Source organism: Roseateles chitinivorans, from assembly GCF_050632145.1.
Lineage (GTDB): Bacteria > Pseudomonadota > Gammaproteobacteria > Burkholderiales > Burkholderiaceae_C > Roseateles > Roseateles chitinivorans_B.
In genome coordinates, this window is sequence record NZ_CP192577.1 from 1,466,465 (window position 1) to 1,688,977 (window position 222,513).

At 68.7% G+C, this 222,513-nt stretch carries 197 protein-coding genes, 6 pseudogenes and 1 riboswitch (1 of these 204 running past the window's edge); of the genes and pseudogenes, 106 read left to right on the forward strand and 97 right to left on the reverse strand.

Going from position 1 to position 222,513, the window contains the following annotated elements:
- Positions 1 to 276: 276 nt before the first annotated feature.
- From ACQ86G_RS06790 to ACQ86G_RS06810, 5 genes are all read right to left on the reverse strand, one after another.
- Positions 277 to 891: a DUF4337 domain-containing protein gene (locus tag ACQ86G_RS06790; protein ID WP_431259878.1), complete on the reverse strand. Its 615-nt coding sequence runs from the start codon at positions 889 to 891 to the stop codon at positions 277 to 279.
- A gap of 152 nt (positions 892 to 1,043) precedes the next feature.
- Positions 1,044 to 2,219 carry an HPP family protein gene (locus tag ACQ86G_RS06795; protein WP_431259879.1) on the reverse strand — a complete coding sequence of 392 codons (1,176 nt, stop codon included), beginning with the start codon at positions 2,217 to 2,219 and terminating at the stop codon, positions 1,044 to 1,046.
- On the reverse strand, positions 2,219 to 2,779 hold the full coding sequence (locus tag ACQ86G_RS06800; protein WP_431259880.1) for a chorismate--pyruvate lyase family protein: 561 nt from the start codon (positions 2,777 to 2,779) through the stop codon (positions 2,219 to 2,221). The genes ACQ86G_RS06795 and ACQ86G_RS06800 overlap by 1 nt, the downstream gene beginning before the upstream one ends.
- Before the next feature lie 62 nt (positions 2,780 to 2,841).
- Positions 2,842 to 3,657 carry a pyrroline-5-carboxylate reductase gene (gene proC / locus ACQ86G_RS06805; RefSeq protein ID WP_431259881.1) on the reverse strand — a complete coding sequence of 272 codons (816 nt, stop codon included), beginning with the start codon at positions 3,655 to 3,657 and terminating at the stop codon, positions 2,842 to 2,844.
- Positions 3,658 to 3,730: 73 nt separating this feature from the next.
- Complete coding sequence (locus ACQ86G_RS06810) at positions 3,731 to 5,170, reverse strand: PLP-dependent aminotransferase family protein (protein ID WP_431259882.1); 1,440 nt, start codon at positions 5,168 to 5,170, stop codon at positions 3,731 to 3,733.
- A gap of 221 nt (positions 5,171 to 5,391) precedes the next feature.
- Between ACQ86G_RS06810 and ACQ86G_RS06815 the strand changes: the two genes are divergently transcribed.
- Positions 5,392 to 5,763: a hypothetical protein gene (locus tag ACQ86G_RS06815; protein ID WP_431259883.1), complete on the forward strand. Its 372-nt coding sequence runs from the start codon at positions 5,392 to 5,394 to the stop codon at positions 5,761 to 5,763.
- On the opposite strand, the gene ACQ86G_RS06820 is transcribed toward ACQ86G_RS06815, so the two are convergent.
- Positions 5,711 to 9,121 carry an L-glutamate gamma-semialdehyde dehydrogenase gene (locus tag ACQ86G_RS06820; protein ID WP_431259884.1) on the reverse strand — a complete coding sequence of 1,137 codons (3,411 nt, stop codon included), beginning with the start codon at positions 9,119 to 9,121 and terminating at the stop codon, positions 5,711 to 5,713. The genes ACQ86G_RS06815 and ACQ86G_RS06820 overlap by 53 nt on opposite strands.
- Positions 9,067 to 9,297 carry a hypothetical protein gene (locus ACQ86G_RS06825; protein WP_431259885.1) on the reverse strand — a complete coding sequence of 77 codons (231 nt, stop codon included), beginning with the start codon at positions 9,295 to 9,297 and terminating at the stop codon, positions 9,067 to 9,069. Before ACQ86G_RS06825 ends, ACQ86G_RS06820 begins: the two co-directional genes overlap by 55 nt.
- Positions 9,298 to 9,410: 113 nt before the next feature.
- Between ACQ86G_RS06825 and ACQ86G_RS06830 the strand changes: the two genes are divergently transcribed.
- Complete coding sequence (locus ACQ86G_RS06830; protein WP_431259886.1) at positions 9,411 to 9,881, forward strand: Lrp/AsnC ligand binding domain-containing protein; 471 nt, start codon at positions 9,411 to 9,413, stop codon at positions 9,879 to 9,881.
- Between the two features lie 160 nt (positions 9,882 to 10,041).
- Positions 10,042 to 10,464, forward strand: a complete 423-nt coding sequence (locus ACQ86G_RS06835) for a hypothetical protein (RefSeq protein WP_431259887.1) — start codon at positions 10,042 to 10,044, stop codon at positions 10,462 to 10,464.
- 42 nt (positions 10,465 to 10,506) lie between these two features.
- Here ACQ86G_RS06835 and ACQ86G_RS06840 read toward each other — a convergent pair whose 3' ends face one another.
- Both ACQ86G_RS06840 and ACQ86G_RS06845 read right to left on the reverse strand, forming a co-directional pair.
- Complete coding sequence (locus ACQ86G_RS06840) at positions 10,507 to 12,810, reverse strand: sensor domain-containing protein (protein WP_431259888.1); 2,304 nt, start codon at positions 12,808 to 12,810, stop codon at positions 10,507 to 10,509.
- Positions 12,811 to 12,982: 172 nt separating this feature from the next.
- Positions 12,983 to 15,043, reverse strand: a complete 2,061-nt coding sequence (locus ACQ86G_RS06845; protein WP_431259889.1) for an FAD-dependent oxidoreductase — start codon at positions 15,041 to 15,043, stop codon at positions 12,983 to 12,985.
- Between the two features lie 208 nt (positions 15,044 to 15,251).
- Here ACQ86G_RS06845 and ACQ86G_RS06850 point away from each other — a divergent pair, with 208 nt between their 5' ends.
- From ACQ86G_RS06850 to ACQ86G_RS06865, 4 genes and pseudogenes are all read left to right on the forward strand, one after another.
- A complete protein-coding gene (locus ACQ86G_RS06850; RefSeq protein WP_431259890.1) occupies positions 15,252 to 16,541 on the forward strand; it encodes a DUF4397 domain-containing protein in 1,290 nt (429 codons plus the stop codon).
- A gap of 136 nt (positions 16,542 to 16,677) precedes the next feature.
- Complete coding sequence (locus ACQ86G_RS06855) at positions 16,678 to 17,403, forward strand: hypothetical protein (protein ID WP_431259891.1); 726 nt, start codon at positions 16,678 to 16,680, stop codon at positions 17,401 to 17,403.
- 93 nt (positions 17,404 to 17,496) lie between these two features.
- Entirely contained in the window at positions 17,497 to 17,985 is a 489-nt protein-coding gene (locus ACQ86G_RS06860) for a GFA family protein (protein ID WP_431259892.1), read from the forward strand.
- 200 nt (positions 17,986 to 18,185) lie between these two features.
- Positions 18,186 to 18,482, forward strand: a pseudogene (locus ACQ86G_RS06865) (thioredoxin family protein); the annotation flags it as partial.
- A gap of 1,303 nt (positions 18,483 to 19,785) precedes the next feature.
- Here the strand turns inward: ACQ86G_RS06865 and gstA are convergent.
- Entirely contained in the window at positions 19,786 to 20,400 is a 615-nt protein-coding gene (gene gstA, locus ACQ86G_RS06870; protein ID WP_431259893.1) for a glutathione transferase GstA, read from the reverse strand.
- Between the two features lie 73 nt (positions 20,401 to 20,473).
- On the opposite strand from gstA, the gene ACQ86G_RS06875 reads away from it, so the two are divergent.
- The 5 genes and pseudogenes from ACQ86G_RS06875 (at position 20,474) to ACQ86G_RS06895 (ending at position 24,567) form a co-directional block, all read left to right on the forward strand.
- Positions 20,474 to 20,953: a MaoC family dehydratase gene (locus tag ACQ86G_RS06875; protein WP_431259894.1), complete on the forward strand. Its 480-nt coding sequence runs from the start codon at positions 20,474 to 20,476 to the stop codon at positions 20,951 to 20,953.
- A 129-nt stretch (positions 20,954 to 21,082) separates the two neighbouring features.
- Positions 21,083 to 22,447, forward strand: a pseudogene (locus tag ACQ86G_RS06880) (alpha/beta hydrolase); the annotation flags it as partial.
- Positions 22,448 to 22,583: 136 nt separating this feature from the next.
- Positions 22,584 to 23,258, forward strand: a complete 675-nt coding sequence (locus ACQ86G_RS06885; RefSeq protein WP_431259895.1) for an ATP-binding cassette domain-containing protein — start codon at positions 22,584 to 22,586, stop codon at positions 23,256 to 23,258.
- Complete coding sequence (locus ACQ86G_RS06890; protein WP_431261557.1) at positions 23,219 to 23,392, forward strand: hypothetical protein; 174 nt, start codon at positions 23,219 to 23,221, stop codon at positions 23,390 to 23,392. Before ACQ86G_RS06885 ends, ACQ86G_RS06890 begins: the two co-directional genes overlap by 40 nt.
- Positions 23,389 to 24,567: an ABC transporter permease gene (locus tag ACQ86G_RS06895; RefSeq protein ID WP_431259896.1), complete on the forward strand. Its 1,179-nt coding sequence runs from the start codon at positions 23,389 to 23,391 to the stop codon at positions 24,565 to 24,567. Before ACQ86G_RS06890 ends, ACQ86G_RS06895 begins: the two co-directional genes overlap by 4 nt.
- Positions 24,568 to 24,601: 34 nt before the next feature.
- Here ACQ86G_RS06895 and ACQ86G_RS06900 read toward each other — a convergent pair whose 3' ends face one another.
- A complete protein-coding gene (locus tag ACQ86G_RS06900; protein ID WP_067280137.1) occupies positions 24,602 to 24,847 on the reverse strand; it encodes a hypothetical protein in 246 nt (81 codons plus the stop codon).
- Between the two features lie 358 nt (positions 24,848 to 25,205).
- Here ACQ86G_RS06900 and ACQ86G_RS06905 point away from each other — a divergent pair, with 358 nt between their 5' ends.
- The 5 genes from ACQ86G_RS06905 (at position 25,206) to ACQ86G_RS06925 (ending at position 29,687) form a co-directional block, all read left to right on the forward strand.
- On the forward strand, positions 25,206 to 25,919 hold the full coding sequence (locus tag ACQ86G_RS06905; RefSeq protein ID WP_431259897.1) for a helix-turn-helix transcriptional regulator: 714 nt from the start codon (positions 25,206 to 25,208) through the stop codon (positions 25,917 to 25,919).
- 125 nt (positions 25,920 to 26,044) lie between these two features.
- Complete coding sequence (locus ACQ86G_RS06910) at positions 26,045 to 26,230, forward strand: hypothetical protein (protein WP_431259898.1); 186 nt, start codon at positions 26,045 to 26,047, stop codon at positions 26,228 to 26,230.
- A 50-nt stretch (positions 26,231 to 26,280) separates the two neighbouring features.
- Entirely contained in the window at positions 26,281 to 27,084 is an 804-nt protein-coding gene (locus tag ACQ86G_RS06915; RefSeq protein WP_431259899.1) for a biotin/lipoyl-binding protein, read from the forward strand.
- Positions 27,081 to 27,527: an HlyD family efflux transporter periplasmic adaptor subunit gene (locus tag ACQ86G_RS06920; protein WP_431259900.1), complete on the forward strand. Its 447-nt coding sequence runs from the start codon at positions 27,081 to 27,083 to the stop codon at positions 27,525 to 27,527. The genes ACQ86G_RS06915 and ACQ86G_RS06920 overlap by 4 nt, the downstream gene beginning before the upstream one ends.
- A 135-nt stretch (positions 27,528 to 27,662) precedes the next feature.
- Complete coding sequence (locus tag ACQ86G_RS06925; RefSeq protein WP_431259901.1) at positions 27,663 to 29,687, forward strand: peptidase domain-containing ABC transporter; 2,025 nt, start codon at positions 27,663 to 27,665, stop codon at positions 29,685 to 29,687.
- Positions 29,688 to 29,717: 30 nt separating this feature from the next.
- Here the strand turns inward: ACQ86G_RS06925 and ACQ86G_RS06930 are convergent, their stop codons facing one another.
- From ACQ86G_RS06930 to ACQ86G_RS06940, 3 genes are all read right to left on the reverse strand, one after another.
- Positions 29,718 to 30,719 carry a Bug family tripartite tricarboxylate transporter substrate binding protein gene (locus ACQ86G_RS06930; protein WP_431259902.1) on the reverse strand — a complete coding sequence of 334 codons (1,002 nt, stop codon included), beginning with the start codon at positions 30,717 to 30,719 and terminating at the stop codon, positions 29,718 to 29,720.
- A gap of 129 nt (positions 30,720 to 30,848) precedes the next feature.
- Positions 30,849 to 31,436, reverse strand: coding sequence for a DUF4124 domain-containing protein (locus tag ACQ86G_RS06935; protein ID WP_431259903.1), 588 nt, complete (start codon positions 31,434 to 31,436; stop codon positions 30,849 to 30,851).
- A gap of 84 nt (positions 31,437 to 31,520) precedes the next feature.
- Complete coding sequence (locus ACQ86G_RS06940) at positions 31,521 to 31,778, reverse strand: YkgJ family cysteine cluster protein (protein WP_431259904.1); 258 nt, start codon at positions 31,776 to 31,778, stop codon at positions 31,521 to 31,523.
- A gap of 210 nt (positions 31,779 to 31,988) precedes the next feature.
- Here ACQ86G_RS06940 and mnmG point away from each other — a divergent pair, with 210 nt between their 5' ends.
- Genes mnmG through ACQ86G_RS06960 form a run of 4 tightly spaced genes read left to right on the forward strand, consistent with a single transcriptional unit; the run spans position 31,989 to position 36,244 of the window.
- Positions 31,989 to 33,953: a tRNA uridine-5-carboxymethylaminomethyl(34) synthesis enzyme MnmG gene (gene mnmG, locus ACQ86G_RS06945; protein WP_431261352.1), complete on the forward strand. Its 1,965-nt coding sequence runs from the start codon at positions 31,989 to 31,991 to the stop codon at positions 33,951 to 33,953.
- A gap of 22 nt (positions 33,954 to 33,975) precedes the next feature.
- Complete coding sequence (rsmG, locus tag ACQ86G_RS06950; RefSeq protein WP_431259905.1) at positions 33,976 to 34,644, forward strand: 16S rRNA (guanine(527)-N(7))-methyltransferase RsmG; 669 nt, start codon at positions 33,976 to 33,978, stop codon at positions 34,642 to 34,644.
- 37 nt (positions 34,645 to 34,681) lie between these two features.
- Positions 34,682 to 35,455 (forward strand): ParA family protein, encoded by a 774-nt coding sequence (locus ACQ86G_RS06955; RefSeq protein ID WP_431259906.1) that lies wholly within the window; start codon positions 34,682 to 34,684, stop codon positions 35,453 to 35,455.
- A 3-nt stretch (positions 35,456 to 35,458) separates the two neighbouring features.
- Positions 35,459 to 36,244 (forward strand): GNAT family N-acetyltransferase, encoded by a 786-nt coding sequence (locus ACQ86G_RS06960; RefSeq protein WP_431259907.1) that lies wholly within the window; start codon positions 35,459 to 35,461, stop codon positions 36,242 to 36,244.
- 2 nt (positions 36,245 to 36,246) lie between these two features.
- Here ACQ86G_RS06960 and ACQ86G_RS06965 read toward each other — a convergent pair whose 3' ends face one another.
- Positions 36,247 to 36,693, reverse strand: coding sequence for a GNAT family N-acetyltransferase (locus ACQ86G_RS06965; RefSeq protein WP_431259908.1), 447 nt, complete (start codon positions 36,691 to 36,693; stop codon positions 36,247 to 36,249).
- Positions 36,693 to 37,658: an N-acetyl-gamma-glutamyl-phosphate reductase gene (gene argC / locus ACQ86G_RS06970; RefSeq protein WP_431259909.1), complete on the reverse strand. Its 966-nt coding sequence runs from the start codon at positions 37,656 to 37,658 to the stop codon at positions 36,693 to 36,695. The genes ACQ86G_RS06965 and argC overlap by 1 nt, the downstream gene beginning before the upstream one ends.
- Positions 37,659 to 37,726: 68 nt before the next feature.
- Here argC and ACQ86G_RS06975 point away from each other — a divergent pair, with 68 nt between their 5' ends.
- From ACQ86G_RS06975 to ACQ86G_RS06995, 5 genes are all read left to right on the forward strand, one after another.
- Positions 37,727 to 38,317, forward strand: a complete 591-nt coding sequence (locus ACQ86G_RS06975) for an RBBP9/YdeN family alpha/beta hydrolase (RefSeq protein ID WP_431259910.1) — start codon at positions 37,727 to 37,729, stop codon at positions 38,315 to 38,317.
- 79 nt (positions 38,318 to 38,396) lie between these two features.
- Positions 38,397 to 39,305: a ParB/RepB/Spo0J family partition protein gene (locus ACQ86G_RS06980; RefSeq protein WP_431259911.1), complete on the forward strand. Its 909-nt coding sequence runs from the start codon at positions 38,397 to 38,399 to the stop codon at positions 39,303 to 39,305.
- Between the two features lie 422 nt (positions 39,306 to 39,727).
- Positions 39,728 to 41,650 (forward strand): PrkA family serine protein kinase, encoded by a 1,923-nt coding sequence (locus tag ACQ86G_RS06985; RefSeq protein ID WP_431259912.1) that lies wholly within the window; start codon positions 39,728 to 39,730, stop codon positions 41,648 to 41,650.
- 30 nt (positions 41,651 to 41,680) lie between these two features.
- Positions 41,681 to 42,970 carry a YeaH/YhbH family protein gene (locus tag ACQ86G_RS06990; RefSeq protein ID WP_431259913.1) on the forward strand — a complete coding sequence of 430 codons (1,290 nt, stop codon included), beginning with the start codon at positions 41,681 to 41,683 and terminating at the stop codon, positions 42,968 to 42,970.
- A gap of 113 nt (positions 42,971 to 43,083) precedes the next feature.
- Positions 43,084 to 44,592 carry a SpoVR family protein gene (locus ACQ86G_RS06995; RefSeq protein ID WP_431261353.1) on the forward strand — a complete coding sequence of 503 codons (1,509 nt, stop codon included), beginning with the start codon at positions 43,084 to 43,086 and terminating at the stop codon, positions 44,590 to 44,592.
- Between the two features lie 12 nt (positions 44,593 to 44,604).
- Here the strand turns inward: ACQ86G_RS06995 and ACQ86G_RS07000 are convergent, their stop codons facing one another.
- Positions 44,605 to 45,972 carry an FAD-binding oxidoreductase gene (locus ACQ86G_RS07000; RefSeq protein ID WP_431261354.1) on the reverse strand — a complete coding sequence of 456 codons (1,368 nt, stop codon included), beginning with the start codon at positions 45,970 to 45,972 and terminating at the stop codon, positions 44,605 to 44,607.
- A gap of 255 nt (positions 45,973 to 46,227) precedes the next feature.
- On the opposite strand from ACQ86G_RS07000, the gene ACQ86G_RS07005 reads away from it, so the two are divergent.
- Together ACQ86G_RS07005 and ACQ86G_RS07010 are read left to right on the forward strand one after the other, a co-directional pair.
- Entirely contained in the window at positions 46,228 to 46,536 is a 309-nt protein-coding gene (locus ACQ86G_RS07005; RefSeq protein ID WP_431259914.1) for a hypothetical protein, read from the forward strand.
- Positions 46,537 to 46,648: 112 nt separating this feature from the next.
- The gene (locus ACQ86G_RS07010) at positions 46,649 to 47,269 is read left to right on the forward strand and encodes a cob(I)yrinic acid a,c-diamide adenosyltransferase (protein WP_431259915.1); all 621 of its coding nucleotides are present in this window, start codon (positions 46,649 to 46,651) and stop codon (positions 47,267 to 47,269) included.
- An 18-nt stretch (positions 47,270 to 47,287) separates the two neighbouring features.
- Here ACQ86G_RS07010 and ACQ86G_RS07015 read toward each other — a convergent pair whose 3' ends face one another.
- Complete coding sequence (locus ACQ86G_RS07015; RefSeq protein ID WP_431259916.1) at positions 47,288 to 48,268, reverse strand: helix-turn-helix transcriptional regulator; 981 nt, start codon at positions 48,266 to 48,268, stop codon at positions 47,288 to 47,290.
- 160 nt (positions 48,269 to 48,428) lie between these two features.
- On the opposite strand from ACQ86G_RS07015, the gene ACQ86G_RS07020 reads away from it, so the two are divergent.
- Complete coding sequence (locus ACQ86G_RS07020) at positions 48,429 to 49,517, forward strand: hypothetical protein (protein WP_431259917.1); 1,089 nt, start codon at positions 48,429 to 48,431, stop codon at positions 49,515 to 49,517.
- Between the two features lie 33 nt (positions 49,518 to 49,550).
- Here the strand turns inward: ACQ86G_RS07020 and ACQ86G_RS07025 are convergent, their stop codons facing one another.
- The 9 genes from ACQ86G_RS07025 to ACQ86G_RS07065 all read right to left on the reverse strand — a co-directional run bounded on the left by ACQ86G_RS07025 (position 49,551) and on the right by ACQ86G_RS07065 (position 55,772).
- Positions 49,551 to 49,769, reverse strand: coding sequence for a hypothetical protein (locus tag ACQ86G_RS07025; protein ID WP_067280209.1), 219 nt, complete (start codon positions 49,767 to 49,769; stop codon positions 49,551 to 49,553).
- A 151-nt stretch (positions 49,770 to 49,920) separates the two neighbouring features.
- Positions 49,921 to 50,268, reverse strand: a complete 348-nt coding sequence (locus ACQ86G_RS07030; RefSeq protein ID WP_431259918.1) for a PIN domain-containing protein — start codon at positions 50,266 to 50,268, stop codon at positions 49,921 to 49,923.
- Positions 50,265 to 50,594, reverse strand: a complete 330-nt coding sequence (locus tag ACQ86G_RS07035) for an AbrB/MazE/SpoVT family DNA-binding domain-containing protein (protein WP_431259919.1) — start codon at positions 50,592 to 50,594, stop codon at positions 50,265 to 50,267. Before ACQ86G_RS07035 ends, ACQ86G_RS07030 begins: the two co-directional genes overlap by 4 nt.
- Positions 50,595 to 50,598: 4 nt before the next feature.
- Positions 50,599 to 51,117: a GNAT family N-acetyltransferase gene (locus ACQ86G_RS07040; protein ID WP_431259920.1), complete on the reverse strand. Its 519-nt coding sequence runs from the start codon at positions 51,115 to 51,117 to the stop codon at positions 50,599 to 50,601.
- A 151-nt stretch (positions 51,118 to 51,268) separates the two neighbouring features.
- Complete coding sequence (locus ACQ86G_RS07045) at positions 51,269 to 51,931, reverse strand: 3'-5' exonuclease (protein WP_431259921.1); 663 nt, start codon at positions 51,929 to 51,931, stop codon at positions 51,269 to 51,271.
- Positions 51,928 to 52,242, reverse strand: a complete 315-nt coding sequence (locus ACQ86G_RS07050; protein ID WP_431259922.1) for a nucleotide pyrophosphohydrolase — start codon at positions 52,240 to 52,242, stop codon at positions 51,928 to 51,930. Before ACQ86G_RS07050 ends, ACQ86G_RS07045 begins: the two co-directional genes overlap by 4 nt.
- Before the next feature lie 384 nt (positions 52,243 to 52,626).
- On the reverse strand, positions 52,627 to 53,274 hold the full coding sequence (queE, locus tag ACQ86G_RS07055; protein WP_431259923.1) for a 7-carboxy-7-deazaguanine synthase: 648 nt from the start codon (positions 53,272 to 53,274) through the stop codon (positions 52,627 to 52,629).
- The gene (locus tag ACQ86G_RS07060) at positions 53,271 to 54,392 is read right to left on the reverse strand and encodes a 6-pyruvoyl trahydropterin synthase family protein (RefSeq protein WP_431259924.1); all 1,122 of its coding nucleotides are present in this window, start codon (positions 54,390 to 54,392) and stop codon (positions 53,271 to 53,273) included. Before ACQ86G_RS07060 ends, queE begins: the two co-directional genes overlap by 4 nt.
- A 330-nt stretch (positions 54,393 to 54,722) precedes the next feature.
- The gene (locus ACQ86G_RS07065) at positions 54,723 to 55,772 is read right to left on the reverse strand and encodes a S1/P1 nuclease (protein ID WP_431259925.1); all 1,050 of its coding nucleotides are present in this window, start codon (positions 55,770 to 55,772) and stop codon (positions 54,723 to 54,725) included.
- A gap of 293 nt (positions 55,773 to 56,065) precedes the next feature.
- Here ACQ86G_RS07065 and ACQ86G_RS07070 point away from each other — a divergent pair, with 293 nt between their 5' ends.
- The 5 genes from ACQ86G_RS07070 to ACQ86G_RS07090 all read left to right on the forward strand — a co-directional run bounded on the left by ACQ86G_RS07070 (position 56,066) and on the right by ACQ86G_RS07090 (position 60,790).
- Positions 56,066 to 56,284 (forward strand): TOBE domain-containing protein, encoded by a 219-nt coding sequence (locus tag ACQ86G_RS07070; RefSeq protein ID WP_067280234.1) that lies wholly within the window; start codon positions 56,066 to 56,068, stop codon positions 56,282 to 56,284.
- Between the two features lie 31 nt (positions 56,285 to 56,315).
- Entirely contained in the window at positions 56,316 to 56,936 is a 621-nt protein-coding gene (locus ACQ86G_RS07075; protein ID WP_431259926.1) for an RBBP9/YdeN family alpha/beta hydrolase, read from the forward strand.
- A gap of 158 nt (positions 56,937 to 57,094) precedes the next feature.
- Entirely contained in the window at positions 57,095 to 57,541 is a 447-nt protein-coding gene (locus ACQ86G_RS07080; RefSeq protein WP_431259927.1) for an SRPBCC family protein, read from the forward strand.
- 406 nt (positions 57,542 to 57,947) lie between these two features.
- The gene (locus tag ACQ86G_RS07085) at positions 57,948 to 60,056 is read left to right on the forward strand and encodes a protein-disulfide reductase DsbD family protein (RefSeq protein WP_431259928.1); all 2,109 of its coding nucleotides are present in this window, start codon (positions 57,948 to 57,950) and stop codon (positions 60,054 to 60,056) included.
- 71 nt (positions 60,057 to 60,127) lie between these two features.
- Positions 60,128 to 60,790: a redoxin domain-containing protein gene (locus tag ACQ86G_RS07090; protein WP_431259929.1), complete on the forward strand. Its 663-nt coding sequence runs from the start codon at positions 60,128 to 60,130 to the stop codon at positions 60,788 to 60,790.
- Between the two features lie 90 nt (positions 60,791 to 60,880).
- On the opposite strand, the gene ACQ86G_RS07095 is transcribed toward ACQ86G_RS07090, so the two are convergent.
- Entirely contained in the window at positions 60,881 to 61,240 is a 360-nt protein-coding gene (locus ACQ86G_RS07095; RefSeq protein WP_431259930.1) for a hypothetical protein, read from the reverse strand.
- Between the two features lie 191 nt (positions 61,241 to 61,431).
- On the opposite strand from ACQ86G_RS07095, the gene ACQ86G_RS07100 reads away from it, so the two are divergent.
- Entirely contained in the window at positions 61,432 to 64,200 is a 2,769-nt protein-coding gene (locus ACQ86G_RS07100; RefSeq protein WP_431259931.1) for an ATP-binding protein, read from the forward strand.
- The gene (locus ACQ86G_RS07105) at positions 64,089 to 66,863 is read left to right on the forward strand and encodes a diguanylate cyclase (protein WP_431259932.1); all 2,775 of its coding nucleotides are present in this window, start codon (positions 64,089 to 64,091) and stop codon (positions 66,861 to 66,863) included. The genes ACQ86G_RS07100 and ACQ86G_RS07105 overlap by 112 nt, the downstream gene beginning before the upstream one ends.
- 60 nt (positions 66,864 to 66,923) lie before the next feature.
- Here the strand turns inward: ACQ86G_RS07105 and ACQ86G_RS07110 are convergent, their stop codons facing one another.
- From ACQ86G_RS07110 to ACQ86G_RS07130, 5 genes are all read right to left on the reverse strand, one after another.
- Positions 66,924 to 67,799: a TIGR02285 family protein gene (locus tag ACQ86G_RS07110; protein ID WP_431259933.1), complete on the reverse strand. Its 876-nt coding sequence runs from the start codon at positions 67,797 to 67,799 to the stop codon at positions 66,924 to 66,926.
- Positions 67,800 to 67,986: 187 nt separating this feature from the next.
- Complete coding sequence (locus tag ACQ86G_RS07115) at positions 67,987 to 68,436, reverse strand: hypothetical protein (RefSeq protein WP_431259934.1); 450 nt, start codon at positions 68,434 to 68,436, stop codon at positions 67,987 to 67,989.
- Between the two features lie 345 nt (positions 68,437 to 68,781).
- The gene (locus ACQ86G_RS07120) at positions 68,782 to 69,741 is read right to left on the reverse strand and encodes a sulfate ABC transporter substrate-binding protein (RefSeq protein ID WP_431261355.1); all 960 of its coding nucleotides are present in this window, start codon (positions 69,739 to 69,741) and stop codon (positions 68,782 to 68,784) included.
- Positions 69,742 to 70,025: 284 nt separating this feature from the next.
- Positions 70,026 to 72,794, reverse strand: coding sequence for a TonB-dependent receptor plug domain-containing protein (locus ACQ86G_RS07125; protein WP_431259935.1), 2,769 nt, complete (start codon positions 72,792 to 72,794; stop codon positions 70,026 to 70,028).
- A gap of 164 nt (positions 72,795 to 72,958) precedes the next feature.
- Positions 72,959 to 73,906 carry a CysB family HTH-type transcriptional regulator gene (locus ACQ86G_RS07130; protein ID WP_431259936.1) on the reverse strand — a complete coding sequence of 316 codons (948 nt, stop codon included), beginning with the start codon at positions 73,904 to 73,906 and terminating at the stop codon, positions 72,959 to 72,961.
- 219 nt (positions 73,907 to 74,125) lie between these two features.
- Between ACQ86G_RS07130 and ACQ86G_RS07135 the strand changes: the two genes are divergently transcribed.
- Positions 74,126 to 75,073, forward strand: coding sequence for a hypothetical protein (locus ACQ86G_RS07135; RefSeq protein WP_431259937.1), 948 nt, complete (start codon positions 74,126 to 74,128; stop codon positions 75,071 to 75,073).
- Positions 75,074 to 75,088: 15 nt separating this feature from the next.
- Here ACQ86G_RS07135 and ACQ86G_RS07140 read toward each other — a convergent pair whose 3' ends face one another.
- Genes ACQ86G_RS07140 through ACQ86G_RS07160 form a run of 5 tightly spaced genes read right to left on the reverse strand, consistent with a single transcriptional unit; the run spans position 75,089 to position 79,934 of the window.
- Positions 75,089 to 76,012 (reverse strand): CysB family HTH-type transcriptional regulator, encoded by a 924-nt coding sequence (locus tag ACQ86G_RS07140; protein WP_431259938.1) that lies wholly within the window; start codon positions 76,010 to 76,012, stop codon positions 75,089 to 75,091.
- Between the two features lie 43 nt (positions 76,013 to 76,055).
- Positions 76,056 to 77,129 carry a sulfate/molybdate ABC transporter ATP-binding protein gene (locus ACQ86G_RS07145; protein ID WP_088408064.1) on the reverse strand — a complete coding sequence of 358 codons (1,074 nt, stop codon included), beginning with the start codon at positions 77,127 to 77,129 and terminating at the stop codon, positions 76,056 to 76,058.
- A complete protein-coding gene (cysW, locus tag ACQ86G_RS07150) occupies positions 77,126 to 78,016 on the reverse strand; it encodes a sulfate ABC transporter permease subunit CysW (protein WP_431259939.1) in 891 nt (296 codons plus the stop codon). Before cysW ends, ACQ86G_RS07145 begins: the two co-directional genes overlap by 4 nt.
- 1 nt (position 78,017) lies before the next feature.
- Positions 78,018 to 78,899, reverse strand: a complete 882-nt coding sequence (gene cysT / locus ACQ86G_RS07155; RefSeq protein ID WP_431259940.1) for a sulfate ABC transporter permease subunit CysT — start codon at positions 78,897 to 78,899, stop codon at positions 78,018 to 78,020.
- Positions 78,900 to 78,941: 42 nt separating this feature from the next.
- Positions 78,942 to 79,934, reverse strand: a complete 993-nt coding sequence (locus tag ACQ86G_RS07160) for a sulfate ABC transporter substrate-binding protein (RefSeq protein ID WP_431261356.1) — start codon at positions 79,932 to 79,934, stop codon at positions 78,942 to 78,944.
- Positions 79,935 to 80,584: 650 nt separating this feature from the next.
- On the opposite strand from ACQ86G_RS07160, the pseudogene ACQ86G_RS07165 reads away from it, so the two are divergent.
- Together ACQ86G_RS07165 and ACQ86G_RS07170 are read left to right on the forward strand one after the other, a co-directional pair.
- A pseudogene (locus tag ACQ86G_RS07165) lies at positions 80,585 to 81,087 on the forward strand (GAF domain-containing protein).
- Positions 81,087 to 81,494, forward strand: a complete 408-nt coding sequence (locus tag ACQ86G_RS07170) for a response regulator (RefSeq protein ID WP_431259941.1) — start codon at positions 81,087 to 81,089, stop codon at positions 81,492 to 81,494. The pseudogene ACQ86G_RS07165 and the gene ACQ86G_RS07170 overlap by 1 nt, the downstream one beginning before the upstream one ends.
- 71 nt (positions 81,495 to 81,565) lie before the next feature.
- Here the strand turns inward: ACQ86G_RS07170 and ACQ86G_RS07175 are convergent, their stop codons facing one another.
- A complete protein-coding gene (locus ACQ86G_RS07175) occupies positions 81,566 to 82,378 on the reverse strand; it encodes a glycosyl transferase (protein ID WP_431259942.1) in 813 nt (270 codons plus the stop codon).
- A gap of 255 nt (positions 82,379 to 82,633) precedes the next feature.
- On the opposite strand from ACQ86G_RS07175, the gene ACQ86G_RS07180 reads away from it, so the two are divergent.
- The 4 genes and pseudogenes from ACQ86G_RS07180 to ACQ86G_RS07195 all read left to right on the forward strand — a co-directional run bounded on the left by ACQ86G_RS07180 (position 82,634) and on the right by ACQ86G_RS07195 (position 86,402).
- Complete coding sequence (locus ACQ86G_RS07180) at positions 82,634 to 83,587, forward strand: TauD/TfdA dioxygenase family protein (protein WP_431259943.1); 954 nt, start codon at positions 82,634 to 82,636, stop codon at positions 83,585 to 83,587.
- Positions 83,584 to 84,606, forward strand: coding sequence for an ABC transporter substrate-binding protein (locus ACQ86G_RS07185; protein WP_431259944.1), 1,023 nt, complete (start codon positions 83,584 to 83,586; stop codon positions 84,604 to 84,606). Before ACQ86G_RS07180 ends, ACQ86G_RS07185 begins: the two co-directional genes overlap by 4 nt.
- 2 nt (positions 84,607 to 84,608) lie before the next feature.
- Positions 84,609 to 85,501: pseudogene (locus ACQ86G_RS07190) on the forward strand (ABC transporter ATP-binding protein).
- A 10-nt stretch (positions 85,502 to 85,511) separates the two neighbouring features.
- The gene (locus ACQ86G_RS07195; protein ID WP_431259945.1) at positions 85,512 to 86,402 is read left to right on the forward strand and encodes an ABC transporter permease; all 891 of its coding nucleotides are present in this window, start codon (positions 85,512 to 85,514) and stop codon (positions 86,400 to 86,402) included.
- A gap of 606 nt (positions 86,403 to 87,008) precedes the next feature.
- On the opposite strand, the gene ACQ86G_RS07200 is transcribed toward ACQ86G_RS07195, so the two are convergent.
- From ACQ86G_RS07200 to ACQ86G_RS07215, 4 genes are all read right to left on the reverse strand, one after another.
- Positions 87,009 to 87,212 carry a type II toxin-antitoxin system VapB family antitoxin gene (locus tag ACQ86G_RS07200; RefSeq protein ID WP_431259946.1) on the reverse strand — a complete coding sequence of 68 codons (204 nt, stop codon included), beginning with the start codon at positions 87,210 to 87,212 and terminating at the stop codon, positions 87,009 to 87,011.
- Positions 87,213 to 87,272: 60 nt separating this feature from the next.
- Positions 87,273 to 88,067, reverse strand: a complete 795-nt coding sequence (locus ACQ86G_RS07205) for an amino acid ABC transporter permease (protein WP_431259947.1) — start codon at positions 88,065 to 88,067, stop codon at positions 87,273 to 87,275.
- A gap of 39 nt (positions 88,068 to 88,106) precedes the next feature.
- Entirely contained in the window at positions 88,107 to 88,808 is a 702-nt protein-coding gene (locus ACQ86G_RS07210; RefSeq protein WP_431259948.1) for an amino acid ABC transporter permease, read from the reverse strand.
- A gap of 94 nt (positions 88,809 to 88,902) precedes the next feature.
- Positions 88,903 to 89,739, reverse strand: coding sequence for an ABC transporter substrate-binding protein (locus ACQ86G_RS07215; RefSeq protein WP_431261357.1), 837 nt, complete (start codon positions 89,737 to 89,739; stop codon positions 88,903 to 88,905).
- Positions 89,740 to 89,903: 164 nt separating this feature from the next.
- Between ACQ86G_RS07215 and ACQ86G_RS07220 the strand changes: the two genes are divergently transcribed.
- The 6 genes from ACQ86G_RS07220 (at position 89,904) to ACQ86G_RS07245 (ending at position 96,184) form a co-directional block, all read left to right on the forward strand.
- Positions 89,904 to 90,926, forward strand: a complete 1,023-nt coding sequence (locus ACQ86G_RS07220) for an isopenicillin N synthase family dioxygenase (protein WP_431259949.1) — start codon at positions 89,904 to 89,906, stop codon at positions 90,924 to 90,926.
- Between the two features lie 188 nt (positions 90,927 to 91,114).
- Positions 91,115 to 92,491 (forward strand): pyridoxal-phosphate dependent enzyme, encoded by a 1,377-nt coding sequence (locus ACQ86G_RS07225; RefSeq protein ID WP_431259950.1) that lies wholly within the window; start codon positions 91,115 to 91,117, stop codon positions 92,489 to 92,491.
- Positions 92,488 to 93,693 (forward strand): trans-sulfuration enzyme family protein, encoded by a 1,206-nt coding sequence (locus ACQ86G_RS07230; protein ID WP_431259951.1) that lies wholly within the window; start codon positions 92,488 to 92,490, stop codon positions 93,691 to 93,693. The genes ACQ86G_RS07225 and ACQ86G_RS07230 overlap by 4 nt, the downstream gene beginning before the upstream one ends.
- Before the next feature lie 287 nt (positions 93,694 to 93,980).
- A complete protein-coding gene (locus ACQ86G_RS07235; RefSeq protein ID WP_431259952.1) occupies positions 93,981 to 94,919 on the forward strand; it encodes a LysR family transcriptional regulator in 939 nt (312 codons plus the stop codon).
- A 107-nt stretch (positions 94,920 to 95,026) separates the two neighbouring features.
- Positions 95,027 to 95,740 carry a Bax inhibitor-1/YccA family protein gene (locus tag ACQ86G_RS07240; protein ID WP_431259953.1) on the forward strand — a complete coding sequence of 238 codons (714 nt, stop codon included), beginning with the start codon at positions 95,027 to 95,029 and terminating at the stop codon, positions 95,738 to 95,740.
- 36 nt (positions 95,741 to 95,776) lie between these two features.
- Complete coding sequence (locus ACQ86G_RS07245) at positions 95,777 to 96,184, forward strand: hypothetical protein (protein ID WP_431259954.1); 408 nt, start codon at positions 95,777 to 95,779, stop codon at positions 96,182 to 96,184.
- Between the two features lie 68 nt (positions 96,185 to 96,252).
- On the opposite strand, the gene ACQ86G_RS07250 is transcribed toward ACQ86G_RS07245, so the two are convergent.
- Positions 96,253 to 96,813: a GNAT family N-acetyltransferase gene (locus ACQ86G_RS07250; protein ID WP_431259955.1), complete on the reverse strand. Its 561-nt coding sequence runs from the start codon at positions 96,811 to 96,813 to the stop codon at positions 96,253 to 96,255.
- A gap of 35 nt (positions 96,814 to 96,848) precedes the next feature.
- On the reverse strand, positions 96,849 to 97,892 hold the full coding sequence (locus tag ACQ86G_RS07255) for a Gfo/Idh/MocA family protein (protein ID WP_431259956.1): 1,044 nt from the start codon (positions 97,890 to 97,892) through the stop codon (positions 96,849 to 96,851).
- A gap of 193 nt (positions 97,893 to 98,085) precedes the next feature.
- On the opposite strand from ACQ86G_RS07255, the gene ACQ86G_RS07260 reads away from it, so the two are divergent.
- Entirely contained in the window at positions 98,086 to 100,308 is a 2,223-nt protein-coding gene (locus ACQ86G_RS07260; protein ID WP_431259957.1) for a M3 family metallopeptidase, read from the forward strand.
- Between the two features lie 91 nt (positions 100,309 to 100,399).
- On the opposite strand, the gene ACQ86G_RS07265 is transcribed toward ACQ86G_RS07260, so the two are convergent.
- On the reverse strand, positions 100,400 to 100,969 hold the full coding sequence (locus tag ACQ86G_RS07265) for a DUF2242 domain-containing protein (protein WP_431259958.1): 570 nt from the start codon (positions 100,967 to 100,969) through the stop codon (positions 100,400 to 100,402).
- A gap of 167 nt (positions 100,970 to 101,136) precedes the next feature.
- Complete coding sequence (locus ACQ86G_RS07270; protein ID WP_067280325.1) at positions 101,137 to 101,484, reverse strand: hypothetical protein; 348 nt, start codon at positions 101,482 to 101,484, stop codon at positions 101,137 to 101,139.
- A 230-nt stretch (positions 101,485 to 101,714) separates the two neighbouring features.
- On the opposite strand from ACQ86G_RS07270, the gene ACQ86G_RS07275 reads away from it, so the two are divergent.
- The 3 genes from ACQ86G_RS07275 (at position 101,715) to ACQ86G_RS07285 (ending at position 102,848) form a co-directional block, all read left to right on the forward strand.
- Positions 101,715 to 101,909 (forward strand): hypothetical protein, encoded by a 195-nt coding sequence (locus ACQ86G_RS07275; protein WP_431259959.1) that lies wholly within the window; start codon positions 101,715 to 101,717, stop codon positions 101,907 to 101,909.
- A gap of 37 nt (positions 101,910 to 101,946) precedes the next feature.
- Entirely contained in the window at positions 101,947 to 102,261 is a 315-nt protein-coding gene (locus ACQ86G_RS07280; protein WP_231993337.1) for a BON domain-containing protein, read from the forward strand.
- Positions 102,262 to 102,407: 146 nt separating this feature from the next.
- Positions 102,408 to 102,848 (forward strand): response regulator transcription factor, encoded by a 441-nt coding sequence (locus ACQ86G_RS07285; RefSeq protein ID WP_431259960.1) that lies wholly within the window; start codon positions 102,408 to 102,410, stop codon positions 102,846 to 102,848.
- Here the strand turns inward: ACQ86G_RS07285 and ACQ86G_RS07290 are convergent.
- Complete coding sequence (locus ACQ86G_RS07290) at positions 102,826 to 103,458, reverse strand: response regulator (RefSeq protein WP_067283393.1); 633 nt, start codon at positions 103,456 to 103,458, stop codon at positions 102,826 to 102,828. The two genes, ACQ86G_RS07285 and ACQ86G_RS07290, sit on opposite strands and share 23 nt — an antisense overlap.
- Before the next feature lie 45 nt (positions 103,459 to 103,503).
- Between ACQ86G_RS07290 and ACQ86G_RS07295 the strand changes: the two genes are divergently transcribed.
- The 5 genes from ACQ86G_RS07295 (at position 103,504) to ACQ86G_RS07315 (ending at position 110,850) form a co-directional block, all read left to right on the forward strand.
- Complete coding sequence (locus tag ACQ86G_RS07295; protein ID WP_431259961.1) at positions 103,504 to 104,994, forward strand: CHASE3 domain-containing protein; 1,491 nt, start codon at positions 103,504 to 103,506, stop codon at positions 104,992 to 104,994.
- 198 nt (positions 104,995 to 105,192) lie between these two features.
- Complete coding sequence (locus tag ACQ86G_RS07300; RefSeq protein ID WP_431259962.1) at positions 105,193 to 105,639, forward strand: BON domain-containing protein; 447 nt, start codon at positions 105,193 to 105,195, stop codon at positions 105,637 to 105,639.
- Between the two features lie 297 nt (positions 105,640 to 105,936).
- Complete coding sequence (locus ACQ86G_RS07305) at positions 105,937 to 108,063, forward strand: esterase-like activity of phytase family protein (protein ID WP_431259963.1); 2,127 nt, start codon at positions 105,937 to 105,939, stop codon at positions 108,061 to 108,063.
- A gap of 89 nt (positions 108,064 to 108,152) precedes the next feature.
- Positions 108,153 to 108,608 (forward strand): universal stress protein, encoded by a 456-nt coding sequence (locus tag ACQ86G_RS07310; protein ID WP_431259964.1) that lies wholly within the window; start codon positions 108,153 to 108,155, stop codon positions 108,606 to 108,608.
- 301 nt (positions 108,609 to 108,909) lie between these two features.
- Positions 108,910 to 110,850, forward strand: coding sequence for a M13 family metallopeptidase (locus ACQ86G_RS07315; RefSeq protein ID WP_431259965.1), 1,941 nt, complete (start codon positions 108,910 to 108,912; stop codon positions 110,848 to 110,850).
- Between the two features lie 62 nt (positions 110,851 to 110,912).
- Here ACQ86G_RS07315 and ACQ86G_RS07320 read toward each other — a convergent pair whose 3' ends face one another.
- The gene (locus ACQ86G_RS07320) at positions 110,913 to 111,275 is read right to left on the reverse strand and encodes an H-NS family nucleoid-associated regulatory protein (protein WP_431259966.1); all 363 of its coding nucleotides are present in this window, start codon (positions 111,273 to 111,275) and stop codon (positions 110,913 to 110,915) included.
- A 318-nt stretch (positions 111,276 to 111,593) separates the two neighbouring features.
- Between ACQ86G_RS07320 and ACQ86G_RS07325 the strand changes: the two genes are divergently transcribed.
- Positions 111,594 to 112,310, forward strand: a complete 717-nt coding sequence (locus tag ACQ86G_RS07325; protein ID WP_431259967.1) for a GntR family transcriptional regulator — start codon at positions 111,594 to 111,596, stop codon at positions 112,308 to 112,310.
- 9 nt (positions 112,311 to 112,319) lie between these two features.
- Here the strand turns inward: ACQ86G_RS07325 and ACQ86G_RS07330 are convergent, their stop codons facing one another.
- The gene (locus ACQ86G_RS07330) at positions 112,320 to 112,787 is read right to left on the reverse strand and encodes an Lrp/AsnC family transcriptional regulator (RefSeq protein ID WP_431259968.1); all 468 of its coding nucleotides are present in this window, start codon (positions 112,785 to 112,787) and stop codon (positions 112,320 to 112,322) included.
- 90 nt (positions 112,788 to 112,877) lie between these two features.
- Here ACQ86G_RS07330 and ilvB point away from each other — a divergent pair, with 90 nt between their 5' ends.
- Complete coding sequence (gene ilvB, locus ACQ86G_RS07335; RefSeq protein WP_431259969.1) at positions 112,878 to 114,614, forward strand: biosynthetic-type acetolactate synthase large subunit; 1,737 nt, start codon at positions 112,878 to 112,880, stop codon at positions 114,612 to 114,614.
- 14 nt (positions 114,615 to 114,628) lie between these two features.
- Here ilvB and ACQ86G_RS07340 read toward each other — a convergent pair whose 3' ends face one another.
- Positions 114,629 to 115,792, reverse strand: coding sequence for a mandelate racemase/muconate lactonizing enzyme family protein (locus ACQ86G_RS07340; RefSeq protein ID WP_431259970.1), 1,164 nt, complete (start codon positions 115,790 to 115,792; stop codon positions 114,629 to 114,631).
- 147 nt (positions 115,793 to 115,939) lie between these two features.
- On the opposite strand from ACQ86G_RS07340, the gene ACQ86G_RS07345 reads away from it, so the two are divergent.
- Together ACQ86G_RS07345 and ACQ86G_RS07350 are read left to right on the forward strand one after the other, a co-directional pair.
- Entirely contained in the window at positions 115,940 to 116,869 is a 930-nt protein-coding gene (locus ACQ86G_RS07345; protein ID WP_431259971.1) for a LysR substrate-binding domain-containing protein, read from the forward strand.
- A 182-nt stretch (positions 116,870 to 117,051) separates the two neighbouring features.
- The gene (locus ACQ86G_RS07350; RefSeq protein ID WP_431259972.1) at positions 117,052 to 118,041 is read left to right on the forward strand and encodes a tripartite tricarboxylate transporter substrate-binding protein; all 990 of its coding nucleotides are present in this window, start codon (positions 117,052 to 117,054) and stop codon (positions 118,039 to 118,041) included.
- 39 nt (positions 118,042 to 118,080) lie between these two features.
- On the opposite strand, the gene ACQ86G_RS07355 is transcribed toward ACQ86G_RS07350, so the two are convergent.
- Positions 118,081 to 118,740, reverse strand: coding sequence for a GntR family transcriptional regulator (locus ACQ86G_RS07355; protein WP_431259973.1), 660 nt, complete (start codon positions 118,738 to 118,740; stop codon positions 118,081 to 118,083).
- Positions 118,741 to 118,964: 224 nt separating this feature from the next.
- On the opposite strand from ACQ86G_RS07355, the gene pcaC reads away from it, so the two are divergent.
- The 5 genes from pcaC (at position 118,965) to ACQ86G_RS07380 (ending at position 123,623) form a co-directional block, all read left to right on the forward strand.
- Positions 118,965 to 119,363 carry a 4-carboxymuconolactone decarboxylase gene (gene pcaC, locus ACQ86G_RS07360; RefSeq protein WP_067280375.1) on the forward strand — a complete coding sequence of 133 codons (399 nt, stop codon included), beginning with the start codon at positions 118,965 to 118,967 and terminating at the stop codon, positions 119,361 to 119,363.
- Between the two features lie 12 nt (positions 119,364 to 119,375).
- Positions 119,376 to 120,248, forward strand: a complete 873-nt coding sequence (locus ACQ86G_RS07365) for an NAD(P)-dependent oxidoreductase (protein WP_431259974.1) — start codon at positions 119,376 to 119,378, stop codon at positions 120,246 to 120,248.
- Between the two features lie 4 nt (positions 120,249 to 120,252).
- On the forward strand, positions 120,253 to 121,644 hold the full coding sequence (locus ACQ86G_RS07370) for an NAD-dependent succinate-semialdehyde dehydrogenase (protein WP_431259975.1): 1,392 nt from the start codon (positions 120,253 to 120,255) through the stop codon (positions 121,642 to 121,644).
- A 97-nt stretch (positions 121,645 to 121,741) separates the two neighbouring features.
- A complete protein-coding gene (locus tag ACQ86G_RS07375; RefSeq protein WP_431259976.1) occupies positions 121,742 to 122,725 on the forward strand; it encodes a tripartite tricarboxylate transporter substrate-binding protein in 984 nt (327 codons plus the stop codon).
- A gap of 100 nt (positions 122,726 to 122,825) precedes the next feature.
- A complete protein-coding gene (locus ACQ86G_RS07380) occupies positions 122,826 to 123,623 on the forward strand; it encodes a GNAT family N-acetyltransferase (RefSeq protein WP_431259977.1) in 798 nt (265 codons plus the stop codon).
- On the opposite strand, the gene ACQ86G_RS07385 is transcribed toward ACQ86G_RS07380, so the two are convergent.
- From ACQ86G_RS07385 to ACQ86G_RS07395, 3 genes are all read right to left on the reverse strand, one after another.
- Positions 123,571 to 124,275, reverse strand: a complete 705-nt coding sequence (locus ACQ86G_RS07385; protein WP_431259978.1) for an SDR family oxidoreductase — start codon at positions 124,273 to 124,275, stop codon at positions 123,571 to 123,573. The genes ACQ86G_RS07380 and ACQ86G_RS07385 overlap by 53 nt on opposite strands.
- 98 nt (positions 124,276 to 124,373) lie before the next feature.
- A complete protein-coding gene (locus tag ACQ86G_RS07390) occupies positions 124,374 to 124,994 on the reverse strand; it encodes a TetR/AcrR family transcriptional regulator (protein ID WP_431259979.1) in 621 nt (206 codons plus the stop codon).
- 109 nt (positions 124,995 to 125,103) lie between these two features.
- Positions 125,104 to 125,970, reverse strand: coding sequence for an NAD(P)H-binding protein (locus tag ACQ86G_RS07395; protein WP_431259980.1), 867 nt, complete (start codon positions 125,968 to 125,970; stop codon positions 125,104 to 125,106).
- A gap of 111 nt (positions 125,971 to 126,081) precedes the next feature.
- Between ACQ86G_RS07395 and ACQ86G_RS07400 the strand changes: the two genes are divergently transcribed.
- Positions 126,082 to 126,825 (forward strand): TetR/AcrR family transcriptional regulator, encoded by a 744-nt coding sequence (locus ACQ86G_RS07400; RefSeq protein WP_431259981.1) that lies wholly within the window; start codon positions 126,082 to 126,084, stop codon positions 126,823 to 126,825.
- A gap of 9 nt (positions 126,826 to 126,834) precedes the next feature.
- Here ACQ86G_RS07400 and ACQ86G_RS07405 read toward each other — a convergent pair whose 3' ends face one another.
- The 6 genes from ACQ86G_RS07405 to ACQ86G_RS07430 all read right to left on the reverse strand — a co-directional run bounded on the left by ACQ86G_RS07405 (position 126,835) and on the right by ACQ86G_RS07430 (position 134,026).
- A complete protein-coding gene (locus ACQ86G_RS07405; RefSeq protein WP_431259982.1) occupies positions 126,835 to 127,413 on the reverse strand; it encodes a DUF3617 domain-containing protein in 579 nt (192 codons plus the stop codon).
- A 273-nt stretch (positions 127,414 to 127,686) separates the two neighbouring features.
- Entirely contained in the window at positions 127,687 to 128,592 is a 906-nt protein-coding gene (locus ACQ86G_RS07410) for a DUF3800 domain-containing protein (RefSeq protein WP_431259983.1), read from the reverse strand.
- A 62-nt stretch (positions 128,593 to 128,654) separates the two neighbouring features.
- The gene (gene gyrB / locus ACQ86G_RS07415) at positions 128,655 to 131,183 is read right to left on the reverse strand and encodes a DNA topoisomerase (ATP-hydrolyzing) subunit B (protein ID WP_088408117.1); all 2,529 of its coding nucleotides are present in this window, start codon (positions 131,181 to 131,183) and stop codon (positions 128,655 to 128,657) included.
- A gap of 116 nt (positions 131,184 to 131,299) precedes the next feature.
- Positions 131,300 to 132,424 (reverse strand): DNA polymerase III subunit beta, encoded by a 1,125-nt coding sequence (gene dnaN, locus ACQ86G_RS07420; protein ID WP_331612699.1) that lies wholly within the window; start codon positions 132,422 to 132,424, stop codon positions 131,300 to 131,302.
- 70 nt (positions 132,425 to 132,494) lie between these two features.
- Positions 132,495 to 133,874 carry a chromosomal replication initiator protein DnaA gene (gene dnaA, locus ACQ86G_RS07425; RefSeq protein ID WP_431259984.1) on the reverse strand — a complete coding sequence of 460 codons (1,380 nt, stop codon included), beginning with the start codon at positions 133,872 to 133,874 and terminating at the stop codon, positions 132,495 to 132,497.
- Positions 133,796 to 134,026, reverse strand: a complete 231-nt coding sequence (locus tag ACQ86G_RS07430; RefSeq protein WP_431259985.1) for a DnaA N-terminal domain-containing protein — start codon at positions 134,024 to 134,026, stop codon at positions 133,796 to 133,798. The genes dnaA and ACQ86G_RS07430 overlap by 79 nt, the downstream gene beginning before the upstream one ends.
- Before the next feature lie 338 nt (positions 134,027 to 134,364).
- On the opposite strand from ACQ86G_RS07430, the gene rpmH reads away from it, so the two are divergent.
- The 5 genes from rpmH to mnmE all read left to right on the forward strand — a co-directional run bounded on the left by rpmH (position 134,365) and on the right by mnmE (position 138,739).
- Positions 134,365 to 134,499: a 50S ribosomal protein L34 gene (rpmH, locus tag ACQ86G_RS07435; protein WP_067065970.1), complete on the forward strand. Its 135-nt coding sequence runs from the start codon at positions 134,365 to 134,367 to the stop codon at positions 134,497 to 134,499.
- 29 nt (positions 134,500 to 134,528) lie between these two features.
- Positions 134,529 to 135,062, forward strand: coding sequence for a ribonuclease P protein component (locus ACQ86G_RS07440; protein WP_431259986.1), 534 nt, complete (start codon positions 134,529 to 134,531; stop codon positions 135,060 to 135,062).
- Positions 135,063 to 135,088: 26 nt separating this feature from the next.
- On the forward strand, positions 135,089 to 135,415 hold the full coding sequence (gene yidD / locus ACQ86G_RS07445) for a membrane protein insertion efficiency factor YidD (RefSeq protein WP_431259987.1): 327 nt from the start codon (positions 135,089 to 135,091) through the stop codon (positions 135,413 to 135,415).
- The gene (gene yidC / locus ACQ86G_RS07450) at positions 135,408 to 137,090 is read left to right on the forward strand and encodes a membrane protein insertase YidC (RefSeq protein ID WP_431259988.1); all 1,683 of its coding nucleotides are present in this window, start codon (positions 135,408 to 135,410) and stop codon (positions 137,088 to 137,090) included. The genes yidD and yidC overlap by 8 nt, the downstream gene beginning before the upstream one ends.
- 272 nt (positions 137,091 to 137,362) lie before the next feature.
- Complete coding sequence (mnmE, locus tag ACQ86G_RS07455; RefSeq protein WP_431259989.1) at positions 137,363 to 138,739, forward strand: tRNA uridine-5-carboxymethylaminomethyl(34) synthesis GTPase MnmE; 1,377 nt, start codon at positions 137,363 to 137,365, stop codon at positions 138,737 to 138,739.
- 7 nt (positions 138,740 to 138,746) lie between these two features.
- Here the strand turns inward: mnmE and ACQ86G_RS07460 are convergent, their stop codons facing one another.
- The 4 genes from ACQ86G_RS07460 to ACQ86G_RS07475 form a co-directional block, all read right to left on the reverse strand.
- The gene (locus ACQ86G_RS07460) at positions 138,747 to 139,307 is read right to left on the reverse strand and encodes an adenine phosphoribosyltransferase (RefSeq protein ID WP_431049251.1); all 561 of its coding nucleotides are present in this window, start codon (positions 139,305 to 139,307) and stop codon (positions 138,747 to 138,749) included.
- 49 nt (positions 139,308 to 139,356) lie between these two features.
- Positions 139,357 to 140,883 carry a sensor domain-containing diguanylate cyclase gene (locus ACQ86G_RS07465; RefSeq protein WP_431259990.1) on the reverse strand — a complete coding sequence of 509 codons (1,527 nt, stop codon included), beginning with the start codon at positions 140,881 to 140,883 and terminating at the stop codon, positions 139,357 to 139,359.
- Positions 140,884 to 141,042: 159 nt separating this feature from the next.
- Positions 141,043 to 142,302 (reverse strand): acyl-CoA dehydrogenase family protein, encoded by a 1,260-nt coding sequence (locus ACQ86G_RS07470; protein WP_431259991.1) that lies wholly within the window; start codon positions 142,300 to 142,302, stop codon positions 141,043 to 141,045.
- A gap of 11 nt (positions 142,303 to 142,313) precedes the next feature.
- Positions 142,314 to 143,060, reverse strand: a complete 747-nt coding sequence (locus ACQ86G_RS07475; RefSeq protein ID WP_431259992.1) for a histidine phosphatase family protein — start codon at positions 143,058 to 143,060, stop codon at positions 142,314 to 142,316.
- 131 nt (positions 143,061 to 143,191) lie between these two features.
- Between ACQ86G_RS07475 and ACQ86G_RS07480 the strand changes: the two genes are divergently transcribed.
- Positions 143,192 to 145,234, forward strand: coding sequence for an acyltransferase family protein (locus ACQ86G_RS07480; RefSeq protein ID WP_431259993.1), 2,043 nt, complete (start codon positions 143,192 to 143,194; stop codon positions 145,232 to 145,234).
- Between the two features lie 118 nt (positions 145,235 to 145,352).
- On the opposite strand, the gene ACQ86G_RS07485 is transcribed toward ACQ86G_RS07480, so the two are convergent.
- Positions 145,353 to 147,350, reverse strand: a complete 1,998-nt coding sequence (locus ACQ86G_RS07485; protein ID WP_431259994.1) for a cation:proton antiporter — start codon at positions 147,348 to 147,350, stop codon at positions 145,353 to 145,355.
- A gap of 267 nt (positions 147,351 to 147,617) precedes the next feature.
- On the opposite strand from ACQ86G_RS07485, the gene ACQ86G_RS07490 reads away from it, so the two are divergent.
- Positions 147,618 to 148,889: a Glu/Leu/Phe/Val family dehydrogenase gene (locus ACQ86G_RS07490; RefSeq protein WP_088408129.1), complete on the forward strand. Its 1,272-nt coding sequence runs from the start codon at positions 147,618 to 147,620 to the stop codon at positions 148,887 to 148,889.
- Between the two features lie 210 nt (positions 148,890 to 149,099).
- On the opposite strand, the gene ACQ86G_RS07495 is transcribed toward ACQ86G_RS07490, so the two are convergent.
- The gene (locus tag ACQ86G_RS07495; protein ID WP_431259995.1) at positions 149,100 to 149,678 is read right to left on the reverse strand and encodes a DJ-1/PfpI family protein; all 579 of its coding nucleotides are present in this window, start codon (positions 149,676 to 149,678) and stop codon (positions 149,100 to 149,102) included.
- 69 nt (positions 149,679 to 149,747) lie between these two features.
- Positions 149,748 to 150,497, reverse strand: coding sequence for a phosphatase PAP2 family protein (locus ACQ86G_RS07500; RefSeq protein WP_431259996.1), 750 nt, complete (start codon positions 150,495 to 150,497; stop codon positions 149,748 to 149,750).
- 162 nt (positions 150,498 to 150,659) lie between these two features.
- Between ACQ86G_RS07500 and ACQ86G_RS07505 the strand changes: the two genes are divergently transcribed.
- The 6 genes from ACQ86G_RS07505 (at position 150,660) to ACQ86G_RS07530 (ending at position 155,885) form a co-directional block, all read left to right on the forward strand.
- The gene (locus ACQ86G_RS07505) at positions 150,660 to 151,322 is read left to right on the forward strand and encodes a response regulator transcription factor (protein WP_431259997.1); all 663 of its coding nucleotides are present in this window, start codon (positions 150,660 to 150,662) and stop codon (positions 151,320 to 151,322) included.
- Positions 151,323 to 151,393: 71 nt separating this feature from the next.
- Entirely contained in the window at positions 151,394 to 152,677 is a 1,284-nt protein-coding gene (locus ACQ86G_RS07510) for an ATP-binding protein (RefSeq protein ID WP_431259998.1), read from the forward strand.
- Positions 152,674 to 153,663 carry a KpsF/GutQ family sugar-phosphate isomerase gene (locus ACQ86G_RS07515; protein ID WP_431259999.1) on the forward strand — a complete coding sequence of 330 codons (990 nt, stop codon included), beginning with the start codon at positions 152,674 to 152,676 and terminating at the stop codon, positions 153,661 to 153,663. The genes ACQ86G_RS07510 and ACQ86G_RS07515 overlap by 4 nt, the downstream gene beginning before the upstream one ends.
- A 112-nt stretch (positions 153,664 to 153,775) precedes the next feature.
- Positions 153,776 to 154,270 (forward strand): KdsC family phosphatase, encoded by a 495-nt coding sequence (locus ACQ86G_RS07520; protein WP_431260000.1) that lies wholly within the window; start codon positions 153,776 to 153,778, stop codon positions 154,268 to 154,270.
- Positions 154,270 to 155,112, forward strand: coding sequence for an LPS export ABC transporter periplasmic protein LptC (gene lptC, locus ACQ86G_RS07525; RefSeq protein WP_431260001.1), 843 nt, complete (start codon positions 154,270 to 154,272; stop codon positions 155,110 to 155,112). The genes ACQ86G_RS07520 and lptC overlap by 1 nt, the downstream gene beginning before the upstream one ends.
- On the forward strand, positions 155,109 to 155,885 hold the full coding sequence (locus ACQ86G_RS07530; protein ID WP_431260002.1) for an SDR family oxidoreductase: 777 nt from the start codon (positions 155,109 to 155,111) through the stop codon (positions 155,883 to 155,885). The genes lptC and ACQ86G_RS07530 overlap by 4 nt, the downstream gene beginning before the upstream one ends.
- Positions 155,886 to 155,971: 86 nt before the next feature.
- On the opposite strand, the gene ACQ86G_RS07535 is transcribed toward ACQ86G_RS07530, so the two are convergent.
- Entirely contained in the window at positions 155,972 to 156,487 is a 516-nt protein-coding gene (locus tag ACQ86G_RS07535) for an RNA recognition motif domain-containing protein (protein ID WP_431260003.1), read from the reverse strand.
- A gap of 296 nt (positions 156,488 to 156,783) precedes the next feature.
- On the opposite strand from ACQ86G_RS07535, the gene ACQ86G_RS07540 reads away from it, so the two are divergent.
- The 5 genes and pseudogenes from ACQ86G_RS07540 (at position 156,784) to ACQ86G_RS07560 (ending at position 163,265) form a co-directional block, all read left to right on the forward strand.
- Positions 156,784 to 157,734, forward strand: coding sequence for a helical backbone metal receptor (locus tag ACQ86G_RS07540; protein WP_431260004.1), 951 nt, complete (start codon positions 156,784 to 156,786; stop codon positions 157,732 to 157,734).
- An 8-nt stretch (positions 157,735 to 157,742) separates the two neighbouring features.
- Positions 157,743 to 158,472, forward strand: a pseudogene (gene creB, locus ACQ86G_RS07545) (two-component system response regulator CreB).
- Between the two features lie 6 nt (positions 158,473 to 158,478).
- Positions 158,479 to 160,005, forward strand: a complete 1,527-nt coding sequence (gene creC / locus ACQ86G_RS07550) for a two-component system sensor histidine kinase CreC (protein WP_431260005.1) — start codon at positions 158,479 to 158,481, stop codon at positions 160,003 to 160,005.
- Between the two features lie 62 nt (positions 160,006 to 160,067).
- A complete protein-coding gene (gene creD / locus ACQ86G_RS07555; protein ID WP_431260006.1) occupies positions 160,068 to 161,492 on the forward strand; it encodes a cell envelope integrity protein CreD in 1,425 nt (474 codons plus the stop codon).
- 70 nt (positions 161,493 to 161,562) lie between these two features.
- Positions 161,563 to 163,265, forward strand: a pseudogene (locus tag ACQ86G_RS07560) (GMC family oxidoreductase).
- A gap of 33 nt (positions 163,266 to 163,298) precedes the next feature.
- On the opposite strand, the gene ACQ86G_RS07565 reads toward ACQ86G_RS07560, so the two are convergent.
- Positions 163,299 to 164,675, reverse strand: a complete 1,377-nt coding sequence (locus tag ACQ86G_RS07565; RefSeq protein ID WP_431260007.1) for a leucyl aminopeptidase family protein — start codon at positions 164,673 to 164,675, stop codon at positions 163,299 to 163,301.
- Between the two features lie 134 nt (positions 164,676 to 164,809).
- Positions 164,810 to 165,220, reverse strand: coding sequence for a thioredoxin family protein (locus ACQ86G_RS07570; protein WP_431260008.1), 411 nt, complete (start codon positions 165,218 to 165,220; stop codon positions 164,810 to 164,812).
- Between the two features lie 221 nt (positions 165,221 to 165,441).
- On the opposite strand from ACQ86G_RS07570, the gene ACQ86G_RS07575 reads away from it, so the two are divergent.
- Positions 165,442 to 165,606 (forward strand): hypothetical protein, encoded by a 165-nt coding sequence (locus tag ACQ86G_RS07575; RefSeq protein ID WP_431260009.1) that lies wholly within the window; start codon positions 165,442 to 165,444, stop codon positions 165,604 to 165,606.
- Between the two features lie 54 nt (positions 165,607 to 165,660).
- On the opposite strand, the gene ACQ86G_RS07580 is transcribed toward ACQ86G_RS07575, so the two are convergent.
- From ACQ86G_RS07580 to ACQ86G_RS07600, 5 genes are all read right to left on the reverse strand, one after another.
- Complete coding sequence (locus ACQ86G_RS07580; RefSeq protein WP_431260010.1) at positions 165,661 to 167,991, reverse strand: DEAD/DEAH box helicase; 2,331 nt, start codon at positions 167,989 to 167,991, stop codon at positions 165,661 to 165,663.
- Between the two features lie 60 nt (positions 167,992 to 168,051).
- The gene (locus ACQ86G_RS07585) at positions 168,052 to 168,261 is read right to left on the reverse strand and encodes a hypothetical protein (protein WP_431260011.1); all 210 of its coding nucleotides are present in this window, start codon (positions 168,259 to 168,261) and stop codon (positions 168,052 to 168,054) included.
- An 82-nt stretch (positions 168,262 to 168,343) separates the two neighbouring features.
- Positions 168,344 to 169,222, reverse strand: a complete 879-nt coding sequence (locus ACQ86G_RS07590) for a hypothetical protein (protein WP_431260012.1) — start codon at positions 169,220 to 169,222, stop codon at positions 168,344 to 168,346.
- Between the two features lie 68 nt (positions 169,223 to 169,290).
- Entirely contained in the window at positions 169,291 to 169,794 is a 504-nt protein-coding gene (locus ACQ86G_RS07595; protein ID WP_431260013.1) for a hypothetical protein, read from the reverse strand.
- Positions 169,791 to 170,474 carry an RNA polymerase sigma factor gene (locus tag ACQ86G_RS07600; protein WP_431260014.1) on the reverse strand — a complete coding sequence of 228 codons (684 nt, stop codon included), beginning with the start codon at positions 170,472 to 170,474 and terminating at the stop codon, positions 169,791 to 169,793. The genes ACQ86G_RS07595 and ACQ86G_RS07600 overlap by 4 nt, the downstream gene beginning before the upstream one ends.
- Positions 170,475 to 171,098: 624 nt before the next feature.
- Between ACQ86G_RS07600 and ACQ86G_RS07605 the strand changes: the two genes are divergently transcribed.
- On the forward strand, positions 171,099 to 171,860 hold the full coding sequence (locus tag ACQ86G_RS07605; RefSeq protein WP_431260015.1) for a TSUP family transporter: 762 nt from the start codon (positions 171,099 to 171,101) through the stop codon (positions 171,858 to 171,860).
- 135 nt (positions 171,861 to 171,995) lie between these two features.
- Positions 171,996 to 172,814, forward strand: coding sequence for an HDOD domain-containing protein (locus ACQ86G_RS07610; protein WP_431260016.1), 819 nt, complete (start codon positions 171,996 to 171,998; stop codon positions 172,812 to 172,814).
- Between the two features lie 51 nt (positions 172,815 to 172,865).
- Here the strand turns inward: ACQ86G_RS07610 and ACQ86G_RS07615 are convergent, their stop codons facing one another.
- Positions 172,866 to 174,164, reverse strand: coding sequence for a diguanylate cyclase domain-containing protein (locus ACQ86G_RS07615; protein WP_431260017.1), 1,299 nt, complete (start codon positions 174,162 to 174,164; stop codon positions 172,866 to 172,868).
- Between the two features lie 149 nt (positions 174,165 to 174,313).
- Here ACQ86G_RS07615 and ACQ86G_RS07620 point away from each other — a divergent pair, with 149 nt between their 5' ends.
- Together ACQ86G_RS07620 and ACQ86G_RS07625 are read left to right on the forward strand one after the other, a co-directional pair.
- On the forward strand, positions 174,314 to 174,982 hold the full coding sequence (locus ACQ86G_RS07620) for a hypothetical protein (RefSeq protein WP_431260018.1): 669 nt from the start codon (positions 174,314 to 174,316) through the stop codon (positions 174,980 to 174,982).
- Positions 174,983 to 175,032: 50 nt separating this feature from the next.
- A riboswitch (FMN riboswitch) is annotated at positions 175,033 to 175,205 on the forward strand.
- A 104-nt stretch (positions 175,206 to 175,309) separates the two neighbouring features.
- On the forward strand, positions 175,310 to 175,792 hold the full coding sequence (locus tag ACQ86G_RS07625) for a 6,7-dimethyl-8-ribityllumazine synthase (protein ID WP_431260019.1): 483 nt from the start codon (positions 175,310 to 175,312) through the stop codon (positions 175,790 to 175,792).
- Positions 175,793 to 175,925: 133 nt separating this feature from the next.
- Here the strand turns inward: ACQ86G_RS07625 and ACQ86G_RS07630 are convergent, their stop codons facing one another.
- The 3 genes from ACQ86G_RS07630 to ACQ86G_RS07640 are packed head-to-tail and all read right to left on the reverse strand — an operon-like array spanning position 175,926 to position 179,223.
- Positions 175,926 to 176,867, reverse strand: coding sequence for a pseudouridine synthase (locus ACQ86G_RS07630; RefSeq protein ID WP_431260020.1), 942 nt, complete (start codon positions 176,865 to 176,867; stop codon positions 175,926 to 175,928).
- Between the two features lie 32 nt (positions 176,868 to 176,899).
- The gene (locus tag ACQ86G_RS07635) at positions 176,900 to 177,940 is read right to left on the reverse strand and encodes a TIGR02285 family protein (RefSeq protein ID WP_431260021.1); all 1,041 of its coding nucleotides are present in this window, start codon (positions 177,938 to 177,940) and stop codon (positions 176,900 to 176,902) included.
- The gene (locus tag ACQ86G_RS07640; protein ID WP_431260022.1) at positions 177,922 to 179,223 is read right to left on the reverse strand and encodes a UDP-N-acetylglucosamine 1-carboxyvinyltransferase; all 1,302 of its coding nucleotides are present in this window, start codon (positions 179,221 to 179,223) and stop codon (positions 177,922 to 177,924) included. Before ACQ86G_RS07640 ends, ACQ86G_RS07635 begins: the two co-directional genes overlap by 19 nt.
- Positions 179,224 to 179,475: 252 nt before the next feature.
- On the opposite strand from ACQ86G_RS07640, the gene ACQ86G_RS07645 reads away from it, so the two are divergent.
- Positions 179,476 to 180,564 carry an RDD family protein gene (locus ACQ86G_RS07645; protein ID WP_431260023.1) on the forward strand — a complete coding sequence of 363 codons (1,089 nt, stop codon included), beginning with the start codon at positions 179,476 to 179,478 and terminating at the stop codon, positions 180,562 to 180,564.
- Positions 180,565 to 180,587: 23 nt separating this feature from the next.
- Here the strand turns inward: ACQ86G_RS07645 and ACQ86G_RS07650 are convergent, their stop codons facing one another.
- A complete protein-coding gene (locus ACQ86G_RS07650; protein WP_431260024.1) occupies positions 180,588 to 181,463 on the reverse strand; it encodes a rhodanese-related sulfurtransferase in 876 nt (291 codons plus the stop codon).
- 197 nt (positions 181,464 to 181,660) lie between these two features.
- Here ACQ86G_RS07650 and asd point away from each other — a divergent pair, with 197 nt between their 5' ends.
- From asd to ACQ86G_RS07670, 4 genes are all read left to right on the forward strand, one after another.
- The gene (asd, locus tag ACQ86G_RS07655; protein ID WP_431260025.1) at positions 181,661 to 182,509 is read left to right on the forward strand and encodes an archaetidylserine decarboxylase; all 849 of its coding nucleotides are present in this window, start codon (positions 181,661 to 181,663) and stop codon (positions 182,507 to 182,509) included.
- 91 nt (positions 182,510 to 182,600) lie between these two features.
- Positions 182,601 to 183,914, forward strand: coding sequence for a tryptophan--tRNA ligase (locus ACQ86G_RS07660; protein ID WP_431260026.1), 1,314 nt, complete (start codon positions 182,601 to 182,603; stop codon positions 183,912 to 183,914).
- 268 nt (positions 183,915 to 184,182) lie between these two features.
- The gene (locus ACQ86G_RS07665; protein ID WP_431260027.1) at positions 184,183 to 185,889 is read left to right on the forward strand and encodes an AMP-binding protein; all 1,707 of its coding nucleotides are present in this window, start codon (positions 184,183 to 184,185) and stop codon (positions 185,887 to 185,889) included.
- 34 nt (positions 185,890 to 185,923) lie between these two features.
- Positions 185,924 to 186,325, forward strand: coding sequence for a YkvA family protein (locus ACQ86G_RS07670; RefSeq protein WP_431260028.1), 402 nt, complete (start codon positions 185,924 to 185,926; stop codon positions 186,323 to 186,325).
- A 45-nt stretch (positions 186,326 to 186,370) separates the two neighbouring features.
- Here the strand turns inward: ACQ86G_RS07670 and ACQ86G_RS07675 are convergent, their stop codons facing one another.
- Positions 186,371 to 187,267 (reverse strand): LysR family transcriptional regulator, encoded by an 897-nt coding sequence (locus tag ACQ86G_RS07675; RefSeq protein ID WP_431260029.1) that lies wholly within the window; start codon positions 187,265 to 187,267, stop codon positions 186,371 to 186,373.
- A 443-nt stretch (positions 187,268 to 187,710) separates the two neighbouring features.
- A complete protein-coding gene (locus ACQ86G_RS07680) occupies positions 187,711 to 188,034 on the reverse strand; it encodes a DUF4148 domain-containing protein (RefSeq protein WP_431260030.1) in 324 nt (107 codons plus the stop codon).
- A 322-nt stretch (positions 188,035 to 188,356) separates the two neighbouring features.
- On the opposite strand from ACQ86G_RS07680, the gene ACQ86G_RS07685 reads away from it, so the two are divergent.
- Together ACQ86G_RS07685 and ACQ86G_RS07690 are read left to right on the forward strand one after the other, a co-directional pair.
- Positions 188,357 to 189,034, forward strand: a complete 678-nt coding sequence (locus tag ACQ86G_RS07685) for a LysE family translocator (RefSeq protein ID WP_431260031.1) — start codon at positions 188,357 to 188,359, stop codon at positions 189,032 to 189,034.
- A gap of 79 nt (positions 189,035 to 189,113) precedes the next feature.
- Positions 189,114 to 190,457, forward strand: coding sequence for an MFS family transporter (locus tag ACQ86G_RS07690; protein ID WP_431260032.1), 1,344 nt, complete (start codon positions 189,114 to 189,116; stop codon positions 190,455 to 190,457).
- A gap of 3 nt (positions 190,458 to 190,460) precedes the next feature.
- Here the strand turns inward: ACQ86G_RS07690 and ACQ86G_RS07695 are convergent, their stop codons facing one another.
- From ACQ86G_RS07695 to ACQ86G_RS07710, 4 genes are all read right to left on the reverse strand, one after another.
- Positions 190,461 to 192,104, reverse strand: coding sequence for a SulP family inorganic anion transporter (locus tag ACQ86G_RS07695; protein WP_431260033.1), 1,644 nt, complete (start codon positions 192,102 to 192,104; stop codon positions 190,461 to 190,463).
- A 145-nt stretch (positions 192,105 to 192,249) separates the two neighbouring features.
- Positions 192,250 to 193,050, reverse strand: coding sequence for a hypothetical protein (locus tag ACQ86G_RS07700; RefSeq protein WP_431260034.1), 801 nt, complete (start codon positions 193,048 to 193,050; stop codon positions 192,250 to 192,252).
- Positions 193,051 to 193,178: 128 nt separating this feature from the next.
- Positions 193,179 to 194,321 (reverse strand): HD-GYP domain-containing protein, encoded by a 1,143-nt coding sequence (locus ACQ86G_RS07705; RefSeq protein ID WP_431260035.1) that lies wholly within the window; start codon positions 194,319 to 194,321, stop codon positions 193,179 to 193,181.
- A gap of 225 nt (positions 194,322 to 194,546) precedes the next feature.
- Positions 194,547 to 195,284: an SDR family oxidoreductase gene (locus ACQ86G_RS07710; RefSeq protein WP_431260036.1), complete on the reverse strand. Its 738-nt coding sequence runs from the start codon at positions 195,282 to 195,284 to the stop codon at positions 194,547 to 194,549.
- 97 nt (positions 195,285 to 195,381) lie between these two features.
- Here ACQ86G_RS07710 and ACQ86G_RS07715 point away from each other — a divergent pair, with 97 nt between their 5' ends.
- Positions 195,382 to 196,293 carry a LysR family transcriptional regulator gene (locus ACQ86G_RS07715; RefSeq protein ID WP_431260037.1) on the forward strand — a complete coding sequence of 304 codons (912 nt, stop codon included), beginning with the start codon at positions 195,382 to 195,384 and terminating at the stop codon, positions 196,291 to 196,293.
- A gap of 39 nt (positions 196,294 to 196,332) precedes the next feature.
- Here the strand turns inward: ACQ86G_RS07715 and ACQ86G_RS07720 are convergent, their stop codons facing one another.
- Positions 196,333 to 196,794 carry a Cd(II)/Pb(II)-responsive transcriptional regulator gene (locus ACQ86G_RS07720; protein ID WP_431260038.1) on the reverse strand — a complete coding sequence of 154 codons (462 nt, stop codon included), beginning with the start codon at positions 196,792 to 196,794 and terminating at the stop codon, positions 196,333 to 196,335.
- Between the two features lie 5 nt (positions 196,795 to 196,799).
- Entirely contained in the window at positions 196,800 to 197,078 is a 279-nt protein-coding gene (locus ACQ86G_RS07725; protein WP_431260039.1) for a hypothetical protein, read from the reverse strand.
- A gap of 93 nt (positions 197,079 to 197,171) precedes the next feature.
- Between ACQ86G_RS07725 and ACQ86G_RS07730 the strand changes: the two genes are divergently transcribed.
- The 6 genes from ACQ86G_RS07730 (at position 197,172) to ACQ86G_RS07755 (ending at position 208,165) form a co-directional block, all read left to right on the forward strand.
- Positions 197,172 to 199,268, forward strand: a complete 2,097-nt coding sequence (locus tag ACQ86G_RS07730) for a heavy metal translocating P-type ATPase (protein WP_431260040.1) — start codon at positions 197,172 to 197,174, stop codon at positions 199,266 to 199,268.
- 304 nt (positions 199,269 to 199,572) lie between these two features.
- Positions 199,573 to 201,114: a peptide MFS transporter gene (locus ACQ86G_RS07735; protein ID WP_431260041.1), complete on the forward strand. Its 1,542-nt coding sequence runs from the start codon at positions 199,573 to 199,575 to the stop codon at positions 201,112 to 201,114.
- 160 nt (positions 201,115 to 201,274) lie between these two features.
- Entirely contained in the window at positions 201,275 to 201,922 is a 648-nt protein-coding gene (locus ACQ86G_RS07740) for a hypothetical protein (RefSeq protein ID WP_431260042.1), read from the forward strand.
- Between the two features lie 292 nt (positions 201,923 to 202,214).
- Positions 202,215 to 203,408, forward strand: a complete 1,194-nt coding sequence (locus ACQ86G_RS07745; protein ID WP_431260043.1) for an efflux RND transporter periplasmic adaptor subunit — start codon at positions 202,215 to 202,217, stop codon at positions 203,406 to 203,408.
- 18 nt (positions 203,409 to 203,426) lie between these two features.
- Complete coding sequence (locus tag ACQ86G_RS07750; protein WP_431260044.1) at positions 203,427 to 206,729, forward strand: efflux RND transporter permease subunit; 3,303 nt, start codon at positions 203,427 to 203,429, stop codon at positions 206,727 to 206,729.
- Positions 206,726 to 208,165: an efflux transporter outer membrane subunit gene (locus tag ACQ86G_RS07755; protein WP_431260045.1), complete on the forward strand. Its 1,440-nt coding sequence runs from the start codon at positions 206,726 to 206,728 to the stop codon at positions 208,163 to 208,165. The genes ACQ86G_RS07750 and ACQ86G_RS07755 overlap by 4 nt, the downstream gene beginning before the upstream one ends.
- A 67-nt stretch (positions 208,166 to 208,232) precedes the next feature.
- Here ACQ86G_RS07755 and ACQ86G_RS07760 read toward each other — a convergent pair whose 3' ends face one another.
- The 3 genes from ACQ86G_RS07760 to ACQ86G_RS07770 form a co-directional block, all read right to left on the reverse strand.
- A complete protein-coding gene (locus tag ACQ86G_RS07760) occupies positions 208,233 to 210,386 on the reverse strand; it encodes an alpha/beta hydrolase domain-containing protein (RefSeq protein WP_431260046.1) in 2,154 nt (717 codons plus the stop codon).
- A gap of 39 nt (positions 210,387 to 210,425) precedes the next feature.
- The gene (locus tag ACQ86G_RS07765; RefSeq protein WP_431260047.1) at positions 210,426 to 211,247 is read right to left on the reverse strand and encodes a LytR/AlgR family response regulator transcription factor; all 822 of its coding nucleotides are present in this window, start codon (positions 211,245 to 211,247) and stop codon (positions 210,426 to 210,428) included.
- 107 nt (positions 211,248 to 211,354) lie between these two features.
- Positions 211,355 to 212,305 carry a sensor histidine kinase gene (locus ACQ86G_RS07770; protein ID WP_431260048.1) on the reverse strand — a complete coding sequence of 317 codons (951 nt, stop codon included), beginning with the start codon at positions 212,303 to 212,305 and terminating at the stop codon, positions 211,355 to 211,357.
- 110 nt (positions 212,306 to 212,415) lie between these two features.
- On the opposite strand from ACQ86G_RS07770, the gene ACQ86G_RS07775 reads away from it, so the two are divergent.
- Positions 212,416 to 212,595, forward strand: coding sequence for a hypothetical protein (locus ACQ86G_RS07775; protein WP_431260049.1), 180 nt, complete (start codon positions 212,416 to 212,418; stop codon positions 212,593 to 212,595).
- A gap of 73 nt (positions 212,596 to 212,668) precedes the next feature.
- Here the strand turns inward: ACQ86G_RS07775 and ACQ86G_RS07780 are convergent, their stop codons facing one another.
- The 5 genes from ACQ86G_RS07780 to ACQ86G_RS07800 all read right to left on the reverse strand — a co-directional run.
- Positions 212,669 to 213,424: a class II glutamine amidotransferase gene (locus tag ACQ86G_RS07780; RefSeq protein ID WP_431260050.1), complete on the reverse strand. Its 756-nt coding sequence runs from the start codon at positions 213,422 to 213,424 to the stop codon at positions 212,669 to 212,671.
- A gap of 55 nt (positions 213,425 to 213,479) precedes the next feature.
- Positions 213,480 to 214,742 carry a geranylgeranyl reductase family protein gene (locus tag ACQ86G_RS07785; protein ID WP_431260051.1) on the reverse strand — a complete coding sequence of 421 codons (1,263 nt, stop codon included), beginning with the start codon at positions 214,740 to 214,742 and terminating at the stop codon, positions 213,480 to 213,482.
- Positions 214,743 to 214,867: 125 nt separating this feature from the next.
- Positions 214,868 to 217,495 carry a TonB-dependent receptor gene (locus ACQ86G_RS07790; RefSeq protein ID WP_431260052.1) on the reverse strand — a complete coding sequence of 876 codons (2,628 nt, stop codon included), beginning with the start codon at positions 217,493 to 217,495 and terminating at the stop codon, positions 214,868 to 214,870.
- A gap of 592 nt (positions 217,496 to 218,087) precedes the next feature.
- Positions 218,088 to 220,865 (reverse strand): TonB-dependent receptor, encoded by a 2,778-nt coding sequence (locus ACQ86G_RS07795; protein WP_431260053.1) that lies wholly within the window; start codon positions 220,863 to 220,865, stop codon positions 218,088 to 218,090.
- Between the two features lie 421 nt (positions 220,866 to 221,286).
- Positions 221,287 to 222,513 carry the end of a TonB-dependent receptor gene (locus ACQ86G_RS07800; protein WP_431260054.1) on the reverse strand. Its footprint extends 1,578 nt past the window's final position, so 1,227 of the gene's 2,805 nt are visible here — the last part of the coding sequence; its start codon lies off the right edge, out of view; its stop codon occupies positions 221,287 to 221,289.

Below are 222,513 nucleotides of genomic sequence, written 5' to 3' on the forward strand. Positions count from 1 at the left end.
TCCCATCGGCACGCCAGTCAGCTGCGAACGTAAGGTTCAGCGCCACTTGCGCGGTCACGGAGAAGGGAGGCACGGACGAGCATCCGTTGCTGTTCAGGATGGGATGAATTAACCGTTCGATCGAGGCATCGAACATAGCCGGCGACGGCTTGCTTGGCGCGCCGCGTCCGTCCTAGTCTTCCTTAGACAGGTACGCCCGACTGGTCCGAAACTACTTGCGGCGCAAGTGCGGAATCACATGGCGAGGGAAGCGGCCATTGCGCTGAGCGGCCCGCCTCAGGAAAGCCACTGCACGATCACGTCCGGATGCAGCGGCCAGCCGCCCAGGCCCGCGAACCCCATCAGCACGCCGAAGACCGTCGGCACCATCGCCGCCGCGTACAGCCACCACAGCTGCGTCAGCGCGGTCACCGCCAGCATCGCGATCGCGATGGCCAGCAAGGCGTCCGACAGGTCGAACTGGTCGTCCCGGTAGTTGAGCGCGTCGTAGCGCTGCTGATCGGCTTCGGCCTGCTTGCGGAGCTCATCCTTCTTGGCGGTCTGGTCCGCGGCGAGCGTCTCGTAATGCGCGATCGCCTCCCGGTAGCCGTCGGCGGCCAACGCCGACGCGCCGATCGCCTGCAGCTTCAATTGCGTCAGCGCGGCCTTGGCGACCTCCTCCCGCGCATTGCGCGCCTGGTAGAAGGACCAGTGGTCGATCTTGTCGGCCTGCGCCTGCTGCATGCCCTGGCCGATGTTGTCGTCCTTGATCTTGCAGATGCCCATGAAGGTCGCCAGCAGCGCGACGGTGAGCGCGACCGCCACGTTCAGCCGCGACTGCGGCGGCGCGACTTCCGACCGCTCATTGGCCTGGCGGGCGGTTTCGATCAGTTCGTCGGGGTCGATGTCCATCGGCGGCGCGGTGTTCAGGCAAGGGCCGCGGCAGCATAACGAGCGAAGCTGAGCGGGACCTGTACGCCCGCTTAGCCGCGGCTTAGGTGCGGCTCAGGCACGGCTCACGCACCGCCTGGGCGCCGTTGACCGCGCAACCGCGGCGCGGTCGCTCAGAGCCGGTCCACGCGCGCCAGGGCCGCCACCAGATCCGACTGCGTCAGGATGCCGACCAGCCGCGCCTCGTCGCCGACGATGGGAATGTGGTGGTGGCCGGTCGCCGCGAACAGCGGCACCAGCTCCGCCAGCGGCCGATCCGCGCTGGCGACACGCACCTGCCGGCTCATGATCTGCCCGACCACCTCCGGCTTGTCGCTGTGCGTGGTCGGCGTCGGTCGGATCAGGTGGCGCAGCCGCGTCGCCCAGTCGTCGTGCACGTCCAGCGAGGCGCCGCGCATGAAGTCCGCCAGTGTCACGATGCCGACGACGCGCCGCGCCCGGTCCACCACCGGCAGCGCCTTGATGTGATGCGTGCGCATCAGCGACCAGGCTTCCTGCAGCGGCGTGCCCCACGCCACCGACTTCACATCGCGCGACATCACGTCGGCGCAACGCAGCGTCGACATCCGGCGCCGTGCGGCCAGCAGGGCGGCCTCGTCGACGATGGCCTGCAGGTCGTCCCGCGGGATGTCCAGCACCTGGTTGTAGTGCGCCAGCACCGTGTCCAGATCGACACCGGTGAACGGCGGTGCGTCTCCCATCGCCCCGATCGCTCCGCCAGCCCCCTGAGTGGCGCCGCCCTGCGGCGGCGCGGCGGAGAGCGCCGTCTGCGGGTGCGGGTACTTGCGTCCGGTGACGCCGTTGTAGGCCATGCCCGCCAGGACCATCAGCACCGAGTTCAGCAGCACGGGATCGAGCGCGAAGTGCCAGTCGTGGACGCCGCTGAGCACCATCAGCAAGGCCGCGGCGCCGCCCGGCGGGTGCAGGCAGCGCAGCAGGAACATCAGGCCGATCGCGCCGCCGACGGCGATCGCCGCGGCCAGTTCCGGCGCGCCGCCGAACAGGTGCACGCACGCGATCCCGACCAGCGCCGAGGCCGTGTTGCCCATGATCACCGCCCAGGGCTGGGCCAGCGGACTCGCCGGCACGCCGAACACGAGGACCGCGCTCGCGCCCAGCGGCGCGATCAGCCACGGCACGCCCGGCATGTGGCGGGACAGCAGTTCCGTGAGCACGCCCGTCAGCAGCAGGCCAGCAATGACGCCAGCCACGACGCGCAAACGCTCGCGCGCGTCGACGCGCATCGGCGCCGGACGGAACGCCTGCAGCCAATGGCGGAACCGACTCATCACCGGCGTGGCCTCGACTTGCGTCTCAGCGGTCCGGGATCACGCAGTGCAACGTCGGGGACGAACATCTCCATCACCCGCAGCTGCTGGCCGTGCCGGGTGAAAACCGAGTTGCGCGACCACTGCATCTGGGCGGGCGCCTCGGTCCCGGTGGCCGCCAGCCATTGGCGCTGCATCTGGCGGTGCGTCGCTCCGTGCCGTGTCACGCGACGCGGCTGCAGCTCGCTGCGATGGATGCGAGGGTCGTCGTAGAGCAGATGGCCGAGCGGCCGGCTGCCCAGCCCTTTCAGCGCCTTCCACGGCCCCGCCACCGCGTGACCATGCACCGCGGACCGCGCCCACACCAGCGGTCGGCCGTCGACGCGCAGGATCACCTCACGCACCAGCGTCAGGCCGCGACGGGGCAGCCCCAGCGCGGCGCGCTCCTGTGGCCGCAGCGGCGCCGTCGTCTGGCGCAGCACCTGCACCTCGAAACGAAGGCCGGTCGCGGCCAGGCGCTTGCTCAGCGAGCCCGGCGCGCGCAGCCACGCGCGCAGGCCCCAGCGATCAGCGATCCCCATGGATGGAAGCGGTTCTCAGATATCGGTCAGTGGGCGGCCGGCGGCCTCGGGCGCGGTCACGCTCAGGCGCGGCCGAATTCGTCGCCCAGCTCGCCGGCGCGCCGATGCGCGGCCTTCACGGCGCGCTCGACCGCCTCGCCGACGCCGTCGGCCTGCAGGCTGGTGATCGCGGCATGCGTGGTGCCGCCCTTGGATGTCACCTTCTCGCGCAGCACGGTCGGCGAATCGCCCGATTGCAGCGCCAGCGCCGCAGCACCGCCACAGGTGGCCAGTGCGAGTTCGCGCGCCTTGGCCTCGTCCAGGCCCAGCGCGCGCGCGGCGGCGACCATGTGCTCGACGAGGAAGAAGAAGTAGGCCGGCCCCGAGCCCGAGAGCGCGGTGACCGTGTCGAGGTCGCCCTCGTCGTCGACCCACACCGTGCGGCCGGTCGGCTGCAGCAGCTGCTCGACCAGCACGCGATCGTCGGCCGTGACGGCGGCGCTGGCGCACAGGCCGGTGATGCCCTGCCCGATCAGCGCCGGCGTGTTGGGCATGCCGCGCACGACGCGCGATGCGCCGGCAGCGCGCGCGATCGCGTCGCTGCGCAGACCCGCCATCACCGACAGTTGCAGCGCGCCGCCGACATGCGACGCCACCGGTCCGGCGGCCTCCTGGAACAGCTGCGGCTTCACCGCCCAGACCACGGCGCGGGCGCGCGCCAACGAGGCGTCCGCCGCCGCGAGCGGGCGGATGCCGAAGTCGGCGGCGAGGCGCTCGCGCTGCGCCTCGAAGGGCTCGACCACCAGCAGGTCCTCGGCGGGGAAACCGGCCCGGCGCAGGCCGCCGACGATGGCGCTGGCCATGTTGCCTCCGCCGATGAATGCGATGCAGGAATTCATGCGCGGCAGTTTAGTCCCGCCCCGTGGGCGGGACGGACCCCGCGTGGGCGTTCAGCGCGCCATCGACGCCAGCTCAGCGCGCCCTCAACATCGATGCGCAGAGCTCACCCAGCGTCCCGATCGCACGGCGTTGGGCCTCATCCATCGGATTGCCGGCGTTGATGCGGATGAAGTTGTCGAAGCGCTCCGAGTTCGAGTACATCAGCCCCGGCCCCAGCCGGATGCCCTTCTCCAGCGCGGCGTCGAACAGCGTGAGCGAGGACAGCCCCTCGGGCAGCTCGACCCACAGGCTCGGCCCGCCGGGCGGCAGGCTGAGCCGCGTGCCCGCCGGCAGTTCGTCGGCGAGCGCCGCCACCATCTGCTCGCGCTGCGTCGCGAGCCTGGCCCGCAACGCGCGCAGGTGGCGCTCGATCTGGCCTCCGGCCAGGAACTCCGCCAGGATGGCCTGGCCGAGCATCTCGTTGGGCCGGCTCTGCGCGTACTTGAGGATCTCCACGCGCGGCTGCCAGCGGCCCGCCGCGATCCAGCCCACGCGCATGCCGGGCGCCAGCGTCTTGTGCAGCGACGAGCAGAAGATCACCCGCCCCGTCGTGTCCCAGGACTTGATCGCACGTTGCGGCGTCTCGCACAGCAGCGCATAGGTGTCGTCTTCCAGGAGGGCCAGGTCGCGCGCCTCGCAGACCGCCAGCAGCGCCTGCTTCGCGTCGTCCGGCATCACCGCGCCGAGCGGGTTCTGCAGGTTGGGCACGACGACCACCGCCTTGAGGCGCGGCTCGCGCGCCGCCGCCGCCTCGAAGGCCTCGACGGACAGCCCCGTGTGCGGACTCGTCGGGATCTCCAGCGCGCGCAGGCCCAGGCTCTCCAGCAGCTGGAGCAGGCCGTAGTAGGTCGGCGACTCGACGGCCACCGCATCGCCGGGCGTCGTCACGGCCCGCAGCGCGACGCCGAGCGCCTCGGTGCATCCGTGGGTGATGACGAGTTGCGATGGGTCGAGCTGGATCTGCGCATTCAGCGCCAGGCGCGACAGGCCCTGACGCAGCGCGAGCAGCCCTTGCGGATCGGGCTGGGTGCCGAGGATCTCCGGCCGACGGCGCAACAGCCGCTGGCCGTGCAGGGCCAAGGCGCGCGTCGGATACAGCGAGGCATGGGCGCAGGCGCCGGAGAGGTTGACCTCCGGCCTTGCATTGATGCCGCGGGTGAGGATCTCGGAGATGCGCTCGTGCACGCCGACGAAACGCGCCGGATCGGCCTGCGTCTGGCGGGGCTCGGCCGCACGCGCGAGCCGGTTCGGGCGCGGCGGCCGCACGAAGTAGCCGGCGCGTTGACGCGCCTGGAGCAGCCCCTGGCTTTCGAGCAGCCGGCAGGCCTGCAGCGCGGTGCTCAGGCTCACGCGATGCAGCCCCATCAGCGTGCGGACCGACGGCATCCGGCTTCCCGGCGGCATCGTGCCGGCCGCGATGGCCTGGCGGTAGTGCGCAGCGACCTGCGCGTACAGAGGGTCCGAAGCGTCCATGCCGGCGATTCTGCGCTCGCGCCCGCGCGGGGCACCGGAACAGCCGGCGCGCAGTCGATACGGAACAGACGCGCCGCAGTCGCTGTTCCGCAGAACAAATGGCGCCGCTGTGCCTGTCAGGTCGCGTCGCCGATGGGAACACTGGACGTCCATTCCAACGAGGCGCCCCCGGGCGAAGCCGTCATGTTCCTCGCCGCCGTCCTGAGATCCCTGCCCCTGCCGTGGCCGGCCCCACCCGCGCAGGGGGTCGCGTCACGGCAGGCGGCGCCCGCGCCGGCCACGCCCCCCGCGTGCCGCGGCCTTCGACAGCGCCGCAGGCGCTTGGGCTGGTCGCGGGTCAGACCCTGATGCTGAAGCTCGCACGAGGCACCGTGATGCACGTGGAGGCCGGCGTCGTCGTTGTCGAGGATGCGCCCGCGCTGTGGGCGGACCAGTGCTGGCCGCAGCCGCGGCGCTTCAGCAGCGGCGCGGTCTGGGTCGTCCCGCGCACCGGCTGGTGGCGGCTGGAGGGCCGGGTCTCGCGCGACCCGGCCTGCCGGATCAGTGCACGCCCGCCAGCAGCGCGGCGTTCCCGCCTGCCGCCGCCGTATTGATCGTCAGCGTCTGCTCCGCGACCAGGCGGTAGAGCTGGCGCACGTCCGCCAGCTCGACCATCGGCACGACCGGCAGGATCGCGCCATCGCGGCCCGCCAGTTCGCGCTGCACCGGCACCTGCAGCGTGGCCGAGGCGATCACGCCCGCCAGTCGCGTCGCGCGCAGCACCGCGCCGAGCTGGTCCGCCGGCAGCAGCTGCATCGCCGCTGCCGCCACGCCGCCGCGCATCAGCGCCGTGCGCAGTTCCACCGCCACGTCGCCGCCGCCGACGATCGCGACCGCGTTGCCCGCCACCAGCGCCGCGCCCAGCGCACGAGCCAGTTCCTCCGGCGAAGCGCCCTGCGCCAGCACCGCGATCACGCCGCGGCCGTGCAGGCGCAGCTCGTTGCTCTCGCCGGTCGGGCCGGGCAGCTTCACGTCGACCAGCGTGCGGCGCGCGCCGGCGGCCAGCGTGCGCCAGGCGCCGGCGACCACCGGCCCCTGGCCGGCGGCGGAACGCTCCAGCGCCGTCGCGCGCTCGTCGACCGGGCGCTCTGCCCAGCCTTCATGCGCGGTGAACAGCGGCGACAGATCGGTGCCCGCGCCGGTCGTCGACAGCGCCGGCGCGTCGGCGGCAGCCTCCACCTTCGGCTGCGCGACGAAGCGCAGCAGGTAGTGCGGGCCGCCCGCCTTCGGGCCGGTGCCGGACATGCCTTCGCCGCCGAAGGGCTGCACGCCGACCACCGCGCCGATGATGTTGCGGTTCACGTAGACGTTGCCGATGCGGGCCTCCGACGCCAAGCGCAGCGCGCGGCTGTCGATGCGGGTCTGGATGCCCAGCGTCAGGCCGTAGCCCAGCGCGTTGATCTCGCGCACGACGCCGTCGACGTCGCCGCTCCAGCGCACCACGTGCAGCACCGGGCCGAAGATCTCCTTCTTCAGCGAGGCGATCGTCGGCAGCTCGACCGCCACCGGCGCCAGCAGGCGCGGGCAGCCGTCGGCCGGCACGGCCTCGGCGATCAGCGTCGCCTCGCGCTTGAGGCGCTGAACGTCCTTGGACACGCCTTCGAATGCCTCGTCGTCGATCAGCGGGCCCACGTCGGTCGCGAGGTCCGCCGTGTCGCCGACGCGCAGCTCCTTCACCGCGCCGCGCAGCATCTCGATGACGCCGTCGGCGACCGCCTCGTGCACTGCCAGCAGCCGCAGCGCCGAGCAGCGCTGGCCCGCGCTGCGGAAGGCCGATTGCACGACGGCGTCGATGACCTGCTCCGGCAGCGCCGTCGAGTCCACGATCATCGCGTTCAGTCCGCCGGTCTCGGCGATCAGCGGCAGCGCCGCGGCGCCGGGCTTGGCCGCCAGCTGGCGGTTGATGATCTGGGCCACCTGCGTCGAGCCGGTGAAGCACACGCCCGCCGTCTGCGGCGCGGCCACCAGGCCCGCGCCGACGGTCTCGCCGCGGCCATGCACCAGTTGCACCGCGTCGACGGGAACACCCGCCGCATGCAGCAGTGCGACGCACTCGCGGGCGACGGCCGGGGTCTGCTCCGCGGGCTTCGCGGCCACCGCGTTGCCGGCGGCCAGCGCCGCGACCACCTGGCCGGCGAAGATCGCCAGCGGGAAGTTCCACGGCGAGATGCAGACGAACACGCCGCGCCCGTTCAGCGCGACGCCGTCGGCGGCCAGACGCTCGGCCTCATCGGCGTAGTAGCGCAGGAAGTCGATGGCCTCGCGCACCTCGCTGATCGCGTCGCCCAGGCTCTTGTAGGCCTCCTTCACCAGCAGCGCGCAGTACTGCGGCAGCTGCGCCTGCAGCGCGTCGGCGGCGCGGCGCAGCACGGCGGCGCGCTCGGCGACCGGCGTCGCGTTCCAGCCGGTGAAGCCGCCTTGCAGGCGCGCCATCACGGCATCGACCTCTTCCGGCGTCGCCTCGACCATCGCCGGCACCGTGCATTGCGCCAGCGCGTCCAGCAAGACCTGGCGCTGCTCCGGCACGGCGAGGTCCAGGCCCGACGAGTTGTCGCGGCCGCGGCCCGCCGTGTCGCGGTACAGGTCGACCGGCAGGGGCAGCGAGGCCTCCTGACGGATCTCGGTCATCGGCGAGGACAGCAGCTCTTCCGGCGCGACGGTCGGATCGGCCAGCTGGTGCACGAACGACGAGTTGGCGCCGTTCTCCAGCAGGCGCCGCACGAGGTAGGCGAGCAGGTCGCGGTGCTCGCCGACCGGCGCGTAGACGCGGCAGGGGATGGTCCCGTCCTTCAGCACCTCGCGATAGACGCCCTCGCCCATGCCGTGCAGGCGTTGCATCTCGAACTTGGCGCCCAGCGACCGCGCCATCTGCAGGATGGCGGCGACCGTGCCGGCGTTGTGGGTCGCGAACTGCGGGTAGATGACGTCGTGGTGCCGCAGCAGCGCCTGCGCGCAGGCCAGGTAGGAGACGTCCGTGTGCGGCTTGTGCGTGTAGACCGGGTAGAACGGCAGGCCCTGCTCCTGGGCGCGCTTGATCTCGCCGTCCCAATAGGCGCCCTTCACGAGGCGCACCATGAACTTAAGCCCGTGCTTGCGGGCGATCGCGGCGACCGCCTCCACGACGTCGCGGGCGCGCGTCTGGTAGGCCTGCACCGCGAGGCCGAAACCGCGCCACTGCGGGAAGTGCGTCGCGATGCGCGCCGCGAGCGTGTCCAGCAGCTCCAGCGAGAGTTCGAGCCGGTCGACCTCCTCGGCGTCGATCGTCAGGTTGATGTTGGCCTGCGCGGCCTTCTCGACGAGCTGCCACACGCGCGGCAGCAGCTCGGCATGGACGCGCTCGCGCTGCAGGACCTCGTAGCGGGAGAACAGCGCCGACAGCTTGATCGAGATGCCGTCGCTGCCTTCCGGCGACTCGGCCTTGCGGCCGGCGGCGATCGCGGCGATCGCGTTCAGGTAGGACGCCTGGTAGCGCTCGGCATCGCGCTCGGTGCGGGCGCCCTCGCCCAGCATGTCGTAGGAGAAGCGCAGTTGCGCCTGCACCTTGCGCGCGGCGTCGGCTTCCTTCATCGCCTCCTGGATGTTGCGGCCCAGCACGAACTGGCGGCCCAGCAGCTGGATCGCGCGCACCGTGGCGGCGACCACGGTCTGCGCGCCCAGACGCGTCATCAGGCCCGAGTCGGCCTCGGCGTCGGGCAGGAACTTCTTCGACAGCGAGATCGCGCTCGCCGCCAGGCCGGCCAGCATCTTGTGCGGGCCGTCCGAGGCGCCATCGAAGTCGGCGCGGCCGAGCTGGTCGGCCGTCAGCGCAATGGCGGTCTCGGCGTCGGGCACGCGCAGCAGCGCCTCCGCCAGGCGCATCAGCGCCAGGCCTTCGGCACTGGTGATCGGGTATTCGCGCAGCAGCGATTCCATCGCCCAGAACGGCGCCGGATTCCCCGCACCTGCTGCACCCAGGGGCGCGCCTGGTCCACCACCGCCCGCCAGTTCAGCGCCTGCATCTCGGCGGCCAGCGCCTGCACCAGCGGCAGCTCTTCGCGGTACGGGTCGGGCAGGCGGGAGGTCTCCGGCGGGAGGGGGAAGGCGGTCATAGAATCCTCGGATGTTCGTGCGAGGGGCGCTCCCTAGCGAATAGCGAGAGTTTAGAAAGTAACGCTCCGAATTACTCACCAATGTTTCTGACCTCGACCGGATGGAATCCAGCATGAGCAGCGTTGATGACCTGGACAAGATCGACCGGCGCATCCTGGGGCTGCTGCAGCAGGACGGCCGCATCAGCAACCTCAAGCTCGCCGAGGAGGTGCAGATGTCCGCCACGGCCGTGCTGGAGCGCGTGCGCCGCCTCACCCGCGACGGGTTCATCCTCGGCTACGAGGCCCGGCTCAACCCGGCCAAGCTGGGCGCGCAGATGCTGGTGTTCATCGAGATCCTGCTCGACCGCACGGTGCACGATGTCATGGACAACTTCCGCGCCGCGGTGCAGGCCCGGCCGGAGATCCTGGAATGCCACCTGGTGGCGGGCGGCTTCGACTACCTGCTCAAGACCCGGGTGTCCGACATGGCCGCCTACCGCGAGTTCATCGGCGCGGTGATCTGGACCCTGCCCGGCGTCCGCGAGACGCGGACCTATGCGGTCATGGAAGAGGTGAAGAACACGACCGCGCTGCCGCTGTGAACGGGATCGCGCTGTCCCGACGCCGTCCCGGCCACCCCGTCGGGGTCCGGCGGTGATTTCCACACACCGCCGCCGGTGGCAAGCGAATTCAAGGGGGAGATGTCCTCCCCCGCCAGCCCCTCCATCTGCGGGCTGACGTACGGGCTGCGACAGGATCACCATGGAGTGCCTCTCCCGTGATCCCGAGGTTTCCGAGATGAAGTACCGGTCCCCTCAGACCCCGTCCCAGCTCCCGCGTGCCTCGTCCAGGCCGTACGCGGGCAGCGCCGGCGCCGACAGCGAGTTGCCCAGCCATTACGGCGAGAGCCGTTTCAGCCATGGCCTCAGTCGCTATTCCGACAGCGGCAGCAGCTTTGGCGATTCCGACTTCGGTGCCGAGCCGCCGCCGCGGCGGTCCCTCCCGGGACCGGTGGAAAGCTGGCACGACTCGAGCTTCATCCTGCGGCGAGGGCTCGAAGTGCGCGAGGTCAGTGCCAAGGAATGGCGCGTGTGGGCGGAGGCTCCCTCCGCGTGGTCCAGCGTTTCCACGCCCTCCGATCCCATGACACCGCGTCGACGGATGAACGGCGATGGCACTGCGTAGTCGGGGTTCCGATCGGACGCCGGGCCGTCGCCCGCGGCGCGCTCAGGCCAGTTGCAGACGCTTGGGCGCGCGGCGCAGCGGTTCCGGCGGCGGCGTGACGACGAAGTCCTCCGGCGGCATCGGTCGTCCGTAGTACCAGCCCTGCGCCCAGTCGCAGCCCTCGCGGCGCAACCACTCGGCCTGCTCGATCGTCTCGACGCCCTCGGCCAGCACGTCGAGGTTGAGGCTGCGCGCCAGCACGATGACCGTGCGGGCGATCGCGGCGACGTTGGCGTCGCTGCTGAGTTCGTTGACGAAGCTGCGGTCGATCTTCAGCGTGCTGACCGGCATCCGCTTCAGGTAGGCCAGCGACGAGTAGCCGGTCCCGAAGTCGTCGATCGCGATGCGCACGCCGCGGTTGGAGATCCGCGTCAGCAGGCTGATGGCCTGTTCGGCGTCCTCGAGCAGCAGGCTTTCGGTGACTTCCAGCTCCAGCGCGCTCGGCGGGCAGCCGGTCTCGCCGAGGACGAAATCGAGCGTCTCGATGAAGTCGGGCTGGCGCAGCTGCCGTGCCGAGACATTGACCGCGACCTGTTGCGGCTTGCCGTCCTGGCCCTGCCAGCGTGCCACCTGCGCGCAGGCCTGCTCCAGCACCCAGCGGCCGATCGGGATGATCAGGCCGGTCTCCTCGGCCAGCGGGATGAAGTCCGCCGGCGAGATCGGCCCGCGCGTCGGGTGACGCCAGCGCAGCAACGCCTCCGCCCCGATCAGCGCGCCGTCGCTCAGACGCACCTGGGGCTGGTACTCGAGGCGGAACTGCGCGGCCTCGTTGGCCTGCCGCAGTGCGTGCGTCAACTCGAAGCGCTGCTGCACCGCCTGCGTCAGTTCCGGCCGGTAGGCCTGGACCGAGCCGCGCGCGTGCAGCTTGGCCCGCACCATGGCGACCTCGGCGTTGCGCAGCAGTTCGTCGACATGCGTCCCGTCGGCCGGGAACAGCGCCAGGCCGATGCTGGCGCCGACATTGAAGCGGTGGTGGTCGATGAGGACCGGCTCTTCCATCGCCTGGATCAGCCGGTCGCCGAGCCGCATGGCGGTCTCCTCGTCGACCAGGCCCGACAGCACGACGACGAATTCATCGGCGCCCACCCGTGCGACCGAGTCGCTCAGCCGCGTCACGTTGGCAAAACGCGCCGCCGCCGTCAGCAGCACCTGATCGCCCGCGGCATGGCCGGCGATGTCGTTGACGTCGCGGAAGCCGTCCAGGTCGATGTAGAGCACGGCCACGCAGGTGTGCTCGCGCTGCGCGTTGCCGACCTGGCGCGCGATGCGGTCCCGCAGCAGCGCCGCGTTGGGCAGTCCGGTCAGACTGTCGTGCAACGACTGGTGCAACAGCTCGGCCTCGGTCTGCTTGATGCGCGAGATGTCGGTCAGGACGCTGAGGTATTGCACCTGCTCGGGGTCGCCCGACGGTGCCGGCACCTTCACGAAGGTCGCCCACATCGGGATCGAATCGCCGTTCTTGTGGCGCTCGGTGACCTCGCCGCTCCATTTGCCGCGGGTCTCGATGTCGGTCCACAGGGCGCGCAGCTTCTCGGGGTCCTGCTCGGCATCGCGCAGCAGCAGCGGGCGCTTGCCCAGCAGCGTCTGCCGGTCGTGCCCGACCATCGCCACCAGCGCCGGATTCACGTCGACGATGCGCAGTCCGTGATCGATGACCATGATGCCCTCGCCGCAATGCTCGTACACGGTGGCGGCGCGGCGGGCGGCGTCGGTGGCCAGTTGCAGCTGCGTCACGTCGCGTGCGATGGCGACCTGGCCCAGGTACTGGTCGTCGTCGAACACGCGGGCGCTGGAGACATCCAGGCAACGCGCCCCGCTGCCGGCGTCGCTGGAGTCGTCGCGCCAGGTCAGCAGGCGGCCGTCGGACTGCGTGTCGACCCAGCCCGGGGGATTCGGCAGGTCGGCGTCGCGGCGGCCGATCAGTTCCTGCTCGGTGAGGCCGACGGCACGCTCGAAGGCGGGATTGCAGCCTTCATAGGCGCCGTTGGCGTCCTTGAAATACATCGGGTCGGGGATCGCGTTCAGCAGCGCGCTGAGGCGGGCGCGTTCGTGGCGCACGCGCCGGAGTTCCTCGCGGCGGCGGTGCAGGCGTCCGCGCTGCTGCAGGAACAGGCTGACCATCACGCCCAGCGTCAGGCCGCCGATCACGCAGCCCGCGCCCAGCCAGAACACGGTGGAGCCGGAATCGATCCATGCCGGCAGTTGCGCCACCATCGCCCGCGCCGCGGACGGCACCGCCGCGGGGACGGACGCGGACGCGCCCGCCCAGGCCGACGTGCTCAGGCACGACGGCAGCAGCGCGGACACGGCAAAGCACCCCCAACGACGGTTCAGGCGAAGACGCATGGCTCACCCAAGGATCTTTTTATGAATGGAGGGGCAACAGCTGGCCCCATGTCGGCGCCGTCCGCGGGTGGCGGAGGTTCCCTCATGCACGACCGCCGGAGTATCGACGCCGGTCGGAAAATGTTGCTAGGGGTTACAGCGAGGCCGCCACTCTCGTTCCCTGCAGGATTGCACGCTTTGCATCCAATTCTTTGGCCTCTGCCGAACCGCCGATCAACTGCACCGAACGACCCGCCGCACGCAACGGCGCCTCGAGTTCGCGCAGCGGTTCCTGACCCGCGCACAGCACGATGGTGTCGCAGTCGATGCGCTCGGGATCGGTGCGATCTTCGCCCTGACTGATCCACAGGCCGTGCTCGTCGATGCGCTCGTACTGGACGCCGCCGACCATCCGTACACCGTGCGTCTTCAGTGCGGCGCGATGGATCCATCCGGTGGTCTTGCCCAGGCCCGCGCCGAGCTTGCCGGCACGCCGCTGCAGCAGCGTGACGTCGCGCTCGGCGGGCTCCGGTTGCGGACGCGCAAGACCGCCACGCGTCTGCTCGGGATCGCCGACGCCCCAGTGCCTGCGCCATGCCGGCGCATCGAGCGCCAGCGAGTGGCCCTGCTCCAGCAGGAACTCCGCCACGTCGAAGCCGATGCCGCCCGCGCCCACGACCGCGACACGACGTCCGACCGGCTTTTCGCCGCGCAGGACTTCGAGGTAGGTCAAGACCTGACCCCGTGCGACGCCCTCGTCCTGTCCGGGGATGCGCGGATCGCGCGGCGTGACGCCGGTGGCGAGCAGCACCTCGTCGTAGTCCATCAGATCCGCGGCCGCCACGCGACGTCCCAGTTGCGGCGTCACGCCGAGCAGTTCCAGCCGCCGCTTGAAGTAGCGCAGCGTCTCGTGGAACTCCTCCTTGCCCGGGATCCGCTTGGCGAGGTTGAACTGGCCGCCGATCTCCTGGGCGGCGTCGATGAGCGTGACGTGGTGGCCGCGCTCGGCGAGCGTCGTCGCGGCGGCCAGACCGGCCGGGCCCGCGCCGACGACGGCAACGCGCTTGCGCGGCTGGCCGGCGGCGACCGGAACGATGCGCAGCAGCGTTTCATGACCCGCGCGCGGGTTGACGAGGCAGGACGCGACCTCCTGCTTGAAGACGTGATCCAGGCAGGCCTGGTTGCAGGCGATGCAGGTGTTGATCTCGTCGGCGCGCCCTTGCGCGGCCTTGCGCACGAAAGCGGGATCCGCCAGCAGCGGACGCGCCATCGACACCATGTCCGCGGAGCCGTCGGCCAGCACCGACTCGGCGACCTCCGGCGTGTTGATGCGGTTGCTGGTGATCAGCGGCGTGCGGATGCCCTCGGCATGAAGCTGGTCGCGCAGCTTCTTCGTGACCCAGGCGAAGCCCGCGCGCGGCACGCTGGTGGCGATCGTCGGGATGCGCGCCTCGTGCCAGCCGATGCCGGTGTTGATGATGGTGGCGCCGGCCTTCGCGACGGCGCGCGCGAGCTGCAGCACCTCGTCCCAGCTGCCGCCGTCCGGCACCAGGTCCAGCATCGACAGGCGGTAGATGATGATGAAGTCGGGGCCGACGGCCTCGCGCATGCGGGTGAGGATCTCGACCGGCAGGCGCATCCGGCGTTCGAAGTCGCCGCCCCAGGCATCGGTGCGCTGGTTCGTCGCCTTGATCAGGAACTGGTTGATGAAGTAGCCCTCGGAGCCCATCACCTCGACGCCGTCGTAGCCGGCCTCGCGCGCCAGCACGGCGCAGCGGACGAAGGCGCGGATCTGGCGCTCGATGCCGCGCTCGCTCAACGCATGCGGCGTGAACGGCGAGATCGGGGACTTCAGCGCCGACGGCGCCACGTTGAACGGGTGGTAGCCGTAGCGGCCGGTGTGCAGGATCTGCAGCGCGATCTTGCCGCCCTCGCCATGGACGGCGCGCGTGATGGCCTGGTGCCGGCGCGCGGCGCCGCCGGTCATCAGCGTGCCGGCGAAGGGCTTGGTCCAGCCGGCGATGTTGGGCGCGTAGCCGCCGGTGACGATCAGCCCGACCTGGCCGCGGGCGCGCTCGGCGAAGTACTCGGCCAGCCGGTCGATGTGCTTGCGCGAGTCCTCGAGCCCCGTGTGCATGCTGCCCATGAGCACGCGGTTCTTGAGGGTCGTGAAGCCCAGGTCCAGGGGCGACAGCAGCTGCGGGTAGGCGTTCATCGCGCGGATGCTAGCGCCGGACCTCGCGCGCGTTTAGAGAGGTGGCACCAAGCGGGATGACCCTGAGCGCCGGCACACGCCGGATGCCCGGGCCGCCGCCACTCTGTGTCGGCGTTGATATGGAAGTTCACAAAGCCGGCAAGCGGCCACAAGCCCCAGCAACACGACCCGCGTTCAATCGCCGCATTCTCAATCGGAGTGTCGGACGATGCGATTCAAGACCTGGGCCTGGGGCCTGAGCGTGGCCACCGCCGCCCTGCTGGCCGCCTGCGGCGGCGGCGGCAGCAGCAGTTCGGCGCAGATGCGCCTCCTCAACGCCAGCATCGGCTATGCCGCGCTGGACATGGCCGTGGACAGCACGGCGGTCAACACCGGCGTCGCCTATGCCGGCGTGGGCAGCTATGCCGACGTGAAGACGGACGCCACCGGCACCGAGGTGCAGAGCAACAATGTCGGCAGCACGCTGGCGTCGTCGACGCCGACGCTGGCCTCCGGCAGCCACTACACGATGATCGCGTACGGCTCGGCGGGCTCGGTGCGCACGACGCTCCTGCAGGAAGACCAGGATGTGCCGGCCACCGGCAAGTCCAAGCTGCTGGTGCTGAACCTGGCGCCGGACGCCGGCGCGATGGACGTGTACGTCACCGGCGCCGACGAGTCGCTGGACACCGCGTCGACCGTGGCCAGCGGCATCGCCACCGGCTCCGGCAGCGGCTACATCACGCTCAACAGCGGCACCTTCCGGGTGCGCCTGACCGCCGCCAGCTCCAAGACCGATCTGCGGCTGGACATCCCCAGCCTCTCGTTGCCGTCGGCCGGCGTCTCGACGCTGATCCTGACGGGCAGCACCGGCGGCGTGCTCGTCAACGGCATCCAGCTGCTGCAGCAGGGCACGACGTCCAACTTCCCCAACACGACGGTCCGGGCCCGCCTGGTGGCCGCGGTCGGCGGCAGCGCGCTGGTCTCCGGCTCGATCGGCCAGACCCCGCTGATGCCGACCTCGGTCGCCCCCACGATCGGCGACTACACGACGGTCACGGCCGGCACGGCGGACCTGTCGGTCTACGTCAACGGCGCGCTGATGTCGTTCGCCAAGCCGCCGCTCACGGCCGGCAGCGACTACACGCTGATGGTCTGGGGCCCGGCCGCCGATCCGAAGCTGGCCGTCCTGACCGATGACAACCGGCTGCCCACCAGCCCGACGACGACGGCCAAGATCCGCCTGGTCAACGGCGTGGCGAGCGCCACCACCGGATTGACGCTGAACGTCGACTACAGCGCGCTGGCATCGAACGTGGTGGCCGGCACCTCGTCCTCGCCCCAGACGACGGCGGCCTCGACCGCCGCGCTGCTGACGGTGACCTCGCCGTCCTCGACGACGCCGGTCTACAGCCTGAGCGACCTCGGCATCCAGGCGGGCTACGTCTACACCGTGTTCGTGATGGGCGACAGCAACGCGATGGTCGGCTCGCTGCGCCGCGAACGCTCTTCCAACTGACCGCCCGACGCACCTCCTCCCTGTTGGCCACGTCCTCTCACGAGGCGTGGCCTTTTTCCGCTCGTCGCTGCTGACGCCCCTGGTCCGGCGCCTGCGGCAACATCGCGGGATGCCCGAGACACCGCCCCGCCCGACCGTGATCCAGGTCCGCCGCCTGCGCCAGCTCTGGCGTTCGGCCGGCTGGCCGTGCCAGGACATGCTGGAGGTGGAACTGCTGGCACTGGGCTGGCTCGAGCGCCGCATCGACCCGCAGGGCCGCGAGACCTTGCGGCTGACCGCGCCCGGCATCGAGGTCCTGCACCTCGGACTCCAGAAGAACCGCAGCGCCCGCGATCGCCACGAGGACCTGGTCGCCCGCATGGCGGTCGAACTGCAACGCGCGGGACGCGTCGTCTGGCGCGGCCTGTCGTTGCGCGCCGGCCTGCCGCGCGAGGAAGAACCCGGGCGCATGCGATGGGTGAATGCGATGCCGGACGTCTATTCGGTGCGCAACACCACCGTCGAGGACTACCTCGAGCCCGCCGTGCACGAGATCAAGGTCAGCCGCGCCGACCTGCTGTCGGAGCTTCGCCAGCCCGCCAAGTCGCAGGCCTACCTCGCGCTGAGCGGCCAATGCTGGTACGTGCTGCGCGCCGGCATCGCCGAGGTCGAGGAGATTCCGCCGGCCTTCGGGGTGCTGCTCGCCCATGAATCGAACGGCGGCGAGGGCTTCCGGTTCGAACTCGGCAGACCCGCGCCTCGCCGGCCCATGAAGCCGGACTTCGGCACGTGGATGGCCCTCGCCAAGGCCACGGCGGAGCCCGCACCGCTCGACGAGGGCCAGGACCTGCTGGGCGAGGTCGACCCGCCCGGCGACAGGTGACCTCCGTCGTCCCAGGTTCCTGCGGCGCGGGTCCGGGGCGGTGGCCGTTTTCGGACCGCTATCCTGCGCGCTCGCATCACGAGGGAGATCACCATGACCGACACGCAGGACAGGTTTGAAGGCGGCTGCGACTGCCGCCAGATCCGCTATCGCATGACCAGCCGACCGATGGTCGTCCACTGCTGCCATTGCCGATGGTGTCAGCGCGCCAGCGGCGCGGCCTTCGCGCTCAACGCGATGATCGAAGCCGACCGCGTCGAACTGCTGGCCGGCGAGCCGGTGCCGTTCATGAACCCGAGCGCCAGCGGCAAGGGCCAGAAGATCTGGCGCTGCCCCAGCTGCGCGATCGCCGTCTGGAGCAACTATGCGGGCGGCGGTGACGCGGTGCGCTTCGTGCGTGTCGGCACGCTCGACGAGCCCGATCGCCTGCCGCCGGACATCCATATCTTCACCGCCTCCAAGCAGCCGTGGGTCCAGCTGCCGGCCGATGCGGTCGTGATGCCCGAGTACTACGACGTGCGCCAGCACTGGTCGCCGGAGAGCCTGGCGCGCGGCGCCCTCCTGCGCGCCAAGAAAGGTTAGAAGCGTCCCGCATATCGGGGCCGGCGGCGCGGCGCCACAATGCCGGCTTGTCCCGACATCGACCGGCTCACGAGGCCGCGCTCACCGCCATGACTTTCCACACCTCGATGGCCCGTCGCCTCCGCTCGGCCGCCCGCCTGACCGCCCTCGCCGCGGCGCTGTCCACGATCGGCGCGCTGCCGGCGCTGACGCCCGCCGCCATGGCCGCCAGCGCCGCGGCCTCGGTGTCGTGGCAGGAAGCCTCCGGCGATGCCGACATCGAGCGCGCCTTCACCCAGGCCCGCGGCGAGAAGAAGCCGGTGCTGCTGTACTGGGGTGCCAAGTGGTGCCCGCCCTGCAACCAGCTCAAGGCGACGCTGTTCAACCGCGCCGACTTCATCGAGCAGTCGCGCGCCTTCGTGGCGGTCCACATCGACGGCGACAACCCGGGCGCCCAGCGCCTGGGCGCGCGCTTCAAGGTGCGCGGCTACCCGACCATGATCCTGTTCAGCAACGACGGCCAGGAACTCACCCGGCTGCCTGGCGAGGTCGACGCGCCGCAGGTACTGCGCGTGCTGCAGCTGGGTCTCGCCGGCGGACGTCCGGTGAAGACCGTGCTCGCGGATGCGCAAGCCGGCAAGAAGATCTCCGCCAACGAATGGAAGCTGCTGGGCTTCTATTCCTGGGAGACGGACGAACAGCAACTGGTGCCCGCCGCGCAGCGTCCGGCACTGCTCGCCAAGCTCGCCGCCGCGAGCCAGGGTGTCGACGACGAGACCACGACCCGCCTGTGGCTGAAGGCGCTGGCCGCCACCGAGGGCGGCGGCGCGCTGAAGGCGGACGCCGCGCTGCGCGCCCGCGTGGATCAGGTGCTGGCCGACGCGGCCACCGCCCGCGCGCAGATGGACGTGCTGAGCAACAACGGTGATGACATCGTGCGCGCGCTCGCCCCTGCGGCCGGCGCGGATCGCCAGGCGCTGATCGCGAAGTTCGACGTGGCGCTGAAGCGCTTCGAGGCCGATGCCACGTTGTCGCGCGCCGACCGCCTGCAGTCGCTGCTGGCGCGCGTCGAACTGGCGCGCCTGGACCAGAAGAAGGACGAACTGGCACCGAAGCTGCCCGCGCCGCTGCTGGCCGAGGTCAAGGCGCACGCCGCCAAGGTCGACAAGGAGGTCACCGACGGCTACGAGCGCCAGGCGGTGATCACGTCGGCCGCCTACCTGCTCGGACGCGCCGGCCTGTGGAGCGACAGTGACGCGCTGCTGAAGGCCAGCATCGCCAAGAGCCACAGCCCGTATTACCTGATGAGCTCGCTGGGCAGCAACGCCCGCAAGCAGGGCAAGAAGGACGAGGCGCTGCGCTGGTACGAAGAGGCCTTCAACAAGAGCGAAGGGCCCGCCACGCGCCTGCAATGGGGCTCGAACTACCTGAGCGCGCTGGTCGAACTGGCGCCGCAGGATTCGGCCCGCATCGAGAAGGCCGCGGCGCAGCTGCTGGCGGAAGCGGAGAAGGACAAGGGCGCCTTCTACGAACGCAGCGCGCGTTCGCTGCAGAAGGTCGGCAGCCAGCTGGTCGCGTGGAACGCAGGGGGCAGCATGAGGCCGCCCTCGGTCGTCTGCGGACCCAGCTGGACGGCGTCTGCGCCAAGCAGGAAAGCGGCGACAAGGGCGCCTGCGAAGCGCTGCTCAAGAAGAAGGGCTGAGGTCGGGAGACCTCGCACGAAAGCCTCGGGACTGCAACGGCCGCTGGCCCTTTCCCCGCCCTTTCCCCGCCTTCTCCCGCAATCGGGAGAGGGCGCAGGACAGGGCCGGCGCTACGTCGTCAGGCCTGCTTCAGCAGGCCTTCGGCCTTCATCGCTTCCTGGACCGCCGGACGTGCCGCGATGCGGCCTCGGTAGGCGACCAGATCCGGGTAGCCGGACAGATCGACACCGACGTGCTGGCCCCAGTTCGACACGGTGAACAGGTAGGCGTCGGCGACCGAGAACTGGTCGCCCATCAGGAACTGCTTGCCGGCCAGCTGCGCGTCGACCCACTTGAAGCGTTCGTGCAGCTTGGTGCGGAAGACACCCTTGGCGTCGTCGGAGATCGCCGGGTTGAACAGCGGGCTGAAGGTCTTGTGCAGCTCCGTGGTGATGAAGTTCAGCCACTCCTGCAGGCGGTAGCGTTCCATCGTGCCGTTGGCCGGCGCGAGCTGCTTGCCAGGCGCCTGGTCGGCGATGTACTGGATGATCGCCGGGCCTTCGCTCAGGCGCTGGCCGTCGTCGAGTTCCAGCAGCGGCACATAACCCTTCGGATTGATGCCGTAGTAGTCGGTACCATCCTGCAGCTTGTGGGTCTTGGTGCTGGCCAGCACCGGCTCGAAGGTTAGGCCGGCCTCGCGCAGCACGATGTGGGGCGACAGCGAGCAGGCGCCGGGGCTGTAGTAGAGCTTCATGGGGGTCTCCTTCAGGGGCATCGATCGTACTCGTACAGTCGGCCGGTCGACATCCCCTCCAAGGGCCCTCTCCATGAGCACTGCATCCCCTGCCAAGACCTATGCGTTCGAGGACTTCACCGTCGGCCAGGTGCGCGAGTTCGGCTCGCGCCGGGTCGACCGCGAGGAAGGCCTCGCCTTCGCGGCCGCCTACGACCCGCAGCCGCTGCACCTCGACGAGGCCGCCGCCGATGCCTCGGTGCTGGGCGGCTTGTCGATCAGCGGCTGGCAGACCTGCGCGCTGGTCATGCGCATGATGTGCGACGCCTACCTGCTGGACTCCACCAGCCAGGGATCGCCCGGCATCGACAACCTGCGCTGGCTCAAGCCGGTGCGTCCCGGTGACACGCTGCGCGTGCGCATGACCGTGCAGGAGACCAAGGCCAGCCGCAGCCGCCCGACGATCGGCCTGGTGCGGTCGAGCTGGGAAGTCTTCAACCAGAAGGACGAGCAGGTCATGAGCATGGAGGGATGGGGGATGTTCGGACGCAGGGAAAGCAGATCGGAAAGCTGACCGAAGGCACCCTGCCGCGCGCCTCCCGCTCGCCATAATCGCCGGGCACCAAGGAGGAGCGAGTTGATGACGATGCGTCCCGGGGCAAGCCCTGTCCCCCGAGCCCGGCCGTTCCGCGTCCGCGCGCTGATGGCATTGGCCGTCGTGCCGGCGCTTGCGGCCGCGGCGGCGACCTTGACGGCCGGCGATGCGCGGGCCGAAGCCGCTGTCCCGGCACTGAAACCCTGTCGCGTCGAAGGCGTGCCCACCGAGGTGCTGTGCGGCAGCCTCCAGCGACCGCTCGATCCGGCCAGGCCCGAGGGGGTCCGCATCGATGTGCATTACGTCGTCGTGCCTGCGCTGGCGCGCAACAAGCTGCCGGATCCGGTGCTGCTGCTCGCCGGCGGTCCTGGTCAGAGCGCCATCGCGCTGACGGCCACCGTGATGCCGCGACTGTCCCGGCTGAACTACCGCCGCGACCTCGTGTTCATCGACCAGCGCGGCACGGGGCGCTCGGCACCGCTCGCCTGCCCGGACAACAGCACCCGCAGCCTGGATGAGCTGTTGAAGCCCGGCGCCAGGGTCCGCCTGCTGGAACAGTGCCGCGACGCGCTCAAGCAGCTGCCCCATGGCGACCTGCGTTTCTTCACGACGACGATCGCGATGCAGGACATGGATGCGGTGCGCGTCGCGCTGGGGGCGGAGCGCTGGAATCTGGTCGGCGCGTCCTACGGCACGCGTGCGGCGCTGGAGTACCAGCGCCAATTCCCCGATCGCGTGCGCCGCACCGTCATCGACGGCGTCGCGCCGCCGGACATGGTGCTGCCGGTGACGTTTTCGCAGGACTCGCAGCGCGCACTGGACGCCGTGTTCGTCGCCTGTGCGGCCGATCCGGCCTGCGCCGCGCGGTTCCCCGGCCTCCAGTCCGAGTGGCAGGCGCTGCTCAAGAGCCTGCCCCGGAAGGTCTCCTTCACGCAGCCGCTGACCGGCCGGCCGGAGGAGGCCACGCTGACGCGCGAGGGCCTGCTCGGCCTGGTCCGGCCGCCGCTGTATGCACCCAGCGTTGCCGCCGCGCTGCCGGCGGCGCTGCACGAGGCGTCCCTGGGACGTTTCGATGCTCTCGCCGGGCTGGCCGGACAGCTGGGAGGCGGATCCCGTTCGATGCGGATCTTCGAAGGCATGCATTTCTCCGTCATCTGCGCCGAGGACGCGCCGCGCATCGCGGCATCGACCGAGACGCCGGGATCCGACTTCGGCACGCTCGACCGTGACCTCTACGCCCGCGTCTGCGGCGCCTGGCCGCGCGGCGAGGTGCCGCCGGCCTTCTACACGATCCCGCCCGCGACATCGCCCGTGCTGCTCACCAGCGGCGGCAGCGATCCCGCCACGCCGGAGCGCCATGGGCAACGCGTCAAGGTGGCACTGGGGGATCAGGCCCGCCACGTCGTGGTCGCCGCCGCCGGCCACGGCGTCGCGCTGACGCTGCCCTGCATGCGCGACGTGCTGTTCCGCTTCATCGACGCACCGCGCGACGCCGACGCCCTTCAGGTGGATGCGAGCTGCGCCAAGGGCGTGCCGCGTCCGCCCGCGTTCCTGCCCCCTCGCCGGCCGCCATCGCAGCCGCCGCCTCCGCCGCCCGGGAGTCCGATCGATGATCCGCCTGCATGCGCTCCACAAGACCTTCCAGACGCGCGGCGGCAGCTCGCTGGGCTCGCTGTTCGGCAAGAAGGGCCAGGCCCGCACGGTCGTCGCGGTCCAGCATCTGAACCTCGACGCGCCCAACGGCCGCATCACCGGACTGCTCGGCCCCAACGGCGCGGGGAAGACCACCTCGCTGCGGATGCTCGCGGGACTCTTCCCGCCCGACCAGGGCAGCATCGAAGTCGACGGCCTCGACGTCCTGAAGCAGCCGCGCGCGGCGTTGGCCCGGATGGGCATCCTCGGCGACGCGCACGGGCTGTACCCGCGGCTCACGGCGCGCGAGAACATCGTCTACTTCGCGCGTCTTCAGGACATGCCGATGGATCAGGCCCAGGCGCGCGCCGAGGCGCTGGCGGAACTGCTGGACCTGCGCGCGATCCTCGACCGCCGCGCCGAAGGCTTCAGCCAGGGCGAGCGGATGAAGACCGCGCTGGCCCGCGCGCTGGTCCACGATCCGGCCAACATCGTGCTGGACGAGCCCACGAACGGGCTGGACGTCGTCGCCACGCGCGCGCTGCGCGAGGTGCTCCGTCACCTGCGGTCCCCCGAGGGGGCGGCAAGTGCATCGTCTTCTCGAGCCACATCATGCAGGAGGTGGAACAGCTCTGCGACCAGGTCGTCGTGATGTCCCATGGCCGATCGGTCGCCACCGGCACCGTCGACGGCCTGCTCGCGCAGACCGGTCGCCAGCGTTTCGAGGACGCCTTCGTCGACCTCGCCTTCCCTGAAGCCGCGCCCACGCGCCTGGAGTCCGCATGAACGGCCCCTTCTTCAAAGCCTTCCGGACGGTGTTCGCCAAGGAGGTCCTGGATGCCCTCCGGGATCGCCGCACGCTGCTGCGCCTGCTGATCCCGTCGGTGCTGATGGGCCCGCTGATGCTGACGCTGATGTCGGGCCTGGCGGCTTCGCTGCAGGAGCGCGCGGAGCAGCGTGAAGTGCTCGTCGCGGGCATCGAGCACGCGCCGACGCTGCGCAACTACATCGAACGCCAGACCTACACGATCAAGCTCGCACCCGTCGACTACGAGGCCAAGCTGCGTGACGCCAAGCTCAGCGATCCGGTGCTCGTGGTTCCTGCGGATTTCGAGACGCTGCTGGCCGGCGGCGAGCCGGCGACGGTGGAGATCGTCAGCGACAGCGCCAACCAGCGCGCCGAGGCCGGCGTCGGCGCGCTCGGCCGGCTGCTGCAGGGTTTCGGCAGCGAACGTGCCACGCTGACCCTGGCCATGCGGGGCATCGGCGCGCAGCAGCTGCGCCCGATCGACGTCCAGGAACGCGACCTTGCCAGCATGCAGGCACGCTCCACGCGGCTCACGCAGATGCTGCCCATGTTCATCATGATGGCGGTGCTCTATGGCGCGTTGACCGCGGCGCTCGACAGCACCGCGGGCGAGCGCGAACGCGGTTCGCTCGAGCCGCTGCTCGTCAACCCCGCGCCGCATGCCGCCATCGTCGCGGGCAAGTGGGCAGCCGTGCTGATGGCGGGGCTGCTGGTGGCGGTGCTTTCCAACCTCAGCTTCCTGCCCGGCCAATGGTTGATGCGCAGCGACGCGCTCGCGGCGATGTTCCAGTTCGGCTGGGGCGAGGCCTTGCGTTTCCTGCTGCTTCAGATCCCGCTCGGCGCGGGGCTGTCGGCGGTGCTGATGGCGCTGGCGATCCGCACCAAGACCTTCAAGGAGGCCCAGGCCAGCACGACGCTCGTGATCACGGCCATCGCGCTGACGCCGATGGTGGCGATCGTCAATCCGGGAGGGGAAGCGTCCTGGCACCTGTGGGTGCCCGGGCTCGGTCAGAACCAGCTCATGATGCAGGTGCTCAAGGGCGAGCCGCTGACCTTCGCGAAGGTGATGCCGACGGTGATCGTGGGGGCCTTGCTCACGATCGGCGGACTGGCCCTGGTGGCCCGCTCGATGCGCGCGGCGGTGGCGCGATGAGCGGGCGATGATGCGCGGACGATACCGGGCGCGCTCAATGGCGCGTCGCGAGCGCCAGCTGGACCTGCTCCTGCCACGGCAGCATGTGCACGATGCCGTTGAGCTGGATCGCCGATTCGATCGGCGCGAGGACTTCGCCCTCGCCGTTCAGGAACTGCATGTTGGTCACGAGGGCCATCGGATCGACCATCGAGACCACCCCGTAAGGCATGCGCACCCAGTCCCACGCCACGCCGGCGGCACCGAACTCGGATTCGCCGCTCCACAGGGTTTGCCCCATGGCCGGGTGATCCTCGTCTCCCGTCACCAACACGCGCGTGCTCAAATGCGCGAACTGTAAGCGGGGCAAACGCTGGACATCACACAATATTCGTGGCCACGCGTACACAATCCAAGCTGGTGTCATTGTCAGAATTGTTTGGTTTGGCTATTGCGGATCGGCGGTTGCTGCTTCTCCCCTTGACCAGAAGTGTGGTCACGAAGCGGTCGACTCGCCAGCTGTAAACCCTGTCAGGGGCGTGAATGCGTCACGTGACCTATGCGGCCCATGCGGGCGCGTGGCGGATCACAGACAGGCGATCAGGTCCGCCATGGCGACCGAAGAGGCCCACTAGGCCGGCCACGGGCCGGAGCGATCAATGCTGCAAGGCGGTTATCAATCAGTCCTGGAAGCGCGCTCACGCGAAGAGTTCCGCAGTGAGGTGATTCGCTTCGCGCATAAGCTGGACTTCCAGACGGTCTCGGCCATCACGGTCGTCGACCACACGCTGGCCGAGACCGAGTTCATCACCATCGACAACTGCCCCGATGGCTACGCCGAGGTGATGCATGCGCCGGAGTTCGGGCGCCGCGATCCGGTCATGCAGCACTGCAAGCGCAACAGCATGCCGATCGTCTGGGATCGTCAGACCTACGCACGTCACGGCGCCAGCGACATCTGGGAATCGCAGGCGCAATTCGGCTACAGCACCGGCATCTGCCTGGCGCTGCACCTGCCCGAGGGACGGCATTTCGTGCTCGGCGTCGACCGCGACCAGCCGCTGCCGAGCGACTCAGGCCAGTTGACGCGCATGGTCGCGGATCTGCAGCTCTTCGCCGTGCACGCGGTGGACACGGCGCTGCGTGTCCTGCTGCCCGAAGAGAAGGTCACCGAATCGCCGCGTCTGACGCCGCGGGAGCTCGAGTGCCTGCACTGGACGATGGAAGGCAAGACCGCCTGGGAAGTCGGCGCGATCCTCAGCATCACCGAACGTACGGCGGTGCTGCACATCAACAACGCGATGCACAAGCTGGCCTGTTCCAACAAGCACCAGGCCGTGCTCAAGGCCCTGCGGCTCGGCCTGATTCGCTGATGCTGCCTTCGGCGCCAGCTTGTAAACACTGTAAGAGCTGACAGTTATGCGGGCGTCCGCGCGCTGCTTCAATCCGTTCCGTGCTCAACACATTCCTGGGCACGTCACCGAATCTGGAGCCTCTCATGCAAGCCCAACTGCAAAACGTCGCCGTCAACACGCAAGTCGAAGAAGGTCTGGTCGAGTTGGACCTGCAGTCCTTGGTGCACGTCGGCGGCGGCGCCCCGAAGGGCACCTGGCTGGTCGGTCAGACGGTTGCCGCCGGCGAGACCGCCGCAGAAGTCGAACCCGCGCCGAAGGGCACTTGGTAAGCACTTCTCGCTCCGCGAACCGTCAGGTTCGCAACAAGGCGTAGCAAATCGTGGTGGCGCTGTTCCGCGCCGAGGCCCAGGCCTCGCAGCAGCAGGCCTGGCTGGGTTCGGTGCAATTGCATCGACCGACCACGTTGAAATGGCTGAGCATCCTGGCACTGGGCGGCGTGATCGCCGTCGGCGCCTTCCTGTTCAGTACCGAATACACCCGCAAGGCCCGCGTCAACGGCCTGCTGGTGCCGGAGCGCGGCGTGATGCGGCTGAGCGTGCCGCAAAGCGCCACGGTCATGGCGCGACCCGTCCAGGACGGGCAGCAGGTGCGCGAGGGAGACGTGCTGTTCGTGTTGTCGCTCGACAGCGGCAACCCGACCGGCGACGGTCTGTCGAGGACCTTGAAGGATCGCGAGCAATCGCTGGGCGCGGCTCAGGCGCAGCAGCGGGAACTCGCGCAGAGCCAGGCGACGTCGCTGAAAGCACGCGTCGCCACGCTCGAATCCACGCTGCGACAGGCTGACGCCGAGTTGCAGCTGCATGCCCAGCGCGAGGCGCTGGCGCTGCAGAGTCTGGGACGTCTCGAGTCGCTGGCGAAAGACCAGTTCGTCTCGAGCGCCCAGGTCCAGACCAAGCGGGAGGAGTTGCTTGGCTTGCAGGCCCAACGGCAGGCACTGGCGCGAGAGCGCGAGAACCTGCAGCGGGAGGCGTTGGGCTTGCAAGCTGAGCTTCAGGCGATCCCCTTGAAGTCCCAGGTCCAGCAGGGGAACTCGCGCGCGACATCGCCGCGCTTCAGGCGCAAGGCGTCGAGAACGAAGCGCGCCGGCGGCTCGTCCTGCGCGCGCCCAGCGACGGCCAGATGAGCACCGTGCTGGCAGAGCCCGGCCAGGTCGTCCAGGCCGGAACGCAACTCGCCGCCCTGCTCCCCGCGCGCACGCCGCTGCAGGCCCACCTGTATGCGCCCTCGAGCGCCGTCGGCTTCCTGCGGCCGCATCAGGCGGTCCTGCTGCGCTACCAGGCTTTTCCATATCAGAAGTTCGGCCAGCAGCAAGGCGAGGTCCTGCAAGTCTCGCGCACGCCACTGCAGGCCGCGGAGCTCGCGCAACTCGGCCTGCCCGCGGCGATGGCGCAAGGCGAGCCGATGTACCGCATCACCGTGCAGTTGCAACGCCAGTCGGTCCAGGCGTACGGGCAGGACCAGACGCTCAGCCCCGGTATGCTGCTCGAAGCCGACGTGCTGCTGGAGCGGCGCCGCCTCATCGAATGGATCTTCGAACCGCTGCTGAGCCTCGCCCGCCGTGTCTGATGCCCCTCTTCCGGCGCCACCGTCGCGCGCGCCACGCCCGACGGCATCCTGTCGCGACTGAACCTCGGCTGGCGACGTCGCCGCCCCGTCATCCTGCAGACCGAGGCCGCGGAGTGCGGCCTGGCGTGCCTCGCGATGGTCGCCGGCGCGCATGGCCAACGCTGGACGCTCGGCGAGTTGCGCGACCGTTTCGCGGTCTCCCTCAAGGGCCTGACGATGGCGGACCTGGTGCGCATGGGCGCCCAGCTCGGTCTCACCGCCCGCGCGCTGCGCGCCGAGCCCCACACGCTGCACAAGCTTCAGACGCCCTGCATCCTGCATTGGGACTTCAACCACTTCGTCGTGCTGGAACGCGTCGACGGCGACCGCGCCGTGGTGCTCGATCCCGCGCATGGCGAGCGCCGGTTGAACCTGGCCGAGGTCTCCAAGCATTTCACCGGGGTGGCGCTCGAGTTGCGTCCGGGCATGGACTTTGCGCGCAAGGCGCCGGCTCCCTCGCCGAAGTGGCGCCAGCTGCTCGGCCGCGTGACGGGGCTGAAGCGCTCGATCGCGCAAGTCCTGGCCCTCGCACTGGGCCTGGAGCTGCTCGGGCTGCTGGCCCCCTTCCTGCTGCAATGGACCGTCGACGGCGTCATCGTCAGCGCCGATCGCGATCTGCTCGTGACCTTGGGCATCGGCTTCGCCCTGCTGGTACTGCTGCAGGTGGGCGTCGGACTGCTCCGCTCCTGGGCGGTGATGATCCTGTCGGCATCGCTGAACCTCCAGTGGCTGTCCAACGTGTTCTCGCACCTGTTGCGACTGCCGCTCGCCTGGTTCGAGAAACGCCATCTCGGCGACATCTGGTCGCGCTTCTCCAGCGTGCAGGAGATCCAGAAGACGCTCACGGGCAGCTTCATCGAGGCCATCCTCGACGGTCTGATGGTGCTCCTGACGCTGGCGATGATGGTGCTTTACAGCGGTCGGCTGACGGCGGTCGCGCTGGCCGCGGTGGCCGGCTATGCGCTGCTGCGCTGGGCCTGCTTCCGCCCGCTGCGCGATGCGCAGGAAGAAGCGCTGACCCATGAGGCGCGCCAGAACACCCACTTCCTCGAATCACTGCGCGGCGCGCAGGCGATCAAGCTCTTCAACGCGCAGGCGGATCGTGGCGCGCGCTTCGCCAACCTCGTCGTCGAGCAGATGAACGCGTCGTTGACCGGCCGCAAGCTCGAGCTCGGCATGACACAGGGCAACAAGCTGCTGTTCGGCCTGGAACGCGTGGTCATCGTCGCGATGGGCGCGATGCTGGTGCTGGACAACGCGCTGTCGGTGGGGATGCTGTTCGCCTTCCTCGCTTACAAGGACCAGTTCAGCCAGCGCGTCGCCGGGCTGATCGACAAGGTGGTCGCGCTGAAGATGCTGCGGCTCCAGGGCGAGCGGCTGGCCGACATCGTGCTGACCGCGCCCGAGGCGGAGTTCGAGGCGCCGGGCCGCGCGGTCCCGCATGACGCGGCGCTGGAGCTCGACGGACTGCGCTTCCGATACGCCGATGGCGAACCGGAGGTCATCGCCGGCTGCTCGCTGCGCATCGAGCCGGGCGAGTCCGTGGCGATCGTCGGACCTTCGGGCTGCGGCAAGACCACGTTGATGAAGCTGATGCTGGGCATCCATGCGCCGCAGCATGGCGAGATCCGCATCGGCGGCGTCGCGCTGGCGCAGCTGGGCGCGAACGCCTGGCGCGATCGCATCGGCACGGTGATGCAGGACGATCAACTCTTCGCCGGCAGCATCGCCGACAACATCAGCTTCTTCGACCTCGATGTCGACCCCGACTGGGTGCGTGAATGCGCGCGGCTCGCCTGCGTGCTGGAAGACATCGAGGCCATGCCGATGCGCCTGCAGACGCTGATCGGCGACATGGGATCGAGCCTGTCCGGTGGTCAGCGCCAGCGCATCCTGCTGGCGCGCGCGCTGTACAAGCGGCCGCAGTTCCTGTTCCTGGACGAGGCCACCAGCGCGCTCGACGTGGAGCGCGAGCGGCTGGTCAACGCCAGCCTGCGCCAGCTGTCGCTGACACGCATCGTCATCGCGCACCGTCCCGAGACGATCGCGGCGGCGCAACGCGTCGTCAGCCTCCAGGGCGGGCGCGTGGTGCAGGACCTGCGGTCCGTCCAGCAGCGCTGAGGAGGCCCTCCCGGGCCCCCGCCGGGCCCATCAATCGGGCTTGATCTTCGCGCGGGTCACGACCTGCTTCCAGCGCTGCTGCTCCTGCGCGATGAACGCGGTGAACTGCGCGGGTGTGTTGCCGATGGCCTCGGCCGCGTCGTGGCTCAGACGCTCCCGGGCCGACGCCGAACGGATCGCCTTCACCGATTCGACCGCCAGCTTGTCGACGTTGGCCTGTGCCAGGTTGGCCGGCGCACAGAGGCCGTACCACTGCGTCATCTCGAAGCCGGGGTAGCCCTGCTCCGCGACCGTCGGCACGTCGGGCAGCTGCGGCAGCCGCTCCTTGGAACCCGTCGCGATGCAACGCAGCTTGCCCGCCTTGATGAACTGCATGATGGCCGGCGCCCCCACCGACGCCGCCTCGAGACGCCCCGCGAGCAGATCCGTCAGCTGGGGACCGGTGCCGCGATAAGGCACGTGCAGGATGAAGAGGTCCGCGACCATCTTCAGGTACTCCATCGCCAGGTGTCCGGCACTGCCGTTGCCCGCCGAGCCATAGCTGAACTTGCCCGGGTTCTTGCGCACGAGGGCGACCCACTCCTTCAGGTTGCGCGCCGGCACGTCAGGGTGGACGACGTAGAGGCTGGGCACCTTCGCCAGCAGCGTGATGGGCTTGAAATCGCGGTTGGGATCGTAGGGCAGCTTGTCGTAGATGTACGGGTTCACCGCGAGCGTGCCGATGTGGCCGAGGATCAGCGTGTGCTGGTCCTCCGCGCGGGCGACCTCGCCCATCGCGATGTTGCCGCCGCCACCGGGCTTGTTGTCGACGTACACGGACTGCCCCAGCGTCTTGCTGAGCTCGGCAGCCGTGGCGCGCGCGACGATCTCGCTGCTGCCGCCCGGTGCGAAGGGCACGACGAAGCGCACGTTGCGCGAGGGCCAGGTCGATTGCGCGATGGCGGGGAGCGACGTGCCGAAGGCGGCCCCCGCGGCGCCGAGCGCGGCGGACTGCAGGAGGAAGCGGCGGCGGTCCTCGTCGGTGGGGATCATGCGGAGTCTCCGATGTGGTCTTCTGGAAACTCCGACTCTACGGCGGGTGCGCTGTCAGCGCCCTTTCAGACGGCCAGGGCGGCTCGATCACCGCACCGGTCGCGCCCATGCCGTGCCGGCCTGAATGACTCAGCTGCGGATGTCCTTGGGGGTCGCGCCGGTGCCTGACCTGCCTCGGGCCTTGGCTCGATCCACCATCTCCATGATCGCGAGTGCATCCCGATCCATCGCCTGGGCCGCATTGAAGCCGCGATCAAAGTAGAGCCGATGCCGTTGACGGAAGTCGGCATCGTTGCTGAGCTCGCGCAACGTCGCCAGGGCCGGCTTGATCTGGTCCTGGGCCTGTCTGGCCCAGCTCTGGCAGGTCTCGACGACGTCATTGCCGCCGAAGGCCAATTGATTGCGGCAGTCCCGGGCCTTGAACGCGAGCGCTTCCAGGTCTCCTGCGGCCCTGGCGGCCTGGACGGCGCGCGGGTCGCCCCTGTCCGGCGTCGGCAACGGCGACGCCGAGTTCGGCCCACTGTCCCCCGCTCGCCCTGACGGACCACGAGAAGCGGGCGGAGCCACCTTGATCTCAAGCGCCTTGGATTCCGCCTCCCGAGGACACGGCGCGTCCTGGAACGAGACGGTGCCATCCTTGTTCGTGCATTTGTTGATTGCCCACGCCCCGTCGATCGGCGCCACGAGCAACGGCAGCCACAGTGCCCACTGCTTCATTCGGAACTCCCTCCCTGTTTGGGGCGAGAGGATACGGCACGGTCAGGGTGGAACGCCTCCCCGTAGAGAGGGATCGACGGCGGATCAAAGGGGGCGCGTCTCTTCTTCCATCCACCCGAGCCAGCGCATCGCCTGCTCGCGCGAATCGCCGCACATGTCCTCGGACGGCGGCAGCGAGCCGCACACGGCGGGCCGCTCCGGTCTGCCGAAGATCTTGCAACGCAGAGCCTCGTCAAGCTGGATGCAACGCACCCCGGCCGGCTTGCCGTCGGGCATGCCGGGGATCGGGCTGCTGATCGACGGGGCGATGCAGCAGGCGGCGCAGGAGGGGCGGCAATCCATGGGACGCGGATTGTCGCCGCTCGTCGGCCGGGGACGCGAACAAGGTCCGGTGGGCATGGCCCTGAGGCAGTGACTTATCCACAGCCCCGCGTAAAATCATGGCCTCCCTCATCTGAATGCCAGCCGGCGCTCCATCGCCAGATTCCGCGCCCTGCGCGCATCGCGATGGCCGCGATCCACCCGATCGCCGAAGCCGCCGGACGCCTTGCCATGCTTTATCCCAAAGAGTTCGACGTGATCGTGGTCGGTGGCGGCCATGCCGGTACCGAGGCCGCGCTGGCCGCCGCCCGCATGGGCGTCAGCACGCTGCTGCTGACCCACAACATCGAGACGCTCGGTCAGATGAGCTGCAATCCGTCCATCGGCGGAATCGGCAAGGGTCATCTGGTCAAGGAGGTCGATGCGCTCGGCGGTGCCATGGCTGCAGCGACCGATGAGGGCGGCATCCAGTTCCGCATCCTCAACGGCTCCAAGGGACCCGCCGTCCGTGCCACCCGTGCACAGGCCGATCGCATCCTCTACAAGGCCGCCATCCGCCAGCGGCTGGAGAACCAGCCCAACCTGATGCTGTTCCAGCAGGCCGTGGACGACCTGATGGTCGAAGGTGACCGCGTCGTCGGCGCCGTCACGCAATCGGGTCTGCGCTTCCGCGCCCGTGCGGTGGTGCTGACCGCGGGGACCTTCCTCGACGGGAAGATCCACATCGGTCTGGAGAACTACGCCGCGGGCCGCGCCGGCGATCCGCCGGCAGTCTCGCTGTCGGGACGACTCAAGGAACTCAAGCTGCCGCAAGGCCGCCTGAAGACCGGCACGCCGCCGAGGCTGGACGGTCGCACCATCGACTTCTCCAAGTGCGCGGAACAACCGGGCGACCTGGATCCGGTGCCTGTGTTCAGTTTCATGGGGAACGCCGCGCAACATCCGCGGCAGCTCCCCTGCTGGATCACCCACACGAACGAGCGCACCCACGAGATCATCCGCTCCGGATTCGACCGCAGCCCGATGTTCACCGGGGTCATCGAGGGCGTCGGCCCGCGCTACTGCCCGTCCATCGAGGACAAGGTCAACCGCTTCGCCGACAAGAACTCGCACCAGATCTTCCTGGAGCCCGAAGGACTGACCACGCACGAGTTCTATCCGAACGGTATCTCCACCTCCCTGCCCTTCGACGTCCAGTTGGCCGCCGTCCAATCGATTCCAGGCTTGGAGAACGCACACATCCTGCGCCCCGGCTACGCGATCGAATACGACTACTTCGATCCGCGTGAGCTGAAGTCCAGCTTCGAGACACGCGCCATCGGCGGCCTGTTCTTCGCGGGCCAGATCAACGGCACGACCGGCTACGAAGAGGCGGCCGCCCAAGGGCTGTTCGCGGGTCTGAATGCCGCCCTCCAGGTGCAGGGCAAGGACGCGTGGCTGCCGAGCCGCGATCAGGCCTACCTGGGCGTGTTGGTCGACGACCTGATCACCAAGGGTGTCACCGAGCCGTATCGCATGTTCACGAGCCGCGCCGAATTCCGCCTGCAGCTCCGTGAAGACAACGCCGACATGCGTCTGACCGAGGCGGGCCGCCAACTGGGGCTGGTCGACGACGCCCGCTGGGAGTCTTTCAACCGCAAACGCGATGCTGTTTCACGTGAAACAGAGAAGCTGAAGTCGACGTGGGTCAACCCGAACATCCTGCCGGCCGCCGATGCGGAACGGCTGGTCGGCAAGGCGCTCGAGCGCGAATACAACCTGATCGACCTCTTGCGTCGCCCCGGCGTCACCTTCGACACCATCTCCGAAGTGGCGTCCATCGCCCGCCCGACGGCTGGCGTGACACGCGCTGCCCTCACGGAGTCGCTGGGCAGCGACCTCGCGGCCGCTGTCATCGAGCAACTGGAAGTCGGCGTCAAATACGCGGGCTACATCAGCAAGCAGCAGGAGGACGTGGCCCGCGCGTCGAACTTCGAGCATCTGAAGCTCCCGGAGGAACTCGACTACGGCCTGGTCACCGCCCTCTCCTTCGAGGCCCGCCAGAAACTCGGCAAACATCGTCCGGAAACGCTGGGGCAGGCATCGCGGATTTCCGGCATCACGCCGGCAACGATCTCCCTGCTACTGATCCACCTGCGCAAGGGTCGCTTCAAGGGCTTCACCGATCACGCCGCCGTCGACTCGACCGCCGCCTGACTTCATCCCATTCCGTTCATCGATGACCGATCCCGACCTCCGCTCCCGTCTTGCCACCGCCGCCGAAACGCTCGGACTCGGCCTCACCGATGAGCAGCTCGACCGGCTGATCGCCTACCTCGGCCTGCTATCGAAGTGGAACAAGGTCTACAACCTGACGGCTGTCCGTGATCCCGAGGCCATGCTGACCCAGCATCTGGTGGACAGCCTGAGCCTGATCCCGCCGCTGCGTCGTCATGCCGCCGGCCAGCCATTGCGACTGATGGATGTCGGCAGTGGCGGCGGCCTGCCCGGTGTGGTCATCGCCATCTGCGATCCGACGACCGACGTCACCTGTGTCGACACCGTCGGCAAGAAGGCGTTCTTCATCGCTCAGGTCGCTGCCGAGATCGGCCTTCCCAACCTGCACGCGGAACACTCACGGGTCGAACAGTTGAAGACGGCGCCCTTCGATGTCATCACATCGCGCGCCTTCGCTTCGCTGGCGGACTTCACCGAATGGACCCGGATGCACTTGAAACCCGATGCCGTGTGGGCGGCGATGAAGGGCCAGCATCCGACCGACGAGATTGCCGAGCTGGCCGAACGCACACCGGATCTGTCCGTGTTCCACGTGGAACAGCTTGAAGTTCCTGGACTCGACGCCCAGCGCTGTCTGCTGTGGATCCGTCCGACCACCGCCATCGGTTAAGCTCCGCCCCTCTCCAGAGCCTGTCCCCCGACCATTCATGGCCAAGATCTTTTGCGTTGCGAACCAAAAAGGTGGCGTCGGCAAGACGACCACCACCGTGAATCTGGCCGCCGGTCTGGCCAAGGTCGGACAACGCGTGCTGGTGGTCGACCTCGACCCTCAAGGCAATGCCACGATGGGCTCCGGCATCGACAAGCGCGCCTTGTCGCTGACCGTCTATGACGTGCTGCTGGAATCGGCCACCATCGCCGAAGCGCGTCAGCGCAGCGAAAAGGCCGGCTACGACGTGCTGGGCGCCAACCGGGAACTGGCCGGCGCCGAAGTGGAGTTGGTCGAACTGGACCGCCGCGAGCAACGCCTGAAGACGGCATTGGCTGCCTCGGCACAGGATTACGACTTCATCCTGATCGACTGCCCGCCCTCGCTGTCCATGCTGACGCTGAACGGCCTGTGCTCCGCGCATGGCGTGGTCGTCCCGATGCAGTGCGAATACTTCGCGCTGGAAGGCCTGACCGACCTGGTCAACACGATCAAGCAGATCCACGCCAACCTGAATCCGGACCTGCAGATCATCGGCCTGCTGCGCGTCATGTTTGATCCGCGCATCACGCTGCAGCAGCAGGTCAGCGAGCAGCTGAAGGCGCACTTCGGCGAGAAGGTCTTCAACACCGTCATCCCCCGCAACGTCCGCTTGGCTGAAGCCCCCAGCTACGGCCTGCCGGGTGTCGTCTTCGACGGCGGATCCAAGGGTGCGCACGCCTTCATCGATTTCGCCAAGGAAATGGTGGCGCGCGTCGGCGCGATGCGCTGAACGATGGCTCCCGAGCTGGACGCCCTCGCCCGCCGCGCGGAACTTGCCGGCCTCAACGCGGCGTCCGCGCCACGTGAAGCGCAGGTCGAGGGGTGGCTGCTCCGCTTGTCGCCAGGCAAGGCCAAGCGCTCACGATGCGTCAATGCGCTGGCGGGAGGTACGCTGCCCCTCGATGATCTCCTCCATCGCTGCCGCCCCAGCTTCGAACAGGCGGGCCTGCCGCTGATTCTCCGGCTCACCCCCTTCAGCCAACCGGCCGATCTCGACGATCAATTGGCCGCCAAAGGCTGGACCCGTTTCGATCCCGCCGACGTGATGGTGCTGCCAACGCTGGATCCCTTCGACGACGCGGGCGGACTGGTGCCACTGACGCCAGCCGCCTACGCCGGACTGATCGGTGCCCTGCGCGGCTCCAGCAGGGAAGAGATCGACGGCCACGCGCGGCGTCTCGAACAGGCCAGCGTCCCGCATCAGGCTTTCAAGATGACGCAGGGCGACGTGCTGCTCGCCTGTGGCCAGATCGCCATCGATGCGGGGCCGGGAGGAACACCCGCCGGCGGCATCGCGGGGCTGTTCGACATCTTCACGCCGGAAGCGCAGCGCGGTCGTGGGCATGGCTTCCGGCTCTGCGCGGCCTTGCTGGCCGAAGCGCGCCGCCAGGGCGCCGTCAGTGCATATCTGCAGGTCGGCGCCGACAACACGGCTGCGCAGCGGCTGTACGCCCGTCTGGGGTTCCTGCAGGCCTATCGCTACCACTACCGCAGCGACGACCCTCGCGCCTGGGCCTGAGCCTAGTCCCGCGCCTGCCAGACCTTCAGCAGCGTATGGCGGGTAAAGCCCGGCACGAAGTCGTGCACATGGCTGATGCAGGCGTAACCCAGATGCTCGTACATCGCCGCGGTCTCGTCCAGCAGCGTCTCGATCAGCGCATCGACGCAACCCCGCTTCAACGCCATTGCTTCAAGCTGACGCAGGCAGTCGCCTCCGAAGCCCTCACCACGATGGTCGGCATCGACCCACAGGTAGCTGACATAGAGGCGTTGGAACTCAGTCCGTCCGGAGGCGCCGGCAATCAGCTCATCGCCGTCGTACAACGCCACGGCGATGTCCTCGGCATCGCTGCCTTGCGCCTGCTGGCGACCGTAGGCGATGACGCCATCTCGGATGGCGTCGAGGTCGTCCTGCGCAACGGCGCCATCCCGGCGCCATTCACGGCTTGCGACCTTTGTCGATGCCATCAGATGTCGTTGACGTCCGGGCCGGTCAGGCCCAGCGACTCGTCCACGCCCAGATGCACGTTCATGCTCTGCACGGCCGCACCGCTGGCGCCCTTGCCCAGGTTGTCCAGGCGGGCCATAACAAGGATCTGCTGTTCGCTGCCGAACACGAACAGGTCGACATTGTTCGTGTCGTTGCAGGCCTGCACGTCGAAGAAACCGACCGCCAGCGTGTCCGCGTCGCGCAACGGTTTCACGTGGATGAATCGCTCGCCTTCGTAGTGCGCGGCCAGCGCGTCGCGAACCTGCTGCGGCGTGGTGCCGGCGCGCAGCTGGCTCAGATGCAGGGGCACGGTGACGGCCAGGCCCTTGTAGAAGTTGGAGACGATGGGCATGAACACCGGCGCGGTCTTCAGTCCCGTGTGAGCCATCATTTCCGGCAGATGCTTGTGGACCAGGCCCAGCGCGTACGGTCGCGGCGCGATCAGCTTCGGATTTCCGCCCGCCTCGTACTCCGCGATCATCGACTTGCCACCACCCGAATAGCCGGTGATCGACGTCGCCGTGACCAGCGCGTCGGCCGGCAGCAGGCCGGCGTCAACCAGCGGGCGCACCGCCAGGATGAAGGCACTGGCGTGGCAGCCGGGGTTGGCGATGCGCTTCGAGTCACGGATCGCGGCGCGCTGGCCCTTGGCCAGTTCCGGCAGGCCGAAGGCCCAGCCCGGCGCCGTGCGATGCGCGGTGCTCGCGTCGATCAGGCAGGTCTTGGGATTGGTGATCATCGCCGCGGCCTCGCGCGAGGCGGCGTCGGGCAGGCACAGGAAGGCGACATCGGCGGCGTTCAGCAAGCGGGCGCGCTCGGCGGCATCCTTGCGCTTGTCGGCGTCGATGCGCAGCACCTCGATGTCGGCGCGCTGCGCCAGATATTCATTGATGCGCAGGCCGGTCGTGCCTTCCTGCCCGTCGACATACACCGCGTACTTCATCGCCGCTCCTGCAAAATCCGCTGCCTCCGGGACCCTCCCGAAGAAAGCGCGAAGCATAAGGCCAACCGATGTCAACACACGCCATTCCGCCGAATGACCTGGACCTCTCCCCGATCACACGGCCCGTCTACCTGCTGCCGGGCTGGCTGGATTCGGACCCCGACCACTGGCAGAGCGAATGGCAGCGCGTCCACGGCGACAGCCGGATCGAACAGAACGACTGGGAGTGGCCGCGACGCGGCGACTGGATGGCCCGTCTCGACGAAGTGCTGCAGCAGGACGGGCGCCTGCACGATCGACCGGCGCTGCTGGTCGCGCACAGCCTCGGCTGCCAGCTCGTGGCGGCGTGGGCAGAGCACTCGACCCACACGCGCCTGGTGGCCGGCGCGCTATTGGTCGCGCCGCCCGACACCGAGCGCGAGGAGATGCCGCCGCAGCTGCACAACTGGCGTCCGATCCGGCGCCCGCGACTGCCCTTCCCCGCCATCGTCGTCGCATCGAACGACGACCCGTTCTGCTCGCTCGATCGCGCCGCCGGCATGGCGGCGGACTGGGGTGCCGAGTTCGTGATGGCTGGCCCCCTGGGTCACCTCAACACCGCGTCCGGTCTCGGCGCCTGGCCCGAGGGTCGCGCCCTGCTGAAACGTCTCGGCGGCTGAACCGGACAAAAGCACCCCGCGGACGGCACGCGACATCGGGCCGACGACCCTCCCCCGGAATCACGGAGAATCGCGCCCCATGGCGACAAAGAAACCCAAGGGCCTGGGCATGGGCCTCGAGGCCCTGCTCGGACCCAAAGTGAGCGACGCACCGGCGGTGCGCGAAGGCGAACCCGGCGTGCTGCCGCTGGCGCAGATGCAGGCCGGCAAGTACCAGCCGCGCACCCGCATGGATGAGGGCTCGCTCTACGAGCTGGCCGAGAGCATCAAGGCGCAGGGGATCATGCAACCGATCCTCGTGCGGCCGATCGCGCCCGACGGCGCGGTCCGCTACGAGATCATCGCGGGCGAACGTCGCTTCCGCGCCGCGAAGCTGGCCGGACTGGCCGAGGTGCCGGTGCTGGTCAAGCCCGTACCCGACGAGGCCGCCGCCGCGATGGCGCTGATCGAGAACATCCAGCGCGAGGACCTCAACGCGCTGGAAGAGGCCCAGGGCCTGAAGCGCCTGGTCGACGAGTTCGGCCTGACGCACGACCAGGCGGCGCAGGCCGTGGGTCGTTCGCGCAGCGCTGCGTCCAACCTGCTGCGCCTGCTGAATCTGGCCGAGCCGGTCCAGAACATGCTCATGGCCGGCGACATCGACATGGGCCATGCGCGCGCGCTGCTGGCGCTGGACGGCGCCCACCAGATCACCAGCGCGACCGAGATCGCCGCGAAGAAGCTCAGCGTGCGCGAGGCCGAGAAGCTGGTCCAACGCCAGCAGGGTGGCGGCCGCCAGGCCCCGTTGCTGCGCGTGAAGGCGAACAAGAGCCGCGACGTGCTCAGACTCGAGGAAGCGCTGTCGGACCTGCTGACGGCGCAGGTCGAGATCCGCGTCAAGAAGAAGACCAAACGCGGCGAGCAGGGCGAGGTGGCGATCAGCTTCGGCTCGCTCGACGAGCTGAACGGCTTGCTGCAAAAACTTCGACCGCCCGGCGCGGAAGAGTGATCCCCGCGGGTCCCCCGCTCAGGGGGCTCGCCGACCAGCCAATCCACAAGAATGGCACGCGGGATGCGTGCTGTCTTCTTCGTACTTCCCACAGGTGCCCCACGTCGGGGGATCGTCAACTTTCGCGCTTCACAGGCGTTGAACATGGGAGTACAACGGGGTCATGTCTTGCTATCGCGCATCGTTGCCGATGGGGGTAGCATGACCCAAAAAGCCGCACCGTCCTTGAGGTTGCCGATCGGCGCACCCCCACGGTGGCGGACTTTGGACCAGCATGGGCTGGCCGTTTGCTGATTGCTTGCTGAGCTCGGAAAGCTCTGATGACGCCTTGAGTCATGGACGTCGCCAGAACTTCCTGGACGATGCGAGGTCCGTTGTCGCACGGACGCGCGTCGCCTCCCAATGAACCACTGGAGGTCAGCATGGATGTGATCAGCCATTTCGCGGCTCGCTACGAACGCAGCAAGGTCGAGGAACTCACCCTGGAGGAGTACCTCGACGAATGCAAGCGCAATCCCCTCGCCTACGCCACCGCCGCCGAGCGCATGCTCAAAGCGATCGGCGAGCCGCAGATGCTGGACACGCGCAACGACTCGCGCCTGTCGCGGATCTTCCAGAACAAGGTCATCAAGATCTATCCCGCCTTCGCCGAGTTCTACGGCATGGAGGATGCGATCGAGCAGGTCGTGTCCTACTTCCGGCACGCGGCGCAGGGACTGGAAGAGAAGAAGCAGATCCTGTATCTGCTGGGCCCGGTCGGCGGCGGCAAGAGCTCGATCGCCGAGCGCCTCAAGCAGCTGATGGAGCACGTGCCCTTCTACGCGCTGAAGGACAGTCCGGTGAATGAAAGCCCGCTCGGGCTGTTCGACGTCGTCGAGGACGGCCCGTTGCTGGAACGCGAGTACGGCATCCCGCGCCGCTACCTCAACCGCATCCTGAGCCCGTGGGCGGTGAAGCGGCTTGACGAGTTCGGCGGCGACATCCGCAAGTTCAAGGTCGTCAAGCGCCTGCCGAGCGTGCTCAAGCAGATCGGCGTGGCCAAGACCGAGCCGGGCGACGAGAACAACCAGGACATCAGCTCGCTGGTCGGCAAGGTCGACATCCGCAAGCTCGAGACCTATGCGCAGGACGATCCCGACGCCTACAGCTACTCCGGCGGCCTGTGCCTGGCCAACCAGGGGCTGCTGGAATTCGTCGAGATGTTCAAGGCGCCGATCAAGGTGCTGCACCCGTTGCTGACGGCGACCCAGGAAGGCAACTTCAAGGGCACCGAGGGCTTCGGCGCGATCCCCTTCGACGGCATCGTGCTGGCACACAGCAACGAGAGCGAGTGGAAGACCTTCCGCAACAACAAGAACAACGAGGCCTTCCTCGACCGCATCTACATCGTCAAGGTGCCCTACTGCCTGCGCGTCAGCGAGGAAGTGAAGATCTACGAGAAGCTGATCCGCGGCTCTTCCTTGGCCGAGGCCAAGTGCGCCCCCGGCACGCTGAAGATGATGGCGCAGTTCGCCGTGCTGACCCGGCTGAAGGATCCGGAGAACTCCAGCGCCTTCAGCAAGATGCAGATCTATGACGGCGACAACCTGAAGGACACCGACCCCAAGGCCAAGTCGCTCCAGGAGTACCGCGACTACGCCGGCGTCGACGAAGGCATGGCCGGCATCTCGACGCGCTTCGCCTACAAGATCCTGTCGAAGGTCTTCAATTTCGATTCGACCGAGGTCGCCGCCAACCCGGTCCACCTGATGTACGTGCTCGAGCAGCAGATCGAGCGCGAGCAGTTCCCGCAGGAGGCCGAGCAGAAGTTCGTCGGCTTCATCAAGGAGGTGCTGGCACCGCGCTACGCCGAGTTCATCGGCAAGGAGATCCAGACCGCCTACCTGGAAAGCTACAGCGAGTACGGCCAGAACATCTTCGACCGCTACGTGACCTACGCGGACTACTGGATCCAGGACCAGGAGTACCGCGACACCGATACCGGCGAGGTCTTCGACCGCTCGTCGCTGAACGCGGAACTCGAGAAGATCGAGAAGCCCGCGGGCATCAGCAATCCGAAGGATTTCCGCAACGAGATCGTCAACTTCGTGCTGCGCGCGCGTGCCAACAACGCGGGCAAGAACCCGCTGTGGACCAGCTACGAGAAGCTGCGCACGGTGATCGAGAAGAAGATGTTCTCCAACACCGAGGAACTGCTGCCGGTCATCAGCTTCAACGCCAAGGCCAGCGCCGACGAGGCGAAGAAGCATGAGAACTTCGTCCAGCGGATGGTCGACAAGGGCTACACGCCGAAGCAGGTCCGGCTGCTCTGCGAGTGGTATCTGCGCGTGAGGAAGTCGAGCTGAACCGAACGAATGCCACCGGAAAGGTTCCTCATGACAGGCCTCCAACAAATCATCGATAGACGGCTGTCGGGCAAGAACAAGTCGATCGGGAATCGCGAGCGTTTCCTCCGTCGCTACAAGGACCAGATCCGCGACGCGGTGCGGCGCGCGGTGGACAAGCGCGGCATCCGGGACATGGAGCGCGGCGAGGACGTGCAGATTCCCAAGCGCGACTTGAGCGAGCCCGTCTTCAGCCACGGCGAAGGCGGCACCCGCGAAGTCGTGCGGCCCGGCAACACGGAGCACATCAAGGGCGACCGCGTCGGCAAGCCCCAGGGCGGCCAGGGCGGCGGCGGCGGTTCGCAGGCGAGCGACTCCGGCGAAGGGGAGGACGACTTCGTCTTCCATCTCAGCAAGGAGGAGTTCATGCAGGTCTTCTTCGAAGATCTGGCGCTGCCCAACCTTGCCCGCACGACGCTGGCCGAGACGCCCGAGTACAAGACGGTGCGTGCCGGTTACGTGACCGACGGCACGCCGACCAACCTGCATGTCGTGCGCTCGATGCGCGGCGCGCTGGGCCGCCGCATCGCGCTGGGCATGGACAAGCGCCGAGAGCTCCATGAACTCGAGACACGTCTGCTGACCCTCCAGCAGGAGGAGGACAAGCGCCGCCCGGAGATCCAGGCGTTGATCGCCGAGACCGAGGCGCGCATCGTGCTGCTGCGCCAGCGCCTGTCCAACATCCCCTTCCTGGACCCGATCGACCTGCGGTTCCGCAACCGCATCAAGGTGCCGCAGCCGACGACGCGGGCAGTGATGTTCTGCCTGATGGACGTGTCGGGATCGATGGACGAGAGCCGCAAGGATCTGGCCAAGCGCTTCTTCATCCTGCTCTACCTGTTCCTGACGCGGCACTACGAGAAGATCGACGTCGTCTTCATCCGCCATCACACCCAGGCGCAGGAAGTGGATGAACAGAACTTCTTCCACGCCACGGAGACGGGCGGCACGGTGGTGTCGTCGGCGCTGGTGATGATGGAAGAGATCATCCGCGCGCGTTATCCGGCCGGCGACTGGAACATCTACGGCGCGCAGGCCAGCGACGGCGACAACTGGCACCACGACAGCGGTCGCTGCCGCGAACTGCTGGCCGACAAGATCCTCCCGCTGTGCCGCTACTACGCCTACGTGCAGGTGGCCGAGGCCGAGCAGAACCTCTGGGAGGAATACGCGAAGCTGGAGGACGAGGTGCACCACTTCGCGATGCGCAAGGCCGTCGAGGTGGCGCAGATCTATCCGGTCTTCCGCGACTTGTTCAAGAAGGAAGGGGCGACCGCGTGACCGCGGTGCCGGAGGACATCACCATGAGCAGTCTGGAAAATCGCCGCAATGTCGGCATGGGCGTCGGTGAGAACGAGTACGGCGGCCGCCGGGTCCGGGCACCCTTGACCCAGATGCGGCCACTGGAGAAGCGGCCCGAGCATCCGCTGCCGTCGCCCAGCGACTGGACCTTCGAACTGGTCGAGCAGTACCACGAGGTCATCCGCCAGACCGCGGAGCGCTACGGGCTCGACACCTATCCGAACCAGCTCGAGGTCATCACCGCCGAGCAGATGATGGATGCGTACGCGTCCGTCGGCATGCCGGTGAACTACCGCCACTGGAGCTACGGCAAGGAGTTCATCGCCACCGAGCGCAACTACAAGCGCGGCCAGATGGGCCTGGCCTACGAGATCGTCATCAACTCCGACCCGTGCATCGCCTACCTGATGGAGGAGAACACGATGGCGATGCAGGCGCTGGTGATCGCGCACGCCTGCTACGGCCACAACAGCTTCTTCAAGAACAACTACCTGTTCCGGATGTGGACCGACGCGTCGTCCATCATCGACTACCTGGTCTACGCGAAGAACTACGTCGCGGACTGCGAGCAGCGTTACGGCCTGGACGCGGTCGAGGCGACGCTGGACTCCTGCCATGCGCTGATGAACCACGGCGTCGACCGGTACCGCCGCCCGGCGAAGCTCTCGCTGGCGCAGGAACAGGCGATGCGCAAGGACCGCGAGTCCTATGCGCAGCTGCAGGTCAACGACATGTGGCGCACGCTGCCGCGGCGCCTGGAGGACGAGGCCAAGGAGGAAGAGAAGCGCCGCTTCCCCAGCGAGCCGCAGGAGAACCTGCTGTACTTCATCGAGAAGAACGCGCCGCTGCTCGAGCCCTGGCAGCGGGAGATCGTCCGCATCGTCCGCAAGGTCGCGCAGTACTTCTATCCACAGCGCCAGACGCAGGTCATGAACGAGGGCTGGGCGACCTTCTGGCATCACAAGCTGCTCAACACCATGTACGACGACGGCTACCTGTCGGACGGCATGATGATCGAGTGGCTGAAGTCGCACACCAACGTGGTGGCGCAGCCGGCGATGACGCAGCTCAATCCGTATGCGCTGGGCTTTGCGATGTACACGGACATCAAGCGCATCTGCGAAAAGCCGACCGACGAGGACCGCGAGTGGTTCCCCGCGATCGCCGGCAGCGACTGGCTGCCGACGCTGGACCATGCGATGCGCAACTTCAAGGACGAGAGCTTCATCGCGCAGTACCTGAGCCCGAAGATCATGCGCGACTTCCGGCTGTTCTCGATCCTGGACGACGAGCACCAGGCGGAGTACGAGATCTCCGCGATCCACGACGAGCAGGGCTACCAGTATGTGAGGCAGGCCTTGTCGCGGCAGTACGACCTGTCCACGCGCGAGCCCAACATCCAGGTCTGGAACGTCAACCTGCGCGGCGACCGTTCATTGACGCTGCGGCACCAGCAGCACCAGGACCGTCCGCTGCACGACGGCGCCCAGGAAGTGCTGAAGCATGTCGCCCGGCTGTGGGGATTCGGCGTCCAACTGGAAAGCGTGAACGCACGTGGCGACGTATCCCGTCGTTGGAGCGTGCCGGCGCCGCAGCACTGAGCCCGGGTTTCTTCAGACGAAGATCTTGCCGGGATTCATGATGTCGTTCGGATCAAGCGCGCGCTTGAGCGCTCGCATCTGATCGACGGCGCCCTCCCCCGCTTCCTGCAGCAGGAAGCCCTGCTTGTGCAGCCCGATGCCGTGCTCGCCGGTGCAGGTGCCTTCGAGCGCGATCGCCCGCGCGACCATCTGCGCGCTCAGACGTTCGGCCGCTTCTCGCTCCGCCGGAAGGGCGGGATCGATCAGATACCCCATGTGGAAGTTGCCGTCGCCCACGTGGCCGACGATGAAGTAGGACAGACCGCTGGCCTCCACCTCCTCGACCGACGCGTTGATCGACTCCGCCAGTCGCGAGATCGGCACGCAGGTGTCCGTCGTCACCGCGCGGCAACCCGGCTTCATCTGCAACGCCGACAGGTAGGCGTGATGCCGCGCGGTCCAGAGCCGCGTGCGCTCTTCCGGCGTCGTCGCCCATTCGAAACCGGTCCCGCCATGATCGGCGGCGATCTCCTGCACGGTCGCGGCCTGCTCCGCGACACCGGCGTCGGAGCCGTGGAACTCCATCAACAGCATCGGCGCCTCGCGCAGGGTCAGCTTGTCATGGCGGTTGACGGCGCGCACGGCATGCGCATCCAGCAATTCGCAGCGCGCGATCGGCACGCCCATCTGGATGATCGCGATCGTCGTCCGGACCGCCGCGGCTATCGATTCGAAGGAGCACACGGCCGCCGACACCGCTTCCGGCAGCGGATACAGCCGCAGCGTGATCTCGCAGATCGCGCCCAGCGTGCCTTCGCTGCCGACGTACAGCCGCGTGAGGTCATAGCCGGCGCTGCTCTTGCGCGCGCGGGAACCGGTGCGGACCAGTTGCCCCTCCGGCGTCGCGACGGTCAGCCCGAGCACGTTCTCCTTCATCGTCCCGTAGCGCACGGCATTCGTGCCGCTCGCTCGCGTCGCCGCCATCCCGCCGATCGACGCGTCCGCGCCCGGGTCGATCGGGAAGAACAGGCCTTGATGGCGGATCTCGGCATTCAGCTGACTGCGCGTCACGCCGGCCTGGACGGTGACTGTCAGGTCCTCGGCATGAATGCTCAGGATCCGCTTCATTCGGGACAGATCCAGACTGACGCCGCCCTGGACTGCCAGCAGATGCCCCTCCAGCGAAGTGCCGGCGCCATAGGGGATCACCGGCACGCGATGCAGGTTGGCCAGCGCGAGCACCGCCGCGACGTCCTCGTTGCTCTCGGCGAAGACGACAGCGTCCGGCGGCGGCACATCGAAGGGCGATTCATCGCGGCCATGCTGCTCGCGCAGGGCCATCGCGGTGCTGCAACGCTCACCGAACCGCGTTTTCAACGCGTCCAGCATCGCCGCCGGCATCGGGCGCGGCGCAAGCACCGGCTGATGCGCTGGCGGCAATGCCGTCGGTGGGTCACCAAGTGTTCGAGGCGCAGTCATCGCTGTCTCCTGGTTCCACGCGGTCCGAGGAAGAGGCGCTTCCCGGCCGGTGCTGTCCGGTCGATTCTAGGAAGTGCCGTCGCCGCATCCGCCGGCATCGTCGCGCTTGCGCCGCGACCCGCACAGTGACAGCATGGACGCACCGCGCGCTGGCTCGCGCGACATGAGGAGTCCGCCATGTCCCATCTGTGGTTGTGGACGATCTGGGCCCTGCTGCTGGCACTGCTGGTGGTCGCGACCCTGCGCATGGATTGGCTGAAGGTCTGGTGGATGGATCAGCTCCGTCACCTGCCCAACGACGTCGCGGCCCGCGACATCGATCCCGGCGTTCCCGCCGACACGCCCGAACCGGGCACGCGCCCGCAGGCGCATCACGTCCCGAGGCCGGTCGGCATTCCCCGCCACACGGTCCACGACATCCACGGCCACACGACCGGGATGAGTCAACACCGTCCGGTGTTCCACCGCAGCGGCAGCCGGAACTGACGAACGGGACCGGCCGGTCGGGCGCACGACGCCCGGGGATCACGACCCAGGGTCTGGACGAGTTGCGGCAAGATGCCGGGTTTGCACTTCCGCAGCCCGCGCGGCACCCGTCATGGCCAATCGACTTTCCCAGATCGCGACCCGCACCGGCGACGACGGCACCACCGGCCTCGGCGACGGCACCCGCGTCCCCAAGGACCATCTGCGCGTGCAGGCGATGGGGGATGTGGACGAACTGAATTCGCAGATCGGCGTGCTGCTGGCCGAGCCGCTGCCCGACGACGTCCGCGACCTGCTCGTCACGATCCAGCATGAGCTGTTCAACCTCGGCGGCGAGCTCTGCATGCCCGGCTACAGCCTGCTGAAGGATGCCGCGGTGCTGTACCTCGACCAGGCGCTGGCCGACCACAACGCCGCCCTGCCCCGCCTGGCGGAATTCATCCTTCCGGCCGGCACCCGCAGCGCCGCGATCGCCCACGTCTGCCGCACGATCGCGCGTCGTGCCGAACGCGCCGTCGTCACCCTGGCGGCACACGAGACGATCAACACCGCACCGCGCCACTACCTGAACCGGCTGTCGGACCTGTTGTTCGTGCTGGCGCGCGTGCTCAACCGGGCCAACCTGGACGGCAAGGGCGGCGATGACGTCTACTGGAAAAGCGAGCGCATGGCCCGGTATGCCGCCGAGGAAGCCTCGGGACAGCCCCAGGAAGGCCCCGGGAAGGGCTCCTGAGCGCCTGGACAGCCTGTCTCAGGCCACGGCGGCCGCCGCGGTCCTGAGGCGCTTGACGTAGGCCTCGCGCAACGCGGACGGCGCCACGACCTCGACCTGGCCGGCGTGCCGCAGCAGATCCATCAGCAGCTCGGTCGCGTCGACGAACGGCAACTCCAGCTGCCAGCGGCCGTCCGGCAGCCACTCGCTGCGCTGGGCCGGGTGCCACTCCTCGCTGGAGACCCAGGCAGCGATCTGCGCGCTGAAGATCACCGTCGCCCACTGCGGGTCGCCGCCGGCGAAGATCCCGTACCCCTGGTCCAGTTCCCCTTCGAGCTCCTTCAACGGCAGACTGCGCGCGACCTGATCCTCCAGCACCGACGCATCCTCCATCGCATCGAGCGCGAAGCGTCTCAACCCGTCGCTGACGTGGCACCACGCGTCCAGGTACCAGGTGTTCCGGTAGTGCACCAGGCGCTGCGGAGACACCTCGCGATCGCTGACCGATCCGCCGCCGGGTCCCCGCTTGCGGTAACGCAGCTTCAATCGCCGACGCTTCACGACGGCGCTCCCGACGGTCTCGAAATGCTCCGACGGCACCCGGCGCCGTGCTGTCGAGATCAGCTTGATGCGGCGTGTCATCTCCTGTGCCTCGACTTCGTCGCCGCCGAGCATGCCGGTGAGCTTGTCCAGCATCGGCTGCAGATGACGGCTGAGGAGGCCGTTCTCGTCGAGCCCGGCCATCATCTGATGCATGGTCAGGAGCGCATGCAGCTCCTTCTCGCTGAACCAGACGCCGGGCAGCTCATGCCGCTGGCCGCGCCAGTGCTGGCCGAAGCGGTAGCCGTTCTCGGCGGCGTCGTACTCGATCGGGGCATCCATGCGCTCACGCAGGTACTGCAGATCGCGCTTGAGCGTCGCCGGCGACACCTCCAGCAACTCCCGCATGTCCGCGAAGCTCACGCAGCCACGGCTGCGGATCAGCATCTCGATCTTGTAGAAGCGTTCGGTGCGGTCCATGACGGGTCCTCTGCTGACAGATCCGGGTAGCCGACCATCAACTTTCTGTCGATGACCGTCGAGTGGCTCATTCTATGAGCCACCCACCTTGAATACTTGATCCCAAGCCTGAAGCAGTCCTGCGCAAGGCCCCGGTTTCCAAGCCTTCAAGGAGCACCCCATGGTCGCCACGATCCGCCGCAACGCCAACGACATCGCCATCCAGCAATTGCCCCTGCCGATGACCGCGGTCGAGGCCGTGCTCGAGCCCAGGGACGACACGGGGGCCTCGAGCCATGAACGCGTGGGGTTCGAACTGGGTTGGGACTACGCCCATCACGGACTGACGCCACCGGTCGACCAGCTGTTCCGCCAATCGCCGCTGCAGCAGGGCTGGCAGCTGGGTCGATCGACCTTCGGTGCGCGGACGCTGAAGTCGCATCGCCATACGCAGCTGTGGCTCTCGCTGCGCCTGCATGCGTGGCAGCGCGGTCGCAGTTTCGAAACGCTGCTGGTCACGCCCAACTACCTGCAGCAGCTCGACACGACGCACTGCCCGGTCAGCCGCCTGGCGTTCAACGACGAACAGGATCATCCGCAACGTCGCTCGATCGATCGGGTGCGCGACGACGCGGGCTATGCGGCCGGCAACCTGGCCTTGATGAGCCACGCCGCCAACATCGCGAAGCTGGATCGCGGATGGCAGCAGTGCTGGGCCATGGCCCAAAGCCTGCGTCAGGGGCCGATGACGATGGCCGGCGGCCTGAACGCCGACGCCTGGGAACGCATGGCGATCCTGGCAAGCTTCGTGACACCGATGTCGCACGAACTGGCCGCCCAGCTCCCGATGCTGGTGCTCCCGCCGAACCGGCTGCGGATGTTCAACCCGGTGCAGGCCTTGCAGGCCCTGGTCACACGCCAACTGGCGACACCGGGATGGAGCCAGCGTCTCACGCGTCTCGAAGCGCTGATGGCTTCGCAGCAACGCGCCGATTTCTCGAAGTTCGTCCTGGCGCTGGTCCCGCGCGTGCTGCGCTGCCAGTCGCTCAGCGACCCGATGGAAATCCGTTGGGCGCTGGAAGATGCCTGGCGCGATCCGCTGTTGCAGAAGCGTTGGACGCACTTCGCGCAACAACTGACCCCCGAGCAGGCGGAACAGCTGGTGCAACGTGCCGCCAGCAAGCGGTTGAGCACCGTGCGCGTCCAGAGTCATGTCGCGCCCACCGACGGCTGGGCGCTCGACCGTCAGGGCTTCCGCTCGGCCGCCTGAACGCCGACGCCGACGCCGACGCCGACGCCGGCCTCAGCCTGGAATGCCCACGTGCAGCTTTTCAAGGCCACCGTTCTGGTCCTGGAGCGCGACGTGATAGCCCTGCTCCTTGAACCAGTCCGCCCATTGCCGGGCGTGCGACTTCTCCGGGAGCCAGGGCCCGGTGCGATCCATGTGGACGCGATTGCCGCGGCGTTCGTAGAACACCACGCGCCACATGTTGGAGGGGATGCGGTCGTGAAAGCTGGACATGAGCGACCGCGGAATCTAGCAAAGCAACAGGTCCCGCTGGGAGGGGGCAACACCTGGAACCATGCCGACATCGCACACACCGTGCAGAGTTGCCGTGCGGCCTGGCTACGACTGTTCGCAGACCATGCCGACAGCACCAGGTCGTCGCACATCAGCAATGAAGCCCCCCTTGCAGCGCGAGTTCGACAAGCGCTTGCAGCGGTTCTGGAATCCCGCTGATCCGCGGTGCGCGCGTCGGCTTCACGACCTCCGCGTACGGCAGGAAGTCAGCGAGCAGTTCCTGCTGCTGCACGTCGGACAACGCGAGCTTCGGATAAGCCAGCGCGCGCATCAGCGTCGCCGCCAGCTCGGGACTGACCAGCGGACGCAGCACGCCTTGCTGCCATGCACGACGCAGGCCGAGCGCCTCGCCGCCAGACATCAGCAACGCGCGCAGGATCAATGCCGGATCGATGACGGCGAGCGCCGGCGGCGCCGTCTTCTTCGATCGACGTGTCATGCGGTCTTGCGCGTGGTCTTGCGAGCTGCGGTCTTGGCCGTCGCGACGGGTTTCTTCACGGCCTTCTCGACCGTCGCGCGCGCCACGCGCTTGGCGGCAGGTTTCGCCGCCTTTGACGAGAACGCCATCGCCTTGGCGATGACGCCGTCATCGAGTTCGAGTTCCGCCAGCTTGGCCCGGACCGCATCGCCGCGCTGGATGCGCACCGGCGTCAGCACGACCTGCCCCGCCTGCAGCAGCACTTCGAAGTACTGCACAGGACCGAGCTTGTCGGTGACGCTTTTCGGCAGGGTCAGCTGGTTCTTGGACGTCAGCTTCGCCAGCACGCGATCAGACCAGCGAGCGCTGCAGGCGGAGCTGTTCCAGCGCGCGGCCTTCGACGTCGACCGCCTTGACGCTGTCGTTCTCGGCCTTGAAGCCGGCGATCTCGAAGAAACGCATCGCGCGCTCGTTGTTCCTGTAGGTCCACAGGGTGACGCGGGTGCAGCCTTCTTCCTGAAGACCTTCCTGGGCTGCTTCGACCAGTGCCTGGCCGACGCCCTTGTCCCAGTGGGCGGGCATGGCGTACATGGCCCAGATCTCACCGGTGGTGGAGGGCGTGCCCTTGTCGCGGGAGCGATCGAAGCCGACGAAGCCCATCACCTCGTTGTCCAGGTGCGCAACCAGCACCTGCGGCTCGCACATGTTGATCGCTTCACGCCAGTAAGCCTGACGCTGGGCGACGGAAAGTCCGTTGAGGGCGCTATCGGGCCAGAACTCCTTGTACGCGTCCTGAGCGGAACTCACCTGGATCTGGGCGATGGCCTTGGCATCACGCAGTGTGGCCGGGCGAATCTGAATACTCGACATACTTGGAGAACAAACGCATTTCGGGGAAAGGGCGGGATTGTCCCAGTCAATGCGACCAAACGGGCACCTTGACAGCAAATGTTTTACTGATCTTGATCGTCGCGAGCGAATCCGTGCGGCCGCGCGCCTCGAAACAGACGACCAGCGAACTTCAGACCAGCGAGACCTGCAGGTGCCGGCGGAAGTCACGCGCAAAACCGGTGGCGGCCTTGTGCCAGTGAGGGCGCGCCACGGCCTGCAATCGCAGCAGCAGCTCGTGTTCGACGCTCAGTTCCCCGAGAAATTCAGCGAGTTCGACGCCGATGTCGCGCTGCATCCGCTGCACCAGCTGCGCCGTGGTCAGCGCATCCGCGAGCGCCCGGTGCGCCCGTCCGTTGTCAGGGAGTCGATGAAAGCGGGCCAACGTCCCGAGCTTGCAGTTCGGCGATTCCGGGTAGAGGCGGCGAGCCAGTTTCACGGTACAGGCGAACTCGGGCGCGATGCGCGGCGCCGCCTCGGCACGATCGAGCTCATGCAGCCAGAAGCCACGATCGAAGCTCGAGTTGTGCGCGACAAAGCCGCACCCTTCGGTGAACGCGGCGACCTCGCGCATGACCTTGGCCGCCTCAGGCGCGTCCTCGACCATCTCGTTGCTGATGCCGGTCAGGCGCTCGATCATCGGCGGGATCCAGGCGCCCGTGTTCATGAGGCTCTGGTACTGGCCGACGATCTCGCCGTCGCGCAGCAGCACGGCGGCGATCTCGGTGGCGCGGCCCCCACCTTGCGGCGAGTTGCCGGTGGTCTCGAAGTCGATGACGGCGATGGTGCGCTTCATGCGGTCGGGGCGGGGTACTTCCGGGCGTTCATGGCGATCTTGCGCTCGACGGCCATCGGCACGTCGACACCCGCCCGGTCGGCGATCTGCAGCAGGTACATCAACACGTCGGCGATCTCCTCGCCCAGGTGCTGATGGTCCTCGGGCGACAGCTGCTGCGATTCCTCGGCGGTCTTCCACTGGAAGATCTCGACAAGCTCGGCCGACTCCACGACCAGCGCCATCGCCAGGTTCTTCGGCGTGAGGTACGGGTCCCAGTCGCGGGCTGCGGCGAAGTCGCGCAGCCGGTTTTGCAGGTCGGTGATGTCCATGGCTTCGCAGTGTGCAAGTCCGGCGCGGGCTGCTCAAGCGCCGTGTGCGCTGCAGGCACACGACAGCAACGTCGCAAAGAAATTTCCTGCCTCTGTTTTCAACATCAAGGTTTTATATATCTCCTTAGTCGTCTTAGTAGAGGGACCGACTTTTTGTGGACAAGTCGAAAATTCCCTTCAAAACCAATGACTTGGGATCATCAAAACCTTGTGCGTGGAAGGCCTCGTTAGGCCTGCATGGATCACCAACAACCTGGACCGACCGGGGTCGGCCTGTGGAGAACCGGCCAGTTGCCAGAAAGTTGTCCACAGCGTTGTTGGCTATGCAGCGGAGCCCGTCTCGTGCAAGCACCGGCGGGAACGGGGATAACTTCCCCGTCCGCCTCAATCGATCCCGACCACCTTGTGCATCTGGATCGACAGCTTCCATTGCGGATGGTCCATGCAATACGCGATGGCGGCCCGGGTGTTCTGCTTCTGCAGGACGGAGTCCATGGGCTGGAGGAAGAAGTGGTCGAAGGCCAGATCCGCGAAGCGTTCCGGCAAGGCCAGAGGCTGTGGATAAACCAGCTTCAACTCGTTGCCCTTCGTCAGGACGACTTCCGCGTCGGCCTTGGGACTCACGCAGATCCAGTCCAGGCCTTCAGGCGCCGGCTGGGTGCCGTTGGTCTCGACGGCGATCTCGAAACCGTGGGCTTTCAGCGCGGTGATCAGCGGCCCGTCGAGCTGCAGCAGCGGTTCGCCGCCGGTACAGACGACGTAGGGCGTGCCGGTCTTGCGGCCCTGCTCGTCCTTGGGCCACTTCGAATCGATGGCTTCGGCCAAGGCATCCGCCGAGGCGAACTTGCCCCCGCCCTGCCCGTCCGTGCCGACGAAGTCGGTGTCGCAGAAGGTGCAGACCGCCTTCTCGCGGTCCTGCTCGCGACCGGTCCACAGGTTGCAGCCGGCGAAGCGGCAGAACACGGCCGCGCGGCCGGCCTGCGCGCCCTCGCCCTGCAGCGTGTAGAACATTTCCTTGACGGCGTAGGTCATACGGGGATCAGCTCCTCGAACGGACCGTGGCTGACGATGACGCCACTGCCGCGGGTTTCGTACAGGTCGACGCGCTCCAGCGGCGGCAACTGCGCCTTGGCCTGCTGAAGCACCCAGGCTGCCACGCTGGCGGTGTCCGAATCCGGCAGACCGGCGAGTTCATGCAGCGGATGGTGGTCCATGGATTTGAAGATCGGATCGAACAGCAGCTTCACGTCGCTGAAGTCCATGGCCCAGCCGAAGACCTGGTCCAGCGGTGCGCTCAGGTGCAGACGCAGCGTGAACGTGTGGCCGTGGATGCCCGCCAGCGGATGTTCCGATGGCGCGCGATTGAGCTTCACCGCGCTGTCGAGGGTGAACTCCTTCCAGATCCGGTAGCGCTCGCCGTCGAAGTTGGCACCGCTGGAGCCGGTCTCGTAGACGGTGACCCAGCTCAGCTCGGGCAGCTGCGGCTTCAGGCGCGCCCACAGCCAGGACGAGATCAGCTCGCTGGTCGGATTGGACAGGCCGTCGATCTCGTTCAGGCACTGGTAGTTCAGCTGCGCATGGAACGGTGCCCAGAGCTCGTCGAGGTGGTCGTAGTCAATGCTCAGGTCGCGCTCGCCGAGGTCCTGGTTGGCGTGCAGGATCAGCTCGAAGCCATGACCGTGCATGCGGCCGCACTTGTGGCCCATCGGGACGTTGGGCAACTGGTGGGCGGCCTGGAAGCGGTATCGGCGCCAGACATGCGCGTGGCCGTTGGCGTCCAGGTCGACGCCGGAGTTCGACGTGCTCTGGATGCCGACTTGCGTGATGCCGGGGACCTGGAACTCGCTCTCGAGGCGGTGACGGATCCAGCGGGCGATGTTCTCGTCGGTGGGCTGGGTGATGTGCTGGTTCAGCAGCGCATGGTCCAGCGGGGCGATGCAGCGCTCGAGGCAATCGCGCAGCGCGTTGACTTCGCCGCCGGGGAACGGTGCCCAGCCGGACGGCAGTTCAGCTCGGACAGTGGCCAGGTAGCTGTGGCCGTGCAGACCGCGGGAGCGGTGTCCCGGGGGAAGCGCATCGATCTGACAAGCCGACTCGAACCCCGCGGAAGCGGTGAAAAGTGAAGCTGGAGAAGCAGGTAAAGCAGACATTCCGAGAGTGTGACACGCCCGCTTTTCTTATCTTCTTGTATTGAATATCTCCTTGGTCGTATTAGTAGGTGTTCAGGGGTTCATGTGGACAACGCCCGAATTGCCCGACAGAACAAGGACTTGCGAGCAGAGCAACAGTGTGGGCCGAACCCGGGGGAACTGCGGGACGGAAAGACAACAAGTCCTGGAGACGCGGCGCTGCTGTGGACAACCTGCCAGTTGTTCATCGCTCATCCCCAGGGTTGTGCACAGGCCCGCCCATCAAGACAAATCGTCCGAGAGGACGAAAAAAGCCCCGCGATGGCGGGGCTTCGTGGGGCGTTGGAAAGACTACTTCTTGTCCGCCTTGTCCGGCCAGATGCTCTCCAGCATCTGCGCCAGGCGTGCCCCGCCCTTGATGACGTTGAGGCGCGTCTGCTCGAGGCTGCGCGCGTCATAGCCCGCCGGCGGCGTGGCCATCCAGCGCGGGCCGCGCAGGCTCTGCTGGCGGGCGCCGAAGCTCATGCCGTCGAATGCGTCGCGCGCACCCAGCAGCGATTCGCTCGCCCACAGCACCGGCCAGCCGTCCGGGTTGCCGGTCGCGGGCGGCACGTCCTTGGCCAGCGCGGGCATCGCTGCGAGCTGCTCGGCGCTCAGCCGTCCCGGCATCCCGTCCCAGTAGCTGTGCAGGTTGCCGCCGGGCGTGCCGTCCGGCTTCGGCAGCGTGATGGCATTCGCGCCGACCGTGTGCGTCTGGGCGTCGGCGCCCTGCGTGTCCGGGTCATACGGCTTGCCGTCCGCATCCAGGTACAGCGAGCCCATGTGCAGCGGCTGGTGCATGTCGCCGATCGCGTGCACGACCAGCGCCAGGGCGTCGCGCTCGTTGAAATCCATCGGCGGCGTCTGCTTGCCGGTCTTCAGCACGAGGATCGCCGCCTTCAACGCAGGCACGATGTCGTGGTCGCTGGTGCCGATCGATCCCGGGACATAGCGGCCACGCTGGATCGCGACATTGGCGTAGTGGTACTGCTTGTTGCAGGACTCCTCGCCCGGCTTGGGCTCGCACTGCTCGAAGTTGCGCTTCACGTAATCGCGCATCCGGGCTTCTTCCTCGGCGTTGTTCTCGAACACCGCGCACTCGGCGAAGCGTCCGGTCACGGCGTACTTGAAGTCGTTGCCGGTGTCGATGCCCTTCACGCAGTCGTCCCACACGGCGATGTCGCGCAGCGAGACCGGACCGAGGATCCGCTTCACTTCGGCTTCGGCACGATGGCCCTTGATCAGCTGGGCGGCGATCTCGCCGACCGTGTTGTGGCCGACGGCGCCGAATCCGAAGGCCTGACCGCAGCAGGCGGCGACCAGCGAGAACGCGACCAGGCCGCGCGCAAACGATTTAGTCATGACAGGGAATCCATGTCGAACGATGCGCCGGCGGAGCCGGCAGGAGATGCGCGATTGTGCATGGGGCCCCATGACAGCCATCAACGGAGATTCCCGTGTGATGGCGTCCGATGGGCGCATCTCGCCGCGGCATCGCCCGGCTTTACCTGCGCTTTACCGCAGCCGGTCCTGCCTGCCCTCGTCTGCCGTGCCCGATCCTTATTCGGTCCCCGCATGTTGATCCATCAAGCGCTTCGTTCGGCAAATGAGCCGGGCTGCCTAAGCTGGTCCCCATCTTCTTTGGAGCCCCTCACATGACCATCACCGCCATCAACGTCCGCAACCAGTTCCGCGGCACCATCAAGGAAATCGTCGAGGGACCGGTCGTCTCGGAAGTCGACGTGCAGACGGCGGCCGGCCTGATCGTCACCTCGGTGATCACGACGCGCTCGGTGAAGGAGCTCAACCTGACCGTCGGCAAGGAAGTCGTCGCCCTGGTGAAGTCCACCGAAGTGTCGATCGCCACCTTGTGAGCTTCCGGCCCGAGACCAGCAGGAGATCGCCATGGCGCTCTACCCTTTCCGTGCGACGCAGCACAACGGCAGCGCGGAACCGCGTCTGCTGATCATCCCCGGCCTGCACGACAGCGGGCCGGCGCATTGGCAGAGCTGGCTCGAGCAGCAGTACCGCGACGCCCACCGGGTGAAGCAGCGCGACTTCAGCCATCCGGACCTGGAGCGATGGTCGGAGCGCATCCATGCGCGGATCGACAACGCCGGTCCGGGCGAGTGGATCGTCGTGGCGCACAGCTTCGGCTGCCTGGCGCTGGCGCATCACCTGCAGCGTCATCCGGACTCGCCGGTGCGGGAGGCCTTGCTGGTGGCGCCGGCCGAGCCGGACAAGTTCGGTCTCGCGGAGAGCCTGCCGCATCAACGCCTCGGTCGTCCGACGGCGTTGATCGCCAGCCAGAACGACCCGTGGATGAGCGCGTCGAGCGCGTTGCGCTGGGCCACGCGCTGGGGCAGCAGCTACAGCAACATCGGCCTGGTCGGTCACATCAACACCGAATCCGGCTTCGGACCCTTCCCCTTGGCCAAGCGGTGGGTGGAAGCCGCACGGGCCCGCGCCGCACGTGAGCGCCGACCCGAACGCGCCGGCATCCTGGAGTGGTCGTTCTCGGTCTGAGCCGGTCCGATCCGATCACGAACGCGTCGTGATCCGCAGGCCCGCCGTGCCCGCAGAAGCGAGTCCGGGGAATCCCTGTCAGGGGCACGGAGTCTCGCGCCGGTCACGTTCCGGGGCTATGGTGAATCTCCATTCGAGAACGAATCCAGGAGACTCCGATGCCCTTCACCATCCGTCTGCACCGCGTCCTGAAAGCCCCACCGGAACGCGTCTATCGCGCGTTCACCGACCCGGCCGCGATGTGCAAATGGCTGCCGCCGCACGGCTTCACCGGCACCATGCACCACATGGATCCGAAAGTCGGTGGCACTTGGCGCATGTCGTTCACCAACCTCTCGGCCGGTGGATCGCACACCTTCGGCGGGGAATACCTCGAGCTCGAGCCCGGAAAGAAGCTCCGCTACACCAGCCGCTTCGACGACCCCAACCTGCCCGGCGAGATGACCACGACCGTCGAGCTGACCCCGGTTTTCTGCGGGACGGAAATGCAGGTCACGCAGGACGGCATTCCCGATGTCATCCCTTCCCAAGCCTGCTATCTCGGGTGGCAGGAGTCCCTGACCCTGCTCGTTCAACTCGTTGAGCCCGATATTCCGAACGGCTGATTTCCATGTGGATTCCTGGCAGGAGTTGTCAGGCTCTCAGCGGTTTTGAATGACTGTTTTTGCGTTTTTGGGGTTGCTTTACCCCGTGTTGCCAGTCGCGGGCTCTCCACGGGGCATGGGGCGCCCCTCCAGGGACCCCAAGCCCCATTCCGGCCCCACCCACGCTCGCTGACGCCGCGTTTCTGGCGAGGGTCACGGATGGTGGCATTCGCAGATATCGGCTTTTCCGGTTTCTCCGAATCGTGGAAGTAAGGAAACAAGGAAGGGCGACGCCTTGTGAGGGTCAAGCCCATTGCCTAGCATCGCGCCCATGCGCTTTCTTCCCGTGAACCTGCTGCGATCGGCAACGGCGTCGACCCTTGCCGCGCTGTCGACAGTCGTCGCACTGACGAGCCTTGCATCCTTGATGCCAACGGCGAACGCCGCACCACCCGCAGATCGCTCCGCCACGGACGAAGTCCAGGTCCGACTGATCAGCGCTTCCTCACAGGTGGCGCCGGGACAGACGGTGCTGCTCGCGCTCGAACAGCGCATCGCGCCGCATTGGCACACCTACTGGAAGAACCCCGGCGACTCGGGCCAGCCCACGAGCATCGATTGGAAACTGCCCGCCGGTGCGGCCGCCGGCGACATCCTGTGGCCTGCGCCGAAGCGCTTCGATGTCGGCCCCATCACCAACTACGGCTACGAGGACCAGGTCCTGCTGCTGACCGAGGTCCGCCTGCCGCAAGACCTGGCCCCCGGTTCCACGGCCACCGTGAGTGCCGAAGCGACCTGGCTGGTCTGCCGGGAAGAATGCATCCCGCAGCAGGCGACGCTGTCGTTGTCGATCCCCGTCGCCGCCGCTGCCAAGGACTCGAGCGACGCGTCGAGCCTGTCCGCGGCGCGTGCCGCGCTGCCAGGCAAGGCGCCGTTCGCCGCCGCCGCGCGGATCGAAGGCAGGGATCTCCTGGTCACCTGGCCCGTCTCCGCCGTGTCCGGCGTCAAGCAGGCCCTCTTCATGCCGCAGGACTGGGGCCGCATCCAGCACGCGGCGAAGCCACAGCTCGATCGCGCCGGCGACGACTGGCGTCTGCGTGTGCCCGTCGGCGAGGAACCCGCCACCGCCGGCAAGCCGATGAACGGACTGCTGCTGGTCGACGGCAAGGCATGGGAAGTCAGTCTTCCGGTGACCGGCGTTGCAACGGCGCCGGTGCCGACAACCTCGCCGACGACGACGGTCGCAGCACCGGGATCACCGGCGAATGCGTCCTCTGGCAGCGGGGACGCCGACATCAGCCTCTGGACCGCGATGGGCCTCGCGCTGGTGGGAGGCCTGATCCTGAACCTCATGCCCTGCGTGTTCCCGGTGCTGGCGATCAAGGCCCTCGGGTTCCTGCGCGGCAACGCGGGCGAGCACCGCCAGCAAGGCCTCGCCTACACCGCCGGGGTGCTGGTCGCGTTCGCCGCACTCGGCGGCGCGCTGCTCGCCTTGCGCGGCGCGGGAGGCAACGTGGGTTGGGGCTTCCAGTTCCACTCGCCGCTGTTCGTGCTGCTGCTGGCCTGGCTGATGTTCGTGCTGGGCCTGTCGCTCGCGGGCCAGTTGCAGATCGGCGCAGGCTTGGCAGGCATGGGGCAAGGCCTCGCGAGCAAGCCCGGTCTCGCCGGCAGCTTCTTCACCGGCGTGCTCGCGACGGTGGTCGCGACGCCGTGCACCGCGCCGTTCATGGGCGCGGCGATGGCGTATGCGCTGGCGCAACCCGCAGTCGAGCTGATGGCCGTCTTCCTGTCGCTGGGCCTGGGCCTGGCGCTGCCTTATCTGGCGCTGGCCCGGTGGCCCGCGTTGCAGCGGCGCATGCCACGACCTGGCGTCTGGATGGACGTGCTCAAGCAGGCACTCGCGTTCCCGATGTTCGCGGCCGCGATCTGGCTGGTCTGGGTGATCGCGCAGCAGGCCGGGCCGATGGGCGTGCTGGTGGCACTCGCGGGCATGGGCCTGTTGGCGCTCGCCGCCTGGATCCGCTCGGTGAGCCGGAACGCGTCGTCGCGCTGGCAATGGACCGGTGGCGGCGCCGCGATCGCGTCGCTGGTCGCAGCGGCGGCTTTGTTGCCGACGCTGTCGGCGACCACCGGTTCGGAGGCACCGGACGCCGTGACGTCGAGTGGTGTCTCACGGACCGCGGCGGTCGACCATGAGCCTTACTCGCCCGAACGCCTGGCGCAGCTGCGCGCACAGGGCAAGCCGGTGTTCGTGAACCTGACCGCGTCGTGGTGCATCACCTGTCTCGTGAACGAGCGGGTCGCGTTGTCCACCGACGAAGTGCGAACGGCTTTCGAAAAGCAGGGCGTGACCTACCTGAAAGGCGACTGGACCCGCCAGGACCCGCGAATCACCGAACTGCTGAAGCAGCACGACCGCAGCGGCGTGCCGCTGTACCTGTTCTATCCCGCCGGGTCGGGCAGCGGCGCGCAGGTGCTGCCGCAACTGCTGACGCCCGGCATCGTCACCACGGCCTTGCGGGGCGGCGCTACCTGAGTGCCTTCGCCCACCGTCGCTTCACGCCGGCCTTTCATTTCCGCAGACGTTTTCATCCTGGAGACCCCGTCATGAACATCCCGATGACTTCCACGACCGCTTCATCCCGTGGCGCGTTCTCGCGTCGTGCCGTGTTGGTCGTTGCCGCGTTCGCGGCGACGATGGCCATGACCGGCATGGCGCAGGCGCAAGCGCAGATCGACCAGCCGGCCCCCGCCTTCAGCGCGACGACGGCCGATGGCAGGACGGTCACGCTGGACAGCTACAAGGGCAAGACCGTCGTGCTCGAATGGACCAACCACGACTGCCCCTTCGTGAAGAAGCATTACGGCAGCGGGAACATCCCGGCGCTGCAGAAGGAGGCGACTGCGCAGGGCGTCGTGTGGCTGCAGGTGATCTCGTCGGCGCCGGGCCAGCAGGGCCATGTCGACGGCGCGACGGCGACGAAGCTGAACAAGGACCGCGGCGCGGCGCCGACGCAGGTGCTGCTCGATCCGAGCGGTCAACTGGGCAAGGCCTATGGCGCGCAGACCTCGCCGCACCTGTTCATCGTCAATCCGCAAGGCGTGCTGGTCTACAAGGGTGGCATCGACAGCATCGCCACCGCCAAGGCCGACGACATCGCCAAGGCCGATCCGTACGTGAAGACGGCGCTGGGCGAACTGGCCGCCGGCAGGAAGATCACGCACGCGAGCACCAAGCCCTACGGCTGCTCGATCAAGTACGGCAGTTGAGGCCGGGTAGACCGGACAGACCGGGCGCCGTGCCGGTGCCGACGAACGAGGGGCCGCGTGATGCGGCCCCTCGTTCGTCACGCGTCGTGATCAGCGATTCTCCCGCCAGTGGTAGCCCTTGCCGCGCATGCACGAGTCCTGCGCCTGGGATCGACGCCCCTCATTGGCATCGATCAGGCGTGTGTAGGCAGGCGTCGTCGTCGTGTTGCACTCCGTGGTGTCGCCCTTCTTCGTGCACTTCTTGTTCTCCGAGGACGACCCGCCGAACTGCGAGTCCTTCGTGATCGAGGGCGGATACATGCGCGCGGCCTCCCGCTCGCAATCGAACGAGTCGTGATCGATGTCGACAGGGGAGGCGCCTTCGCGCAGCCATTGACCGGAAGAGCAGCCGGTCAGCAGCAATGCGACGCAGAGCACGGCGGGCCGCAGGGCGGGAAGACGGAGGGACAAGGGTCGTGTCATCGGCAGGGTCCAGTTGACGAGCAAAAGGCGCCCACTCTTTTCGGAACCGCGCCAAGAGGCAATGACTGAAAGAAGCCAATTCAATGAATAAATCAGTATCGGAAGGACGCTGATGAGCGAGGGAGGCCGACCGGCTGCGGCCAACCGTTACAGTTCGTGAACAACAGAGAGCGGATGGGATGACGGACAGACGAGCGTGGGAGGCGACCGACCCAAGGGCCTGGCTGGCGGAGCGGACGCTCCACCAGGGCCGCCGGAGCGAGGTCGTCCGGTTCGGTGATGGCCAGGGCGGCACGGCGCTGCTCAAGCGCTTGCGTGATCCGCGCGCCGATCCCGCCGCCGTGGCCCGGCTGCGCCGTGAATTCGAACTGGCGCAGCGTCTCGATCCCGCCTTCGTGCTGCGCCCGAACGCGCTGGTCGAGCACGAGCGCCGGCCGGCCCTGCTGCTCCCCGATCTCGGCGCGCAGACCCTGCGAGAACGCCTGCGACGCGGCACGCTGGACAACGAGGCGGTGATCCGCATCGCGCTCGACCTGGTCGGCGCGCTCCAGCACCTGCACGGCCAGGGGCTCATCCACCGCAATCTCGGTCCGGGTCAGGTCATGCTGCTGCCCGGCGCGGGACGCGAGGCCCGCAAGGCGCTGATCGCGGACCTCGGGCTCGCCGCCGAGATCGAACGCGAGCGGCCGCTGGTCCAGCGGGCCGAACTGATCGAGGCGTCGCTGGCGACGCTCGCGCCCGAGCTGACCGGCCGCATGAGTCGCGACGTCGACTACCGGGCCGATTTCTACAGCCTCGGTGCCACGCTGCTGGAAGCACTGACCGGCGCGCCGCCGTTCAACATCGACGACCCCGCGCGTGCCGTGCATGCGCATCTGGCGCTGGCGGCGCCGATGGCGACGACACGCAATCACCAGGTCTTCGCGCCGCTGGCGCAGGTGGTGGCGCACTGCCTGCACAAGGAGCCCGAAGGCCGGTACCAGAGCCACCAGGCGCTGCGGCACGACCTGCAGCTCTGCGAGGCAGCGCTGGAACAGGGCCGCGGACTGCCGGGCTTCGAACCCGGACAGGGCGACGCCGCCGTGCGCTTCCAGCCCAGCGGGCGGCTCTACGGTCGCGAGTCGGCGCAGGCGCAACTCGGGCAGGCCTTCGAGGACGCCGCGCATGGACAGGCCGCCGGCGCCGGACTGGTGGCGGTGGCGGGCTTTTCCGGCATCGGCAAGACCGCACTGGTGCTGGCCGCTCAACGCAGCCTGCTGGCGCAGCGCGGGCACTTCGCCGCCGCCAAGTTCAACCAGTACGGCCAGGACCGCCCGTACGGCCCGTTGCTGCAGCTGCTGCTCCAGCGCGCCGCGCAGGTCCTGGCCCTGACCGGGCCGCAGCAGGCGATCTGGCGCGAGCGCTTGCGCGAGCGCCTCGGCGCGAATGCCGCGCTGCTCGCGCAGGCGTTGCCGGAGATGACGCCGCTGCTGGCCCTGGATGCGCCGCTGATGCCGGTCGGGCCTGCCGAGGCGGAGAACCGCTTCCTGCGCGCCGTCAGCCAGGGCTTCGCCGCGCTGGCGCGCGAGGGCGAACCGCAGACCCTGTTCCTCGATGACTGGCAGTGGGCGGACCGCGCCTCGCGCCGCCTGCTGCGCGAATGCCTGCACGACGCGACGCTGCGCCACACGCTGTTCGTCATCGCCTATCGCGACAACGAGATCCCGCCCGGTCATCCGATCGCCCAGGAGCTTGCGGAGCTTCGCCAGCAACTCGGCGAGCGCTTCATGCCGCTGCGCGTCGGCCCGCTCGGACTCGACGACACCCGGCAGTTGCTGGCCGACAGTCTGCATCGGGACCCGGCCGAGGAGGACGCGGGACTCGACGAGCTCGCCCGCCTCTGCCAGACGCGCACGGCCGGCAATCCGTTCTTCCTGCGCCGACTTCTGGAAGACCTCGTCCGTCGCGGTCTGATCCACTACGACACCGCCGCGCAGCGCTGGGACCATGCCCTGGAGCGCATCGCGGCGACGCGCACCGCCGACAACGTCGTCGCGCTGATGCTGCAGCAGCTCGAACGCCTGCCCGACACGACGCGACAGGCGCTGAGCGTGGCGGCGTTGCTGGGCGCGGGCTTCAACCTCGACAGCCTGGCCATCGCGCTGGACTCTCCGGCGGATCTGCTCGCGACCGACCTGCTGCCGGCGTTGCAGGCGCAACTGCTGGTGCCGGCCAGCGCGCTGTACCGCTACGCGCCACAACTGCAGGGCCAGGCCAGCGAGTCGGTCCGTTACGCCTTCGCGCACGACCGTGTGCAGGAGGCCGCGCTGCAGCGCATCGCGGCGGACCAGCGCCCCGCGCTGCAGCTGCGCATCGGCCGACTGCTGCGCGACGGCCATCGCGCGGCGCATCCCGACCTGCCGCTGCCCTACACGGTGCTGCATCACCTGAACGCCTCGCGCCTGCTGCTGCGCGAATCGCACCAGGAGGCCGAGCGTCAGGCGCTGGCCGGATTCAACGCCCAGGCCTCGCGTCAGGCGATGGACGCCGCGGCGTTCGAGCCCGCGGCGGACTACGCGGAACTCGCGCTCGAACTGGCACCCTGTTCGCCGCACCGTGCGGCCTGGTTGCACCACGCGGCGCGGATGGCCTATCTGGCCGGCCGGCCATCGCGCATGGATGCGCTGCTCGAATCGGCGATCGCCGATGCCGAGGACAACGCGCAACGGGCGCGGCTGCTGGAGGTCCGCATGGAGGCCTTCTATGCGCAGGGCCGGCTCGCGGACACCGTCGATCTGGGGCTGGAGCTGTTCCTGCTGCTCGGCGCGGAGCTGCCGCGCGCCGGGGGGCCGACGCGATGGCGCAGGTCATGCAGCTGCTGGCCGACCTGCAGCAGGAGATCGCCGGGATCGGCCTGGACACGCTGGCGGCGCGCGCGCCGATGCGCGACGAACAGCGGCTGCTGCTGATCTCGATCGCCGCCAAGATGACCGCCGCGGCCTACATCGTCAGGCCGGCGCTGCTGCCGCTGCTGACGCTGTTCCAGGTGAGGCTGATGGTGGACCACGGCCATGTGCCGCAGGCGCTGTCGGCGTACTCGGTGCTGGGGCTGATGTGCGCGGAGTTCCTCGGCGACTACCGCTTCGCCCACGACCTGGGGCGCATGTCGACGGAACTGGTCGAGCGGCACGGCTGGATGCAGGTCTTCGCGCATGCGGGCTTCTCGTTCCACGCGTTCCTCAGCCATTGGGTGCAGGGGCTGCGCGTGAGCATGGACGGCCTGATGCAGACGCATCGCAACGGGCTCGAGTTCGGCAACCTGCGGCACGCGGGCCTCGGCCTGTACGTGCACGACGTGCACGCGCTGTTGTCCGGCATGCCGCTGCCGGCGCTGGAAGATCAGCTGGTCACGCACGGCCAGCGCCTGCGCGCGATGCGCCAGCCGGTCGCGGCGGACTATGAGGACGCGCTGCTCGGCCTGGTGCGGGCCTTGCGGCAGCCCCGGCTGCCGGAGGACGGCTTCGCGGGGCTGGAGGCGCTCGCGCGGACCTATGGCGAGCGGCAGGACCAGACCGGCCTGATGTTCCTGCACGGCTGGCAGGCGGTGCTGCATTTCATCGCCGACCGACCGGAACCCGCGCTGCGTCTCGCGCTGGAAGCGCGCTCGCTGTTCGCCGCCGGGCGCGGCATGCACGCGCAATCGCTGCTGCTGTTCATCGCGGCCTGGGCGGCGCAGCGCGTCGCGTTGGCCGGCGGCGCGCGCGATCAGGCGCTGGAGGACGATGCGCTGCGTCGCCTGCAGCGTTGGCGGGACGCCGGCCCTGGACATCTGAACGATCGCGTGGCGTTGCTGCAGGCGCAGCAGGCGATGCTGTCGGGCGCACCGGACGAAGAGATCGACCGGCTGCTCGGACAGGCGCTGGAAGCCGCGACCGGGCCGCAAGGAACGCCGCTGGACGTGGCAGCGGTGCTGCGGGCGCAGGTCGACAGCTGGCGGGATCGCGCGCCGGGGCTCGCCGCGCAGGCACGCTCACGGCTGCAGCAGACCTGGAAGACATGGGGCGTCACGGCGCTGGCGGGCGAGGCGATGTCGCAGCCGCTCGACGGTCACCTGCCCTCGCACGACGTGGCGGTCCCCGAGGTCGACGGGCTCCGCGCCGATGCGGCCGACCTCAGTTCGCTGACGAAGGCGGTGCAGGCGATCAGCAGCCAGCCGGACCTGCCGCGTCTGCTGCGTCGATTGCTGGAAGTCGTCGCCGAGAACGCCGGCGCGCAGCGCGCGGCGATCGTGCTGGCGAGCGGCACGGCCGGCACCTCGGCCGCTGTGCGCTGGGTGCTGCAGGCGGAAGCGACGCTCGGCGAGTCGCCGAGGCTGCACCTGCTCGAGCAGCTCCCGCTGGAGCGCGCGGGCCAGCAACTGCCGCTGGGGCTGATGCATCGCGTGTTGCGCGACGGCCGTCGCGAACTGATCGTCGACGCCCGCGGCCTGGCCACGATGGAGGATTACTTCCAGCGTCATGCCGCGCCGCCGCGCTCGGTGCTGGCGCTGCCGCTGCTCAAGCAGGGGCAGACGGTGGGGGCGCTGTACCTGGAGAACGCCGCTGCGGCCGGCGTCTTCACCGAAGCGCGCGTGAGCTTCCTCGAGCTGCTCTGCGCCAACGTCGTCAATGCGGTGGACAACGCACGGCTGGTGGCCGAGCTGCAGGAGCTCAATGCCCACCTGGAACGCCGGGTGGCGCAACGCACGCGCGAGCTTGCCGACAGCGAGGAGCGCCTGCGCGCGGTGCTCGATCACGCGCCGATCCCGATGGTCGTGACGCGCGATCACGACGCGCTGATCGTGTATGCCAACGGCCCCTCCGCGGCGATCGTCGGGCGTCCGCTGGACGACCTGGTCGGCAAGCCGGCGATCAGCTTCTACCGCGAGCCCGGCGAGCGGGACCGCATGCAGCTGAAGTTCAAGGAGGACGGCCGGCTGCAGGGCGAGGAGATCTGCCTGCTCGCGGCCGACGGCAGCGAGCTGTGGATGTTGCTGTCGATGGTGCCGGTGGTGTACGACGGCGCGGCCTCGGTACTGAGCACGCTGGTGGATTTCACCGACCGCAAGCGGCTGGAGATCGAGCTGCAGCGCCTGGCGACGACCGACGCGCTGACCGGTGCGGCCAACCGGCGCTGCTTCCTGGAGCACGCCGACGCGGAGCTGGCGCGCAGCCGACGCTACGGGCTGGAGATGTCGCTGGTGATGATGGACGTCGACCACTTCAAGCGCATCAACGACACGCTGGGCCATGCACGCGGCGATGCGGCGCTGTGCCACCTGGTGCAGCTGTGCGCGCAGATCGTGCGCAAGCAGGACCTGCTGGGCCGGCTCGGCGGCGAGGAATTCGGGCTGCTGCTGCCGCAGACCTCGCTGGAGGACGCGACCCACCTGGTGGAGCGGCTGCGACACCACATCGAGACCAGCGGACTGGCCCTGCAGCAGGGCTCGGCGCCGACCTCGCTGACGGCGAGCTTCGGGGTGACGGCGCTGCGGCCGGAGGACCTGCGGGTCGAGGAACTGCTGGGTCGTGCCGACCAGGCGCTGTATCGCGCCAAGGACGGCGGACGCAACCGCGTCGAGCGGCAGTCCTGACGAGTCCGCCGCCGGTGGTCGATGCCGCTTGTCGATGCCGCCCGGCGCCGGCGGTGTCGATCAGGGATCGATGCGGGACGGCCTGGCGCGTTCGCGATAGAACGCGTCGAAGCGGGCCGCGTAGTGCGACTTCGTTTCCGGCGTGAGCCAGCGCATCAGCCCCTGCCGCAGGTTGGCGGCGCCCTCGGGCCGGCCGTAGGCCTTGTCGATGCCGCGGATCGCGGCGAGTCCCCATGGGGTGCGCGGGCAGGCGATGCCGGCCATCACCAGCTCGCTGGCGCCCTGGATGGGCACGCTGACGAGGTCCTCCGGATTCCCGGCCATGACCAGCGCCATGTCCATCTCCACCGAATAGTCGGCCCGCCCGAGGCTGAGCATCTGCAGCACGCGCGCGCCGAAGTCCTTCGGCGAATACAGCGTGACGGCGCTGTCGACCGATCGCGCGGCGAGCATCTCGTCGAGCGCCGGACCGTAGCTGCGGCCGTCGATCAATGCGCCGCGCAGCGTCGGATCGGCCAGCAGCCGGGGCAGCTGCACTTCGCCGGCGGCGTTGCGCGGCAACCGCTTGAGCTTGTCGCGGCGGACGATCAGGCCCGGCGGCGGCGTGAGCTGGGTGTTGATGAAGTAGGCCACCTTCTCGCGGTCGGGTGTGCGGACCATGTTGGCGCGGCACACCTCGTCGCCGTTCTCGATCATCTGCCAGCTGCGCTTGGCGTTGGCGAAGACGATCTCATGCCGCACGCCCGGCCATTGCTTCTCGAGGTAGGCCGTCACGCGCGCGGTCACCCCGCTGGCGTCGGCGCCCTTCATCTGGGGCGCATGGTCGGACGCGAGCCAGGTGATCTTCGTGACGGCGGGCTCGGCCGGGGTGGGGACAGGTGTTGCGCCGGGACCCTGCGCGCGGGCCTGCGGTGCTGCCAGCAGCAGGGCGGCCAAGGCGGACAGAACGACGGGGATCGCGCGGAGGGGGCGGAAGACATGGTGTCGTGCAGCATACGGGGATGTGCACAACTCACGGAAGGGGCCGTCCTCTCCAATCGGTCATCGGCGGTAGTTGATCACCAAGAGGCGACGGCGCCCGGCCAGGACGACCGACCGGCGGCCTCCGGGTCGGGGGCGGCGATCACTCCTTCGGCGGCACGGCGAAGGGATCGGGCGCCGGCGCCACCTCTGCCTCGGTCTCCCTCAGGACGATGTCATCGGTCCGGCCGGCGTCGATGTCGGCCCAGTGCGAGGCGCACCACTCCGCGACAAGCGCCCGTCGACCCTTGCCCCAGGCCTGCCTGCGGACCTTCGCATCGGACCAGATGTAGCCGCGGATCGATGGCTCGCGCGCCTGCCAGGTCAGGCCGTGGGGCGTGACGCGGATGTCCGCCGTGCCGCGACCGACGTCTTCAAGATAGAAGTTGCTGGTGTACGCGACCACCGCCACGCCCTGCTCGACGCGGCCGACGAACCAGGTGAAATCGATCTTCTCGGTGCTTGTCGCGTCCGCGCGACCGCAAATCGATGCGCCACGCTGGAGGATCTCGATCGAGAAGACCGAGGTCCACCCGGTCTGCCGACTCTTCATGCCACGCGCCTCGAAGGCGCCGTTGAAGAGAAGGGTTCTCGCGGGGACGATGTCCCCGCATGGGCGCTCACCAAGGTGGCGACGAGTGCGACGAACGAGCCCAGCTTGAGCGATGTCTTGTGCATCCGCACAGGATAGTGGACGGGCCGGGAGATCGCCGCTTCGACGGGAGGCGGGTGATTGCCGGGCTGATGCCCGGACGCGAAAAAAGCCCCGCCGACTTGTGGCCGGCGGGGCTGCTCGCACGGAGCGAACGGTCTGGTTGCCTTGGACGCCGTTGAGACAGCGCCCGAGACCGACCGAGGAGACAAACGTTGAAGGCGTGAAGCGCGGGTCCGTCGGGACTCAGCGCACCGCGCTGATCTGGTCGAAGACGCCGCCGTCGTCGAAGTGGGTCTTCTGGGCATTGCGCCAGCCGCCGAAGACTTCGTCGATGGTCACCAGCTTCACCGGCGCGAAGGTCTTGGCGTACTTCGCGGCGATCTTGGGATCGCGCGGACGGTAGTAGTTCTTGGCCGCGATCTCCTGGCCTTCCGGCGAGTACAGGTATTCCAGGTAGGCCTGCGCCACCTTGCGCGTGCCCTTCTTGTCGACGGTCTTGTCGACGACGGACACCGGCGGCTCGGCCAGGATCGACAGGCTCGGCGTGACGATCTCGAACTTGTCCGGACCGAGTTCCTTCACCGCCAGGTAGGCCTCGTTCTCCCAGGCGATCAGCACGTCGCCGATGCCGCGTTCGACGAAGGTCGTCGTCGACCCGCGGGCGCCGGAATCCAGCACCTTGGTGTTGGCGTAGATGCGCTTGACGAAGGCCTTGGCCGACTCGGCGTTGCCACCCGGCTGCTTGAGCGAATACGCCCAGGCCGCGAGGTAGTTCCAGCGCGCGCCGCCCGAGGTCTTCGGGTTCGGCGTGATGACGTCGATGCCGCTGCGGGCCAGGTCCGGCCAGTCGTTGATGTGCTTCGGGTTGCCCTTGCGCACCAGGAACACGATGGTCGAGGTGTAGGGCGAGGCGTTGCTCGGCAGGCGCTTCTGCCAGTCGGCCGGCAGCAGCTTGCCGTGGTCGTGCAGCGCGTCGATGTCGTAGGCCAGCGCCAGCGTGACGACGTCGGCGTCCAGGCCGTCGATCACCGAGCGGGCCTGCTTGCCCGAGCCGCCGTGCGAGTTCTTCACCGTGACCGTCTCGCCGGTCTTGGCCTTCCAGTACTTCGCGAAGGCGGCGTTGTAGTCCTGGTAGAGCTCGCGCGTCGGGTCGTAGGACACGTTGAGCAGCGTGACCGAGCCCTGGGCGTGGGCCACGGGCATCAGCGCGGCACCGCTCAGCAGGGCGGCGGTGGCGAGCAGCGAGACAGTGCGACGAAGTGAGTTCACGGGATTCTTCTCATCACGGGGGGTGGAGGGGAGCGCTCAATGTAGGCAAGCGAACAGTCGAAGGGAACGAAGAAGATCTGCTTTGCTTTGCATCGTTCCCGGAAAAAGGGCCGCTCCCTCGTGAGGAGCGGCCCGCAAGCCGGGGCGGGGTCGCCGCGGCAGTCGGAACCGGTGGAACGACGCGGTCGCTCGCGTCGGGCCGGGGCTTCGGGCCGGGCTCAGGTGCCGAAGCGGTGCTCCAGCTCGATCCAGCCTTGACGCCCGTGCGGCGAGTAGTAACCGACCGGGTAGTACGGCCAGGTGGCGCTCGGATCGCGGCGGATCTTGTCGAACAGGTTGTTGACGATCAGGCTCACGCTGGTCCGCTTGCCGATCTGCCAGGCGGTGCTGGCGTTGAAGTTCCAGTACGGGCCCAGCGTGCCTTCCTGGTCCTCGCGCGTGATGCGGCCGTTGCGCTGCGCGGAGAGCGCATGGGTCCAGTCGCCGACCTGCCAGACCACGCTGGCATTGAGCCGGCTCGACCAGTCGGTGAAGTCCGAGGTGCCCACGACGTTGCGGTTCTCATCGCCGGGGAACTGCTGGTACTTGAAGCTCTTGACCCGCGTGTACTTCGCATCGACCGTCCATTTGCCCCAGGAGGTCGTTCTCCACGAATAGCGCGTGCCGACGTCGACGCCCCAGGTCGACTCGTTCGCCGCGTTGATCGGGTTGACGCGGACCTCCGCGACCTCGCCCGGGCGCACCAGCGCGTCGGCGGGGTTTCGGCGCACGCGCGCGATCGCGTCCACGCAGGTGGGCGACTGGATGTCCTTGATGCCGGTCCGGCAGTCCGATTCGTCGCGCAGCACGCCGTCGGCGCTGAGGTCGGTGACCAGGTCGCGGATGGCGATCTTCCACAGGTCCAGCGACACGTCGAAGGACGAGGCCGGCTGCCACACCGCGCCGACGCCCCAGGAGCGGCCGCGTTCCGACTTCAGGTCCGACGAGCCGGTCCGCACGAAGTTGAAGCCCGGCGAGACGTCGGCGAAGTCGCAGGTCGACAGCGGCTGGCCGGTCTGCTTGCAGCGGTAGTAGTCCGTGGACGACGAGTAATAGCCCTTCGTCTGCTGCGCGAAGATGTAATTCATGTCCGGCGCGCGGAAGCTGGTCGCGTGCTGCGCGCGCAGCAGCAGGGAGGACAGCGGCCGGAACTCCAGACCCGCGTTGTAGGTCGTGCTGCCGTCGCTGCGGCCGGCGAATTCGTAGCGGTCGTGGCGCGCGGCCAGCGTCGCGGTGAGCTGCTTCGTGATCGGCGCATTGAGCTCGCCGCCGAGCGCCAGCCGCTCACGCGTGCCGCGAACGGTCGCCGAGGCGCTCGTGTTGTAGAACACGCCCTGCCCCAGGCGCGGATCCGCCTCGTTGCGGAAGCCCTGCGTGCCGGCCTCGGCCACGACGGCCGCGCGCACCGGTCCGCCGGGCAGCTGGAACCACTCGCCGCTGGCGGAAGCGCTCAACTGCTGGTTCCAGCTGGCGTTGCGCGTCCAGCTGCGGTCGGTGACGCTGTCGATCTCCTGCGGCGTCAGCGGGCGGAAGAGCCGAGCCGGATCGGCCGAGTAGATCGGCGTGCCGTCCGCCTCGGTGCCGAGCTTCTGTCCGAGCAGCAGCGGCTCGATGCCCGCGGTCAGCCGCGGCGTCGTCGTGCGGTTCAGGTAGTAGGAGCTGTTGGCCGCGACCTCGAAGCTCCAGGTGCCGGTGAGCTCGCCGCGCGCGCCGACGGCCACGTTGTGCGTCGAGTCCTGCCACTTGCGGTTGAAGTTGTCCACGCCGCCGAGCTCCTCGGGCGCGAAGCGCCGCGTCCAGATTTCGAGCTGGCCGGTGGCGGCGTTGCGGAAGTAGCCTTTGTTGGCGATGTCCGAGGTCCAGGTCGGACCGCGGGTGTTGTTCTCGGTCCTTGCCCAGCCGAACTGGCCCTCGGCGAAGAGCTCGAGACCGTGATCGAGCGCGAGCGTCAGCGAGCCTGCAGCCTGTGCGCTGCGATTGCCGGTCTGGGTCGTCCAGTATGTGGTCGAGGCGCGGCCGCTGCCGCAGTAGCTGCCGTTCTTCGCCGTGTAGGCCGAGACCGAGCCCTCGAACAGCGAGCCTGCGCCCGCGCAGCCGTCGGTCGGCGTGAGGTAGGCGCCGCCGTTGGCGTTGCGCCGGCCGATGACGACCGACGGCGCGGCGCCTTTCAAGGTCGTGTCGGCCATGAAGTCGCGCTGGCGGCTCCAGATCGGCTGGCGCCCGCTGAGCTCGACGCCCCACACGCCCTGCAGCCGCCCCGCATCGAGGCCGCCGGTGATCTGCGCGCGGGCGTTCTCGCCGCCGCCGCGTTCGGTGCCGCCGGCGCGCAGGTTCACGGTGACGCCGTCGACATGCTTCTTCAGCACGATGTTGATGACGCCCGCGATCGCGTCGGAGCCATACACCGACGACGCGCCGCCGCTGAGCACCTCGATGCGGTCGATCAGCGCGGACGGGATGTTGGCGATGTTGACGAAGTTGACCGAGCCTTCGTAGGCGGTCGGGTAGTCGGCGACGCGCCGGCCGTTGACCAGCACCAGCGTGTGGTTGGGGCCGAGGCCGCGGAGGCTGATCGCGTTGGCCGCCGGCGTGAAGGTGTTGCCGAAGTCCTCGCCCTGCGTGAAGCCGGTGTTCTCGGTCAGGCTGCTCAGCGCGTCGGAGACGTTCTTGTAGCCGAGCCGGTCAAGGTCTTCCGACTTGATCACGGTGATCGGGCTCGGCCCTTCGCTGTTGACGCGGGAGATGCGCGAGCCGGTGACGACCACCGACGGCAGCGGCGCGTCCTTGGCCGGGGTCGTGTCCTGAGTGGATGCAGCCGCTGCTGCGGGCGAGGTGGGCGACTGCGTCTGCGCGAAGGCGCCGGTGACGGGGTAGGCGGTCGCTAGGGCCGCGGCCAACGTGGCGGCCGGTCCGGTAAGGCGGGCCACGTGTTCGACGAACTGTTTCAAGAGACTTCCTTGTGGGAGTGAACAGGTGAGTCCGTCACTCTAGGAAGCGCCTGCTCCGCGATGAACCAATGCTTTCTGCGTTGCTTAGCTGTGCACCTGGCGGATGCACATGCGGAATTTCTTTCGGCACCCCTCGAAAGGACTGCATCCGCTCGATCGGCTCGTCAATCCGAGCCGTTGGGCGAGACACGCGCCTGCTCCACCAGCTCGCGCGACAGCGGCGGCGCGAAGGTCTCGATGAAGGCGTAGACATAGTCGCGCAGGTAGGCGTCACGCCGCACCGCGAGCCGCGTCAGGTTGTCCGCGAACAGGTGACGCGCGTCGATCGCGCGCAGGTGGCGGTCGCGCTCCTCGTCGTAGGCGATCGCGGCGACGATGCCCACGCCCAGGCCCAGCTCGACGTAGGTCTTGATCACGTCCGCATCCATCGCGACCAGCACGACGTTGAGGTCCAGTCCCGCCGTCGCGAACGCCTCGTCGATGTGCGAGCGTCCGGTGTAGCCGGTCTCGTAAGTGATGACCGGGAACTCGGCGATGCGCTCCAGCGTCAGCACGGTGCCGGCGGCGGCTTCGGCCTCCAGCGGATGGCCGGGCGGCACCAGCACCGTGTGGGTCCAGCGGTAGCAGGGCAGCGTCAGCAGCTGCGGATGCAGCGCGAGCGCCTCGGTGGCGATGCCGATGTCGGCCTCGCCGTCGATCAGCAGGCGCGCGACCTGTTGCGGCGAGCCCTGCGTGAACTGCAGGCTGACCTCCGGATGCGATTCGCGGAAGTCGCGCACCGCCGGCGGCAGCGCATAACGCGCCTGGCTGTGCGTCGCCGCGATGCGCAGATGGCCGCTGTCGGCGCGGGCGAAGTCCTCGCCGGCGCGGCGCAGGTTCTCGGCCTCGCGCAGCAGCCGCTCCACGATGGGCATCACGTTGCGGCCCGGCTCGGTGAGCCCGGTGAGCCGCTTGCCGGCACGGATGAAGATGTCGATGCCGAGCTCGTCCTCGAGCTCCCGGATCTGACGGCTCACGCCGGGCTGCGAGGTGTGCAGCGCCTGCGCGACCTCGGTCAGGTTGAAGTTGCGGCGCTGGGCCTCGCGGACGGATCGGAGTTGTTGGAAGTTCATCGTCGGCCACACATCGGGGGAACGTCAGCCGATGCGGGCAGACATCGGAAAGCGTCGGGGGGATCGGAGGACGTCGCGGGACGTCGGGAGACGTCGCTGACATCGGAAAATCTCGGGAAAGCGGATTGCTTATGCGGATTGATTATTCGAATCCGCGCGTCCCGTGTCCTCCAACAAAAATCGATAAGCTTTCCTGCGCTCGACGCATGTGCATAGAAGATGAATCGCCGTTCCCTGCTTCCTTCCTCGAGCGTCGCGCTCTCGATCACCTGCGCCCTGTGCGCTCCCGCCACGACCTGGGCGGTCGACAGGATCACCTGGCTGATGCCCGAGCTCGACACGGTGGCGCCACCGTCGCCCGGTGCGGCCTCGGTGCCGGTGCGGCGTGGTCTGGCGCAGCCGTTGTCGGACTATCTGACTGCAAATTGGGGGACGCCGGCCAGGCATGAGGTGCTGATCGCCAACGTCAAGCGCAGCTGGCGCATGGTCGAGGACGGCGAGCCCGCCTGCCACCTCGGCGTGCTGAGGACGCCGGAACGCGAAGCCGTCGCGTACTTCTTCGATACCCACTTGATTCCACCGCACCAGTTGATGGTGCGGCGCAGCGCGCTGCCGAAGCTGCCGCGTTTCACGGACGGCGATGCGGACCTCGAGAAGATCTGGGCCGAGAAGCAGCTGCGTGGCGCGATCGTCGCCGGACGCAGCTACGGACGTGCGCTCGATGCGCTGCTGGCCAGGCGACCTGCCGGGGTGATCGACGAGTACACGACCTCGGACTTCGGCGGCAACATGCTGTCGATGATCGCGATCGGTCGCGCGGACTACACGATCGAATTCGACTTCGTGCTCGCCAACCAGCAGGAGCTCCGCGCGGCCGCAGCCGCCGGCAATGCGAGCGGCAAAGGCAAGGTGTCGACCGCCGATCTCGTCAGCGTCCCCATCGAGGGCTTCAGCAGTCCGGTGATCTCCGGCATCGCCTGTCCCCGCAACGCCTGGGGCAAGCGCACCATCGAGCAGGTGGAGCGCGTGCTCTCCACGCCGCAGGCGCGGCAGTTCATGCGCGACGAGTTCATCTCCCACCTCAGTCCGGAGGCCCAGGCCCGCTACGGTCCGCGGATCGACGCGTTCTACTTCTACGCCAAGCCGGCGGTCAGCGCGCCGCGCTGAGACCGGCGCGCCTGTTCAGGCGTCCGGATCCATCGCTTCGCGCACGGCCTCTTCCGTCAGCTCGGCCACGCATTCCTGCAGGAATCGGTAGGCGAAACCGCGCAGGTAATGGCCACGCTTGAGCGCGATGCGCGTCGTGTTGGGCGGGAACAGGTGGCTGGCCTCGATCAGCTGCAGGCCGGCGTCCCGTGCGGGCTCGAAGGCCATCGCCGCGATCACGCCGACGCCCAGCCCGATCTGCACGTAGGTCTTGATCACGTCCGCATCCAGCGCCGACATCACCAGGTCCGGCGCCAGACCCGCCGCGGCGAAGGCCGCGTCGATGCGCGCGCGACCGGTGTAGCCCTCGTGGTACGTGATCAGCGGCTGCTCGGCGAGGCCTTCCAGCGTCAGCGGCTGGCGCGTCAGCGCATGCCCTTCCGGCACGACCACCGCGTGGCGCCACTCGTAGAACGGGAAGGTGACGAAGGCGTCATCCTTGCCGAGCGCCTCGGTGGCGATGCCGATGTCGGCCTCGCCCGATTGCAGCAGCGAGACGATCTCCGACGGACTCCCCTGGTGCAGCACCAGGTGCACGCGCGGGTACGCGGCCTTGAAGCGCGCCACGACCTGCGGCAGCGCATAACGCGCCTGCGTGTGCGTCGTCGCGATCGTCAGCTGGCCCTGGTCGGCGCTGCTGAACTGCTGCGCCAGGCGCTTGATGTTGCGCACGTCCTGCAGCATGCGGTCGACGACGACCGCCAGCTCCTTGCCCGGCTCGGTCAGCCCGAGCAGGCGCTTGCCGCGACGCTGGAAGAGCTCGACGCCGAGCTCGTCCTCCAGGTCCTTGATGTGCTTGCTCACCCCGGACTGCGAAGTGAACAGCGCGGCCGCCACCTCGGTCAGGTTGAAGTTCTGCTGCACCGCCTCGCGGACGATGCGCAACTGTTGAAGGTTCATGGGCGCGGGACCGCTCGCTCTTCGGCTCGTCGATCGATGTCGATCAGGCGGCCTGGTCGATGCCGAACAGGCTCAGGCGCGAGGCCTGCAGGCGCACGTGCTGGCCGGCGGACAGCTGCAGCGCCTCGGCCTGCTCGCGGCTGAGTTCCGCTTCCAGATGCTCGCCCTGGGCGCCGCGCAGCTCGACACGCGCGGCGGCGCCGAAGGCGAGGACGCGTTCGACGGTGGCGGGCAGCCCCGGCGCGTCCTGCGACGGGATGATCACCAGCTCGTGCGGACGCGCATAGGCCTGCACCAGTCCTTGCTGGGCGCCTTCGATCGAGGCGGCGGCACCCTGCGCCAGCGTCTGGTCGCCGACGCGCACGATGCCGCTGTCCACGCGGCCTTCGAAGCGGTTGACCGCGCCGAGGAAGCCGTAGACGAAGGGCGTTGCGGGACGCTGGTAGACCTCGATCGGCGAGCCGACCTGCTCCACGCGGCCGTGGTCCATCAGCACGACACGGTCGGCGACTTCCAGCGCTTCTTCCTGGTCATGCGTGACGAAGATGCTGGTGATGTGCAGCTCGTCGTGCAGACGGCGCAGCCAGCGGCGCAGTTCCTTGCGGACCTTCGCGTCCAGCGCGCCGAAGGGCTCGTCCAGCAGCAGCACGCGCGGCTCGACGGCCAGCGCGCGGGCCAGCGCGATCCGTTGGCGCTGACCGCCGGACAGCTGCGGCGGATAACGATCGGCCAGCCAGTCCAGCTGCACCAGCTGCAGCAGCTCATGCACCTTGCGCTTGATCTCCGCTTCCGGCGGACGCTGCTTGCGCGGCTTCACCCGCAGCCCGAAGGCCACGTTGTCGAACACCGTCATGTGGCGGAACAGCGCGTAATGCTGGAACACGAAGCCGACTTCGCGCTCGCGCACGTGCGTGTCCGACGCGTCGGCGCCGTCCAGCAGCACCTGGCCGCGGTCGGCCGTCTCCAGCCCCGCGATGATGCGCAGCAGCGTGGTCTTGCCGCAGCCCGACGGGCCCAGCAGCGCGGTCAGTTCGCCGGTGGGGAAGTCCAGGCTGACGTCGCCCAGCGCGGTGAAGCTGCCGAAGGACTTGTGGATGTTGCGGACCTGGATGCTCATGCTTCTTCCTTCACGACGCTGCGCGTCGCCTGCCATTCCACGAGCTGCTTGAGCCCGAGCGTCACCAGCGCCAGCAGGGCCAGCAGCGATGCGACCGCGAAGGCCGCGGCGAACTGATATTCGTTGTAGAGGATCTCGACCTGCAGCGGCAGCGTGTTGGTCTGGCCGCGGATGTGGCCCGACACCACCGACACCGCGCCGAACTCGCCGAAGGCGCGCGCGTTGCACAGGATCACGCCGTAGAGCAGGCCCCACTTGATGTTGGGCAGCGTCACATGCCAGAAGGTGCGGAAGCCGCTGGCGCCGAGCACCGTGGCCGCCTCTTCCTCGTCACGACCCTGCGCCTGCATCAGCGGGATCAGCTCCCGCGCGACGAAGGGGAAGGTCACGAACACGGTGGCCAGCACGATGCCGGGCACGGCGAAGATCACCTTGATGTCATGCGCCTGCAGCCACGGCCCGAACCAGCCCTGCGCGCCGAAGATCAGCACGTAGATCAGGCCCGCGACCACCGGCGACACCGAGAACGGCAGGTCGATCAGCGTGATCAGCAGCTGCTTGCCGCGGAAGTCGTGCTTGGTGATGGCCCAGGCGGCACTGACGCCGAAGACGATGTTCAGCGGCACCGAGATCACCGCCGCCAGCAGCGTCAGCTTGATCGCGGAGACCGCGTCCGGCTCGATCAGCGAGGCGAGGTAGGTGTCCCAGCCCTTGCGCAGCGCCTCGGTGAAGACGGCCGCCAGCGGCAGCAGCAGGAACAGGGCGAAGAAGGCCAGGCCCAGCGTCAGCAGCGTGTAGCGCACCCAGCGCTTCTCTGCCGTGGCGGGGTTGCCCTGGTAGTGGCCGGCCGAGCGGGCCCGGCCGAGCGATGCAGCGGATCCAGCCATGTCAGCGCTTCCCGTCCAGACCGTTGCGACGCAGGCTCCAGGCCTGCAGTCCGTTGATGCCCAGCAGCAGCAGGAACGAGAACACCAGCATCACGACCGCGATCGCGGTGGCGCCGACGTAGTCGTACTGCTCGAGCTTCGTGATGATCATCAGCGGGGTGATCTCGCTGACCATCGGCATGTTGCCGGCGATGAAGATGACCGAGCCGTACTCGCCGACCGCGCGCGCGAAGGCCAGGGCGAAGCCCGTCAGCAGTGCCGGCGTGAGCATCGGCAGCACCACCAGGCGGAAGGCCTGCCAGCGGTGCGCGCCCAGCGAGGCGGCGGCCTCCTCGAGCTCCGTGTCCAGGTCCTCGAGCACCGGCTGCACCGTCCGCACCACGAAGGGCAGGCCGATGAAGATCAGCGCGATCAGCACGCCCAGCGGCGTGAAGGCGACCTTGATGCCCAGCGGCTCCAGCCACTTGCCCATCCAGCCGTTGGGCGCGTAGAGGGCGGTCAGCGCGATGCCGGCGACGGCGGTCGGCAGCGCGAAGGGCAGGTCGATCAGCGCGTCCACCAGCTTCTTGCCCCAGAAGTCGTAGCGCACCAGCGACCAGGCCAGGATGAAGCCGAAGATCACGTTGATGAACGCGCCCAGCAGCGCCGCGCCGAAGCTCAGCCGGTACGAGGCCAGCACGCGCGGCGAGGTCGCCGCAGCCCAGAAGGCCTCGGCGCCGTGGCCGGCGGACTTCAGGAAGACCGCGCACAGTGGGATCAGCACCAGCAGCGAGAGGTAGAAGAGCGTGAAGCCCAGCGTCGGTGCGAAGCCGGGCAGCACGCGGCGTCGCTTGCGGGCGGGCGCGGGGGCGGCCTGCGTCGCGGGGAGCACGGCGGTGTTCATCGTCGGGTCGGGAGCTCGGGGATCAGGAACGGGAACGGACGATCAACGGCGCGCGGCCATGATCTGGTCGTAGGTGCCGCCGTCGGCGAAGTGCGTCTTGCCGACCTTGGCCCAGCCGCCCAGCGTCTGGTCGACGGTGAACAGCTTGATCGGCGCATAGCGCTTCTCATGCTTCTTGAAGATGGCGGCGTCACGCGGACGGAAGTTGTTCTGCGCGATGATTTCCTGGCCTTCCGGCGTCCACAGGAAGTCCAGATAGGCCTTGGCCAGCGCGGCGGAACCGCGCTTGGCGGCGACCTTGTCGACCACCGCGACCGGTGCGTCGGCTTCGATCGAGATGCTGGGCGCGACGACCTCGAAGTTGCCCTTGCCGAATTCGTTCTCGATGAGCTCGGCTTCCGACTCGAAGGTCAGCAGCACGTCGCCGATGCCGCGTTGCGTGAAGGTGGTCGTCGCGCCGCGGCCGCCGCCGTCCAGCACCGGCACGTTGGCCAGCACCTTGGCGACGAAGTCCTTGGCCTGCGCGTCCGTGCCGCCCTTGGCGATCACGCTGCCCCACGCGGCCAGGTAGCCGTAGCGGCCGTTGCCGGTCACCTTGGGGTTGGGGATGATCACCGAGATGCCGGGACGCGCCAGGTCGGCCCAGTCCTTGATGCCTTTCGGGTTGCCCTTGCGGACCAGGAACAGCATCGTCGAGCTGTAGGGTGCGGCGGCGTTCGGGAACTTGCTGCGCCAGTCGGCTCCGGTCAGGCCCTTCTCGGCCAGCGTGTCGACGTCGGTGGCCTGGTTCATCGTGACCACGTCGGCTTCGAGGCCGCCGATCACCGAACCGATCTGCTTGGACGAGCCGCCGTGCGACTGGTTCACCGTGATGGTCTGGCCGGTCTTGGCCTTGTACGACGCGACGAACGCCGGATTGATCTGCTTGTAGAGCTCGCGCGCCACGTCATAGGAGACGTTCAGCAGCGTCGTCGGCTGGTCGGCCGCGGTCGCCAGCATCGACGTGCCCAGCAGCGGCACCGCCGCGGCCAGCATCAGCGCCTGGCGGCGCGAAGCGGAGAACAGGGAGCGGGTGTTCTGGTGGGCGTTGTTCTGGGTCATGGCGGACAGGGCAAGCAGGCGTGGGCCGGCGACGTTGAAGGTCGGGCTGCGAAGCTTGCCAAACAGTCCTTATTCCAGGAACGATTGTTTGGGCATTTGCTTATTTCGCATAACGCATATGCGAACAAGGCAGAAGGCGCAGACGGCGCCAATACGGCAGAAGCAGAAGACAGCTGAAAAGCGCCAGGACCGCGATCGGACACCGCCGGAAGCGCCTCCCCCAAGACCCCGAGGGCGGCCCCCGGTCGCGACCTGGGCTCTCACCATGCCTTCCCGGCGGCCATACTGCCGCCGCCGGCGGGGGCGACATGGGCGCGCCCCGTGGAACGGAGTCTGGGCCGCGAAGCCTCGCATCGCCAATGCGCAATGGTCGCAAGCTGCTGCGGGACCGTCATATGCCGGGACAGGCAAGGCCTGACGCCTCCGACATCCGCGATGGCCCTTGACGGTCCGCGGTCGTTCCCCTCAAGGGCGACCCGGGTGGCGTCCTGTGGACAACTCGGATAGTCTGGTACCTCGACGGCGCGGCGGCTGTGCGGCCGCGCAGGGAGAGAACAACATCGGAAGAGCGAGGAACCGCCTCCATGATGAATGCCCCGATTCCCGACAATGAAGCCGACCGGCTCCAGGCGCTGCGCGAACTGCTGATCCTGGACACGCCGCCCGAGGAACGCTTCGATCGCATCGTCGAGTTCGCCGCCGAGGAATTCGGCGTGCCGATCGCGTTGATCAGCCTGGTCGACGACAACCGCCAGTGGTTCAAGGCGCGGTTCGGCCTGGCGGTCTGCGAGACCGACCGCAAGAGCAGCTTCTGCGGACATGCGATCCACGTCTCCGAAGTGATGGTCGTGGAGGACGCGACGCTGGATCCGCGCTTCTCGGACAACCCGATGGTGCTGGGCGATCCCAAGATCCGCTTCTATGCGGGCGCACCGCTGGAGATCCGCCCGGGGTGCGCATCGGCACCTTGTGCCTGATCGACCGGCGACGACGCACGCTGGACCCGACCGACCTGGCCATCCTGATGAGCCTGCGGGACCTGGCGGTCTCGGAGCTTCAGGGACAGACCGTCGAGGAGGGCCAGTGATGCCGGGCACACAACGACACCTGCTGCTGGTCGATCCGCATTCGCTGTTCCGCCGCACCGTCGCGATGGTGGCGCGTCAGCTGAACATCGCGGAAGTCCATGAAGCGAGCAGCCTGGAGGCTGCCCACAAGCTGCTCGAAAGCCAGCCGATGGACGGCCTGCTGCTGGACATCGGGCAGGGGCTGGATGCGCTGGCGCTGCTGCAGAGCGTGCGCGCCGGCGCGCTGCGGTGCCCGGCGGGTACGCCGGTGGCGCTGACGGCCGAAGCCTGCGACCTGTCGACGGCGCAGCTCTACAAGGAGCTGGACGTGCGGCGGATCATGCTCAAGCCGTTCAAGGTGAAGACGGCGCTGGAGGTGATCCAGGACCTGGCGAAGCCGGCGGCGGGTCCGGGCACGCCGCATTAGCCGTCCTTCCACCGCCGCTGGCCCTCACCCCTGCCCTGTCCCGCAAGCGGGAGAGGCAGAGGCAGAGGGAGTTACTCGACCCAGTGCTGCGCCACCCACGGCGGCGGCAGCACGAAGCTGCGCAGGTGGCGCCAGCGATGCTTCACGCCGCCGGCGAATGCGGCGCGGAAGTGGTCCCACGGCTTCTCGTGCGGCGGATCCTGCGTGTTCCAGCGCCCGAGCATCACGTCCGCCGGATTCGGGCCACCGGGGAAGGTCACGATGCGCGCGCCCGAGGGCAGGCGCGCCGGCTTGAAGTAGCGCAGCGGGAACGCCGGCAGGCAGTGCAGGCGGAAGTGCCGCGTCCACAGGTGCGGCCAGAACTTGATGCCGCCCGGCACCGAGGCGGTCACCCAGTGCTGCTCGAAGCCGTGCTTGTCCGCGACACCCTGCGGGTTGGCGCGGAAGTTCTCGATGATGTGCGGGTACTTGCCGATCGGGAAGCGGAACACCGAGGTCTGGCCCAGGCGTTGCATCGGCTTGGCCCAGTTGCGGGCCAGGATCACGTCGTCCGGGTTGCCGTGCGAGAAGTAGCCGTCGATGTTGTCGACGACCACCGAGTCCAGGTCGACGAACAGCACCGGGCCCGACAGGCCGGTCTTCTCGCCCATGTCGGCGCTCCACATCACCAGCTTGCGCCACTTGCCCATCGACTTCTTGGGCCACTCGCAGCCGAGTTCCGGCAGATCGTAGGCGTCGACCTCGGGGCGCAGGCCTTCCGCGTTGTCGGTCAGGCAGACCAGGCGGAACTCGCCGGTGATGTGCCGACGCAGCATGCCGTACAGGCGGTTGACGTATTCAGGGCCGTACGCGGTTCCCCACTTGACGCAGATGACTTGTTTCACGGGGCTACTGCTCCTCTGGTTGTTATCCCTACTTCCTTCAGGGAAGCACATCACTATACGCATGCACTTGTAAACAGATTGCAAACGGGATATTCCGCCCGATGACGCATGGCACCTAGGGATTGCGTGGTGTTCGCCCATTCGGGCGATCCATGGATCGGGGCCGGTTCGACGGGTCCGTTATTCGGTTTCCGCGCTTGGACATGCCGTCCGCTTCGTTCCGGCGAGGAAGGTCGGTGCCTAGAGTCGGCGACCATGACAGCCCTCGCCCCGCCCCTTTCCACCGCGGTTCCCGCCCCGGCATCCCGCCTGGCCGGGGCCGCTGCGACCGGCGCGTACGCCGACGCGCCGTCCCAGCAGTTCGAGATCAACGCCTTCGATGAGCCGCTCGGCGCCGAGGTCGTGGGGCTGGACCTGACGCGTCCGCTGAATGACGCCGACTTCGCGCGTCTGCACCGCGCGCATCTGGATCACCACGTGCTGGTGTTCCGCGATCAGCGCATCACGCCGGCCGAGCACATCGCGTTCAGCCGCCGCTGGGGGCCGTTGCAGATCCACGTGCTGCGCAACTTCCAGCTGGCGGGCCATCCGGAGATCCTGCAGGTGTCCAACGTGCGCGACGCGCAGGGACAGCCGGTCGGACTGGGCGACGCGGGCCAGTACTGGCACTCGGACCTCTCGTACAAGGAACGTCCGAGCCTGGGCTCGCTGCTGCATGCGCAGGAGCTGCCGTCGGAAGGTGGCGACACGCTTTTCGCCAATCAGCATCACGCCTACGACGGCCTGCCGCTGGCACTGAAGACGGCGATCGCCGGCAAGCGTGCCGAGCACAGCTACCTCGCGAAGTACGAGGAACTGCGCGCGCGCAACCCGTGGCGCCCGAAGCTCACGCCTGAACAGATCGCCGAAGTGAAGCCCGCGTCGCAGCCGATCGTGCGCACGCATCCGGAGACGGGCCGCCGCGCGCTCTTCGTCAGCGAGCACTTCACGACGCGTGTCCTCGATGTGCCCGAGGACGAGAGCCGCGACCTGCTCGCCCAGCTCTTCGAGCACAGCAGCCGCAAGAGCATCGTGTACCGCCACCAGTGGCTGCCGCACGACCTCGTGTTCTGGGACAACCGCTCGCTGCTGCATCTCGCCACCGGCTGCCCCGATCACCTGCGCCGACACCTCTATCGCACCACCATCGAAGGCGACATCCCCGCATGAAACCCCACTGCCCCGCTCTCCTGAAATCCCTGCTCACGGGCGCGCTGGCGGCCGGGCTGTCGCTGTCGACGCTCTCCGCGCACGCGGAAGGCAAGATCCGCATCGCCGAGCAGTTCGGCATCGTCTACCTGCTGCTCAACGTCGCGCAGGACCAGCAGCTGATCGAGAAACACGGCAAGGCCGCGGGCGTCGACATCCAGGTCGAGCGCGTGCAGCTCTCCGGCGGCCCGGCGATCAACGAGGCGCTGCTGTCCGGCAGCATCGACATCGCCGGAGCGGGCGTCGGTCCGCTGCTGACGCTGTGGGACAAGACGCAGGGCAAGCAGAACGTGCGCGGCATCGCGTCGCTGGGCAACTTCCCGTACTACCTGACCAGCAGCAATCCCGCCGTCAAGAGCATCGACGACTTCGGCGACAAGGACCGCATCGCGTTGCCGGCGGTGGGCGTGTCGGTGCAGTCGCGCATCCTGCAGCTGGCCTCGGCCAAGCGCTGGGGCGACGCGCAGTTCAACAAGCTGGACCGTTTGCAGGTCGCGTTGCCGCATCCGGAAGCGACGGCGGCGTTGATCAAGGGCGGCACCGAGATCAATGCGCACTTCGGCAATCCGCCGTTCCAGGAGCAGGGCCTGGCGGGCAACCCGAACGTCCACATCGTGCTGAACAGCTACGAGGTGCTGGGCGGTCCGGCGTCGGCGACGGTGCTGTACACGACGGAGAAGTTCCGGCGCGACAACCCGAAGACCTACAAGGCCTTCATCGGCGCGCTGGCCGAGGCGGCGGACTTCATCTCGAAGAACCCGGAGCGCTCGGCGGACATCTACATCAAGAACGAGAACTCGAAGGTGCCCAAGGAGCTGCTGCTCAAGGTGATCAAGAACCCGGAAGTGCAGTTCAAGATCACGCCGCAGAACACCTTCGCGCTGGCGACATTCATGCATCGCATCGGCGCGATCAAGAACAAGCCGGCGTCGGCGAAGGATTACTTCTTCGACGACCCGCACAACGCGGCCGGCAGTTGAGCATGAGCGCGGTGCTGGAGCAGCTCGACTCGGTGCCCGCCTGCGAGGCGTGCGACGGCGCGGCAGGTTCGCTCCCGCAGGAGCGCCAGGCGCGCTTGCGGGTCGACGGCGTCAGCCTCGACTACAAGAGCGATCGCGGCGTGGTCCGTGCGACGCATCGCGTCGGATTCGACGTGCTGCCGTCGGAACGTTTCGTGTTGCTCGGCGCATCGGGCTGCGGGAAGTCCTCGCTGCTGAAGGCGGTCGGCGGCTTCGTCACGCCGGCGGAGGGACGCATCCTGGTCGACGGCAAGCCGGTCAGCGGACCGGGGCCGGACCGCATCGCGGTGTTCCAGGAATTCGATCAGTTGCCGCCTTGGAAGACGGTGCTGGAGAACGTCGCGTTCCCGCTGATCGCGTCGGGCTCGGCGTCGCGCAAGCAGGCGCTGGAACGTGCGCGGGACTGGTTGTCCCGCGTGGGGCTGAGCGACTTCGCGTCGGCGTATCCGCACCAGCTGTCCGGGGGATGAAGCAGCGCGTCGCGATCGCGCGTGCGTTGGCGATGAAGCCGCGCGTGCTGCTGATGGACGAGCCGTTCGCGGCGCTCGATGCGCTGACGCGCCGGCGGATGCAGGACGAGCTGCTCGCGCTGTGGGAACAGGAGCGCTTCACGCTGCTCTTCGTGACGCACTCGATCGAGGAAGCGCTGATCGTGGGGCATCGCGTGCTGGTGCTGTCGCCGCATCCGGGACGGGTGCGCGCCGAGCTGAACGCGCAAGGCCTGACACCGGCGCAGCGTGCCGCGCAGGCGCAACGCATCGAGCATCTGCTCTTCGGCGATGAGCCGATCGCGGAGTCGACGGCTGCGGCCGAAGCCACCGCGGCGGCAGCCTCCGCCGCAGTGGCCCTGAACTGAGGATTCATCGATGACCGTCACCGTGCTGCCGACGCAGCGGCCGCTCGATCCGCCCCTGCGCGCGGAGCGTGAGGAAGCGCTCGCCGATTACGTGCCCGTTCAGGTGGCGTCGACGCCGCTGTGGCGTCGCGCGCTGGACTCGAGCGCCTGGCGCCAGGCTGCGCTGCTGGCGCTGCTGGCCACGCTCTGGGAAGTCGCTGCGCGCGCGGCGGACAACGATCTGTTGTTCCCCTCGTTCGTCTCCGCGGCGCGGGCGCTCTGGGAAGGTTTGTACGGCGGCGAACTGCTGGTGCGCGCGGGGATTTCTCTGAAGCTGCTGCTGCAGGGTTATGCGCTGGGGGTGGTGCTCGCGCTCGGACTGACCGCGCTGGCGACCTCGTCGCGCTGGGGTCGGGACTTGCTGTCGAGCCTGACGGCGATGTTCAACCCGCTGCCGGCGATCGCCTTGCTGCCGCTGGCGCTGCTGTGGTTCGGGCTGGGATCGGGGAGCCTGATCTTCGTGCTCGTGCACGCGGTGCTCTGGCCGCTGGCCTTGGCGGCATCGGCAGGTTTCTCGTCCGTGCCGGAGACCCTGCGCATGGCGGGTCGCAACTACGGACTCACGGGACCGCGCTACGTCGCGCAGATCCTGCTGCCGGCGGCGCTGCCGTCGATCTTGTCAGGCCTGCGCGTCGGCTGGGCCTTCGCGTGGCGGACCCTGATCGCCGCCGAACTGTTCTTCGGCGCGTCCTCCGGCCAGGGCGGCCTGGGCTGGTACATCTTCCAGAACCGCAACGAACTGCAGACCGATCGCGTCTTCGCAGGCCTGGCTTTGGTCATCCTGATCGGCTGGCTCGTCGAGCGCCTGGTCTTCAGCACCATCGAGAAGGCGACGGTCACGCGGTGGGGCATGCAGCGGTGAGCAAGCAACGGTGATCGCCGGCCAGTTCTCGGTGGCGCGTCTTCGTAGGCAACACCGAGTTGCCGTGCCAGTGCCGCTAGGCGCCGGTCGGCAGCCCATAGAAGCGCCCCTGGCGTCTTGAGTGTTGAGGCAAGCAGTCCGATGTCCACCAGGCCGCAGCCCTTTCCGTAAATCCTTTCCTTCTCGATCAAATCAATCACCTCCTGAATGTCCACAGGCGCGCTGTGATTCAGGTGCTCGACCCTGGCCAAGGATTTGGAGCGAGGTTCCGGCAGGCTTCCGCATCGTAGTTCCCCGAGGATCAGGGGATGAGAAAGCGCAGCTCCCTTGGTTAGCAGGTGCAGAAGCGATGCATCGCTTTGGCGGAAATGGTCGATCCAGACGGAGGTATCGATGAGCACTTTCATGGCTACAGATCTGAAGGATCTTCGGGGTCCTGCCGCCGACGGGGAATGTGAGGCAGATTGGGCGCGATTCCGCCCATCTCGCAGAGGGCTGCCTGTGCTTGATAGGCAATGAAAGTGCGCAGGACGACGTTGATGAAATTTTGCCTGTCTACAGGCTGATCCGCGACGGCCAATGCGCGTCGGTAGAGGACTCGATCGATCATGCCGGCGCCCCCGCAAGTTCGGCAAACGCGCAACGGCACTTAATGTCCTGCAGGTCGGGTGCGCGGCCGCCGAGATCGGCCAATCGGTGCGCCGCCTGTATGGCGATGTAGGTCTTCATCGCGAGCGTCACCATCTCCTCGGGACTCATTGGCGAGTCGGAGAGTTGGAGCGCTCGATGGTAGAGGGTGAGGTCAAGCATGATCGTCCGTTCACGCATTCGATTTCGGAGCCGCTAGCTTGATCCCATCACCCGCTCCCGTCACTGACTGGTTCTTGTGCTCCTTGCCAGCGCGCTCACTGGATTCCGTAGTCCCCCTCGCATGAATGCGTGGAACCGATCGATCGCCGAGGGCGCGGTGACAGGTGTTGCGCGCTGTCGGCTGCTTCTCCGCTCGACCGCGTGCGCGAGTCGCGACAGCCCGAAGCACATCACGAAGTAGCACCCGGCCAGCATCCCGTACACCGCCACCGGCTGCACCAGCACCTGCGCGTTGACCTGGCCGGCGATGAAGGAGAGCTCGGACAGCCCGATGATCGTGCCCAGCGACGTCTCCTTGATCGTCGAGGCGAACTGGTTGACCAGCGAGGGCAGCATGTGGCGCAGCGCCTGCGGCAGCAGCACCAGCCGCAAGGACTGGCCCCGCGACATGCCCAGCGCCTCCGCGGCCAGGCGCTGTCCCGATGGCAGCGACTGCAGGCCGGCGCGCACGATCTCCGCCAGGTAGGCGGCGTCGAAGATCACCAGCGCCGCCAGCATCGTGTTGAACTGGTCCGTCTTGTGACCGGTCACCGCCGGCAGGAAGAAGTAGGCCCAGAACACCACCATCAGCAGCGGCGTGCCGCGCACGACGTAGACCAGCGCGGTCACCGGCCAGCGCAGCCAGACGCGGCGGCTCACGCGCGCGACGCCGAGCAGCACGCCCAGCGGCAGGGCCAGCAGCAGCCCCAGCGCCGCCAACACCACCGTCAGCGCCAGTCCGCCGAGCGGTCCGTTCGGGTACTGCCCCACCAGCACGTAGAGCCAGTAGGTGTCGATCATCTCGGCGATGCTCATCGCGATGCGCTCCTCGTGCTCCAGGTCATCACGATCGCCTCAATGGCCGGCCGGCCGCACTGGATACCGCCGCTGGTACAGCACGCCCGCGCCGGTGATCAGCATCGAGACGCCCAGGTAGGTCGCCGTCGCCATCGCGAAGGTCTCGAAGCCGCGGAAGGTCGCGGACTCCACGCGCTGCGCCTGGTACATGAGTTCAGCCGCGCCGACTACCGTCGCGATGCTGGTGTTCTTCCAGAGGTTCAGCGTCTGAGAGATCAACGGCGGGACCGTCGCGCGCAGCGCCTGTGGGAGCACGACCCATCGCACCGATCCGGCGAAGCGCAGGCCCATCGACTTCGCGGCTTCCCATTGCCCCGGCGGCACCGACCGCAGCCCGGAGCGCACGTCCTCGGCCATGAAGGCCGCCGTGTAGACCACCAGCGCGGCGAGCGCCGCCGCGGCCTCGACGTTGCCGGCGTAGAGCCACGCCTTCACGCCGTCGGGCAGCAGCTCCGGCACTGCGAAATACCAGAACAGCATGTGCGCCAGCAGCGGCACGTTGCGCACGGCTTCGACGTAGGTCCAGGCCAGCGCGCGCAGCGGCGGGAACGGCGCCAGGCGGGCGAGCGCGATCAGCGTGCCGAGCGGCAGCGCGATCACCAGCGCGAGCACCGTCAGCGTCAGCGACAGCCGCACGCCGGCCAGCAGCCAGTCGAGGAACTGCCCTTGCAGCAGCACCGAAAAATCGAGATGAGGCATGGAATCAACGCGTCCCAGAATAAACAACGCCCCGGCCGAAGCCGGGGCGTGCTCGCATCGGATGACAAGGTAGATCAGTTCATCTGGGTCGTGCTCAGCCCTCCACTTGGTCGCTATCGATCTTGAAGCTGCGCGTCTGGAACTTCAGACGCGTAGCCGGTCCGTACCACTTGTTGAACAGCTGCTCGGCGGTGCCGTTGGCCTCGAGCTCGCGCAGCGCGCCGTCCACCTGCGCCTTCAACTTGGTTTCGCCCTTGCGCAGGCCCAGCGCCAGCGGTTCGACGCTGAGGTTGGCCGACAGGATCTCGTACTGCGACGCCGCCGGGCCGAGCTTGGCGTACTGGTCCAGCAGCGACACCTCGTCGTTGACGAACGCCACGCCCTTGCCCTGCTGCAGCGCCTGGAAGGCCTGCGGTCCGGTGTCGAAGGTGACGACGTCGACCGACGGGACGGCCTTGCGGACGTTGGGCTCCTGCGTGCCGCCCTTGATGGTCACGACCTTCTTGCCGGCCAGCTGGTTCAGCGCCTTGATGCCGCTGTCCTTCTTGACCAGCACCTTCTGGCCGGTGACGAAGGTGGTCAGCGAGAAGTCGATCACCGCCTCGCGTTCCTTGTTGTGCGTGAGGCTCGCGGCCAGCACATCCACGTGGCCCTGCTGCAGCTCGGGGATGCGCGCCGCGACCGCCAGCTGCTTCAGGCGCAGCTTCACGCCGAGCTTCTGCGCGACCGCCTTCGCCAGGTCGACCTCGTAGCCGACGATCTCGCGCGTCTTCGGATCGATGAAGCTGTTGGGCTCGTCGGTGCCGAGCACGCCCACCACGAGCTCGCCCTTCTTCTTGATGTCGTCCAGCTGGTCCGCATGGGCGATGCCCAGCATGGCGGCCGAGGTGGCGATCACGAGCAGGGCGCGGCGGGTCACGGTCAGGGTCATGGCGTCGGTGTCCTTGTGGGAGCGGTGGTTCACGATGGACATCAGCTTAGGAACGCCGGGCTTCACGCGGAACGAACGGATGGGCATATGCATGCGCGGCTTTCGCACGTCCCCTCACCGTCCCCTTCATCGACTCGGATTCGCGCTTGCGGCATGCTCAAGGCATGAGCCTCCTCCACGACCGCGTGCCCGTCATCGACATCTCCGGCCTGCACGACCCGGCGACCGGCGATCCGGCCTCGCCTGGCGGCCGTCTTGCGGCCGTGCAGATCGGCGAGGCCTGTCGCGCGCATGGCTTCTTCTACGTGAGCCATCACGGGGTCGATCCCGCGTTGATCGAGCGGCTCGACCGGTTGGCACGTGTGTTCTTCGCGCTGCCCGAGGAGCAGAAGCAACGCTGGCCGATGACCGACGGCGGTCGCGCCTGGCGCGGCTACTTCAGCGCCGGCGGCGAGTTGACCTCGGGACGTCCGGACTGGAAGGAAGGGCTGTACCTCGGTGCTGAGTTGCCGCCGGAAGATCCGCGCGTGCTCGCCGGCACGCCGCTGCACGGCGCCAACCTCTGGCCCGACGTGCCGGGATTGAGGGACACGGTGCTCGAGTACCTTGCCGCGGTGACCGCGGTGGGCCAGCGCGTGCTGGGCGGCATCGCGCTCAGCCTCGATCTGCCGCCGGCCTACTTCCTGACGCACGCCACCGCGGACCCGCTGGTGCTGCTGCGGCTCTTCAACTATCCCGTCGTGCCGGAAGCGGCCGAGGTCGATGCCCCGTGGGGCGTCGGCGAGCACACCGACTACGGCCTGCTCACGCTGCTCTACCAGGACGACAGCGGCGGGCTGGAAGTCCACGGCCGCCGCGGCTGGATCGAGGCGCCGCCGATGCCCGGCACCTTCGTCTGCAACATCGGCGACATGCTGGACCGCATGACCGCCGGGCTCTACCGCAGCACGCCGCATCGCGTGAAGCTCAATCGCGGCCTGCACGACCGGCTGTCCGTACCGCTGTTCCTCGATCCGTCCTTCACCAGTCGCGTCCAGCCGATCCCCGGCCTGCCGCCGGCCGAGGACGACAGCGCGTCGCGCTGGGATGCCAGCAACCTCCACGTCTTCGCCGGCACCTACGGCGAGTACCTGATGGGCAAGGTCGGCAAGGTGTTCCCGGAACTCGGCGCGTCGGTGCTGCCGTGAGGATGGTGGTCGCTCATGCCATCCGCGGATAAGCTGCTGCGACAACCGCGCTTGGAAGCCATCGCTTCCAGCGGATAACCTACGCGGTTTGCCCGCGCCCGGCACCACCCCCGCCGGACGCGTCGCCCGACCATCCCACCAGGATCACAAGGAGCGCCCATGAGTGCCAAGGAGACCTCTTCCACCCCGTGCAGCTGCCGCCCGAGCGCCCTGCCGTGCTGGACCTGATCGGCAACACGCCGCTGGTCCCCGTGCACCGGCTCGACACCGGCCCCTGCCAGCTGTTCCTGAAGCTCGAATCGCAGAACCCCGGCGGCTCGATCAAGGACCGCATCGGCCTGTCGATGATCGAGGCCGCCGAGCGCGACGGCCTGCTGCCGCCCGGCGGCACCGTCGTCGAGGCGACCGCCGGCAACACCGGCCTCGGGCTCGCGCTGGTCGCGCGGGCGAAGGGCTACCGCGTCGTGCTGGTCGTGCCGGACAAGATGTCCGCCGAGAAGGTGCTGCAGCTCAAGGCGCTGGGCGCCGAGGTCCACATCACGCGCTCCGACGTGGGCAAGGGCCATCCCGACTACTACCAGGACCGCGCCGCGCGCCTGGTCCAGGACATCCCCGGCGCCTGGTACGCCGACCAGTTCAACAACCCCAACAACCCGCTGGCCCACGAGACCACGACCGGTCCCGAGATCTGGCAGCAGGTCGGCCACCGCATCGACGCGCTGGTCTGTGGCGTCGGCTCCGGCGGCACGATCACCGGCCTGTCGCGCTTCTTCGCCAAGGTGCGCCCGGGGCTGGATGTGGTGCTGGCCGATCCGGCGGGATCGATCCTCAAGGACTTCATCGAGACCGGCAGCTTCGGCGAGGCCGGCTCCTGGGCCGTCGAAGGTATCGGCGAGGACTTCATCCCGCCGATCGCCGACCTGAGCGGCGTGCGCCACGCCTACTCGATCACCGACCAGGAAAGCTTCGCCACCGCGCGCGACCTGTACCGCGCCGAAGGCATCCTGGCCGGCTCCTCGACCGGCACGCTGCTGGCCGCGGCGCTGAAGTACTGCCGCGCGCAGACCACGCCCAAGCGCGTCGTCACGCTGGTCTGCGACACCGGCACCCGTTACCTGTCCAAGGTCTACAACGACCCGTGGATGTTCGACCAGGGCCTGCTCAAGCGCGCCACCAAGGGCGACCTGCGCGACCTGATCGCGCGCCTGCCCGAGGACGGCGCCGTCATCAGCGTCAGCCCGGAGGACACGCTGGCGACCGCCTTCTCCCGCATGCGCCAGGCCGAGGTCTCGCAGCTGCCGGTGCTGAAGGACGGCAAGCTGGTCGGCCTGCTCGACGAGTCCGACCTGCTCGCCCAGATGCACATGGACGCGCGCCACTTCAAGGACAGCGTGGACAGCGCGATGAGTCATGATGTGCAGACCCTGCCTCCCGGCGCGCCGCTGTCCGACCTGATCGCGCAGCTGCGCAAGGGCCTGGTGGCCGTGATCGCCGACGATCACGCCTTCCACGGCCTCGTCACCCGTTTCGATCTCTTGAACCACCTGCGAAAGGGCTTGTCATGAGCCACGACTCCGACCAAGACAGCAAGCATTCCCACGGCGCCGACCTGCGTTTCGACACGCGCGCCATCCACGGCGGCCAGCATCCCGATCCGACGACCGGCGCGGTGATGCCGCCGATCTACGCGACCTCGACCTACCGCCAGCAGAGCCCCGGCGTGCACCAGGGCTACGAATACGGCCGCACGCACAACCCGACCCGCCAGGCCTACGAGCGCGCGATCGCCAGCCTGGAAGGCGGCGTGCAGGGCTACGCCTTCTCGTCGGGCCTGGCCGCGATGGCCACGATCCTGGACACGCTGGATGCCGGCTCGCACATCGTCGCCGGCGATGACCTCTACGGCGGCAGCTACCGCCTGTTCGAGCGCGTGCGCAAGCGCAGCGCCGGCCTGCAGGTCACCTACGTCGACAGCAGCAAGCCGGAGAACGTCCGCGCCGCGCTGCGTCCCGAGACGAAGATGATCTGGATCGAGACGCCCAGCAACCCGCTGCTGACGCTGACCGACCTGGCCGCCGTGGCGAAGATCGCGCGCGAGCACGGCGCGCTGGCCATCGCGGACAACACCTTCGCCAGCCCCTGGTCGCAGCGCCCGCTGGAGCTGGGCTTCGACGCGGTGATGCACTCCGCCACCAAGTACCTGAACGGCCATAGCGATGTGATCTCGGGCGTGGTGGTGGTCGGCGGCGAGCAGCGCCAGGCGGCGCTGCGCGAGCAGCTCGAGTTCCTGCACAACGCCGTCGGCTCGATCGCCGGCCCGTTCGACAGCTTCCTCGCGCTGCGCGGACTGAAGACGCTGGCGCTGCGCATGGCGCGCCACAACGAGAGCGCGCTGGAACTCGCCGGCTGGCTGGAATCGCAACCCAAGGTGCGCCGCGTCTACTACCCCGGCCTGGAAAGCCATCCGCAGCTCGCGCTGGCCAAGCGCCAGATGCGCGGCGGCGGCGGGATGATCAGCATCCAGCTCGGCACCGACCTGGCCGGCGCACGCCGCTTCCTGGAGCGGGTGCAGATCTTCTCGCTGGCGGAGAGCCTGGGTGGCGTCGAGAGCCTGATCTCGCTGCCCGCGCTGATGACGCATGCGTCCATCCCGGTCGAGACGCGCAACCGGCTCGGCATCACCGATTCGCTGGTGCGGATCTCCGCCGGCATCGAGGACATCGAAGACCTGCGTGACGACCTGAAGGCGGGCCTCGCCGCCATCTGAGGACGCCGATCCGACGAGTCCTCCGGGACTTCTTGAACGCGCCGGGGCCGGGAGGCCTGCGGCGCGTTCTGCTTTTCCGAACTGCAATCCGCACAAGAAACGAAGTGAGGCGTGAAGAATGCGTGAAGATATGCGCGTCAACCGCGCGCTGAACTGAACCGCCAGGGGCATGGACTCCACCTGACCGGGTCGACAAGCTGTCGGAAAAACCTTCGCTTGGATCGTCTTAACTTCCGTTTAAGCGAAGTTCGTTATCATCCCGGTTCGTCTTTTTCGGAGGCCCCGCCATGTCCACCCTCAACTACCGTCACCTCCACTACTTCTGGGTCGTCGCCAAGGAGGGCGGCTTCGCCCGGGCGGCCGACCGCCTGGGCATGGCGGTGCAGACGATCAGCGCGCAGGTGCGGGAGCTGGAGCGCTCGCTGGGCCACCAGCTGCTCAAGCCCGAAGGCCGCGGCCTGGTGCTGACCGAGGCCGGCCAGGCCGCGTTCGCCCGCGCGGAGGAGATCTTCCAGATCGGCCAGATGGTGCCCAACGAGGTCCACGAGGCCGCCACGCAGCGCGTGCAGCGCCTGTCGGTGGGCCTGTCCGACGGCCTGTCGAAGCTGGCCGCACACGCGCTGCTGGCGCCGGTGCTCGATACGCCGCAACTGCGCCTCGTGTGCCACGAGGGCGAGGTCGACCAGCTGATCGGCGAACTCGCGCTGCATCACCTGGATCTGGTGCTCACCGACCAGCCCGCGCCGGTCAACCCGACGCTGCGCATCACCAGCCAGTTGCTGGCGAGCACCACGGTGGACTGGTACGGCCCGGCCGAACTGATCGAGCGTGCCAAGCGCGCGCCGAACAAGGGCTTCCCGTACGTCCTCGAGACGCTGCCGGTGCTGCTGCCGACCCGCCACGCCTCGCTGCGCTCGGGCCTGGAGCGCTGGTTCGAACAGCATCACATCCGCCCGCAGATCGTCGGCGAGTTCGAGGACAGCGCGCTGATGAGCGTCTTCGCCGCGCGCGGCCTGGGCGTGTTCCCGGTCAGCCGCCTGGGCGCCGACGACCTGTCGCTGATGGCCGGCCTGCACCTGCTGGGCCAGACCGAGGTGGTCGAGGACGTGCACGCGATCTACTCGCGCCGGGGTCAGAACCACCCGCTGGTGGCCAAGCTGCTGGAGCGTCGCGCCACCCCCATCAATCTCAACGAGCTGGAGACGGAAATTGCTTCAGCAAAATGAGCAATAAGCAGGTTTATTCGATGTGACGATCGCGTTAAGGTCAATCCCCAAACGCGTGTGATCACGCTTCACGTCCAACGGCTCCCTCGGATCCAAGGAGAACCTTCATGAGCGACTTCCAACGACAGCCGGCGTCCCCGTCGGCCTGGACGCCCGCCACCGCCAACGGCGGCGATTCAGTCTTCACCCAGCGCGCCGACGTGGCGCGCGTGCTGCGCAACACCTACGCGCTGCTGTCGATGACGCTGCTGTTCAGCGGCGCCGTCGCGGCCGCCGCGGTCGCGTACCGGCTGCCCGCGCCGGGCATGATCATCACGCTGATCGGCTACTTCGGCCTGCTGTTCGCGATCCACAAGACGCAGAACAGCGCCGCCTCGGTGCCGCTGGTGTTCGCGCTGACCGGCTTCATGGGCTACACGCTGGGGCCCTTGCTCGGCGCGATCCTGAAGATGGCCGGCGGCGCCAGCATCATCGCCATGGCGATGGGCACCACCGGCGCGACCTTCCTGGTGCTGTCAGCCTACGTGCTGGCGACCAAGAAGGACTTCAGCTTCATGGGCGGCTTCCTGTTCGCCGGCATGATCATCGCGATCCTCGCGTCGCTGGCCAACCTGTTCTTCCAGCTGCCGATGCTGTCGGTGGTGGTCTCGGGCGTCGTCGCGCTGCTGTCGGCCGGCATGATCCTGTTCCACACCAGCATGATCGTGAACGGCGGCGAGCGGAACTACGTGATGGCCACGGTCAGCCTGTTCGTCTCGCTGTTCAACCTGTTCACCAGCCTGCTGAGCATCTTCGGCTTCGCCGGCTCCAGCGACGACTGAACGGACCGGTCCTGAGCGATTGAGGCGAGGCACACGATGAAGACCTTCCTGTGGTCCGTGACCGGGCTGTTCGCGCTGATCTGGAGCGGACTGGCCTGGGCCACGGCGGGCCTGGTGCGCTGGACGGTGGAGGCCCTCTCCACCGGCCGCGCGGCCGAGCTCGGCAAGAGCGCGGTGGAGTTCAAGTTCCCCGCCTGGCTGGAACCCTTCCTCGACACCGGTCTGCTGGAGGCCGTGCAAGGCGTCGTGCAATGGCTGCTGGAGATGGCCGGCACCGGCGCGCCGATGGCGGGTTCGGCGATCGGCTGGCTCGTGCCGGTGGTCTGGGTGACCTGGGCCTTCGGGTTGACGGTGCTGCTCGTGATCGCGCTGGTGCTCCATCACCTGATCAAGCGCCTGCCGAGTGCCGGCACGACCGGACCTCGCGCGGCGGCATTGCGCTGAACCGGGCCGGCGACACCAACCTCGACATCGACCGAACGACGAGGCGCCCCAGGGCGCCTCTTCTCTTTTCACGCGCCCGCAGGCAGCGCAACGAGGAAACGATAGAGGCAGCACTCGTCCTCGTGGAGGGTGCGGACCTCCCGGGTGATCTCGCCGGCTGCCCGGCTGCGGATCACGCCGGGCCAGAACTGCGCCGCCGGCGTGTTGGCCATCAGGTGATAGACCTCCCAGCGCCCCGGAAACCGCGCCAGCACTTCTCCCGCCGCGCGCGCCGCCAGGCCGTGGCCGCGGTAGCCGCGCGCCAGGAAGAAATAGCCCATGTTGTGGTCCGAGTCGGGTTGCTCGCACTCCCTGTCGACCACTGCGAAACCGGCGAGCTCGTCGCCGACCCAGATCAGGAACGGATGCACGTCGTCCTGTGCCCAGTAGGGCGCCTTGGGTCGCAGCTGATAACGACCTTCATGCGCGAACGCCACCGGCGTCCATTCGCTCAGGTCGTAGTTGTAGAACTGCATGAGGTTCTCGATGCGCGGCAGATCGTCGGGCGCCGCGCGCTCGATCCTCAGGGCCGGACTGTCCGGCAGCGGGACCGGGATCGAGTCGTCGAAGTCGGAAGGTCTTGTCTCCATCGTCGCTTTCTTCGGTCGTTTTCTTGCGGCGCTCTTCAGGCGCTGTTGGGGAACGCATCGTCGAACGGCGATCTCACGCCCGCCAGCGCGCGGATGCGGTCCATCCACCCGAGCACCGCCAGCGTCTCCGCATGCGGCACCACGGGGCTCTCGATCTCGCCGGCGCGCGCGCAGCGCATCGTCTCGCGGATCTCGTTCTCGAAGCCGTTGATCTCGAACGGGCGCGCGATCGTCTCGCCCGGGCCCTGTGCCGGCAGCCACTGGGCACGCGTCGCTTCCCAGAAGGTCTCGGGCAGCACGATCGCGCCCGCCTCGCCGAGGATGTGCATCGTGTTCGGCGCGAAGGTGTCGATGGCGCACTGGAACTGCGACGTCAGCCCATCGCCGAAGTCGAGCGTCACCGCCAGCCCCGCATCCACACCGGTCGGCGCGAGCCGGGCCTTCACCGCCAGGTCCACCAGCGGCGGCACCTCGCCGAGCGCGTGCTGCAGCACCCAGCGCGTCGCGGTGAGGTTGTAGATGCCGACGTCCAGCAACGCGCCGCCCGCGAGCGCGGGGCTGAAGATGCGGCTGTCGGGGTCGTAGGGCGCGGGGAAGCAGAAGCTCGATTGCATGCCGCGCAGCGCGCCGAGGCGGCCGTCGCGCAGCCAGGCCGCCAGGTCCTGGTACAGCGGCAGGAAGCGCGTCCATACCGCCTCCATCAGGAAGGTCTGATGCGTGCGCGAGGCCTGCACCAGGCGACGCCCCATCTCCTGGTTCGGCACCAGCGACTTCTCGCAGAGCACGGCCTTGCCGGCCTGGAGCGCGGCGAGGACGTACTCGTAGTGCTGGCCGTGCGGCGTCGCGACGTAGACGCCGTCGACGTCGGGATCGTTCATCACCGCGGCGGGGTCGGTGTGGGCGAGCACCGCGGGCTCGCCGGGTCGGGACCAGCGTTCGGCGAAGGCGGACGCGCGTTGCGCGTCGCGGCCGCAGACCGCGTGGAGGCGGCAGCCGACGAGCTGCGCGACCGCCTCGGCGAAGCGGTGCGCGATCGAGCCGGGGCCGATGACGGCCCAGTGGAAGGTGCGTTCGGACATGAGCGGTGATGCTAATCGGACAGACCCGCCACCGACGGCCGAGCGACCCGGAACGCGGGGCTCTCAGGGTTGTCCCGGGTCGGGTTCTCCACGGGGCGGACGGCGCCCATGGCATTCGGCTTCAAGGGGCGCTTCGGCTAAGGTGACGGACTCGCACAACACGAACGCCCGCCCACAAGACGGGCCGTCCCCCATGAGGATTCCCTTCGTCCTGGCCGCCACCGTGGCCCTCGCCGCTCCCGTGATGGCCCAGACGGCCGCGCCCGCCGCGCCCGCCGCTTCGACCAGCGCGTCCGCGGCTGATGCCTCCGCCGTCTCGAACCTGCTGCTCGCGCCGAGCACGCTGCCACTGCAGTACCCGCCCTTCGACAAGATCTCCGATGCCGACATCGGCCCCGCGATCGACCAGGGCATGAGCGAGCAGCTGGCCGAGGTCGCCGCCATCGCGAACAACCCCGCGGCACCGACCTTCGACAACACCATCGTCGCGCTCGAGCGCGGCGGCCGCACGCTGGGCCGGGCGACCACGCTGCTGATGAGCCTGACCGGCGCCGACGCCAACCCCGCGCGCCTGAAGCTGCAGGCCGACTACGCGACGAAGCTGGCCGCGCACCGCGACGCGATCCAGCTGAACCCGACGCTGTTCGCGCGCATCGAGTCGCTGTACCAGCGTCGCGCGTCGCTCGGCCTGGGCGCGCAGGAGCAGCGCCTGATCGAGCGCCAGTACAACCAGTTCCTGCGCGCCGGCGCGAAGCTGGACGAGGACGGCAAGGCCCGCATGAAGGCCATCAACGCCGAGATGGCGCAGCTGGGCGCGCGCTTCAACCAGAACGTGCTGGCCGAGGTCAACGACTCGGCGGTGACCGTCGACAGCGTCGACGAGCTCAAGGGCCTGAGCGACGAGCAGATCTCCGCTGCGGCCGCGGCGGCGAAGGAACGCGGCCTGGACGGCAAATACCTGATCGCGCTGCTGAACACGACCGGCCAGCCGGTGCTGGCGCAGCTGGAGAACCGCGCGCTGCGCCAGCGCATCCACGAGGCCTCGGTGGTGCGCGGCTCGCGCGGCAACGCCTACGACAACACCGCGCTGGTGTCGCGCGTCGTCTCGCTGCGTGCCGAGCGCGCGAAGCTGCTGGGCTTCGCGACGCATGCGGACTTCGTGCTGAAGGACGAGACCGCCCGCAACCAGCAGGCCGTCAACGGCATGCTGCGCCAGCTGGCGCCGGCGGCGGTCGGTGCCGCGCGCCGCGAGGGCGCGGAGCTGCAGGCCATCATCGACCGCGAGCAGAAGGCGAAGAAGGAGCCGTCCTTTCAGCTGGCGGCCTGGGACTGGAGCTTCTACAGCGAGAAGCTGCGGGCCGAGAAGTACGGCTTCGACGAGTCGCAACTCAAGCCCTACCTCGAGATGAAGAACGTGCTGGAGAACGGCGTGTTCTATGCGGCCGGACAGCTGTACGGCCTGAAATTCAAGCAGCGTCACGACCTGCCGGTCTACCACCCGGACGTGCTGGTCTACGACGTGTTCAACGCCGACGGCTCGCAGCTGTCCATCTTCATCGCCGACATGTACGCGCGGCCGTCCAAGCGCGGCGGTGCGTGGATGAACGCCTACGTCGACCAGAGCGGGCTGATGAACCAGAAGCCGGTGGTGGCGAATCACCTCAACATCCCGAAGCCGGCGGACGGCAAGCCGACGCTGCTGACGTGGGATGAGGTGACGACGATGTTCCACGAGTTCGGGCATGCGCTGCACGGCATGTTCTCGAACGTGAAGTACCCGAGCATGGCCGGCACCAAGGTGCCGCGCGACTTCGTCGAGTACCCGTCGCAGGTCAACGAGATGTGGGCGGACTGGCCGAGCGTGCTGGCCAACTACGCGAAGCACTACAAGACCGGACAGCCGATGCCGCGCGCCTTGCTGGACAAGGTGCTGGCGGCCAAGCAGTTCAACCAGGGCTTCGCGACGACGGAATACCTCAGCGCCGCGAGCCTGGACCAGCGCTGGCACCAGCTGCCGCTGGACCAGGTGCCCGGCGCCGACGGCGTGATGGCCTTCGAGGCCAAGGCGCTGCGCGAGGAAGGCTACGACTACGACGCGGTGCCGCCGCGCTACCGCACGCCTTACTTCAGCCACATCATGGGCGGCTACGCGGCCGGCTACTACGCGTATGTCTGGTCGGAGGTGCTCGACGCCAACACGGTGCAGTGGTTCAAGGCCAACGGCGGCCTGAAGCGCGAGCTGGGCGACGCGTTCCGCGCCAAGCTGCTGTCGCAAGGCGGCAGCCAGGATGCGCTGACGCTGTTCCGCGGCGTCGTCGGCCACGAGCCGCAGATCCAGCCGCTGCTGGAGCGCCGCGGCCTCGTCATCGATAAGACCAGGACCGCAGTAAAGCCGCAGGCATCGACGCCACAGTGAATGGGGGAGATAGCCCACCCGTAGGTGGGTTGTCACCTGTGATTCGTCAAAGGGCGCTCATCGAGGCGCCCTCTTTCGATTCTGAAGCGCCCTAACCGCCCGTCTTGTCCAGATCGCTCGTGTCCTCCGTCCCCTGCTGCGTGATCAGGCGCTGCATCAACGCGAAGAACCGGTCGTAGAACTGTCCGGCGGGGATGGTTTCGGAGGCGACCTTGACCAGCGATTCCGACGTCGACGACAGCGGCACCGAGATCGAGCCGATCGCGCTCACGCCCAGGCTGGTGGAGTTCGCGCTGCGCTTGACGTTGTAGCGGTCCTGCAGCGCCGACACGTACGCCGTCGCGAGCTTGCCGCTGCCGCCCTCCGGCACGCACACCACCGTGAAGCTGATCTCGACGTGCACCTCGCCCTCGGGCTGGAAGCGCTTCGTGCCCGAGATCGAATCCGGCAGCGCGATGCCGATCACGTACCCCTGGCTCAGCAGCGCACGCCGCGCGGCCTCGCAGGTGTCCTGAACGCTGGAATCGAACAGCCGCGAGAACGTCTCATCCGCTGCGAAACGTTCGTTCTGGTACACGGAGTTCTTGCGCTCGGCGGCGCTGGTCCCGAAGGTGCCGCAGCCGGTCATCAACGTGGCGGCCAGACCTGACAGGGCGACCATCGCGAGCGGGCGGAAAACGGCGGGGAAAAGGAAGCAGGGCGTCGGATCATCGTCGTCAGGCCGGTGATCGGCCAGCGACGGATTATCCGCGCCCTGTCTTAGAGCAGCTTGAGGAAGCCGCCCGGGGCCTGCGCCGCCTCTTCAGGGAGACCGGCGCGTGCCCGATCTCAATGCGTGGTCTGCGCCGTCAGCACCGTCTGCCACTCGCCGTCGACGCAGGCGGACAGGTGACGCGCCGAGCCCCGGCAGCGCTGCCAGTGCTCGGTCGCCGCCGACAGCAGCGCCGGCCAGTAAGGATGGTCCCCGGCGCAGCGGCTGCGCGGGATCACCAGGGCGAGTTCCTGAACGTCCGCCCGGCCGTCTGCGTCGATGTAGGACAGCTGCGCCTTGACCACCACCGTCAGCGGCGTGGAGAGCAGCAGCTCGGCGTTCACGCAATGGGAAGGACGGAAGTCCGGATGGGCGGGAGCCGGTGCCAGGGCGGCGCTTCCAACGGCGGCGGTGAAGGTGTTCATCTTGTTCTCGTCTCAGGTCTCTTGTTCGATGCCTGCATCCTAAGAACAGGGGCTCGCCCACCCTGTGGGGGGCCCGCGCGACGCCTTGTAGGACAACGCCTCATTCGACCCGTCGGCATTGCCATTTCCGCTTGTCCTACAAGACATCGCGGACGCGGACGACAGGGTCGACTGTTCGGGATACGTAGAGTTGATTCCAGCGCACCACGGGGTGCACAAGGAGCTGACAGATGGGCATCGCCGACCACCATTCCCTCGCCTTGCACGTTCATGACTTCGCGTGCCAGGTCCAATGGACCGCGGTCAGCGACCACGAACCGGTGCTGGGTCTGGAAGCGGCGCTTCCCTATCTGCTGGATCACGCCCCCGTCACGTTCGCCGAGCCGGCCCCTGCTGTCGTGTCGTCAGACCGCCACGCCGCGTGAGTCCGAGCCTTTTCATCAATCGAAGGAGATCAACATGATGATTCGAGCCACCGTTCTCGCCCTGGCCACCGCTGTGGGCGCCCTGACCCTGCTGCCCGGCTGCGCCGTGACGCGCGGTCAATCCTCCGTCGGCGAATACGTCGACGACGCGGCCGTCACCACCGCCGTGAAGTCCAAGTTCGTCGAGGCCAAGTCGGTCGACGCCAGCTCCATCCACGTGGAGACGCTGCAAGGCGAGGTGATGCTGTCCGGCTTCGCCAAGAACGCCAACGAGAAGGCCGATGCCGAACGCCTGGCCCGTGAAGTCAAGGGCGTGAAGCGCGTCAAGAACGAGATCGCGATCCGCAACTGATGCGCTGACGCGATTCACCGATCGTGTGTCCGAGGGCGGCCTGACCACCCGTCCCTGGATACACCGCGCAAACGGACGGTCTGCCTGGGCAACCCGTCCGTTTGCGCGTACCCGCTTGTGATTCCAAGCAGTACGCGAGTCTTTCCATGGACGCCCAGCCCGCCAGCGCCGCCCTCACCTGTTTCCTCGTCGAGGACAACGCCGTCATCCGGGAGAACCTGGTGGCGACGCTCGAGGAGATGGTGGACCTGCGCGTCCTCGGCCATGCGGTCGACGAGAACGGCGCGCTGAACTGGTTGTCGCAGGAGCATGCCGACTGCGATCTGCTGATCATCGACATCTTCCTGGCGCAGGGAACCGGCCTCAACGTGCTGCAGGCCGCCAGCCAGCGCATGCCCGGCGCGCGCCGCGTCGTGCTCAGCAACTACGCCACCCCGGACATGCGCCAGCGCTGCTTCGCGCTGGGCGCCGACAAGGTGTTCGACAAATCGGCCGAGCTGGAGGACCTGCTCGCCTACTGCGGCGGCCTGGCCGACGCGGCCCACCGCGACGCCGGCGATGCCGCTACTCGATCAGCCCGTTCTTGAGGGCGTAATACGTCAGCTCGCTGTTGGTGTTGAGCGAGAGCTTCTCCAGCACGCGCGACCGGTACGTCGACACCGTCTTCACGCTCAGCGACATGCCGTCGGCGATGTGACCGACGGTCTCGCCGCGCGCCAGGCGCAGGAAGACCTGCAGCTCGCGCTCGGACAGCGTGTCGTGCGCCGCCTGGTCGGCCGGGGAGCCCAGGCCCTCGGCCAGCAGTTCGGCCACGGCCGGCGTGATGTACTTGCGGCCGCGGAACACCGTGCGGATCGCCGTGGCGATCTCTTCCGGGTCGCATTCCTTGTTGAGGTAGCCGCTGGCCCCCTGGCGCAGCAGCGTGGTCGCGTAGTGCGTCTCCGGGAAGCCGCTGAGGATCAGCACCGGCAGTTCCGGCTTGCGGGCCTTGATGGCGGCCAGGGTCTCGACGCCGCTCTGGTCGGGCAGCGAGAGGTCCATCAGCATCACGTCGAGCTCGCCGGCGCGCACGAGGTCCAGCGCCTCGCGGCCCGATCCGGCTTCGCCGGTGACGCGCAGGTCGACTTGTTCGGAGAGGAATTGCCGCAGCCCGGCGCGGACAATCGCGTGGTCGTCGACGATGGCGATTCGGATCATGGTGGCGATGGTCAAGTGAGCGAAATCGCTCAGGGAGTGTAGAGGATGAGCCTGAAGGACACCGTCACGAACCTGGGTCGCAAGACGTGGGCGATGCCGCTCGGCGTATTCGTGGCCCTGTTGATGATCCTGATCAGCGAGCTGGCCTACTTCGGCGCCGTCTCGCAGATGGACCGTCTGGACACGCTGGGCCGGGCCCGGATGGAACTGCTCCGGCTGATGGCCCGCGTGACCGACGCGGAGTCAGGGCAACGGGGATACCTGATCACCCGCCGCCCGGAATACCTGGATCCCTACCGCTTCGCGGCCGAGGACGCCTCGCAGGGCCTGAGCTCCCTGCAGCGGATGTACGCACAGGTCGGCGCCGACGACGCCGAGCGCCGCAGCAAGGAGATCGCCAGCGCCGTCAGCGCCAAGCTGAGCGAGCTGCAGGAGGTGCTCAAGCTCTACGAGAACGGCCGGGAAACCGCTGGCCGCGAACTCATGATGACCGACATCGGCCGCGACCAGATGGAGCAGATCCGGCGCCGCTCGGCCGAATTGCTGACCGACGAGAACCGGCGGATCGCGCTCGGCACCGGTCAGGTTTACGACACGCTGATGATGAGCCGCATCGGCGTGGCCGGCATGACGCTGCTGAGCCTGATCGTGTTCGTGCTGTTCGTGCGCAAGAGCCGGGCGCTCGACGTCCAGCGCGCCGAGCAGGCGCAGGAGGTGCGATCCGAGCGCGACCGGCTGGAGGTCGAGGTGTCGCGCCGTACCGCCGAGCTGACGCAGCTGGCCCGCCATCTGCAGACCGCGCGCGAGGACGAGCGCGCCCGGCTCGCCCGCGACCTGCATGACGAACTCGGCGCCCTGCTGACGGCGGCCAAGCTCGACGTCGCGCGGCTGCGGCCCAAGCTCCAGGCCGGGGCGCCGGACCTGATGCAGCGCCTCAACCACCTGACGGAGACGCTCAACAGCGGCATCGCGCTCAAGCGGCGGATCATCGAGGACCTGCGCCCGTCGACGCTGGACCAGCTGGGCCTGGTGCCGGCGCTGGAGATCCTCAGCCGCGAAATGTCCGAGCGGCTCGGCGTGCCGATCACGGTGGAACTCGATCCCTCGGTCGATCTGGTGCCCAGCGCCCAGCTGACCGCGTTCCGCCTGGTGCAGGAGGCGCTGACCAACACCGCCAAGTACGCCCAGGCCACCGCGGCGACCGTGACGCTCAAGCGCGAATACGCGCAGGCGATGGTGATCGTCACCGACAACGGTCAGGGGTTCGACCCCGGCCGCCTGGCGCTCGGTTCGCACGGGCTGCTGGGCATGCGCTTCCGCGTCGAGGCCGAGCGCGGCCAGCTGCGGCTGCGCAGCGCGCCGGGGCAGGGCACCGAGGTCTGCGCCTGGCTGCCGCTCAAGCGCGACGAGCCGGACATCCCGCGGATCGATTTCCCGATTCCCGGCATGTCGGGCCCGCCGGAGGCCTCGACCCCGCCGGCGCCTGCCGCAGGCGCCGCGCAGGGCGGACAGCCCCCGGCCGGCGGCGGGCTGTAGTCGGGCCGTCGTCGGGTGTCTCCGCGCGGTTTTCCGACTGTAGGCCCGCTCCTACGTCCGGCCGGGACGCCGGGCGACCGGCGCTTCCGGCGGTCGCCGACCCGCTGCGCAGGGCCGGCTGCCTAGAGTGAAGTCATGGATCCGCGGCCACCCGCGGACTGTTTGCGGAAGTTCCGCACCCGCGAAAGGAACCTCGCCATGAAGCACTCTTCCCGCCCCGCCGCCCTGTCCCTGCTGCTGCCCGCCGTGGTGGCCGCCGTCGCCCTGACCGCCTGCGGTCGTGAGGATGACGGCCGCACCGCCGGCCAGCGTCTGGACGACGGCATCTCCAAGATGGAGCAGAAGTCCGAAGCTGCCAAGCAGGACACCCAGCAGGCCATGGACAACGCCGGCGCCAAGATGGAACGGGCCGCCGACAAGGCCGGCGCCGCCATCGACGATGCGCAGATCACGACGTCCATCAAGGCGTCGCTGGCCGGCGACCCGAAGCTGAGCGCGCTCGACGTCAAGGTCGAGACCGAGCACGGCCACGTGACGCTGGACGGCAGCGCGCCGGACCTGGCCGCGCGCGACCGCGCGGGCTCGATGGCGCTGGCCGCCAAGGGCGTGCAATCGGTGAACAACCGCATCAAGGTCAACGGCTGATCCAGATCGCCGATCAAGGCCGACGGGCGATCCTCCTCTGCCGCCCGCCGACCGGAGCCCCGGACTGCGTCTGACGACGCGGCGCCGGGGCTTTCTGCTTGCAGCCCGCCTCGCAGGCCCCGCGGGCGCCCTTCCGGACGGGGGTTGATCCGCTGCCTGGGGAATTCCCGCCTTCGTGTCGTATTCGTGTCGATTCGTGAAGCCGCTTAACAGCCTCGTCATCAGCGCTGACTAGCGTGCCGCCCTGTGCCGTCGGGCGAGGCCGCGACGCACTTCCTCGATCCACGAAAGCACGACATGAAGAAGACGACCGTCCATCCGGCCGCCGGCATCCGCCGGCTGGGACAGCCCCTGATGACGCTGATCGCCGTCGCGGCGCTCGCCGCCTGCGGCAGCGGCGACGATCAGCCCACGGTGCCGACGATCCAGTCGCGTCTGGTCGACGCGCCGGTAGAAGGCTTCAGCTACACGCTGGCGCCGGGCGGGACCAGCGGCAAGACCGGCGCCAACGGCGTGTTCACCTGTGCCACCGGCGACACGGTCTCCTTCACCGTCGGTGGCGTGGCCGTGGGCAGCGCGAAGTGCGGGGAGACGATCTCCGTCGGCGACCTGGCCGGCTCCGCCGCGTTGACGGACGACAAGCTCGGCAATCGCCTGGTGTTCCTGCAGGCGCTGGACGAGGACGACGATCCCACCAACGGCATCAGGATCCCGGCGGCGGTGCACGACGCCCTGGCGGGCAAGACGCTGGACTTCGCCGCCGCCGCGGCGGACTTCGACAAGGCCTTCGCCGCGCTGCTGCCGGCCGGGCAGACCGACGTGTACGGACAGGCCTATGCGGCGCGCGCGATGAGCGACAAGCGGCGCGCTGCCGCCGTCGAGCACTACGAATCGACGCTGGCCACGCTGCTGGGCAGGACCGAGACGAGCAGCGCCACGCAAGCCACCGCCGGCGGCGCCGTCGCGATCACCAAGTTCCAGATCAAGGCCGCCGACAACCAGTACGTGCCCTACGAGGGCGCCAACGCCGACGCGAAGAAGGACTTCCCCAAGGGCTTCTACCCGGCCGTCGGCTCCGGCCTGGTCTACAAGGGCAAGAACGCCGCGGGCGCGCTGGAGTTCTGGGGCATCACCGATCGCGGTCCCAACGGCGACAGCCCGAGCGCGCCGCGTCCGGACAACGGCGCCGTCGTCACGACGAAGATGTTCCCGGCGCCGAGCTTCTCGCCGTCGATCGGCGTGATCACGCTGGGCAAGGACGGGGCGGTCATCTCCGCGCTGAATCCGCTGAAGAACGCCGACGGCTCCGCCGTCACCGGCCGTCCGCTGCCCTTCGGCGCGGTCGGCAGCAGCGCCGAGGTGCCGCTGTCCGACACGCTGAAGTACGACGGCACCAAGGGCGCCTTCGACGCCAACGGCCTCGACAGCGAGACCCTGGTCTACGACGACGCCAACAAGGTCTTCTGGACCTCCGACGAGTACGGTCCGTTCATCGTCAAGATCGATGCGGCGACCTTCAAGGTGATCAAGCGGTATGCGCCGGGCACGACCGCCGGCACGCTGCCGGACGTGCTCAAGAACCGCCGTCCCAACCGCGGCATGGAAGGCCTGGCGATGGATGTCGCCGGTGGCAAGCTGCACGGCTTCCTGCAGAGCCCGATCGACCCGGTGGACAACGCCGGCAAGAGCATCGAGGTCGTCGACAGCGCCGACATGGACCAGGACACCAAGACCACCGACAAGGTGAAGGTCCGCGATTTCGCGCAGTTCGCGCGCTGGATCGAGTTCGATCCGAAGACCGAGACCTCGAAGCTGTACGCCTACCCGCTCAGCTACCCGCTCGCCGCCAAGGGCGAGAAGTGGGACCGCAACCGCACCGGCAGCGCCAAGCTGGGCGACCTGGTGTCGCTGGGCAACGGCAAGTTCATCGTGATCGAGCAGGGGGCCGACGCGACCGGCGCGGTGCGCAACTTCCTGATGCTGGTCGAGGTGCCGGCCACGGCCACCGACATCGCCGCGATCGGCATCGAGCTCGAGAAGAACAGCATCGACGGCGTGACCGCCTCGGCGGTGAGCTGGGCGAACGTCGTGAAGCTGAAGAAGACGGTGCTGCTGGACCTGAACGCCGCCGGCTGGAAGGCCGAGAAGGCCGAGGGCCTGGCGATCGTCGACGGCAGCACGCTGGCGCTGATCAACGACAACGACTTCGGCCTGAAGACGGTGCTGGTGGATGCCAAGGGCAAGGTCGTCGCCGGCGACCCGACCGAGTGCACGGTCGACGTCAACGGCGTGATCGCCCAGGACGGCGTCTGCGCGGCCGGCGCGGTGCTGTCGCGCGTGACGCGCGGCAACGAGGTGGACCGCCTCACCCACCTGTGGCTGTTCAAGTTCCCGAAGGCGCTCGCCTCCTTCAGCGTGCAGTGACGGCCGGCGGCGCAGCGCGCACGGTCCGCCGTGTCGCGCGGCGCTTCCGGGGCTAGCATGGGCTCATCCCATCCGATGGAGCGACAACCATGTACGCCAAGATCCTGGTTCCCGTCGACGGCAGCCCCACCTCCAACGCCGGCCTGGCGGAGGCGATCCGGCTGGCCCAGCTCAGCGGCGGCGAGATCCGCCTGCTGCACGCGCTGGACCTGCAGGCCTTCGCGATGATGTCCAGCGCCGGGCTCGGCATCACGCCGGACAACTTCGAGCAGATCCGCGCCGGCGGCCAGAAGGTGCTCGCCGACGCCTCGGCCACCGTCGTCGCGGCGGGCCTGCGGGTCTCGACGCAGCTCAGCGAGAGCCTCTCGTCCCGCGTCAGCGACCTCGTCGGCGAGGAATGCAAGACCTGGGGCGGCGACGTCATCGTGCTCGGCACGCATGGCCGCCGCGGGCTGTCGCGTGCGCTGCTGGGCAGCGATGCCGAGCTGATCGTCCGCTACGCCGAGGTGCCGGTGCTGCTGGTGCGCGGACCCAAGGAGGGCTGATCCGCGCGCAGGCCCCCCTGCCAAGACGGGTCTACCCGAGGTGCCGTCCGGCACCCCGCGGGGAGGGGCGGCTGGCGGAGAATGCCCGGCAGCACACACTTCCCGCCGTCGAGCATGACCTCCCCCTCCTCGCCCGCACCGCCGCGGCCGCGCTTGTCGCGGCCGTTTCCTTGGCGCCGCCGCCGACGCGCGCGCGCAGAACGCCGCTCCGGCGCCCGCCGCAGCGACCCCAGCCGCCGCCGCGGCGCCTGAAGGGCCGCTCGACCAGCTGCCCTACACGCCGAGCCTGGACACCGCCGCGATGGACCGCGGCGCCGATCCCTGCGAGGACCTCTACCAGTACGCCTGCGGCGGCTGGATGGCCGCCAACCCGATCCCGCCGGACCAGGCGCGCTGGTCGGTCTACGCCAAGATGGCCAACGAGAACCAGCGCTACCTCTGGGGCATCCTGGACAAGCTCTCGGCCGCCGATCCGCAGCGCAGCGCGAGCCAGGCCCGCATGGGCGACTACTTCGCCGCCTGCATGGACGAGTCCGCCGCCGATCGCCATGCACTCGCGCCGCTGCGTCCGCTGCTCTCGCGCATCGAGGCGCTGAAGGACCGCCGCGACCTGCCGGCGCTGCTGGCCGCGCTGCACCTGGCGACCAACAACGAGCGCGTGCTGTTCCACTTCACGTCGGGCCAGGACATGGCCGATTCGACGCGGGTGATCGCCTTCGCCTACGCCGGCGGACTGAGCCTGCCCGACCGCGAGTACTACTTCAAGACCGACGAGAAGTCGCGCGCCCTGCGCGGCCAGTTCATCGCCCACGTGGCGCGCAGCTTCGAGCTGCTCGGCGACACGCCCGAGGCGGCCCGGGCGCAGGCCAAGCAGGTGATGGCGATCGAGACCGCGCTGGCGCGGGCCTCGCTGAGCCGCGTCGACAAGCGCGACCCCTACAAGGGCTTCCATCCGATGAACGCCGCGCGCCTGCAGGCGCTGACGCCGGGCTTCGACTGGGCCGCGTATCAGCGCGGACTGGGCCTGGACCCGCAGGCGGCCTACAACGTCACCGAGCCCGCGTTCTTCAAGGCGCTGTCGAAGGAGCTGCGCCAGCGCGACCTCGCGCCCCTGCGCCACTACCTGCGCTGGCAGCTGGTCAGCAGCCAGGCGCCGACGCTGTCCGGCGCCGCGGTGCAGGCCAACTTCGAATTCTTCGGCCAGACGCTGCAGGGCGTGCCGCAGCTCAAGGCCCGCTGGAAGCGCTGTGTCGAGCTGGTCGACGCCCAGCTCGGCGAGGCGCTGGGTCAGGAGTTCGTCGCCCGCAACTTCAGTCCGGACCTGAAGGACAAGACGCTGACGATGACCAGGCAGATCGAGGACGCGATGGCCGCGCGCATCCAGTCGCTGGGCTGGATGAGCACGACGACCAAGCAGCGCGCGGTGGAGAAGCTGCACGCGATCGTCAACAAGGTCGGTTATCCGGACCGCTGGCGCGACTACGGCGCCTTGACCGTCGCGCGTGACGACTTCGCCGGCAACGTGATGCGCGGCAACGATTTCGAGCTGAAGCGCCAGCTGGCGAAGATCGGCAAGCCGCTGGACCGCGGCGAATGGGGCATGACGCCGCAGACGGTCAACGCGTACTACGACGCGCAGATGAACGACATCAATTTCCCGGCCGGCGTGCTGCAGGCGCCGTTGTTCGATCCGAAGCTGGACGACGCGCCGAACTACGGCAACACCGGCGGCACGATCGGGCATGAGCTGATCCACGGCTTCGACGACGAAGGCCGGCAATTCGACGCCAAGGGCAACCTGCGCGACTGGTGGACGAAGAAGGACGGCCAGGCCTTCGAGCAGCGCGCCGCCTGCGTGACGAAGCAGTACGCGCAGTACGTGGTCGTCGACGACATCCGCATCAACAGCAAGCTCACCTTGGGCGAGGACCTCGCCGATCTGGGCGGCTTGGTGCTGGCGCACGCGGCGTGGAAGGCGCAGATCGCGGACATGTCTCCCAAGCCGGCGGATCGCGACGGGCTCACGCCGGAGCAGCGCTTCTTCGTCGGCTTCGCGCAATGGGACTGCAGCCACGCGCGGCCCGAATATGCGCGCGTGCATGCCTTGACCGACCCGCATTCACCCGGGCGCTACCGGATCAACGGCGTCGCGGTGAACATGCCCGAGTTCGAGCAGGCGTTCCACTGCAAGCCGGGGCAGAAGATGGTGAGACCCGACGCGGAGCGCTGCCGGGTCTGGTGAGTCGGCGAGAGCGCCGGGAGGCGCTCTCGCCCGGCTGGCCGATCGATCGGCCAATCAGCGCGTCAGCCGATCAGCAGGTCCTCGGCCGTCTTCCCGGCGGCCAGGGCGTCCTTGAACCAGTTGGGACGCTTGCCCACGCCGGTCCAGGTGTGGCCGGCGCCGTCGTGGTACTTCGGGGCGCCCGCGCCGCGCGGGGCCTTGGCCTTGCGCGCACCCGCGGAGGCCTTGGCGGCCTTGGCCGTTCTGCCCCGGCCGGCCGGCCTGGTGGCGCCGGCGCCGAACAGCTCCTCGGCCGTGAGCCCGTAATGATCGATGGCCTCGCGGATGCGGGCGACGACGCCGGAGATCTCCTTCGCGCGCAGCGAGTCGGCTTCCTTCTTCAGCTTCTCGATCTGGGACAGGACTTGCTTCAAGGACTTGGCCATTCAACGGGCTCCATTCGGGTGTTTGACATCGGGCATTCGCCTCTGCGTCGCAGACCTCCCGGTCGCGACTGTAGCGCTTGATGGTCACCGATGCGGAAACGACACAGGCCCTGCCCTCGATTCGGGACCGATTCGACTCAATTCAGTAGGCGTCGGAGCGACAAATGCGCCGATGAGGCAGTCGATCCGATGTCCCATTGCGCATTCATTGCGCTTCGGCAAAAACGCCGATTCATGGCCGATTCAATGCGGCGACAGCCGACGACTCCTCCGTAGAGTGAACCGTGATTCACCACATTCACCGGACGGAGTGCCGCGATGGTTCGTTCCACACCCCCGATCGATACGCCGATCAACATGCCGATCAATACGCCGACCTATCTCCGGCTCCGCGACCAGATCCGCACCGACATCGAGGACGGCTGCTGGCGGTTGGGGCAGCACCTGACGCTGCACGAGCTGAGCGTGCACTACAGCGTCAGCAACGTGCCGGTGCGCGAGGCCCTGCTGCAGCTGCAGGGCGACGGCATGGTGGACATGCGGATGAACAAGGGGGCGGTGGTGCGGGCCGTCGACGCGCGCTTCATCGACGAATACTTCGATGTCCGCGAGGCCTTGCAGTCGATGCTGCTGTCGCGGGCCTGCCGGGCGGCCTGGGCCAGCTCGGCGCAGACGCTGGCCAGCGTGACGGCCTTGCTGCGGCCGCTGGAGGAGGCCACGCGCTTCGGCCGCGTGCGGGAACTGCTGGCGGCGGACGAGGCCTTGCAGGCGCATCTGGGCTACCTGGGCGGCAATGACCAGGCGCTGCGCATGCAGGCGTCGCGCGGACGGCTGCTGGAAGCCTTCCGGCGCGCGCGGGTGGCGCTGTGGGCGCCCGAACTCGAGATCCTGGTGGTGCAGGGCGAAGCGATGCTGCAGGCGCTCCGGCATGCCGATCCCGTCATTGCCGGCGAGGCGGTGCGACGCCACGTGGCGGCGTCGCGCGCCTACATGACGAGGTTGCTGAAGGTGCCGGAGACGCGGGCGCCGAAGTGACGGCCCGCCTCAGAGCGGCAGCGAACTCGCCTTCAGACAACGCAGCACGAAGCTCGACTTGCTGTGCCGCACACCGGGGATCTTGTAGAGCTTCTCGCGCAGCAGCCGTTCGTAGTCGCGCGTGTCGCGGACGGACAGGCGCAGGACGTAGTCGTAGTCGCCGGACACGAGGTACGCGTCGATCACCTCGGGGATCGCCTCGAGGTGTCGGGCGAACTCCGCCATCGCGGCATCCGTGTGCTTGTTCAGCGTCAGCTGGACGATCAGCTGTTCCGGTCGGCCGACCTTCTCGGCGTTCACCTTGACGGTGTAGCCCTCGATCACGCCCGATTCCTCGAGGCGCTTGATGCGCGTCCAGCAGGGCGAGGTCGTCAGCCCCACCTCGTCGCTGACCTCCTGCAGGCTCGCGCGCGCGTTGCGCTGCAAGGCCCGCAGGATGGCGCGGTCGAACTTGTCGAGCTTGATTTCCTGATCCATGGCCCTATTGAAGGAAAGTTTGCTGCGGCGTCGATTCTAGAAGGCAAGAACGGCAACGCTTCCCGGGGAGGGCCCGGGATACTGATCCGCATGAATGCATTGATCGATCGCGCCGTGCTGGGCGCCCCTGAAGTCATGGCGCGCAATGGCGCGCAGACGCTGCTCGACACGCTGGTCGCCTGCGGCGTGGACACCGTCTTCGGTTATCCCGGCGGCGCGGTGCTGCCGCTCTACGACGCGCTGCACGGCGAGCCTCGGCTGCGTCACATCCTGGTCCGCCACGAACAGGCGGCGGTGCACGCGGCCGAGGGGTATGCGCGCAGCACGGGACGGCTGGGCGTGGTGCTGGTGACCTCGGGGCCGGGGATGAGCAACACGACGACCGGGCTGCTCGATGCCCTGTGCGACTCGGTCCCCGTGCTCTGCATCAGCGGGCAGGTGAACAGCGCGGTGATCGGCACGGATGCGTTCCAGGAATGCGACGCGCTCGGCATCTCGCGTCCGGTGACGAAATGGAATGCGCAGCTGCGTCCTGGGGATGATGTGGCGGCACGCGTGCGCCAGGCCGTGGACGTCGCGCGCGGCGGGCGCCCGGGACCCGTGCTGCTGGACGTGCCCAAGGATGTGCAACTGGCGCCGACGCGATCGATCGCGAGCCGGCCGATCAAGACGCTCAGGGAGATGCCGGCGGTGGATGCGCGCGCGATCGAGCAGGCTGCGGACTGGATCGCGAGTGCGCAGCGGCCGGTGTTCTATGGCGGCGGTGGCCTGATCAATGCCGGCGGGACGGCCTGTGCGGCGTTCGCCTCGGCGGTGGCCCTCAGCGGCTCGCCGTGCACGCTGACGTTGATGGGCCTGGGCGCGTTGCCGGCGTCGTCGCCGCAGTGGCTGGGCATGCTCGGCATGCACGGCACGCTGGAGGCCAACCTTGCGATGCACCACGCGGACCTGATCGTCTGCGCGGGTGCGCGCTTCGACGACCGGGTGACGGGCCGTCTGGACAGCTTCGCACCCGGCGCGCGGGTGATCCACCTGGACGTCGATCCGGCATCGATCGACAAGGTCCGCCGCGCGGATCTTGCGCTCTGCGGCGACGCGCGCGCGCTGCTGCCGCGACTGCGCCATGCGTTGGAGCGCCGCGCGATGCCGAAGGAGCGGCTCGCCGACTGGTGGGCGCGCATCGACGCGTGGCGGGCGCGGCGCTCCCTGGCTTTCGAAGACACCCCCGACGTGATCGCCCCGCAGGCGCTGATGACGCGACTGCAGGCGCAACTGGCGGGCCGCGACGCGATCGTGTCGACCGACGTCGGCCAGCATCAGATGTGGGCAGCGCAGCACCTTGCCTTCGAGCGCCCGCGACACTGGTTGACCTCAGGCGGGGCCGGCACGATGGGTTATGGCCTGCCCGCCGCGATCGGCGCGCAGGTGGCGCATCCGGACCGGCTGGTCGTCTGCGTCAGCGGCGACGCTTCGATCCTGATGAACCTGCAGGAGATGGCCACGGCACGCCAGCATCGGGCGGCGGTCAAGGTCGTGCTCTGCAACAACGGGCACATGGGCATGGTGCGCCAGTGGCAGGAGCTGCACCACGGCGAGCGCTACAGCCACAGCTACAACGCGTGCATGCCGGACTTCGTCGCGGTGGCGAAGGGATTCGGATGGCAGGCGAGCCGCGTCGAGCGGCGCGAGGACCTCGACGCCGCGCTCGCCGGGTGCCTGGCGAGCGACGGGCCGTATTTCCTCGACGTCGCCGTCGCGCCGGCGGAGAACTGCTTCCCGATGATCCCGGCAGGGAAGGGGCATCACGAGGTGATGCTGGGGCGCTGAGGCCCTCCCGGGACTCAATCCGACAGCGCCCTCATCACCGCATACAGATCCGATTTCCCCTCGAACCCGATGCCCGGCAGATCAGGCAGCGTGACGTGGGAGTTCTCGACCTTCACGCCGTCCGGGAAGCCGCCGAAGGGCTGGAACAGGTCGGGGTAGGACTCGTTGCCGCCCAGGCCCAGGCCCGCCGCGATGTTCAGCGACATCTGGTGCCCGCCGTGCGGGACGCAGCGGCTCGCGGACCAGCCGTGTTCCTTGAGCATGTCCAGCGTGCGCAGGTACTCGACCAGGCCGTAGCTCAGCGCGCAGTCGAACTGCAGCCAGTCGCGATCCGGCCGCATGCCGCCGTGGCGGATCAGGTTGCGCGCGTCCTGCATGGAGAACAGGTTCTCGCCCGTCGCCATCGGGTTGGCGTAGTAGTTGCGCAGCGTCGCCTGCAGCTCGAAGTCCAGCGGATCGCCGGCCTCCTCGTACCAGAACAGGTCGTACTTCGAGAGCGCCTTCGCATAGGCGATCGCCGTGTCCAGGTCGAAGCGGCCGTTGGCGTCGACGCACAGCTTCTGGCCGTCGCCGAGCACGCTCAGGATCGAGTCGATGCGGCGCAGGTCCTCGTCCAGCGACGCGCCGCCGATCTTCTTCTTCACCACCGTGTAGCCGCGGTCGATGTAGCTGCGCATCTCGTCCTTGAGCTTGCCGTGGTCCTGGCCCGGGTAGTAGTAGCCGCCCGCGGCGTAGACGAAGACCTTGCGGTCCGGCGTGCCGGTGCCGTAGCGCTCGGCCAGCAGCTGGAACAGCGGCTTGCCTTCGATCTTGGCGACCGCGTCCCACACCGCCATGTCGATGGTGCCGATGGCCACCGAGCGCTCGCCGTGGCCACCGGGCTTCTCGTTGGTGAACATCGCGTCCCAGACCTTGTGCGCGTCGAGGATGCCGCGGCTGTCGAGCAGCGAGTCCGGATCCGCTTCCAGGATGCGCGGGATGAAGCGCTCGCGCATCAACGTGCCCTGGCCGTAGCGGCCATTGGAGTTGAAGCCGTAGCCGACCACCGGCTTGCCATCGCGGATCACATCCGTGATGACCGCCACGAGGCTCAGGGTCATCTTGCTAAAGTCGATGTAGGCGTTGCGGATGGGGCTGCTGATCGGCAGCGTCTTTTCTCGGATCTCGACGATCTTCACGGGGAACTCCACTTCGGATTGGCTGGGAACGGGTCGCATGATCCCGCCGGGCCCCTCGCGAGGCCAATTCAGTTTTCTTAGCTTTTGATGCTTTGCGGGCACCGCCCCGCGCCGCCACTCCCCCGTCACGACCGCCGCACCCTCCCCATGACGCTGAACCTGAGCTGGATCGATGACTTCATGGTGCTGGCCGCCAGCGGCAACTTCTCGCGCGCCGCGGAAGAGCGCCACATGACCCAGCCCGCCTTCAGCCGGCGCATCCGCGCGCTGGAGGAGTGGCTGGGCACGGACCTCTTCGACCGCAGCTCGCAGCCCGCGCGGCTGACCGACGCGGGCCTGTGGTTCCGCAAGACCGCTCAGGAGCTGCAGGCGCAGGTCGCCCGCGTGCCGGGCGAGGCCCGCGCCATCGCGGAGGCCAGCTCGCAGACGCTGCGTTTCGCGGCGACGCATGCGCTGTCGTTCTCGTTCATGCCGCGCTGGCTGCGCGCGCTCGAGGCCCGCACCAGCGTCGGCCCGGTGAACCTCGTCTCCGATACGCAGCAGAAGTGCGAGGCGCTGCTGTTGCAGAGCCAGGTGCAGTTCGTGCTCGCGCACGGGCATCGGCAGGTGGCGGGGCCGCTCGATGAAGCGGCGTTCGCCTGCGTGGTCGTCGGCCAGGACCAGCTGCTGCCGGTTTGCGCGCCCGACGCGGCCGGCGGGCCGGCGCATCCGCTGGAGGGCGGCAAGGGGGAGAAGGGCGCCCCGGTGCCGCTGCTCGCCTACAGCTCGGAATCGGGGCTGGGACGCGTGCTGCGCGAGGTGAAGGGCGCGGCGCTGGACCGGCTCAACGTGCAGCCCGTGTTCACCGCGCACCTGGCGTCGGTGCTGCGCACCATGGCGCTGGACGGGCGCGGCGTGGCCTGGCTGCCGAAGATCCTGATCGGCGACGACCTGGCCGCCGGGCGCCTGGTGGTCGCGGGGGACAAGGACTGGCACCTGGACCTCGACATCCGCCTGCACCGCGACCGCGGTGCCATGGGCGCGGCGGCGGAGACGTTCTGGACGGCGGCGGCCGGAGACAACGGCGCTTCGACCTGATCCCGGGATGAATGCCGCATGAACGCGCGCGTCGCGCAGCGCCCCGCAGTGCCGGCGCGGCATCAAAGCCAACAAATCCGGCATTGGTGTGAAGCGGCGCGGGTCTCGATGATGGGTGCTGGCCGGGGCGGTCGCCTCGGGCAGAGCCACAGATCCCATCAGAGGACATCGAGGAGACACGCATGGAGAAGATCCGCAGACGGCTGGCGCTGACCGGCATCGCGGTGGCGCTGGGCGTCGTGACGACGCTGGCGCGGGCCGAGTTCCCGGACAAGCCGGTGACGCTGATCGTGCCGTTCGCGGCCGGCGGGCCGTCGGACAAGATCGCCCGCGACCTGGGCGAGGCGCTGCGCAAGAAGCTCGGCCAGACCGTGATCGTCGAGAACGTCGGCGGCGCGGGCGGCACGCTGGGCACCTCGCGCGTGGCCAAGGCGCCGCCCGACGGCTACACGCTGCTGGTGCACCACATTGGCTTCGCAACCGCGCCGTCGCTCTATCGCAAGCTGCCCTACCAGGGCATCAACGACTTCGCCTTCCTCGGGCTGATCAACGAGGCGCCGTCCACGCTGATCGCCAAGCCGACGATGCCGGCCAAGACCTTCGACGAGCTGCGCAAGTTCATCGCCGCCGATCCGTCGAAGATCAACCTGGCCCATGCCGGCGTGGGCTCCGCGTCGCAGCTGTGCGGGCTGATGCTGCAGTCGGCGTTGAAGACCAACCTGACCTCGGTCCCGTACAAGGGCACCGGCCCGGCGATGACCGACCTGATGGGCGGCCAGGTCGACCTCATGTGCGAGCAGGCCACCAACGCCGTGCCGCAGATCGAGGGCGGCAAGGTCAAGGCCTACGCGGTGACCAGCACGCAGCGGATGACGCTGCCGGCGCTGGCCGCGCTGCCCACCTTGTCGGAGGCCGGCCTGAAGGACTTCAGCGTGACCGTCTGGCACGGGCTCTACGCGCCCAAGGACACGCCCGCCCCGGTGCTGAAGAAGCTCAACGACGCGCTCAAGGCGGCGCTGAAGGACCCGGACCTGATCAAGCGCTCGGAGGCGCTGGGCATCAGCGTCGTCAACGACGGCCGCCTGGAGCCGGCCGGCCACAAGCACTTCGTCGAGACCGAAGTCGCGCGCTGGAAGAAGGTGATCGAGGCGTCGGGCCAGTACGCCGACTGAGGCCCGACGATGCCGCCGCTTCCGAAGGAGCGGCGGCGCTCAGCCCATGCTGCGGAGCACGTTCTCCGCCGCCTGCTTCACATGCTCGCCGCACAGCCGCGCGGCGAGTTCGCCGTCGCGCTGCTCGATCGCCGTGACGATCGCATCGAGCTCGCGCAGCGTCTCGGGCAACCGTCCCGGCTGCGCCATCGAGATGCGGCGCAGCACCGTCACCCGGTTGTTCAGCTGCTTCAGCATCTGACCCGCCACGGTGTTGCCGCAGCCCTCGACCAGGATGTCGTAGAACTGGTTCTTGATCGTGAGGATCCGGGCCCGGTCGCCGGCGGCATGCGCCTGCGCCAGCTCGGTCAACTTGGCGCGCAGCGCCGCCTGCTGCGCGTCCGACGCGTTCGTCGCGAAGCCGCGTCCGGCCAGGCTCTCGAGGCTGGCCCGGACCTCGTAGATCTCGCGCACCTCGTCGCGGGAGATGCTGGTCACCTCCGGCCCGCGGTGCGGAATGATCGTGATCAGCCCCTCCGCCTGCAGGTGCTGCAGCGATTCGCGCACGCAGGAGCGGCTGACGTCCAGGCTCTCGCAGAGCTCCCGCTCCGACAGTTTCTGACCCGGCGCCAGCACGCCGTCCAGGATGGCGGTGCGCAGCGCCTGCGTGGCGCGCTGGCGCAAGGACGTCTCTTCCCGGGCTACTTTCACGAGGCTCATGGGCCGGATCCTACCTGTGGGCGGGCGATGTCCGGACGTCCGGATCACCCGATGTTCATACAGACGGATTGTCATACAACACGTCGGCCCCGCTTTCAATCCGCACATTCCCAATGTCAGATTGTCAGACAATCCGACTACATTGGGCCATCGACGAAGCGCTGAGCCGTTCGTCACTTCCCCACCCCCATCCCCATCCCCATCCCAATTCCCAGGAGTTTCCGATGACCCGTGCGTACGCCCCGAAGAACCAGGCCCTGTTCGACCAAGGGCTCTCCACCCGGCGCGAAGTGCTCGGCGCCGAGTACGTCGACAACTCCATCAAGAACGCGACCGACTTCAACATCGACATGCAGGAACTGGTCACGCAGTACTGCTGGGGCGACGTCTGGAACCGCCCGGGCCTGGACCGCCGCACGCGCTCCTTCCTGAACCTGGCCATGATCACCGCGCTGAACCGCCCGCACGAGCTGAAGCTCCACGTGCGCGGCGCGATCAACAACGGCCTGACGCGCGACGAGATCAAGGAAGTCTTCCTGCAGACGGCGATCTACTGCGGCGTGCCGGCGGCGATCGACTCGTTCCGCGTTGCTGCCGAGGTGTTCAAAGAGATGGACGCCTGAGGAGCCGCGGCCATGACACAGATCGGATTCATCGGCCTGGGCATGATGGGCACGCCCATGGCCCACCTGCTGCACGCCGCCGGCCATGCGCTGGTCGTGCAGGACGCGCGACCCGAGGTCGCCGCCCTCTTCGCCGAGGCGCATCCCGGCACCCGCATCGCGAGTGGCGCCGGCGCCCCGGACGACTATGCGGCCTGCGATGTCCTCATCACCATGCTGCCGAACTCGGACATCGTCGACGCCGTCGTGGGGCCGCTGGCCTCGCAACTCAAGCGCGGCGCGGTGGTCGTGGAGATGAGCTCCGCCGATCCCAACCGGACCCGCGCCCTGGCCGAACGCCTGGCCGCGTCCGGCATCACGCTGATCGACGCGCCGGTCTCGGGCGGCGTCAAGAAGGCCGTCGCGGGCACGCTGGCCATCATGGTGGGCGGGGACGTCCCGGCCTTCGAGCGCGTCCGTCCGGTGCTGGAAACGCTGGGCAAGGCCATCACGCACGTCGGACCGGTCGGCGCCGGCCATGCGTTGAAGGCGCTGAACAACTACTTGTCCGCCGCCGCCCTGATCGCCACCGCGGAAGCGATCCACGTCGGCCAGGCCTTCGGCATCGATCCGGCCACGATCGTCGACGTGATCCAGGCCTCGACCGGGCGCAACAACACGACCGAGAACAAGGCCCACCAGTTCATGCTGAACGGCGCCTTCAACTCGGGCTTCTCGCTGGCGCTGCAGGCGAAGGATGTCGGCATCGCCGCGGCGCTGGGACGCGCGATGGGCCTGCCGATGGCGCTGGCGCAGGACGTGCATGCGATGACCGCCGAAGCGTCGGAGTCGCTCGGCGCGGGCGCGGACCACACCGAGCTCTACCGCTTCGTCGGCAAGGCCTGAGGCGATGAGCGCCATGTTCGACGTCGTCAATCCCGCCACCGGCGAACGCGTCGCGCAAGTCCGCAAGGACTCCGCGCAGGACGCGCAGGCGGCCGTCGAAGCGGCGCGCATCGCGCAGGTCGAATGGCGCCGGCGCGGCGGTCACGCCCGCGCCGAGGTGCTGCAACGCTGGTTCGAGCTCGTCATCGCGAGCACCGAGGAACTGGCACGCGTCATGGTCTCGGAGCAGGGCAAGCCGCTGGCGGAAGCGCGCGCCGAGATCGTCTATGCCGCGAGCTACCTCCGCTTCTACGCCGAGGAGGCGAGGCGGCTGCATGGCGAGACGATCCCCGCCGCCTCGTCGGATCGCCGACAGCTGGTGGTGCGGGAACCGGTCGGCGTGTGCGCGGCGATCACCCCCTGGAACTTCCCGGCGGCGATGGTCACGCGCAAGGTCGCGCCGGCGCTCGCGGCCGGTTGCACGATGGTGCTCAAGCCGTCGGAACTGACGCCGTTGACCGCGTTGCGGCTGGCGGACCTCGCACTCGAAGCCGGTCTCCCCGTCGGCGTGCTGAATGTCGTCGTCGGCGATGCGGTCGAGGTCGGCGCGGTGCTGACATCCTCGCCGACGGTGCGCATGCTCAGCTTCACCGGCTCCACGCCGGTGGGCCGGCTGCTGATGGCGCAATGCGCGCCGACGGTGAAGAAGCTGGGACTGGAACTCGGCGGCAACGCGCCCTTCATCGTCTTCGACGATGCGGACCTCGACGCGGCCGTCGACGGTGCGATCGCATCCAAATTCCGCAACGCGGGCCAGACCTGCGTCTGCGCCAACCGGCTGTTCGTGCAGCGTGGCGTCTATGAGGACTTCGCGACCCGGCTGATCGAGCGCGTGCGCGGGCTGCGGACCGGCAACGGCCTGGAGGAGGGCGTCACGCAAGGCCCGCTGATCAACGAGGCGGCGCGGCGCAAGGCGCTGTCGCACGTCCGGGACGCGCTGGATCGCGGCGCGCGACTGGGCATCGGCGGCGAGGCGGTCGACGGCCCCGGCTGGTTCATGCAGCCGACCGTGCTGCTCGACGTGAAGGCCGGCATGCGCTGCCTGGACGAAGAGACTTTCGGCCCCGTCGCGCCGCTGGTGGCCTTCGATACCGAAGCCGAAGCGATCGCCTGGGCGAACGCCAGCGAGTTCGGCCTGGCGAGCTACTTCTATTCGCGCGACGTCGCGCGCTGCTTCCGCGTCGCGGAGGCGATCGAGTCCGGGATGGTCGGCATCAATACCGGCGCGATCTCGAGCGAGACGGTGCCCTTCGGCGGCATCAAGCAGTCCGGGTTGGGGCGCGAAGGCTCCCGGCACGGCCTGGACGAATACACGGAGCTGAAGCTGATGAGCTTCGGCGGCATCGGCGCGGCCTGACGGGTCGCGTCGGGACGCTCTCCATTTCCTGCATCGACAGACACGCAGCAACCGGCGATGGACCGGCGGCGCACATCCTTACCCCTTGGAGCGAGACATGCGACAGATTGCGAAGAAGGTCCTGGCCGTCACGGTGACGACGGCGGCGATGACGTTGGCCACGGCGGCGTCCGCGGCGTATCCGGACAAGCCGATCACGATGGTGATCCCGTACGCGACGGGCGGCTCGACCGACGTCATCGGCCGGCTGATCGCGGAGGCGATGACGCGCGACCTCGGTCAGCAGGTGATCGTCGAGAACGCGGGCGGCGCCGGCGGCACGATCGGCACGGCCAAGGTGGTGCGCGCCGCGCCGGACGGCTACACGGTGCTGCTGCACAACATGGGGATCGCGACGGCGCCCGCGCTGTATCCGAAGCTGACCTTCGACGCCAACAAGGACCTGGTGCCGATCAGCCTGGCCGGCGACGTGCCGATGATCCTGGTCGGGAACAAGAACTTCGCGCCGGCGACGGTCGCCGAGGTCATCAAGCAGATGAAGGCCAAGCCCGGCGAGGTGCGCTTCGCGCATGCGGGCGTCGGCGCGACCTCGCACCTCTGCGCGATGCTGTTCAGCCAGACCACGAACACGACGGTGACCATGGTGCCGTACCGCGGCACGGGTCCGGCGCTGCAGGACGTGATCGCCGGCAACGTCGACCTGATCTGCGACCAGCCGGTGGCGACGGGCCCGCACGTCGCGGCGGGGGCCCTCAAGGCCTATGCGATGGCGACCAAGGCGCGCGTGCCGCAGCTGCCGAACGTCCCCACCTTCGCAGAAAGCGGCCTGCCGGGCTTCGAGCTGGCCGTGTGGCACGGCGTGTACGCGCCCAAGGGCACGCCCGCGGCGGTGGTGACGCGTCTGAACACGGCGCTCCGCAACGCGCTGGCCGATGCCAACGTGGCGAAGCGCTTCCAGGAGATGGGCGTCGTCGCACCTCAGGGCGACCGGCTCAAGCCGCAGGCGCTCGGCGTGCAGACGGCCTCCGAGATCAAGAAGTGGGATCCGGTGATCAGGGCGGCGGGCGCGAAAGCGGAGTGATGGTGGTGTGACGGCGGCGCCCCGGCGTGTCGCGAATGACCGCCGGGATGTCGCGACCGATCGTGGCGTCCGGCCCGCCGAGCGCCTAGAGTCCAGGCGCATGAACACTGCGCCGATTCCTTCCGTCCCGACGCTTCTCGACGCCCCGTTGCTCGATCACGTGGTCTGGCATGCGCTGACGAGCCGGCAGACCGGGCTCGCCACCGGCGAAGGCGATGCACGGCGATTCCTCCCGGACGTCGGCCCGTTCGGAGCGCTGAAGCCCCCGACGACCGGCACTCCCGAACAGCTGGCGGACCTGCTTCGCATCGCGTCGCCGGTCGTGCTCGTGGTGGCGGAGGACGAACGTCCGTTCGGCGGACTCGCACCGTTCAAGCGGGCGCCCGTCGATCAGATGGTGCTGGTGGATCGGCAGGCACTGACCCCGGTACCCGACATCGAGGTGGAGACGCTGGATGACGCCGACTTGCCGGACATCCTGGCGCTCGTGCGGGCGACGCAGCCCGGTCCCTTCGGTCGTCGCACCCTCGAGCTGGGCCGCTACATCGGCGTCCGGCGGGAGGGGCGGCTGGTGGCGCTGTCGGGCGAGCGGATGAAGGTGCCCGGCTTCACCGAGGTGAGCGCGGTCTGCGTCGATCCGTCGTGCCGCGGCCGCGGCTTTGCCGCCTCGCTGATGAAGGCGGTCGCGCAGGGCATCTTCCGCCGCGGCGAGACGCCCTTCCTGCACGTGTTCACCGACAACGTCACGGCGATCGCGCTCTACGAGCGCCTGGGCTTCCGCCTGCGGCGCCGGTTCAGCGTGAACTTCTTCGACGAGTCGAGCGTCCCCGGCGCACGCGACGCGCTCAATGCGCCATCGGATCCATCAGGTACACCCCGTCCGACAGCGCCTTCTTGACCTGGCGCGTCGAGTCGTCGACGGTGATCTCGACGGCACCCTGTTCGATCTCGTCGAGCGACTGGCGGACGACGTCCTCGGGACGTGCCTTGGGCACCTCGAAGTCGCGGATCATGTCCGTGTCGATGAAGCCGCCGTGGAAGCCGGCGACCAGCGTGCCCTGCGGCGCGAGTTCGGCGCGCAGGCTGTTGGTCAGCGCCCAGGCCGCGGCCTTGCTGACGCCGTAGGCGCCGAGCATCGGCGTGTTCACCCAGCTGAGGATGGACAGCATGTTCAGGATCGCGCCGCCGCCGTTGCGGCCCAGCACCGGCGCGAACGCGCGCGCGACGTGGAAGACGCCGAACAGGTTGGTCTCGAGCTGCTCGCGCAGGACGGTCTCCGCGTTGTCGCCCGCGATGCCGCCGACACGGCCGATGCCGGCGTTGTTGATCAGCAGCGTCACGTCGCCGCAGGCACGCGCGGCGGCGGCGGCCTGTTCCGGCTGGGTCACGTCGAGCTGTACCGGCACGACGCCGGGCAGCGTGATGGTCGAGACGTCGCGGGCCGCCGCGTAGACCTTCTTCGCACCGCGTGCGAGTGCCTGTTTCGCGAACTCGAGCCCGAGGCCCCGGTTCGCGCCGGTGATGAAGACGACGGCATCCTTGATCTGCATGGAACTTCCTTCTGCGCCGTGGCGCGTAGTTTCATATGACGACGGTCATATTGATGGGCAAAGAAGAGGGACCCGGAGGTCCCCGATGGAAAACGGGATCAGCGCGCCGGGCGGGTGGGCTGTGAGGCGGCTTCAGCGTGCTGAGCCAGCAGCGCGCGCCTCGTGCTGTCGAGGATGGCGATCGCCTGTTCCCGATCGCCGATCGCGCGGGCCATCTGGAGGGCGCCGACCAGCGTCGCGGCGATCGGCCAGGCGGACTCCGGCGAGGCGCCTTCGCCCAGCGCATCCAGCACGAGGCCTTGCATGCCCAGCAGCAGTCCGTGGCCTTGGCCGCGCACGGCGTCCGATTGGCGGGGCATTTCGGCCACCAGCGCCGCGACCGGGCAGCCGCAGTCGATGTTGTCGATGCCGCTTTCATGCAGATAGGTTTCCACGAGGGCGCGGAATGGCGGAACGCCGGCAGCCACGAGTCGATCGGCATGGCTGTGGTGCACTTGCCGGCTGTCCTGTCCGGCGCGCAGTGCGGCGGCGCACAGCAGGTCGTCACGGGACGCGAAGTGGGCGTAGAAGCCGCCGTGCGTGAGCCCGGCCTGCTTCATCACGTCGGCGACCCCCACGCCGTCGAAGCCGGCGCGGCGGACGGTGCGGGCGGCGACGTCGAGGATGCGGTCGCGGGATTCTTCCTTGCGGGTGGAGCGGGAGGACGACGAGGCGTTCATGGAGCGGAGTGTAATATGATGATCGTCATATGTCAACGATGATCATCGCCTCCTCGCCGGGGCCGGCCGGCAGGGTCGGCAGTTCGTCCCCGGTGCCCGCCTCGGAGGCTCAGTGGCCGAGCTGTTGCGCGATCAAGTCCCGCATGCGGATCGGCGGGCGACCGAGCAGGCGCTCCAGGGCCGGGTCGACCGTCGAGAACTCTCCCTTGCGGGCGGCGTCGTAGAAGCCCAGCGAGATCGCCACGATCGCCGGAGGCAGACCCCTTTCCTGGAGCTTGGCCCGCAGTGCGTCTGCGGGATGGGTGCATCGGACCACGGGTTTTCCCATGAGGCTGGAGGCGATGGCCGCCAGGTCCGACAGGTCCAGCGCCTCCGGACCGGTGAGCGCCGGCGTCGGGCCGCTGTCCCGGGACGTGTCGATCAACACGCGCGCCGCGGCTTCAGCAAGGTCCGCATGGGCCGTCCAGGACACCGGCCCGTCGGCCGCCGTGTCGAACGCACCGGACCGCATCCCCTCCGCCAGCATCGCCAGGCCGCTCGATCCGTAGAAGCCGTTGCGCAGCGCGGTCCACGCCAGCCCGCTGGCGCGAAGCATGTCCTCGGTGGCGGCGTGCTCGTGCATCGGCGGAAAGGCGGAGTCATGGCTCGCGGCCATATGACTCGTGTAGACGATGCGCTCGACCCCTGCGTCCCGAGCCGCGGCGAGGGCCACGCGATGCTGTCCGAGCGAGTCTCCGCCGTAAGCCTTCGCATTCGAGGAGATCAACAGCAGCTGCTTCGTTTCCTTGAAGGCGGACGTCAGGCTGGGCGGATCCGCGAAGTCGCCCTGGCGGACGGCGACGCCGAGCGCGGCGAGGTCCGCCAAGGCGGTGGGGTTCCGGCTGACCGCGACGAGGCGCCCGACGGGCACCCGCTGCGCGAGCTGATGAACGATGGCGCGGCCAAGCGTTCCGCTGGCTCCGGTGACGACGAACATGGCTGATCCAATCAATGTTTCCGTTGATAACATTTGAATGATGCCATTGATAAGTCAAAGATAGCAAGCGGCTGTTATCGGCGGAAACATCGTGAGGTATCGTGCGAGCCCATGAAACGAGTGCAGCCTGCGGGCGACGATCCGAGTCCCGCCGATCCCAGCCAGGCGGACATCAACCGGGCCCGGATCCTGGAAGCCGCCATGGCCCTGATCGACCGGGAAGGCCAGGAAGCGGCGACGACGCGTGCGGTGGCTGCCGCCGCGGGCGTGCAGGCGCCGACGATCTACCGGCTGTTCGGCGACAAGCGGGGGCTGCTGGACGCCGTGGCGGTGCATCGGCTGAACATCTACGTCGCCGAGAAGTCGACGAGGATGCCGGACCCCGATCCGCTGGAGGAGCTGCGCGCGGGATGGGACCTGCACGTGGCCTTCGGCCTCGCGCATCCGGCGCTCTTCGCGATCCTGAACGGGCAGGGCACGGCCGGCGCGACCGCCGAGATCACGCAAGCGGGATTGGCGGTCCTTCAGCGACGGGTGAGGAACCTCGCCTTGGCGGGGCGCCTGAAGACCAGTGAGGCGCGCGCCATCGACCTGATCAAGTCCGCCGGGACCGGCACGGTGCTGACCTTGCTGTCGCAGCCGGACGGCGAGCGTGACCCCGGGTTGTCCACGGCGGCCCGTGAGGCGGTCATCGCCGCGATCACCGGGGAGGCGGGGGCCGTGTCGGATGCGGGACCGAGCGCGGCGGCGGCGGCGCTTCGGGCGTCGCTGGATCAGACGACGGCGCTGAGTGCCGGCGAGCGGCTGCTGCTCAGTGAGCTGCTGGATCGCATCGCCCGGGGTTCCGGGTCTTGAGCAGCGGCCTCAGCGCAGCAATTCCGCCAGCGAAGGATCCACACCCGGCGGGGGCGCGTCGCAGTCGCTGCCGATCCACTTGTGGACCGACGAGGAGTCATAGCTCAACGGCTGGCCTTGCACGGTCGATCCCTTGAAGGAGACCTTCACCGTGGCGGTCGACTTGTCCTTGACCTCGTAGGTCCCGGCGCCGGTGCCGCTGACGACGTCGCTCTTGCAGCTCATCGTGAAGGTGCCGCTGGATGCGTCGGCGGGCTTGAGCTGCGTGGTGCATTGCTCGACGCTCTCGGGCTTCGGGAGCGCGAACTCGGCGGATTTCTGGCAGTCCAGGTGCGGACTGCCGCCCGCGGGCAGACCGAGCTGCGCCATCGCGGCCGACAGGCTGCTCTTCTGCTGCGCGGTGAGCGCGCCCTTGATGTCGAAGATCGTCGGCATCTTGCGGCCGTTGAGCGTGTTGACGCTCGCGCTGGCCCACAGGCCGGGCTTGACGCTGATCGACTGGGCCTGGACTGGCGGCGTCGCGGCCAGCAGGCCGAGCGACAGGGCGATCACGGAAAGTGACGCGGAGCGGAAAGCGAGAGCGCACATGCAGATGATCTCGTGGATGTCCGGGGAGGACGACGAGGGCAGTCTACGGAGCGGTCTCGTGCGCATCCGGCACCGCTGAACCCTTCACAGGGGGCGCGCATGACGGAGGTCATGGCGAGGCGGGCCAGCAATGTGGGTGTCACAAAAGGGGACCGCAACGTTGCCATGCATTGGGGCAGGCGAACCTTTAAGGAAGACTCAATAGTTCCGCCTGACAACTCAGGTTGGGGTTACTACCTAAGAACCAGATCCGCAATACGCTACACTGCGTCCCTAAGTGGATTGGGGGTTCCCGGTCGGCGCTACAGCCTCGGTGGGTTCACCGGGGCTTTTCGCTTTTTGGGGCGGATAAACGACCAGCCCGACATTCTCGTATCCCGCACCCACTCCCGCGCGTCCGCCCTCGCAGAAGAACTTCTTCTTCAACACATCGAAGGCTTGATTGGACTGGTTCGGACGGATGTAGTTGAGCCCGACAGGGCGTGCGACCAAGTCTGCCAACTGCAGGCCAGCGAGATTGGTCTTCTTGTCGGCGAACACGATATGGAATGGGAGCTGGCGTTCCTGACCATCCTTCCCATCGCAGATACGCCTGAACTCGAGCTCCAATTCGCGGTCTTCCTTCTTGCCCCGACATTCCACGATCACATGGGTCTGCAAGTCCTGCTGACCCTTCTCCGTCAGGAAGTCGTCCAGACGCTGCAGGCAGACGTCAAGTGCGATGTGATAAGGATTGCTCGCCTCGCCCTCGCTTCGAGTCAATCGGGTCTTGTCGACGACGCAAGCGATCAAGATGAAGTTGCTCTTCACCATGATGTCCAAGAGCCAGGCGAGAAACTCTTTTCTGCGAGGCAGATGGCTCAGCAGCGCAAAGTCTCCCCGTTGCTTGCGGATATCGGTCTCATGCAGCACCACGCTGTCATGGCCGAAGTAATTGAACTTGAGCTTCTCGATGGCCGGGATGATCTTTTCGCTGTAGTGCCTCTTGTGAAACACGCACAGCGCCAGGACGAAGACCGGATATCCGACGTCAATGCTGGCGAGCGAGTGGTCGCCGCTCTCGTCGACGTAAACGACGAAGTCGCTGAACCGCCGCTCGCCTTCGTCGACGGGCGGCGCTTCAACCACGATGGGCTCCGCCGACTCAAACAGCGAATACTGAGTTCCGCGGTTCGCCATCAGCAGGGCTCCGATTCAATTCCGATCGAATCGCGTAGGCCGACCATCGCAAGGTCGGGACGTCACACGTCGATATTCGCCGCGCGCAGGGCGTTCTGCTCGATGAACTCGCGACGCGGTTCCACCTCGTCGCCCATCAGCATCGTGAACACGCGGTCGGCTTCGATCGCGTCCTCGATCTGCACGCGCAGGAGGCGGCGGACCGTCGGGTCCATCGTCGTTTCCCACAGCTGCGCGGGGTTCATCTCGCCCAGGCCCTTGTAGCGCTGGCGGCCGACGCTGGACTCGGCCTGCGTCATCAGCCAGGCCATCGCGGCGCGGAAGTCCGCGACCTTGCTTTCCTTGGCCTTCTCGCCCTCGCCCTTGCGGATCACGGCTTCCTCGCCCACCAGACCCTTGAAGGTCTTGCCGGCCTCGGCCAGGACTTCATAGTCCGCGCCGTGCACGAAGTCCGCCGTGATGATGCTCGAGCGCACGTTGCCATGGTGACGGCGGCTGATGCGCAGGAACTGCTTGTCGGTGCGCGGATCGACCTCCGCATGCACCACCGCGTCGTGCAGCGCGACCTGCAGCGCCGTCGCGGAAATGTCCGCCGCTTCCTTGGTGTCCAGGCCGAGCGTCAGGCCCGAGGCCAGCAGATGCAACGCCTCGCCGTCCATCCAGGCCGACAGGCGCTCGATCACGTTCTGCGCCGCCACGTACTGGCGCGCCATCGTCTCGAGCTGCTCGCCCTTGAGCACCGGACCCGTGCCGACGCCCGCCGTGTGCAGCTCTGCGTCGTTCAGCGCGACCTTCAGCAGGAAGCCGTCCAGCTCGTGGCCGTCCTTCAGGTACTGCTCGTGCTTGCCGACCTTGACCTTGTACAGCGGCGGCTGCGCGATGTAGATGTGGCCACGCTCGACCAGCTCCGGCATCTGCCGGTAGAAGAAGGTCAGCAGCAGCGTCCGGATGTGCGCACCGTCCACGTCCGCGTCGGTCATGATGATGATGCGGTGGTAGCGGAGCTTCTCGGGATTGAAGTCGTCGCTGCCCGCGCCGCGGCCGATGCCGGTGCCCAGCGCCGTGATCAGCGTGATGATTTCATTGCTGGTCAGCAGCTTCTCGTAGCGCGCCTTCTCGACGTTCAGGATCTTGCCGCGCAGCGGCAGGATGGCCTGGAACTTCCGGTCGCGGCCCTGCTTGGCGGAGCCGCCGGCGGAGTCACCCTCCACGATGTAGATCTCGCACAGCGACGGATCCTTCTCCTGGCAGTCCGCCAGCTTGCCCGGCAGGCCCATGCCGTCCAGCACGCCCTTGCGGCGCGTCATCTCGCGCGCCTTGCGCGCCGCCTCGCGCGCCCGCGCGGCCTCGACGATCTTGCCGCAGATGATCTTGGCGTCGACCGGGTTCTCCAGCAGCCAGTCCGTCAGCTTGCTCGCGACGATGTCTTCCACCGGGCCGCGCACTTCGCTCGACACCAGCTTGTCCTTGGTCTGCGAGCTGAACTTGGGCTCCGGCACCTTCACGCTGATCACGCAGGCCAGGCCCTCGCGCATGTCGTCGCCGGTGACGTCGACCTTGGCCTTCTTGGCCAGCTCGTTGTCCTCGATGTACTTGTTGATCACCCGCGTCATCGCCGCGCGCAGACCCGTCAGGTGGGTGCCGCCGTCGCGCTGCGGGATGTTGTTGGTGAAGCAGAGGACGCTCTCGTTGAAGCCGTCGTTCCACTGCATCGACACCTCGACACCGACGTTGGTGTTCTGGTCCGACATCTTGTCGCCCTGGGCGTGGAAGATGTTCGGGTTGAGCGGCGTCTTGCCCTTGTTGATGAACTCGACGAAGCCGCGCACGCCGCCCGCGAAGGCGAAGTTGTCTTCCTTGTTGTTGCGCTCGTCGACCAGGCGGATCTTCACGCCGTTGTTCAGGAACGAGAGCTCGCGCAGGCGCTTGGCCAGGATGTCGTAATGGAACTCGGAGTTCTGCGTGAAGATCTCCGTGTCCGGCAGGAAGTGCACCTCGGTGCCGCGCTTGTCGGTCTCGCCGACGATCTTCATCGGGCTGGTCTCGAAGCCGTCGCGGACCTCGATCACGCGGTCCTGCGGGAAGCCCTTCTTGAACTCCAGCTGGTGGACCTTGCCTTCACGGCGCACCGTCAGGCGCAATGTCTTGGACAGCGCGTTCACGCAGGACACGCCCACGCCGTGCAGGCCGCCCGAGACCTTGTAGCTGTTCTGGTTGAACTTGCCGCCCGCGTGCAGTTCCGTCAGCGCGATCTCGGCCGCCGAGCGCTTGGGCTCGTGCTTGTCGTCCATCTTCACGCCGGTCGGGATGCCGCGGCCGTTGTCGATGACGGAGATCGAGTTGTCCGTGTGGATGGTGATGACGATGTCGTCGCAGTAGCCGGCCAGCGCCTCGTCGATCGAGTTGTCGACGACCTCGAACACCAGGTGATGCAGACCCGTGCCGTCCGAGGTGTCGCCGATGTACATGCCGGGGCGCTTGCGCACCGCCTCCAGCCCTTCCAGGATCTGGATGCTGGACTCGCCGTACCCCGCGCCGTCGTTCTGCGGCACAGGCGTCGGGGTGTTCTCAGGAGTGCTGTTATCGGTCATCGGAAGGCTGTTCAAGGCCGCGAGCGGCCGTTTGTCAAACTGTCTGGAACCCCCGCTTGGCGGGGGCCGGGGTGCGCAACATGCCCGCTCTGCGGAGCGAAGGTTGCGCAGCAACCTTAGATTCGCATCGGCATGACGACGTACTTGAAGCCGCTGTGTTCGGGGATGCTGAGCAGCGCGCTCGACGAGCTGTCGTTCAGGTCCACGCGCACCATGTCCTGCGACATGTTGGCCAGCACGTCCATCAGGTAGGTGACGTTGAAGCCGGTCTCGATCTGGTCGCCGCCGTAGTCGATCTCGAGCTCCTCCTTGGCTTCTTCCTGCTCGGCGTTGCTCGAGGCGATCGACAGCAGGCCCGGGTCGAAGGACAGGCGCACGGCCTTGAACTTCTCGCTGGTCAGGATCGCCGCGCGTTGCAGCGCCGCCAGCAGCGGCTGGCGGCCGATCAGCACGTGGAAGCGGTGGTTCTTCGGGATGACGCGGTTGTAGTCGGGGAACTTGCCCTCGACCAGCTTGGTCACGAATTCCATGCCGCTGAAGCTGAACTTGGCCTGGTTGCCGGCGAAGCGCATCTCGATCGGCGCGCTCTCGTCGTCGCCCTTGCCGCCGTCCTTCAGCAGGCGCATCAGCTCCAGCACCGTCTTGCGCGGCAGGATGACTTCCTGCTTGGGCATCTCGGTGTCGGTCTCCGCCTGGGCCAGCGCGAGGCGGTGACCGTCGGTCGCGACCAGCGTCAGCATCTTGCCTTCGGCCACGAACAGGATGCCGTTCAGGTAGTAGCGGATGTCGTGCACCGCCATCGCGAAGTGGACCTGGTTGATCAGGCCCTTCAGCGTCTTCTGCGGCACGTTGAACGCCGGCCCGAAGTCGGCGGCTTCCTGCACCAGCGGGAAGTCGTCCGACGGCAGCGTCTGCAGCGTGAAGCGGCTCTTGCCGCCCTGCAGCGTCATCTTGCTCTGGTTGGACGTCAGGCTCACCGTCTGGTCCGACGGCATCGAGCGCAGGATGTCGATCAGCTTGCGCGCGCCGATGGTCGTGGAGAAGTCGCCATCGTCGCCGTCGAATTCGACCGTGGTCCGGACCTGGATCTCCAGGTCGCTCGTCGTGAGCTCGACCTGCCGGCCCTGCTTGCGGACCAGCACGTTGGCCAGGATGGGCAGCGTGTGGCGCCGTTCCACGATGCCGGACACGGCCTGCAGCGCGGCAAGCACTTTGTCCTGGCTGTCTTTCAACACGATCATGTCAACCTCTCTCCACTGTTGGCTGTACGGGCGAACGCGGCATTTTCGCTGAAGGCGAAGGCGTTTTTCCTCATCCCTTCAGCGTTTGCTCCAGGACGTGCAACTGCTGGTTCAACTCGGTGTTCTTCTGGCGCTCGCCGCCGATCTTGCGGACCGCGTGCAGCACCGTGGTGTGGTCGCGGCCGCCGAACAGCTCGCCGATCTCCGGCAGGCTCTTCTGCGTCAGTTCCTTGGCCAGGTACATCGCGATCTGGCGCGGGCGGGCGATGCTCGCCGGGCGCTTCTTCGAGTACATGTCCGCGACCTTGATCTTGTAGAAGTCGGCCACGGTCTTCTGGATGTTCTCGACCGAGATCTGCCGGTTCTGGATCGACAGCAGGTCCTTCAGGGCCTCGCGCGCCAGCTGGATGTTGATTTCCTTGTGCGAGAAGCGGCTGTAGGCCAGCACCTTGCGCAGCGCGCCTTCCAGCTCCCGCACGTTGGCGCGCACGTTCTTCGCGATGAAGAAGGCGACGTCCTCGGGCATCGGCGCGTTCTCGGCGTCGGCCTTCTTGATCAGGATCGCGACGCGCATCTCCAGCTCGGGCGGCTCGATCGCCACCGTCAGGCCGGCGTCGAAGCGGCTGGTCAGGCGCTCGTCGATGTCCACCAGGCCCTTCGGGTAGGTGTCCGACGTCATGATGATGTGGGCGCGCTTGGCCAGCAGCGCCTCGAACGCATTGAAGAATTCTTCCTGCGTCCGGTCCTTGCCGGCGAAGAACTGCACGTCGTCGATCAGCAGCAGGTCCAGCGAGTGGTACTTCGCCTTGAGCTCGTCGAAGGTCTTGCGCTGGTAGTTCTTGACGACGTCGGAGATGAACTGCTCCGCGTGCAGGTACAGCACGCGGGCGTCGGGGCGGTCCTTCAGCAGCGCGTTGCCGACGGCGTGGATCAGGTGGGTCTTGCCCAGGCCGACGCCGCCGTAGATGAACAGCGGGTTGTACATCTGGCCCGGCGCGCCGGCGACGTGCAGGGCGGCCGTGCGCGCCATCTGGTTGGCGCGGCCCGGCACCAGCGTGTCGAAGGTCAGGCTGGTGTTGATGCGGTGGCGCGTGGCGCTGGGCGGGAGGTTGGCCGGGACGTTGGGGGCCGCGCCCTGGATCAGGCTGGCGGCGGTCGCCGGAGCGGCGGGCGCGGCCGCAGCGGCCGGACGCGCGGCAACCGCCGCGTGGTCGGGGGCCAGCTGCGCGGCGCCGGGGCCGCCGCGCAGGCCGTGCTGCTGAAGCACCTGGCCCATCGTCATGCCGGACGGCGAGGTGCGGGGCAGCGGCGCGATGGCCTCGCGCGGCGCCAGCGACAATTCCAGGCGCGCGGGTTTGCCGGCGAGTTCGGTCAGGATGGCCTCGATCCGGCCGGCGTACTGGCTGCGGATCCAGTCCAGCTTGAATCGGTTGGGGACGCGGAGCGACACCAGGACGGCCTCGTGACCGTTCTCGTCCTGCTGGGCGACCTCCGCGGGGGCAGCGGCCGGATCCAGGTATTGAATTGCTGTTCAGGCAGTTCGGCGGCCAGGCGTTCGCAACCGCGCTGCCACAGGGCCGCACCTGACAAGTCTGCGCTCATTGTGGAAAACTTATTCTTCGAGCGGCCCGATTGTACCGATGCGGGTCCGCGGAGTCTGGGTTATCCACAGATTTTTTCCCCCGGTCAAGTGCTGGTAATCCCCGTGGCGACCTGCATCCGGATTGACCCTGACGCAAATCTTTGCTGTAATCGCGGGTTTTCCGGACGCCCGGACGTAGCTGCGTGGACTCTCGCCTGGGTTCGTTGCTTGGGCCTCCGCATTTTTGAGCGGCTTCCGACATCCCCCGATGTCCGTGCGCGGTGCCACAAGGTGCCATGGGCCAACAGGTCCTTGGCGCGAGGCGGCGGGAAGTACCGAGATTTCCTAGAGGTTGAACATGAAACGCACTTATCAAGGCTCCAAGACCCGTCGCGCCCGTACCCACGGCTTCCTGGTTCGCATGAAGACGCGTGGCGGCAAGGCCGTCATCGCTGCTCGCCGCGCCAAGGGCCGCAAGCGCCTGGCCGTCTGAGCGACACGCCAGACGTCCTTGCCCGCACCGTGATCGGCCGCGTCGTACGATCGGCCGATTTCGAGCGCGTGCTGGGTACGCCCAGCCGCGCACGCAGCGCGCACTTCGCCGTGCACCATCTGGCCGACAGCCCCACGCTGCCCAAGCGCCGTCCATCCACAGGAACGGCTGACTTGTCCACAGGTGATGCACCGATTCATCCCCAAGCTGTGGATGAAACGCCGATGGCGACAGTGCCGCCCACTTCCGCAGCACCGGCTCCAGCCGCGCCCGACCGGGCCTGGCTGGGCTACGTCGTACCCAAGCGGCACGCGAAGCGCGCCGTCACGCGGACGTTGCTGAAGCGCCAGATCCGCGCGGTGTTCGGCGATCTGCCTGAACTGCCGCCCGGCCTGTGGGTGGTGCGCCTGCGCATGCCATTCGATCGCAAGCAATTCCCCAGCGCCTCTTCGGACGCGCTGCGCACTGCTGCGCGCGCGGAACTGCTGCAGCTCACCCGCAAGCTGGCGCGACCGCCGGCTTCGGCGCCCGCGTCAGGGCCGGTGCCGGCGGCCGCGGGCTGACGGCTCCGCGGTTCGGAAAAACGGCCATGGATCCCCGCCCCAGCCTGTCGACGCGATTGCTGATGGGGCTGGTGCGCGGCTACCAGTTGCTCTTCAGTGCTTGGCTGCGCGCGGGTTGCCGCTACAGCCCGACCTGCTCCGCCTACGCGATGCAGGCCTTGCGGCAGCATGGCGCCGCCGCCGGCACCTATCTGGCGGCCGCACGGATCCTGCGTTGCAACCCATTCTGTCTGGGCGGACACGATCCCGTGCCCGACAATCCGCCCCGCCTGTTCACCCGACTGCTGCGTCCGTCCAGATGCCGTCCGGGGGCAGCCTCTTCAACCGCCAATCCAAAAGCTTCCCATGACTGATATTCGCCGCACCATCTTGTGGGTGGTGTTCACGATGTCGCTGGTCCTTCTGTGGGACGGCTGGCAGCGGCACAACGGACAGCCGTCGCTGTTCCACCCGGGGCCTGCGAAGGTCGCCACCGCGCCGGCCGGCCCGGCCTCGGCCGCATCCGCCGCCGCGCTGCCGGCAGCTGCCGGCGCTTCTGCCGCTGGCACCACCGCCGCGGCCCCGGCACCGATCAAGAACGAGCTGGTCACCTTCACGACCGACGTCGTCAAGGCCACGATCGACACGCGCGGCGGCAGCCTGGTCCGCGTCGAGCTGCTCAAGCACGCCGACGACACCAACCCCAGCGGCCACGTCGTCGTGCTGGATCCGGTCCGCAACTACAGCGCCCGGTCCGGCCTGCTGAACGTGCCGAACGCGCCCAGCGACCAGACGGTGCTGACGCTGGTCGAGGGCCCGCGCGAGCTCAAGGACGGCCAGGACGCGCTGACCGTGCGCCTGGAAGCCGACCAGGGCGGCGTGAAGCTGGTCAAGACCTACACCTTCAAGCGGGGCGACTACGCCATCGGCGTGAACCACGAGGTGACCAACACCGGCGCCGCGCCGCTGACGCCGCAGCTGTACCTGCAGCTGGTGCGTGACGGCCACATCGACCACACCGGCCCGTCCTTCGCGCCGACCTCGTTCTCCGGTCCGGCGATCTACACGGACAAGGCGAAGTACCACAAGCTGTCCTTCGACGACCTGAAGAAGGGCAAGGCCGAATACGAGAAGAACGCCGAGGACGGCTGGGTCGCGATGGTCCAGCATTACTTCGTCAGCGCCTGGATCCGCAACGAGGCGGGCCCGCGCGAGTTCAACGTCCGTCCGCTCAACGAGAACCTGTACACCGCCGGCGTGGTGATGAACTTCGCCACCGTCGCGCCTGGCGCGTCGGCCAAGCTGGACGACGTGCTGTACGTCGGTCCCCAGGAAGAGAAGAAGCTGGAAGTCCTGGCCCCGGGCCTGGAGCTGGTGAAGGACTACGGCATCTTCAAGATCCTGTCCAAGCCGCTGTTCTGGCTGCTGGACGTGCTGCACACGCTGCTGGGCAACTGGGGCTGGGCGATCATCCTGCTGGTCGTGCTGCTGAAGGCCGCCTTCTACGGCTTGAACGCCAGCGCGTACCGCAGCATGGCCAAGATGAAGGCCGTGAACCCGCGCATCCAGGAGATGCGCGAGCGCCTCAAGGACAAGCCGCAGCAGATGCAGCAGGAGATGATGCGCATCTACAAGGAAGAGAAGATCAATCCGCTGGGCAGCTGCCTGCCGATCTTCCTGCAGATGCCGTTCTTCATCGCGCTGTACTGGGTGCTGCTGTCGAGCGTCGAGATGCGCGGCGCCCCGTGGGTGATGTGGATCCACGACCTGTCCAAGCCGGACAGCCTGTTCGGTCACCTGTTCGGCGCGCCTATCGGCCCGCTGCCGCTGCTGATGACGGCGTCCAGCCTGCTGCAGGTGTGGTTGAACCCGCAACCGGCCGACCCGGTGCAGGCCAAGATGATGTGGATCATGCCGCTGGCCTTCAGCGTGATGTTCTTCTTCTTCCCGTCGGGCCTGGTGCTGTACTGGCTGGTGAACAACATCCTGTCGATCGCCCAGCAATGGATGATCAACAAGCAGATCGGCGGAGCCGCCGTGAAGAAATAAGGGCGACCGGCGCGGGAGACATTCGGCAATTCCTCACGCGCGTCCCCGAGCCCCCGCACCCCGGGGGCTTTTTTCGCCTGTTCGCGGGCGCTTAATGGGGTCCATGCGGGGGTCGCTTCTCCACCCGGCTTGAGGTGGTGGAGAACCGGAGGCGCCAGGCGTCGGCTCACGAGAGTCGGCGACGAGGCCTACCCCGCGCCATTCACGACAACGGCGATGCCGCCCAAGGGCGCATCGCCGTTTTTCATGGGCACTGCGAGACAATCGTGCCCATGCTGTCGCGCCACCAGGACCCCATCGCTGCCATCGCCACCGCGCCCGGACGAGGCGCAGTCGGCATCGTGCGGGTGTCCGCGCCGCAAGACCTGACCCCGCTGGTGACGGCGATCTGCGGTCGCGCGCTGAAGCCGCGCGAGGCGACCTATCTGCCGTTCCGCAGCGCGCAGGGCGAGGCGATCGACCACGGCCTGGCGCTGCTGTTCCCGGCGCCGCACTCGTATACCGGTGAGCATGTGCTGGAACTGCAGGCGCACGGCGGTCCGGTGGTGCTGCAGCTGCTGCTGGCGCGCTGCCTGGAAGCCGACCCCGCGCTGCGGATGCGTCTGGCCGAGCCTGGCGAATTCACGCGGCGAGCATTCCTGAATGGCAAGCTGGATCTGGCGCAGGCCGAGGCGGTGGCCGACCTGATCGATGCGAGCACCGAAGCGGCCGCCCGCAGTGCCGGCCGTGCGCTGGCCGGCGCGTTGAGCGGCGAGGTCGGCGGGCTGCGCGATGGACTGATCCAGCTGCGCATGCTCGTCGAGGCGACCTTGGATTTTCCGGAGGAAGAGATCGACTTCCTGGAGCAGGCCGACGCACTGGGCAAGCTGCGCCGCCTGCTGGTGCGCGTGGAAGCCTTGCTCGACCGCAGCCGGCAGGGCGCGATCCTGCGCGAGGGCATCAAGGTCGTGCTGGCGGGGCAGCCGAACGTCGGCAAGAGCTCGCTGCTGAACGCGTTGGCCGGTGCCGAGCTGGCGATCGTGACGGCGATTCCCGGCACGACGCGGGACAAGCTGAGCCAGACGATCCAGATCGAGGGCGTGCCGCTGCACATCAGCGACACGGCGGGCCTGCGCGACACCGAGGATGAGGTCGAGCGCATCGGCGTGGCGCGCAGCTGGGACGCGATCGCGGACGCGGACGTGGTGCTGTTCCTGCACGACCTGACGCGGGTCGGCCATGCGGACTACGAGTCGGAAGATGCCGAGATCCGCGGACGGCTCGCGAGTGTCGATCCGGCGCGGATCCTGCAGATCTACAACAAGGCCGATGCGCACGCACCGGCGTCCTTGCCGGCGGGGGCGCTGACGCTGTCGGCCAAGACCGGCGAGGGCCTGGATGCGTTACGTCGCAAGCTGCTGGAACAGGTCGGCTGGCACGCAGTGCCGGAAGGACTCTTCATCGCCCGCGAGCGCCACGTGCAGGCGTTGCGCCGCACGCGCGAACACATCGAGCTGGCGCTGCTTCAGGCCGAGGCGCAGCCGCCGGCACTGGATCTGATGGCGGAGGAATTGCGCCTCGCGCATGACGCGCTCGGCGAGATCACGGGCGCGTTCACTGCCGACGACCTGCTGGGGGAGATCTTCAGCAGGTTCTGCATCGGCAAGTGATCCGGGCTCAATGCCCGTCGAAGTCGACCAGCGAGAAGACCTTCAACCCTCCGTCGCGCAGTCGCTTCGAGCCGCCCAGCTCCGGCAGATCCACGATCGCCGCGCCTTCGATGACCTCCGCCCCGAGGCGCTCCAGCAAGCGCTTGCCGGCCATCATCGTGCCGCCGGTGGCGATCAGGTCGTCGATCAGCAGCACGCGATCGCCCGCCTTCACCGCGTCCGTGTGCATCTCCACGGTGGCGCTGCCGTACTCGAGCTCATAGGTCTCCTGCACCGTCGTGAACGGCAGCTTGCCCTTCTTGCGGATCGGCACGAAACCGACGTTCAGCTCATACGCCAGGACCGAACCGATGATGAAGCCCCGCGCATCCAGGCCGGCGATCGCATCCGGGCGGGCGTCGAAGTAGCGGTGCACGAACTGGTCGATCAGCACCCGGAAGGCGCGCGGATTCGACAGCAGCGGCGTGATGTCGCGGAACTGCACGCCCGCGGACGGCCAGTCCGGCACGGTGCGGATCTGCTGCTTCAGGAAGACGATCGGGTCCAGGGTGGGGTCGGCGTGCGGCATGGACGCGATTGTCGCGCTGCCGCCGTTGCGGCGTGGTGGCGCCGGCGGTTCAAGCCGTCTGCTGCTGGCAGATCAGGCGAGCCCGGCCCGCCTGCTTGGCTTCGTAGAGTGCTGCGTCGGCCGTCTGGATCAGGCGCTGTGACGCGTCGCCGTTCTGGGGGATGAAGGACGCCACCCCGATCGACAGGCTCACCGAGCGTCTCACCGGCGAGCCCACGTGTTCGATCGCGGCCAGCCGCACGCTGTCCAGACAGCGTTGCGCCACCACCTGGGCGCCGGCCAGGTCGGTGTCGACCAGCAGCACCGCGAATTCCTCGCCGCCGTAGCGGCAGACCGATTCGCCGCCTCGTCCCGCGCAGCTGCGCAGCAGTGTGGCGACACGTCGCAGGCAGTCGTCGCCGGAGACGTGGCCGTAGCAGTCGTTGTATTGCTTGAAGTGGTCGATGTCGACCATCAGCAGCGCCAGCGGCCGGTTCGCCCGGGTCGCGCGGTGCCATTCCGTCTGCAGCAGCTGGTCGAACAGCCGCCGGTTGCCCACGCCCGTCAGGCCGTCGGTCGTCGACTGCCGGGCGAGCAGCTCATTGGCGCGACGCAGCCGCTCCTCCTGGCGCTTGCGCTCGGTGAGGTCGGTGACGATGCAGACGTACAGGTGGATCGTCTCGGTGCGGACCTCGGCGAGCGCCAGCTGCAGGTGCAGCGCCTCGCCGCTGCGATGCCGCGCCGTGAACTCGCGCGGCTGGCCGAGCAGCGCGCGCGGATCCAGCGGGGCATCCGGGGTCGCGCCGGGTTCCGGTGCAGGCGCCGTCACCGGCGCGGCCGCCGCGCCCAGCAGCATGCCGAGGTGCACGCCCTGCAGTTCCGCCGCGGTGAAGCCGAACAGCAGCTCGCAGCTCGGGTTGGCCTCGAGCACGTGCCCGCCCGAATCCAGCGTCAGGATCCCGTTGGCCGCGGATTCGATCGTCGCCCGCAACTGCGCCCGGCTGGCGGCCAGCCGCTGCTGCTCATGGATCAGGTCCGTCACGTCCATGCGCACGCCGACGATGCCGCCCGAGGGGGTGCGCGATTCGTAGATGCGCAGCCACATGTCGTCGTGCACGCGTTGCAGCAGCGGGGTCATCTGCTGGCCGCGCGCCTGCTTGCGCTCCTCCAGCCACTCGGGCTCGCGGCCGCGCGCTTCCGGGATCCCGCCGCGGGCCAGCGATTCGCGCACCAGGTCCTCGAACGTGCTCTTGTGCTGGAAGTGCCGCAGCATGTGCGGATAGATCTCGACCAGCCGCTTGTTGTAGGCGATCAGGCGGTCCCCGGCGTCGAAGATCTCGACGCTGGCCGGCAGCGCGTCGATGGCTTCCTCCATCGTGCGCTGCGCGAGCTTCGCCCGCGCCTGCGCGCGCGCCAGTGTCGACACCACCGCGACGGCCAGCACCACCGTGAGCACCAGCGAGGCCATGCCGACCCATGCCAGCCAGCCGTCCACGGCATACCCGCCCAGCGTCACCGTCAGCACGATGGCCTGCAGGCCGACCAGCAGCGCGAACGCGAGCAGCGGCCAGGTGCGGACTTCGGCGAATCGGTTCATCGCGGGAGCGGCGCGCGGGAAGGCGTCCGGAAAAAGGGTGGCTGATCCTAGCCACCGGGCTCCGTGATGAAAACCGCTCTCCGGGGGGAGAAGCAGGTTCCTGCGACGTCCCCCCGTTGGTGTGATGCCACGCTTTCTACGTGACGGTGTACGGGAGACTCAGCCGCCGCGGGTGATCGGCATGTCGCCGGCGCCGGGCAGGGTCATGTGGCGGGAAAGTTCCAGCTTCGCCAGCGAGTTGCGGTGGACCTCGTCCGGACCGTCGGCGAAACGCAGCGTGCGCTGGCCGGCCCACATGTAGGCCAGCGGCGTGTCGTCGCTGACGCCCATGCCGCCGTGGACCTGCATCGCCCAGTCGATGACCTTGAGCGCCATGCTCGGCGCCACGATCTTGATCATCGCGATCTCGGCCTTGGCGACCTTGTTGCCGACGGTGTCCATCATGTACGCCGCCTTGAGCGTCAGCAGACGGGCCTGCTCGATGCTGCAGCGCGCCTCGGCGATGCGTTCCTGTGTCACCGTCTGCTGCGCGATCGTCTTGCCGAAGGCGACCCGCGAGACCGCCCGCTTGCACATCAGCTCCAGCGCCCGCTCCGCCGCGCCGATCGAGCGCATGCAGTGGTGGATGCGTCCGGGGCCGAGGCGGCCCTGCGCGATCTCGAAGCCGCGGCCCTCGCCCAGCAGGATGTGGTCCACCGGCACGCGCACGTCCTTCAGCTCGATCTCCATGTGCCCGTGCGGCGCGTCGTCGTAGCCGAAGACGCTCAGGTGGCGCTTGACCGTCAGGCCCGGCGTGTTGGCCGGCACCAGCACCATCGACTGCTGTTCATGGCGTCCCGCGTCGGGATTGGTCTTGCCCATCACGATGTACAGCGCGCAGCGCGGATCGCCGGCGCCGGACGACCACCACTTCGTGCCGTTGATGACGTACTCGTCGCCGTCGCGGTCGATGCGGCACTGGATGTTGGTCGCGTCCGACGAGGCCACCTCCGGCTCCGTCATCAGGAAGGCGGAACGGATCTCGCCGCGCAGCAGCGGCTCCAGCCAGCGGTCCTTGTGGGCCTCGCTGCCGTAGCGCTCGATCGTCTCCATGTTGCCGGTGTCCGGCGCCGAGCAGTTGAAGACCTCGGGTGCCCAGTACACGCGGCCCATGATCTCGCACAGCGGCGCGTACTCGAGGTTGGACAGGCCCTCCGGCGCGCGCGGCGAGCGCGGCAGGAACAGGTTCCACAGGCCGGCGGCGCGCGCCTTCGGCTTGAGCTCCTCGATCACCTTCGTCGGGATCCAGGCGTTGCCGCCGCGGCGGTTGGCGGCGATCTCCTCGTGATAGCGCTTCTCGTTGGGATAGATGTGCTCGTCGAAGAATGCGAGCAGGCGCTCGCGCAGCTGGTCCACCTTGGGGCTGTAGTCGAAGTTCATGGGGAGGTCCTTCAGCCGCGTCGGCTGCGATAGCGGAGGTACTGCGCGTACAGCGCTTCCATCGTGGTGGCCCGCTCATCCGCATGCAGCGGATGCGACGGGGCGAAATTGCAGACACGCAGCAGCCAGCTGCCGGGCGAATCCCCGGTCGGTGGCGCGACGTCCAGCACGTTGATGCAGGCCGGCGACTGGACCCAGCTGCCCAGCATCACGCGCTGGCCGCCGGTCACCGCGTGCGAGAGGATCGCGGCGTTGACGACGCCGTGCAGCACCAGCAGCGCGCAGTCCCAGTCGGGATCGGCCTGCAGGCGGGAGACGCCGCCGAGCACGCGGTCGAGCAGCTCGCCGACGCTCTCGCCGTTGAGGAAACGTTGCGACTCCGCGACCGGGCTGCGCTGCAGTCCGTTGAAGGCCTGCGCCAGCTCCCCGTCCGGGATCTCGCCGAGGCGGCCCCCGCGGATCTCCTGCCATTCGGGCCAGGTCTGCGGGGTCAGGTCGGGCTGTCCGGAATGACGCAGCACGAGGTCCGCGGTCTCGACGGTGCGCGGCAGGCCCGAGACGATCGCGCGATCGAAGCGCACGCCCGCGGCGCGGAAGGCCTCGCCGGCGGCCCGCGCCTGCGCGAGGCCGTCGTCATTGAGCCGCACCTGCTCGGGCAGCACCGGCCGGCCGGTCGAGCCGTCGAAGTAGGTCACCGCGCCGTGGCGCATCAGATAGATGCGGCGGCGTTGCGGGCTGCGGGGCTGGGTGTCCAACATGGCAGCCAGTGTGGCGCAACGGCGCGGGGCACACTGTCACGCAGGCGGCAAGCCGGAGCCGGGCCACAATTCGCCCGTCGCGCGATGCGGCGCCTCGTTGACGTTCCCTCCGCTCCCGTTCTGACGCCTTGGTGACAAGCTCCTCCCCGACGCCCTTCCATCGTCCCCATGGCCCGCACGCGGCCGGCGAGGTCCCCCTGCGCGACGACATCCAGGCGCTGCGCGCGATCGCGGTGCTGTGGGTGCTGCTGTACCACGCGCAGATCCCCGGCGCGTCGGGCGGCTACCTCGGCGTCGACATCTTCTTCGTCATCTCCGGTTACCTGATCACCGGGCTGATCCAACGCGCGCTGCAGCGCGGCGGCTTCTCCTTCCTCGCCTTCTATGGCCGCCGCGCACGCCGTCTGCTGCCGGCCGCGTATGTCGTGCTCGGCGCGACCTTGCTGGCGGCGCCATGGGCGCTCAACCGCAGCGAGCAGATCGACTTCGTCGGCCAACTGCTCGGGGCGCTGGCCTTTGCCAACAACGTCGTGCTGTGGCGGCAGACCGGCTACTTCCAGGGCGCGTCCGACCTCAAGCCGCTGCTGCACTTCTGGTCGCTGGCCCTCGAGGAGCAGTACTACCTCGTGCTGCCGGCGCTGCTCTTCTTCAGCCCCGCGCGACTGCGGGCCGGCGCCGCGCTGCTGGTCACGGCCACCAGTCTCGGCCTGCTGATCTGGTGGCAGCCCATCGATGCCAGCGGCGCGTTCTACCTGCTGCCGACACGCGCTTGGGAACTGGGCCTCGGCTCGATCGGGGCGTTGACGGGGATCGCAGGTTCGGGCCCGGTGCAGCGGGTGTTGAGATGGCTCGCATGGCCGGCCTGGGCGTTGCTCCTCGTCGTGCCTGCCGCGCCGCAATGGTTCGGCACCGCGCATCCCGGGCCGGCGGCGCTGGTCGTCGGACTCGCGACGCTGGTCCTGCTGCTGCGCGAGCCCGTGAGCCTCCCTCGCGCGGCTGCGCCGCTGATCCGTATCGGCGACTGGTCCTACGCGCTGTACCTCGTGCATTGGCCGCTGATCGCGATCCTGCACAACGCCTGGGTGGGACTGAAGGCTGATCCGCACGCGTTGATGGCGTGGCGCATCGGCGCCGTGCTGGTGGCGTTCCCGTTGGCGTGGGCGCTGCACCGCGCGGTCGAGCGTCCGGCCAAGGCGCTGCTGACCGGTCGACGCGGCGCACTCATCCTCGGCTCCGGCACCCTGGCGCTCGCCATGGGTGGCGTCGGGCTGGCGCTGCACAAGCCGGCACCAGGCTCGATCGACTTCGTCGAACTGCGCAAGGCCAACTACGGCCTGTCGGCCAACTGCGATGCGGAGGAACCTTTCGACGGCCGCGAGGACTGCCGTACGCGGCCCGGTGCGCGCTGGATGGTGTGGGGCGACTCCTACGCCATGCATCTGGTGCCAGGCCTTGTGCGCGTGGCCAGCGACCAGGGCCTGGTGCAGGCGACGAAGTCGTCCTGCGGCCCCTTCCCCGGCTTGACGCCGGTACGGCCCGCCCTTGGCCGGGGCAACAGTTTCGCGTCGCCGTGGATCGAGCAGTGCCAGGCCTTCAACGCGTCGGTGCTGCGTTGGATCGAGCGGCACCCGGAGATCGACACGGTGGTCCTGTCGAGCCTGCTGACGCAGTACCTGGATGATTCGAAGTACGAGCTCCAGCGCACCCCCGGGGGCGAGCGCCTGCGAGGCGAGGCGGCGATGCGTGCGGCGCTGCTCGACGACATGACCGCGACGGTGAAGCGGCTACGCGCGATGGGCAAGCGGGTGATGGTGGTGGCGCCGCCGCCGTCGGCGCCGTTCGACATCGCGGGCTGCCTGGAGCGGCGACAGGCGCGGCGTTGGACGATCGGCGCGACGCCGGGTTGCGTGATCGACGAGGCGGACGATGAACACCGCCGGGCCGCCGAGCACCGCTTCGTCGCCGACCTGACGAAGTCCGACGCGCGCCTGCCGGTGCTGCGTTTCGAACCGCTGCTGTGCGACGGGACGACGTGCCAGGTGGAGCGCGACGGCGTGCCGCTCTATCGCGACCAGGGCCACCTGAGCCACGAGGGCTCACGCCTGCTCATGCCGGCCGTGATGTCCGAATTGCTCGGCGAGCGGCAGATCGCCCTCGCCCGAAGTCCTCGGTAGCAAAACCGTTGAAGGGACGGGGCTGATGGGGGACGGCATTGCTGGGGGTTCAGGCGCTTGCCGCCTGTGGCCCCCTGCAATGGCGGCCAACGCGCTGGCCTGTGCACGCGGGCGGTCTTCAGCCGACCAACAACCCGTGTTCAGCGCGCGCCAGCGCCTCAGGCGTTCCTGACACGACGAGGGTGTCCCCACCCTGTAGCACCAGCTCATCGCTCGCGTCCTTCACGGCCCCGTTGGGCCGGCGCACGGACACCACGCTGACGCCCCATCCCACAAGGCCGATCTCGCCGAGCGTGCGTCCTTCGAGGATGCTGGCCATCGGCAGGCTGATGGATTGAAGCCGGGCCTGATCGCGCTCTTCCGACGTATCGTCGTCGGCCCCGTGGAAGTAGCCGCGCAGCAACCCGTAGCGGCGATCCCGCGCGTCCCGCGCGATGCGCAGCACCCGTCGCATCGGCACGCCGACGAGCGCGAGCGCGTGGCTCGCGAGCATCAGCGAGCCCTCGATCGCTTCCGGCACGACTTCGGTCGCGCCGGCGGCGCGCAGCTTCTCGAGGTCGGTGTCGTCGATGGTGCGCACGACCACCGGCACATGCGGCGCATGGCCGCGGACCTCGTGCAGCACCTTCAGCGCCGACGGCGTGTCGTGGTACGAAATGACCACCGCGCTTGCGCGCGTCAGGCCGGCGGCGATCAGGCTGGGCAGACGCGCCGCGTCGCCGAAGACGACGCTCTTGCCCGCCGCGGCGGCCTGGCGCACGCGGTCCGGATCCAGGTCCAGCGCCATGTAGGGGATGTGCTCCGTCTCCAGCAGCGTCGCCAGGTTCTGCCCGCTGCGGCCGTAGCCGCAGATGATCACGTGCGCGTCGGTCTTGATCGACTTCTTCGCGATCGTCGTCAGCTGCACCGACTGCAGCAGCCAGTCGCTCGCGGACAGCTTCATGACGATGCGGTTGCTGTGTTCGATGATCAGCGGCGTCACCAGCATCGACAGCACCATCGCCGCCAGCACCGGGCTGACCCACTGCGCCGCGATCAGGTTCTGCTGGGCGCCCAGCGTCAGCAGCACGAAGCCGAATTCCCCCGCCTGCGCCAGGTACAGCCCGGTGCGCAGCGCGACGCCGGTGGGCGCGCGGAACAGCTTGGCCAGCCCCGCCACCAGCACGAACTTCGCCAGCGTCGGCACCAGCGCCAGGATGATGACCAGCGGCCACTGGAAGACCAGCGTCTGCCAGTCCAGGCGCATGCCGATGGTGATGAAGAAGAGCCCGAGCAGCACGTCGTGGAAGGGGCGGATGTCCAGTTCCACCTGGTGCTTGTATTCGGTCTCCGCGATCAGCATGCCGGCGACGAACGCGCCCAGCGCCAGCGACAGTCCCGCATGCTCGGTCAGCCAGGCCAGTCCCAGCGTGACCAGCAGCAGGTTCAGCATGAAGAGCTCCTGGCTCTTGCGCCGCGCCACCAGGGTCAGCCAGCGCCGCATCACGTGCTGGCCGCCGGTCAGCAGCAGCACCAGCAGCACCACGGCCTTCAGCCCGGCCCAGCCGAGCGACTCGATCATCTCGGCGCCGCTGCCGCCCAGCGCCGGGATCAGCACCAGCAGCGGCACGACGGCCAGATCCTGGAACAGCAGCACGCCGATGACGCGCCGGCCATGTTCGCTTTCCAGCTCGAGCCGTTCGGACATCAGCTTCACGACGATGGCCGTCGAGCTCATCGCCATCGCCGCGCCGAGCGCCAGCGACCCCTGCCATCCCAGGTCCCAGGCCCAGCCCATCCAGCCGAACAGCCAGCGCAGGAAGACGTTGCCCAGCATCGTCCCGCCGATGGTCACGACCACCTGCAGCAGGCCGAGTCCGAACACCATCGACCGCATGCTGTGCAGCTTGGGGAGGTTGAACTCCAGGCCGATCACGAACATCAGGAACACCACGCCGAATTCGGCCAGGTGCTGGACGCCGGGCACGTCGCTGGCGAGCGCCAGCGCGTTCGGACCGATCACCACGCCCACCACCAGGTAGCCCAGGATCGGCGGCAGCTTCAGCGAGCGGCAGACCACCACGCCCAGCACGGCGGCGATCAGGTAGATGAGGGTCAGGTCCAGCGCGGTGAGCATGGCGGCGATGGTACTGGCGGGCCGCGACCGGATGGGGCCGGCCGAGTGGGGTTTGCGCAACCTGGAGGCCTCCGACCGGGGCTCGCGGGCGTCCGGGAGCCTGGGCGTTCGTCTGCCGGGGACTTGGCTTTGGTCATGTCCCGGGCGCAAACTAGCCCCCTTATGCATGGGGCGCATGCCCGCATGTGCACTCGGCTTTGCCGCACGTGGCGGACGGGCAGGGCTTCGGGGTACCGTTCGCGCCACCGAAAAGTTACGGAGCATTTCATGCCCAACCTGTCTTTCGTTTCCCCCACGCGCAACAGTCCCTGGGGCACCTACCTGTCCCAGATCGACGCCGTCGAGCCCTACCTGGGCAAGCTGGCCCGCTGGGTGGAAACGCTGCGCCGCCCCAAGCGCGCGCTGATCGTGGACATCCCCATCGAACTCGACAACGGCACCATCGCCCATTTCGAGGGCTACCGTGTCCAGCACAGCCTGACCCGCGGTCCCGGCAAGGGCGGCGTGCGCTACCACCCGGACGTCACGCTGGAAGAAGTGATGGCGCTGTCGGCCTGGATGACGGTCAAGAACGCCGCAGTGAACCTGCCCTACGGCGGCGCGAAGGGCGGCATCCGCCTGGACCCGAAGACGCTGTCGATGAAGGAACTGGAGAAGGTCACCCGCCGCTACACCAGCGAGATCGGCATGATCATCGGCCCGACCCAGGACATCCCGGCGCCTGACGTGAACACCAACGGCCAGATCATGGCCTGGATGATGGACACGTACTCGATGAACGTCGGCGCGACCGCCACCGGCGTCGTCACCGGCAAGCCGATCGCGCTGGGCGGTTCGCTTGGCCGCGTGGCCGCCACCGGCCGCGGCGTGTTCGTCGTCGGTCGCGAAGCGATGCGTCGCCTGAACGTGAACCTGGAAGGCGCGCGTGTCGCCGTGCAGGGCTTCGGCAACGTGGGCTCCGTGGCCGCGAAGATGTTCGCCGCCAACGGCGCGATCGTCGTCGCGGTGCAGGACCACACCGGCACCATCCTGAACGAGAACGGCCTGGACATGACCGACCTGCTGGACCACCTGGCCCGCACGGGCGGAGTGGGCGGCTTCAAGGGCGCCGACCGCATCGACAACGAGAACTTCTGGGACGTGAAGTCGGACATCCTGATCCCGGCCGCCCTGGAAGGCCAGATCACCGGCGAACGCGCCAAGCGCGTGCAGACCCGTGTCGTCATCGAAGGCGCGAACGGCCCGACCACCCCGGACGGCGACGCCGTGCTGGCGGACCGCGGCATCATCGTCGTCCCCGACGTGATCGCGAACGCGGGCGGCGTGACGGTGTCCTACTTCGAGTGGGTGCAGGACTTCTCGTCGTTCTTCTGGACCGAAGACGAGATCAACGTCCGCCTGGACAAGATCCTCGTCGGCGCGTTCAAGGGCATCTGGGATACCGCGGAACAGCACAAGATCCCGCTGCGCACGGCGGCGTTCACCGTGGCCTGCACGCGGGTGCTGGAAGCGCGCGAAGAGCGCGGTCTGTACCCCTGATCGAGCGACCGCGGTTTCTTGCGGTTACGGCGAAACGGGCGCTTCGGCGCCCGTTTTTTCGTTGTCGGTGGAGCGTCTCGACTGCACCGGTCCGGGCGTCGGCCGCCATTGCAGGGGGCCACAGGCGGCAAGCGCCTGAACCCCCAGCAATGCCGTCCCCCACCACCTCCGTCCTTCAACGGTTTTGCTACCGAGGACCTTGGGAGAGGGTCAGTGGGTGATCTTCGTGCCGAGCACTTGCAGGAACTGCGCAATCCAGGCGGGATGGGCGGGCCAGGCCGGCGCGGTGACAAGCTTGCCGTCGGTGACCGCCTGGTCGACCGGGATGTCGGCGTAGCTGGCGCCCGCCAGCTCGACTTCCGCCGCGCAGGCGGGATAGGCCGAGACCTTCTTGCCGCGGATGATGCCGGCCGCGGCCAGCAGCTGCGCGCCGTGGCAGATCGCGGCGATGGGCTTGTCGGCCTGCGAGAAATGCTGCACCAGCGGCAGCACGCCCGGCATCGTGCGCAGGTACTCCGGTGCACGGCCGCCCGGGATCACGAGCGCGTCGTAGTCCTGCGGCTTGATGTCGTCGAAGCTGGCGTTCAGCGTGAAGCGGTGTCCCGGCTTCTCGGAGTAGGTCTGTGCGCCCTCGAAGTCATGGATCGCCGTCAGGACGTAGTCCCCGGCCTTCTTGCCGGGACAGATCGCGTGGACCTGGTGGCCCACCGCCTGCAGCGCCTGGAACGGCACCATCAGCTCGTAGTCCTCGACGTAATCGCCGGCCAGCAGCAGCAGCTTCTTGCCCATCGCATCTCTCCAGAGTCGTTGCAGGAGCGCCGATTCTGGGAGGTCGCGATCGTCAGGGCGATGAATCCGTCATGTAACCGCGTCGGCGTCGCGGGCTCGCAGCCACGGCGCCGCGACGACGGCCAGCGTCCAGCAGATCCAGCCGGTCCACATCGTGTGGCTGGGGTAGTGCGCGCCGCGCGCCATCTGCGCGAAGCCGTAGAGCCCGCCCATCGTCACGACCGCGCCCAGCGCGAACCGTGCCTGCCGCGGATAGGCGCGCCGCAGCATGAAGAACAGGCTGAAGAAGGCGAAGGCGGAACTCGCGTGTCCCGAGGGGAAACAGTGGCCGGGGCCGCCGTCGCGCAGGCCGAAGCGCCAGTGCGACACGTAGTGCGCGACGCCGCCGAACTCGGCCAGGTCCCAGGGGCAGCTCGTGGTGCTGCCCTGCTTCATCAACGGGATCAGGATCAGGCTGACCGCCGTGAGTGCCACCGCACCCCAGCGCTCGCGCCGCGTCAGTCCGGGCCACAGGGGGCGGACGGCGTTGATCAGCAGCATCACGGCCAGTCCGGTGGCGACCCAGCGACCGCCCTGGTGCAGCAGGCCGGAGGTCATCCAGTGGTCGCGCAGCGCGAAGCCATGCGCGTCGGCGAAGAGCCGCACGACGGCCAGGTCCCACCCGGCCAGGTCCCAGAGCAGCAGCGCCGCCAGGCCCGCCAGCGCGACCAGCCAGCCGCGCCGCAGCGCCGGGAGCGACATCGCCCCGACGGGCGACAGGACCGGCGCCGCGGTCGAGCCGGCGCCGAGCTGGAGGGAGGACAGGGGATGCGGCTTCACGGGTCGCAGTGGGCGCCGCGGCGCTGAAGTCGCCCTGAAGTGAAACTGAAGCTCGGCTGAAGACTCGCGCCGTTTCGCACATCGAGGCGGGTGCTCGCGCGTCGTGTCTGCGGCTGCTATCTTTCCCGTCCGGCGATCCGGCCTGAAGGCCGCCCTCACTCCATGCGACTGCTGCTGCTCGAAGACGACGAACTCCTGGGAGAAGGCCTGCGCGATTTCCTGCGCGCCGAGGGCCACACGGTGACCTGGGCCCGACGGCTGTCCGAGGTGCTGCCACGTCAGCATGAGGAGTTCGAGGCGCTGCTGGTCGACTGGCAGTTGCCGGACGGCTCGGGCCTGGACTGGCTGCGCGGGCTGCGCCAGCGCGGCGTGTCGACGCCGGCGCTGATGCTGACCGCGCGGGATCTGCTCGCCGACCGCCTGCAGGGGCTGGACAGCGGCGCCGACGACTATCTGGTCAAGCCCTTCGCGCCGGAGGAACTCGCCGCCCGCCTGCGCGCGGTCAGCCGCCGCCATGTCGGCGCCAGCAGCTCGCAGCGGCGTTACGGCGACGTGGTGCTGGACCTCGCCTCGAAGCGCGCGACGCGGGACGGCCACGCCGTCGAACTCACCGCCCGTGAATGGGCCGTGCTGGAGGCGCTGGCGCAGCGCGCCGGCCGGCTGTACCCGAAGCGCGACCTGGAGCTGCAGGTGCTCGGCGACGACGCCGAGGTCCTGAGCAACGCCCTGGAGGTCCATGTGTCGAGCCTGCGCCGCAAGCTCGGCCGGGAACTGATCGAGACCGTCCGCGGCCTGGGCTACCGGCTCGGGCCGGAGGCCGCTTGAACGTGGAGGCGAACGCGCCCACGGGTCCGCGCCGACCGTCGATCGCCGGGCGCCTAGCGCGCCAGCTGCTGATGATTTCCGCCTTCTGGGCGCTGCTGGCGGGCGTCAGCGTCTGGCTGGTCGTGCAGGAGGAAGTCGACGAGCTGCTCGACGAGACCCTGCAGGCGTCCTCGCAGGTGCTGGGGCAGCTGCTGCGCCAGAGCAGCGCGATGCCGGCCGAGATCGCCGACAACGACGACCTCAGCACCCACTTCGCCTGGCAGCTGGTCGGGGCGGACGGCGCGCTGCTGCACCGCTCGCCGCTGGCGCCGGTGAACGCGTGGAAGCTGCCGCCCGGCTTCAGCGACTGGCAGGACGACGGCACGGACGGCGACGACTGGCGCGTGCACGTGCGCCCGCTGCCGACCGTGGCCGGACCGGGCTGGCTGATGGTGGCGCAGACCAGCGCCGAGCGGAAGGAGGTGCGCAGCCGCGTCGGACTCGCCAGCGCCCTGTCGGCCTTGCTGGTCGGGGGCCTGTGCATGATGTGGATGAACCGGCGCGCGCGGGCCGAACTGGCCCCGCTGGCCGAGCTGTCCAGCGCGCTCGCCGACTACGACCCGCTCGATACCCGCCAGATGCTGCCCGAGCAGCACCGCCAGGAACTGGCCGGGATCCGAGCGGCGGTGCTGGACCTCGGTCAACGCCTGGCACAGCGCGTGGCCAACGAGCGCGCCTTCAGCGCCCATGCGGCGCATGCGTTGCGCACGCCGCTCGCGGGCATGGACGCGCAGCTCGCGATGGCGCTGCGCGAGGCGCCGCCTGAATCGCGCGCCCGGCTGCAGCGCACGCGTGAGGCGGCCGACCGGCTGCGCCGTGTCGTGACCGCGCTGCTGACGTTGTTCCGCACCGGGATGAGCCTGCGCTGGCAGCGCCTGGACCTGATCGAGCTGCTGTCGCTGCTGCCGTTGCCGGACGGCCTGGCGCTGGACCTGCCCGAGGACGAGGCCGGCATCGACGCCGATCCCGACCTGCTCGCCGCGGCGTTGATCAACCTGATCGACAACGCCTGGCGCCACGGCGCCTCGCGGGTGCAGCTGCGCCTGCAGCGCCAGCCCGATGGCGGCCTGCTGCTGCAACTCACGGACAACGGCGAAGGCACGGCCGACTGGCAGCGCGTGGACCTCAACGATGCGCTGGAGCGCCAGCAGTACGAAGGCCGCATGGGCCTGGGCCTGATGATGGCCGACCTCGTGGCGCGCGCCCACGGTGGCGACCTGCGTCTGCCCCCGTGGACGGGGGCTTCGGCGTGGCGATGCGGCTGGGTCCGGCGCCGGACTGATCCGACCCCGGCGGCTACACTTTCGCCCTTATGACGACCCATGCCGCCCTCACCCATTCCCGCGCGCTCGACGTGGCCCGTGCCGCCTTGAAGGTCGAGGCCGATGCGCTGCTGGCGCTCGGTCCCCGGCTGGGCGAATCGTTCGAGCAGGTGGTGCGCACGATCCTCGACAGCGCCGGCCGCGTCGTGGTGATGGGCATGGGCAAGAGCGGCCACGTCGGTCGCAAGATCGCCGCCACGCTGGCGTCCACCGGCACGCCCGCGTTCTTCGTCCATCCCGGCGAGGCCAGCCACGGCGACCTCGGCATGGTCACCCCCGGCGACATCGTGCTGGCACTGTCCAATTCCGGCGAGAGCGACGAGCTCAACGCCATCATCCCGGTGCTCAAGCGCCTGGGCGTGACGCTGATCGGGATGACGGGCGGCCTGTCGTCGTCGCTGGCCAAGCATTCGAACTTCGTGCTGGACTCGCGCGTGGCGCAGGAGGCCTGCCCGCTGAACCTGGCGCCGACCGCGAGCACCACCGCGCAGATCGCGCTCGGCGACGCGCTGGCCGTGGCGCTGCTCGACGCCCGCGGTTTCCGCGCCGAGGACTTCGCGCGGTCGCACCCGGGCGGCTCGCTCGGCCGCCGCCTGCTGACACACGTCCGCGACCTGATGCGCAGCGGTGACTCGCTGCCCCGCGTCGGCGCGGACATGCCGCTGCTCGACATGATGCGGGTGATGTCCGACAAGGGCCTGGGCTGTGCCGTGCTGGCCGATGCCGACGGCAAGGTCGGCGGCATCTTCACCGACGGCGACCTGCGCCGCCTGATCGAGCGCGGCACCGACCTGCGCGGCCTGACCGCCGGCCAGGTGATGCATCCGAATCCGCGCACCGTCGCCGCCGACGCGCTGGCCGTCGTCGCGGCCGACCTGATGGAGCAGGCGCGCATCACGCTCGTCCTGGCGGTCGACGACGAGCAGCGCCTGGTCGGCGCGATCAGCATCAACGACCTGATGCGCGCGAAGGTGATCTGATGAGCGGCTCTTCTCCGGTGGTGCGCGAACTCAAGCCCGCGCTGTCCTTCCCCCCGAGCTGCTGCTGAAGGCGCAAGGCCCGGCGCTCGGGCTCAAGGCCGCGATCTTCGACGTGGACGGCGTGTTGACCGACGGCCGCATCTACCTGAGCGAAGCGGGCGAGACGATCAAGGCCTTCGCCACGCTGGACGGCCACGGCATGAAGCTGCTGGCGCAGGGCGGGATCGTGCCCATCGTGATCACCGGCCGGGACTCGCCGGCGGTGCGGCGCCGGGTGGCCGATCTGGGCCTGCCGCATGCGGTCTACGGCGCGAAGAACAAGCTGGCTGCGGCGCAGCCGCTGCTCGATCAGCTGGGACTGCACTGGGACGAGGTGGCCGCGATCGGCGACGACTGGCCGGACCTGCCGCTGATGGTGCGCGCGGGCTTCGCCTGCGCGCCGGCGCAGGCCCATGCCGAGGTCAAGGCCGTGGCGCATCACGTGACCGCCGCCGCCGGCGGACATGGCGCCGCGCGCGAGTTCTGCGACCTGCTGCTGATCGCGGCCGGCCAGTACGCGAAGCTGCTGAACGGTCATCTCGAGACCCTGGACGGGAGCGGTCACTGATGGCGGCACTCGTTCCGCCACCGATCGCCCCGCGCCGTCGCGCACAGCCGCTGCTGTGGCGTCTGCAATCGATGCTGGCCAACTATGTGCCGCTGCTGCTGATGGCGATGCTGGCGGGGTTCACCTGGTGGCTCATCAAGAACACGCCGCAACTCGAGGCGCCGCGCGAGAAGGCCGCGCCCAAGCATGAGCCGGACTACCGCATGAACGGTTTCGAGGTGCAGCGCTTCAGCAGCGATGGCCGGCTCACCGGCCGGATCATCGGCACCGAGATGCGCCACTACCCGGACAACGACACGCTCGAGATCGACACGCCGGAACTGCGCGCCTACGGCAAGCTGGACGAGCTGCTGGTCGCCGACGCGCAGCGCGGCGTGTCCAACGGCGACGGCAGCGAAGTGCAGCTGCTCGGCGACGTCAAGGTCAAGCGCTACCCGAACGGCGACACGTCGAAGGCACCCGATCTGGAGCTCTACGGCGAGTTCCTGCACGCTTTCGTGCCTCAGCAGCAGATCCGCTCCCACCTGCCGGCGCGCGTCGTCGGCATGGGCGGCGAGATGCAGGTGAAGAGCTTCGTCTACGACCAGTTGACCGGTCGCCTGACCTTCAGCGGCGGCGGTCGCGCGACCTTCGCCGCGCAGCCCGGCGTGCGCCCGTCGCTGCAGCCCGCCAAGGCCGCTGCGAAGACCGCCGCGAAAGAGGGCGCCAAAGAGGGCGCCAAAGAGGGTGCAAAGGCCACCGGCACGGCGTCCGTCAATGCCGTTCCCGCCGATCCCGCCAAGCCGGTCGCCCGACCTGCCAGTGCGGCCTCCGGCACCGCGACCTTCCGCAGCAAGCCATGACCCGACTCGTCTACATCACCGGTGCCTCCAGCGGCATCGGCCAGGCGCTCGCGCTGCAGTACTACCGCGAAGGCTGGAACCTGGCGCTGGTCGCGCGCCGCGTCGAGGAGCTGACGGCCTGGGCCGAGCAGCAGCGGCTGGAGCCATCCCGGTGGCGGGTGTACCGCGCCGACGTCAGCGACGTCGAGGCCATCGCGGCCACCGGCCGCCGCTGCATCGCCGAGCAGGGACTGCCCGACGTCGTCATCGCCAACGCCGGCATCAGCATCGGCATGGACACGGCGATCTACGAGGATCTCGCCGTGATGCAGCGCCTCTACGCCACCAACAACATCGGCCTGGCCGCGACCTTCCATCCGTTCGTCAGCGCCATGCGGGCGCGACGCAGCGGCACGCTCGTGGGCATCGCCAGCGTCGCGGGTATCCGCGGGCTGCCGGGACATGGCGCTTACTGCTCCAGCAAGGCCGCCGTCTTCAGTTATTGCGAGAGCCTGCGCGGGGAATGTCGGCCCGACGGCGTGAAGGTCGTGACGATTGCGCCGGGGTATGTCGATACTCCGCTGACACGGGAGAACCGCTATGGGATGCCCTTCCTGATGCAGCCGGAAGACTTCGCGCGCAAGGCCTATGCGGCCATCGCGGCGGGCGCGCGGGTGCGGTTCATCCCGTGGCAGATGGGTGTCGTGGCGCGTCTGATGCGGCTGTTGCCGGGCGCGCTCTTCGATCGGCTGCTGGCGGGGCGTCCGCGCAAGCATCGTCAGGGCGAGACCTGACCCTGCGCTGATCGCCCAAAGAAAAGGCGCTCCGAGGAGCGCCTTCTTCATTGCGAGGCGGGGTGGACCCGCCTGCCGTGCGTGGCTCAGTAGCCGCCGCGACCGCCGCCGTAGCTGCCGCCGCCGCCACCACCGTAGCCGCCACCGCCGCCGCCGCCGTAACCGCCGCCGCCGCTACGGCCACCGCCGTAACCGCCGCCGCCGCCACTGCGACCACCGCCGCCGCCACCACCGTAGCCGCCGCCGCCACCACCGCCGTAGCCGCCGCCACCGCTGCGGCCACCGCCGCCGCCGAAGCCGCCACCACCGCTGCGGCCACCGCCGCCGAAGCCGCCACCGCCGCCCGGACGGTCTTCACGCGGACGAGCCACGTTGACGACGATCGCGCGGCCGTCGAGGGCCTGACCGTTCATGCCGTTGATGGCAGCCTGCGCTTCGTCATCCGTCGACATTTCCACGAAGCCGAAGCCCTTGGAACGTCCGGTCTCACGATCCATCATGACCTTGGCGGAAATGACGGTGCCGAATGGCGCGAATGCCTCCTGGAGCGACTCATCTCGCACGCTGTAAGCGAGGTTGCCCACGTATAGCTTGTTTCCCATGGGGGAAGCCCTTTCAAAACCAAATAACCCAATGTGCTGCTTCAACCCATCGTGAACCACTCATACGAAGGCGCTGCATTCAGGCGATCCGATTATGTGTGACAGGATTGGCGGTTCGCAACGCGTCAAGCTGGTTGTTGTTTTTCAGCTTATGCGCACAAACCCCGAGCAGTGTCAGAGGCGCTCAACAATCTCCGCCTCCGGCCCTTTGGAGGGGCAAATCAGACTCCCGAGCGCCTCGATTCCCGCTCGGTGTTTTCCACTATGCGGATGCAACCCTGCTGAAATCGCACACCGTGTCGCCCATCGCCCCACCGCGCCCACTTCCGGACGAAGCCCCTGCCGCGCCGCGCCTGCGCATCGTCTCGCTCGTCCCTTCCGTGACGGAACTGCTGTTCGCACTTGGATTGGGCCCCTGGGTCGTCGGCCGCACCGGTTTTTGCATTCACCCCGCGCCAGCGGTGTCAGCAATATCAAAGATCGGGGGGACGAAGGACGTCAACCTCCCGAAAGTGAAGGCGCTGGCACCCACCCATGTGGTGGTCAACGTGGACGAGAACCGCCTCGACACCGTGGAAGCCCTGCGCGCCTGGATCCCCCATTTGGTGGTGACCCATCCGTGTGGTCCGGAAGACAACCTCGGCTTGATCGCGCAGATCGTCGAGATGGTGGAGGTTTTTGCCGCCGAACTGGGGGTCAGGTCTGAACCCGCCGGCAGAAAAGTCACCCCGCCGGAGGAAATTGCCTACCTCGAAGGGGCGCTGCCGGATGTCCCTGAACTCCGTGACCGCGCCGACCGTCTCGCCGCGCGGTTGCAGGAGGAGCTGGCCGCCTGCCGGTCCTTCCTCGCCGGATCCCCGTCGGGGCAGGGCGCGCGTCGCGTGCTCTATCTGATCTGGCGCGCGCCCTGGATGACGGTGGCGCGGGACACCTACATCTCCCGCATGCTCGCCGAGGTGGGCTGGCACACCTGGCCGCCGGTCGACGGCGGCCCGCACGGCGCGGCGCGCTACCCGGTCGTGACGGGCGACGAGCCCTGGCTGGCGGAGATCGACGAGCTGCTGCTCAGTTCCGAGCCCTACCGCTTCGGCCAGGCGCATCTGGCCGAAGCGCAGGCGCTCTGTCCGAACGCCCGGGTGCGGCTGGTCGACGGCGAGCTGATCAGCTGGTACGGACCGCGCGCCGCCGACGGTTTGCGCTACCTGCGCGAGCTGGCGGAGGTGAAGCGCTGCACAACTCCGCGATGATCGCGGGCATGAGCACGTCTTCCGCCGCCGCGTCTCCCACCGCGTCTCCCGCCCCGTTCGCCGGCCAGGTCCTGCTGCTGGAAGACGATCCCGCGATCGCCCAGACCGTCAGCTTCGTGCTGGAGCGTGAGGGCTACCGGGTCCGCGCCTGCGGCTGGCTGCACGAGGCGCGTGCCGCGCTGGCCTCGAACGTGTCGGACCTGGCGATCCTCGACGTCGGCCTGCCGGACGGCAACGGCCTGGACCTGTGCCGCGAACTGCGCCAGGGCCCGCTGGCGCGGCTGCCGGTGCTGGTGCTGAGTGCCCGCAGCGAGGAGGGCGACAAGGTGCTCGGCCTGGAGCTGGGCGCCGACGACTACCTGGGCCAAGCCCTTCAGCAACCGGGAACTGGTCGCGCGGGTACGGGCGCTGCTGCGCCGTGCCCAGGCGCCGGTGGAACCGGCCGCGCCGGCCATCGCCGGTTTCGTCGTCGAGGCCGAAGGCTCCCGGGTGCGCTTCCATGGCGAGCTGCTGCCGCCGACGCGCCGCGAGCTCGGCCTGATGCTGCGTCTGCTGAAGGCGCCCGGACGCATCCACAGCCGCGACAGCCTGCTCGACGCCGTCTGGGGCATGGATGCCGACAGCGGCGACCGGACCGTCGACACCCACATCAAGACCTTGCGCGCCAAGCTGCGCCAGGTGCGGCCCGACCTCGACCCGATCCGCACGCACCGCGGCATGGGCTACTCGCTGGAGTGACGGCGGATGCGCATCGGCCTGCGACTGTTCCTCGGCTTCTTCCTGGTGGCGGGGCTGAGCGCCTTCATCCTGCTGCGCGTCGTGCTGGGCGAGTTCAAGCCCAGCGTGCGCGAGGTGATGGAGGACATGATGGTCGACACCGCCAACCTGGTGGCCGAGCTGGCGCGCGATGAACTCGCCGCGATGCCGCCCGGCGGGGACCTGGGCGGCACGCGCTTTGCGCAACGGGTGCGCGATTACGCCGAGCGTCCCGTCGACGCGCGCATCCTCAGCGCGCGCAAGCGCTCGCTGGATTTCCGGATCTACGTGACGGACGCGGGCGGACGTGTCGTGCTGGACACCAGTCCCGTGCCGGCGGTCGGCCAGGACTACTCCGCCTGGAACGACGTCGCCCGCACCTTGCGCGGCGAGTACGGCGCACGCTCGACGCCCGAGAGGCCCGCGCTCTACGGGAACGCCGGCGAACTCGGCAACGGCAAGGATGCGCAGGGCAGTCCGGTGATGTACGTCGCGGCACCGGTGCGCCTGGACGGGCGCACGATCGGCGTCGTCACTGTCGCGAAGCCGGCGGCCGCGGTGCAGCAGATCATCTTCCGCGCCGAGCGCCGCATCTGGATCGCGGGGCTGGGCCTGCTGGCGGTGTCGCTGGCGGTGGGCGTGGCGGTGACGGCCTGGATGATCCTCACGGTGCGGCGCCTGCGGCGCTACGCGCAGGAGGTCCAGCTCGGCGAGCGCCAGGCGCCGCCGAAGGTGCCCGGCGAGCTCGGCGATCTCGCGCAGGCGATGGATGCGATGCGCGAGCGGCTCGACGGCCGGGAGCGCCTCGAGCACCTGGTGCGCGCGCTGACGCATGAACTCAAGAGCCCGCTGGCCGCGCTGCGCGGCGCCGGCGAACTGCTGCAGGACGCGCTGCCCGACGCGGACCGGCAGCGCTTTGCCGCGCAGGTGGTGTCGCAGAGCGAGCGGATGACGGAGCTGGTGGAGCGGCTGCTCGCCTTGTCCACGCTGGAACTGCGGCGCGGGCCGGAGCATCCGCGACCGGTGGCGCTGGTCGGCGCGGTCGACGAGGCCCTCGCGCTGCTCGGCGACCGGCTGGCGCAACAGGGACTGGCGGTGCGCTGGCTGCGCCGTGACGCGGTGGAACTGCAGGCCGATGCCGAGATGCTCGCGCTGGCGATCAGCAACCTGCTGACGAACGCGATCGACTTCGCACCGTCGGGGTCCGAACTCGTGCTGCAGGTGGGCATCGCGCCGGCGGGCGGCACTCACGGCACCCACGGCACCAGCGCCTTCTTCGAACTTCGCGACCACGGCCCCGGCGTGCCGGCGGGGGCGTTCGCGCAACTGGGCGAGCGCTTCTTCTCGACCGCCCGTCCGGGCAGCCTGCGCAAGGGCTCCGGCCTGGGCCTGGCGATCGTGCGCCAGATCGCGGGTCTGCATCGGGGCGAGTTGCGCTTCGAAGCGGCCGAGCCCGGCCTGCGCGTGAGGCTGGTGTTCCCGCTCTTCACCGCCGCCTCACAAACTTCGTCCTGAGCTCACCACCGCTGCCGAGACTGCCGCCTTCCGTGGACTGCCGAGGGGCAAGGAGAAGGACGATGCAGAGGAAGGCGCTGTGGTGGAAGCTGGTGATCCTGGGCGGCGTGACGCTGCTGCTGATGGTCGTGCTGTTGCGGATCGGCTGGCTGGTGGACGAGCGCCAGGAGCGCCAGCGCGCCGCCGAGGCCGGTGTGGCCGCGGCGCAGTCGGGCCCGCAGGTGCTGCTCGGTCCGCTGGTGCAGCGCAGTTGCTCGGAAGAATGGGAGTCCGTCAGCGGGACCGGCAAGGACCTCACGAAGACGCCGGAACGGCGCGATTTCGTGCTCTCGGCGGTCCCCGCCGACCTCAAGGTCGACGGCACGCTGAACCAGGAGCAGCGCGAGCGCGGCCTGTTCAAGGTGAACGGCTACGCGGGCGAGGTGACGCTGCAGGCCCAGTGGGCCTCGCTGGGCGTGCTGACGCCCGTGGCGGAGCACAAGGGCAGGCTGAGCTGCGGGGACCCGCGCGTGATGTTCGCCGTCAGCGACGCTCGCGGGCTGCGCGCCGTGACCGTCAAGCGCGGCGCCCAGGCCCTGCAGGTCCGGCCGGGCACCCGCCACGACAGCTACCCGCACGGGTTTCATGTGGTGCTTCCGGACCAGGCGCTGGATCAGCCGTTGACGCTGTCGTTCGCGATCAACCTGGTCGGGATGACCGACTTCGGCATCGTGCCGGCGGCCTCCGCGACACAGGTCAAGTTGCGCTCGAACTGGCCGCATCCGAGCTTCGGCGGCCGTTTCCTGCCGATGTCCAAGGAGATCGGCGAGCGCGGCTTCGAGGCGCAGTGGCAGGTGACCGAGCTCGCGACGACGGCGCCTCGCGACGTCCTGGCCGGGTACGCGCTGCCCGGGGTCCAGCGCGACCCGGAGGCCGGCCGTGCCTACGCACCGAATCCGGTGCCGGGCCATGAGGGCAGTCCGGGCGTCGTGGCCGACACGCTGGCGTTCTCGATGATCGATCCGGTCAACCCCTACGTGATGAGCGACCGCGCCATCAAGTACGGCCTGATGTTCATCGTGCTCACCTTCGTCAGCGTCGGTCTGCTGGAGCTGCTGTCCCGCCGTCGCGTGCATCCCGTGCAGTACCTGCTCGTCGGCCTGGCGATGACGCTGTTCTTCCTGCTGCTGCTGAGCCTGTCGGAGCACCTGAGCTTCGCGCTGTCCTATGCGCTGGCGGCGGGCGCGGCGATCGGGCTGCTGAGCTTCTATGGCGCGGCCATGCTCGGCACGGCGCTGCGCGGTCTGGGGTTCGGCGCGCTGGTGGCGGTGCTCTACGGCGCGCTCTTCGTGCTGCTCAACCTGGAGAAGGCCTCGCTGGTGGTCGGCGCCTCGCTGCTCTTCGCGGTGCTGGCGGCGGTCATGACGCTGACGCGGCGCATCGACTGGTACGCGCTGAACGGGCGCACTGCGGAGCGGCCGGAAGAAGCGGCCATCGGCTCCTGGTGACAACGTGGTTGCCGGCCGCCCGTGGCTCGGTCAGCATGGGTCTTCACAGACCCATCACGACAAGAGAGACATGGGCGGAGACAACGCAAGCAACGACCGCGATGCGGCGCCCGAGACCGCCTCGGGCCGCTTCGACACCATCATCGTGGGCGCCGGTACCGCCGGCTGCCTGCTGGCCAACCGGCTCAGCGCCGATCCGTCCAGGCGCGTGCTGCTGCTCGAGGCCGGCGGCCGCGACGACTACCACTGGATCCACATCCCCGTCGGCTACCTGTACTGCATCGGCAATCCGCGCACGGACTGGCTGTTCAAGACGGAGCCCGACGCGGGCCTGAACGGGCGGAGCCTGCGCTATCCGCGCGGCAAGGTGCTGGGCGGGTGCTCGAGCATCAACGGGATGATCTACATGCGGGGCCAGACCCGCGACTACGACGGCTGGGCCGAGGCGGCCGGCGACGACGCCTGGCGCTGGGACGCGGTGCTGCCGTACTTCCGTCAGCATGAGGACCATTGGCGCCTGGACGAGGGAGCCGATCGGCCCCCGGCTTCGACCCGGCGATGCACGGGCACGGCGGCGAGTGGCGCGTCGAGAAGCAGCGACTGCGCTGGGTCGTGCTGGACGCGTTTGCCGAGGCCGCGCAGCAAGCCGGCATCCCGGCGACGCCCGACTTCAATCGCGGCGACAACGAGGGCGTGGGTTACTTCGAGGTCAACCAGCGCGACGGCTGGCGCTGGAACACCGCGAAAGCCTTCCTGCGGCCCACCTGCTACGCGCGGCCCAACTTCGAGATGTGGACCGGCGCGCACGCGCAGCGGCTGCTGTTCGCGCAGCCCGATGGGGAGCTGCGGTGCGACGGCGTGCTCGTGCGCACGCCTCACGGGCTGGAGACCGTCCGCTTGAACCCGGGTGGCGAAGTGCTGCTCGCGGCCGGGGCGATCGGTTCGCCGCAACTGCTGCAGCTGTCAGGCCTCGGGCCGGCGGCGCTGCTGCAACGGCACGGCATCGAGGTCGTGAAGGCATTGCCCGGCGTCGGCGCCAACCTGCAGGACCACCTGCAGATCCGCGCGGTCTTCCAGGTCGACGGCGTCAGCACGCTCAACACCTTGGCGTCGAGCTGGTTCGGCAAGGCGCGGATCGGGCTGGAGTACGCGTTGCGTCGCACCGGTCCGATGAGCATGGCACCGTCCCAGCTCGGTGCGTTCGCCCGGAGCGGGCCGGACAAGGAATGGCCCGACCTGCAGTACCACGTGCAACCGCTGTCGCTGGACGCGTTCGGTGAGCCGCTGCACGGGTTCAACGCGTTCACGGCAAGCGTCTGCAACCTGAATCCGACCAGCCGGGGCACGGTCGCGATCCGCAGCGCCGACGCGGCCGATGCGCCGCTGATCGCGCCCAACTACCTCAGCACCGCCGAGGACCGCGACATCGCGGCGCGCAGCCTGCGGCTGACGCGGCGCATCGTCGAGCAGCCGGCGCTGTCGCGCTACCGGCCGCGCGAGCACAGGCCGGGGGTCGAGTTCCAGACCGACGAGGAACTGGCCCGCCTGGCCGGCGACATCGCCACGACGATCTTCCATCCGGTCGGCACCTGCCGCATGGGCCGGGCCGACGACGAGCGCGCCGTCGTCGACAGCCGCCTGCGCGTGCGCGGCGTGGCCGGTCTGCGGGTCGTCGACGCGAGCGTGATGCCGACGATCACCAGCGGGAACACGAACTCGCCCACGCTGATGATCGCGGAGCGCGCCGCCGCCTGGCTGCGCGCCGGGGAGTGATCCGGCGCCGGCCAGGCGCCGGTCACAGGACCGTCAGGCGCTGAAGCGTTCCTCGATGTAGGCCAGCAGCGTGCGGATCGTCTGGGCCTCGCCGCCGACCGGGCGGCCCGGACGCGCGATGTCGTTCCAGGCGAACAGGTCGATGTGCAGCCAGTCCTGCTCGGGCGGGATGAAGGCCTCGAGGAACAGTGCTGCGTTGATCGCGCCGGCCAGCGCGCTGCGGCCGGTGTTCACGATGTCGGCGATGCTCGAGGTGATGCCTTCCTTGTAGGGCGACCACAGCGGCATGTGCCACAGCGGGTCGTCCATCTTCAGGCCGAGGTCGACCAGGTCGCGCCCGGTGTCCATGTGCTTCGAGAACAGCGCCGGCAGCTGGGCGCCCAGCGCGATGCGGGCCGCGCCGGTCAGCGTGGCCAGGTCGATGATCAGCTCGGGCTTGGACTCGGTGGCGTAGGCGAGCGCGTCGCACAGGATCACGCGGCCCTCGGCATCGGTGTTGCCGATCTCGATGTGCAGGCCGGCGCGGGTCTTGATCACGTCGCCCGGACGGTAGGCGTTGCCGCTGATCGAGTTCTCCACCGCCGGGATCAGCACCTGCAGGCGCACCGGCAGCTTCAGCGCCATGATCAGCGTGGCCAGGCCCAGCGTGTTGGCTGCGCCGCCCATGTCCTTCTTCATCTGGCGCATGCCGTCGGCCGGCTTGATGTCCAGGCCGCCGGTGTCGAAGCACACGCCCTTGCCGACCAGCGTCAGTCTGGGGTGCTTGTCGCTGCCCCAGTTCAGCTCGATCAGGCGCGGCGCGCGGGTGCTCGCGCGGCCGACGGCGTGGATCGCCGGGAAGTTCTTCTTCAGCAGGTCGTCGCCGACGATTTCCTTGAACTTGGCGCCGTGCTGTTTGCCGACGACAGCCGCGGCCTTCGACAGTTCTTCCGGCCCCATGTGCTCGGCGGGCGTGTTGACGAGGTCGCGCACCGCGGTCATCGCGGTGGCGATCGCGAGGCCGCGCTGGCCGTCCGGGCTGCTCTTGATCAGCAGCTGCGCCGGCTCCCGCTTGCGCGGCTTGTAGAGGTCGAACTGGTAGCAGCCCAGTTCCCAGGACATCGCGGCCGCCTCGTCCTGCAGCGGCAGGCCGTCGGGCGACAGGGTATAGACGCCTTCCGGCAGCGCGAGCGGCAGCGCCGCCAGCGCGAACGGGTGGGCGGCATGGGCCACGCCGGCGAAGACCTGCGCCAGCTTGCCGTCCTCGCCCGGCACCAGGGCGAAGGTGTCCGGCGCGGCGGAGAAGCCCAGCGTCGCCAGCCATTGCTGGGTGCGCTTGGGCAGCTTCGGGGCGAGCGCCTGGTAGGCGGCGCGATCCAGCGCCAGGATGGGCGTGGCGCGAGCCACCGAGTTCTTGAATTGGACGTTCATCGATGCACCGGCTCGCCGCGGGTCGCGCGGGGAGCCGGCCTTGGGGTTGGCGGTGAGCCATTCTCGCTCCCTCTCCCGCTTGCGGGAGGGGATGGGGGTGAGGGCGCGCGCAGCGCGCGGGGTCGAGGAACCGCTCAGCAGGACTGCCGCAGACGCGACAGCAGCGATTGCGCCGCCGCGGTCGTGCCGGCCGGCGCATTGGGGCTGGCGGCAGACATCGCCGGGTTGTCCTGAGCGGCCTGGATCAAGCGCTGAGCCGCCGCCGGCCCCGGCAGCACCGGCCCGATGAAGCACACCCGTTCCCCCTGCCCGATCAGCAGCGTCGGGAAGGTCTCGACCTCCAGGTCGTCGACCAGTTCCGAGTCGTCCTCGATGTCCACCCACAGGAAGCGGGCGCCCGGATGCTGCTGACGCAGCACGGCGAAGTCGTCGCGATAGGTGTCGCAGGTCCGGCACCAGGCGGCGCACAGGCAGGCGACCAGCAGGTCGGACGACCTCTCGGAGGCGGGGGCCGGCACGGGCGACGAGGGGGAAACGGCGGACATGGAGCCGGAGCTTAGCCGAGTTGCCCCAAGGGCGAATGCGTTCGCTATACGTCCAAAGCACCATCCTGGTGCCGGGTGCGTGACGATGGCGCGAGCTTTGTTCAGATTTGTGAGCAGGCTGTCAACGGAGTGCCGAAGGCCTGCGTTAGCTGGCACAAAGCGGTCATTGCTAGCGGTCTTCCCCCGCTCGATGTCGCTGAAAGCCAAGAAGGTCCCCGACCATGATGAAGTCCCATATCCGTACCGAATCCCAGCCGCGCCGCCTCCCGATGCCGGAACTGGCGCAGCACGACAAGGGCCGCAAGCACGAGGCCTTCGAAGTCCCCAGCCTGGGCTGCGACCGCCGCAGCGTCGCGCGCGCCCTGCGCTTCGACCGCAAGCGCTGATCCCCGGCGCGGGGCTGCCCCGAGTCCGGGCGGCGGCCTCGCCCCTCGCGTCCGTCAGTCCTCGTCGTCCGGGGACTGCAACGGCGCCAGCAACCGATCGATCTCGTCGGCGCTGAACTTCTCCAGACGCTCCCCTCCGTCATGGCCCAGCAGGCCGTCCGCCAGCGCCCGCTTGCGGGCCTGCAGTTCGAGCATGCGCTCCTCGATCGAGCCCTCGATCGCCAGCTGATGGACGAACACCGGCCGTGTCTGGCCGATCCGGTGCGCCCGGGCGTGTGCCTGCGCGTCGACCGCCGGGTTCCACCAGGGGTCCACCTGGATGACGGTGTCCGCCGCCGTCAAGGTCAGCCCCACCCCGCCCGCCTTCAGGCTGACCAGCATCAGCGGCGCCTCGCCCGCCTGGAAGCGCCGCACCACGTCGCCCCGCTTGCCTTGCGGTGTGTCGCCGGTCAGCTTCATCAGCGGGATCCGCAGCGCCACCATCGCGGCCTCGATCAGATCCAGCATGCCGGTGAATTGCGAGAACACCAGGATCGTCCGGCCCTGGGCGATCATCTCGGGCACCTTCTCCTGGATCCATTCCAGCTTGGCGGCCTCCATGCCGTGCGGCAGCGCGATGCCCGGCACCAGCCGCGGATCGCAGCACACCTGACGCAGCTTCAGCATCGCGTCCAGCACCGACATCAGCCCGGATCCGAAGATTTCCGAGTCCTTCAACAGCCGCCGCACCAGATGGTCGGCGCCGATGCGGACGCTTTCGTACAGCTGGCGCTGACGCCCCTGCAAGGGGATGCGCTGGACGAGGACGGTCATCGGCGGCAGGTCCTTCGCGACCTCTTCCTTCAGGCGCCGCAGGATGAACGGCCGCACGCGGGAGGCCAGTTCCCGGGCGCGGCGGGCGTCGCCGGTCTGCTCGATCGGCTTGCGCCAATGGCGGGCGAAGGACCGTGACTCGCCGAGGTAGCCCGGCATCAGGAAGTCGAACTGCGTCCAGAGCTCGCCCAGGTGGTTCTCGAGCGGAGTGCCGGTGAGCACGACGCGCTGATCCGCCTGAAGCCGGCGCAGCGCCCGCGCCGCCCGCGAGCGGGGGTTCTTCACCGCCTGGGCTTCGTCCAGCACCAGCACCGAGAACTTCGGCTTCGAGAGCGCCCGCACCTCGCGCCACGCCAGGCCGTAGCTGCACAGCAGCAGGTCGATGTCGCCGAGGCGCTTCATCACCTGCGCGCGCTCCGCGGGATCGGACAAGGTCGCCACCCGCAGATCGGGCGCGACCCGCGCGGCCTCCTGCGTCCAGTTGAAGATCAGGGAGGTCGGCGCGACGACCAGCGCCGGCGCCGTCAGCCGCCCGGCCTGCTTCTCGACCAGCAGGTGCGCCAGCGCCTGCGCGGTCTTGCCCAGGCCCATGTCGTCGGCCAGGATGCCGCCGAGCTCCTGGCGCGCCAGATATTGGAGCCACGCCAGGCCTTGCAGCTGGTAAGGACGCAGCGTGATGCCCAGGCCTTCCGGCGCGGTCGACGCCGGCGGCGGGCCGGCGTCGCGCAGGCGCTCCCACATCGTCCGCAGTTCGTCGGCGCCGAAGACCTGCCAGCGGCTGTCCGGCCGGTCGAGCGCGGCCAGCCGCGCCGCTTCCCACGAGGTGAGCTTCACCGGCCCGCGCCGTGAGCGCTGGGCGACCAGGACGTCGAGCAGGTTGAGCATCAACCGCTTCAACGGCGCCGCCGTCGAATGCAGCCGGCGTCCGCCGGGTGCCTTCAGGCTGATGATGGCGTCATCGTCGATGCCGGCGATCGCCTCGGCGTAGAGCCAGCGGCGGTCCTTGCGCAACAGGTCCCAGATCATCGGCGCGAGGTCGACGCGCTGTCCCTGCACCGTCACGCCCAGGCTCAGCATCCAGGAGCCCTTGCGGCGCGAGAGCGCGAGCGCCGGCAGGCGGTCGCCGGTGCCGGGGGCGATCGCGGTCCCGACGTCGACCGGCGCCTCGTCCTCCGGCTGGATCTCCAATGACCATGCGTCGATCGCGACGCTGTGGTGCGCGAAGCCGGGCAGGAAGTCGATCTCCCAGCCGAGCTTGCGCAGCCGGGGCACCTCGTCGGCGGCGAAGTCGGGGAACAGGTCCTCCTGCGCCAGCGTCCAGCAGGGGGTCAGGCCTCGCCCGAAGGAGGCGTCGCGCCATTGCAGCATGTCGACGTCCACCGGGTGCAGCGGCAGCGCCTGCCACTGCTCGAGCGCCGCCGGATCGGCCGGCCAGCGTTCCAGCCTCAGCAGCGACACGCGATCGCCGCGCGGGCCCAGCTTGCCGTGCGGCCGCAGGCCGAGCAGGCCGTCGCCGCGGTTGAGCGTCTGCAGGATCAGTTTCGGCGGGAGCGGGGACGGCGGCGCGGTCATCGGGGAGCCATTGTCGACGCGCGGGCGACCGGTCGCCCCGACCTGCCCACCTCCGCCGGCTCAGCCCTCCCTGCCGTTCTCCCTCGGCGCCTTGCCGTCCTTGGGCGTGCGCGGCTTGGGCAGGCCCGTCTTCGCGAAGTCCGCCGGCACGCGCATCAGCGTGGCCTCGGGTTCGGCGCGGCGGATGTTGCGCAACTGGTAGTTCTGTTCGCCACTGCGCGGATCCCGGGTCTGGACGCTGACGGTGACTTTCAGGTCGGGGAGGTCCACACCTCGCGCGAGATGACGATCGGCTTCTCGTTGCCGACCTTGCCCGCGGGGATCGTGCGCGTCGTGCGTGCGCCGGTGACCTTCAGTCCGTCGATCTCCTTGGGGGCAGGTTGTCCGGCGGCGTGTCCTGACCGCTCATGATCAGCGGTTCGACCCGCATGGCCACGGCCGGCGGCAGGGGCGACATCGGCGCCAGCGGCCCCAGGGCGCCCGGCGGTGTCTCGATGCGGATGACGCGGACCTCCTGGTTGCCGTCGCCCGGGGCGATCACGACCGGCGTCGCGATGCGCGTGTCGACATGGACCGCGGGTGCCGCCGGCGCTGCCGGAGGCTTCGGCGCCTCGACGCGCTGCGCCGTCTCGCCGCGGCCGAAGTTCTCGCGCGCCCAGTCGCGCATCTTCCGACCGTATTCGCGCATCTTGTCGTTGTAGTCCCGCATCTTGTCCTGGTACTCGCGCATGCGTTCGCCGTACTCGCGCTGGGCCTCGGCGTCCACGCGCCCGCCGCCGAGATAACGCGCGGTCTTGCGCTCGGGATCGAGCAGCCAGTTCTCGCCGCTGACCGCATCGCGGAGATAGACCACCTTGCGCCCCTGGCGTTCGACTTCCTGACGGGTGCGGCCTTCGCCGTCGCGGCACAACTGGCTGGTCTGCTGATGGACGATGCGATTGCCGTCGGCCAGCGGCTGGACGCTTTCGTGCACCGCCTGGGCGCAGTACGGTGCGCCCTTGACGACACGTTCGCTGCTGAGGATGTGCATCGCGACGCCGGACTCGGCGATCAGCTCGGAGACGTCGGGCACGGGCGGTACCGGCGGCACCGGCGGGACGACCGCTGGCATCACGGGTGGCGCGGGCGGCGCCGGCTGCGCGCCCGGGTCCGGCGATGCGTGCGCGGCGGGCTGGGCCTGGACCGCGAGGGCGGTGAGCGCCAGGGCGAGGGTGGTGAGGGAGGTCTTCATGGCGGTCTCCAGGGAGGGAAGCAGGTCGTCGTTCAAGGGAGCGGGGGAGAGCGGCGGTGCCGGATCGGTCAGGGCATGACGCGCATCGCGAGTACATCGCCCGAGGCGTGCACCAGCAACTCGGCGCGCACCGGCGCGGCGGCATCCGCCGGGTCGTAGGGCAGACCCAGCAGCGCAAGGCGTTCACGCGGGACCTCCGCGGGGACGAGCCAGGCCGTGCCGCTGCCGGCCTTTTCGAACGCGGCCCAGCGGTCAGCGGACACGAGCACGATGAAGCCGCTGCCGGGATTTCCCATCACGGTCGCGCCCGACTCGCCCGGCGGCGCAGAGCCCAGCAGCCAGACACAGGCGACCAGCACCGAGGCGCACAAGGCCGGTCCGGCGAGCGCCCATCTCCAGCGGCCGGCCTTGGCCGTCTTCTGCCGGGCGGCGAACTGCCGGTGCATGGCGCCGAGGACCGCGTCGTCGCGATCGACCGGCGGTGTGCGCTGGCGCAGGTCCTGGGCGACCGCCCACAGCCAGTCGGCCAGGCGCGCGGTGCGGGGCGGGGAGGTGTCGGTGGTCTTCATCATGCGGACTTCGAGGAGCGTTCGATGGCGGCCGCGACGTCGGACGACAGGGGCCGAGACTCGTCCTGGAGCGCGGCCAGCAGGCGCGCACGGCCCCGGTGGAGCCGCGTGCGCAGCGTGTTGAGTTCGATGCCGGCGATGCGGGCGGCCTCGGCATAGGCCCGCTCCTGGAGATCGACCAGCACGACGGCTTCGCGGAAAGTCCAGGGCAGGGTCTGCAGGGCGGCCCAGACGCGTGCCTGGTCCTGCGCGCGGACCAGTTGCTGTTCGGGTGCGTCGGCAGGGTCGTGGGGGCGGTCGTCGGCGTCCTCGTCATGGGCGACCGGCAGGTCCCGCCAGCGTGCCAGCAGGTGATGCCGCGCCATCCCGGCGAGGTAGGCGCCGAGCGGTCCTCTGCCCGCGTCCCAGCCCTCGGGCCGGCCGGCGAACTGGACGAAGGCCTCCTGCATCGCGTCCGCCGCCCAGTCGGACTGGCCGCACAGCGCCAGCGCGTAGCGGTAGACGCCGGGTGACTCGCTGCGGTACAGCGGTTCCAGCGCACTCGCATCGCCCTGGCGCAGGCGGCGCACCAGCGCTTCGCTGACGGCGACGTGGGTCGGCGGGGGCTCGCGCCGCTCACCGTCGGCAGGCGCGGCGGCGGGATCGGGGCGGGCGCGGCCAGCCAGGCGGGTCCAGAAGCTCATCGGGCGTTCGGCGTGCGATGGGTCGTTGGGGTGGCCGGCGACGGTGGTCGCCGGGACTTCGACAGCGCGAGTCGTTCCTCGCCGCATGAACGTATTGCGGCAGAAGTCCGGAAAGTTCCCGGCTCGCACACAAGAATGTCGCCGGGGGCGTACGCGATGCAGAAGGCGGTCGGGCATGCCCCATGTTTCAGGGGAATGACACTTCCACGCCACACCGGGCGCCTGTCGCCCGAAAGTCGAGAACAGTGCAGCGTGCGATGTTCGCAAATCGTTTTCGACGGGGCCATTTCACGCAAGTGAGCGCCGGCCAACCGTTCCATCTTGGTGCATCCGCCAAGTGAAAACCCCAAGTGCGTGCATGGGGGACGAGTCCTAGCATCCACCCCACTCGACGCGACACCCGTCCCAGGCCGGCGACAAGCCGGCACAAATGGGGGTTGCCTACGGGGGCTGAGGAGACAAACAGATCAAACCAACACCAACGAATAACAGTGACACTGTCACAATTCGCGGGCACCTGAATCAGGTGCCCGTTTTGTTTTCGTGGCCTGGTTTTGCGCGCATCCCGCGATCGTTCTCGGCCCGTGTCCGCGGCCCCGGGGCCGCCTTTGCGAGTCGTTGCTGATGATCGAGTTGTTGACCGCGGCCGTGGCGTCGCTGCTGGCCGGATTTGTCGATGCCGTCGTGGGCGGCGGCGGGCTGATCCTGGTGCCCGCACTGTTCAGCGTGTATCCGAACGCCGCGCCGGCCACCCTCTTCGGCACCAACAAGGGTGCCGCCATCTGGGGGACGGCCTGGGCCACCCACCAATATGCCAAGCGTGTGACGCTGCCGTGGCTGGCGCTGATGCCGGCGGCCGCCGCCGCGCTGGTCGGCAGCTTCGCGGGTGCCTGGGCCGTCACGCAGGTGGACCCGAGCGGCCTGCGCAAGGCCCTGCCGGCGATCCTGCTGGGCGTGCTGCTGTACACGCTGGCGAAGAAGGATCTCGGCCGCCACCATGCCCCGCGCCACGAGGCCGCGACGCAGACGCTGATCGCCAGCGTCATCGGCCTGACGATCGGTTTCTACGACGGCTTCTTCGGGCCGGGCACGGGCAGCTTCTTCGTGTTCCTGTTCGTGCGCCTGCTGGGTTTCGACTTCCTGCATGCGTCCGCGACCGCCAAGCTGATGAACACCGCGACCAACTTCGCGGCGCTGGTGCTGTTCGCCTGCAAGGGCCACGTCTGGTGGCACGTCGCGGCGGTGATGGCCGTGGCCAACGTCGTCGGCAGCCTGGTCGGCACGCGCATGGCGCTGGCCAAGGGCGCGGGCTTCGTGCGCGGCATGTTCGTCGTCGTCGTCTCGCTGCTCATCCTCAAGACCGGCTACGACGCCTTCCTGCGCTGACTTCCGGGCGCCGCGTGCCGCCCCGCGGGCACGCCAGACGCCCTCCGAACAACACCTCCATCGCTTTCCGCCAAAGGCGGGATGCCGGTGGCCCATTGCCCGGGCTACCATCCGTCCAAACAACCGCTGACCACCATGCCTGTCGATCCTCAACTCCGTGCGCTGGATATCGAGATCCCCACCCAGCCGGACGTGCTGGTCAAGCTGTCCCTGCTGATGGCGGACGAGGACATCGACCTCCAGGCCGTCTCGGGTCTGGTGGAAACGGACATGGCCCTGGCCGCCGCCGTGCTGAAGGCGGTGAATTCGTCGCTGTACGGCCTGCGCGGCCGGGTGCAGACGGTGCACCAGGCGCTGACCTACCTGGGCATGCGCGAGGTCGCCGCGATCACCTTCGAGATGGGCCTGCGCGCGGCCTTCCCGCCGGCCGTCGAGCTCGAACCGGTCTGGACCCGCGCGGCCAAGCGCGGCCTGCTGATGGGACGGATGGGCCAGATGCTCGGCGTCGATCCCTGGGCGGCGCATTCGGCGGGCCTGTTCGAGGAATGCGGCAAGGCGGTGCTCTACCGCCATGCGCCGGGGCACTATCCCGCGATGCTGCGCGCCACCGCGAGCGACAAGGAACTGGTCCAGCTGGAGCACACCGCGTTCGGCGTCAGCCACGACGCGCTGGGCGCGGCGCTGTGCGAGAGCTGGGGCCTGGCGCCCGCCGCCGTCGCCAGCGTGCGGTACCACGTGCAGTTGCAGCACGAGCTGGTGATGCCCGAGGCGATGCAGCGGCGCGGCGTCGGCGCGATCTCGCTGGTCGCCTGGACGCTGATGAACAAGCCGGAAACGCTGGACGAGACGGTGATGGAGATCGCTCCCCAGGCGCAGCTCGACGAAACGTTGATGCTGCGCGCCGCGCGCCGTGTCGAGGAGCAGCTGCAGCAGGCCGAGACCCGCGGCCGCTGACGCCTGATGCCAGGCGCTCGGGTCGGGTGCGTTCCCGGCCCCGCCCCTGCGTCACGACGCGAGGCAGATCCGGTCACGCCCCATGTGCTTGGCCAGGTAGAGCGCTTCGTCCGCCGCCTGCAGCAGCGCCTGCGGGCTCAGATAGGGATGGCCCGGCTGTGAGGCGGCGAGGCCGGCGCTGATCGTCACGATCCCGTCGTCCGGCATGCCGTCCGGCAATGCGCCGTGCGGCACCGCCAGCGCACGCCAGCCTTCGCGCAAGGTGTCCAGCAGGCCCTGTGCGGAGTCGATGTCGAAGCCGGGCAGCAGCACCGCGAACTCCTCGCCGCCGAGGCGGGCGACCAGGTCGGTGTCGCGCTGGAAGTGCTCGGCGAGCAGCCGCGCCAGCCGTCGCAGCACCTCATCCCCCGCGCCGCGTCCGTGGTGCTCGTTGAACGGCTTGAGGTGATCGACGTCGAGGATGGCCAGCGCCAGCCGACCCTGGTCGCGTTGGGCCCGCTTGAACTCGCGCCGCAAAGCGGCGTCGAACTCCCGCCGATTGGCGATGCCCGTCAGCGCGTCGTGACGTTCCATCGAGGCCAGCTCGCGCCGCTTCACTTCCAGGGAACGCTCTGCCTGCTGCAGCGCGCGGTGCTGGCGGGCGATCTCTTCACGCAGTTCGCGTCCGCGCGACTGCTCGCGATGCAGCTCGTCGCCCAGCGAGGTCCGCACATGGTCCAGCGCCTGCTCCAGCTGCAGCAGTTCGCGAGGCCGCGGTTCACCAGGCTCGAGCCAGGTCAGGCTCTGCGGGGGCAGCGTGGGATCGAAGCGGCTGGCCTGGGCCGACAGATGGCTCAGCTGCCGCAGCAGCCAGCGGTCCAGCATGAGCGCGGCCAGCAGGCCCAGCGCCGTGGCGAGGGTCAGGTGGATCAGCGCGGATCTCAGCAGCGGATCGCGGCGCAGCGTGTCACCGATCGTCGAGGCCGACGCCTGCAGGCGCAGTTCGCCGCTGCCGGCCAACGAGAACTCGGCGCTCTGGCCCGGTTCGCCGTCGTCATCGGAGAGGGCGCGGAACTGTTCGCCATCGCGCGTGCGCAGCTCGACACGGCGGAGGTTGTGGCGGGTCAGGATGTGATGCAGCAGCCCATGCAGCGCTTCGGGCCGTTCCAGCCGCTGCTGGAGGCTGTAGGCCAACGGTCCGGCATAGAGCAGCGGAATGGCGCTGAGGTCCGCGTCGGCCTCCGCGGCGCGGCGTTGCGTGGTCTCGCGCAACTGCCAGCCGCTGGACAGCGCGACGAGCAGCAGCCCGAGCACGAACAGCGCCAGCAGCGGGCGGGCGCCGAGCGAGATGCGGATGGCCTTGTGGGTCATGCGTGGATGCCAAGCCTGCGACGGAAGTCGCGCTATACACCGTCAAGTCCTCGTCGGCGCATTGTGCCGAGCCGCGCTCATCGGTTTCCCCGGGGAAACTCCAGGGAGGGACGGGTCTCAGCAGGGCCCCCACCAATCAAGGGGCGACGATGAAACGAACTGCGGTGGCCGCGTGGCTCCTGTCCGTGGCCGGCGTGGTGTGCGCTGATCCGGGTTACTACCTCGTGCGTCCATACAGCGAGGCTGGCCAGGCCACGCTCGACCTGCGCTACTGGCATGTGGATCCGCCGGACGAGGCGCCGACACTGTGGCCTGAGATCGGCCTGCGCTACGGCGTGAACTCGCGGTGGAGCACCGAACTGCTGCTGAGCTGGATCGGGCCGACGCTGCATGAGCAGACCTTGAGCTCGATCAACTGGGTCAACCAGATCCTGCTCACGCAGGGCGACACGCCCTACGACCTGGGTCTGCACCTGCAGGTCATCCGCAATCGCGGACAGGGCAATGCCGTGGAAGTGGGCCCCCTCTTCCAGACGGAATGGGGGATGACGCAGTTCAACCTCAACGTCTTCTTCAGCCATGACGCGGGGGCGCGCCGCCAGAACCTGACGAAGCTCCAATGGCAGGCGCTGCACCGCTGGCAGCCGGGCTGGCGCCTCGGCGTCCAGGGCTTCGCCGAGCCGCGCTCGTGGCGCGCGGGACCGGTCGCGAAGTTCGACCTCGGCGGACGGGCCGAGTTGACGGCGGCCTACCTCTGGGGGAACACCTACCGCAGCCGTGGGGACATGCTGAGCGCCTCGCTCCAGGTCGGTTTCTGAAACCTAGAATCCGCCCGCGCCGCTCACCTTCCTTCCGAAGGTGTGCGGAGCAGCGTTCTCAGGGCGGGGTGGAAGTCCCCACCGGCGGTATCCGGGGCGCGGTCGACAGACCGACGACCCCGGGAGCCCGCGAGCGCCCGGCACCGCCCTTGCGGCGCCGGGGTCAGCAGACCTGGTGAGAGGCCAGGGCCGACGGTCACAGTCCGGATGAAAGAGATCGCGTCCATCGTCGGCCTCGCGGGCCGGCGCAAGCGTTCGCGCCTGCGCCGCCGGGCGGCCGCGGTGTGCGTGCGCGCCCTGATTCATCGTTCCAACCGAAGGGTTCACATGAATCAGACCAAGCTCCACTCTCCCTCCTCCGCCGTTCCCCGCGTGGCCATCGTGTCCGCGAGCTGGCATGCCGACCTGGTCGGTCGATGTCGCGAGGCCGCCATCCGCGGGCTCGAGGCCGGCGGGCCCGTCCGCGTCGAGACCTTCGACGTGCCCGGCGCGTTCGAGATCCCGCTCCATGCGATGAAGCTCGCCCGCAGCGGGCAGTTCGATGCGGTGCTCGCGTGCGCGCTCGTCGTCGACGGCGGCATCTACCGCCACGACTTCGTCGCGCAGGCCGTCATCGACGGACTGATGCGGGTGCAGCTCGATACCGGCGTGCCGGTGTTCTCCGCCGTGCTCACGCCGCTGGCTTTCCACGAGCACGCGACGCATCACGGGTTCTTCCATGAGCACCTCATGATCAAGGGCACCGAGCTCGCCGGCGCCTGCCGGGCGACGCTCGAGGCGTTGCGCAGGTTGGATGCCTTGAGCGCCTGAGCGCCTGAGTGCGCGAGCGTGTTGCCGGCGGTGCTTGCGTGCCGTCGCCAGGCGCGACCCTGCACAGGATGGGAGGCCTCGCGTCCGCGAACCTCCCACCCTGTTCCGGGCCCGGTGACAATCGTGGTGCGCGCTATGAGCGCGGCGCTGCGACGGTCAGTTGGCGTGAGGTCACGAACCTGCGCGGCTGGCCGGTCACCGGATCGGTGAAGGCGATCTCTCGCGCAAGCAATTGCAGCGGTCGCGTGAAGTCCACCGTGTCCTCGACCGGGTGCAGCACCGGGTAGATGCGGTCGCCCTCGATGGGCAGACCCAACGCGCACAGCTGTGCACGCAGCTGATGCTTCACGCCGCTGTGCGGCCGCAGTTCGTAGCGGGCGCGATCGATGTCGAGGCGCCCGATCAGCGCGATGCGCGTGCGCGCATTCGGCACCGCACCCGCCTCGTCGATCGTACGCATCTGCATGAAATCGACGGGGTGTTCCTCGAGTCGACTTTCGTAGTCGAAGGGCAAGCGCGCGCCGATGTCGTCGCGCCACGGCGCGATGGCCTCGTACACCTTCTCGACATCACGCTCGCGGAACAGGCGCTGGTACGCATCGCGTGTGGCCGGCTGCACGGAGAACAGGGTCAGTCCCGCGGTTTCGCGATCGAGCCGGTGCACGGGACTCAGGTCCGCCAGACCGGTTTCGCGACGCAGGCGCGTCAGCAGCGTCTGCTGCACGTAGCGGCCCTTGGGCGTCACCGGGAGGAAGTGCGGCTTGTCGGCCACGAGCAGGTGCCCGTCGAGGTGCAGGATGCGCGCCTCGAAGGGCACCTGGGGTTCGTCCTCGAGCCAGCGCCAGTAGTAGACACGGCGTTGCGCGCGATACGGCGCATCGGGCGCGAGCGTCGCGCCGGCGTCGTCGAGCACGTCGCCGCGCGCCATCCTTTCGGCCCAGTCGTCGCGGGCGACCAGCGGCAGGCGTTCGGCCAGGAAGTCCAGCACCCTCGTCCAGGGTCCCGGCGGGCAGGCCAATGCGCTGGCGGCAACACCGTCGCGCAGCGGCAGGGCGAGCTTCAGTGGGCGGGCCATGTCGACAGGAAGGGGTCAGCCGCTGGCGGCATTCACTCGATCTGCGCCGGACCCCGTGCGCGCTCGTCGAGGAACCGGTTCAGGCGTTGCAGGTCGTCGGCGTCGATCGGCACGCTGTTGCGCCAGGACTTGATCCACGCGTCGCGCTGCGGATCGGCGGCGAGCTGCCGCACCGCCTGGTCCATCGCCTCGATGGCGCGGCGGCCCTCCGGCGTGCGGCTGCAGCCGGCGGTGGCGATCGATGTGCTGCGGCCCTCGGCCAGCGGCAGTTTCGCGAGTTCGGGAGCGCCGGGATGCGCGGCGTTGTATTCGTCGACGGTGATCGGGTACTCGAGCGTGTAGTCCATCCGCTTGGCCCGCAGCATCGGCAGCAGCTGGGCGCCGCGGCCGGCGACGATCGAACGCGGCGCGCGTTCCGGGTTCGCGGCGAGCAGCCTGTCGATGCGCGGTCCGTAGCTGCGGTCACGCGGCAGCAGGCCGGTGAGATCCGTGCGGCGCAGCAGTTCGGCGAGTTGCAGCGGCTGGCCGTTGGCTTCGAAGCGCGGCAGATCGTCGCGACGCACGACCACATGGATCTGGCGCGACATCATGGCCGGATGCAGCGTCGTGAAGTACAGCCATTGCAGCCGTTCGGGCGTGCGCACATGCAGCACCGAGCACAGCGTCTCGCCCTGCCGCACCTGCGCTTCGAAGCGCGGCAGGCTGAGTTCGACGAACTCGTGCCGGAACTGCGGCATGCGCTCGATGAGCAGCTTGAGGAAACCGTCGACCTCGCCCTGGCCGAGCTCGTCGACGCGCTGCGGCGGCTTGCCGTCGCGATAGACGAAATGCGGCGGCATGTCCTGCACCATCCAGCGCAGGAGCGGCGGGGCCGGTGGCGGCGATGGCTGCGCTGCGGCGGGCGCGACGGCCCCGAGGGCGCCAAGTCCGAGGCACGCGAGGAACGCGACGCGTGCGACGGCGATCCCGCCCATGACGGCCGGGATCGCCGACGCCTGGCAGCCCGCGGCGGCGCGGACGCGGCGGCGGGCGGGCGTCGGATGACGGTCGGGGGTCAGTCGCCCTCGACCCATTCCACCTTGGCGCCGAGGCGGGTGATGTTCTCGGCGAATTGCGGATGGGCGCGGCGGACCGGCGTCGCGTTGCGGATCACGGACTTGCCGGGGATGCTGGCCGCGACCATCAGCAGCGCGATGGCGACGCGGATGATGTAGGGGCTCTCGACCTCGGCGGGGCTCAGCGTCTTGCCGCCGAAGGTCACCATGCGGTGCGGATCGGACAGGAAGGCATGGGCGCCGAACTTGGACAGCTCGGTGGTCCAGCCCATCGCACCGTCGTAGACCTTGTTCCAGAACATCACGCTGCCCTCGGCCTTGACGCCGAGCGCGACGAAGATCGGCAGCAGGTCGACGGGCAGGTAAGGCCACGGCGCCGCCTCGACCTTCTGCAGGATGTTGCGGGTGAAGGGCTCCTTGACCTTGAGCTTGCCGTCGACGACGGAGCGGGACCAGCCGTCCTCATGGAGGATCTGCACGCCGAATTTGGCGAAGGTGCGGTCGATCAGCGGGAACTGCTCGGGCTGGGAATTCTTGACCCGGACGTCGCCGCCGGTGATCGCGCCCAGCGCCAGGAAGGTGACGATCTCGTGGAAGTCCTCGGCGAAGGTGAATTCGCCGCCGCCCAGGGACGCGACGCCGTGGATCGTCAGCCGCGAGGTGCCCAGGCCTTCGAGCTTCGCGCCGAGCATCTGCATGAACTGGCAGAACTCCTGCACGTGCGGCTCGCTGGCGGCGTTCATCAGCGTCGACGTGCCGTGGGCCAGCGCCGCGCAGAGGACGAAGTTCTCGGTCGTGGTGACGGAGGCGTAGTCGGTCCAGTGGTCGTTGGCGCGCAGCTGGCCCTCGACCTTGACGACCAGGCCGTCGGCGGCGCGGTCGACGTTGGCGCCGAAGCGCTGGAAGACCTCGACGTGCGGATCGATCTCGCGGGCGCCCAGCGTGCAGCCCTTGACGTCGTCCTCGATGCGGGCGGCGCCGAAGCGCGCCATCAGGCCGGGCACCAGCATGATCGAGGAGCGCATCTCCTCGGGCAGATGGTCCTTGGCGGGGTCGAAGTGGGTGTCCAGGTGGTGCAGGTCCAGCACGCCGCTCTTGAAGTCCACGGACACGCTGCTGCCGAGCTTGCGGAAGACCTCGAGGATCTTCTTGACGTCGGTGATCTCCGGCACGCCGTGCAGCCGCACCGGCTCGCGCGTCAGCAGGGTGGCGCAGAGGATGGGCAGGACGGCGTTCTTGTTGGCCGAGGGAACGATGCGGCCCTTCAGGGGCGAGCCGCCGTGGACGATGAGGTTGGACATGGCCTGGCGCGGGCGCGCGGGTGGAATTCGGTGGACGAGCGCGAATTATCGGGGGTCGCGGAATGCCCCGGCGCTCGAACGGGACACGGGATTGCATCTTGCAACCTCACCCCGGGGGGACGCCAGCGAAGGTGTGCTCCGGCGACGGAGGAAATCCTCCGGACGAGCCGCCCCAGGTCGTCGCCCCGAGGCGACGGATGTAGGGAAGTCATGGGCGTCGGACGAGGAACGCCCTCGCCACAATCCCGCCCCATGATCCCGCCCGTCGATCCGTCCCCCTCCGCGGCCGTGCCCTCGGTGCCGGAGGTGTCCCCGGTGGCCGCCGCATCCCCTGCGTCCTCGCCGGTCCGTCGGTTGCTCGCGAAGCGCCGCGCCGCGCCGGAGGCCGCCGAAGACCCGCGCGACTGGATCACGCCCGAGGATCTCAATGTCGCCCCGGCGCTGCTCGGCCTGCCGCTCGCCTCGCCCTGGCAACGCGCGAAGGCGATGGCCGTCGACGTGGCGCTGGTGACGGCGCTCTCGAACTTCGGCAACACGCCGCTGCTGGGCGGTTGCTGCTGGGTGGCGTATCGCTGGTACAAGCAGCAGCGCGCCTCCCGCGGGGAGGTCCACCAGGACGCCGGCTGGCTCGGCTGGGCGCCGGCGCTGTGCCTGGTCGCGTTCGGGCTCTACACGAGCACGATGGAACACATCGACGAGCCGACGAAGCAGGCCCGGCGCGAGGCCGTCGCCGCGGCGGCCGTGGACAAGGCCGACCGCCACGACGACGACACCGGCACCACCGATGTCCACGAGGACGTCAAGGACCTCGTGAAGCACGCGGTCGCGACCGCCACGGCGGCGGCCTCGGCCGCGTCCGGACCGACGTCCGGCGGGCTGGAGCAGGAAGTGATCCGGCGGGTCGAGCAGGACGGCGAGCTCCAGCGCAAGGCGGATCACGTGCGCATCAAGGCGCTGCAGGAAGAGGTCCGCACACTCAAGGACGAGGCCAGGCGCTCGCCGCTCGAAAAGCTCCGCCATTGGTGGGAGGTCGTGGGCCTGAACCTGGTCTGGGCCTTCGTCTACTTCGTGGCCTTCCCGCTGATCTGGCCGGGCCAGACGCCGGGCAAGAAGCTGATGGGCCTGCGCATCGTGGAGCTGACCGGCAAGCCGCTCAAGCCGATGCTCTGCGTGCGCCGCTACGGCGGCTACGCGGCCGGCGCGACGACCGGCGGCATGGGCTTCCTGCAGATCCTGTGGGACGCCAACCGCCAGGGCCTGCACGACAAGGCCGCGCACACCGCCGTCATCGACACGCGCAATCCGCGCCGCCTGCGCCTGAGCGAAGACCTGACCGGCTGAGCCGCTGAGCGGACCGGCCGGGTTCAGCCCTTGGGATCGAGCCGCTTCGCCCGCGCGAGGCGCCAGGCCTCGGCCGGATCGTCGCCGTAGACCTCTTCCGCAGTCGTCGCCGTCTCGCGGCGATGCGTGTCGATCGCGATCCGCTTGTCGAAGACGAAGCACTCGCCGCGCCAGTCCGCGTCGGCATCGGGCATCTGCTCGAAGTAGTTGAGGATGCCGCCGTCGAGCTGCCGGACCGTCAGCCCGCGGTCGGTCATCCAGCCGGAGAGCTTCTCGCAGCGGATGCCGCCGGTGCAGTACATCGCGACGGTCTTGCCTTCGCGCTGCCAGGCCTCGGCGTGGGCGTCGATGTAGGCCGGGAAGTCGCGGAAGTGCCGCACGCCCGGATCGATGGCCCCATCGAAATGGCCGAGCTCGAATTCGAAGTGGTTGCGGTTGTCGAGCACGACGACGTCGTCGCGCCGGATCAGCTCGCGCCACTCACGCGGCGAGACATGCGTGCCGCGCGTGTCGGCCAGCCCCGTGACGCCGTCCAGACCGAAGGCGACGAGCTCCGGCTTCTCATGCACCTTCAGCAGCGTGAACGGGCGCGTCGCGCAGAAGCTGCGCTTGAAGTGCAGATCGGCGAACGGCGGCTCGGCGCGCAGCGCGGCTTCGTAGGCATCGAGGGCGTCGGGCAATCCGCCGATCGCGCCGGTGATGCCCTCCGGGGCCAGGAGCAGGTTGCCGCCGATGGCCCGACCCAGCGATCCGTTGAGGTCGCGCAGCCGCTGCGCGAGCGCCGAAGTCTCGTCCAGCCGGACGAACTTGTAGAACGAGCTGTGCTCGTGCGACTGCTCTTGCGATTGCTCGTGCGATTGCTCGTGCGATTGCGTTTGCGGGGACGCGGCGGAGGACATCGGAGGGACCACGGAGGACGGACGCCGTAAGGCAATGAGGAACGGGAAGCAGAGCGGATGGTACCGAGGTCCGATCCGGCGCTGCTGCGGCGCTGGCTGAGTGCCCACGCGATGCCCGGGAGCAACCCGGGTGCGGGACCCGTACTTGCCCGCCTAGAATCCGCCACTCTTTTTCTCCCTTCCGGGGGCCCACCGCCGTGTCCGATCGCCTTGCCGTCCTGCCCCAATACCTGATGCCCAAGGGGGCCATGACGCGGTTGGCCGGTCGCCTGGCGGGCGCGGAACTGGGCGGCTTCACGACCTGGACGATCAAGCGCTTCATCGCCAAGTACGGCGTGAACATGGCGGAGGCGGCCGAATCCGATCCGACCGCCTACTCGACCTTCAACGACTTCTTCACGCGGGCGCTGAAGCCCGGCGCGCGACCGCTGGCCGACGCGCCGCTGATCTGCCCGGTCGACGGCGCGATCAGCCAGTTCGGGCCGATCCGCTCGGACCAGATCTTCCAGGCGAAGGGGCACCAGTACTCGACCACCGCGCTGCTCGGCGGCGACCAGCAGCTCGGCGCGCAGTTCCGCGACGGCCACTTCGCGACGATCTACCTGAGCCCGCGCGACTACCACCGCATCCACATGCCCTGCGCCGGACGTCTCGTCCGCATGGTGCATGTGCCGGGCGACCTGTTCTCGGTGAACCCGACGACCGCGCGCGGCGTGCCGGGCCTGTTCGCCCGCAACGAGCGCGTGGTCTGCCTGTTCGAGGGCGAACACGGTCCGTGGGTGCTGGTGCTGGTGGGGGCGACGATCGTCGGCTCCATGGCCACGGTGTGGCATGGCGTCGTCAATCCGCCGAGGCCGGGCCGGCTGCGCACCTGGCATTACGAGAACGAGCACTTCGCCTACAAGCAGGGCGAGGAGATGGGCCGCTTCCTGCTCGGTTCCACCGTCGTGCTGCTGTTCCCGAAGGACCTGCCGATGCAGTTCAACGCGCAGTGGCAGCCCGGCGGTGCGGTGCGCCTCGGCCAGCCGATGGCCACGCTGGGCTGACCGTCCGGCCCCCGGCGGCCCCTGTCCCTCCGACGTGGGCCCGCCTTTGCGGGACAATCGCCGTTTTGCGAAACGACGGCGACGAGTTCCCATGACCCTGCGTGTCCTGACCGGCATCACGACCACCGGCACCCTGCACCTCGGCAACTATGTCGGCGCGGTGCGCCGCGCCATCGCGGCCAGCCGCGAGCCGGGCGCCGAGAGCTTCTTCTTCATGGCCGACTACCACGCGCTGATCAAGTGCGACGAGCCGGCCCGGATCGAGGCCTCGCGCCTGCAGATCGCCGCGACCTGGCTGGCCGCCGGCCTGGACACGAGCCGGGTCGTCTTCTACCGCCAGAGCGACATCCCCGAGATCCCCGAGCTGACCTGGCTGCTGACCTGCGTCACCTCCAAGGGCCAGATGAACCGCGCGCATGCCTACAAGGCGTCCGTCGACGCGAACGTCGCCGCGGGCGAGGACCCGGACGCCGGCATCACGATGGGCCTGTACAGCTATCCCATCCTGATGGCCGCGGACATCCTGATGTTCAACGCGCATCGCGTGCCGGTCGGCAAGGACCAGGTCCAGCACATCGAGATGGCGCGCGACGTCGCGCAGCGCTTCAACCACACCTTCAAGACGGAGCTCTTCACGCTGCCCGACGCCAGCGTGGACGAGGAGATGGAGCTGCTGCCCGGCCTGGACGGCCGCAAGATGTCCAAGAGCTACGACAACTCGATCCCGCTGTTCGAAGGCGGCGAGAAGGCGTTGCGCGAGGCGATCTCGAAGATCGTCACCGATTCGCGTCTGCCCGGCGAACCCAAGGAGACCGAGGGCTCGCACCTGGTCCAGATCTACGACGCGTTCGCGACGCCGGAGCAGCGCAAGGCGTTCCGCGCGGCGCTGCAGGCCGGCCTGGCCTGGGGCGAGGCCAAGGACCAGCTGTTCGCCCTGATCAACGCGGAGATCGGCCCGATGCGCGCGAAGTACGAGGCGCTGATGGCCAATCCCGAGAAGATCGAGGAGATCCTGATGGAAGGCGCCGCCAAGGCGCGCGCGATCGCGGGCCCGCTGCTGGCGCAGGCGCGCGAGGCGGTCGGTCTGCGTCGCTTCAAGGCGCTGGCCGCACCGGTCGCGCAGGCCGCGAAGGCGAAGTCGACGGTTCCGGCATTCAAGCAGTACCGCGAGACCGACGGACTCTTCTACTTCAAGCTGCTGGCGGCCGACGGCACGCTGCTGCTGCAGAGCACCGGCCTGTCGCAGGGCAAGGAAGCCGGCCAATGGGTCGCGAAGCTCAAGCGCGAAGGCGCGGCGGCCTTGGGCGATGCCCCCGTGTCCAGGGAGACCGGCGACGACGTGCTGCTGCCGGCCCTCGACGCGCTTGTCGCCGCCGAGCTGGAAGCGGCGGCGGCAAAGGGCTGAACGAAGCACCGAGCGCGTCGGCGGAAGCCGGGGTGCCCCCGGGCTCATACGCTCGGCAGGCTCCGCTGAATCGCCCGGGGGCACCCCGGCTCCCGCCGACCGGGAGACCGGGAGACCGGGAGATCGGGCCGTGTCGAAAGGAAACCCTGGTTTAGGGTGCCAAGTCGATCACGTTCATCGAAGAAACCCGCTCGTTCGCCGGCATCAGGCGTCGTAGTCTCCGGTGTTGATTCCGTCACGATTCAACACCACAAAAAGGAGACCACCGATGTCCACGACGACCCGCCTGCCTGCCGATTCCCTGGCGCTGCAACGCCTCTATGCCTGGGAGCTCGACACGCCGGACCGGGTCACGCTGCGCCAGCCGATGGGCGGCGGCGTGGTCAAGGACTTCACCTGGAAAGAGGTCGCCGATCAGGCGCGCCGCATGGCCGCGCACCTGAAGACGCTGGGCCTCGAACAGGGCTGGGAACCCGGCGCCCGCGTCGCCATCCTGTCCAAGAACTGCGCATGGTGGCTGATGAGCGACCTCGCGATCTGGATGGCCGGTTATGTCAGCGTGCCGCTGTACCCGACGCTCGCCTCCGACACCGTCCATCAGATCCTCAGCCACAGCGAGGCCAAGCTGCTGTTCGTCGGCAAGCTCGACGGCTGGGAAGGCATGCGCCCCGGCGTGCCGCTCGGCCTGCCCTGCATCTCCTATCCGGTCTCCCCCGAAGACGTCCAGGACACCTACGACCACTGGGACGCGATCTGCGCCGAGACCCCGCCGCTCAAGGGCAAGCCGATCCGCGCCGCCGACGACCTGGCCACCATCATCTACACGTCGGGCACGACGGGCACGCCCAAGGGCGTGATGCACTCGTTCGGCAACTTCGCCTGGGCCATCGCGACCGGGCTCAAGCGCATCCCGCTGACCGAGCGCGACCGCATGCTGTCCTACCTGCCGCTGGCGCACGTGGTCGAGCGCGCGCTGGTCGAGCACGGCTGGCTGCACACCGGCATGACGGTCTACTTCGCCGAGAGCCTGGACACCTTCGCCGCCGACCTGCAGCGCGCGCGGCCGACGGTGTTCTTCTCGGTGCCCCGGCTGTGGACCAAGTTCCAGCAGGGCGTGCAGGCCAAGCTGCCGCAGCCCAAGCTGGACCTGCTGCTCAAGCTGCCCGTCATCGGCAACCTGATCCGCAAGAAGATCCTCAAGGCGCTGGGACTGAACGAATGCACCTTCGCCGCCGGCGGCGCCGCGCCGATGCCGGTCGCGCTGCTGAAGTGGTACCGCGCGCTGGGCCTGCCGATCAACGAGGGCTACGGCATGACCGAGAACCTCGCGCTGTCGCACATCACCGTGCCGGGACGGGATCAGATCGGCAGCGTCGGCCCGGCTTATGACGGCGTGCAGACGCGCCTGGATCCGATCACCGGCGAGCTGCAGATGAAGAGCCAGGCGCTGATGCTGGGCTACTACAAGCAGCCCGACCTGACCGCCGAGACGCTGACCGCCGACGGCTGGCTGAAGACCGGCGACAAGGCGGAGATCTCCGACAAGGGCGCGCTGGCCGGCTGCGTGCGCATCACCGGCCGGGTGAAGGACCTGTTCAAGACGAGCAAGGGCAAGTACGTGTCGCCGGCGCCGATCGAGGACCGCCTGGCGACGAACGCCGCCATCGAGGCCTGCGCGGTGACCGGCGCGAACTTCGCGCAGCCGGTGGGCATCGCGATGCTGTCGCCGGAGGCCGCCGCGCGCGATCGCGCCGGGCTGGAGAAGGAACTCGCCGAGCATCTGGAGAAGGTCAATGCGCGGCTCGACCCGCACGAGCAGCTCGAGTGCCTGATCGTCACGACGACGCCCTGGACCGTCGACAACGGCCTGATCACGCCGACCTTCAAGGTGCGCCGCAACCGCGTGGACGAGGTCTACGGGCCGCGTCTGGAAAACTGGATCGCCCAGCGCCGGAAAGTCATCTGGGCGGACTGACACGCCGGCCCGGCGGCTGACGCATGATGGGCGGATGAAACGCGGATCCCTCAAGCGCTGGGCCGCCCTGCTCAAGGGCGAACTGCTCACCGTCTTCTACGCGGCACGCGATCCGGAGGCGCCCTGGCTGGCGCGCTTCGTGGCGATCGCGGTCGCCGCCTACGCGCTCAGCCCGATCGACCTGATCCCCGACTTCATCCCGGTGCTGGGGCTGCTCGACGATCTCATCCTGGTGCCGCTGGGCTTCTGGCTCGTGCTCCGGCTGATGCCGCCGCAGGTGATCGCGCGGGCGCGCCTGCGCGCCGCCGAGCAGCGCGGCCGGCTGCCGCGCAGCCTCAAGGTCGGCGCGGCCATCGTCGTGCTGTGGGTGCTGCTGATGGTGCTGCTGGTCGTGTGGCTGGTGGGCCGCGGCGGTGCGCCCGCCGGCGCCGTCTGAGCGGGCGCCTCGGTCCGCCGCTTCCATCCACGCTGACATCCTGCCTCAATCCGGGCCGAGCCCCTTCTTCGCCAGCGTCTCGGCCACCCATTCGATGAACACGCGCATGCGCGCGGACACGTAGCGGTTGGGCGAATAGACCAGGTAGACCGGCACCGCGTTGTGGTGCCACTCGGGGAACAGCGGTACCAGCTCGCCGCTGTCGAGCTGCTCCTGGACCGCGTACTTCGCCAGCTGCACGATGCCCAGGCCCGCGAGCCCGGCGGCCACATAGGCGTTGCTGTCGTTGACGTCGAGCCGGCGGCGGCCTTCGACCTCGATGCGCTCGTCGCCGCGGTGGAACACGAACGGGAACACGCGTCCGGTCCGCGACGAGAAGTAGCCCACGGCCTGGTGCGGCTCGAGGTCGAGTTCCTGCGGCGTGGCCGGCGTGCCGTGTTGCTCCAGGTAGGCCGGCGACGCGCAGGTGCAGAACTGGATCTGTCCGACGCGGCGCGCCACGAGGCCGGCGTCCTGCACCGCGCCGACGCGCAGCACGAAGTCGACGTTGTCCACCAGCAGATCGATCGCGCGGTCGCTGACGCCCAGCGCGATCTGGATGTCGGGGTAGCGTTCGTGGAAGTCCCCCAGCGCGGGAATCAGCACCCGCGACCCGGTCAGCGTCGTCACGTCGACCCGAAGCCGGCCGCGCGGCTTGCTCTGGTCGTGGAGCATCCCCTGGTCGATGGCCTCGAGCTCGCTCAGGAGGGCCATGGTCCGCTCGTAGTACGCGGCCCCGTCCTGCGTGACCGTCACCTTGCGGGTGGTGCGCGTCAGCAACTGCACCCGCAATCGCGCTTCGAGCGCCTGCACCAGCCGCGTCAGGCTGGCCTTGGGAAGATCCATCGAGTCGGCGGCCTTGGTGAAGCTGCCGGTTTCCACCACCCGGGCGAACGCCCGCATTTGCACGATCCGGTCCATCCGATGCCCTTGATCTGACGGCCCGGGAGGGGGACTGCTGGAGGGCCGCGGCGCGATTCTCCGGGATTCCGCACGGTCGTGCGCGTTGCGCGCCCATTTCCCGGGTCACGAGCCGTGTCACCCCGTTTCGGGCGAATGTCGAATGAATATGTCGCTTGCGCCTGGTGAATATCCGATGGATATCCAGCGACGATACGGCGGTATGGATCCTTAATCCCGGCTTAGGCAAAGAAAACCCCCTCGGCGAGTAGTGGCTCATCCGAGGGGGTATAGGCGGTCGATGACGGACAGGAGGGAGGAGTGCGGAGAACCGCCACCGACCAGGGCCGAAGCCCTTGACCTCAAAAAGTGCTCTACCGATCTATTGTTCGAGTTCTCTCTCAGGGGGTTGCTTGCAGGCGGGTATCAGGAAACGGGCACGGGGCTCAGCGGCCGGCGACGGCGGTCGACGGGGCACTGCCGCCGAACTTCTTCACCAGGGTCGCGTAGTACGGCGAGCTGCGCAGTTCGGCGTACTTGGCCTTGGCGGCGTCGCGGCGGGCGTTGTCGTAGCCGTAGGTTTCCGATTGCTCGACCGCGGCCAGACCGGACTCGCGATAGATCTCCAGGTCGGCCAGCACTTCGGCGCGGCTCACGGCGCTGGCGGTGTTGACGGGCTGGGCGTGCGGGTTGTCGTTGGCCATCGCGCTGCCGGCCACCAGGGCGGCGGAAGCGAACAGGACGGAAGCCAGGATGTTCTTGGAGGTCATGATCTTTCCTTTCAGAGTCGGTCCCAGGGCAACAGCGAAGGGGCACGGGTTGGATGATTCGGCCCGTCGATGGCGCCAGGTTTTCATTCCGGTGTCGTTTTGAAATCCGTCGGTTGCCCGGAGGTTTCAACCCGTCGCCTGGTGGAGATTCCCGGGAGCGGTGTCGATGTGTCGATGGGATGAACTATGAACGATAAGGGTTGACCCTTAAATCCATTCCTTCGCAACAGTCCGTTGAAAAGATCGGAACAATCACTGCGCGAATATCGCGCGGCGCGCGCCGCGGGCGGGCATGATGGCGGCCTTTCGGGAGATGACTTCGATGCTTGGCACCCACGATCTCGGCCTCTTCATCGCCTCCGGCCTGCTGCTCAACATGACGCCGGGACCGGACTCGCTGCTGATCATGGCGCGCAGCGCCACGCAGGGCTTCCGCGCCGGGTCGGCCGCGGCGCTGGGCATCGGCGCCGGCACCTGCGTCCACATCCTGGCGGCGGCGCTGGGGCTGTCGGCGCTGCTGTCCGCCTCCACGGCGGCGTTCACCGTGGTGAAGCTGCTCGGTGCCGCCTACCTGGTCTACCTGGGCGCCGGCATGCTGTTCAAGCGCCGCGTCGCCGAGGACCGGGCCGGTGACGGGGTCGACAGGACGACGGAGGCCGTCCCGCCCGCGCCTCCCGCGGCCCCGCTGCGGAAGATCTTCGCGCAGGGCTTCCTGACCAACGTGCTGAACCCCAAGGTCGGGCTGTTCTTCCTGGCCTTCGTCCCGCAGTTCATCTCGGCCGACGCGCCGAGCAAGGCGGCGGCGTTCCTGTTCCTCGGCGCCGTGTTCAACGTGAACGGGATGCTGTGGTGCCACCTGCTCGCCTGGTCGAGCGCGGTGGCGGGTGCCCGAGCGCGTGGGCAGGGGTGGGCGCGCACGCTCGGGCGATGGCTCAACCGCGGCATCGGCGCGCTGTTCCTCGCGTTCGGCGTGCGGCTGGCGATGGCGGAGATGACCTGAGCGCTCATGCCGTGCGCGTGGCGTTCGGTTTGTCCGAACCGCGCCTGCGGGTTTTCCATCGCGGGAGTAGGCTCCCGCCATGACTGCCAAGACCCCTCCCCTTGCCGGCGGCTCGACGCTGGCGTCCGGTGTCCCCGGGCACTACACCGCGCACGAGAAGCGCGACCGCATCCTGGCCATCGTCGGCGCGTCCTCCGGCAACCTGGTCGAGTGGTTCGACTTCTACGTCTACGCGTTCACCTCGATCTACTTCGCGCACGCGTTCTTCCCGAAGGGCGATCCGACGGTCCAGCTGCTGAACACGGCGGGCGTGTTCGCCGCGGGCTTCCTGATGCGGCCGATCGGCGGCTGGCTGTTCGGCCGGATCGCTGATCGCCAGGGCCGCAAGACGGCCATGATGATCTCGGTGCTGATGATGTGCGGCGGCTCGCTGGCCATCGCCTGCATGCCCACCTACGAGACCATCGGCGTCCTGGCGCCGGCGCTGCTGCTGGCGGCGCGGCTGTTCCAGGGACTGTCGGTCGGCGGCGAGTACGGCACCAGCGCCACCTACATGAGCGAGGTCGCGCTGCGCGGCCAGCGCGGGTTCTACGCCTCGTTCCAGTACGTCACCCTGATCGGCGGCCAGTTGCTGGCGGTGCTGGTCGTGGCGATCCTGGAGCAGACCCTGTCCGAAACGCAGATGCGTGACTGGGGCTGGCGCCTCCCGTTCGCGGCGGGCGCGGCGACGGCGGTGATCGCGTTCTACCTGCGCCGCTCGCTGGCGGAGACCGCCAAGGCGGAACAGCTGGACCGCAAGGAATCGGGCTCGATGCGCGAGCTGTTCAGCAAGCACATGCGGTCGTTCCTGATCGTGCTGGGTTTCACCGCGGGCGGATCGCTGGCGTTCTACACGTACACGACCTACATGCAGAAGTACCTGGTGCTGAGCGTGGGCATGGACAAGAAGGTGGCGAGCACGGTGATGACGGCGGCGCTGTTCGTCTACATGTGCATGCAGCCGCTGTTCGGCGCGCTGTCGGACCGCATCGGGCGGCGCACCTCGATGCTGTGGTTCGGCATCCTGGGAGCGGTGTGCACTTGGCCGATCCTGTCGGCGCTCAAGGGCGTGCAGAGCCCCTACGCGGCCTTCGGCCTGATCATCCTGGCGATGGCGATCGTGTCGCTGTACACCTCGATCGGCGGGCTGATCAAGGCGGAGATGTTTCCGCCCGAGATCCGCGCGCTGGGCGTGGGTCTGTCCTATGCGATCGGCAACGCGATCTTCGGCGGCTCGGCGGAGTTCGTGGCGCTGAGCCTCAAGTCCGCGGACGTCGAGAGCGCGTTCTACGTCTATGTCTCGGTGATGTGCCTGTTCGCGTTCCTCGTCTGCTTCCTGATGCCCGACCTGCGCAAGCATGGGCATCTGAACGAGGTGCATTGAGCGTCAGTCCGCGTCCCGCATCCCCAGGTGGTGGGACAGGTACATCCTCCCGCGGAACCACGATTCCCACCTGCCGGCCTTGAGCCGGTCGAGCACCGGTCCCTTGACCTCGCTGAGGTCCAGGCGCCGGCCCTGGCGCTCGAGCGTCTCGTGCAGTTCCTTCAATGCGCTCAGGCCGCTGAAGTCGATGCTGTTGACCGGCGACATCTGCAGCAGCACGCGCCGCGTGGTCGGGTGCGTGTCGAGGTGGGCCTGGACGACGTCGGCCAGGCTGCGACCGTTGAGGAACAGCAGGCTCTCGTCGATGCGCAGGCCGAGGACATGGGGATCGAGCTCGACGTGGTGGCGCTCGACGTTGCGGTAGTGCTCGGTGCCCGGGATGCGGCCGATCAGCGCGACGTGCGGCCGGGCGCTGCGCTGCAGCAGCAGCGCGATCGCGCTCGCCACGCCCAGGCCCAGTGCCGCGGTGATGCCGACGAAGATCACCAGCAGCGTCACCGCCGTCATGAGCAGGGCCTCGGCGCGGTCGTAGCGCCAGGCATCGGCATAGGGGCCGAACTTCAGTCCCGACAGCACCGCGACCATGATGCTGGCCGCCAGCACCGGCTTGGGCACCCAGGCCAGCAGCGGCGACATCGTCAGCAGCACGAGGCCCATCATCGCGGCGACGAAGACGCCGGTCATGCGCGTGCGGCTGCCCGCGTCGCTCATCAGCACGCTGCGCGAGAAGCTGGCGGCGGCGGGCATGCCGCCCGAGATCGCCGCGGCGAGATTGGCCACGGACAGGCCCATCAGTTCACGCCGTGCGTCCACGCGCTGCCCGACGCGGCGCGCGAGCGATTCGGCCACGGCCAGGCTGGACACGTAGCCGAGCAGTCCGATCAGCGCGGCGCCCGGGAGCATGGCGGTCCAGAGGTCGGGGTCGAGTCGCGGCAGCGTGAAGACCAGCGCCAGGGGCGGCAGCTCGCCGACGCGCGGCAGGCCCTGCGGATCCCAGCCCCAGGCGACGCCGATGCCGATGAGCAGCACCGCCAGCGGCGCGATGCGCGAGACGAAGCCCTTGGGCAGCCGTCGCACCACGACGAGCGCGAGCAGCGACACCACGCCGAACAGCGTCGCGACGCCGCGCCAGTCGAAGCCGTGCGCCGCCATCGAACGCCACAGGTCCGGCAGCGTGCCGCCGGTCGCCGTCGAGCCGATCAGCACCGGCAACTGGCTCGCGGCGATGGCGATCGTTGCGCCCGATTCGAACCCGTGCAGCACCGGCACCGAGAGCAGCGCGGCCAGCGCGTGCAGGCGCAGCAGCGCCGCCGCGCCGAGGAACAGGCCGACCTCGGCCGACAGCACCAGCGCGGCCTCGCTCGGGCTGACGCCGGCGGGCGCGAGCTGCAGCGTCTGCATGATCATCAGCGCCAGCACCGCGACCGGGCCGATGTTGAGGAAGGGGCTGGACCCGAGCGCCGCATAGAACAGCGGCGGCAGCAGGCTCGCATAGAGACCCACCTGCGGGGGCAGGCCCGCGAGCATCGCGTAGGCCAGGCTCTGCGGAATCAGGAGGACGCTGACCACCACGGCGGCGACGAGATCGTCGCGCAAGGCGTCGCGCAGATAGGGCCGGAAGGCGGCAGGAGGAGGCAGCGTCGGCATGGGGGAGGCCGCAGGAGCAGCGCGCGGCAGTATAGGTGCCGCCCCTCCCGCGGAGGCGGCCTCCGGCGCGCGCGGCGGGTTCCCCTCGCCCATCGGCGCGTTCGTCGGCGCGTTCGTCGGCGTGCCCATCGGCTTCCCCCGGCGCTCAGAGGATCAGCGATCCGGAGGGGTTGTGCGGCGGGACGCGCGGCAGCGGCGGCGTCCGCGACTCCAACAGCTCGATCGACAGGCGCAGCGTCAGTTCCTCGCCGCGCGGCAGCGGCGTGAGCCGCGGCGTGTCCGGTGTCATCAGCCGGAGCTGGACCGACGTCCGCGTCGGATGGCGCTCGAAGCTCAGCGTGTCCATGGGCGGCTCGCCGCGCAGCAGCACGAGGCGTCCGCCGGCACCGCTCAGCGAGGCGATGCCGCACCACGGATCGCGCCGCGCCACCTGGCCGCGGCCGGCCAGCTTCACGACGTCCAGGGTGTCGTCCAGCCATGCCGCGTCGGCGAAGTCGTCCGGGAAGTTCAGCAACCAGCCCAGCCGCGCCGGCATCGGCATGCGGCTCAGGTTGCGCACCGACAGCGTCCAGTCCAGCCGGCACTCGTCCAGCCGCAGCGTCTGGCTCGCCTGGAGCCCCCAGGTCCCTGGCGCGGGACTGCACGGATTCAGCATCAGCGTGATCGCATCGGACGCCTGGTGGATGACGCGCCAGGGTTCCTCGAAGGCGCCGGGATCCGGCACCAGATGTGCCATGTCCTCGGCCACCTCGGAAGGCGGCACCAGTCTCACGGCGCCACCGCCGACCAGCGTGCCCCGCTCGATCAGCAGCGGGCGCAGCCAGGATTCCTGACCGCCGCTTCCGTTCGCCCCCAGCCAGCGCAGCCGTCCGCCTCGATCCGGCGCGACCGCCGCGCGCCAGCGCCCCGATTTCAGTTCGATCACTTGACCCACACGCGTCCCCATGTCCGAAAGCGGCGCAGTCTGCGCGCCGGGGGCCGGGGTCGGGTCTACTGAAGAGGGGTAGATCCCCGCCAACCTGATGCATCGAGGTGGGACGACCGCAATGCGTTGGGGGAAGGCCTCGGGGCCGCCTAGGCGCTGGCGATCAGGGCCGCGATGCGCTCGTCGGACAGGCGGATCGGCGAGGCGTGCGCCGGCAGCAGGGCGACCACGGCGTGGTCCTCGCGGCTGCTGTCGCGCAGCACCGGCGTGTGGCGGGGCTCGCCGTTGGCATTGGTCAAGGCGGACACCATCGGACGGTGCGCCTTGTCGCCGTTGCGCACGACCAGTCCGACCTCGCCGCTGGCCAGCCGGACCAGGCTGCCCGGCGGGAAGATGCCGAAGGACTTGATCAGCGCCGCCGCCAGCGGGCTCTGCGCCGCCATCTGGTGGAGCTCCCGCCCTGCCTGCGCCGCGCTCATCGCCGGCCGGTTGGCCCGGCTGCTCAGGCGCGCGGTGTAGATGTCGGCATAACGCAGCATCTCGGCCAGTTCCCCGACGTCGCCGATCCCATGCGGGTAGCCGCGCCCGTCCGGGGTCTCGTGGTGCTGCAGCACGGCCTCCAGCCAGTCCGGGTCGTCGATGCCGGCGGCGCTCAGCATCTCGACGCTGCGGATCGGGTGCTCGTGGATCGCCTCGCGCTGCATCGCCGTCAGGGGCGAGACCTGGCTGGACAGGCGCGCCTGCAGGTCCAGCATGCCCAGGTTCATCGTCAGCGCGGCCTGGAAGGCGCGCCGCTGATCGTCCGGACCCCAGCCCAGGTAGCGGGCCGCTGCGTGGCACGCGGTGGCCGCATGCAAGGAATGGGTAACGCCGTAGTGTCCGCTGGTGGATTCAGGCTGGCGCACCACCTGGGAGAGTGCGACCTCGGGCGAGCTGTCGATCAGGGTCAGCATCAGCGCCGTCGCGCCGTCGAGCGCGCCGGCCATGCGGTCGGGCGACGCCGACAGCGCGTTGCGCACGTCCTGCATGCCGCGGTCCCACTCCTCGGGGAGCCGGTCGCGCAGATAGGCGGCGGAGCGCGTCGGGGCCGGCGTCGCCTGCCGCGCCGATTCGGCGAGTTCGCTCGCGTCCACCAGTGCGCCGCGGCGCATCAGCGCCTCGAGCTGCGCCGCGTCGGCGATCACCTGTCCGCGCGCGAGCAGCAGCGTCCGGTCGGTGTCCCGGACGCTGAACGCGAGCGGTTGACCGAGGACGATCCGGTTCTTGACCGATGACAGTGAACAGACACGCATGAAAGACGTGGGGAGCGGAAGGGAGGCCGGCCACGATCAACTTGTCGTCAAGTTGTAACGCGGGCGGCTCGCACTCTACATCGTCCGTTCGGGCCTCGGACTGAGCGGTCCGGGCGTCCCTGGGCCCTCCTGGAGAGAGCCCACGCCCACTTCGTCACGAAATGCCGGCCGCCCCAGGGGTGGCCGGAGCGATCGGCGGTCCCTTCCAGGGACGGGCGGGGGCGGTTACTGGATCAGCGCGCCGCCGTCGATGTCGATGACGCTGCCGGTGACGAAGGGGTTGTCGATGACGAAGAGATACCCCGCCGCCAGGTCCTGGACCCGTCCCGCGCGACCGGCCGGCAAGGTCGAGGCGGCCCTGGCGAGCATCGCCTCGCGCGCCTCGGGCGCCATGCCGGCATAGGCCTCGGTGTCCGTCAGGCCCGGGCTGACGACGTTCACGCGCAGCGGGGCGAATTCCCGCGCCAGCAGCTTCGCGGAGGCCTCGAGCGCGGCGTTCATCGCTGTCTTGACGAAGGCGCTGGGAACGGTGCGGCGTGCCAGGAAGCCGGACGTCAAGGTCAAGGTGCCGCCCGGACGGAGTCGGCCCGCGGCCGCGCGCGCCACGGCGATCGCGCCCCAGAACTTGATGTCGAACGCTGCTTTGGCCGCGTCCAGGTCCAGCGACGCCAACGGTCCGCCCGGCGCCTGGGAGCCTGCGGTGAAGACGACGTGGTCCACCGGCCCGATCGATTCGAAGAAGGCGGCGACGGCGGCCGGATCCGAGACGTCGAGGCCCGTCGTCAAACCCGCGGCGATGACCCGACCGGGGCGCGCGGCCAGGGTGTCGGCCACCGCGCGGCCGATGCCCGAGGTCCCGCCGATGACGACGCTGACGGTGTCCGCCGTGAAGGTGTGGCCCGTCCGGGAGCCGGGGGTCGCAGTCGAGTTTGCGCTTGAGGGCGTGGTGATGAGGGGTGCCATGGTGTGTTCCAGGTTGTTTGATGGTCTCCAGTCTGGAATCAAGCATGGCGCCGTTGAATCGGCTGAAGAGCTAAGCTTTTTCAAAGAAAATCGAACAATGACCCGGATCGCCGACCTTGAACTGCTGGTGCGCATCGCCGACCTCGGCAACCTCACCGCGGCCGCGAAGGCCCTGGACTGGTCGCCCGCCGCGGCCAGCGCGGCGCTCAAGCGGATGGAGGAACAGTTGGGCTTCCCGCTTTTCGTGCGAAGCACCCGCAGCCTGCGCCTGTCGGGCGAGGGTCAGCGCTACCTGCCGCATGCGCGTGCCGCGTTGCGCGCGCTGACCGATGGCCGGGACGAGGCGCTCGCCGGCCGGGAGGCGCTCAGCGGCGAACTGCATCTGACGGTGCCGTCGGACCTGGGACGCCATGTGCTGCTGCCGTGGCTGGAGCAGTTCCAGGAACGTCACCCGGCGCTGATGCTGCGGCTGCAGATCGGTGACCCGCTGACGGACCTGCTGCGGCGCCCGGTCGATGCGGCCGTCCGCTACGGCCAGCCGGCGAGCGGCACCCAGGTCGCGCTGCCGCTGCTGCCGGACTGCCGCCGGGTGCTGGTCGCCGCGCCGCATTACCTGGCACTGCACGGGATGCCGGCGTCGCCGGAGGACATGGCGCGGCATGAGGCGTTGCGCTACCTCGTCGCCGGAGAGGTGCCCACCCACTGGCCGGTCGAGATCGCCGGCCGACCGGCGGCGTTGCCCCTGTCCGGGCGCCGTGTCGCGGACGACGGCGAGGTCGTCAAGCGCTGGGCGCTGGCAGGCCTGGGGCTGGCCTACAAGTCGTGGCCGGATGTGGCCCAGGAGTTGGCCAGCGGCCAATTGGTCCACGTCAACCCGCACTGGCGCGGCGACCCGGCACCATTGCACCTGATCGTGCCGGGCCGCGCGCAGCTGTCACCCGCGATGCGCCAGGTGCGGGATGAACTCCGCCGGCGCCTGGAGGAATTCGCCCGGTCGATGCCGCGCTGAAACGCCGTGTCAGGCCGTGTCAGGCCGCTTCAGGCAATGTCAGGCGGCGCTGCCGCGCGCAGCGGGCGTGGCCTCGGTCGGATGGCAGGCGCAGGCCTCGCCGTGCGCCGCGGACACGAGCTCTTCCAGGATGCCGCAGGCGTGGTGGTCGTGGTCCGCGTCGCAGCGCTTCTGCAGCGCCACCAGCTGTGCCTCCAGCGCCTTCATGCTCTGCAGCCGGGCGCGCACCTTGCCGAGCTGGGATGCCACCAGGACATCGACCTTGACCAGTTCCTCGGGGTCTTGCGTTTCCAGGCTGTCCAGCAGCAGCGTGACGTCCGCCAGCGACATGTCCAGCGCCCGGCAGTGCCGGATGAAGGCGAGCCGCTCCAGGTGCGCGTGGGCGTAGTCGCGGTAGCCGTTGTCGCTCCGCGCCGGCGGAGGCAGCAGGCCGCTCTTCTCGTAGAAGCGGATGGTCTCGATGTCCACGCCGGTGGACTTGCTCAGTTCGCCGATTCGCATGCCGGTCAGCATAGCCGCTTGACCTTGGAGCGGCTACAGACTATCCAATCGACCCCATGGCACATCAGGAACACGATCACCGCCCCGCCGCGCCCGAGCCCGCCGCGACCTCCTGCGGCGGATGTTGCGGTCACACAGCCGTCGCGCCGGCGCCCGCCCCGGCCGCGCATGCGCATCGTCACGAAGCCGACCCGGGTCATCAGCATGGTCACGACCACGACCACGACCACGACCACGACCACGACCACGACCACGACCACGACCACGACCACGACCACGACCATGGCGCGTCGTGCGCCGCGCCGGCCCCGCAGCCGCCGGCCCCGAGCGCTGAGGCACTCGCCGGGACGACCCGTCAGCGCTACTTCATCGCCGGCATGGATTGCCCGACCGAGGAAGGCCTGCTGCGCAAGCAGCTGCAAGGCAGGAACGGCGTGGTCGCGCTGGAGTTCGACCTGATCAACCGCCTGCTCGACGTCCACCACCGCCTGCCCGACGACGCGCCGTTGCGTGCGGCGATCAGCGCGGCCGGCATGAGTGCCGAGCCCATCGAGGCCGAAGCCCCGCCGCCCGCGCCGCCGCCGGCGCTATCGAGCAGCCTGAAGTGGCGCATGGCGATCGCCGGCATTGCCGCCATCGCGGCGGAGACGCTCGCGTTCTCCGGCTTCGACGAGTCGGGACCCGTCGTGATCGCGCTGTCGGTCGCGACGATGCTGCTCGGCGGCCTGCCGACGCTGCGCAAGGGCTGGATCGCGCTCAAGAGCGTGACGCTCAACATCCACCTGCTGATGAGCCTGGCGGTGATCGGCGCGATCGTGCTCGGCCAGTGGCCCGAGGCGGCGATGGTGGTGTGGCTCTTCGGCCTGTCCGAGATGATGGAGAGCCTGAGCCTGGCCCGCGCGCGCGACGCCATCCGCGCGCTGACGCAGCTGGCGCCGGAGACGGCGCAGGTGCAAGGCGCCGATGGCCGATGGACGTCGGTGCCCGCGGCGGACGTGGCGATCGGCGCGAAGGTCCGTGTCCCTCCGGGCGAGCGTGTGCCGCTCGACGGGCGTCTGCTCACGGGCCGCTCCAGCCTGAACGAGGCCGCGCTGACCGGCGAGGCGATGCCGGTCGACAAGGCGCCCGGCGATGCGCTGCTGGCCGGCAGCATCAACGGCGACGGCCTGCTGGAGATGGAGATCACCGCCGGCAAGGGCCACACGCTGCTCGACCGCATGGCCGCCGCCGTGCAGCAGGCGCAGTCGCAACGCGCACCGACGCAGGCCTTCATCGACCGCTTCGCCCGCGTGTACACGCCCGCGGTGGTGCTGGTGGCCGTCGCGCTGGCAATGCTGCCGCCGCTGCTGGGCTTCGGGACCTGGAGCGACTGGATCTACAAGGGCCTGGTGCTGCTGGTGATCGCCTGCCCGTGCGCGCTGGTGATCTCGACGCCGGTGACCGTCGTCAGCGGCCTGGCCTCGGCGGCGCGACGCGGCATCCTCATCAAGGGCGGCCTTTATCTGGAGCGCGCCCGGCAGCTGAAGACGCTGGCCTTCGACAAGACGGGCACGCTGACCGAGGGCCGGCCGCAACTGGCGGCGGTGCAACCGCTGTTCCCGTCGGTGAACGCCGATCAGGCGCTGCACCTCGCCGCGCGGCTGGACGCCGGCAGCATGCATCCGCTGGCGCAGGCGATCGTCGCGGCGCACACGCAGCGGATCGGTTCCATGCTGGAGCCCGTCGATCACCTGCAGAACCTGCCGGGCCTGGGCCTGACCGCGCAGCTGGACGGTGCCGATTTCGCGCTCGGCAATGAACGACTGGCCGAGCAGCGCGGGGCCGTCGACGACGAGGCCCGCCAGGCGGCCCGCGTGCTGCAGGCGCAGGGCCACACGCTGGTCTGGCTGATGCGCGGCGCGCAGACGCTGGCGCTGCTGGCGCTGTCGGACACGCCGAGACCCGAGGCCGCCGAGGTGCTCAAGACGCTGCGCGCGCGCGGCCTGTCGCTGACGATGCTCAGCGGCGACCAGCGCGCGAGCGCCGTCGCGATGGCGGGCCGCCTCGGCCTGCCGCAGGACGCGGTGCGCGCGCCGCTGCTGCCGCAGGACAAGCTCGACGCGATCGCGACGCTCGCCGACGAGCAAGGCCCGGTCGCGATGATCGGCGACGGCGTCAACGACGCACCGGCTTTGGCCCGCGCCGACATCGCGATCGCGATGGGCGCCGCCGGCAGTGCCACCGCGCTGGAGACCGCCGACATCGCGCTGATGCAGGACGACCTGCGCAAGCTGCCCGAGCTGATCGACCTGTCCGAGCGCGTGGCGACGGTGTTGAAGCAGAACATCGTCGTCGCGCTGGGCCTGAAGGCGATCGTGGCGGCGCTGACGCTGGCGGGCATCGGCTCCTTGTGGCTGGCGGTGCTGGCCGACGCCGGCGCGAGCCTGCTGGTGGTGCTCAACGGCCTGCGGCTGCTGCGCGAGGAACGCCGCTGAGCGCCAGACCCACGCACACGCGTCGCCCGGACGCGCCGCCTGAAGCCGTGGCGAGGTGTGCGCACGGGCCCTGCGAAGGGCCTTCGCACCTAGGGTGAGCCCTAATGCCGAGGGGCCGGTTCACGCTGACCTTTCGCTGACAATGGCGCCGCCTGCCGCTGGCGGGCCCTGAAGGATCGGATCGATCCGGGGCCTGGACCAGCGGCAAACGCGTTCTGATCCCTGGAACGCGGTTTCCCGTGACCCGGAGCGACGGGTCATTGATTCCTCAGCGATCCACCAGCGATCGATCACGGAGCGTCGTTTGAACACAATTCAAACTCCCGGAGCGCGGCAGACCATCCTCGGCCAGCCCAACAGCCTGTTCGTCCTGTTCTTCACCGAAATGTGGGAACGGTTCTCCTACTACGGCATGCGGGCGCTGCTCGTGCTGTACCTGATCTCCGAGGCCGCCAAGGGCGGCTGGGGCTGGACGCGCGAGGAGGCGACCAGCCTCTACGGCACGTACACGATGCTGGTGTACCTGACGCCGATCATCGGCGGCTACATCGCGGACCGCTTCCTCGGCACGCGGCGCTCGGTGGTGCTGGGCGGCTTCATCATCGCGGCCGGCCACATCGCGCTGTTCTTCGACACCAAGGCGACCTTCTACGTCGGCCTGGGTCTGGTGATCCTGGGCACAGGCCTGTTCAAGCCGAACATCTCGGCCATCGTGGGCCAGCTCTACAGCAAGGACAACGAAGGCCAGCGGGACGGCGGCTACACGCTGTTCTACATGGGCGTGAACGCCGGTGCCTTCTTCGGCATCTCGCTGTGCGGCTACATCGGCGAGAAGATCGGCTGGCACTACGGCTTCGGCCTGGCGGCGGTCTTCATGATCCTGGGCGCGCTGCAGTTCTGGCTGGCGCAGGGCATCTTCGGCGACATCGGCGGCGTCCCCAGCAAGAACGCACCGCTGGTGGATGCGAGCGAGCCGCTGGACGACACGCCCGCGCACATCGTCCGTGACCGCCTGATCGCGATCGGCGTGTTCTCGTTCTTCACGATCTTCTTCTGGTTCGCCTTCGAGCAGGCCGGCGGATCGATGACCATCTTCGCGGCGGACTACACCGACCGCGCGCTGGTGGGCACGAGCGGGCTGATCTTCAAGATCGTCAACTCGCTGATGACGCTGATCCCGGTGGCCATCCTGAGCTGGCTGCTGATCAAGCTGGGCCGCAGCACCGAGGGCCTCTACAAGCTGTCCAACGGCCTGCTGGCGCTGGCGCTGGCGGTGATCTGGGGCCTGTCGCTGTGGATGCTGGGCCGCGAATTCGCGCTGGAACAATCCGAGATCCCGGCCACCTGGTTCGGCGTGCTGAACTCCTTCTTCCTGGTGATCCTGGCGCCGATGTTCAGCAAGATGTGGGAGCGTCGCTGGAACCCGAGCGGTCCGGTGAAGTTCGGCGTCGGCCTGGTGCTGCTGGGCCTGGGCTTCGCGGCGCTGTCGTACGGCGCATCAGGCATCCCGGCGGGTGCGAAGACGGCGCAGGTCAGCATGGTCTTCCTGACGCTGGCCTACCTGCTGCACACGATGGGCGAGCTGTGCCTGTCGCCGGTCGGCCTGTCCTACATCTCCAAGCTGGCGCCGGCGCGCCTGCTGGGCCTGATGTTCGGCGTCTGGTTCGTCAACGCCGCGATCGCCAACAAGATCGCCGGCATGACGGGCTCGTACATCGACGCGATCTCGTCGACGTACTCGATGTCCACCTTCTTCCTGATCTTCACCATCGTGCCTGCGGGCGCCGGCCTCCTGCTGATGCTGCTCAGCCCGCTGATGAAGAAGCTGATGCACGGCGTTCACTGAGCGATAGCGCTGCGCGCCTTGCTCGAATCGATCAAACCCGGGCCCCGCCCGGGTTTTTCTTGCCCGCTGTTTGCAATAGGATCGCTCCCTGGCCGGAGCAATGCCGCTTCTATCAGGCGCAATCGTCGGCGACCGACGAGACTCGATCCAGAGTACGCTCATGACTTTCCAGAATCTTCTTCTCGCCGCACTGCCGCTGTCTGGCGATGCGCCGGTCCGCTCGCTGCTGCAGTCGGAGCGCGACGCCTCTCCCAACGGCATCACGACGTTCGTGCGGGGCGAGGCCCTGACCTTCCCGTATCGCCTCTATTGCCTGCCGGATCGTTTGCATGCGATCGTGAGCGGCTCGACCAGCAACGCGCGACCCCTCGCCCTCTGCCTGGGGACCCGGCATCATGACGGGCGCGTCCGGGAAGCCTGCCTGCGTCAGCTTGGCGCCATCGATCAACCGTGGGCAATCCCGTTCCTGATCCAACTGCTTGGCGAGTACGTGGCTGAAATCGTCGAGCTCGCCGCCCAGACGATCGCCTATATGTCCCCTGCCGAGCTCGCGGCCTTCGTCGCGGCCAATCCCGGCTTCATGTCGACAACGCGAAGCCGCGCCATCAGCTACTGGAACTGCTATCACCGAGGCCGCTGGAGCGCCGCCGCCGCATATCCCGCCGTGGCGGCACTGGATGCCATCGAACGTGTCGCGACGGGAGAGGTGAATCCGGGGTACCCGCCGTTGACGCCGGAACAGCATCGGTTGATCGCCGCGGGCGAGCCGCCGTCCCGAGGGAAAGAGCTCGACACCCTCCTGCGCTGACGCTGGCATGCGAAGCTGAGAATGCGCAGGCGAAGCCCGGACCCGCGCAGCCGCCACCGGGGGTCCGGCATCCTTGCCCAATCCTCCGAACCGTCCACCCTCCTGACGTTTTCCGGCAGTGTCTCCAACGAGACTTGCTCACAACCTTGCCCAGGCAGTCAATCGTTTCAAAGAAGCCCTGCGGCAAAGGGACAGGTATTGCCCCAGGCACTGGCTGGTGATTCGTGTACCGCGTACATTCCGCCGCACGCTGCGGTGCAACAGATGCCGTGGGCGTTTTCGGGAGTGATGCATGGCTGGACCTTCTTTCAATCGCAACGCCGTCGCCGGCGCCCTGGTGGCGCTGCTGCTGACCGCCTGTGGACAACAGGATCAACAACAACAGCATGGCGGCCCTCCGCCCGTGACGGTCGCCCCGGCGATCGCGCGCGAAGTCCAGGACTTCGATGAATTCACCGCGCGCCTGGAAGCGCCGGACACCGTCGAGATCCGCGCCCGTGTCGCCGGAACACTCGACAAGGTCCACTTCCGTGAAGGCCAGGTCGTCAAGAAGGGCGATCCGCTCTTCACCATCGATCCGCGTCCGTTCCAGGCCGAGGTCGCCCGCGCCGAGGCCCAGGCCGCCGCCGCCCGCACCGCCGCCGACCTGAGCAAGTCCGACCTGGGCCGCGCCGAGAAGCTCGTCGCCATCCAGGGCGTCAGCCAGCAGGAGATCGACCAGCTCAAGGCCGCCGTCCGCAACAACGAGGCCAACATCCGCGCCGCCGAGGCCGCCGTGACCCAGGCCAAGCTGAACGTGGAGTTCACCCAGGTCCGCGCCCCGGTCACCGGCCGCAGCTCGCGTGCCAACGTGACGCCCGGCAACCTGGTGAACATCGGCGAGCCGGTGCTGACCACCGTCGTCTCCAGCGACAAGGTCTACGCCTACTTCGACGCCAGCGAGGCGACCTTCCTGAAGTACGCCGCCGCCGCGCGCGCCGGCGGCGCCAAGCGCGAGCAGGCCAGCAAGGTCCACCTGGGCCTGGCCAACGAGCAGGGCTACCCGCATGAAGGCCGCATGGACTTCGTCGACAACCGCCTGAATCCGGCCACCGCCACCATCCGCGGCCGCGCCGTCTTCGACAACAAGGACGGGCTGTTCACGCCCGGCCTGTTCGCGCGCGTCAAGCTGGAAGGCACCGGCTCCTACACCGCCACGTTGATCCCCGACCGCGCCATCGGCACGGACCAGGCCAACAAGGTCGTGATGGTCGTCGGCGCCAACAACATCGTGGCGCCCCGTCCGGTCCAGGCCGGCGCGCTGTTCGACGGCTACCGCGTGGTCCAGGGCGTCAAGCCCGGCGAGCTCGTGATCATCGACGGCCTCCAGCATGCGATGCCCGGCGCGCCGGTCACGCCGCAGCAGGCCAAGCTCGACGACAAGGGACGCCCCGTCGCCGCGCCGCAAGGCGCCGCCCCCGCCGCTCCCGCCGCGTCGTCGAAGTAACCCGACGCGAGGCCGTCCATGGATATCTCACGCTTCTTCATCGAGCGGCCGCGCTTTGCGTCGGTCCTCTCGATCTTCATCTTCCTGGTGGGCCTGCTGGCGATCTTCCGGCTGCCCATCTCCGAGTACCCCGAGGTCGCGCCGCCGCAGGTCGTCGTGCGCGCCCAGTTCCCCGGCGCCAACCCGCGCGTGATCTCCGAGACGGTGGCGACACCGCTCGAGGAACAGATCAACGGGCTGGAAAACGTCCTGTACTTCGACAGCCAGGCCACCGCCGACGGCGGCATGACCCTGACGGTCACCTTCAAGATCGGCACCAACCCGGAAGCCGCGGAAACGGCGGTCCAGAACCGCATCAACCGCGCGCTGCCGCGCCTGCCCGACATCGTCCGGCAGATCGGCGTGACGACCGAGAAGTCCAGTCCCAACCTGACCATGGTCGTCCACATGGTCAGCCCGGACAACAGCCGCGACGCGCTGTACCTGCGCAACTACGCGCAGCTGCAGGTCCGCGACGAGCTGCTGCGCGTGCAGGGCATGGGCTCGGTGCAGGTCTTCGGCTCCGGCGACTACGCGATGCGCATCTGGCTGGATCCGGCCAAGCTGGCCGGTCGCGGCCTGACCGCCTCCGACGTCACCAACGCCATCCGTGAGCAGAACACGCAAGTCGCGGCCGGCGTCGTCGGCGCCCCGCCGGCGCCCAAGGGCACCGACTTCCAGCTGCAGATCAACACGCAGGGCCGCCTCGTCACCGAGGAAGAGTTCGCCGACGTCATCGTCCGCACCGACACCGCCACCGGCGGCCTGGTCCGCGTGCGCGACGTGGGTCGCGTCGAGATGGGCCCCGGCACCTACGCGCTGCGCAGCCTGCTGAACAACAAGGAAGCGGTCGGCATCGGCATCTTCCAGGCGCCGCAGTCCAACGCGCTGAACATCTCCAAGGATGTGCGCGCGACGATGGAGCGCCTGAAGGCCAGCTTCCCGGCCGGCGTCAGCTACGACATCGTCTACGACCCGACGCGCTTCGTCGCGACGTCCATCGAGAAGGTGATCCACACCCTGATCGAGGCCGTGCTGCTGGTCGTGCTGGTGGTGATCATCTTCCTGCAGACCTGGCGCGCGTCCATCATCCCGCTGCTGGCCGTGCCGGTGTCCATCGTGGGCACGTTCGCGGTGCTGCTGCTGCTGGGCTACTCGATCAACACGCTGACGCTGTTCGGGCTGGTGCTCGCCATCGGCATCGTGGTCGACGATGCGATCGTGGTGGTCGAGAACGTCGAGCGCAACCTCGAGGACGGGCTCACGCCGCATGCCGCGACGATCAAGGCGATGCAGGAGGTCTCCGGGCCCATCATCGCGATCGCGCTGGTGCTGTGCGCGGTGTTCATCCCGCTGACCTTCGTCCCGGGCCTGTCGGGCCAGTTCTATCGCCAGTTCGCGGTCACGATCGCGATCTCGACGGTGATCTCGGCGTTCAACTCGCTGACCCTGTCGCCCGCCATGGCGGCCTTGCTGCTGCGTCCCCACGACGCGCCCAAGGATCCGATCATGAAGGTGATGGACAAGCTGTTCGGCCGGTTCTTCCACTGGTTCAACTGCTTCTTCCAGCGCCGCAGCGAAGGCTACAGCCGCGGCGTCACCGGCATCCTGCGCCGCAAGGGCGGCGCGCTGATCGTCTACGCGATCCTGCTGGGCCTGACCGCCCTGCTGTTCACGCGCATCCCGTCGGGCTTCGTGCCGGCACCGGACAAGCAGTACCTGATCGGCATCGCGCAGCTGCCGGCCGGCGCGACGCTGGACCGCACCGAGGAAGTCATCCGGCGCATGAGCGACATCGCGCTGAAGGTGCCCGGCATCCGTGACTCGATCGCCTTCCCCGGCCTGTCGATCGCCGGCTTCTCGGCCGCGCCCAACGAAGGCATCGTGTTCTTCGGCCTGGACGAATTCGAGAACCGGACCACCGCCGACAAGTCCAAGGACGCGATCCTGGGCAAGGTCAACGGCGCGATCCAGCAGATCCAGGGCGCGCGCATGTTCGTCGTGCCGCCGCCGGCGGTGGACGGACTGGGCAACGCGGGCGGCTTCAAGGTGCAGGTGCAGGACCGCGCCGGCCTCGGCGAGCAGGCGCTGTTCGGTTCCGTCTGGGGCACGCTGGGCCCGATCTACGGCGACCCGAAGAGCGGCATCGGCACGCCGTACTCGACCTACGACATCAACGTGCCGCAGCTCTTCGCGCACGTCGACCGGGTCAAGGCCAAGCAGATGGGTGTGAAGCTGCAGGACATCTACGACACGCTGCAGATCAACCTCGGCTCGCTGTACGTCAACGACTTCAGCCGCTTCGGCAAGACCTACCAGGTCATCGTGCAGGCGGACGCGCCCTACCGCGCCAACGCCGGCAGCATCACCGACCTGAAGACGCGCAACGAGAAGAACGAGATGGTGCCGCTGGGCGCGCTGATGAACGTCGATCCGACCTTCGGACCGACGCGCGTTACGCGCTACAACGGCTTCCCGAGCGCGGACATCAACGGTGCGGCCAAGCCCGGTTTCTCCAGCGGCCAGGCCGAGGCGGAGATCGAGCAGCGCCTGAAGAACCTGCCGCGCGGCATGACCTACGAGTGGACGGAGCTGACCTACCAGGACCGGCTGACCCGCGACATCAAGGTCGGCGGCTTCGCGATCCCGACCTTGGGCGCGGTGCTGGCGATCTCGGTGCTGCTGGTGGTGCTGGTCCTCGCGGCCCAGTATGAAAGCTGGTCGCTGCCGCTGGCCATCATCCTGATCGTGCCGATGTGCATCCTGTCCGCGCTGTTCGGCGTGTGGCTGTCGCACTTCCCACCGTTCGCGCAGGCCGGGGATCTCAACATCTTCTCGCAGGTGGCGCTGGTGGTGCTGGTCGGGCTCGCGTGCAAGAACGCGATCCTGATCGTCGAGTTCGCCAAGGAACTCGAGGAGCGCGGCGAAGCGCTGCACGACGCCATCATCCACGCCTGCCGCATGCGGCTGCGTCCGATCCTGATGACCTCGATCGCGTTCTGCGCCGGCGTCATCCCGCTGATCCTGGGCTCCGGCGCGGGCAGCGAGATGCGTCGCGCGATGGGCATCGCGGTGTTCTCGGGCATGGTCGGGGTGACGCTGTTCGGCATCTTCCTGACGCCGGTGTTCTACGCGCTGCTGCGCAAGAGCACCGAGAAGAAGCGTGCTCACGCGGTCGAGCTGCGTCATCAGATCGATGCCGCCGCCCATCCGTTCCATCCGGGCGTCGACGACGCCGATACGCCCAAGGGCGGCACGCCTTCGCCGAAGGGGGGCGCATGATGTTCTACCGAGTCTCTCTGATGGCCGCCGCGGCGGCAGCGACGGTGGCGCTCACGGGCTGCTCCACGGCTCCGGCGCCGAAGAAGTCGGAAGTCGCGGTGGCCGGCGGCTTCGCCAACGCGCCGCAAGGTGACGGCGCCACGCTGGCGCAGGCGCCCGTCGGCCGCTTCTGGCAGGGCTTCAACGACAGCGGGCTGGACGCGCTGGTGAACCGCGCGCTGCAGGCCAACACGGACCTGCGCATCGCGTCGGCCAACCTGCGCGAGGCGCGCGCGCTGTCGCGCTTCGCCGATGCGCAGCTGTTCCCGACCGTCGACCTGACGGCCGGAGCCGGCCGCGTCCGCGCGCCGGACTCCCAAGGCAATCCGCAGAGCAACAACGCGTTCTCGGTCGGCTTCGACGTGCGCTGGGAGGCGGACCTGTTCGGTCGCCTGTCCGACGAGCGTCGTGCCACCGCCGCCGAGCTGCTCGCCGGCGAGGCGGGTCTGCGTTCGGCGCAGGTCAGCGTCGCGGCGGAAGTGGCGCGCAACTACTTCGAGCTGCGCGGCTTGCAGGAGCAACTGCGCGTGGCCCAGCAATCGCTGGAGACGCAGCAGGGCGCGCTGAAGCTGGTGGCCGGCCGCCAGGAAGCGGGCCGCGGCACGGGCTTCGACACCGAGCGCGCCCGCGCGCTGGTGCAGAGCACGGCGGCGACGATTCCCGCGTTGGAGATGGCGCTGGCGCGCACGCGCTACCGCCTCGCGGTGCTGACGGGCCAACCGCCGACGGCGCTCGACGTGGAGCTGTCCGACGTCAAGCCGCTGCCGGGTCTGAAGACGATCGCACTCGATCGCATCGGAACGCCCGAGGATCTGCTGCGCCGACGTCCTGACGTCCGTGCTGCGGAGGCGCAGGCCGCCGCGGCGGCGGCGCGTGTCGGCGTGGCCCGTTCGTCGATGTTCCCGCGCATCACGCTGGGCGGCACGATCGGCCAGAACGCGACGCGCATCGGCGACCTCGGCGATGGTCCGGCGTATGCCTACAACCTCGGCGCGCAGCTGGTGTGGAACCTGCTCGACTTCGGCCGCATCCGTGCGCAGATCGCGGCGGCGGACGCGCGCAACGAGGCGGCCTTCGTCAGCTACGAGCGCACCGTGCTCGCCGCGCTGGAGGAGACCGAAGGCGCGCTGGTGACCTACAACCGCAGCCAGCAGCAGGCACAGGCGCTGTTCGACGCCGCGGTTTCGGCGGAGAAGGCGGCCAACATCGCGCGCGAGCGCTTCAAGGTCGGCATCAGCGACTTCCTCGCGGTGCTGGACGCCGAGCGCGAACTGCTGACCGCACGCAACCAGCTGGCGCAATCGCAGACGGCGGCGGCGACTTCGCTGGTCGGCGTCTACAAGGCGCTGGCGGGCGGCATCGACGTCGAGGCGCCCGCGCCGACGGCGATGCGCTGAGGCGGGTTCGCCACGACGAAGAAAGGGGCCTCGGCCCCTTTTCCTTTTCCAGCCTGCAATCTGGGTGTCAGCGCAACACGTCGCTGTCCTTGGCCTCCTTCAACAAGCGAGCACGATCAGTCGGAAGCAAGAAGCCCAGCGCCGCCGCGCGGTCCGCGGCAGCTTGCACTGCCGCGACGTAACCCGCGTGATCGCGATAGCGCTCCTCCAGTGAGCGGCGCGGATCGCCGTTGGCCTCGCGCTCCGCGCGCGTCCGCGCGAACGGCACGTAGCCCCCGGCGTAGTTGCAGACCTGTCCCGCGTGGATGCCGGCGGCGGTGATGTTCCAGCCGAGGTAGGTGCCCAGCGGCGCCATCGACAGCACCGTCGGCACACCGCCCACCTCGTTGCCATCGGCATCGACGCGCGGCACCTTCGTCGGCAGCACGCGTCTGATCTTCGGTGGCATCTGGTCGGGAACACCGGACGCTTCGACGCGGTCAAAGCCTGACCCCCAGTCGTAATCGAAAACGGGGAAGACGAAGTTCTCCGGCAGGAAGACGCGCTCCGAAATGCCCGGCACGCCGCGGGGGAACCCCATCGCCTCGCGCGTCGGCTCGACGAGCTCGCCGCGCGACAGCATCGGATACCGGCTCGGCGGCGGGGGCGTGCCCTTGAGCACCCAGTCGCGCATCGCCGCGCTCAGCAGGTTGCGCAGCTCGCGATGCGGCAGCGGATTGGGCGCCAGCGTGGCCTGCCCGAAGTGGTTGCCCGGACAACTGAACGAGGCACTCTCCGGCTCGTGCCGGAAGCCTCCCGCTCCGCCGCCGTGCGGGCTGCCGGCGACGTAGTAGCGGCGCACGTCCGGCGCGAGCGGGATGTCGACGTCCGCCGACGAGCCCACCCACGCCAGCGACAGCTTCAATGCGTAGACCTCGGCGGCGCCGAAGTGCTCGAACACCTTGGGACAGGTCTTGCTCGCGGTGCAGCGGGTCAGCAGTCCCTTGGCGGGAAGGTCCCGTGCCTTGTCCGGCCAGTCGACCCACCATTGCGGCCCCTCGCTGCCCATCTGGAAGAGCTCCAGCACGCCGTCCGGCTGCGCCCAGCGGGCATTCGCGGCGACACGGCGGCCCGCGATGATCGCCCACGCGCCATCGTGGATCTGACGATCCGCCTCGTCCTGGTTCAGGCCCATGAACAGGAACTGCCGGACCATGTTCCCCGATTGAGAGACGCCGCGGATCGCGCTGCCTCGCACCTGGCCGGCGATCGGGTTGGGCGTGCCGGCGTCGTCCGCCTTTGCATGCCGGAAGAACGCGCCGACGTCGCGGAACGCGGCCATGCCGACGCCCAGCACATACGCGTTCCCCGCGGTGTAGACGAGCTGGTAGACCTTGTCCGCCTCGAAGCCGTTGCGAAGGCACACGTGGATCGGCAGGTTGGCCGGCGCGTGCGACGGATCGATGTCGATCGGCGTGCCGGGGAACGGCTGTCCGCGATCGCAGCGGGCGAAGGCCCAGTCCTTCGGATCGACGGTGCCGGCCGTGGTGATGCGCCCGTCGACGGTCTCCTTCGTGTGGACCGTCAGCGTCGCGCGCGTCGTGTCCAGCGAGACCGGCAGATAGGGCATCGGATTGCCCTGGACCATCAGCGGCTGCGAGTCCGGCCCGCCGCGATTGACGATGCGCGCCATCACCGGACCGGTCACCGGCTGACCGTCGATGCGCGCGACGGGCACGCGGACGTAGTGGTTGAGCGCCGCCTCGGGCCGCGTGCGCGGCACGCCGGTGTTGCCGGCGTTGTCGGCCTGCCAGCCGCTGCGCAGGCCGATGTCGCCGGCGGCCAGTTCGCCCGGTTGCAGCCGGACGTCGCCGCCGCGATTGGGCACGTCGTGCCACAGGAAGCCGCTCGCATGCCGGCGACCGACGGGGCGCGTGAGCACCCAGTTCGTCTCGTAGCGCACGAGGCCGTCGGCATCGGCACCCAGCTTCAGGTCGGTGATCACCGCGTTGTGCGGGTCAGCCGGATCGAGCGCGCCGAATGCACGCCCGCGTATCCGTTCGTAGCCGCGCTGCTCGCCGATCAGCGGCGCCACCTCGTCGACGACGATGCGCGTCACGCGGGCCTGCGCCGCGCCGGGCGCGAGCAGCCCGAGGGTCGTGGCCGTCAGCACCAGCGCTGCCGGAAAGCGACCTCGCGGTCTTGCGTTGTCCATCGCCGAGTCCTCCACCTTGCGCTTCATGGATGAAGCCCGGGTTTTACCTCGGCGGGCGACCGCGCCTCACTGGCCCTTGAACAAGCCCTGGAACTGCCGGGACACCGGCAGCTTCTCCACGCAGTCCTTGAGCGAGAGCTGCATCGTGTTCTCGTCGACACGCGTCGCGCTGGTGATGAAACGGCTGTTGACCAGCACCGAGCGGTGCACCTGCCAGAACACGTCGGGGTCGAGGTCACCCAGCAGCTCCTTGAGCGCGGTGCGGATCCAGGCTTCGCCGTCGCGATGGACGACGCGGGTGTAGCGGCTGTCGCTCTGGAAGAACAGGATGTCGTCCGGCGCGATCAGCTGGATCTCGCGACCCTGGCTGGCCTGGATGGGTCGCATCGCGGGACGCTGCGCGGGCAGCAGCTGGCGCAGCAGCTCCAGCGTCGCCGCGGGCATCGCCGGCAAGGCCGCGCCGCGGATCCCGTCGCCGTCCGATCCTTCGTCGTCCGCGGCGGCCCCTGGCGAGGCCTGACGTTGTCTCAGACGCTGCAGGCATTGCTCGAGCCGCGCATCCTCGACCGGCTTGAGCACGTAGTCGACGGCACCCGCCTCGAAGGCCGACAGGGCGTGGTCGCCGTAGGCGGTGACGAACACCACCTGCGGCGGCTCCGCCAGTTGCGACAGTCGCTGTCCGACGTCGAGGCCGGACATGCCCGGCATGCGGATGTCGAGGAAACACAGCTGCGGCTCATGCGCGAGGCAGTCGTCCCAGGCGTCGCAGCCGTTGACGCTGGCCGCCACGATCTCGATCTCCGGCGCCAGGCGCGCCAGCGCGGCGCGCAGCTGCTCGCGCGGGCCTTCCTCGTCGTCCGCGATCAGCGTGCGGATCTTCGTCGTCATGCGTGTCGTCTCCCCTGATTGGACCGATGGGACCGCTGCGATCCCCGATGTGTCTCTCGATGTGTCTCTCGATGGGCCCCTGGCGGCGTCGGCCCGGGCTGCCGGCGTCAGGCGGCCGGCACCTCGACCCAGGCGAGGCACCCGGGCGCCTCGGCCGAGCCCGGCTCCAAGCCTAACGCGGCGCGGCCGCCGAACTGCGCCTTGAGCCGCTCCCGCGTGTTGGCCAGCCCCAGCCCTTCGCAGGCGCCGGCCGGCAGGCCCTGGCCCCCGTCCTGCACCTCCAGGCGCAGGCGGCCATCCACCGCCTTCACCCGCACGGCGATGTGCCCGCCACGGAGGCTGGGCTCGATGCCGTGCGTGATCGCGTTCTCCGCCAGCGTCAGCAGCGTGCCGGGCGGCAGGCTCGCGCCGGCGACCGCCGCCTGGGCGGTCTCCTCCGTGTCCAGCGACCAGCTCAGCCGCTGTCCCAGCCGCGCCTGCATGATGTCCAGGTAGCTGCGCACGATCTGCAGTTCCTGCGCCAGCGGCAGCCGGTCCTGTTCGAACATCGGCAGCGTCGCCCGCAGGTAGCGCGTCAGCGAGCGCAGCATCGGCCCGGCGCGGTCGTCGCGCGTGTCGACCCAGTGCTGCAGCGAGGCCAGCGTGTTGAACAGGAAGTGCGGCTGGATCTGCGCCGTCGCCAGCCGCTGGGCCATCGCGATGCGCTCCTCCTGCGCGTCGAGCTCGGCCAGCCGTGCGCTCAACTGCTGCGTCCGGTACAGCGTCAGGAACCACCAGGACGACACCGTCAGCGTCATCCCGCCCGCCACGAACGGCAGCAGGTCGCGGGCCTCGGCGCGGAAGCCCGCCTTCACCATCGCCAGCGTGAACAGCACCATCAGCACGCTGAGCGCGAAGGTCGCGCCGTTGAAGCGGGTGCGGGTCGGCTGGCGCCACAGCCAGCGCGCGACGCCCAGTCCCAGCGAGGCCATCCCCAGGCCGCCGATCAGGATCACATGGGCCAGCTCCCGCGGCAGCATCGTGTAGAAGACCAGCCCCAGCACCAGCACGTTGCTCATCACGTAGCTGTCGATGACGGTGGACCACGTCCTCCAGGCCCGAGCGCTCGATCTCCGCCTCGGTGAAGGTGCGGCGCGGGCCGGGGAACAGCCACTGCGTCCAGTCCGCCTTGACGGCGCCGGCTGGCGGGGCCGCCGACGCCGAGGAGGAGGCCAGGGTCGATGCCGCAGTTGATGTCGTGGTCGATGCCGCGGTCGATGGGGCGATCGACGGCGCGGCCGCGGCGGACGGCTTGGCGTCGGGGACCGCGTCGGCGGAGGCGCTGGGCGAAGTCATGGGGCGAGTCTAGGCGAGGGGTCCGGCCGCCGCCTCCGGATGCGGCGAATGGCGGTTGGCGGGGACGACCGGCCCCCAGGCAGGGCTCAGCAGAGCGGTTCGCCGCCGACGAAGACCTTCAGCGTGCCCGGCTCGATCGGGATCCAGGCCTCGCCGCGGGTCAGCGGCTCGGTGGCGACGATGGCGATGCGATCGTCCGCCGTGGTCTTGGCGGCCAGGTCGACGCTCACGTCCTCGTCCTGCAGCGTCACGTGGCCGAACGGCGGCTGGCGCAGCAGGTAATGCAGCTTGGTCGAGCCGTGCGCCCACAGCGCCTGGCCGTTGGACAGCAGCATGTTGAAGGTGCCGTGGCCGTTGAGCCGCGGCAGCAGCTCGCGCAGCGTGTGGTTCAGCTCCTCGATCGCCGGCATGTCCGCATGCGCCTTGGCCAGTTCCTGCATCAGCCAGCAGAAGGCCTGCTCGCTGTCGGTCTGGCCGACCGGCTTGAACGCCGCGTGCAGCCGCGGCGCGAATCCCTTCAGGTCGCCGTTGTGCGCGAACACCCAGTAGCGTCCCCACAGCTCGCGCACGAACGGGTGGGTGTTCTCCAGCGACACGACGCCCTGCGTTGCCTTGCGGATGTGCGCGATGACGACGTCGCTGCGGATCGGGTAGGTCTTGACCAGCTCCGCCAGCGGCGACACCCGCGCGCTGTGGTGGTCGACGAAGTGCCGCAGCCCGCGGCCTTCGAAGAACGCGATGCCGAAGCCGTCCTTGTGCTCGTGCGCCCGCGTCGCCAGGCCGGCGAAGCTGAACATCACATCGGTCGGTCGGCGGGCGTTCATGCCCATCAGCTGGCACATCGCGGTCTCTCCAGGCTCGGGTCGCAGGGGATCATCCTAGGCGACGCGCGTCGCGTCATTCCAGGAACAGCCGCGTGAGCCCCTTCAGGCTGACCAGGTTGCCGGGGTTGCTGGTCTCGTTGAGCACGCCGCTCATGCGGTGCAGCAGGCGCGGGCTCTTCTTCGCGCGCCAGATCAGCAGGTCGGCCAGCCACGGGAAGCGGTTCACGCGGTTGCCGCGCTCGTACAGGTCGTACTTCGGCTGCAGCGCGCGCAAGCCCTGCTCGTACTGCTCGCGGACCTGGGTGTCCACGGCGGCGGGGACCGAAGCCGCGCCGGCCGTGCCCGCACGGTGCGCCAGGATGGCCTCCGCGGCCAGCAGACCGGTCTCCATCGCCTTGCCGATGCCTTCGCCGGTGAACGAGTAGGTCGACCCCGCCGCCTCGCCCGTGACCAGCAGGCCGGGCCGCGTCCAGCGCGCGCCGTTGAGCGTGCAGCGCAGCGGCGCCCCCTTGAGCTCGCCGACCAGTTCGCCCTCGGCCATCAGGCGCTTGGCGGGCGGGTAGTGCTCGACGAAGGCGTCGAAGATGGCGCGCAGGTTGACGTCCTTCTTCTGGCCCTTGCCGGCCATGTCCTTGTGGCTGTCGGTCACGCCGACGCCGATGTTGAAGCTGCCGTCCGGCGCCGGGAAGATCCAGCCGTAGCCCGGCTGCACCGGCTTGCACCAGACCACCTCGAGCGCCTTGATCTCGCCGGCCATGGCCGGCGCGCGCACGTAGCCGCGCAGCGCGACGCCGCTGGGGGTGTGGCGCTCGCACATGCCGGCGGCCGTCAAGGCCTTGGGCACGGCGCCGGTGGCCAGGATCACCCAGTCGGCGGCGATCTCGTGCGCTGCTCCGTTGATCGTGAGCCGCGCGCCGCGCACGCGGCCCTGCGCATCCTCGAGGGCGGCCTCGAAACGGGCCGGGGCCAGGAAGCGCGCGCCGGCTTCCTGCGCGCCGAGGTTCAGGATCTCGTCGAGCTGCTTGCGCGGCAGCACCGCGAGGTGACCCGGCACGTCGATCCGGCCGCCGCGCGGTCCGATGCAGCCCACGTGCGCCGACCGCTGCGCCTTGGCCATCACGCGGTCCAGCAGGCCCAGCCGTTCAAGCGCGTGGTGGGCGTCCGGGATCAGTCCGTCGCCGCAGACCTTGTCGCGGCCCAGCGGCTGCTGGTCGACGAACACCACGTCCAGGCCGGCCCTGGCCAGCCAGCGCGCCGCGGCGCTGCCGGCAGGGCCGGCGCCGATGATGAGGACCTGACAGGCGGCGGGCAGCACCGCGGGCGATTCGACGGACATGGTTCGGGCGACAGCGAAAACGGCCATTCTAGGGAGGCTGGCCAAAAAAGCGGGAGGTCGCCCTCCCGCTTCGGTGCCGCGCTGCCGCGGCGGTGTGTGGACACGGGCCGCGAGGCCCGCCTCGATCAGAACGAGTAGGTCGCGCGCACGTAGTAGGCGCGGCCCGTCGGGTCGGCGTAGCGCGAATCCCAGCCGCCGCCCTGGAAGAGGTCTTCCTGGTTGGTGTACGGCGGATCGCGGTCGAACAGGTTGCGCACGCCCAGCACCAGCGACACGCTCTTGATCGGCGACCAGCTGCCGTACACGTCGAAGGTCGTGTACGACGGGGCGCGGGCGTGGGTCGACGGGTCGAAGTCGGCGTAGCCCGACTTGTAGCGCATCACGGCGCCGGCGCCGAACTGGTCGTAGTGCCAGTTCGTCGACAGGTTGTGCTGCCAGCGGAAGATCGGGCCCGACTCGCCGTAGTTGCCGACGTTGTGCACCCAGTAGCCGTCCTTGAAGTTCTGGAACTCGTACTTGGCGACGTAGGTGCTGTTCAGCGCGAAGTCGAACTGGCCGATCGGGCTGTTCAGGCGGTACTGGCCGCTGAAGTCGATGCCGTTGGTGCGCACCTTGCCCAGGTTGAGCACCGTCTCGTCCGCGTAGCCGCAGTTCGGGCCGGGGCAGTTGCTGGCGATGGACAGCGTGTCGCCGGGGCCGAAGTGGAAGTACTGCTGCAGCGCCGGGTAGTTGTAGTAGTTGTTGAACAGCGCGAACTGCGGGATCGAGCCGATCTTGTCCTTCAGGTGCACCCACCAGAAGTCCACGCCGAAGCTGGCGTTGGCCACCGGCTCATAGACGAAGCCCAACGTGGCGGTCTTCGACTTCTCCGGACGCAGGTTCTTGTTGCCGGAGTTCAGCACCTGGAACTGGGCCTCGCACTGGCTGCCGGTCTCGCCGTCCTTGCACAGCAGCGGGTTGGCGTAGCTGCCGGCCGTGTTCGTGAAGGCGGGGCTGGCGTACAGCTCATACAGCGTCGGGGCGCGGAAGCCGGTCGAGGCCGAGCCGCGCACCAGCAGCTGCTTCATCGGCTGGAAGCGGAAGCTGACCTTGGGGTTGGTCGAGCTGCCGAAGTCGCTGTACTTGTCGTAGCGCAGCGAGCCGGTCAGGTCCAGGGACTGGAGCACCGGCACGTTCAGTTCGCCGTACAGCGCCGAGACGTTGCGCGAGCCGGTGGCCAGCGCGGTCGGGTCCACGCCGGTGGAGGCGGAGACCTTGGAGGCGAAGTCGGTGTTGGAGGCCGAGGTGAACTTCTCGTGGCGGAACTCGACGCCCAGCGCGAGCTGCGACGGACGGCCGGCGTTGAACCAGTCGACCAGGTCGCGGCTGGCGTGCGCGCTCAGGTTGGAGACCTCGCCCTTGGCGGACTCCAGCAGGCCGTTCAGCGCGGCCTGCGCCAGCAGCGCGGAGCCGACGGCATCCTGGTCGCCGAACGGGTTGATGCGGCCGTCGGCCAGGCCGGCGCCGATCAGGTTGCCGTCGGCGTAGCCGCTGACCAGGTACTGGTCGACCTTGTTGCGGTTGTAGGCGAGGTTGACCGAGTAGTCCCAGCCCAGGCCGTTGCCTTCCGCGGACAGCACCAGGCGCTGCTGGTTGTTCTTGTTGGTCTGGCCGCGCGAGCCGTTCGGGAAGTCGCGCCAGTAGACGCTGATCGGCTGCGTGACGTCGATGTTGGAGCCCGCGGGCGGCACCGGGTAGTACTTGGTGCCGGCGTTGACCGTGTAGCCGCCGTAGGGCACGGGGGCGACGAAGGTCGTGACGCGGTTGGAGGCGGCGAACAGCTCGGCACCCAGCGTCAGGCTGTCGTTGACCAGCAGCGAGCCCTTGAGCATGCCGGAGGTGTTTTCCGATGCCGGGATGAAGTCGACGAACGACGCCGTCACCAGCTTGCAGGTGTCCTTGGACAGGATCATCTGCTGGCCGTTGCAGGCCGTGCCGGTGGGGTTGTAGAAGGTCTTGTCGTCCTGGGTGTAGTTGGCCGGCGCGGTGTTGACCGACAGGCCGCCCGGGATGCGCTGGTTGAAATCGCGCTGGGTGCCGTTGATGGCGTCCTGCTTGCGGTAGGCCAGCGAGCCGAAGATGTTGAAGCCCTGCTTCTGCAGGTCGCCGTAGCCGAAGCCGGCGCTCATGTTGCGCGACTTGCCGCCGGTCTTTTCCGGGGCGTCGGCGCCGACGGTGATGGTGCCGCCCTGGTAGTTCGACTTGGTGATGAAGTTGATCACGCCGCCGATGGCGTCGGTGCCGTACAGCGCGGAGGCGCCGTCACGCAGCACTTCGATGCGCTCGACCGCCGCGAACGGGATCATGTTCAGGTCGGGCGCCGTGCCGTCGACCGCGTTGTTGGCGATGCGCTGGCCGTTCAGCAGCACCAGGGTCTTGTCGGCGCCGATGCCGCGCATGTTGGCGAACGAGGCGCCGCCGGAGTTGGAGCCGATCGATTGGGCGGCGTTGGTCGACGTCTGCACCGACGACAGGTTGGCCATGACCTGCTCGATGGAGGTGATGCCCGACTTCTTCAGGTCGTCCATCTTGACGACGGTCACCGGGACGGCGGTCTCGGCGTCGATGCGCTTGATGGCCGAGCCGGTCACGACGACCCGCTCGAGCTGGGTCTGGTCGCCCTGGGACTGGGCCTGGGCCTGGGACAGCGCCGGGAAGGACGCGGCCGCGAGGGTGGCGGCGACTGCCAGGCTCACCGCGTTCAGCTTGTACATATGCACCTCTAGGGGAGGACCCGCCCACCTCGTGGGTGCGGCGAGCCGGAATTGAAACGGCCCCGCATCGCGAGGCCTGACAAAAGTGTGCTGAGTAATCCCCAGAGGTCATAGGTCCCGGTTCGTAAATCGCGCGAATTTGGGACTGGGCGCGCCGAAACGACCTGATTTCGCGGGTTTCTCCTTACTCTTTGATGACGGTTCGGTCGTACCTGCGCCACAGTTTCGGAATTTACGAACGCTTAACTCCGGTGGGCATGTCGGGTTTCAACGGACACGATATCGAACGCTATTCGCGCCAAATGTTTATATGACGTTATTTGATTGTTAAATACTCGAGAAGATTAGTTGGTGCGAGGCGACATCGAATTTATCGATCCCATTTGATGAATGCGAAAAATATCTTTCGATCCAAGGCCTTATCGACCGTGGTCAGGGAATGGAAACAATACTTAACGTCGTATCGGCGACAGGACAATCTTGTGGCGGGGACGTCGGCGTGATAACCAAAGAAAAGGGACTCCCGAAGGAGTCCCTGTCGTGGTGCGCTGACGGCGCCCCGCCGTGGTGCGGCGGAACGTCGGCGTCGCGATCAGAAGTCGTAGCTCGCCTTGACCTGGAAGGTCCGGCCCATCGGGCTGTAGTAGCGGTAGTCGAAGCCCAGCATGTGACCGCCATTGGCGCGCAGCGACAGCGGAGGATCCTTGTCGAACACGTTCTTGATGCCGAGGGCGACGGTCAGCTGCTTGTTCCAGGTGTAGGCGGTCTGCCAGTCCAGCGTCGTGTACGGCTTGACCTTCAGGCGGACCACCTCGTTCACCAGCGTGCCGTCATCGCTGTCCAGGGTGGTCGGGAAGTCCTTGTAGCCCGACTGGAAGTTGATGTTGGCGGTGTGGGCCCAGTTGCCGGCCACCAGCGTGTTGGTCCACTGGCCCTTCCAGCGGAAGGTGACTTCGCCGATCGACGGATGGTTGTCCGCGATGGTCGAGAAGTACTCTTCGCCCGGCAGCAGCTGGTTCTTGGACGTCAGCATGTAGGTCGCGCGGACGTTCGAGGTCAGGCGGCCGAACGGGGTGCTGAAGCGGCCGGTGACGTCGAAGTCGACGCCGCTGTTGAACGACTTGCCCAGGTTGGTCGTGCTGCCGTTGTAGGCCAGGTACTTCTGTCCGGTGACGGGGTCGGTGTAGACCAGCCACAGGTTGGAGTACTTGTTGACGTTCTTGAAGGCCTCGTTCTCGTCGACCGAGCCGAAGGTCTTGTCGATGCCCACCCACCAGTAATCGGCGCCGAACGAGAAGGTGCTGGTCGGCTCCACGCGGAAGCCGATCGTGGCCTGCTTCGACTCTTCCGGCTTGACCTGCGTGTTGCCGCCCGTGAAGACGTTGTACTGCTTCTTGCCGGGCTGGCACAGGGCGCCCAGGCTGGTGGCCATGGCGCGCATTTCGGGGCTGCAGTCGTACTGCTCGGCCGTGACGCCGAACTCCTGCAGCGGACGGTACAGCTGGCGCAGCGTCGGGGCGCGGAAGCCGGTACCGACCGAGCCGCGGATCAGCAGCTCAGGCATCGGCGTGTACTTGAACGACAGCTTGCCGTTGGTGGCGCTGGCGACGTTGTGATAGTCGTCGTAACGGATGCCGCCGGTCACTTCCAGGTTCTTGAGCACCGGGACGATCAGCTCGGCGAAGGCGCCGGCCGTGTAGCGGTGGGCCTTGTACGGGACCGCGACGGTGCTGTCGCCGAAACGCTGGTCGTCGCCGTTGGGGCCGCCGTGTCCGAGCGCCACGGCGCCCGGATCGTCCTTGACCTCTTCCTTCTGTGCGCTGGCGCCGACCGCCAGGTAGGCGGCACCGCCCGGGGCCTTGAACACTTCACGCGAGGCGCGGAAGTCGGCGTTGACCATCGTGCTGGTCTCGGTGCTGTAGATGCCCGAGATCATGATGTCGCGGGCAGCCGCCTTGGCCGCGTCGGACTGCTGGCCCGGCAGCACGAAGGGGTTCCACAGGCCGCCGCGCAGCAGGTTGCCGAAGGCCTTGGCCAGCGGATAGCCGGTGTTGCTTTCCTCGACCTTGGCACGCTGGTAGCCGGTGGTGGCGGTGTAATCCCAGCCGGCCAGCTGGCCTTCCAGGGAGAGCCACAGACCCTTGGTGTCGCGCTCGAAGATGCTGGTGCGGTTGCCCAGGTCGAAGGCGCGGTAGGCCACCGAGGCGGGGTCGCTCGCCGACACGTCGGCGCCGAAGCCCGCGTCCACCAGCGATTGCAGGTAGGCCGGGGTGTAGCCGACCGCGGCCAGGTAGCTGGCGAACGGGCCGCTGGCGTCGACCGAGATCGAGCCCGGGACCGCGGCGATCTTGCCGCTGGTCTTGGTCTTGCCCAGCAGCAGGTCGGCGCGCAGGACATGCTCGCCCAGCTTCACGCTGCCCGAGCCGAACAGGTTGGTGCGCTTGCGGTCCGGGAAGGCCTGGACGGTGCTGGCGTAGTCGAACGCGCAGGCGGCGCCGGACTGGACGTGCTGCGGCGCGCATTCGCCGTTCTGCGCGAGGTACGGATTGCGCAGTTCGTAGTCGATGATGTCGCGGCCGTTCTCGTCCTTCGTGATGTACGGGACAGCCACGTTGCCCGGGATCGTGGAGCCCGAGCCGTTGAAGAACGTGAACGCCTTGCCCTTGTAGTTGAAGGGGATGACGCCCGACTTGCTGAAATCACGCTGGTTGGCGCTGAGCTGGTCGCGCTTGTCCATCGAGAGCGCGGCCATCACGTTGAAGCCGTCGCGTTCCAGGTCGCCGAAGCCGCCGGAGATGGACGCGCTGCGTTCCTTGCCGCCCGATTCCTGGGGCTGCGACCAGAACGCGCTCAGGTTGATCTTGGTCGAGTTGGTGCGGGTGATGAAGTTCACCACGCCGCCCACGGCGTCCGAGCCGTACAGCGCGGACGCGCCGTCGGTCAGGACTTCCACGCGGTCGATGATCGACAGCGGGATCATGTTCAGGTCGACGGCGCCACCGGCTTCGCCGATCAGGCGGCGGCCGTTCAGCAGCACCAGGGTGCGATCGCCGCCGAGGTTGTGGATGGAGACCGTGGCCTGGCCGCCGCCGCCGCCGCCGACGGTGTCACCTTCGGTGATGCCGCCTTGCACGGAGGACAGGTTCTGCATCAGCTCGGTGACCGAGGTCACGCCGCTGCGCTCGATCTCGGCGCGGGTGACGGTCTGCACGGGCAGGGAGCCTTCGGCGGCGATCCGCTTGATGGCCGAGCCGGTCACGACGACGCGTTCCAGCTGGGTCTGCTCCTGGCTCTGCGCCAGCGCGGCCGACGACGCGATTGCGATGGTGGTGGCGACTGCCAGGCTCACCGCGTTCAGTTTGGTTTTCAAGGAAACACTCCTAAAGGTGTCGAGCGGCGGCGCTTGTGGCGTCGCGCGAAACATGTCTGGACAACCTTTGCGCTCAAATTGGCGTGAAGGTGACGTGACAGAAGTGTCAATGACAGGAATTCGTCAACCGGCGGGGGTTCCTACCAATTGAGGTGGGTCAGTCGCCGGGAACAGGGGCATCGCCACAAGGACCGATACCCCGGCATGACCGGCGTCACGGGTGACTTCCAGCCAGTGCAGGGGTATCCGCGGGGACGCCTCTCCCGAGGCATCACCGAATTGTCATGCGCCCAACTCGTTGCGGGTCGGCAACAGGCTGTATCTCGACCGCAACAATACGGTCAGGGGTTTGATCGGGGATTCGTCAACATCGGAGCGCTGTGCGCACGAAATCTCCGAATCCCCGTTCCTCAGGCGCCGATCAGAAGTTGTAGCTGCCCGTCAGGTAGACGGTGCGGCCCAGCGGGCTGGCGTAACGCGGGTCGTAGCCGACCTGGTGGCCCGAGGAGTCGCGCAGCGTGAACGGCGGGATCTCGTTGGTCAGGTTCTGGATGCCCAGACGCAGTTCCAGCGCCTTGTTGTAGCGGTAGGTGCCTTGGTAGTCGAAGGTGATGTAGTTCGGCACCAGCAGCTGCACGCGCGTGTTCGCGCCGGTCTGCAGGTCGCGGACGGTCTGCTCGATGTCCTTGTAGCCCGAGCGGTACTTCACCACGATGGCGTTGGTCAGCTTGCCGGTGTCCAGCGCGAACTTGGCTTGCGCCGTGTTGCGGAAGATGACCTGGGCGTCCACGCCGTACTTGCCGAGGCTGTCGGTGAAGTCGTTGGTGGTGCCGGGCCGGGTGTACTTGGCCTCGATCATGTAGGTGCCGTTGACCGTGGTGGTCAGGCGGCCCAGGCCCTCGATGTTGACGCGACCGTCCAGCGACCAGTCCAGGCCCTTGTAGTTGGACTTGCCGATGTTGGTCGACACCGAGATGAAGGCGTACAGCGGATTCGCCTCGGCCGGCAGCTTGTAGGTCGTGAACAGCGCCTTGTTCTGCTCCGGATTGGCGAAGGCCTGGTTCGCGGAGACCGCGCTCACGGCGTCACGCAGGTCCAGCTGCCAGTAGTCCAGGCTGCCACCGAAGTTGCGGGTCGGGTCGAAGCGGATGCCCAGGGTGGCCTGCTTGGACTTTTCCGGCTTCAGGTTCTCGTTGCCGGTCGCGAGCTGGGTGTACTGCTGCTTGCCCGGCTTGCACGGCGCAGCGCCGCTGCCGTCGCCCGGGAACGGGCAGGCGTAGCTGGACGCCGTCACGCCGTTGGTCACCAGCGGCTGGGCGATGTCCAGCATGTCGGGCGCCTTGAAGCCGGTGCCGTACGAGCCGCGCAGCACCACGGTGCTGGTCGGCTTGTAGCTGGCGGACAGCTTGTAGGTCGTCGCGGTCTCGTTCTTGCCGACGTCGCGGCCGTTCAGGCTGTCCTTGATCTTGCTGATGCTGTCGTAGCGCAGCGCGGCGGTGACTTCCAGGCCCTTGATGACGGGAACCACGAACTCGGCGAAGGCGCCGATGTTGTCGCGGGCCATGTCGTACCTGGGATTGGCGGCGAAGTTGTAGATCACGCCGTTGACCGCGTCCGCCGACGGCGTCTGCTTGAAGCTGTAGTTGCG

What these genes read in the sequence shown, in the direction of transcription:
- ACQ86G_RS06790 (WP_431259878.1), bottom strand. Translation starts at nt 891, where the DNA reads ATGGACATCGACCCCGACGAACTGATCGAAACCGCCCGCCAGGCCAAT.
- ACQ86G_RS06795 (WP_431259879.1), bottom strand. Translation starts at nt 2,219, where the DNA reads ATGAGTCGGTTCCGCCATTGGCTGCAGGCGTTCCGTCCGGCGCCGATG.
- ACQ86G_RS06800 (WP_431259880.1), bottom strand. Translation starts at nt 2,779, where the DNA reads ATGGGGATCGCTGATCGCTGGGGCCTGCGCGCGTGGCTGCGCGCGCCG.
- proC (WP_431259881.1), bottom strand. Translation starts at nt 3,657, where the DNA reads ATGAATTCCTGCATCGCATTCATCGGCGGAGGCAACATGGCCAGCGCC.
- ACQ86G_RS06810 (WP_431259882.1), bottom strand. Translation starts at nt 5,170, where the DNA reads ATGGACGCTTCGGACCCTCTGTACGCGCAGGTCGCTGCGCACTACCGC.
- ACQ86G_RS06820 (WP_431259884.1), bottom strand. Translation starts at nt 9,121, where the DNA reads ATGGAATCGCTGCTGCGCGAATACCCGATCACCAGTGCCGAAGGCCTG.
- ACQ86G_RS06825 (WP_431259885.1), bottom strand. Translation starts at nt 9,297, where the DNA reads ATGACCGCCTTCCCCCTCCCGCCGGAGACCTCCCGCCTGCCCGACCCG.
- ACQ86G_RS06830 (WP_431259886.1), top strand. Translation starts at nt 9,411, where the DNA reads ATGAGCAGCGTTGATGACCTGGACAAGATCGACCGGCGCATCCTGGGG.
- ACQ86G_RS06835 (WP_431259887.1), top strand. Translation starts at nt 10,042, where the DNA reads ATGGAGTGCCTCTCCCGTGATCCCGAGGTTTCCGAGATGAAGTACCGG.
- ACQ86G_RS06845 (WP_431259889.1), bottom strand. Translation starts at nt 15,043, where the DNA reads ATGAACGCCTACCCGCAGCTGCTGTCGCCCCTGGACCTGGGCTTCACG.
- ACQ86G_RS06850 (WP_431259890.1), top strand. Translation starts at nt 15,252, where the DNA reads ATGCGATTCAAGACCTGGGCCTGGGGCCTGAGCGTGGCCACCGCCGCC.
- ACQ86G_RS06860 (WP_431259892.1), top strand. Translation starts at nt 17,497, where the DNA reads ATGACCGACACGCAGGACAGGTTTGAAGGCGGCTGCGACTGCCGCCAG.
- gstA (WP_431259893.1), bottom strand. Translation starts at nt 20,400, where the DNA reads ATGAAGCTCTACTACAGCCCCGGCGCCTGCTCGCTGTCGCCCCACATC.
- ACQ86G_RS06875 (WP_431259894.1), top strand. Translation starts at nt 20,474, where the DNA reads ATGAGCACTGCATCCCCTGCCAAGACCTATGCGTTCGAGGACTTCACC.
- ACQ86G_RS06885 (WP_431259895.1), top strand. Translation starts at nt 22,584, where the DNA reads ATGATCCGCCTGCATGCGCTCCACAAGACCTTCCAGACGCGCGGCGGC.
- ACQ86G_RS06890 (WP_431261557.1), top strand. Translation starts at nt 23,219, where the DNA reads ATGCAGGAGGTGGAACAGCTCTGCGACCAGGTCGTCGTGATGTCCCAT.
- ACQ86G_RS06895 (WP_431259896.1), top strand. Translation starts at nt 23,389, where the DNA reads ATGAACGGCCCCTTCTTCAAAGCCTTCCGGACGGTGTTCGCCAAGGAG.
- ACQ86G_RS06900 (WP_067280137.1), bottom strand. Translation starts at nt 24,847, where the DNA reads ATGGGGCAAACCCTGTGGAGCGGCGAATCCGAGTTCGGTGCCGCCGGC.
- ACQ86G_RS06905 (WP_431259897.1), top strand. Translation starts at nt 25,206, where the DNA reads ATGCTGCAAGGCGGTTATCAATCAGTCCTGGAAGCGCGCTCACGCGAA.
- ACQ86G_RS06910 (WP_431259898.1), top strand. Translation starts at nt 26,045, where the DNA reads ATGCAAGCCCAACTGCAAAACGTCGCCGTCAACACGCAAGTCGAAGAA.
- ACQ86G_RS06920 (WP_431259900.1), top strand. Translation starts at nt 27,081, where the DNA reads ATGAGCACCGTGCTGGCAGAGCCCGGCCAGGTCGTCCAGGCCGGAACG.
- ACQ86G_RS06925 (WP_431259901.1), top strand. Translation starts at nt 27,663, where the DNA reads ATGGTCGCCGGCGCGCATGGCCAACGCTGGACGCTCGGCGAGTTGCGC.
- ACQ86G_RS06930 (WP_431259902.1), bottom strand. Translation starts at nt 30,719, where the DNA reads ATGATCCCCACCGACGAGGACCGCCGCCGCTTCCTCCTGCAGTCCGCC.
- ACQ86G_RS06935 (WP_431259903.1), bottom strand. Translation starts at nt 31,436, where the DNA reads ATGAAGCAGTGGGCACTGTGGCTGCCGTTGCTCGTGGCGCCGATCGAC.
- ACQ86G_RS06940 (WP_431259904.1), bottom strand. Translation starts at nt 31,778, where the DNA reads ATGGATTGCCGCCCCTCCTGCGCCGCCTGCTGCATCGCCCCGTCGATC.
- mnmG (WP_431261352.1), top strand. Translation starts at nt 31,989, where the DNA reads ATGCTTTATCCCAAAGAGTTCGACGTGATCGTGGTCGGTGGCGGCCAT.
- rsmG (WP_431259905.1), top strand. Translation starts at nt 33,976, where the DNA reads ATGACCGATCCCGACCTCCGCTCCCGTCTTGCCACCGCCGCCGAAACG.
- ACQ86G_RS06955 (WP_431259906.1), top strand. Translation starts at nt 34,682, where the DNA reads ATGGCCAAGATCTTTTGCGTTGCGAACCAAAAAGGTGGCGTCGGCAAG.
- ACQ86G_RS06960 (WP_431259907.1), top strand. Translation starts at nt 35,459, where the DNA reads ATGGCTCCCGAGCTGGACGCCCTCGCCCGCCGCGCGGAACTTGCCGGC.
- ACQ86G_RS06965 (WP_431259908.1), bottom strand. Translation starts at nt 36,693, where the DNA reads ATGGCATCGACAAAGGTCGCAAGCCGTGAATGGCGCCGGGATGGCGCC.
- argC (WP_431259909.1), bottom strand. Translation starts at nt 37,658, where the DNA reads ATGAAGTACGCGGTGTATGTCGACGGGCAGGAAGGCACGACCGGCCTG.
- ACQ86G_RS06975 (WP_431259910.1), top strand. Translation starts at nt 37,727, where the DNA reads ATGTCAACACACGCCATTCCGCCGAATGACCTGGACCTCTCCCCGATC.
- ACQ86G_RS06980 (WP_431259911.1), top strand. Translation starts at nt 38,397, where the DNA reads ATGGCGACAAAGAAACCCAAGGGCCTGGGCATGGGCCTCGAGGCCCTG.
- ACQ86G_RS06985 (WP_431259912.1), top strand. Translation starts at nt 39,728, where the DNA reads ATGGATGTGATCAGCCATTTCGCGGCTCGCTACGAACGCAGCAAGGTC.
- ACQ86G_RS06990 (WP_431259913.1), top strand. Translation starts at nt 41,681, where the DNA reads ATGACAGGCCTCCAACAAATCATCGATAGACGGCTGTCGGGCAAGAAC.
- ACQ86G_RS06995 (WP_431261353.1), top strand. Translation starts at nt 43,084, where the DNA reads ATGCGGCCACTGGAGAAGCGGCCCGAGCATCCGCTGCCGTCGCCCAGC.
- ACQ86G_RS07000 (WP_431261354.1), bottom strand. Translation starts at nt 45,972, where the DNA reads ATGCCGGCGGCGATGCTGGACGCGTTGAAAACGCGGTTCGGTGAGCGT.
- ACQ86G_RS07005 (WP_431259914.1), top strand. Translation starts at nt 46,228, where the DNA reads ATGTCCCATCTGTGGTTGTGGACGATCTGGGCCCTGCTGCTGGCACTG.
- ACQ86G_RS07010 (WP_431259915.1), top strand. Translation starts at nt 46,649, where the DNA reads ATGGCCAATCGACTTTCCCAGATCGCGACCCGCACCGGCGACGACGGC.
- ACQ86G_RS07015 (WP_431259916.1), bottom strand. Translation starts at nt 48,268, where the DNA reads ATGGACCGCACCGAACGCTTCTACAAGATCGAGATGCTGATCCGCAGC.
- ACQ86G_RS07020 (WP_431259917.1), top strand. Translation starts at nt 48,429, where the DNA reads ATGGTCGCCACGATCCGCCGCAACGCCAACGACATCGCCATCCAGCAA.
- ACQ86G_RS07025 (WP_067280209.1), bottom strand. Translation starts at nt 49,769, where the DNA reads ATGTCCAGCTTTCACGACCGCATCCCCTCCAACATGTGGCGCGTGGTG.
- ACQ86G_RS07030 (WP_431259918.1), bottom strand. Translation starts at nt 50,268, where the DNA reads ATGACACGTCGATCGAAGAAGACGGCGCCGCCGGCGCTCGCCGTCATC.
- ACQ86G_RS07040 (WP_431259920.1), bottom strand. Translation starts at nt 51,117, where the DNA reads ATGTCGAGTATTCAGATTCGCCCGGCCACACTGCGTGATGCCAAGGCC.
- ACQ86G_RS07045 (WP_431259921.1), bottom strand. Translation starts at nt 51,931, where the DNA reads ATGAAGCGCACCATCGCCGTCATCGACTTCGAGACCACCGGCAACTCG.
- ACQ86G_RS07050 (WP_431259922.1), bottom strand. Translation starts at nt 52,242, where the DNA reads ATGGACATCACCGACCTGCAAAACCGGCTGCGCGACTTCGCCGCAGCC.
- queE (WP_431259923.1), bottom strand. Translation starts at nt 53,274, where the DNA reads ATGACCTACGCCGTCAAGGAAATGTTCTACACGCTGCAGGGCGAGGGC.
- ACQ86G_RS07060 (WP_431259924.1), bottom strand. Translation starts at nt 54,392, where the DNA reads ATGTCTGCTTTACCTGCTTCTCCAGCTTCACTTTTCACCGCTTCCGCG.
- ACQ86G_RS07065 (WP_431259925.1), bottom strand. Translation starts at nt 55,772, where the DNA reads ATGACTAAATCGTTTGCGCGCGGCCTGGTCGCGTTCTCGCTGGTCGCC.
- ACQ86G_RS07070 (WP_067280234.1), top strand. Translation starts at nt 56,066, where the DNA reads ATGACCATCACCGCCATCAACGTCCGCAACCAGTTCCGCGGCACCATC.
- ACQ86G_RS07075 (WP_431259926.1), top strand. Translation starts at nt 56,316, where the DNA reads ATGGCGCTCTACCCTTTCCGTGCGACGCAGCACAACGGCAGCGCGGAA.
- ACQ86G_RS07080 (WP_431259927.1), top strand. Translation starts at nt 57,095, where the DNA reads ATGCCCTTCACCATCCGTCTGCACCGCGTCCTGAAAGCCCCACCGGAA.
- ACQ86G_RS07085 (WP_431259928.1), top strand. Translation starts at nt 57,948, where the DNA reads ATGCCAACGGCGAACGCCGCACCACCCGCAGATCGCTCCGCCACGGAC.
- ACQ86G_RS07090 (WP_431259929.1), top strand. Translation starts at nt 60,128, where the DNA reads ATGAACATCCCGATGACTTCCACGACCGCTTCATCCCGTGGCGCGTTC.
- ACQ86G_RS07100 (WP_431259931.1), top strand. Translation starts at nt 61,432, where the DNA reads ATGACGGACAGACGAGCGTGGGAGGCGACCGACCCAAGGGCCTGGCTG.
- ACQ86G_RS07105 (WP_431259932.1), top strand. Translation starts at nt 64,089, where the DNA reads ATGGCGCAGGTCATGCAGCTGCTGGCCGACCTGCAGCAGGAGATCGCC.
- ACQ86G_RS07115 (WP_431259934.1), bottom strand. Translation starts at nt 68,436, where the DNA reads ATGAAGAGTCGGCAGACCGGGTGGACCTCGGTCTTCTCGATCGAGATC.
- ACQ86G_RS07120 (WP_431261355.1), bottom strand. Translation starts at nt 69,741, where the DNA reads ATGCCCGTGGCCCACGCCCAGGGCTCGGTCACGCTGCTCAACGTGTCC.
- ACQ86G_RS07130 (WP_431259936.1), bottom strand. Translation starts at nt 73,906, where the DNA reads ATGAACTTCCAACAACTCCGATCCGTCCGCGAGGCCCAGCGCCGCAAC.
- ACQ86G_RS07135 (WP_431259937.1), top strand. Translation starts at nt 74,126, where the DNA reads ATGAATCGCCGTTCCCTGCTTCCTTCCTCGAGCGTCGCGCTCTCGATC.
- ACQ86G_RS07140 (WP_431259938.1), bottom strand. Translation starts at nt 76,012, where the DNA reads ATGAACCTTCAACAGTTGCGCATCGTCCGCGAGGCGGTGCAGCAGAAC.
- ACQ86G_RS07145 (WP_088408064.1), bottom strand. Translation starts at nt 77,129, where the DNA reads ATGAGCATCCAGGTCCGCAACATCCACAAGTCCTTCGGCAGCTTCACC.
- cysW (WP_431259939.1), bottom strand. Translation starts at nt 78,016, where the DNA reads ATGGCTGGATCCGCTGCATCGCTCGGCCGGGCCCGCTCGGCCGGCCAC.
- cysT (WP_431259940.1), bottom strand. Translation starts at nt 78,899, where the DNA reads ATGAACACCGCCGTGCTCCCCGCGACGCAGGCCGCCCCCGCGCCCGCC.
- ACQ86G_RS07160 (WP_431261356.1), bottom strand. Translation starts at nt 79,934, where the DNA reads ATGCTGGCCGCGGCGGTGCCGCTGCTGGGCACGTCGATGCTGGCGACC.
- ACQ86G_RS07170 (WP_431259941.1), top strand. Translation starts at nt 81,087, where the DNA reads ATGCCGGGCACACAACGACACCTGCTGCTGGTCGATCCGCATTCGCTG.
- ACQ86G_RS07180 (WP_431259943.1), top strand. Translation starts at nt 82,634, where the DNA reads ATGACAGCCCTCGCCCCGCCCCTTTCCACCGCGGTTCCCGCCCCGGCA.
- ACQ86G_RS07185 (WP_431259944.1), top strand. Translation starts at nt 83,584, where the DNA reads ATGAAACCCCACTGCCCCGCTCTCCTGAAATCCCTGCTCACGGGCGCG.
- ACQ86G_RS07195 (WP_431259945.1), top strand. Translation starts at nt 85,512, where the DNA reads ATGACCGTCACCGTGCTGCCGACGCAGCGGCCGCTCGATCCGCCCCTG.
- ACQ86G_RS07200 (WP_431259946.1), bottom strand. Translation starts at nt 87,212, where the DNA reads ATGCTTGACCTCACCCTCTACCATCGAGCGCTCCAACTCTCCGACTCG.
- ACQ86G_RS07205 (WP_431259947.1), bottom strand. Translation starts at nt 88,067, where the DNA reads ATGAGCATCGCCGAGATGATCGACACCTACTGGCTCTACGTGCTGGTG.
- ACQ86G_RS07210 (WP_431259948.1), bottom strand. Translation starts at nt 88,808, where the DNA reads ATGCCTCATCTCGATTTTTCGGTGCTGCTGCAAGGGCAGTTCCTCGAC.
- ACQ86G_RS07215 (WP_431261357.1), bottom strand. Translation starts at nt 89,739, where the DNA reads ATGACCCTGACCGTGACCCGCCGCGCCCTGCTCGTGATCGCCACCTCG.
- ACQ86G_RS07220 (WP_431259949.1), top strand. Translation starts at nt 89,904, where the DNA reads ATGAGCCTCCTCCACGACCGCGTGCCCGTCATCGACATCTCCGGCCTG.
- ACQ86G_RS07230 (WP_431259951.1), top strand. Translation starts at nt 92,488, where the DNA reads ATGAGCCACGACTCCGACCAAGACAGCAAGCATTCCCACGGCGCCGAC.
- ACQ86G_RS07235 (WP_431259952.1), top strand. Translation starts at nt 93,981, where the DNA reads ATGTCCACCCTCAACTACCGTCACCTCCACTACTTCTGGGTCGTCGCC.
- ACQ86G_RS07240 (WP_431259953.1), top strand. Translation starts at nt 95,027, where the DNA reads ATGAGCGACTTCCAACGACAGCCGGCGTCCCCGTCGGCCTGGACGCCC.
- ACQ86G_RS07245 (WP_431259954.1), top strand. Translation starts at nt 95,777, where the DNA reads ATGAAGACCTTCCTGTGGTCCGTGACCGGGCTGTTCGCGCTGATCTGG.
- ACQ86G_RS07250 (WP_431259955.1), bottom strand. Translation starts at nt 96,813, where the DNA reads ATGGAGACAAGACCTTCCGACTTCGACGACTCGATCCCGGTCCCGCTG.
- ACQ86G_RS07255 (WP_431259956.1), bottom strand. Translation starts at nt 97,892, where the DNA reads ATGTCCGAACGCACCTTCCACTGGGCCGTCATCGGCCCCGGCTCGATC.
- ACQ86G_RS07260 (WP_431259957.1), top strand. Translation starts at nt 98,086, where the DNA reads ATGAGGATTCCCTTCGTCCTGGCCGCCACCGTGGCCCTCGCCGCTCCC.
- ACQ86G_RS07265 (WP_431259958.1), bottom strand. Translation starts at nt 100,969, where the DNA reads ATGGTCGCCCTGTCAGGTCTGGCCGCCACGTTGATGACCGGCTGCGGC.
- ACQ86G_RS07270 (WP_067280325.1), bottom strand. Translation starts at nt 101,484, where the DNA reads ATGAACACCTTCACCGCCGCCGTTGGAAGCGCCGCCCTGGCACCGGCT.
- ACQ86G_RS07275 (WP_431259959.1), top strand. Translation starts at nt 101,715, where the DNA reads ATGGGCATCGCCGACCACCATTCCCTCGCCTTGCACGTTCATGACTTC.
- ACQ86G_RS07280 (WP_231993337.1), top strand. Translation starts at nt 101,947, where the DNA reads ATGATTCGAGCCACCGTTCTCGCCCTGGCCACCGCTGTGGGCGCCCTG.
- ACQ86G_RS07285 (WP_431259960.1), top strand. Translation starts at nt 102,408, where the DNA reads ATGGACGCCCAGCCCGCCAGCGCCGCCCTCACCTGTTTCCTCGTCGAG.
- ACQ86G_RS07290 (WP_067283393.1), bottom strand. Translation starts at nt 103,458, where the DNA reads ATGATCCGAATCGCCATCGTCGACGACCACGCGATTGTCCGCGCCGGG.
- ACQ86G_RS07295 (WP_431259961.1), top strand. Translation starts at nt 103,504, where the DNA reads ATGAGCCTGAAGGACACCGTCACGAACCTGGGTCGCAAGACGTGGGCG.
- ACQ86G_RS07300 (WP_431259962.1), top strand. Translation starts at nt 105,193, where the DNA reads ATGAAGCACTCTTCCCGCCCCGCCGCCCTGTCCCTGCTGCTGCCCGCC.
- ACQ86G_RS07305 (WP_431259963.1), top strand. Translation starts at nt 105,937, where the DNA reads ATGAAGAAGACGACCGTCCATCCGGCCGCCGGCATCCGCCGGCTGGGA.
- ACQ86G_RS07310 (WP_431259964.1), top strand. Translation starts at nt 108,153, where the DNA reads ATGTACGCCAAGATCCTGGTTCCCGTCGACGGCAGCCCCACCTCCAAC.
- ACQ86G_RS07315 (WP_431259965.1), top strand. Translation starts at nt 108,910, where the DNA reads ATGGACCGCGGCGCCGATCCCTGCGAGGACCTCTACCAGTACGCCTGC.
- ACQ86G_RS07320 (WP_431259966.1), bottom strand. Translation starts at nt 111,275, where the DNA reads ATGGCCAAGTCCTTGAAGCAAGTCCTGTCCCAGATCGAGAAGCTGAAG.
- ACQ86G_RS07325 (WP_431259967.1), top strand. Translation starts at nt 111,594, where the DNA reads ATGGTTCGTTCCACACCCCCGATCGATACGCCGATCAACATGCCGATC.
- ACQ86G_RS07330 (WP_431259968.1), bottom strand. Translation starts at nt 112,787, where the DNA reads ATGGATCAGGAAATCAAGCTCGACAAGTTCGACCGCGCCATCCTGCGG.
- ilvB (WP_431259969.1), top strand. Translation starts at nt 112,878, where the DNA reads ATGAATGCATTGATCGATCGCGCCGTGCTGGGCGCCCCTGAAGTCATG.
- ACQ86G_RS07345 (WP_431259971.1), top strand. Translation starts at nt 115,940, where the DNA reads ATGACGCTGAACCTGAGCTGGATCGATGACTTCATGGTGCTGGCCGCC.
- ACQ86G_RS07350 (WP_431259972.1), top strand. Translation starts at nt 117,052, where the DNA reads ATGGAGAAGATCCGCAGACGGCTGGCGCTGACCGGCATCGCGGTGGCG.
- ACQ86G_RS07355 (WP_431259973.1), bottom strand. Translation starts at nt 118,740, where the DNA reads ATGAGCCTCGTGAAAGTAGCCCGGGAAGAGACGTCCTTGCGCCAGCGC.
- pcaC (WP_067280375.1), top strand. Translation starts at nt 118,965, where the DNA reads ATGACCCGTGCGTACGCCCCGAAGAACCAGGCCCTGTTCGACCAAGGG.
- ACQ86G_RS07365 (WP_431259974.1), top strand. Translation starts at nt 119,376, where the DNA reads ATGACACAGATCGGATTCATCGGCCTGGGCATGATGGGCACGCCCATG.
- ACQ86G_RS07370 (WP_431259975.1), top strand. Translation starts at nt 120,253, where the DNA reads ATGAGCGCCATGTTCGACGTCGTCAATCCCGCCACCGGCGAACGCGTC.
- ACQ86G_RS07375 (WP_431259976.1), top strand. Translation starts at nt 121,742, where the DNA reads ATGCGACAGATTGCGAAGAAGGTCCTGGCCGTCACGGTGACGACGGCG.
- ACQ86G_RS07380 (WP_431259977.1), top strand. Translation starts at nt 122,826, where the DNA reads ATGAACACTGCGCCGATTCCTTCCGTCCCGACGCTTCTCGACGCCCCG.
- ACQ86G_RS07385 (WP_431259978.1), bottom strand. Translation starts at nt 124,275, where the DNA reads ATGCAGATCAAGGATGCCGTCGTCTTCATCACCGGCGCGAACCGGGGC.
- ACQ86G_RS07390 (WP_431259979.1), bottom strand. Translation starts at nt 124,994, where the DNA reads ATGAACGCCTCGTCGTCCTCCCGCTCCACCCGCAAGGAAGAATCCCGC.
- ACQ86G_RS07395 (WP_431259980.1), bottom strand. Translation starts at nt 125,970, where the DNA reads ATGTTCGTCGTCACCGGAGCCAGCGGAACGCTTGGCCGCGCCATCGTT.
- ACQ86G_RS07400 (WP_431259981.1), top strand. Translation starts at nt 126,082, where the DNA reads ATGAAACGAGTGCAGCCTGCGGGCGACGATCCGAGTCCCGCCGATCCC.
- ACQ86G_RS07405 (WP_431259982.1), bottom strand. Translation starts at nt 127,413, where the DNA reads ATGTGCGCTCTCGCTTTCCGCTCCGCGTCACTTTCCGTGATCGCCCTG.
- ACQ86G_RS07410 (WP_431259983.1), bottom strand. Translation starts at nt 128,592, where the DNA reads ATGGCGAACCGCGGAACTCAGTATTCGCTGTTTGAGTCGGCGGAGCCC.
- gyrB (WP_088408117.1), bottom strand. Translation starts at nt 131,183, where the DNA reads ATGACCGATAACAGCACTCCTGAGAACACCCCGACGCCTGTGCCGCAG.
- dnaN (WP_331612699.1), bottom strand. Translation starts at nt 132,424, where the DNA reads ATGATCGTGTTGAAAGACAGCCAGGACAAAGTGCTTGCCGCGCTGCAG.
- ACQ86G_RS07430 (WP_431259985.1), bottom strand. Translation starts at nt 134,026, where the DNA reads ATGAGCGCAGACTTGTCAGGTGCGGCCCTGTGGCAGCGCGGTTGCGAA.
- rpmH (WP_067065970.1), top strand. Translation starts at nt 134,365, where the DNA reads ATGAAACGCACTTATCAAGGCTCCAAGACCCGTCGCGCCCGTACCCAC.
- yidD (WP_431259987.1), top strand. Translation starts at nt 135,089, where the DNA reads ATGGATCCCCGCCCCAGCCTGTCGACGCGATTGCTGATGGGGCTGGTG.
- yidC (WP_431259988.1), top strand. Translation starts at nt 135,408, where the DNA reads ATGACTGATATTCGCCGCACCATCTTGTGGGTGGTGTTCACGATGTCG.
- mnmE (WP_431259989.1), top strand. Translation starts at nt 137,363, where the DNA reads ATGCTGTCGCGCCACCAGGACCCCATCGCTGCCATCGCCACCGCGCCC.
- ACQ86G_RS07460 (WP_431049251.1), bottom strand. Translation starts at nt 139,307, where the DNA reads ATGCCGCACGCCGACCCCACCCTGGACCCGATCGTCTTCCTGAAGCAG.
- ACQ86G_RS07465 (WP_431259990.1), bottom strand. Translation starts at nt 140,883, where the DNA reads ATGAACCGATTCGCCGAAGTCCGCACCTGGCCGCTGCTCGCGTTCGCG.
- ACQ86G_RS07470 (WP_431259991.1), bottom strand. Translation starts at nt 142,302, where the DNA reads ATGAACTTCGACTACAGCCCCAAGGTGGACCAGCTGCGCGAGCGCCTG.
- ACQ86G_RS07475 (WP_431259992.1), bottom strand. Translation starts at nt 143,060, where the DNA reads ATGTTGGACACCCAGCCCCGCAGCCCGCAACGCCGCCGCATCTATCTG.
- ACQ86G_RS07485 (WP_431259994.1), bottom strand. Translation starts at nt 147,350, where the DNA reads ATGCTCACCGCGCTGGACCTGACCCTCATCTACCTGATCGCCGCCGTG.
- ACQ86G_RS07490 (WP_088408129.1), top strand. Translation starts at nt 147,618, where the DNA reads ATGCCCAACCTGTCTTTCGTTTCCCCCACGCGCAACAGTCCCTGGGGC.
- ACQ86G_RS07495 (WP_431259995.1), bottom strand. Translation starts at nt 149,678, where the DNA reads ATGGGCAAGAAGCTGCTGCTGCTGGCCGGCGATTACGTCGAGGACTAC.
- ACQ86G_RS07505 (WP_431259997.1), top strand. Translation starts at nt 150,660, where the DNA reads ATGCGACTGCTGCTGCTCGAAGACGACGAACTCCTGGGAGAAGGCCTG.
- ACQ86G_RS07510 (WP_431259998.1), top strand. Translation starts at nt 151,394, where the DNA reads ATGATTTCCGCCTTCTGGGCGCTGCTGGCGGGCGTCAGCGTCTGGCTG.
- ACQ86G_RS07515 (WP_431259999.1), top strand. Translation starts at nt 152,674, where the DNA reads ATGACGACCCATGCCGCCCTCACCCATTCCCGCGCGCTCGACGTGGCC.
- lptC (WP_431260001.1), top strand. Translation starts at nt 154,270, where the DNA reads ATGGCGGCACTCGTTCCGCCACCGATCGCCCCGCGCCGTCGCGCACAG.
- ACQ86G_RS07530 (WP_431260002.1), top strand. Translation starts at nt 155,109, where the DNA reads ATGACCCGACTCGTCTACATCACCGGTGCCTCCAGCGGCATCGGCCAG.
- ACQ86G_RS07535 (WP_431260003.1), bottom strand. Translation starts at nt 156,487, where the DNA reads ATGGGAAACAAGCTATACGTGGGCAACCTCGCTTACAGCGTGCGAGAT.
- creC (WP_431260005.1), top strand. Translation starts at nt 158,479, where the DNA reads ATGCGCATCGGCCTGCGACTGTTCCTCGGCTTCTTCCTGGTGGCGGGG.
- creD (WP_431260006.1), top strand. Translation starts at nt 160,068, where the DNA reads ATGCAGAGGAAGGCGCTGTGGTGGAAGCTGGTGATCCTGGGCGGCGTG.
- ACQ86G_RS07565 (WP_431260007.1), bottom strand. Translation starts at nt 164,675, where the DNA reads ATGAACGTCCAATTCAAGAACTCGGTGGCTCGCGCCACGCCCATCCTG.
- ACQ86G_RS07570 (WP_431260008.1), bottom strand. Translation starts at nt 165,220, where the DNA reads ATGTCCGCCGTTTCCCCCTCGTCGCCCGTGCCGGCCCCCGCCTCCGAG.
- ACQ86G_RS07575 (WP_431260009.1), top strand. Translation starts at nt 165,442, where the DNA reads ATGATGAAGTCCCATATCCGTACCGAATCCCAGCCGCGCCGCCTCCCG.
- ACQ86G_RS07580 (WP_431260010.1), bottom strand. Translation starts at nt 167,991, where the DNA reads ATGACCGCGCCGCCGTCCCCGCTCCCGCCGAAACTGATCCTGCAGACG.
- ACQ86G_RS07590 (WP_431260012.1), bottom strand. Translation starts at nt 169,222, where the DNA reads ATGAAGACCTCCCTCACCACCCTCGCCCTGGCGCTCACCGCCCTCGCG.
- ACQ86G_RS07595 (WP_431260013.1), bottom strand. Translation starts at nt 169,794, where the DNA reads ATGATGAAGACCACCGACACCTCCCCGCCCCGCACCGCGCGCCTGGCC.
- ACQ86G_RS07600 (WP_431260014.1), bottom strand. Translation starts at nt 170,474, where the DNA reads ATGAGCTTCTGGACCCGCCTGGCTGGCCGCGCCCGCCCCGATCCCGCC.
- ACQ86G_RS07605 (WP_431260015.1), top strand. Translation starts at nt 171,099, where the DNA reads ATGATCGAGTTGTTGACCGCGGCCGTGGCGTCGCTGCTGGCCGGATTT.
- ACQ86G_RS07610 (WP_431260016.1), top strand. Translation starts at nt 171,996, where the DNA reads ATGCCTGTCGATCCTCAACTCCGTGCGCTGGATATCGAGATCCCCACC.
- ACQ86G_RS07615 (WP_431260017.1), bottom strand. Translation starts at nt 174,164, where the DNA reads ATGACCCACAAGGCCATCCGCATCTCGCTCGGCGCCCGCCCGCTGCTG.
- ACQ86G_RS07620 (WP_431260018.1), top strand. Translation starts at nt 174,314, where the DNA reads ATGAAACGAACTGCGGTGGCCGCGTGGCTCCTGTCCGTGGCCGGCGTG.
- ACQ86G_RS07625 (WP_431260019.1), top strand. Translation starts at nt 175,310, where the DNA reads ATGAATCAGACCAAGCTCCACTCTCCCTCCTCCGCCGTTCCCCGCGTG.
- ACQ86G_RS07630 (WP_431260020.1), bottom strand. Translation starts at nt 176,867, where the DNA reads ATGGCCCGCCCACTGAAGCTCGCCCTGCCGCTGCGCGACGGTGTTGCC.
- ACQ86G_RS07635 (WP_431260021.1), bottom strand. Translation starts at nt 177,940, where the DNA reads ATGGGTCGAGGGCGACTGACCCCCGACCGTCATCCGACGCCCGCCCGC.
- ACQ86G_RS07640 (WP_431260022.1), bottom strand. Translation starts at nt 179,223, where the DNA reads ATGTCCAACCTCATCGTCCACGGCGGCTCGCCCCTGAAGGGCCGCATC.
- ACQ86G_RS07645 (WP_431260023.1), top strand. Translation starts at nt 179,476, where the DNA reads ATGATCCCGCCCGTCGATCCGTCCCCCTCCGCGGCCGTGCCCTCGGTG.
- ACQ86G_RS07650 (WP_431260024.1), bottom strand. Translation starts at nt 181,463, where the DNA reads ATGTCCTCCGCCGCGTCCCCGCAAACGCAATCGCACGAGCAATCGCAC.
- ACQ86G_RS07660 (WP_431260026.1), top strand. Translation starts at nt 182,601, where the DNA reads ATGACCCTGCGTGTCCTGACCGGCATCACGACCACCGGCACCCTGCAC.
- ACQ86G_RS07665 (WP_431260027.1), top strand. Translation starts at nt 184,183, where the DNA reads ATGTCCACGACGACCCGCCTGCCTGCCGATTCCCTGGCGCTGCAACGC.
- ACQ86G_RS07670 (WP_431260028.1), top strand. Translation starts at nt 185,924, where the DNA reads ATGAAACGCGGATCCCTCAAGCGCTGGGCCGCCCTGCTCAAGGGCGAA.
- ACQ86G_RS07675 (WP_431260029.1), bottom strand. Translation starts at nt 187,267, where the DNA reads ATGCGGGCGTTCGCCCGGGTGGTGGAAACCGGCAGCTTCACCAAGGCC.
- ACQ86G_RS07680 (WP_431260030.1), bottom strand. Translation starts at nt 188,034, where the DNA reads ATGACCTCCAAGAACATCCTGGCTTCCGTCCTGTTCGCTTCCGCCGCC.
- ACQ86G_RS07685 (WP_431260031.1), top strand. Translation starts at nt 188,357, where the DNA reads ATGCTTGGCACCCACGATCTCGGCCTCTTCATCGCCTCCGGCCTGCTG.
- ACQ86G_RS07690 (WP_431260032.1), top strand. Translation starts at nt 189,114, where the DNA reads ATGACTGCCAAGACCCCTCCCCTTGCCGGCGGCTCGACGCTGGCGTCC.
- ACQ86G_RS07695 (WP_431260033.1), bottom strand. Translation starts at nt 192,104, where the DNA reads ATGCCGACGCTGCCTCCTCCTGCCGCCTTCCGGCCCTATCTGCGCGAC.
- ACQ86G_RS07700 (WP_431260034.1), bottom strand. Translation starts at nt 193,050, where the DNA reads ATGGGGACGCGTGTGGGTCAAGTGATCGAACTGAAATCGGGGCGCTGG.
- ACQ86G_RS07705 (WP_431260035.1), bottom strand. Translation starts at nt 194,321, where the DNA reads ATGCGTGTCTGTTCACTGTCATCGGTCAAGAACCGGATCGTCCTCGGT.
- ACQ86G_RS07710 (WP_431260036.1), bottom strand. Translation starts at nt 195,284, where the DNA reads ATGGCACCCCTCATCACCACGCCCTCAAGCGCAAACTCGACTGCGACC.
- ACQ86G_RS07715 (WP_431260037.1), top strand. Translation starts at nt 195,382, where the DNA reads ATGACCCGGATCGCCGACCTTGAACTGCTGGTGCGCATCGCCGACCTC.
- ACQ86G_RS07720 (WP_431260038.1), bottom strand. Translation starts at nt 196,794, where the DNA reads ATGCGAATCGGCGAACTGAGCAAGTCCACCGGCGTGGACATCGAGACC.
- ACQ86G_RS07725 (WP_431260039.1), bottom strand. Translation starts at nt 197,078, where the DNA reads ATGGTCGTGGTCGTGGTCGTGGTCGTGGTCGTGGTCGTGGTCGTGGTC.
- ACQ86G_RS07730 (WP_431260040.1), top strand. Translation starts at nt 197,172, where the DNA reads ATGGATTGCCCGACCGAGGAAGGCCTGCTGCGCAAGCAGCTGCAAGGC.
- ACQ86G_RS07740 (WP_431260042.1), top strand. Translation starts at nt 201,275, where the DNA reads ATGACTTTCCAGAATCTTCTTCTCGCCGCACTGCCGCTGTCTGGCGAT.
- ACQ86G_RS07745 (WP_431260043.1), top strand. Translation starts at nt 202,215, where the DNA reads ATGGCTGGACCTTCTTTCAATCGCAACGCCGTCGCCGGCGCCCTGGTG.
- ACQ86G_RS07750 (WP_431260044.1), top strand. Translation starts at nt 203,427, where the DNA reads ATGGATATCTCACGCTTCTTCATCGAGCGGCCGCGCTTTGCGTCGGTC.
- ACQ86G_RS07755 (WP_431260045.1), top strand. Translation starts at nt 206,726, where the DNA reads ATGATGTTCTACCGAGTCTCTCTGATGGCCGCCGCGGCGGCAGCGACG.
- ACQ86G_RS07760 (WP_431260046.1), bottom strand. Translation starts at nt 210,386, where the DNA reads ATGAAGCGCAAGGTGGAGGACTCGGCGATGGACAACGCAAGACCGCGA.
- ACQ86G_RS07765 (WP_431260047.1), bottom strand. Translation starts at nt 211,247, where the DNA reads ATGACGACGAAGATCCGCACGCTGATCGCGGACGACGAGGAAGGCCCG.
- ACQ86G_RS07770 (WP_431260048.1), bottom strand. Translation starts at nt 212,305, where the DNA reads ATGAGCAACGTGCTGGTGCTGGGGCTGGTCTTCTACACGATGCTGCCG.
- ACQ86G_RS07780 (WP_431260050.1), bottom strand. Translation starts at nt 213,424, where the DNA reads ATGTGCCAGCTGATGGGCATGAACGCCCGCCGACCGACCGATGTGATG.
- ACQ86G_RS07785 (WP_431260051.1), bottom strand. Translation starts at nt 214,742, where the DNA reads ATGTCCGTCGAATCGCCCGCGGTGCTGCCCGCCGCCTGTCAGGTCCTC.
- ACQ86G_RS07790 (WP_431260052.1), bottom strand. Translation starts at nt 217,495, where the DNA reads ATGTACAAGCTGAACGCGGTGAGCCTGGCAGTCGCCGCCACCCTCGCG.